Origin of the sequence: Oceanobacillus sp. FSL W7-1309, from assembly GCF_038002145.1 — a bacterium.
GTDB lineage: Bacteria > Bacillota > Bacilli > Bacillales > Amphibacillaceae > Oceanobacillus > Oceanobacillus profundus.
Window position 1 is genome coordinate 1,499,455 of record NZ_JBBOBX010000002.1, and the last position, 230,686, is coordinate 1,730,140.

At 37.3% G+C, this 230,686-nt stretch carries 214 protein-coding genes, 1 tRNA gene, 1 other RNA gene, 4 pseudogenes, 3 riboswitches and 2 other annotated features (2 of these 225 running past the window's edge); of the genes and pseudogenes, 61 read left to right on the top strand and 159 right to left on the bottom strand.

Annotation, left to right across the window (positions count from 1 at the left end):
• Positions 1-315, top strand: the 3' portion of a protein-coding gene (locus NST46_RS20035; RefSeq protein WP_095309468.1) for a CotY/CotZ family spore coat protein. 171 nt of this gene lie to the left of the window's left edge; 315 of the gene's 486 nt are visible here — the last part of the coding sequence; its start codon lies off the left edge, out of view; its stop codon occupies positions 313-315.
• A gap of 50 nt (positions 316-365) precedes the next feature.
• Here the strand turns inward: NST46_RS20035 and NST46_RS20040 are convergent, their stop codons facing one another.
• Together NST46_RS20040 and mgtE are read right to left on the bottom strand one after the other, a co-directional pair.
• Positions 366-872, bottom strand: coding sequence for a CotO family spore coat protein (locus NST46_RS20040; protein WP_095309470.1), 507 nt, complete (start codon positions 870-872; stop codon positions 366-368).
• A 128-nt stretch (positions 873-1,000) separates the two neighbouring features.
• Positions 1,001-2,386 carry a magnesium transporter gene (gene mgtE, locus NST46_RS20045; RefSeq protein ID WP_095309527.1) on the bottom strand — a complete coding sequence of 462 codons (1,386 nt, stop codon included), beginning with the start codon at positions 2,384-2,386 and terminating at the stop codon, positions 1,001-1,003.
• Between the two features lie 293 nt (positions 2,387-2,679).
• Here mgtE and prpE point away from each other — a divergent pair, with 293 nt between their 5' ends.
• Positions 2,680-3,420 carry a bis(5'-nucleosyl)-tetraphosphatase PrpE gene (gene prpE / locus NST46_RS20050; protein WP_340003183.1) on the top strand — a complete coding sequence of 247 codons (741 nt, stop codon included), beginning with the start codon at positions 2,680-2,682 and terminating at the stop codon, positions 3,418-3,420.
• 5 nt (positions 3,421-3,425) lie between these two features.
• On the opposite strand, the gene NST46_RS20055 is transcribed toward prpE, so the two are convergent.
• From NST46_RS20055 to NST46_RS20065, 3 genes are all read right to left on the bottom strand, one after another.
• Entirely contained in the window at positions 3,426-4,298 is an 873-nt protein-coding gene (locus NST46_RS20055) for an RluA family pseudouridine synthase (RefSeq protein WP_118888749.1), read from the bottom strand.
• A 15-nt stretch (positions 4,299-4,313) separates the two neighbouring features.
• Positions 4,314-5,123: an NAD kinase gene (locus NST46_RS20060; protein ID WP_095309476.1), complete on the bottom strand. Its 810-nt coding sequence runs from the start codon at positions 5,121-5,123 to the stop codon at positions 4,314-4,316.
• Positions 5,124-5,223: 100 nt separating this feature from the next.
• Complete coding sequence (locus tag NST46_RS20065) at positions 5,224-5,832, bottom strand: GTP pyrophosphokinase (protein ID WP_118888748.1); 609 nt, start codon at positions 5,830-5,832, stop codon at positions 5,224-5,226.
• Between the two features lie 227 nt (positions 5,833-6,059).
• On the opposite strand from NST46_RS20065, the gene NST46_RS20070 reads away from it, so the two are divergent.
• From NST46_RS20070 to NST46_RS20085, 4 genes are all read left to right on the top strand, one after another.
• The gene (locus NST46_RS20070) at positions 6,060-6,632 is read left to right on the top strand and encodes a CYTH domain-containing protein (protein ID WP_118888747.1); all 573 of its coding nucleotides are present in this window, start codon (positions 6,060-6,062) and stop codon (positions 6,630-6,632) included.
• Positions 6,633-6,716: 84 nt separating this feature from the next.
• Complete coding sequence (locus NST46_RS20075) at positions 6,717-7,103, top strand: globin domain-containing protein (RefSeq protein WP_095309482.1); 387 nt, start codon at positions 6,717-6,719, stop codon at positions 7,101-7,103.
• Between the two features lie 18 nt (positions 7,104-7,121).
• Positions 7,122-8,015: a ClpXP adapter SpxH family protein gene (locus NST46_RS20080; protein WP_095309484.1), complete on the top strand. Its 894-nt coding sequence runs from the start codon at positions 7,122-7,124 to the stop codon at positions 8,013-8,015.
• A gap of 649 nt (positions 8,016-8,664) precedes the next feature.
• Positions 8,665-8,850 carry a hypothetical protein gene (locus tag NST46_RS20085; RefSeq protein ID WP_095309486.1) on the top strand — a complete coding sequence of 62 codons (186 nt, stop codon included), beginning with the start codon at positions 8,665-8,667 and terminating at the stop codon, positions 8,848-8,850.
• Between the two features lie 47 nt (positions 8,851-8,897).
• Here the strand turns inward: NST46_RS20085 and pepF (NST46_RS20090) are convergent, their stop codons facing one another.
• The 6 genes from pepF (NST46_RS20090) to spxA form a co-directional block, all read right to left on the bottom strand.
• Positions 8,898-10,709, bottom strand: coding sequence for an oligoendopeptidase F (pepF, locus tag NST46_RS20090; protein ID WP_341137650.1), 1,812 nt, complete (start codon positions 10,707-10,709; stop codon positions 8,898-8,900).
• Positions 10,710-10,803: 94 nt separating this feature from the next.
• Positions 10,804-11,997 (bottom strand): competence protein CoiA, encoded by a 1,194-nt coding sequence (locus NST46_RS20095; RefSeq protein ID WP_341137651.1) that lies wholly within the window; start codon positions 11,995-11,997, stop codon positions 10,804-10,806.
• 175 nt (positions 11,998-12,172) lie between these two features.
• Positions 12,173-13,465, bottom strand: a complete 1,293-nt coding sequence (locus tag NST46_RS20100; protein WP_341137652.1) for a DUF5068 domain-containing protein — start codon at positions 13,463-13,465, stop codon at positions 12,173-12,175.
• Positions 13,466-13,878: 413 nt separating this feature from the next.
• Complete coding sequence (mecA, locus tag NST46_RS20105; RefSeq protein ID WP_341137653.1) at positions 13,879-14,571, bottom strand: adaptor protein MecA; 693 nt, start codon at positions 14,569-14,571, stop codon at positions 13,879-13,881.
• Between the two features lie 457 nt (positions 14,572-15,028).
• Positions 15,029-15,430: a thiol-disulfide oxidoreductase DCC family protein gene (locus tag NST46_RS20110; protein WP_341137654.1), complete on the bottom strand. Its 402-nt coding sequence runs from the start codon at positions 15,428-15,430 to the stop codon at positions 15,029-15,031.
• A 346-nt stretch (positions 15,431-15,776) separates the two neighbouring features.
• Positions 15,777-16,172 (bottom strand): transcriptional regulator SpxA, encoded by a 396-nt coding sequence (gene spxA, locus NST46_RS20115; protein WP_095309496.1) that lies wholly within the window; start codon positions 16,170-16,172, stop codon positions 15,777-15,779.
• Positions 16,173-16,552: 380 nt separating this feature from the next.
• Here spxA and NST46_RS20120 point away from each other — a divergent pair, with 380 nt between their 5' ends.
• Together NST46_RS20120 and NST46_RS20125 are read left to right on the top strand one after the other, a co-directional pair.
• Entirely contained in the window at positions 16,553-16,894 is a 342-nt protein-coding gene (locus NST46_RS20120) for a P-II family nitrogen regulator (RefSeq protein ID WP_095309498.1), read from the top strand.
• A 330-nt stretch (positions 16,895-17,224) separates the two neighbouring features.
• Entirely contained in the window at positions 17,225-18,601 is a 1,377-nt protein-coding gene (locus tag NST46_RS20125) for an ammonium transporter (RefSeq protein WP_303447995.1), read from the top strand.
• A gap of 108 nt (positions 18,602-18,709) precedes the next feature.
• Here NST46_RS20125 and NST46_RS20130 read toward each other — a convergent pair whose 3' ends face one another.
• From NST46_RS20130 to NST46_RS20145, 4 genes are all read right to left on the bottom strand, one after another.
• On the bottom strand, positions 18,710-19,303 hold the full coding sequence (locus NST46_RS20130; RefSeq protein ID WP_095309502.1) for a GNAT family N-acetyltransferase: 594 nt from the start codon (positions 19,301-19,303) through the stop codon (positions 18,710-18,712).
• 110 nt (positions 19,304-19,413) lie between these two features.
• Positions 19,414-20,622 carry a putative glycoside hydrolase gene (locus tag NST46_RS20135; RefSeq protein WP_341137655.1) on the bottom strand — a complete coding sequence of 403 codons (1,209 nt, stop codon included), beginning with the start codon at positions 20,620-20,622 and terminating at the stop codon, positions 19,414-19,416.
• A 493-nt stretch (positions 20,623-21,115) separates the two neighbouring features.
• The gene (locus tag NST46_RS20140; RefSeq protein WP_341137656.1) at positions 21,116-21,367 is read right to left on the bottom strand and encodes an aminotransferase class I/II-fold pyridoxal phosphate-dependent enzyme; all 252 of its coding nucleotides are present in this window, start codon (positions 21,365-21,367) and stop codon (positions 21,116-21,118) included.
• A gap of 72 nt (positions 21,368-21,439) precedes the next feature.
• Positions 21,440-22,201: a pyridoxal phosphate-dependent aminotransferase gene (locus NST46_RS20145; protein WP_341137657.1), complete on the bottom strand. Its 762-nt coding sequence runs from the start codon at positions 22,199-22,201 to the stop codon at positions 21,440-21,442.
• Positions 22,202-22,660: 459 nt separating this feature from the next.
• On the opposite strand from NST46_RS20145, the gene NST46_RS20150 reads away from it, so the two are divergent.
• The 4 genes from NST46_RS20150 to NST46_RS20160 are packed head-to-tail and all read left to right on the top strand — an operon-like array spanning position 22,661 to position 25,262.
• Positions 22,661-24,007, top strand: a complete 1,347-nt coding sequence (locus NST46_RS20150; protein ID WP_341137658.1) for a cytochrome ubiquinol oxidase subunit I — start codon at positions 22,661-22,663, stop codon at positions 24,005-24,007.
• Positions 23,998-25,044 carry a cytochrome d ubiquinol oxidase subunit II gene (locus tag NST46_RS20155; RefSeq protein ID WP_341137659.1) on the top strand — a complete coding sequence of 349 codons (1,047 nt, stop codon included), beginning with the start codon at positions 23,998-24,000 and terminating at the stop codon, positions 25,042-25,044. The genes NST46_RS20150 and NST46_RS20155 overlap by 10 nt, the downstream gene beginning before the upstream one ends.
• On the top strand, positions 25,034-25,141 hold the full coding sequence (cydS, locus tag NST46_RS21900) for a cytochrome bd oxidase small subunit CydS (protein WP_445321741.1): 108 nt from the start codon (positions 25,034-25,036) through the stop codon (positions 25,139-25,141). Before NST46_RS20155 ends, cydS begins: the two co-directional genes overlap by 11 nt.
• The gene (locus NST46_RS20160; protein WP_341137660.1) at positions 25,116-25,262 is read left to right on the top strand and encodes a hypothetical protein; all 147 of its coding nucleotides are present in this window, start codon (positions 25,116-25,118) and stop codon (positions 25,260-25,262) included. Before cydS ends, NST46_RS20160 begins: the two co-directional genes overlap by 26 nt.
• A gap of 1,133 nt (positions 25,263-26,395) precedes the next feature.
• Here NST46_RS20160 and NST46_RS20165 read toward each other — a convergent pair.
• From NST46_RS20165 to NST46_RS20205, 9 genes and pseudogenes are all read right to left on the bottom strand, one after another.
• Complete coding sequence (locus NST46_RS20165) at positions 26,396-27,505, bottom strand: NAD(P)-dependent alcohol dehydrogenase (RefSeq protein WP_341137661.1); 1,110 nt, start codon at positions 27,503-27,505, stop codon at positions 26,396-26,398.
• A gap of 327 nt (positions 27,506-27,832) precedes the next feature.
• A pseudogene (deoC, locus tag NST46_RS20170) lies at positions 27,833-28,485 on the bottom strand (deoxyribose-phosphate aldolase).
• A 343-nt stretch (positions 28,486-28,828) separates the two neighbouring features.
• A complete protein-coding gene (gene pdxR / locus NST46_RS20175; protein WP_341137662.1) occupies positions 28,829-30,265 on the bottom strand; it encodes a MocR-like pyridoxine biosynthesis transcription factor PdxR in 1,437 nt (478 codons plus the stop codon).
• A gap of 197 nt (positions 30,266-30,462) precedes the next feature.
• The gene (locus tag NST46_RS20180; RefSeq protein WP_341137663.1) at positions 30,463-30,813 is read right to left on the bottom strand and encodes an ECF transporter S component; all 351 of its coding nucleotides are present in this window, start codon (positions 30,811-30,813) and stop codon (positions 30,463-30,465) included.
• A 44-nt stretch (positions 30,814-30,857) separates the two neighbouring features.
• Positions 30,858-31,079, bottom strand: a complete 222-nt coding sequence (locus tag NST46_RS20185; RefSeq protein WP_341137664.1) for a hypothetical protein — start codon at positions 31,077-31,079, stop codon at positions 30,858-30,860.
• Positions 31,069-31,380, bottom strand: coding sequence for a P-loop NTPase fold protein (locus NST46_RS20190; RefSeq protein ID WP_341137665.1), 312 nt, complete (start codon positions 31,378-31,380; stop codon positions 31,069-31,071). The genes NST46_RS20185 and NST46_RS20190 overlap by 11 nt, the downstream gene beginning before the upstream one ends.
• Before the next feature lie 52 nt (positions 31,381-31,432).
• Positions 31,433-32,131: pseudogene (locus NST46_RS20195) on the bottom strand (GntR family transcriptional regulator).
• A gap of 206 nt (positions 32,132-32,337) precedes the next feature.
• A complete protein-coding gene (locus NST46_RS20200; protein WP_341137666.1) occupies positions 32,338-32,571 on the bottom strand; it encodes a hypothetical protein in 234 nt (77 codons plus the stop codon).
• Positions 32,568-32,768, bottom strand: a complete 201-nt coding sequence (locus tag NST46_RS20205) for a hypothetical protein (protein ID WP_341137667.1) — start codon at positions 32,766-32,768, stop codon at positions 32,568-32,570. The genes NST46_RS20200 and NST46_RS20205 overlap by 4 nt, the downstream gene beginning before the upstream one ends.
• On the opposite strand from NST46_RS20205, the pseudogene NST46_RS20210 reads away from it, so the two are divergent.
• Positions 32,764-32,967 (top strand): annotated as a pseudogene (locus NST46_RS20210) (hypothetical protein); the annotation flags it as partial. The gene NST46_RS20205 and the pseudogene NST46_RS20210 sit on opposite strands and share 5 nt — an antisense overlap.
• Here NST46_RS20210 and NST46_RS20215 read toward each other — a convergent pair.
• Positions 32,962-33,060 (bottom strand): annotated as a pseudogene (locus tag NST46_RS20215) (aminotransferase class V-fold PLP-dependent enzyme); the annotation flags it as partial. The pseudogenes NST46_RS20210 and NST46_RS20215 overlap by 6 nt on opposite strands.
• A 276-nt stretch (positions 33,061-33,336) precedes the next feature.
• Positions 33,337-33,511, top strand: a binding site (T-box leader).
• A 57-nt stretch (positions 33,512-33,568) separates the two neighbouring features.
• Between NST46_RS20215 and trpS the strand changes: the two are divergent.
• A complete protein-coding gene (trpS, locus tag NST46_RS20220) occupies positions 33,569-34,558 on the top strand; it encodes a tryptophan--tRNA ligase (protein ID WP_341137668.1) in 990 nt (329 codons plus the stop codon).
• Positions 34,559-34,633: 75 nt separating this feature from the next.
• Here trpS and NST46_RS20225 read toward each other — a convergent pair whose 3' ends face one another.
• From NST46_RS20225 to NST46_RS20250, 6 genes are all read right to left on the bottom strand, one after another.
• Positions 34,634-35,395 (bottom strand): YjbA family protein, encoded by a 762-nt coding sequence (locus NST46_RS20225; RefSeq protein WP_341137669.1) that lies wholly within the window; start codon positions 35,393-35,395, stop codon positions 34,634-34,636.
• A gap of 83 nt (positions 35,396-35,478) precedes the next feature.
• Entirely contained in the window at positions 35,479-35,679 is a 201-nt protein-coding gene (locus tag NST46_RS20230) for a hypothetical protein (RefSeq protein WP_095309537.1), read from the bottom strand.
• 313 nt (positions 35,680-35,992) lie between these two features.
• The gene (gene fabF, locus NST46_RS20235; protein WP_341137670.1) at positions 35,993-37,231 is read right to left on the bottom strand and encodes a beta-ketoacyl-ACP synthase II; all 1,239 of its coding nucleotides are present in this window, start codon (positions 37,229-37,231) and stop codon (positions 35,993-35,995) included.
• Positions 37,232-37,262: 31 nt separating this feature from the next.
• Entirely contained in the window at positions 37,263-38,201 is a 939-nt protein-coding gene (locus tag NST46_RS20240) for a beta-ketoacyl-ACP synthase III (protein WP_341137671.1), read from the bottom strand.
• A 126-nt stretch (positions 38,202-38,327) separates the two neighbouring features.
• The gene (locus tag NST46_RS20245) at positions 38,328-39,284 is read right to left on the bottom strand and encodes a BMP family ABC transporter substrate-binding protein (protein ID WP_251660497.1); all 957 of its coding nucleotides are present in this window, start codon (positions 39,282-39,284) and stop codon (positions 38,328-38,330) included.
• Between the two features lie 93 nt (positions 39,285-39,377).
• Positions 39,378-39,995, bottom strand: a complete 618-nt coding sequence (locus NST46_RS20250; protein ID WP_095309543.1) for a hypothetical protein — start codon at positions 39,993-39,995, stop codon at positions 39,378-39,380.
• Positions 39,996-40,368: 373 nt separating this feature from the next.
• Between NST46_RS20250 and NST46_RS20255 the strand changes: the two genes are divergently transcribed.
• Positions 40,369-40,545 carry a DUF2929 family protein gene (locus NST46_RS20255; RefSeq protein WP_095309545.1) on the top strand — a complete coding sequence of 59 codons (177 nt, stop codon included), beginning with the start codon at positions 40,369-40,371 and terminating at the stop codon, positions 40,543-40,545.
• A 49-nt stretch (positions 40,546-40,594) separates the two neighbouring features.
• Here NST46_RS20255 and NST46_RS20260 read toward each other — a convergent pair whose 3' ends face one another.
• Complete coding sequence (locus tag NST46_RS20260; protein WP_095309547.1) at positions 40,595-40,915, bottom strand: hypothetical protein; 321 nt, start codon at positions 40,913-40,915, stop codon at positions 40,595-40,597.
• A gap of 99 nt (positions 40,916-41,014) precedes the next feature.
• Here NST46_RS20260 and NST46_RS20265 point away from each other — a divergent pair, with 99 nt between their 5' ends.
• Positions 41,015-41,836 (top strand): undecaprenyl-diphosphate phosphatase, encoded by an 822-nt coding sequence (locus tag NST46_RS20265; protein ID WP_118888742.1) that lies wholly within the window; start codon positions 41,015-41,017, stop codon positions 41,834-41,836.
• Between the two features lie 355 nt (positions 41,837-42,191).
• On the opposite strand, the gene NST46_RS20270 is transcribed toward NST46_RS20265, so the two are convergent.
• Positions 42,192-42,503 carry a metal-sulfur cluster assembly factor gene (locus tag NST46_RS20270; protein ID WP_095309551.1) on the bottom strand — a complete coding sequence of 104 codons (312 nt, stop codon included), beginning with the start codon at positions 42,501-42,503 and terminating at the stop codon, positions 42,192-42,194.
• Positions 42,504-42,597: 94 nt separating this feature from the next.
• On the bottom strand, positions 42,598-43,359 hold the full coding sequence (locus NST46_RS20275) for a prolyl oligopeptidase family serine peptidase (RefSeq protein WP_095309553.1): 762 nt from the start codon (positions 43,357-43,359) through the stop codon (positions 42,598-42,600).
• A gap of 138 nt (positions 43,360-43,497) precedes the next feature.
• Here NST46_RS20275 and NST46_RS20280 point away from each other — a divergent pair, with 138 nt between their 5' ends.
• The 4 genes from NST46_RS20280 (at position 43,498) to NST46_RS20295 (ending at position 45,320) form a co-directional block, all read left to right on the top strand.
• Positions 43,498-44,334, top strand: coding sequence for a Cof-type HAD-IIB family hydrolase (locus tag NST46_RS20280; protein WP_341137672.1), 837 nt, complete (start codon positions 43,498-43,500; stop codon positions 44,332-44,334).
• 162 nt (positions 44,335-44,496) lie between these two features.
• Positions 44,497-44,646, top strand: a complete 150-nt coding sequence (locus NST46_RS20285; RefSeq protein WP_251660500.1) for a hypothetical protein — start codon at positions 44,497-44,499, stop codon at positions 44,644-44,646.
• Positions 44,647-44,838 carry a DUF3813 family protein gene (locus tag NST46_RS20290; protein ID WP_095309557.1) on the top strand — a complete coding sequence of 64 codons (192 nt, stop codon included), beginning with the start codon at positions 44,647-44,649 and terminating at the stop codon, positions 44,836-44,838.
• A gap of 218 nt (positions 44,839-45,056) precedes the next feature.
• On the top strand, positions 45,057-45,320 hold the full coding sequence (locus tag NST46_RS20295; protein WP_095309559.1) for a NifU N-terminal domain-containing protein: 264 nt from the start codon (positions 45,057-45,059) through the stop codon (positions 45,318-45,320).
• Positions 45,321-45,396: 76 nt separating this feature from the next.
• Here NST46_RS20295 and NST46_RS20300 read toward each other — a convergent pair whose 3' ends face one another.
• Together NST46_RS20300 and NST46_RS20305 are read right to left on the bottom strand one after the other, a co-directional pair.
• A complete protein-coding gene (locus tag NST46_RS20300) occupies positions 45,397-45,783 on the bottom strand; it encodes a hypothetical protein (RefSeq protein WP_095309561.1) in 387 nt (128 codons plus the stop codon).
• Positions 45,784-45,797: 14 nt separating this feature from the next.
• Positions 45,798-46,640 (bottom strand): YitT family protein, encoded by an 843-nt coding sequence (locus NST46_RS20305; RefSeq protein ID WP_095309563.1) that lies wholly within the window; start codon positions 46,638-46,640, stop codon positions 45,798-45,800.
• Positions 46,641-46,806: 166 nt separating this feature from the next.
• Here NST46_RS20305 and NST46_RS20310 point away from each other — a divergent pair, with 166 nt between their 5' ends.
• The 3 genes from NST46_RS20310 (at position 46,807) to NST46_RS20320 (ending at position 49,192) form a co-directional block, all read left to right on the top strand.
• The gene (locus NST46_RS20310; RefSeq protein WP_118888740.1) at positions 46,807-47,673 is read left to right on the top strand and encodes a DegV family protein; all 867 of its coding nucleotides are present in this window, start codon (positions 46,807-46,809) and stop codon (positions 47,671-47,673) included.
• Positions 47,674-48,005: 332 nt separating this feature from the next.
• Positions 48,006-48,203: a YppF family protein gene (gene yppF / locus NST46_RS20315; protein WP_303448002.1), complete on the top strand. Its 198-nt coding sequence runs from the start codon at positions 48,006-48,008 to the stop codon at positions 48,201-48,203.
• A gap of 116 nt (positions 48,204-48,319) precedes the next feature.
• Entirely contained in the window at positions 48,320-49,192 is an 873-nt protein-coding gene (locus tag NST46_RS20320) for an SDR family oxidoreductase (protein WP_118888738.1), read from the top strand.
• A 59-nt stretch (positions 49,193-49,251) separates the two neighbouring features.
• Here NST46_RS20320 and NST46_RS20325 read toward each other — a convergent pair whose 3' ends face one another.
• Positions 49,252-50,745 (bottom strand): alpha-amylase family glycosyl hydrolase, encoded by a 1,494-nt coding sequence (locus NST46_RS20325; RefSeq protein WP_340003175.1) that lies wholly within the window; start codon positions 50,743-50,745, stop codon positions 49,252-49,254.
• 168 nt (positions 50,746-50,913) lie between these two features.
• Entirely contained in the window at positions 50,914-51,288 is a 375-nt protein-coding gene (locus NST46_RS20330) for a YisL family protein (protein ID WP_095309575.1), read from the bottom strand.
• 221 nt (positions 51,289-51,509) lie between these two features.
• Here NST46_RS20330 and NST46_RS20335 point away from each other — a divergent pair, with 221 nt between their 5' ends.
• Positions 51,510-52,700, top strand: coding sequence for an ornithine--oxo-acid transaminase (locus NST46_RS20335; RefSeq protein WP_341137673.1), 1,191 nt, complete (start codon positions 51,510-51,512; stop codon positions 52,698-52,700).
• 68 nt (positions 52,701-52,768) lie between these two features.
• Here NST46_RS20335 and NST46_RS20340 read toward each other — a convergent pair whose 3' ends face one another.
• The 7 genes from NST46_RS20340 to NST46_RS20370 form a co-directional block, all read right to left on the bottom strand.
• Positions 52,769-53,275, bottom strand: a complete 507-nt coding sequence (locus NST46_RS20340) for a GDYXXLXY domain-containing protein (RefSeq protein WP_303448007.1) — start codon at positions 53,273-53,275, stop codon at positions 52,769-52,771.
• A gap of 2 nt (positions 53,276-53,277) precedes the next feature.
• On the bottom strand, positions 53,278-54,480 hold the full coding sequence (locus tag NST46_RS20345) for a DUF2157 domain-containing protein (RefSeq protein WP_341137674.1): 1,203 nt from the start codon (positions 54,478-54,480) through the stop codon (positions 53,278-53,280).
• A gap of 3 nt (positions 54,481-54,483) precedes the next feature.
• Positions 54,484-55,665, bottom strand: a complete 1,182-nt coding sequence (locus NST46_RS20350; RefSeq protein ID WP_341137675.1) for a DUF418 domain-containing protein — start codon at positions 55,663-55,665, stop codon at positions 54,484-54,486.
• Positions 55,666-55,755: 90 nt separating this feature from the next.
• Entirely contained in the window at positions 55,756-59,478 is a 3,723-nt protein-coding gene (gene addA, locus NST46_RS20355; protein WP_341137676.1) for a helicase-exonuclease AddAB subunit AddA, read from the bottom strand.
• A 102-nt stretch (positions 59,479-59,580) separates the two neighbouring features.
• Positions 59,581-63,048, bottom strand: coding sequence for a helicase-exonuclease AddAB subunit AddB (addB, locus tag NST46_RS20360; RefSeq protein WP_303448011.1), 3,468 nt, complete (start codon positions 63,046-63,048; stop codon positions 59,581-59,583).
• A gap of 298 nt (positions 63,049-63,346) precedes the next feature.
• Positions 63,347-63,904 (bottom strand): signal peptidase I, encoded by a 558-nt coding sequence (gene lepB / locus NST46_RS20365; protein WP_095309586.1) that lies wholly within the window; start codon positions 63,902-63,904, stop codon positions 63,347-63,349.
• A 53-nt stretch (positions 63,905-63,957) separates the two neighbouring features.
• Positions 63,958-64,614: a TVP38/TMEM64 family protein gene (locus NST46_RS20370; RefSeq protein ID WP_095309588.1), complete on the bottom strand. Its 657-nt coding sequence runs from the start codon at positions 64,612-64,614 to the stop codon at positions 63,958-63,960.
• Between the two features lie 305 nt (positions 64,615-64,919).
• Between NST46_RS20370 and NST46_RS20375 the strand changes: the two genes are divergently transcribed.
• Positions 64,920-65,309, top strand: a complete 390-nt coding sequence (locus NST46_RS20375; RefSeq protein ID WP_118888730.1) for a hypothetical protein — start codon at positions 64,920-64,922, stop codon at positions 65,307-65,309.
• Here NST46_RS20375 and NST46_RS20380 read toward each other — a convergent pair.
• The 3 genes from NST46_RS20380 to NST46_RS20390 all read right to left on the bottom strand — a co-directional run bounded on the left by NST46_RS20380 (position 65,257) and on the right by NST46_RS20390 (position 67,857).
• A complete protein-coding gene (locus NST46_RS20380; protein ID WP_095309592.1) occupies positions 65,257-65,775 on the bottom strand; it encodes a competence protein ComK in 519 nt (172 codons plus the stop codon). The genes NST46_RS20375 and NST46_RS20380 overlap by 53 nt on opposite strands.
• A gap of 273 nt (positions 65,776-66,048) precedes the next feature.
• Positions 66,049-67,044, bottom strand: a complete 996-nt coding sequence (locus NST46_RS20385) for a lipoate--protein ligase (protein ID WP_095309594.1) — start codon at positions 67,042-67,044, stop codon at positions 66,049-66,051.
• Positions 67,045-67,125: 81 nt separating this feature from the next.
• Entirely contained in the window at positions 67,126-67,857 is a 732-nt protein-coding gene (locus NST46_RS20390; protein WP_341137677.1) for an MBL fold metallo-hydrolase, read from the bottom strand.
• A 111-nt stretch (positions 67,858-67,968) separates the two neighbouring features.
• On the opposite strand from NST46_RS20390, the gene yhfH reads away from it, so the two are divergent.
• From yhfH to NST46_RS20405, 3 genes are all read left to right on the top strand, one after another.
• Positions 67,969-68,100, top strand: coding sequence for a protein YhfH (gene yhfH, locus NST46_RS20395; protein WP_095309598.1), 132 nt, complete (start codon positions 67,969-67,971; stop codon positions 68,098-68,100).
• Between the two features lie 222 nt (positions 68,101-68,322).
• A complete protein-coding gene (pepF, locus tag NST46_RS20400; RefSeq protein ID WP_341137678.1) occupies positions 68,323-70,134 on the top strand; it encodes an oligoendopeptidase F in 1,812 nt (603 codons plus the stop codon).
• A 357-nt stretch (positions 70,135-70,491) separates the two neighbouring features.
• Positions 70,492-71,130, top strand: coding sequence for a GyrI-like domain-containing protein (locus NST46_RS20405; protein WP_341137679.1), 639 nt, complete (start codon positions 70,492-70,494; stop codon positions 71,128-71,130).
• A 245-nt stretch (positions 71,131-71,375) separates the two neighbouring features.
• Here the strand turns inward: NST46_RS20405 and hemY are convergent, their stop codons facing one another.
• The 4 genes from hemY to NST46_RS20425 form a co-directional block, all read right to left on the bottom strand.
• Positions 71,376-72,782 (bottom strand): protoporphyrinogen oxidase, encoded by a 1,407-nt coding sequence (gene hemY / locus NST46_RS20410; protein WP_341137680.1) that lies wholly within the window; start codon positions 72,780-72,782, stop codon positions 71,376-71,378.
• On the bottom strand, positions 72,782-73,717 hold the full coding sequence (gene hemH, locus NST46_RS20415; RefSeq protein WP_303448019.1) for a ferrochelatase: 936 nt from the start codon (positions 73,715-73,717) through the stop codon (positions 72,782-72,784). The genes hemY and hemH overlap by 1 nt, the downstream gene beginning before the upstream one ends.
• A 303-nt stretch (positions 73,718-74,020) precedes the next feature.
• Positions 74,021-75,055, bottom strand: a complete 1,035-nt coding sequence (hemE, locus tag NST46_RS20420) for a uroporphyrinogen decarboxylase (RefSeq protein WP_118888723.1) — start codon at positions 75,053-75,055, stop codon at positions 74,021-74,023.
• A gap of 122 nt (positions 75,056-75,177) precedes the next feature.
• Complete coding sequence (locus tag NST46_RS20425; RefSeq protein WP_341137681.1) at positions 75,178-77,349, bottom strand: transglycosylase domain-containing protein; 2,172 nt, start codon at positions 77,347-77,349, stop codon at positions 75,178-75,180.
• Between the two features lie 170 nt (positions 77,350-77,519).
• On the opposite strand from NST46_RS20425, the gene NST46_RS20430 reads away from it, so the two are divergent.
• On the top strand, positions 77,520-78,020 hold the full coding sequence (locus NST46_RS20430) for an antibiotic biosynthesis monooxygenase family protein (RefSeq protein ID WP_251661653.1): 501 nt from the start codon (positions 77,520-77,522) through the stop codon (positions 78,018-78,020).
• A gap of 90 nt (positions 78,021-78,110) precedes the next feature.
• On the opposite strand, the gene NST46_RS20435 is transcribed toward NST46_RS20430, so the two are convergent.
• Positions 78,111-78,485, bottom strand: a complete 375-nt coding sequence (locus NST46_RS20435) for a YbaN family protein (protein ID WP_240033726.1) — start codon at positions 78,483-78,485, stop codon at positions 78,111-78,113.
• A gap of 266 nt (positions 78,486-78,751) precedes the next feature.
• Here NST46_RS20435 and NST46_RS20440 point away from each other — a divergent pair, with 266 nt between their 5' ends.
• Entirely contained in the window at positions 78,752-80,527 is a 1,776-nt protein-coding gene (locus NST46_RS20440; RefSeq protein ID WP_341137682.1) for a dihydroorotate dehydrogenase, read from the top strand.
• Positions 80,528-80,641: 114 nt separating this feature from the next.
• On the opposite strand, the gene NST46_RS20445 is transcribed toward NST46_RS20440, so the two are convergent.
• From NST46_RS20445 to NST46_RS20470, 6 genes are all read right to left on the bottom strand, one after another.
• Complete coding sequence (locus tag NST46_RS20445) at positions 80,642-81,121, bottom strand: thioredoxin family protein (RefSeq protein WP_095309618.1); 480 nt, start codon at positions 81,119-81,121, stop codon at positions 80,642-80,644.
• 4 nt (positions 81,122-81,125) lie between these two features.
• Positions 81,126-81,560 carry a disulfide oxidoreductase gene (locus NST46_RS20450; RefSeq protein ID WP_341137683.1) on the bottom strand — a complete coding sequence of 145 codons (435 nt, stop codon included), beginning with the start codon at positions 81,558-81,560 and terminating at the stop codon, positions 81,126-81,128.
• A gap of 304 nt (positions 81,561-81,864) precedes the next feature.
• Positions 81,865-82,491 (bottom strand): response regulator transcription factor, encoded by a 627-nt coding sequence (locus NST46_RS20455; RefSeq protein ID WP_095309636.1) that lies wholly within the window; start codon positions 82,489-82,491, stop codon positions 81,865-81,867.
• A 28-nt stretch (positions 82,492-82,519) separates the two neighbouring features.
• Entirely contained in the window at positions 82,520-83,581 is a 1,062-nt protein-coding gene (locus NST46_RS20460) for a sensor histidine kinase (RefSeq protein WP_251661647.1), read from the bottom strand.
• 13 nt (positions 83,582-83,594) lie between these two features.
• Positions 83,595-84,371 carry a cell wall-active antibiotics response protein LiaF gene (liaF, locus tag NST46_RS20465; RefSeq protein ID WP_095309625.1) on the bottom strand — a complete coding sequence of 259 codons (777 nt, stop codon included), beginning with the start codon at positions 84,369-84,371 and terminating at the stop codon, positions 83,595-83,597.
• A gap of 139 nt (positions 84,372-84,510) precedes the next feature.
• Positions 84,511-85,149, bottom strand: coding sequence for a phosphatase PAP2 family protein (locus tag NST46_RS20470; protein WP_341137684.1), 639 nt, complete (start codon positions 85,147-85,149; stop codon positions 84,511-84,513).
• A 136-nt stretch (positions 85,150-85,285) separates the two neighbouring features.
• Here NST46_RS20470 and NST46_RS20475 point away from each other — a divergent pair, with 136 nt between their 5' ends.
• From NST46_RS20475 to NST46_RS20490, 4 genes are all read left to right on the top strand, one after another.
• The gene (locus NST46_RS20475; RefSeq protein ID WP_118888713.1) at positions 85,286-85,720 is read left to right on the top strand and encodes a ferritin-like domain-containing protein; all 435 of its coding nucleotides are present in this window, start codon (positions 85,286-85,288) and stop codon (positions 85,718-85,720) included.
• A 627-nt stretch (positions 85,721-86,347) separates the two neighbouring features.
• Positions 86,348-87,574 carry a CynX/NimT family MFS transporter gene (locus tag NST46_RS20480; RefSeq protein ID WP_341137685.1) on the top strand — a complete coding sequence of 409 codons (1,227 nt, stop codon included), beginning with the start codon at positions 86,348-86,350 and terminating at the stop codon, positions 87,572-87,574.
• A 108-nt stretch (positions 87,575-87,682) separates the two neighbouring features.
• Complete coding sequence (locus tag NST46_RS20485; protein WP_095309641.1) at positions 87,683-88,525, top strand: aldo/keto reductase; 843 nt, start codon at positions 87,683-87,685, stop codon at positions 88,523-88,525.
• Between the two features lie 267 nt (positions 88,526-88,792).
• The gene (locus tag NST46_RS20490) at positions 88,793-89,974 is read left to right on the top strand and encodes a M20 family metallopeptidase (RefSeq protein ID WP_118888712.1); all 1,182 of its coding nucleotides are present in this window, start codon (positions 88,793-88,795) and stop codon (positions 89,972-89,974) included.
• A 48-nt stretch (positions 89,975-90,022) separates the two neighbouring features.
• Here NST46_RS20490 and NST46_RS20495 read toward each other — a convergent pair whose 3' ends face one another.
• Positions 90,023-91,237 carry an ABC transporter permease gene (locus NST46_RS20495; protein ID WP_341137686.1) on the bottom strand — a complete coding sequence of 405 codons (1,215 nt, stop codon included), beginning with the start codon at positions 91,235-91,237 and terminating at the stop codon, positions 90,023-90,025.
• A complete protein-coding gene (locus NST46_RS20500) occupies positions 91,230-91,976 on the bottom strand; it encodes an ABC transporter ATP-binding protein (RefSeq protein ID WP_095309647.1) in 747 nt (248 codons plus the stop codon). Before NST46_RS20500 ends, NST46_RS20495 begins: the two co-directional genes overlap by 8 nt.
• Positions 91,977-92,653: 677 nt before the next feature.
• Between NST46_RS20500 and NST46_RS20505 the strand changes: the two genes are divergently transcribed.
• From NST46_RS20505 to NST46_RS20515, 3 genes are all read left to right on the top strand, one after another.
• On the top strand, positions 92,654-93,079 hold the full coding sequence (locus NST46_RS20505) for an HIT family protein (protein ID WP_095309649.1): 426 nt from the start codon (positions 92,654-92,656) through the stop codon (positions 93,077-93,079).
• Positions 93,080-93,346: 267 nt separating this feature from the next.
• Positions 93,347-93,868 carry a tryptophan transporter gene (locus tag NST46_RS20510; protein ID WP_095309651.1) on the top strand — a complete coding sequence of 174 codons (522 nt, stop codon included), beginning with the start codon at positions 93,347-93,349 and terminating at the stop codon, positions 93,866-93,868.
• Positions 93,869-94,138: 270 nt separating this feature from the next.
• Positions 94,139-94,498 carry a YtxH domain-containing protein gene (locus NST46_RS20515; RefSeq protein WP_095309653.1) on the top strand — a complete coding sequence of 120 codons (360 nt, stop codon included), beginning with the start codon at positions 94,139-94,141 and terminating at the stop codon, positions 94,496-94,498.
• A 66-nt stretch (positions 94,499-94,564) separates the two neighbouring features.
• Here the strand turns inward: NST46_RS20515 and NST46_RS20520 are convergent, their stop codons facing one another.
• Positions 94,565-94,924, bottom strand: coding sequence for a DUF1878 family protein (locus NST46_RS20520; protein ID WP_240033724.1), 360 nt, complete (start codon positions 94,922-94,924; stop codon positions 94,565-94,567).
• A gap of 378 nt (positions 94,925-95,302) precedes the next feature.
• Here NST46_RS20520 and NST46_RS20525 point away from each other — a divergent pair, with 378 nt between their 5' ends.
• Both NST46_RS20525 and NST46_RS20530 read left to right on the top strand, forming a co-directional pair.
• Entirely contained in the window at positions 95,303-95,488 is a 186-nt protein-coding gene (locus tag NST46_RS20525; RefSeq protein WP_095309655.1) for a hypothetical protein, read from the top strand.
• 198 nt (positions 95,489-95,686) lie between these two features.
• The gene (locus NST46_RS20530) at positions 95,687-96,583 is read left to right on the top strand and encodes a peptidylprolyl isomerase (RefSeq protein WP_095309656.1); all 897 of its coding nucleotides are present in this window, start codon (positions 95,687-95,689) and stop codon (positions 96,581-96,583) included.
• Positions 96,584-96,644: 61 nt separating this feature from the next.
• Here NST46_RS20530 and NST46_RS20535 read toward each other — a convergent pair whose 3' ends face one another.
• The 8 genes from NST46_RS20535 to NST46_RS20570 all read right to left on the bottom strand — a co-directional run bounded on the left by NST46_RS20535 (position 96,645) and on the right by NST46_RS20570 (position 104,397).
• A complete protein-coding gene (locus NST46_RS20535) occupies positions 96,645-96,845 on the bottom strand; it encodes a sporulation YhaL family protein (protein WP_341137687.1) in 201 nt (66 codons plus the stop codon).
• A gap of 73 nt (positions 96,846-96,918) precedes the next feature.
• A complete protein-coding gene (gene yhaM / locus NST46_RS20540; RefSeq protein WP_251660665.1) occupies positions 96,919-97,866 on the bottom strand; it encodes a 3'-5' exoribonuclease YhaM in 948 nt (315 codons plus the stop codon).
• A gap of 31 nt (positions 97,867-97,897) precedes the next feature.
• Positions 97,898-100,846 carry an ATP-binding protein gene (locus tag NST46_RS20545; protein WP_251660663.1) on the bottom strand — a complete coding sequence of 983 codons (2,949 nt, stop codon included), beginning with the start codon at positions 100,844-100,846 and terminating at the stop codon, positions 97,898-97,900.
• A 5-nt stretch (positions 100,847-100,851) separates the two neighbouring features.
• Positions 100,852-102,072, bottom strand: a complete 1,221-nt coding sequence (locus NST46_RS20550) for a metallophosphoesterase family protein (protein WP_251660661.1) — start codon at positions 102,070-102,072, stop codon at positions 100,852-100,854.
• A gap of 151 nt (positions 102,073-102,223) precedes the next feature.
• Positions 102,224-102,508, bottom strand: coding sequence for a hypothetical protein (locus tag NST46_RS20555; protein ID WP_432806671.1), 285 nt, complete (start codon positions 102,506-102,508; stop codon positions 102,224-102,226).
• Positions 102,509-102,629: 121 nt separating this feature from the next.
• The gene (locus NST46_RS20560) at positions 102,630-103,535 is read right to left on the bottom strand and encodes an aminoglycoside phosphotransferase family protein (RefSeq protein WP_251660659.1); all 906 of its coding nucleotides are present in this window, start codon (positions 103,533-103,535) and stop codon (positions 102,630-102,632) included.
• Positions 103,536-103,798: 263 nt separating this feature from the next.
• Complete coding sequence (locus NST46_RS20565; protein WP_118888708.1) at positions 103,799-104,188, bottom strand: hypothetical protein; 390 nt, start codon at positions 104,186-104,188, stop codon at positions 103,799-103,801.
• Positions 104,185-104,397, bottom strand: a complete 213-nt coding sequence (locus NST46_RS20570) for a helix-turn-helix transcriptional regulator (protein ID WP_095309670.1) — start codon at positions 104,395-104,397, stop codon at positions 104,185-104,187. The genes NST46_RS20565 and NST46_RS20570 overlap by 4 nt, the downstream gene beginning before the upstream one ends.
• A gap of 160 nt (positions 104,398-104,557) precedes the next feature.
• Here NST46_RS20570 and NST46_RS20575 point away from each other — a divergent pair, with 160 nt between their 5' ends.
• Positions 104,558-106,603 carry a catalase gene (locus NST46_RS20575; protein ID WP_341137688.1) on the top strand — a complete coding sequence of 682 codons (2,046 nt, stop codon included), beginning with the start codon at positions 104,558-104,560 and terminating at the stop codon, positions 106,601-106,603.
• Positions 106,604-106,648: 45 nt separating this feature from the next.
• Here NST46_RS20575 and NST46_RS20580 read toward each other — a convergent pair whose 3' ends face one another.
• A complete protein-coding gene (locus NST46_RS20580) occupies positions 106,649-108,394 on the bottom strand; it encodes an ABC transporter substrate-binding protein (protein WP_341137689.1) in 1,746 nt (581 codons plus the stop codon).
• 111 nt (positions 108,395-108,505) lie between these two features.
• On the opposite strand from NST46_RS20580, the gene NST46_RS20585 reads away from it, so the two are divergent.
• Positions 108,506-109,729 carry an MFS transporter gene (locus NST46_RS20585; protein WP_341137690.1) on the top strand — a complete coding sequence of 408 codons (1,224 nt, stop codon included), beginning with the start codon at positions 108,506-108,508 and terminating at the stop codon, positions 109,727-109,729.
• A 63-nt stretch (positions 109,730-109,792) separates the two neighbouring features.
• On the opposite strand, the gene NST46_RS20590 is transcribed toward NST46_RS20585, so the two are convergent.
• The 4 genes from NST46_RS20590 to NST46_RS20605 are packed head-to-tail and all read right to left on the bottom strand — an operon-like array spanning position 109,793 to position 112,513.
• Positions 109,793-111,046: an ABC transporter permease gene (locus tag NST46_RS20590; RefSeq protein WP_251660651.1), complete on the bottom strand. Its 1,254-nt coding sequence runs from the start codon at positions 111,044-111,046 to the stop codon at positions 109,793-109,795.
• A complete protein-coding gene (locus NST46_RS20595; protein WP_118888704.1) occupies positions 111,039-111,938 on the bottom strand; it encodes an ABC transporter ATP-binding protein in 900 nt (299 codons plus the stop codon). Before NST46_RS20595 ends, NST46_RS20590 begins: the two co-directional genes overlap by 8 nt.
• Positions 111,939-111,993: 55 nt before the next feature.
• Entirely contained in the window at positions 111,994-112,311 is a 318-nt protein-coding gene (locus NST46_RS20600) for a DUF3796 domain-containing protein (protein WP_251660647.1), read from the bottom strand.
• Positions 112,304-112,513 (bottom strand): helix-turn-helix transcriptional regulator, encoded by a 210-nt coding sequence (locus NST46_RS20605; protein WP_095309685.1) that lies wholly within the window; start codon positions 112,511-112,513, stop codon positions 112,304-112,306. The genes NST46_RS20600 and NST46_RS20605 overlap by 8 nt, the downstream gene beginning before the upstream one ends.
• 369 nt (positions 112,514-112,882) lie before the next feature.
• Here NST46_RS20605 and NST46_RS20610 point away from each other — a divergent pair, with 369 nt between their 5' ends.
• Complete coding sequence (locus NST46_RS20610) at positions 112,883-113,068, top strand: YhzD family protein (protein ID WP_095309691.1); 186 nt, start codon at positions 112,883-112,885, stop codon at positions 113,066-113,068.
• Between the two features lie 106 nt (positions 113,069-113,174).
• Here NST46_RS20610 and NST46_RS20615 read toward each other — a convergent pair whose 3' ends face one another.
• Positions 113,175-113,531: a YlbF family regulator gene (locus NST46_RS20615; RefSeq protein WP_095309693.1), complete on the bottom strand. Its 357-nt coding sequence runs from the start codon at positions 113,529-113,531 to the stop codon at positions 113,175-113,177.
• Positions 113,532-113,689: 158 nt separating this feature from the next.
• Here NST46_RS20615 and NST46_RS20620 point away from each other — a divergent pair, with 158 nt between their 5' ends.
• A complete protein-coding gene (locus NST46_RS20620; RefSeq protein ID WP_303448473.1) occupies positions 113,690-114,589 on the top strand; it encodes a PucR family transcriptional regulator in 900 nt (299 codons plus the stop codon).
• A gap of 83 nt (positions 114,590-114,672) precedes the next feature.
• The gene (locus tag NST46_RS20625; RefSeq protein WP_340003153.1) at positions 114,673-115,770 is read left to right on the top strand and encodes an ABC transporter ATP-binding protein; all 1,098 of its coding nucleotides are present in this window, start codon (positions 114,673-114,675) and stop codon (positions 115,768-115,770) included.
• 77 nt (positions 115,771-115,847) lie between these two features.
• Here NST46_RS20625 and NST46_RS20630 read toward each other — a convergent pair whose 3' ends face one another.
• From NST46_RS20630 to NST46_RS20645, 4 genes are all read right to left on the bottom strand, one after another.
• A complete protein-coding gene (locus NST46_RS20630; RefSeq protein WP_340003152.1) occupies positions 115,848-116,045 on the bottom strand; it encodes an alpha/beta-type small acid-soluble spore protein in 198 nt (65 codons plus the stop codon).
• A gap of 136 nt (positions 116,046-116,181) precedes the next feature.
• The gene (fumC, locus tag NST46_RS20635) at positions 116,182-117,567 is read right to left on the bottom strand and encodes a class II fumarate hydratase (RefSeq protein ID WP_341137691.1); all 1,386 of its coding nucleotides are present in this window, start codon (positions 117,565-117,567) and stop codon (positions 116,182-116,184) included.
• Between the two features lie 158 nt (positions 117,568-117,725).
• Positions 117,726-119,396, bottom strand: a complete 1,671-nt coding sequence (ilvD, locus tag NST46_RS20640) for a dihydroxy-acid dehydratase (protein WP_251660642.1) — start codon at positions 119,394-119,396, stop codon at positions 117,726-117,728.
• A 142-nt stretch (positions 119,397-119,538) separates the two neighbouring features.
• Positions 119,539-120,219 carry a FadR/GntR family transcriptional regulator gene (locus NST46_RS20645; protein WP_118888698.1) on the bottom strand — a complete coding sequence of 227 codons (681 nt, stop codon included), beginning with the start codon at positions 120,217-120,219 and terminating at the stop codon, positions 119,539-119,541.
• 248 nt (positions 120,220-120,467) lie between these two features.
• On the opposite strand from NST46_RS20645, the gene NST46_RS20650 reads away from it, so the two are divergent.
• On the top strand, positions 120,468-121,382 hold the full coding sequence (locus tag NST46_RS20650) for a zinc dependent phospholipase C family protein (RefSeq protein ID WP_118888697.1): 915 nt from the start codon (positions 120,468-120,470) through the stop codon (positions 121,380-121,382).
• A gap of 152 nt (positions 121,383-121,534) precedes the next feature.
• Here NST46_RS20650 and NST46_RS20655 read toward each other — a convergent pair whose 3' ends face one another.
• The gene (locus NST46_RS20655) at positions 121,535-122,839 is read right to left on the bottom strand and encodes an MFS transporter (protein WP_118888696.1); all 1,305 of its coding nucleotides are present in this window, start codon (positions 122,837-122,839) and stop codon (positions 121,535-121,537) included.
• 191 nt (positions 122,840-123,030) lie between these two features.
• Positions 123,031-123,264, bottom strand: coding sequence for an IDEAL domain-containing protein (locus NST46_RS20660; protein WP_118888695.1), 234 nt, complete (start codon positions 123,262-123,264; stop codon positions 123,031-123,033).
• A gap of 429 nt (positions 123,265-123,693) precedes the next feature.
• Here NST46_RS20660 and NST46_RS20665 point away from each other — a divergent pair, with 429 nt between their 5' ends.
• Positions 123,694-124,566, top strand: a complete 873-nt coding sequence (locus tag NST46_RS20665) for a cation diffusion facilitator family transporter (protein WP_095309713.1) — start codon at positions 123,694-123,696, stop codon at positions 124,564-124,566.
• Positions 124,567-124,619: 53 nt separating this feature from the next.
• Here NST46_RS20665 and NST46_RS20670 read toward each other — a convergent pair whose 3' ends face one another.
• Positions 124,620-124,913 (bottom strand): AzlD domain-containing protein, encoded by a 294-nt coding sequence (locus tag NST46_RS20670; RefSeq protein WP_118888694.1) that lies wholly within the window; start codon positions 124,911-124,913, stop codon positions 124,620-124,622.
• Positions 124,910-125,593 (bottom strand): AzlC family ABC transporter permease, encoded by a 684-nt coding sequence (locus NST46_RS20675; RefSeq protein WP_095310045.1) that lies wholly within the window; start codon positions 125,591-125,593, stop codon positions 124,910-124,912. The genes NST46_RS20670 and NST46_RS20675 overlap by 4 nt, the downstream gene beginning before the upstream one ends.
• A 620-nt stretch (positions 125,594-126,213) precedes the next feature.
• Here NST46_RS20675 and nhaC point away from each other — a divergent pair.
• Positions 126,214-127,584: a Na+/H+ antiporter NhaC gene (nhaC, locus tag NST46_RS20680; RefSeq protein ID WP_341137692.1), complete on the top strand. Its 1,371-nt coding sequence runs from the start codon at positions 126,214-126,216 to the stop codon at positions 127,582-127,584.
• Positions 127,585-127,732: 148 nt separating this feature from the next.
• Here the strand turns inward: nhaC and NST46_RS20685 are convergent, their stop codons facing one another.
• The 15 genes from NST46_RS20685 to NST46_RS20755 all read right to left on the bottom strand — a co-directional run bounded on the left by NST46_RS20685 (position 127,733) and on the right by NST46_RS20755 (position 139,576).
• Positions 127,733-128,494 carry a cobalamin-binding protein gene (locus tag NST46_RS20685; protein ID WP_303448484.1) on the bottom strand — a complete coding sequence of 254 codons (762 nt, stop codon included), beginning with the start codon at positions 128,492-128,494 and terminating at the stop codon, positions 127,733-127,735.
• A 27-nt stretch (positions 128,495-128,521) separates the two neighbouring features.
• Positions 128,522-129,277: a type I methionyl aminopeptidase gene (gene map, locus NST46_RS20690; RefSeq protein WP_118888691.1), complete on the bottom strand. Its 756-nt coding sequence runs from the start codon at positions 129,275-129,277 to the stop codon at positions 128,522-128,524.
• Positions 129,278-129,602: 325 nt separating this feature from the next.
• Positions 129,603-129,740: a YjcZ family sporulation protein gene (locus tag NST46_RS20695; protein ID WP_095309724.1), complete on the bottom strand. Its 138-nt coding sequence runs from the start codon at positions 129,738-129,740 to the stop codon at positions 129,603-129,605.
• Between the two features lie 92 nt (positions 129,741-129,832).
• On the bottom strand, positions 129,833-130,576 hold the full coding sequence (locus NST46_RS20700) for a (S)-benzoin forming benzil reductase (protein ID WP_095309726.1): 744 nt from the start codon (positions 130,574-130,576) through the stop codon (positions 129,833-129,835).
• Between the two features lie 92 nt (positions 130,577-130,668).
• Entirely contained in the window at positions 130,669-132,039 is a 1,371-nt protein-coding gene (locus tag NST46_RS20705; protein ID WP_303448493.1) for a dipeptidase, read from the bottom strand.
• A 211-nt stretch (positions 132,040-132,250) separates the two neighbouring features.
• Complete coding sequence (gene queE / locus NST46_RS20710; RefSeq protein ID WP_095309730.1) at positions 132,251-132,976, bottom strand: 7-carboxy-7-deazaguanine synthase QueE; 726 nt, start codon at positions 132,974-132,976, stop codon at positions 132,251-132,253.
• Entirely contained in the window at positions 132,973-133,407 is a 435-nt protein-coding gene (gene queD, locus NST46_RS20715; protein WP_095309732.1) for a 6-carboxytetrahydropterin synthase QueD, read from the bottom strand. The genes queE and queD overlap by 4 nt, the downstream gene beginning before the upstream one ends.
• 88 nt (positions 133,408-133,495) lie before the next feature.
• A riboswitch (PreQ1 riboswitch) is annotated at positions 133,496-133,542 on the bottom strand.
• 187 nt (positions 133,543-133,729) lie between these two features.
• The gene (locus tag NST46_RS20720; protein ID WP_095309734.1) at positions 133,730-133,993 is read right to left on the bottom strand and encodes a hypothetical protein; all 264 of its coding nucleotides are present in this window, start codon (positions 133,991-133,993) and stop codon (positions 133,730-133,732) included.
• Between the two features lie 507 nt (positions 133,994-134,500).
• Positions 134,501-134,905 carry an HIT family protein gene (locus NST46_RS20725; RefSeq protein WP_303448502.1) on the bottom strand — a complete coding sequence of 135 codons (405 nt, stop codon included), beginning with the start codon at positions 134,903-134,905 and terminating at the stop codon, positions 134,501-134,503.
• 140 nt (positions 134,906-135,045) lie between these two features.
• A complete protein-coding gene (locus NST46_RS20730) occupies positions 135,046-135,321 on the bottom strand; it encodes a hypothetical protein (RefSeq protein WP_340003147.1) in 276 nt (91 codons plus the stop codon).
• Between the two features lie 225 nt (positions 135,322-135,546).
• Entirely contained in the window at positions 135,547-136,701 is a 1,155-nt protein-coding gene (locus NST46_RS20735) for a bifunctional cystathionine gamma-lyase/homocysteine desulfhydrase (RefSeq protein WP_341137693.1), read from the bottom strand.
• A gap of 19 nt (positions 136,702-136,720) precedes the next feature.
• Positions 136,721-137,641: a PLP-dependent cysteine synthase family protein gene (locus NST46_RS20740; RefSeq protein ID WP_340003145.1), complete on the bottom strand. Its 921-nt coding sequence runs from the start codon at positions 137,639-137,641 to the stop codon at positions 136,721-136,723.
• A 33-nt stretch (positions 137,642-137,674) separates the two neighbouring features.
• Positions 137,675-138,136: an S-ribosylhomocysteine lyase gene (locus tag NST46_RS20745; RefSeq protein WP_303448511.1), complete on the bottom strand. Its 462-nt coding sequence runs from the start codon at positions 138,134-138,136 to the stop codon at positions 137,675-137,677.
• Between the two features lie 22 nt (positions 138,137-138,158).
• Positions 138,159-138,797 (bottom strand): class I SAM-dependent DNA methyltransferase, encoded by a 639-nt coding sequence (locus NST46_RS20750; RefSeq protein ID WP_341137694.1) that lies wholly within the window; start codon positions 138,795-138,797, stop codon positions 138,159-138,161.
• Positions 138,798-138,970: 173 nt separating this feature from the next.
• Positions 138,971-139,576, bottom strand: coding sequence for a YhcN/YlaJ family sporulation lipoprotein (locus tag NST46_RS20755; protein WP_095309748.1), 606 nt, complete (start codon positions 139,574-139,576; stop codon positions 138,971-138,973).
• 182 nt (positions 139,577-139,758) lie between these two features.
• On the opposite strand from NST46_RS20755, the gene NST46_RS20760 reads away from it, so the two are divergent.
• Complete coding sequence (locus NST46_RS20760) at positions 139,759-139,992, top strand: YhdB family protein (RefSeq protein WP_095309750.1); 234 nt, start codon at positions 139,759-139,761, stop codon at positions 139,990-139,992.
• A gap of 36 nt (positions 139,993-140,028) precedes the next feature.
• Here the strand turns inward: NST46_RS20760 and NST46_RS20765 are convergent, their stop codons facing one another.
• The 6 genes from NST46_RS20765 to NST46_RS20790 all read right to left on the bottom strand — a co-directional run bounded on the left by NST46_RS20765 (position 140,029) and on the right by NST46_RS20790 (position 147,882).
• Positions 140,029-140,838 (bottom strand): anti-sigma factor domain-containing protein, encoded by an 810-nt coding sequence (locus NST46_RS20765; protein WP_118888688.1) that lies wholly within the window; start codon positions 140,836-140,838, stop codon positions 140,029-140,031.
• Entirely contained in the window at positions 140,835-141,563 is a 729-nt protein-coding gene (sigI, locus tag NST46_RS20770) for an RNA polymerase sigma factor SigI (RefSeq protein ID WP_379600403.1), read from the bottom strand. Before sigI ends, NST46_RS20765 begins: the two co-directional genes overlap by 4 nt.
• Before the next feature lie 505 nt (positions 141,564-142,068).
• Positions 142,069-142,803, bottom strand: a complete 735-nt coding sequence (locus NST46_RS20775; protein ID WP_118888687.1) for a PRC-barrel domain-containing protein — start codon at positions 142,801-142,803, stop codon at positions 142,069-142,071.
• A gap of 68 nt (positions 142,804-142,871) precedes the next feature.
• A complete protein-coding gene (locus NST46_RS20780; RefSeq protein ID WP_118888686.1) occupies positions 142,872-143,693 on the bottom strand; it encodes a S1C family serine protease in 822 nt (273 codons plus the stop codon).
• Positions 143,694-144,094: 401 nt separating this feature from the next.
• A complete protein-coding gene (locus NST46_RS20785; RefSeq protein WP_118888685.1) occupies positions 144,095-146,134 on the bottom strand; it encodes an ABC transporter ATP-binding protein in 2,040 nt (679 codons plus the stop codon).
• A complete protein-coding gene (locus tag NST46_RS20790; protein ID WP_251660636.1) occupies positions 146,134-147,882 on the bottom strand; it encodes an ABC transporter ATP-binding protein in 1,749 nt (582 codons plus the stop codon). Before NST46_RS20790 ends, NST46_RS20785 begins: the two co-directional genes overlap by 1 nt.
• Positions 147,883-148,421: 539 nt before the next feature.
• On the opposite strand from NST46_RS20790, the gene NST46_RS20795 reads away from it, so the two are divergent.
• Positions 148,422-149,225: a TIGR00266 family protein gene (locus tag NST46_RS20795; protein ID WP_251660634.1), complete on the top strand. Its 804-nt coding sequence runs from the start codon at positions 148,422-148,424 to the stop codon at positions 149,223-149,225.
• 130 nt (positions 149,226-149,355) lie between these two features.
• On the opposite strand, the gene NST46_RS20800 is transcribed toward NST46_RS20795, so the two are convergent.
• Complete coding sequence (locus NST46_RS20800) at positions 149,356-149,592, bottom strand: FeoC-like transcriptional regulator (RefSeq protein WP_341137695.1); 237 nt, start codon at positions 149,590-149,592, stop codon at positions 149,356-149,358.
• 173 nt (positions 149,593-149,765) lie between these two features.
• Between NST46_RS20800 and NST46_RS20805 the strand changes: the two genes are divergently transcribed.
• Positions 149,766-150,317, top strand: a complete 552-nt coding sequence (locus tag NST46_RS20805) for a beta-class carbonic anhydrase (protein WP_341137696.1) — start codon at positions 149,766-149,768, stop codon at positions 150,315-150,317.
• A gap of 168 nt (positions 150,318-150,485) precedes the next feature.
• Here NST46_RS20805 and NST46_RS20810 read toward each other — a convergent pair whose 3' ends face one another.
• Both NST46_RS20810 and NST46_RS20815 read right to left on the bottom strand, forming a co-directional pair.
• The gene (locus NST46_RS20810) at positions 150,486-151,505 is read right to left on the bottom strand and encodes a DUF3231 family protein (protein WP_341137697.1); all 1,020 of its coding nucleotides are present in this window, start codon (positions 151,503-151,505) and stop codon (positions 150,486-150,488) included.
• A gap of 108 nt (positions 151,506-151,613) precedes the next feature.
• On the bottom strand, positions 151,614-153,038 hold the full coding sequence (locus tag NST46_RS20815; protein ID WP_341137698.1) for an SLC13 family permease: 1,425 nt from the start codon (positions 153,036-153,038) through the stop codon (positions 151,614-151,616).
• Positions 153,039-153,218: 180 nt separating this feature from the next.
• Between NST46_RS20815 and NST46_RS20820 the strand changes: the two genes are divergently transcribed.
• Genes NST46_RS20820 through NST46_RS20830 form a run of 3 tightly spaced genes read left to right on the top strand, consistent with a single transcriptional unit; the run spans position 153,219 to position 156,997 of the window.
• A complete protein-coding gene (locus NST46_RS20820; protein WP_341137699.1) occupies positions 153,219-154,721 on the top strand; it encodes a spore germination protein in 1,503 nt (500 codons plus the stop codon).
• A gap of 9 nt (positions 154,722-154,730) precedes the next feature.
• The gene (locus NST46_RS20825; protein WP_095309778.1) at positions 154,731-155,846 is read left to right on the top strand and encodes a GerAB/ArcD/ProY family transporter; all 1,116 of its coding nucleotides are present in this window, start codon (positions 154,731-154,733) and stop codon (positions 155,844-155,846) included.
• Positions 155,843-156,997, top strand: a complete 1,155-nt coding sequence (locus NST46_RS20830; RefSeq protein WP_341137700.1) for a Ger(x)C family spore germination protein — start codon at positions 155,843-155,845, stop codon at positions 156,995-156,997. Before NST46_RS20825 ends, NST46_RS20830 begins: the two co-directional genes overlap by 4 nt.
• 55 nt (positions 156,998-157,052) lie before the next feature.
• Here NST46_RS20830 and NST46_RS20835 read toward each other — a convergent pair whose 3' ends face one another.
• Positions 157,053-158,123, bottom strand: a complete 1,071-nt coding sequence (locus tag NST46_RS20835; RefSeq protein ID WP_303448541.1) for an undecaprenyldiphospho-muramoylpentapeptide beta-N-acetylglucosaminyltransferase — start codon at positions 158,121-158,123, stop codon at positions 157,053-157,055.
• 119 nt (positions 158,124-158,242) lie between these two features.
• Here NST46_RS20835 and NST46_RS20840 point away from each other — a divergent pair, with 119 nt between their 5' ends.
• On the top strand, positions 158,243-159,613 hold the full coding sequence (locus tag NST46_RS20840) for an MATE family efflux transporter (protein WP_303448542.1): 1,371 nt from the start codon (positions 158,243-158,245) through the stop codon (positions 159,611-159,613).
• Between the two features lie 570 nt (positions 159,614-160,183).
• On the opposite strand, the gene NST46_RS20845 is transcribed toward NST46_RS20840, so the two are convergent.
• The 15 genes from NST46_RS20845 to NST46_RS20915 form a co-directional block, all read right to left on the bottom strand.
• The gene (locus NST46_RS20845; protein WP_118888678.1) at positions 160,184-160,606 is read right to left on the bottom strand and encodes a DUF1801 domain-containing protein; all 423 of its coding nucleotides are present in this window, start codon (positions 160,604-160,606) and stop codon (positions 160,184-160,186) included.
• A gap of 337 nt (positions 160,607-160,943) precedes the next feature.
• Entirely contained in the window at positions 160,944-161,480 is a 537-nt protein-coding gene (locus NST46_RS20850; RefSeq protein WP_341137701.1) for an AAA family ATPase, read from the bottom strand.
• 1,030 nt (positions 161,481-162,510) lie between these two features.
• Positions 162,511-163,488, bottom strand: a complete 978-nt coding sequence (locus tag NST46_RS20855) for an aldo/keto reductase (RefSeq protein ID WP_341137702.1) — start codon at positions 163,486-163,488, stop codon at positions 162,511-162,513.
• A gap of 144 nt (positions 163,489-163,632) precedes the next feature.
• On the bottom strand, positions 163,633-163,986 hold the full coding sequence (locus NST46_RS20860) for a VOC family protein (RefSeq protein WP_118888675.1): 354 nt from the start codon (positions 163,984-163,986) through the stop codon (positions 163,633-163,635).
• Positions 163,987-164,109: 123 nt separating this feature from the next.
• Entirely contained in the window at positions 164,110-164,628 is a 519-nt protein-coding gene (locus NST46_RS20865) for a DNA topology modulation protein (RefSeq protein ID WP_251660616.1), read from the bottom strand.
• A 216-nt stretch (positions 164,629-164,844) separates the two neighbouring features.
• Positions 164,845-165,570, bottom strand: coding sequence for a DUF3888 domain-containing protein (locus tag NST46_RS20870; protein ID WP_341137703.1), 726 nt, complete (start codon positions 165,568-165,570; stop codon positions 164,845-164,847).
• A 426-nt stretch (positions 165,571-165,996) separates the two neighbouring features.
• On the bottom strand, positions 165,997-167,184 hold the full coding sequence (locus NST46_RS20875; protein ID WP_118888672.1) for a NupC/NupG family nucleoside CNT transporter: 1,188 nt from the start codon (positions 167,182-167,184) through the stop codon (positions 165,997-165,999).
• Between the two features lie 227 nt (positions 167,185-167,411).
• Complete coding sequence (locus tag NST46_RS20880) at positions 167,412-168,701, bottom strand: NCS2 family permease (RefSeq protein ID WP_341137704.1); 1,290 nt, start codon at positions 168,699-168,701, stop codon at positions 167,412-167,414.
• A gap of 301 nt (positions 168,702-169,002) precedes the next feature.
• Positions 169,003-170,274 carry a 2-oxoglutarate dehydrogenase complex dihydrolipoyllysine-residue succinyltransferase gene (gene odhB, locus NST46_RS20885; RefSeq protein ID WP_303448551.1) on the bottom strand — a complete coding sequence of 424 codons (1,272 nt, stop codon included), beginning with the start codon at positions 170,272-170,274 and terminating at the stop codon, positions 169,003-169,005.
• Positions 170,261-173,128: a 2-oxoglutarate dehydrogenase E1 component gene (locus tag NST46_RS20890; RefSeq protein ID WP_303448553.1), complete on the bottom strand. Its 2,868-nt coding sequence runs from the start codon at positions 173,126-173,128 to the stop codon at positions 170,261-170,263. The genes odhB and NST46_RS20890 overlap by 14 nt, the downstream gene beginning before the upstream one ends.
• Positions 173,129-173,650: 522 nt before the next feature.
• Positions 173,651-174,124 (bottom strand): tRNA (uridine(34)/cytosine(34)/5-carboxymethylaminomethyluridine(34)-2'-O)-methyltransferase TrmL, encoded by a 474-nt coding sequence (trmL, locus tag NST46_RS20895; protein WP_303448555.1) that lies wholly within the window; start codon positions 174,122-174,124, stop codon positions 173,651-173,653.
• 201 nt (positions 174,125-174,325) lie between these two features.
• Positions 174,326-175,177: an amidase domain-containing protein gene (locus NST46_RS20900; protein ID WP_251660606.1), complete on the bottom strand. Its 852-nt coding sequence runs from the start codon at positions 175,175-175,177 to the stop codon at positions 174,326-174,328.
• 74 nt (positions 175,178-175,251) lie between these two features.
• Positions 175,252-176,388, bottom strand: a complete 1,137-nt coding sequence (gene queG, locus NST46_RS20905) for a tRNA epoxyqueuosine(34) reductase QueG (protein ID WP_341137705.1) — start codon at positions 176,386-176,388, stop codon at positions 175,252-175,254.
• Between the two features lie 16 nt (positions 176,389-176,404).
• The gene (locus NST46_RS20910) at positions 176,405-178,108 is read right to left on the bottom strand and encodes an ABC-ATPase domain-containing protein (protein WP_341137706.1); all 1,704 of its coding nucleotides are present in this window, start codon (positions 178,106-178,108) and stop codon (positions 176,405-176,407) included.
• Between the two features lie 153 nt (positions 178,109-178,261).
• A tRNA-Gly gene (locus NST46_RS20915) sits at positions 178,262-178,335 on the bottom strand.
• A 290-nt stretch (positions 178,336-178,625) separates the two neighbouring features.
• Here NST46_RS20915 and dat point away from each other — a divergent pair.
• Together dat and NST46_RS20925 are read left to right on the top strand one after the other, a co-directional pair.
• A complete protein-coding gene (gene dat / locus NST46_RS20920; RefSeq protein ID WP_303448561.1) occupies positions 178,626-179,501 on the top strand; it encodes a D-amino-acid transaminase in 876 nt (291 codons plus the stop codon).
• Between the two features lie 207 nt (positions 179,502-179,708).
• Complete coding sequence (locus tag NST46_RS20925) at positions 179,709-181,712, top strand: S9 family peptidase (RefSeq protein ID WP_251660605.1); 2,004 nt, start codon at positions 179,709-179,711, stop codon at positions 181,710-181,712.
• 59 nt (positions 181,713-181,771) lie between these two features.
• Here the strand turns inward: NST46_RS20925 and NST46_RS20930 are convergent, their stop codons facing one another.
• Complete coding sequence (locus NST46_RS20930) at positions 181,772-186,979, bottom strand: sensor histidine kinase (protein ID WP_341137707.1); 5,208 nt, start codon at positions 186,977-186,979, stop codon at positions 181,772-181,774.
• A 127-nt stretch (positions 186,980-187,106) separates the two neighbouring features.
• Here NST46_RS20930 and NST46_RS20935 point away from each other — a divergent pair, with 127 nt between their 5' ends.
• Complete coding sequence (locus NST46_RS20935; protein WP_095309822.1) at positions 187,107-187,298, top strand: anti-repressor SinI family protein; 192 nt, start codon at positions 187,107-187,109, stop codon at positions 187,296-187,298.
• On the opposite strand, the gene NST46_RS20940 is transcribed toward NST46_RS20935, so the two are convergent.
• From NST46_RS20940 to NST46_RS21030, 19 genes are all read right to left on the bottom strand, one after another.
• The gene (locus tag NST46_RS20940) at positions 187,257-187,973 is read right to left on the bottom strand and encodes a response regulator transcription factor (RefSeq protein ID WP_251660601.1); all 717 of its coding nucleotides are present in this window, start codon (positions 187,971-187,973) and stop codon (positions 187,257-187,259) included. The genes NST46_RS20935 and NST46_RS20940 overlap by 42 nt on opposite strands.
• A gap of 255 nt (positions 187,974-188,228) precedes the next feature.
• Positions 188,229-191,474: a carbamoyl-phosphate synthase (glutamine-hydrolyzing) large subunit gene (gene carB, locus NST46_RS20945; protein WP_341137708.1), complete on the bottom strand. Its 3,246-nt coding sequence runs from the start codon at positions 191,472-191,474 to the stop codon at positions 188,229-188,231.
• Positions 191,461-192,558 carry a carbamoyl phosphate synthase small subunit gene (locus NST46_RS20950; RefSeq protein WP_095309830.1) on the bottom strand — a complete coding sequence of 366 codons (1,098 nt, stop codon included), beginning with the start codon at positions 192,556-192,558 and terminating at the stop codon, positions 191,461-191,463. Before NST46_RS20950 ends, carB begins: the two co-directional genes overlap by 14 nt.
• Positions 192,555-193,757, bottom strand: coding sequence for an acetylornithine transaminase (locus tag NST46_RS20955; RefSeq protein ID WP_095309832.1), 1,203 nt, complete (start codon positions 193,755-193,757; stop codon positions 192,555-192,557). The genes NST46_RS20950 and NST46_RS20955 overlap by 4 nt, the downstream gene beginning before the upstream one ends.
• Positions 193,750-194,556 (bottom strand): acetylglutamate kinase, encoded by an 807-nt coding sequence (gene argB / locus NST46_RS20960; RefSeq protein ID WP_341137709.1) that lies wholly within the window; start codon positions 194,554-194,556, stop codon positions 193,750-193,752. The genes NST46_RS20955 and argB overlap by 8 nt, the downstream gene beginning before the upstream one ends.
• Before the next feature lie 9 nt (positions 194,557-194,565).
• Entirely contained in the window at positions 194,566-195,786 is a 1,221-nt protein-coding gene (gene argJ / locus NST46_RS20965) for a bifunctional glutamate N-acetyltransferase/amino-acid acetyltransferase ArgJ (RefSeq protein WP_303448574.1), read from the bottom strand.
• Between the two features lie 12 nt (positions 195,787-195,798).
• Positions 195,799-196,839, bottom strand: coding sequence for an N-acetyl-gamma-glutamyl-phosphate reductase (gene argC / locus NST46_RS20970; protein WP_303448576.1), 1,041 nt, complete (start codon positions 196,837-196,839; stop codon positions 195,799-195,801).
• A 188-nt stretch (positions 196,840-197,027) separates the two neighbouring features.
• The gene (locus NST46_RS20975) at positions 197,028-197,987 is read right to left on the bottom strand and encodes an alpha/beta hydrolase (RefSeq protein WP_095309839.1); all 960 of its coding nucleotides are present in this window, start codon (positions 197,985-197,987) and stop codon (positions 197,028-197,030) included.
• 291 nt (positions 197,988-198,278) lie between these two features.
• Positions 198,279-201,011, bottom strand: coding sequence for a GTP-binding protein (locus NST46_RS20980; protein WP_303448580.1), 2,733 nt, complete (start codon positions 201,009-201,011; stop codon positions 198,279-198,281).
• A gap of 213 nt (positions 201,012-201,224) precedes the next feature.
• Positions 201,225-202,325 (bottom strand): ABC transporter permease, encoded by a 1,101-nt coding sequence (locus tag NST46_RS20985; protein ID WP_303448582.1) that lies wholly within the window; start codon positions 202,323-202,325, stop codon positions 201,225-201,227.
• Positions 202,322-203,593 (bottom strand): ABC transporter permease, encoded by a 1,272-nt coding sequence (locus NST46_RS20990; RefSeq protein ID WP_303448584.1) that lies wholly within the window; start codon positions 203,591-203,593, stop codon positions 202,322-202,324. The genes NST46_RS20985 and NST46_RS20990 overlap by 4 nt, the downstream gene beginning before the upstream one ends.
• 12 nt (positions 203,594-203,605) lie before the next feature.
• Complete coding sequence (locus tag NST46_RS20995) at positions 203,606-204,538, bottom strand: ABC transporter ATP-binding protein (protein ID WP_303448586.1); 933 nt, start codon at positions 204,536-204,538, stop codon at positions 203,606-203,608.
• A gap of 522 nt (positions 204,539-205,060) precedes the next feature.
• Positions 205,061-205,867, bottom strand: coding sequence for a cytochrome c oxidase assembly protein (locus NST46_RS21000; protein WP_303448588.1), 807 nt, complete (start codon positions 205,865-205,867; stop codon positions 205,061-205,063).
• A 113-nt stretch (positions 205,868-205,980) separates the two neighbouring features.
• Entirely contained in the window at positions 205,981-206,616 is a 636-nt protein-coding gene (locus NST46_RS21005; protein ID WP_341137710.1) for a response regulator transcription factor, read from the bottom strand.
• 10 nt (positions 206,617-206,626) lie between these two features.
• A complete protein-coding gene (locus tag NST46_RS21010) occupies positions 206,627-207,703 on the bottom strand; it encodes a sensor histidine kinase (protein ID WP_095309853.1) in 1,077 nt (358 codons plus the stop codon).
• 9 nt (positions 207,704-207,712) lie between these two features.
• Positions 207,713-209,017 (bottom strand): M20 family metallo-hydrolase, encoded by a 1,305-nt coding sequence (locus tag NST46_RS21015; protein WP_303448591.1) that lies wholly within the window; start codon positions 209,015-209,017, stop codon positions 207,713-207,715.
• Between the two features lie 74 nt (positions 209,018-209,091).
• Positions 209,092-209,931, bottom strand: coding sequence for an SAM hydrolase/SAM-dependent halogenase family protein (locus tag NST46_RS21020; protein WP_341137711.1), 840 nt, complete (start codon positions 209,929-209,931; stop codon positions 209,092-209,094).
• Positions 209,932-210,137: 206 nt separating this feature from the next.
• Positions 210,138-210,406, bottom strand: a binding site (T-box leader).
• A gap of 578 nt (positions 210,407-210,984) precedes the next feature.
• Positions 210,985-211,488: a DNA-deoxyinosine glycosylase gene (locus NST46_RS21025; RefSeq protein WP_340003122.1), complete on the bottom strand. Its 504-nt coding sequence runs from the start codon at positions 211,486-211,488 to the stop codon at positions 210,985-210,987.
• Between the two features lie 77 nt (positions 211,489-211,565).
• Complete coding sequence (locus NST46_RS21030) at positions 211,566-211,988, bottom strand: hypothetical protein (RefSeq protein ID WP_095309861.1); 423 nt, start codon at positions 211,986-211,988, stop codon at positions 211,566-211,568.
• Between the two features lie 183 nt (positions 211,989-212,171).
• On the opposite strand from NST46_RS21030, the gene NST46_RS21035 reads away from it, so the two are divergent.
• The gene (locus NST46_RS21035; protein WP_340003121.1) at positions 212,172-213,134 is read left to right on the top strand and encodes a DMT family transporter; all 963 of its coding nucleotides are present in this window, start codon (positions 212,172-212,174) and stop codon (positions 213,132-213,134) included.
• 19 nt (positions 213,135-213,153) lie between these two features.
• Here the strand turns inward: NST46_RS21035 and NST46_RS21040 are convergent, their stop codons facing one another.
• From NST46_RS21040 to NST46_RS21085, 10 genes are all read right to left on the bottom strand, one after another.
• On the bottom strand, positions 213,154-214,581 hold the full coding sequence (locus tag NST46_RS21040; protein WP_118888832.1) for a DHA2 family efflux MFS transporter permease subunit: 1,428 nt from the start codon (positions 214,579-214,581) through the stop codon (positions 213,154-213,156).
• Positions 214,582-215,214: 633 nt separating this feature from the next.
• On the bottom strand, positions 215,215-216,504 hold the full coding sequence (locus NST46_RS21045) for a nucleobase:cation symporter-2 family protein (protein ID WP_341137712.1): 1,290 nt from the start codon (positions 216,502-216,504) through the stop codon (positions 215,215-215,217).
• Positions 216,501-217,088 carry a xanthine phosphoribosyltransferase gene (locus tag NST46_RS21050; RefSeq protein ID WP_341137713.1) on the bottom strand — a complete coding sequence of 196 codons (588 nt, stop codon included), beginning with the start codon at positions 217,086-217,088 and terminating at the stop codon, positions 216,501-216,503. Before NST46_RS21050 ends, NST46_RS21045 begins: the two co-directional genes overlap by 4 nt.
• Before the next feature lie 127 nt (positions 217,089-217,215).
• Positions 217,216-217,317: riboswitch (purine riboswitch) on the bottom strand.
• 138 nt (positions 217,318-217,455) lie between these two features.
• Positions 217,456-217,827, bottom strand: coding sequence for a VOC family protein (locus tag NST46_RS21055; protein WP_118888645.1), 372 nt, complete (start codon positions 217,825-217,827; stop codon positions 217,456-217,458).
• A gap of 152 nt (positions 217,828-217,979) precedes the next feature.
• Positions 217,980-218,165: non-coding RNA, 6S RNA (ssrS, locus tag NST46_RS21060), on the bottom strand.
• Positions 218,166-218,238: 73 nt separating this feature from the next.
• Positions 218,239-218,379, bottom strand: a complete 141-nt coding sequence (gene sspL / locus NST46_RS21065; RefSeq protein ID WP_095309871.1) for a small, acid-soluble spore protein L — start codon at positions 218,377-218,379, stop codon at positions 218,239-218,241.
• Positions 218,380-218,446: 67 nt separating this feature from the next.
• Positions 218,447-220,051 carry an acyl-CoA synthetase gene (locus NST46_RS21070; protein ID WP_341137714.1) on the bottom strand — a complete coding sequence of 535 codons (1,605 nt, stop codon included), beginning with the start codon at positions 220,049-220,051 and terminating at the stop codon, positions 218,447-218,449.
• A gap of 169 nt (positions 220,052-220,220) precedes the next feature.
• Positions 220,221-220,835 carry a 3'-5' exonuclease gene (locus NST46_RS21075; RefSeq protein WP_095310052.1) on the bottom strand — a complete coding sequence of 205 codons (615 nt, stop codon included), beginning with the start codon at positions 220,833-220,835 and terminating at the stop codon, positions 220,221-220,223.
• A gap of 25 nt (positions 220,836-220,860) precedes the next feature.
• Entirely contained in the window at positions 220,861-221,598 is a 738-nt protein-coding gene (locus NST46_RS21080) for a CBS domain-containing protein (RefSeq protein WP_251660570.1), read from the bottom strand.
• A 61-nt stretch (positions 221,599-221,659) separates the two neighbouring features.
• Positions 221,660-222,598 carry an MBL fold metallo-hydrolase gene (locus tag NST46_RS21085; RefSeq protein ID WP_341137715.1) on the bottom strand — a complete coding sequence of 313 codons (939 nt, stop codon included), beginning with the start codon at positions 222,596-222,598 and terminating at the stop codon, positions 221,660-221,662.
• A gap of 180 nt (positions 222,599-222,778) precedes the next feature.
• A riboswitch (SAM riboswitch) is annotated at positions 222,779-222,881 on the top strand.
• Positions 222,882-222,980: 99 nt separating this feature from the next.
• On the opposite strand from NST46_RS21085, the gene NST46_RS21090 reads away from it, so the two are divergent.
• From NST46_RS21090 to NST46_RS21100, 3 genes are read left to right on the top strand one after another with little or no spacing between them, the layout of a single operon-like run.
• Complete coding sequence (locus NST46_RS21090) at positions 222,981-223,733, top strand: cyclase family protein (RefSeq protein WP_095309874.1); 753 nt, start codon at positions 222,981-222,983, stop codon at positions 223,731-223,733.
• Positions 223,734-223,754: 21 nt separating this feature from the next.
• Positions 223,755-224,858 (top strand): 5-methyltetrahydropteroyltriglutamate--homocysteine S-methyltransferase, encoded by a 1,104-nt coding sequence (locus NST46_RS21095; protein ID WP_341137716.1) that lies wholly within the window; start codon positions 223,755-223,757, stop codon positions 224,856-224,858.
• A gap of 43 nt (positions 224,859-224,901) precedes the next feature.
• Positions 224,902-226,008, top strand: coding sequence for a 5-methyltetrahydropteroyltriglutamate--homocysteine S-methyltransferase (locus NST46_RS21100; RefSeq protein WP_341137717.1), 1,107 nt, complete (start codon positions 224,902-224,904; stop codon positions 226,006-226,008).
• An 88-nt stretch (positions 226,009-226,096) separates the two neighbouring features.
• On the opposite strand, the gene NST46_RS21105 is transcribed toward NST46_RS21100, so the two are convergent.
• The 5 genes from NST46_RS21105 to NST46_RS21125 all read right to left on the bottom strand — a co-directional run.
• Positions 226,097-227,149 carry a YkvI family membrane protein gene (locus NST46_RS21105; protein ID WP_118888640.1) on the bottom strand — a complete coding sequence of 351 codons (1,053 nt, stop codon included), beginning with the start codon at positions 227,147-227,149 and terminating at the stop codon, positions 226,097-226,099.
• Positions 227,150-227,245: 96 nt separating this feature from the next.
• Positions 227,246-228,361, bottom strand: a complete 1,116-nt coding sequence (gene menC, locus NST46_RS21110) for an o-succinylbenzoate synthase (RefSeq protein WP_341137718.1) — start codon at positions 228,359-228,361, stop codon at positions 227,246-227,248.
• Between the two features lie 78 nt (positions 228,362-228,439).
• Positions 228,440-229,237 carry a GNAT family N-acetyltransferase gene (locus NST46_RS21115; RefSeq protein ID WP_251660560.1) on the bottom strand — a complete coding sequence of 266 codons (798 nt, stop codon included), beginning with the start codon at positions 229,235-229,237 and terminating at the stop codon, positions 228,440-228,442.
• Positions 229,238-229,254: 17 nt separating this feature from the next.
• Entirely contained in the window at positions 229,255-230,379 is a 1,125-nt protein-coding gene (locus NST46_RS21120) for a M20 peptidase aminoacylase family protein (protein WP_095309882.1), read from the bottom strand.
• Positions 230,380-230,443: 64 nt separating this feature from the next.
• Positions 230,444-230,686, bottom strand: partial view of a MurR/RpiR family transcriptional regulator gene (locus NST46_RS21125; RefSeq protein WP_341137719.1) — the end only. 600 nt of this gene lie beyond the right edge of the window; the window shows 243 of its 843 coding nt (coding positions 601-843); the start codon falls outside the window, past its right edge; the stop codon is at positions 230,444-230,446.

Below are 230,686 nucleotides of genomic sequence, written 5' to 3' on the forward strand. Positions count from 1 at the left end.
ATTATTTTATACTGCAAGGATGGCTGTAAACCATTTAAAGGATTTGGTGCTCTAAAAGAGAGAAGAAATAAAATCGGACCAATTCTTGCTAGCTTTATTTTCAGAGTGAAAAAAATAGACAATGATCATTGTGCTGTTCTTGAACTGCTGCTAAGAGAAGGTGAAAACACCGGATGTGAGCATTTAAAATGTCCTACGGATCAAAGTACAGATAAATTGCGTGCCACAGGTATTTGTATCACCGTTGACTTAGATTGCTTCTGCCATGTAACTTGTCTACCAGCAATTGATGCATTCAGCAGGGACTTTGATTAATACTAAAAAAACACCATTTAGAGGGATTTCCCACTAAATGGTGTTTTTCTCTAAAATCCAAGTAGTTGTACTTCAGTAATTTCATCGATAGCAATTTGTATTGGCGCAGAACGATTTCCAGTTTTGAAAACGACTTCTTCTTCATTCTTTCCAAGTACAATACCGCGATATGTTTTTTCCTTTGTTTTAATTTCGCACCTAACCTGTGGGGCAAATTTGGGTCGTGTAAGAAAATAATCAATTCGCTCTTGAGTATTCATTTCCTTAAATTGTTTACGCCGCTCTCTAGGTGATGAAAATTCAATTTCTTGTTGCTCCTCACTATCTTGAACATTTGCTTCTGTTGTCTCTTCTAATTCTTCCGTAGTTTCCTCTTGTAAGAATGCATGATGTCTTCGATTAACTCTTTTTGGAGAATGGATTACTTCCGGACTGCTTTGATTTTGTTTTGTTTTCCTTTCACTCATATAACTGTGCTGCATTGGTGCCTTTGTCGTTCCAATAGTGGGTTGATGGATGTATAGTAATGGCTCATTCGCAAACTTTTTTTTACTCATGTATTTATCTCCCCTTCTTTTTTCCTCACCCCATTATATGAACCCAATAAATGAAATGTGTTGCCCAGCCAAACAGGGTAGTAAATAAAAAAACAACCTCTCCCAACCGGAAGAAGTTATTTTAGTAACTATATTAAGTAGCTCATAAACGTCGTGGCCATTCCAAAGTAAATTAGAATAGAAATAATATCATTAATTGTTGTAATAAATGGACCCGAAGCTACTGCTGGGTCAATATTAAATTTATGCATAATCATTGGTATCAAGGAACCCGCAAGTGTTGCAACAAGTAATGAAGCTAAAATTGAAACACCAACTAACAAACCTAAGTAAAGATTACCTTGCCATAGATAAATAACGATTGTTATAAGAATACCACATACAGTCCCTGTAATTAATCCAGTAACGGCCTCACGTAAAATTAATTTCATCTTACCTTCTTTATCGTAATCACCAGTAGCGATACCACGCACCGCTACGGCTAGTGCTTGTGTTCCTGTGTTACCAGCCATCCCAGCAATTAACGGTATAAAGATCGCTAGCACTGCCACCTCATTTAATGTTTCCTCGAACCTGCCAATTAAGCTAGCTGTAAAAAGTCCTAAAAACAATAGAATGACAAGCCACGGCAAGCGTCGTTTAGCTGAGGTCAATGCTGTGTCATCCCGTTTATCCGTATCGGACATCGCAGCAAGTCGAGAATAGTCCTCACTTGCTTCTTCTTCCATAACGTCCAAAATATCATCGACCGTAATAATACCTAATAAATGATACTGAAAGTCAACAACTGGCAGCGCAAGAAAATCATAGTCTCGAAACATTAGTGCTACCTCTTCCTGATCTTTCGCAACAGAAACTGCCACAACACTCCCACTCATTATTTCCTCTATTCGTGTATCCTCATCTGCGACAATCAAATCTCGAATTGAAAGAACACCTACTAAGCGTTTGGAATCATCAAGGACGAATAAATAGTAAATCGTTTCTGCATCTGGAGCTTCCTTTTTCAAAAGCTGCATCGTTTCTTTTACCGTCTCATTTTGGTAGATGGCGACATATTCTGTCGTCATAATACTACCGGCAGTTTTTTCCTCATAATGCAGCAATTGTTTTATTTCTTCCGCTGCTTCCTTTTCCATAATCGTTAAAAAACTAGCAACTTCTTCTTTGTCTAATTCATTCAACACATCCACTGCATCATCTGCAGGCATTTTCGAAAATACCATTGCAGCATAGCGAGGATCCATCTCAATAAAAAGGGCTGTTACATCTTCAAGCTCTATATTAATCATTACTTCTGCAATTTCTTCAGGAGATAAATAGGAATAAATGTTCATTCGGTTCGTTTTATCTTGCTCCTGGAAAAACATTGCTTGATCATATGGATGCATATCAAGAAATTTCGTACGAAAACCTTCTATCTGTTCATCTAGCAGGAGGCTTTGCACTTCTTGAAATCGTTCTCTCACTTTTTCCTCATATCGTTCCTCGTGTCTATCCGGTTTCGTGCTCATCTTACCACTTCCTTTCCCAAACGAAGCAACAATCATTCTTATATTAATTCCCTAGATGGAGATAAATAAAACAATGCCGCTTCTTTTGTATTCAAAATAAAACCAATATAATGTACACTGGATACCATTACACTTTTAAAGGTTGTTCAAAAAGTCCGGTAAAAATGGCACATTGAATTTCTTCGTTTACTTGCTTTTAGAACACGCACTTTTATAAAAATCTTTGAACGTACTTCGTTAGTATATGAAGCCAGCCTGAAATAATCTTACCTTTTTTGAATGGAGTGTTTTCCTTGAAAATTGATATTATCGGCGATATACATGGCTGTATCGATGAACTGCATAAGCTTTTTAATACATTAGACTATGAATATAAAGGAGATATTTATGTTCATCCGCATAAACGAACCCCAGTATTTCTAGGAGATATTACCGATCGCGGGCCTAACTCTATAGCCGTTATCAAACTTGTTTATCAAATGGTTGTAAAACATAAAAAAGCACTTTATGTTCCAGGTAATCATTGCAATAAATTGTATCGTTATTTCCTAGGCAATAATGTTCAACGAAAACACGGTTTAGAAACGACAGTGGCTGAATATGAATCCATGCCAACAAGAGAACAGAAATTGGTCCAAAGGCAATTTCTTACGTTGTATGAGCAAGCTCCTCTTTATTTACAGCTACCGGAACTAAACGTTATCATCGCCCATGCAGGGATTAAAGAAAGTCTGATTGGTCGTACAGATAAAAAAGTAAAAACCTTCGTACTCTATGGCGATATTAGCGGAGAGTTTGACAGTAGTGGACGACCGATTCGAAGAGATTGGGCAAAAGACTATCACGGAAATAATTGGATTGTTTACGGACATACACCCGTGAAGAATCCACGAATCCAGAATAAAACAATCAATATTGACACTGGATGTGTATTTGGCAACCGATTAACAGCATTTCGCCTACCTGAAGAAAAAATAATCTCTGTTCCATCCCGACAACCATTATTAGAAGATAAATTCACTGATTTCACATAAGGTTGTTAATTCAATAGTTTTTGCAGATCTTCTGGAAGCTTCGATTGAACCTTTATATTCTCTCTTGTTATTGGGTGTTCGAAGGATAGCTCATTACAATGCAATGCTTGTCTATTGAGGATTTGTAATGAGCCACCATACAAATCATCTCCCACTAACGGATGACCACAGTGGGAGAAATGGACACGAATTTGATGTGTTCGTCCCGTCTCCAGCTCAATTTCAACCATGGTTCTGTTCTCAATTTCAGAGCGCTTTTTATAGTGTGTAATGGCTGGTTTCCCACTTTCATGAATAGTACGTTCTATTATAGAATCAGGTTTACGCGCAATCGGAGCATCAATAGTTCCTTTCTCCGCCTCTAAAATCCCTTCCACAAACGCGATATATGTACGTTTTACTTTATTCGATTGCTGCGCTTTTGCCAGCAATGAGTGGCTATATCTATCCTTGGCAACAAGCACAAGACCAGAAGTATCGCGATCCAACCGTGTCACAACATGTAAAGTAAACATACGGTTATTTCTCCTGTAATATCCAATTAGCCCATTTGCCATCGTACCTGACGGATGGTTTTTAGACGGCATCGTTGCCATTCCAGCCGGTTTATCAATAACGATTACAGCTTGGTCTTCGTAGGCTATATTTAAATTGATATTTTCAGGTTGAAGATTATCGCTTACCTTTTCAGCTGGAAAATGAATTTCTAGCACATCCCCTTCCGCCAGAACATAGCGAACTGTTCTCTCCAAGTCATTTACAAGGAGCTTCCCCTCTTGCTTTATCGCAATAATAATTCTCCTTGAAAAACCATGGATACCTTGCAAATACTCACGAATAGTTAATCCTGCGTATTTTTTTTCAATTACCCAATTCATTTTATAAAATCCTCACTATCTATTATCATCATCCGCCACAAAGGAATCCCGTACCCTATTCCAAAACGGAAATTGTTTAAAACGCGCAAAACGGATTCTTTCATTCGCCACACGGCATTGAATTGATTTCACATTCGTGTATGTTTTTATAAAATGATCGATTTGAATTAAAAAACTGCTGTCCCTCATTGGTTTTAAGAAGCACGTATGATGCTTTGGCAACACCAACGGCGAACCGATTGTACGAAACACGCGGTTATTTATTGATGCATTTTCTGTTATTTGTATCGCTTCAAGTGACGGATGTAAAATTGCTCCGCCAAGCGCTTTATTATACGCAGTACTTCCAGAAGGAGTAGAAATACAAATCCCATCCCCGCGGAATGTTTCAAAATGCTCTCCCTTGATCTCCACATCAAAAACGACTGAAGAACCGTCAGCAGTTTTAATCATTGCTTCATTAAGTGCCAAAAAACGATCTTCCTTTTCCCCTGTTTTCCCACGAATAATTACTTCTAGCAATGGATATTCTACTGTTTGAAACGGTGTTTTGGCAATTTCAATAATTAGCTTTTCCACTTCAGACGGAACCCAATCCGTGTAAAATCCTAAATGCCCTGTATGGAGACCAATAAACGCAGTTGTTTCAAGCCGATGATTATATCGATGGAATGCCTCCAGAAAAGTACCGTCTCCCCCAACCGATATAACGAGATCTGGCTCGACTTTATCATATTCTAAATCAAATTCTGACAAATATTGTTTCATCGTTGCTTTAATCTTATTAGAACGCTCATCACCTTTTGAAACAATTTTAAACTTCATCCACTCTCTCCCCTTATTACTTATATTACAGTCCCTTTCATAAACGTTCGAGGCGCAGTAGTTTGCACGTTGCTAACTGGTCGCCCCGAGTCTTTACACTTTACTTACGGTGGAATATTCGTTGCGCTTCCTGAATTTCGCTTTTTATCTTCGACATTTCTTCATCTAATTTAAATGCTGCTTCTGCTGCTCTTTGTAGCCTTGACTCTACCTCTTCTGGTAATTTGCCTTCATATTTATAATTTAAGGAATGCTCATTTGTTGCCCAAAAGTTCATGGCGAGCGTCCTAATTTGAATTTCTGCTAGGTGCAGCTTCGTGCCATGGATTGTCTCAACCGGATATTCAATAATCATATGATACGAGCGGTAGCCACTTGTTTTCTTATTCGCAATATAATCCTTCTCTTCAACTATCGTAAAATCAGTCCTCGTATGAAGCATATCTACAATTGTATAAATATCATCAACAAATTGACAAACAACACGAACACCAGCAATATCTTGGATTTCGGTATCAATTTCATCTAGTGAAACTCCGCGTATTTCTGCTTTTTCCATAATACTATGTACCGGTTTTACCCGACCAGTTACAAATTCTATTGGAGAATGGCTTGATTCGAGTTCAAATTGTGCGCGCATTCCTCTTAATTTTACTTTTAGCTCTTCAACAATTTGCTTATATGGAGCAAGGATTACTTCCCATTTCATTGTTATCACCCTTACCGTTCATCTCAGGTTCATAACAGCCTTCAACATATAAAAAAGCATCTCGAATTGCCAGCTTGACAATAAAGTATTACCTTGTCAATGTTTGAATAACTATTATGAATCAACCCTATTTTAACACATCAGACGAAAATGGCTAATCTTTGCATACATGCTCATCTTTCGCCATAATTAATAATAACCTATTTTCAAGTTGGGGGACATAGATTATGACACAAGAAATAGAAATTGAATTTAAAAACTTATTAGAAAAGGAGGAGTATGATCAATTACTAAATAGCATCCCTTTTCCATCAGAAGGAAAACTGCAAATAAACCATTACTTTGAGACAAAGGAATTCTCGCTTAAAGAATTAGGATGCGCTATACGAATAAGGGAAAAAGATGGGAAATATACATTAACTCTAAAAGAACCGCACCCTGATGGTTTACTTGAGACTCATGACTTACTCACCGAACAAGAAGCATTAAATTGGATGAATGGAACAATTATCCCGAAAGTCAATACATCAAAACAACTACTGAAGAAAAACATACAACCTGAAAAGCTAACCTATTATGGCAGTCTTTCCACATTGAGGCGAGAAGTCCCATATCAAGATGTATTGCTTGTACTTGATTACAGCACGTACAACCATAAAACAGATTATGAATTAGAGCTAGAGGCGCCTACAAAGGCAGATGGATTACGTATATTTCATCAATTGCTCGAAGAAAATAAGATAGAGCAACGCATAACACCAAATAAAATCGAACGGTTTTTCCACTCGTTGGAAAAATAGGTAATACAATCTAGTCAAAATCAGATTTGTTGCTCATTTCGGCATCCGTTGCTACAATATATACAAACATCCAAGGAGATAATTATGGAACAGATTGTACATGGTACTATTTATGAGGCCATTGGCGGATTCGATACAATAGACAAACTAGTTAATGCCTTTTATAAGCGAGTAGGAAAGCATCCAAAACTTATACCAATTTTTCCAGAAGACCTAACAGAAACTGCAAGAAAGCAGAGTCTTTTTTTAACACAATTTTTCGGAGGTCCGAGGAATTACGAAGCAGAACGCGGCCATCCAATGATGCGAAGACGTCACTTACCATTTGAAATAACTCCTTCCAGACGAGATGCTTGGCTAGATTGTATGGCAGAAGCGTTAGATGAAATAGAAATCGAGGAACCATACCGCACGGCTATATTTGAGAAATTGACCCTGACTGCAAACCACATGATGAACACGCCTGAATAAGAGAAAGGAGAATTCGATGTGAGTTGGAACCAAACTGAGCTTACAAGCTCAAATCACACAAACACATCGGCCAACTATAGCTATGTTGATATTGTACAAAAACCGATAGAAATTTTTGTATTTATTGATCCGCTGTGTGCGGAATGCTGGTCCCTAGAACCTTATCTAAAAAAATTGTCCGTTGAATATGGACGTTTTTTCACCATACGTCAAATTGTAAGTGGCCAACTAAGAGCACTGAATACCGATTCATTTGATAAACCAAGAAAGTTAAAAGATATGTGGGAAAGAACAGCAAAACGTACTGGTATGAGCTGTGATGGAGATTTATGGATTGAAAACCCAGTTTCTTATCCTTGGATTGCATCACTTGCAATAAAAGCGGCAGAGCTTCAAGGTAAAAAAGCAGGAATGGTGTTTCTGCGAAAACTGCAAGAGAATCTTTTCTTAAAGAAGCAGAACATATCAGATGGAGACGTACTCCTTCAATGTGCGAAAGAAGCTAAGTTAGACGTTGAAGAATTTGAGAGAGATCTGTTCTCTGGCTCCGCAAAAAAAGCATACCAATGTGATTTGAAGTTAACACGTGAAATGGAAGTAGATTATATTCCAACAATTGTATTCTTTAATCAAGTTGTTGAAGAGGAAGGTATTAAAATTTCCGGTCTTTATCCATATGAAATTTATGAGCTTGTATTAAAAGAAATGCTGCAACGAACACCCATACCTTCCGTAAAGCCACCTCTAGAAACTTTCTTAGAATATTATGAGGTTGTAGGTACGAAGGAAATTTCGGTTGTTTACGATTGGTCACTTGCCAAAACAGAAAAAGAAATGAAAAAACTACAATTTCAGCAAGTTGTCGAAAAAATCCCAGCAAAATATGGGTCCTTTTGGAAATATATTTTTTAGTTTTTCAGCCTTACACAGAGGCTTTTTTTTTGCCATTAAACTATAGGAATAAATGCACTACAATTTATCGTATTTCGCAGTAGGCTTCAGAATAAATTTATGGTCGTTTACTAGAAAAATTAAATAAAGACAAAAGAACAAAAGCGGAAGCGCCCGGTTAGCGACGTACGGACTGGACTGAGCCGTAGGAGATAAAGGAAACACGACGACCGCAGGGAGTCGATGTTGACTTTCACCACAAGGGTATAAGTGCGACTAGGCCTCTGGCACAGCCAGTCGGCAAGTCTTCTTTATCGTACGGAGGTGAGGGAAGTCTCGCTAGGCGCTGGAGCTGGACGTAGCCGTTTAGGTAACTAAGTTATCCACAGCATTCAAATTTTATAGTTTCCTATGCAAAAAAATAAAGGATATACGGGGCAGCGTATATCCTTATTCCTACTTTGTATTTATACAAAGGGGGATGGGAGAAAGTTTCATGATCAAACAAAAGGGGTATTTGTTTGTACTTAACTTACAATCTTATAATAACAAGAAGTAATTTGATTTTCAACCTATATGTGCACATATTCACAAAATGTTCACTTCTATACGAGCACTTCTAATCATATAGTGTAATGAGCCGATTGATGATGTCACTGGAGGGATTGAGATGCGAAGAATTTATCGGTTTTATCCTATTTTATTTATCACTTTAACTGTTTTTGCCTTTTTCTTAAATTTATTGGGCTTAATGAAGCTCATTCCACTTTTTATCACATTGCCATTATTTTTCTTATCCATCTACGTAACGCTTCATTCCTTAACCCAGCGAAATGTATATCGGCGGTTTAGGTAAAGGGGAATCAGCGATTTGCTGATTCCCCTTTCTTATTTGTGCACGCTTTATCCTAATAACATGCGTTCCATTTCATTCAATTTTTCCTCAAACACATCAAGTGCATCTAAAATCGGTTGTTTTGAAGTCATATCAACCCCAGCTTTTTTCAACACTTCGATTGGATAATCACTACTTCCAGCTTTCAGGAAATCAAGATAACGATCAACTGCACCTTCTTTTCTTTCTAATATGTTATTTGCAAGTGCCGTCGCAGCAGAATATCCTGTTGCATACTGGTATACATAATAGTTGTAATAGAAATGTGGAATTCTTGCCCATTCCAGTCCGATTGCTTCATCAGAAACAACTGCTTCTCCATAATATTTTTTGTTTAGATCATAATAGATTTCGGTTAGCTTATCCGCAGTAAGTGCTTCTCCGTCTTTTGCTCTTACATGGATCTCATGCTCGAATTCAGCGAACATCGTTTGACGGAATACCGTTCCGCGGAAGCCTTCTAAGAAATGATTTAAAATATATAGCTTTTGTTTTTCATCTTCTAAATTATTTAATAAATAATCATTTAACAATGCTTCATTTGTCGTAGATGCAACCTCAGCTACAAAAATGGAGTAATCTCCATAGCGGAAAGGCTGGGTTTTTCTTGTATAGTAGCTATGAACAGAATGACCTAGCTCATGTGCTAATGTAAACGTATTGTTCACATCATCTTGCCAGTTCATCAATATATATGGATTTGTCGCATATGATCCAGAAGAATATGCTCCGCTTCGTTTTCCTTTATTCTCTTCTACATCGATCCAGCGATTTTCAAAAGCTTCTTTTAGAATTTCTCCATATTCACTCCCGAGTGGAGATAACCCTTTAAACATAAAATCTTTAGCCTCTTCATAGGAAACCTTCATTTCAACTTCTTTGACCAAAGGTGTGTACAAATCGTACATATGCAATTCATCAAGCTTTAATACTTTTTTACGAAGCTCTGTATAACGGTGCAATAATGGAAGCTTTTCATTAACAGCCTCGACTAAATTATCATAAACTTGTTCAGGTATATTATTGTTATCCAGTGCAGCCTGTCTTGCAGATTCATAATTTCGAACTTTGGCAGAGAAATTATGGGTTTTCACTGCTCCACTAAGTGTTGAAGCAAATGTATTTTTAAAATTACCATACGTGTCATATACCTTAGTGAACGCATCTTCTCGAACACGACGATCCTTTGATTCTAAAAATGTAGAGTATCTTCCATGTGTAAGATCAACCTCCTCCCCATTCTCGTTGATAATTGAAGGAAAGGTTAAATCAGCGTTATTAAGCATACCAAATGTCTGCGAAGAGCTTGATAAAGGCTCGGATGCTTCGGCAAGCAACGCCTCTTCTTTCTCGCTTAATGCGTGTGGACGCCCGCGGTTAATTTCATCCAATACTTTTTTATAAAAATTTAGTTCTTCTTTTTCTTCAAGAAACTGCTTAATTTTAGCCTCATCCATTTGAAGCACTTCTGGAACAATATAACTCATTACACTTGAAGCTTGAGTTAGCACCATATCCGCTTGAGCATTTAAGCCTTGATAAAAGGAATTGGTTGTATCCTGATCATATCGCATATGCGAATATGTATATAATTTTCCAAGGCGCTCAAAAAGTTCATCCTGTAGTTTCAACAAATCATATAAGGCATCTGGAGACTCTGATAATTTCCCTTTATATGCTTCTGCTTTTGGAATATCATTTTGCAATTTTTTTAATTCTTCCTGCCACAATTCATCAGTGGCAAAGATATCCTCTAATCTCCATGTAGATTCAACTGGTATGTCACTGCGTTTTGGTAATTCCTTTGTCGTTTTTGCCATGAATAAATTCCTCCCTTATTCTTTCTTTACTATTTCTAGATTTCCTAGATAAAATCCTTCCATCTATACTTTAGTATAACGAACTATTCCCAATTCATGCTCGTATTATGTTTGATTTTTGCCTAAATAATTCCTTTACAAGCTGCTCGTCTCCTTGCACTGCTTGCTCAATATGATGATAAAAGGAAATTGGCTGGCGTTTTTTATACATACCGCTAGAGACTTTCTCAATCACTTGAAGCTGCTCGAGCAAGCTAAGGTACTCTTGAACTGGATTACTTTGCGAAGGGATTAATGGAAACTGTTTTGATTTGTATAGCTGCCGGAAGAAAAGACCTTGACATTCAGCATTAGAAAAAACACCTTCAACGGGAAGTGGATCAATAATCTCCAGGCAGACTTTACTCTGCCAATTCCATAGCGGGATTTTCATTCGATATTGCGAGGTTATTGGGAGATGGACAATTGATGGGAGGTTTTCAAGATGCAGTCCTTTGGAGTAGAGCCATCTACGCCAATTCAATTCACTTCCATAAGGTTTTATTCCTTGCGTCTGACGAAATTTAAACTTTTCTTTCTGCCATAAATATTGTAGTTCTGCATTTGTAAAAAATTCAAATTGAAACAGGTCTGAAAATTTATGTTTATTTAGTGGTGAAATACGGATTTTACCAATGGCTTGTGTGCTTTTGGTAATGAAAATATCTTGTAAGATTGCAAGTTGAGAGGTGTATGGGCAAAAGTAGTATAGGACAGGTGGCAATCGTGGGTTATATTGGTGCAGTAATTGTTTCGTAAACTGATCAATTCGAAAGCTATTCGCTTGATAACGTGTAAACAGGGTCGCTCCGGCAATCCATATTGGAATAATGCCACTTGATCGATATCCATGAGTACGTTTCCTTATTATTTCTCCTGAAATTCTAGCACATTGATACTCAATAGCAATTCGTCTGTTGTTCCATGTTATGAATATATCGGGACGTTGTTGAATTTCAGGAAGATATACTTCTAATTCCACCTTCATATCGTGGCGTTTCAACCATTGATATAGCAATAGTTTTCCTTGTTCATGATACATCCCCTCTCCACCTTCATAGGACGGACAATCTACAGTAGATTTATGAGCAAAATGAGCAATTATTTTAACACCAACCTTCATAATTACTTGTTTACCACAAACAGGACAATAAAATAGTACGCCAGTGTTTTTCAATGCCAGTATGCTTTCTCGATTCATGGATGCAAGCGTGACGGATCTACCATCGGCTGTTTTAGCTTGCAGCATTACATCACCTCCATCGAACTATATATTCGACAGTGAATGACAAAATCCTGCTTCTATTGGGATATAATTAAAGGTCTCTCCAATTTATATTTACGTTTTTTTAAAATCAGCTTTAAAAAAACGAATAGTATCCAATTAGTTTGGTTGGCTACTATTCGTTACATACGCTCATTATTTATTTCAATTTAAACTTCGCTTCTGCTCCTTTGGAAATATCTTCACCATCTATATTGCGCATCGGTCCGATTTCCATTTCAAATGATTTATCTTTCCAAATTTTTTCATACTGTTCTTGATCCAGAAGAAAAACTTGTAGCAGTTCATCGCTATCGTTAGCAAGAATAACATCACCATATCCATACGGCAATAACATTCCTTCATTTAATGTCCACTGTTTACCATCGTTTAAGTATAAATTAGAAGATATAGAGCTTTTGGAAATATCTTCATCATATCCATTATCGATAGTAAATCTAACTGTTAATAATACTACTTCATCAGACTGAAAACGCGGCGCTTCATCTGCATTTGGAACAAAGTTTGTGAATTGATAGCCTTCTAATGTCACACTTGCTTGGTCTACATCTTCACTCTTTCCAATTCCTTCTTCACTTTCTAACATCTCTTTGTCACCCATATTATCAGCAGTTGCTTTATCTTCGTAGAAGCCCTGGCTTGCGGTTTGTTCTTCCTTTTCAGCATTTTCCGCATCAAGAGGGAAGGAGAATCTACCTTCTGAACCAAAAGTAGTAGAAAAATCATCTTTATCTGTTTGAGGTTTTGGAACTCCAGCATCAACCGTACCAACCTCTAATACGTCAACCAGACGATCTTCTCCAATAGGATATGCATAGTAACCTGTAAGTTCCTGCCCCGCTTCTAATAAGTAATCATTGTTAGGTGAAAGCAGCGTTGGTAATTGTTCTTCTTCAGGCAAAAGGTATCGATGATTATTTAAATCCTTATCCGCACCAACATAGGTCATATATAGACTTGGCATATAATGTACATTTTCATCTGTATCATTTTTCACTGTGTATTGTGCGATAATGACCGCTCCATTATTTTGGTCATCAAATGGGATAGCGAAATCTCTATGAAAATCCGTTAATTCAACCAATGTATAAGCATCTAATGTTAATGATACCCCTTCCATATCATGCGATTGTGAATTATTATTTTCATATAGTACGTTTGCTGTACCCTGTGTTTCCTCTTCCATATATGTAATCAATTCGCTGAAACTGCCTTCCTTATTCGTATCTGCAGGCTCTTCTTCGTTTTCCTCTATTTTTCCCTCTTCTGCTTGATCTGGCTCTTCTTCTGTCTCATCTCCCATCACTTCTTCCTCTGGTTCTTCTGCACTAGCTTCTGATCCTTCATTTTCTTCATCTCCATTACCACATGCAGTTAGTACCATTGCTGATAAAAGTAATGTAATTAAAAATATAAGTCCTTTTCGATTCACGTGGTTATCCTCCTTCTTTACTAGACACAACTATTATATTACTATACCAAATCGAAAAGTCTATGAATATTGCAAAAATGATACATTATTCCTAGGTTATTAGAACGTTTGAAAAGAACAAAAGCGCAAGCGCCCGGTTAGCGACGTACGGACTGGACTGAGCCGCGGGAGATAAAGGAAACACGGCGACCGTAGGGAGTCGATGTTGACTTTCACCACAAGGGTATAAGTGCGACTAGGCCTCTGGCACAGCCAGTCGGCAAGTCTTCTTTATCGTACGGAGGTGAGGGAAGTCTCGCTAGTCGCTGGGCGCTGGAGCTGGACGTAGCCGTTTAGGTAACTAAGTTATCCACAGCATTCAAATTTTATAGTTTCCTATCAATAAAAAAATAGACATTCCTATTACAGAATGTCTATACTTCAACTGGAAAGTATGATCTTACTTGTGAAAATGTATCTGATTCAAAAATAATTTTCCCATACTCTTCCAATAAATGAATGGATAAATCGGAATCGTTTGCAAACTCTAGTACTTGACTGATTATATTCTCCTGATTGTTATCATCAAGTATTTCGTGAGAAAATTCCATGTATAAATAGTATTTATCGTGATAATGGTATAGTGTCTCTTCCCCAAATTGAGATAGGTTGTTGAAATAATGACTTAACTGAATGACATCTTCAAATTCATTAAATTCTACAATAATCCACAAATTATCCTCAATCATATCTTCTTCATCACCTTCTGAAGACGAAACATTCTTACCAAATTTATCTTCAAGCAGGTTTTCGATTTTTTCCTCAACTGGTACATCGTAATCATCTGCACCCTCTGTATCTAATTCAAGGTGCTCCCCATTTTTTGATACTTTTGCCTTAGTAACAACTATTTCAAGCCCTTTTTCCATTGCTTGCACCTGAATCCATAATGGTCCATCGGGATTGAAGTCTTCCTTGTAATTAACTTCATCCATCATTTGCCAAAAAAGTTGTTCACTACGTTCACGGTTATACCAAATTTCCTCACGTTCAAAACCGAGGTCTTCAATGTCAATATACGAGATATAAAACTTAATGGTATTCTCATTTATTCTCTCTATTTCCAATTTAATTCTCTCCCTTCAAATTGAAAAATTAATTGCTGTTTCATCCTTGCAGGAGTATCGCCTAGTCATTTCATATTAAGGAGAACAGTTAGGTGGAAGAGACATCTTCACCAATTATTTATTTCAACTATTATGCTACTCTATAGTTTGTAGTACCCTTTTCAAGGTGACTCTAACCATCGTTATTCTCTGTTTACTTCTATTGTATGATAGTGTACGACATCTTGGAAATTAATATGCCTATTTATCATACGAATTTCTTCATTCCATCCAAATTGAAATGGATAGTTAGTATGCTATTTTACAGCATTCCCCCTATTTTGTCACCCGTTTCGCGCTATGAGATAATCACATTTTTCAGCACAAAAACATGATGCATCTTGGTCTAATATTACAACAAGATTATTAGAGAAAATTGGTATCTGTTAAGCCTTACGTCACGGAAAGTTTCATTTTTTTAATTTTCGTCTGTCAAAAATCGCTTCCTAACTTCTGGACTAGGCAATTCACAACTCCTCTTTTTACCGAACCATTTATAACGATTTCGTGCAATAATTCCATAAAAAAAATCACGTATTGGTCTTGGGATAATTACAAAACCATAGACTATTTTCCATGGTCCCTTTAATTGCTTACATATTCGAAGAGCTGCCGCAGACTTAATGTAATACTTGTTATCCTCAATAAGCACCATACTATCTAAATCTTTAGGAGTATCAAAGCTTCTCAAGATATTTTTGCTAATATCACTTTGTAACGAAGCAAATTTAAAACGACCTTTAGGATCCCTAGTGATGATAAATTGTACACCTCGGTCACAAAAATTGCATTCACCATCAAATAATATTAATCTTTCCACGGCACTCACTCCTTATGTTGATGCTACCTCAACAAGATATTCTTATAGAGGTTGTTCAAAAATTCCTGTGAAAATACACATCGAGAAAAGAGGACCTTCGACTAAAAACTGACACGTCCTATGTCGAAAGCAGAAGTCAGCACATTCTGTGTAAGCCCGGTACGGGGAGCTACTTCGCCTCGAACTTCGACGCACAGGAGCGTACTGGTGTCCGCGCCTGCACAGGACGTTGCGAATTCAGCCGACTTCAGTCCTATTCATCCCCTTTTTGAATACATACTTATAAGTAGAAAAACGCAGCTCCATAACGGAGTCTGCGTTTTTTATTTTATTTATGAAAAAACAGTTAGTTAACCATCCTCTGAGCTTCGCGCAATTGAAACGTACGTACAGTTCTCGGTAAGAATCTGCGAATCTCATCTTCGTTATAACCTACTTGCAGGCGCTTTTCGTCCAGAATAATTGGTCTTCTCAATAATCCAGGATTTTTTTGAATTAGACTAAATAGATCCTTCATTGGAAGTTGTTCGATATTTACATCCAACTTTTGAAAAACCTTCGAACGCGTCGAAATTATCTCATCCGTTCCATCTTCAGTCATACGTAATATTTCTTTAATCTCATCAAGTGTTAACGGCTCAGAGAAAATATTACGTTCTGTAAACGGTATGTTGTGTTCTTCTAGCCATGCTTTTGCCTTTCTGCAAGAAGTACAACTTGGCGAGGTATAAAGTGTTACCATGAAACTTCACTCCTCATTTTTAAGTATGTTAGATCATTATCATAAACATTGGTAAACTTATTAAATTAAAATAAGTTTAAACTACCCATATGTATAAGTATACTACATTTGTCAACCAAAAGGTAGGGGATATTCTAGAATTAACAGGAAGTTTTACAATATTTTTAGATAATATCTTAACTCATTATGTAATGTACCCATTCTCAATTTCAATTAAACCTATTAAGTAAAAAGATTTCCCTTCAAATTGCAAACGTTTACTTCGAAATTTTCTAAAAATATATAAAAAAACACTTGCAATGATTAAAATTTACAATTATGATAATTAACATAACTAATAATGTTAGGAAACCTAACATATAATGAAAGGAAGAGGAACAATGAAAAAGATTGAGTCCATTATTAGACCAGAAACATTTCAAACCCTTCGATATAACCTTTCACAAATCGGAATCAATGGTCTTACAGTGACTGAAGTTGCTGGAACTGGCAAGCAACGAGGGCAAACTGGTGTCTACAGATCAACAGAATTCCAAATACAATTATTATCGAAACTCAAAGTTGAAATGGTCGTGGAAGAAAATCAATTAGAACAAATCATTGATATTATTCTTGAAAGCTGCAACACAGGGAATATCGGAGATGGTAAGATATTCGTTTCTTCAATCGAGGAAACAATTCGAATTCGCACAGGCGAACGAGGTGTAGAAGCAGTTATGTGACAATAACTAACTCGAATACACTGATACATTTCTTTCACCGCTGTTCCGTAAAACTGGATATACCAATTATCTATATTAGTTTTATTTCGGAATACATCTGTCCTAACAGTTAAAGATTCGTATTTTCTCATTTTTTAAATAAGGTTATGATCTTGTAACCTTCTCCATGTAATCTTTAGATTACAAAAATAACTTCACACCATGATAACAACATTCATTCTTTAAAAAGGATGTGACAGCATCTACTCTTCTTCATATCCTTTTAGCTACTTTAAATTTTAGAGATAAATCTTTCTTTGTATATTCATTAAAATTCTGGGAGGAAATGATATGTTTAAGAAAAGTTTACTTTTATTTTTATTGATATCTTTTACTGCATCACCAGTTTATGCCGCATCCCCTACAGTTGAATCACTAGAATTATCCGTTAATCTGGTGTGGCTTATGTTTGGAGCCGTTCTAGTATTTTTTATGCATGCCGGTTTTGCAATGGTTGAATCTGGTTTTACACGCTCTAAAAATACGTTGAACATCTTAATGAAAAATTTTCTGACAATCAGCATTGCTGCAATATTATTCTTCATTGTCGGATACGGAATTATGTTTGGCACTTCTGGTGGTTCATTCATCGGAATCGACGGCTTTATGCTCAGTGGTGTGGAAGACATTGGATTTTTTGTTTTCCAAGCAATGTTTGTGGCAACGTGCGCAACAATTATGTCAGGGGCAGTTGCTGAACGAATCAAGCTTGGCAGCTATGTATTTATTGTTGTAGCTATAACCGCATTTATTTACCCAGTGGTTGGTCACTGGATTTGGCAAGGAGATGGGTGGATATCCGCCTTAGGTTTTAGTGATTTTGCGGGATCAACGGTCGTTCACTTAACTGGTGCAGTTGCTGCATTTATGGTTGTGCTTATCCTCGGACCACGTATCGGAAAATATAAAGGGAATAAAGTTAACGTCATACAGGGTCATAATATACCATTAGGCGCACTTGGTGTATTTATACTTTGGCTGGGCTGGTTCGGCTTCAATGGCGGCAGTACATTAGCTGCTGACCCAGCATTAGTCCCAATGGTTATCGGCACAACCTTATTGTCTACTTCTGCCTCTTTATGCGCTTCGGCTCTTTATACAAAGCTTCGGTTCAAAAAAGTAGATGCTTCGCTTTCTATGAATGGTGTTTTAGGTGGGCTCGTCGGAATTACAGCAGGTGCTGCAGAAATCACACTTGGTGGGGCTCTTATTGTTGGATTCATTTCAGGAATCTTGCTAGTGGAAGGTATCCGTTTCTTGGATACCAAACTTAGGGTAGATGATCCAGTTGGTGCGATTGCAGTACATGGAATCTGCGGTATTTGGGGAACTTTGGCAATCGGGCTGTTTTCCACCTCAACCGGTTTATTCTACGGGAATGGATTTTCACAGCTCGGTATTCAAGCTATAGGAGTTGTCGCCGTAATTAGCTGGGTTGCTTTATCAGTTGGTGGTTTTACCTATATGCTAAATAAATTTTCTCCGATTCGCGTTTCAAGAGATGAGGAAATTGCTGGCCTCGACTTTACAGAACATGGTTCAAATGCTTATCATTTTAAAGATAACCTATTAGATGAAAACACAGAAATTCCAACAAGAAGCTTCGGCTTAGCCGATCGATTGAATCAAAACATACCTTTTGAAACAGCATCTAAGCAAAGTTCGTAACCTATAGAAAAAAGAATGCGACGAAAGCCTAACATAGCTTTCATCGCATTCTTTACTTATCGTAATTGCAGTCAACACTTTCCCCACTTAATGAAATAAACCTAACAATTATGCTTTTTCGGGCTTTTTTATTCCTTCTAAAATATCCTCTGAATCGCGCTTCTCATTATAACTCAATACCTCATCAACAGGTTGATATGCTTTTCCATATATTTCTTTATCCTTATACGTATGGATGTCATTATACATTTTTTTCATTTGTTCAAAGATGATCGCTTCGGCATCGTCATCTGGCGACCAATATAATATTTCCAGCTGTGTTTCTTCATTTGTAGCTAATGACCTACGATTATATCCGATTGATTGCGCATGGGTAAATCCTTCCCTGTTATAAAAACGCAACCTTTTTTCGGAATCCGAATCATCATAATCAATCGGCTCAACTTCTAATATAATTGGTTTGTTCTTTGCCTTTAAATTCTCGATTAATTGGTGACCAATTCCTTGTCCTCTCGTCTGTGTCGAAACCCATAGGTAATCAATAAAAAGGAATGTCTCAAATTCAGCATACATCAGTACATGCTTCGGACTTTCATCCTTATAGTATACATCCCCTTTTTCATCTAACAGGATTTCCATATGCTTTTTTGATTTCATTTCTTCGATCGGAAAATACTCATTAAGCTTTTCATACCAATTCATGGATCTACTCCTTTTTTCGTAGTCCCACTTAGTATAACGAAAAACGTTGCATTTGTTAAATGAGGTCTGAAAAGAATACAAGAGGCCGCCTTACAGACAGCCTCCTGTTACTATTTCCCAATCATATAATCAACATTTTCTGTATATACATTACCTGAATTCCATAGCAGGAACTCATCAATCCCGTTTTCATACAGCGCCTTAATTTGCGCTTCTATTTCTGCTTTACCATACTGCTTCGTAGGTCCACTGTAAAGCCACGGCGCTTCAAAATCTTGAAGCCAAGGTCTGGATACTGGCGGTGTCTCAAGCTCACCTAATACCGCATTTTCAACCTTCGCATATTCTGAAACAAGTTTATATGGCTCTTCATCAGGATTTTCAATCCCAAAATACGATGTCCAATGACTTGGATAAATCATGGAAGAAATGACATCAACGTTCTCCGAAATTTTCGAGAAGTTTTGACCAATACCAGGTGTTTCTTCAATCGTTGCTGCATAACCAAAAATATCAACAGACACATCTACATCATAATTCGATAACTCTTCTCTTGCATATGCAACAAAATCCGATACTGCCTCAACTCGTTTTTTAATATTGTTTAAGTCCATATCCTTATAGTCACCGAGCGTATATTCTAATTCTTCATCCTTCGTTTCAAAACCTTCCGGGAAGCGGACATAATCAAATTGAATTTCCCGGAATCCCATTTCCGCTGCCATTTTGGCGATTTCGACATTATATTCCCATACCTCTTTTTCAAAAGGGCTGACAAAAGCTTCCCCTTTATTGTTTACCCATACTTCTCCGTTTTGTGTAAATGATAAGTCAGGACGCTTCTCGGCAAGCAGTGAATCCTTAAATACAACTACCCTAGCAATCGGATAAATTTGCTTTTCCTCTAAAAGTTCCATTAACCCTTCAGGATCTGAAATATAATTGGTTGCAATGTCTTCATATGGAGATCCTTCTTCCGGCTTAAACGTTAAATGCCCATGATCTTCTTTAATGTCGATAACCATTGCATTCAGATCAGTTGTGTCTACCAGCTCTACAAGGTTTTCAAAATTGCTAGACCCGACGGAATTTCCAGTTACATAGATTCCTCTGACAGCATCAGGATATTCAAAGTGAAACCCTGAGTCATATGTAAAACGCTTCACATTTTGTAATATGTCCATTAATTCTATGTTTGTCTGTCTTTCTTGATGCAAGGACGCCTGCACCGCTTCCTCCCCTGCTACGAACGTTGGAATTGAAATACTAAGTAAAAGAGTTCCAAGGAATGCCATAATCGTACTACACCTTTTCCGCATGTTGAATCAATCTCCTATTAAAGTTAATAAGTTAAGTATAAATGAAAAGTTCGTTCATTTAAATGGATATTCCTTATTTGTTTTAAATACTTTTCACCTCCAATAACTTAAAGTACAATTACCCGTCGGGGCAAAAATAAAACCGGCATTTTATTAAAAGTTTTTATTGGTACTTATTATATAGAGAGATGCATTCTCACGTTTTTGTATTAAGAAGTTATATTTACGATATATATAATCACTGCAATTAAGGATACTACTATAGTGACTACGTAAATTATCGTAAGGTTTGTTACATTCCTTTTTGATTTTTTATCATAATCAGTATCATTTCTTCCAGCTTCTCTTAGTGTTAATACCAGACTAATAACGGTAACAATAATAATTAATATGATAGCTATTTTCAATAAAGACACCTCTTGACTTTTTAATATTATATATTATTCCTTATGTACTTGGATTGACTCGCTTTCAAGGTAAACAATTCTTTCTTTTAAAATATGGATCGCATTGCTTCTATTAAAATTTGATTTTCCTCCCAGGTACCAATAGAAACATGAATATGATCAGGAAGCCTCCATATATCACCGTAACGGACAATTACCCCCTTTGCTAAGAGCTGCTGATAAATACCTTTTGCATCCAGCCCCAATTCAACTAAGATAAAGTTATCCATCGTTTCTATATAATCTAATCCTAACTCTTTAAACCCTCTATACAACTGTTCCCTTCCAGCTAAATTCATTTGTTTTAACCTATTTCATGTACTTCATCATCGAGCGCTGCTATTGCAGCTATTTGAGCTATATGGTTAACATTAAACGGCTCTTTCACATGAATAATGCTTTCGTGCAGCTCCAAAGCCGACTCTTAAACCAGCAAGACCATAAACTTTTGAAAAGGTCTTTACTACAATAATTGGAAAACCAGAACGCACATACACTAAACCATCAGTATAATCAGTACTTGACGCAAAGTGAGAATATGCACTATCCATTACCACTAAAACATGGTTGGGCAAGGAATAAAGTAAGTCCTCTAACATAGACTTTCTTAGGTATGGACCTGTTGGATTATTCGGGGAACAGATATAAATCAGCTTAGTCCGATCAGTTACTGCAGTTAGAATAGCATCAATATTATGTTGGTAATCCTGATCAAGTGGAACCGGGTAAATCATTGCACCCATCAAATGTGCTCCGAAATCATATTCACTGAAAGATGGTGTAGGGACTATAACCTCATCTCCAGGACTAATATAGGTTTCGGAAATTAACGTAATTAACTCATCGGCTCCATTGGTGACAATTAATTGGTCAGTGGACAAGGATAAGTTGGAAGCAATCGCACCCTTTAATTCAATCGCATGTTCATCTGGATAGCGATTTAAATTGAAAAGACTATTCGCGATTACTTCTATTGCTTTAGGAGATGGACCAATTGGGTTTTCATTAGACGACATTTTGGTTACTTTTTTTAATGAGAGTTCCTTCGGCACTTCCCATATTGGTTTACCAGGTATATAAGGCTTAATCTGTTCTAATTCTTTCCGATGTTTAATCGAGTTAGCTTTGTTCATTACGATTCCTCCAACTAAATTTAACTATCAAAAGAGATTGCAAATAAAACTCCAATTTAAAAACACTACAACTCAAAAAGCATTGTGATTATATAAACAATGTTTTGTTTGAAAAACGTATTGTTCATACTTTACTAGATTCCACACCAAAAAAAACCATCCAATAAACTTAAATCTATCCCATCCAGTTGTAATATATAGTATTAAAAGACGATTATTGAACCACTCTTTTTTCTCAAACTTAGAAAATAAATAGGTAGTCATGTATAAAGATAGATTTATTTTCACAGATGAATCCAAGACTTACATATCGGAATAACTGGATGAGGAAATTAGTGCTGAATTGGATGGTCTGCTTCAACACAGAAATTTGTAAAATCAAAATTAGGTGTTTTCAAATAAGTGCTTGCTCAACATTACACTTATTCAACATGAGAGTTAAAGGAGGAAATACGAAACATGCTATTTGAAGATCCGGTGATTGCTAGTAGATTTTTAACGTTACTTACGCTTTCCTTCCATATTATTTACGCAACTATCGGAGTAGGCGTACCACTCATGATTATGATTGCGCAATGGATTGGAATTAGAAAAAACGACGAACATTACATTTTAATGGCCAGACGATGGGCAAAAGGATTTGTTGTAACGGTTGCAGTTGGTGTAGTTACAGGTACTGCAATTGGCCTGCAACTTTCACTGCTGTGGCCAAATTTCATGGAATTAGCAGGTCAAATTATTGCACTTCCTTTGTTTGTAGAAGTATTCGCATTTTTCTTCGAAGCAATATTTTTAGGTATTTATTTATACACGTGGGATCGATTTGAAGACCAGCGAAAACATTTTCTTCTGTTAATTCCAGTAGCGCTTGGTGCGGGTATGTCAGCTTTTGTCATTACGATAGTAAATTCATTTATGAATGCACCACAAGGATTCGATATCGTTAATGAACAACTTGTTAATGTAAATCCAATTGTTGCAATGTTTAATCCAGCAATGCCAACAAAAGTAGCGCATGTCCTTGCTACAGCTTATATGACTGTCGCATTTATGCTGGCAGCAATTGCGGCTTACAATCTAATAAAGGGCTCAAATCATGTTTATCATAAAAAAGCACTTTACTTAACGATGAAAGTTGGATTAATTTTCGCACTTGCAGCAGCATTAATCGGGGATTTATCTGGGAAATACTTAGCAGAATATCAGCCCGAAAAACTAGCTGCAGCAGAATGGCACTTTGAAACCGCAGAAGGCGCCCCCCTATTAATGTACGGTGCACTAAATGAAAACAATGAAGTTAAAAATGCTATCAAAATACCTTATGCTCTAAGTATATTGGCTTTTGGTGATCCAACAGCAGAAGTAATTGGGTTAAATGAATTCCCTGCGGAAGAAACGCCTCCACTTATCGTACATTATTACTTTGATTTAATGGTTACAATTGGAGTCTTTATGATTGTTATATCACTTATTTTTTGGATAGGAATAAAGCGTGGTTGGACTTTTATAAAAGCAAGATGGTACCGTTGGTTAATCGTCCTTGGAGGTCCATTATCCTTCCTAGCTATCGAAGCAGGATGGTGGATGGCAGAGGTTGGACGGCAACCGTGGATACTTAACGGGATCATGACTGTAGAAGAGGCGGCCACTTCGAATAAGCACGTAGGATTAATGTCTATTCTATTTCTTCTTTTATATATCGTATTAGGGATTGGTACAATTGTTGTGCTTCGCCGAATATTTAAGGACAATCCAGTAGAGAAAGAACTTGAACCCTTGCAGGATGGTGATAACACATGGCACTAGAAATTATAGGAATTACGGTACTATGGTCATTTTTGTTCGGCTACATCATTGTCGCATCAATTGATTATGGTGCTGGGTTCTTTAATGCATACAGTATCATAACGGGAAAGAATCACATTTTATCAAAAATCATTCAACGTTATCTGTCCCCTGTTTGGGAGGTTACTAATGTATTTTTTGTGTTTTTTTTCGTAGGAATCGTAGGATTTTTTCCTAAAACCGCTTATTATTTTGGATCGGTTTTTCTCATACCTGGCAGTATCGCGTTGATCTTATTGGCAATACGCGGGTCCTATTATGCATTTGAAACATATGGAAATAGAGGACATAAGGGTTATGCGATTATGTATGGTCTGTCTGGCTTATTAATTCCAGCTTCCCTTTCCGTTGCACTCTCAATATCTGAGGGTGGATTTGTATATATAGAAGATGGAAATCCCATCCTTGATTACTGGGCATTATTCACAAGTCCATTATCATGGTCGATTGTAGTATTAAGTATTGTGGCAGTACTTTATATTTCAGCTGTATTTCTTACCTGGTATGCAAATAAAACAGGTGATCTAAAAGCGACAAATTTAATGCGAAGATATGCATTGATCTGGGCATTTCCTTTAATCATCACTGCAAGTGGAATTATTTATGAATTAAGATTTCATAATCCCGAACATTATGAGCGCTTGTTAGACTTATGGTGGATGTTCGGATTATCCTTTCTATTGTGGCTTGTGACAGTATTTTTCGTTTGGAAACGGAAAAAATACGGAACTGCCGTTTGGCTATTATTTGGTCAATTTATGCTAGCTTTTTATGGATTCGGAATTTCCCAGTATCCATACTTGCTCTATCCAATTTTAACAGTACATGAAGGATTTACAAATCAAGCAATGGCAACTTCACTTGTTGTTGTATTTATTCTCGGTTTTGCATTGCTAATTCCTTCTCTATATCTATTGTTTAAATTGTTCTTGGTTGATAAGAGCTATGTACAAGGTAGAAAGGTAGAAAAAAGAAGGAGTGAGGTAAATGTTAAATAATTTTTTGATTTTTGTCGCCCCATTTCTTATATGCATTGGAGCACTTTTCCTAGCGTTCTGGGCAGCTATGAATGACAATTCATTATCAAAAAAATGATAGAATGAATACCAATTATAATACTTTCTATGATAAAACCCCCGCAGAACGGGAGGCAGATATAAATGCCTTACCCGTTACTGGGGATATACTTCTAGGTATTGCCTTTTTACTGGTGTAATCCATTCCCAACCAATGAAATTTTGATATTGTTCTTTAAGATTTACTAAAGTACCTTCTATATCTCCGGCTCTATATACGAGCATTATGACTATCGCATAGCAACGTTTCATTCAGCAGGCTAATCTAACTGACGAAAGGCTTTTAGAGATAGAAGGCATGGCGCAAGGTGTTCATATGGTATACTATGTGGCTATTGGAGTTGCGATGGTTGCGTTTATTATTGCCTTAACTTTCAAGAAAAAGGACTAAGCTGGAGATAACTATAGTTAAAAATTCTGTTAGTGAACTATACAGTGCATTCAAAAATTAGATAGACTAACAAATAGTCGAGTCTAGTTCATACTTACCTGATTTTTTTGCTATTCTGTGTTGATTATAGTTTCTGATAGGTACTGATGGGCATATGAAAAATAGCGGGCTTTGCTTGTTCAGTTTAAGAAAGCTTTAATGGAATAACTCAAGCAAAAATGTTCAATCTTTTTTAGATAATAAATTTAATATAGATATGTGAAATACATTTTGATGCATCTTTTCAGAAAAAATGTATTTCTTTTTAATTTTAATTAGGTATTGCCGAAGTTATTTAAAGGGTGATCGTTTTAAACAAGGTTCGATAATTTATTAAAAAGTTTGATACAATTAAATAGATGGTTTGTGACAATTCAACAATTAGGTCAGATTGTGGAACAATAATCAATACAGAACAAATGATTTACGTTAGAGTTGATATGAGATTGTGAGGAATCATACTTACGGTAAATGCAGGTAGTTAAAGAAGAATTAATACTACTTTGCCTTTATATCTAGACTTTGATTCTAAAGCTAACAATTTAATATCTTCTTCATTTAATTGGTAAAACTTAAATGTTTTTCAAAACTTCAACCGAGCATTTGTATTAGTTAGCCAAGATTTAAATAAATGGTTAGTAATTTGTTGGTGATTCTATTTGTACTTTAATAGAGGAGTTGCTAATTCTGAATTATTAAATGAAATTTTAAAAGTATAAGATTGGGAACTTTCATCTACTACTCAACGGCCTTTCATGACATTTTTAGTTAATCATTGAAGCTAAATCATATTTTATACTCTATGCCAAAGTAAAAAGGGAGACAGTTTTCATCTCCCTTTTATTAAGCTTTATATTCTTTATCAATAATTAAAATAGGTTTGATAGCAGATCCATTTGCTGAATCGACAAATGCTTGATCCACATCTTCTAAATCATAGAACTTTACTAATTTTTCAATTGGGAATTGACCGCTTTTAAAGAATGATACAAGTTTAGGAATGATTAATTGTGGTACTGCATCACCTTCGATAACACCACTTAATGTTAATGAATTCGCTACTACTTCGTTAAATACGTTAAATGTTAAGTCACTTTTGCCAACGGCTACTGTTGCACATATACCTTTTACACGTAAGCAGCGTAGTCCAGCTAATGTAACTTCTGGAACACCTGTAGTTTCCAGTGAGTAGTGCGCACCTTTTCCTGTAATTTCTTTGATTCTAGCAACTGGATCTTCATCTTTTGAATTAATTGTATGTGTTGCGCCTAGTTCTTTTGCAAGCTCTAAACGGCTATGATGGATATCTACTGCGATTATTGGATAACAACCAGCAATTTTTGCAGCTAACATACCACTTAATCCTACTGCACCTGTACCGAATACAACAAAGCTATTACCTGGTTCAGGTTGTATAGAATTTAATACCGTACCACTACCAGTCATAAAACCGCATCCAAATGGTCCTAGATAGCGTAAATCAACTTCCTTATCTACTTTAATAATATTTTTCTCATCAACTGTGGAGTATGTCGCAAATGAAGATTGACCAAAAAATTGTGATACTTCTTGGTTTTCTACTGTTGTAAGTGGAGTAGAATCGTGCTGGTTTTTCCCACTAAAGTTAAGTAATATCATGTTTTCACAGCCACCTGCGTTACCTTCCAAGCAGTTGTCGCAAGCACCACAGTAAGAGAAGCCTAATACTACGTGATCACCTGGTTTTACAGTTGTTACGTTTTCTCCAACTTTTTCAACAATCCCAGAACCTTCGTGACCTAATACTACTGGGGGTGGTACTGGAATTGTTTTATCAAGAACTGTTGCATCCGTGTGACACACACCAGTAGCAACAAGACGAACTAATACTTCACCATCTTTCGGCTCAGCTAAATTTAAAGTTTGTTTTTGAAAATCTTTTTCGGGAGTTGTTATCATAGCTTGAATTTTCATTTGAATGCCTCGCTTAAAGTTTATTTTTTCTACAATTAAATTTTGTGTAATAATAATTTTAATATGCATTTATTTACCTGACTCTTTGTATTAGTAAAATTGGATACTTTAATGAAATAAACCAACTTAATCTGTCTAATGTGTGGGGGCACTTCAAATATGGGAATTCAACTTTTTTAGGTTGAAATTAACTTAGTGTACAAAATTTCAAGAATTGTTGGTGGTGATATCCCTACATGCAAAATCGATTAAAACAGGTTCAAGATAACGTTTAAAGTGACAGCTAAATTTGTTAATTTTCATTTAAGTTAACTTTTCTTCTTTCCCTTACTTATCTTGATTTAAGAATAATGCTAGTCCCGAACTTGTACCAATTCGTGTAGCACCAGCTTTGACCATCTGTTTTAAATCATCGAGGTCACGAACTCCCCCTGATGCTTTAACTCCTATAGTTGACCCTACCGTCTTTCTCATTAATGCAACATCTTCTGTGGTTGCCCCATGAAGAGAAAAGCCTGTTGATGTTTTGACAAAGTCAGCGCCGGCCTTAACTGCAAGTTGACAAACACGGATTTTTTCCTCGTCTGTTAATAAGCATGCTTCTACAATTACCTTCACAAGTGCCTTCCCTTTTACCGCATCAACCACCGCTCGTATGTCGCGTTCGACGAGATCATCATTTTTTTCCTTCAATGCAGCAATGTTTATAACCGTATCTACCTCTGTAGCACCGTTCTCAACTGCATTTTTTGCTTCATAAGCTTTTATTTCTGGTGTATTTGCTCCTAAAGGAAAACCAATAACAGAGCATACATTCACATCTGTTCCTTTTAACATTTTAGCTGAAAAATTTACCCAAATAGGATTTACAACTACAGATGCGAAGCCAAATTGCTTTGCATCTTCACAAAGCTTTATAATTCTTCTTTTTCTGTTTCAGGTTTTAGAAGTGTATGATCAATCAGTTTTGCGTAATTCAACTACAATCTCTCCTCTTTACAAAATTACAATATACTTCCATGAGCAATTTGAAGAAGCATTAAGTTTCTTACACTTTTAAGATACTTTCAATAATCACTATTTTCAGGGTGCTCTTCTTTTATCTTAACTAAAACAAAAGAAATATCATCATCCAGTTAGATGTAAAATCTATCATCCACTTCTACCCATACAGTAGGGTAGAAAGCTAATTTAAAAGAGCTGGGGTAAAACTCCAGTAGTTTTAAAAAAAGCGTAGTATCCTTCATTGTTTGATGAGGATACCACGCTTATTTTACTATTTAATTTCAGTTTTTTATAAGGGGAATCTGATTAAAACTTCCACTATCTATCAAAACATTGCAATGCTCGAACAAACCTAGAAACCCCTTCTCTTATGAGCAGTTTTTCTCCTCTTCCATAAGTAAATCTTATGCAGCTTCTTTTGGTCCCCATAATACTTCCTGGAACGAATGCAACTCCATTTTTCATTGATTCCTCAAGTAACTTATAATCATCTATTTCTACATTCAATTTACACCATAAATGAATACCGCCTTGTGGAACGAAGTAATTCATTTTATTTTCGGGTAACGTTTCTAATGCTGCTATCAATTCATTTCTACGCTCTTTCAACTGATTTCTTAGCTTAAAAATATGTTTGTCAAACTGAGGTGACTCTAGAAATTGGCTGGCAACCCATTGCGGAAAGACACTATGTCCAAAGTCAACTTGTTGTTTACCATCCGAAAGACGTTCAATCACTTTTGGCGGACCAATAATCCAGCCTATGCGTAATCCTGACGCTACAACTTTCGATAGTGAGCTAATATACAGGACATTCCCACTATCATCCATAGATTTTAAAGTAGGGCCAATTTTACCTTCGAATGATGTTAAGCTATAAGGATCATCTTCTACGATGGGAATACCATATTCCGATGATAATTCCAATATTCGCTTCCGGCAATCGAGAGACATTTTTGTTCCTGTTGGATTTTGATAATCAGGATTCAAAAAAATCATGCGAATACGGTGCTTTTTTTGTAAAGAAATAATATCATCCGGATTTACACCATACTGATCAACGGGTAGTAATAAGACCCTAAGACCGGCAGATTGAAAGACTGGTAAAGAGTATGAATAAGATGGATTTTCAATAGCTATCGTATCACCTGGTTTTAATAAACATTGAACAATAAGATGTATAGCTTGCTGGGCACCTGACGTAATTAGGATGGAATTAGGCTCGACAGTCATATTTTTGTAGGTGTCCACATGTTTACAAATAGTTTCTCGCAATACCTCGTTGCCAAGTGGGTGAGCATATCCTAGATGTTCATGAAAAGTATGCTCTTTCAGTATGGTACTGAATTGATCACTTGGAAGTAAATCAGGCGCTAATTCCCCGCTTGCTAAATCAATGAGTTTATTTTTATGTGTTTCATTACGGAGTTTTTGTACTAAGGGAAGATTAGGTAGAAATGAACCATCCTCCACGTATCTTCCCCAGTTTGGGATTCGTTTATGTGATATCCCCCATATATCTGTACTTATATAGGTACCACTTCCTTTTTTTCTTACAATTAATCCGATTGATTCTAATTCGTCATAAGCAGTCACAACTGTGCTCCGATTTACATTGAATTTGTTAGCTAGCTCCCGTTCAGATGGCAAAGGATGATCTGGAGATAATTCTCCAGATGTAATCCCCATCTCAATATGTTCTGCAATTTGTTTATAAATAGGTTTTTTAATCGAACGATCTAGTGTAAACTCCATTTATTTCATCCTTTATCTAACTAGTTAATTCTAATCAGTTTAGCTTTTTGTAACGAAAGAACAGCTGGTATGAAGATAAGCTGAACAATTATACCAGGCAGTGCTGTGACAAATGCACCAGAAATAAATAGTGCCCAACCGTATACATTATCGGTAAAACTAAAAAGTATAGTGGATATTATACCATAGATAACTCTTCAGCCTAACATTGCCCCAACTAGACTTAAATAGATTTTGCCATTTGTATAGTGATAGATAATTGCTGTTAATCCTCCATATGTTGCTAGTTCAAACATCATGGATAAACCCGTTGGAAATAAGACTTGCATTCCTGTAAAAACAAAACCTAAAAATGATAACATTAGGCCAGATAATGCACCATACCGCCATCCACAAAGGTAACCGCACAGGATTACAGGTATATGCATCAGTAATAAAATAGCACCTGGATATGGAACGGGTATTAATTTTACTAATTGTACTAAAAGTAACCCAATTGCTATACACAATGCTGTAAATATGAGTTTTCTAAGCTGTACATTTTTCAATTCCCCTTAAATTACCACCTTTCTTCAACATTTAATTCACTAAACTAAAACTCCTCCATAGGAATCCATTTTGCGATGAAGTCTTGTAACTTTTCTTCACCATTTCGTTTAAGCTTTCGTTCCAATTGAACTTCTTTATTTACCGTCACGAAGATTTTAAGGTCATAGTGTTCTTGTAATGAAGGATGCAGACTATAGCTCCCTTCTACAATCGTTAATTTCTTCAGCTTTGTATATATCTGTTCATCTAGTGCCTTACCCTGCAATTGAATGGTTGATGAATAACTTCTTCTCCTTGAAGTAATGGAGTGAGTACTTCCTTTTGAAAAGTTCATAATGCACATTTCCACCTGACTCTGAAAGACGTTCTTTTGTTTTCATTTCAAAAGGTAGAAAAAAATCGTCCATATGGAAAACATTCATGTCAAACTCTTGTTTTAGCATTTCAGCTAAACTAGTTTTGCCACTTCCACATCTCCCGTCAATGGCAATACTTGTTGCTTTATCCAGCTTTTTCAAGATTTTAAATAAAGAACTATATTCTCGTATTTCTTTTACTGCTTTCAACAATTTCGCTCCCTCTTTGAAATCCAACGAATAAACAGCATTCTCTCAAATTCTAGTCCACAAAATATGTAGGTAATTTTTCACGCAATCGTGGAATTTCTAAATCTAACTTACCCATATGGAGTTCCAATAACTGTGACACTGCTTCTTCATCGCGCTTCTTTAAGCTGATAAACAATTCTTCATGCTCTTCAATTAACCGCTTTGTTAGCTCCAACTCTTTCATAGCGAGATATCGAAAGCGATCTAGATGCCCTCGCATATGATATACAACTTGAAGCAACGTTTAATTCCCAGCCAATTGAAGGATATGTCTATGGAACGCTTCATCCAATAGAAGAAACTGATTGACGTCTTTCTCCTCTGCTGCATCATTTTGTTTTTCTAGAATTTGATAGATTTGTTTTTCAGCTACCGAATGCTGCTCCGTATCACTCCAGTTTTTTGCTACTAACCTAAATGCACTCGTTTCCAAGCTAAGGCGAATAAAAGCACTGTCTTTTACCTTCATCTCCGATATACGTGCTATTCGCTTCGTCCGTTGTGGAAGAATTTCAATTAACTGTTCTGATATAAGTGAATGAAAGGCATCACGAATTGGTGTTCGACTTATATTCAGCAAGGTTGTTATTTCACTTTCATAAACGGTCTGTCCTGGTTCTAATTTTAATGTAATAATCGAATCTCTCAATACCTCATAGGATTGTTCACCTAAATTTTTTGTATTTTTAATGGAAGGTATCAAATCCATTTAAAAATCACCACCATTGTTCATTATTCTTATATAAAAGAGTATACATGTATACATGTATACACGTATACTCGTCAAAATCCAATACCTTACATAAGATATAACTCGCTAGTTGGGCTAATTACCTATTGATTTATTTTTTCTTGCGTTGTCCATAATCCTGCTGAAGGTGTACTGATGTAGTAAATTTCTTCACCATTTTCTAGTTAATTAAACCCGTTTTTTAGCTTATCTGGTGAATACAGTTTCATGGCCTTCTCATAATCCAAATAATTATAATTAACTAACTCCACTTCTTCCTTCGTTAATTGTTTTGGAGCGTACCTAATTTTAAAACGCCCTTCTGAAGAGCCATAGATTAGATGGGCGGTAGCATGTGATAAATCCTGTAAATCTTCTTTTTCTTTCCATTGCTCAAGAACTCGTTCAGTACCAGTCATAACCGCAACGAAAATCCACTATGAACAAGCTCATCTTGTTCGTTATACTTCATTACAACTTGAATATATGCATCAGGCAAATGAGACAAGTATTCCGATTCCGCCTTGTTAAAGCAATGTCTTAAAGGGGTTACTAAACTCCCCAAATTATCCTCAATTCCGTAACAAGCCGCAGCCATATGCGAAGCACAAATCATATTTTTTCCACCTAAACCAATAAAGTACTTTTTATTACCACTTGTAGTACTGGAGAAGGTCCATCATGAACTAGTGAATTTTAGAGGTACCGGGATGTCTATAATGGAGCTAAGCCATCGAAGTACCGATTATGAAGAAATTCATAATCAGGCAATTACTCGTTTAAAAAAACTGCTTTCCATCCCAGATAATTGGGATAGATGAATTCCCTTTTTCAAGCTTATCTTTACGGATAAGGACCACTGTTACGCCGGCGGGTCCAATATTTTTCTGGGCACCTGCATAAATTACATATATTGCAACTGGTTGTTTTGAGCAATCGACCCCAACAAATTACCTTCAAGATTCAACGTTAAAGCATGCACGAGAATTAAACTATAAAGCACATGATTCTTGCACTACTAAAGCCTTAGAAAATGAAAAAGATTCTTTATTTGTTAGCTTACTAAAGGACGCTGGAATTTCAAATAAGAAATGGGATAACTGGTACTTTTTCAATCATAACCTTTTCGAATGTTACTACTTGCAAATCACAATAATTCCATATATAATATTTTAAAATCAATATGTTTAGCGATGAAAAAGATAGAGTACAATTTGCCCGCTGAATTTTAGAGAGCTTGTGGTTGGTGGAAACAAGCATCAAGGTAAATTGGAATTGGACTTTAGAGCTGATAACAATTAAAGTGATCTTACAAAGTTAAGATAATTAGGGTGGCACCGCGGTTCATTCGTCCCTTTCTACAGGGAGAATGGGCTTTTTTTAATGCTTTAAAATGATAAGATGGAGTGATAAGACATGGAGAAAATTTTTTCTGGTATTCAACCAAGTGGTACGTTAACACTGGGGAATTACCTTGGAGCAATCCAGCAGTTTGTTGAATTACAAAATGATTACCAGTGTTTCTTCTGCATTGTAGACGAACACGCAATTACAGTACCTCAAGAACGATTAAAATTAAGGCAAAATATCCGTTCTTTGGCAGCCCTATACCTCGCTTCAGGTATTGACCCTGAAAAAGCAACCTTGTTCATCCAATCTGAGGTACCAGCACATACACAGCTAGGATGGATGTTACAGTCTATCAGCTATGTTGGTGAACTTGAACGTATGACACAATATAAAGATAAATCGGAAGGGAAAGATGCAGTTTCTTCTGCACTACTAACGTATCCCTCACTAATGGCCGCAGATATTCTTCTTTATAATACGAACGTTGTACCCGTTGGAGATGATCAAAAGCAGCATCTAGAATTAACTCGAAATTTAGCGCAACGTTTTAATAATCGCTTTAATGAAATTTTTACAATTCCTGAAATTCGTATTCCGAAAGTAGGAGCTCGGATTATGTCCTTACAGGATCCAACGAAGAAAATGAGTAAATCCGATACAAATGAAAAAGGCTACATTTCTATGCTTGACGAACCAAAGAAAATCGAGAAGAAGATTAAGAGCGCTGTAACGGATTCGGAAGGTATTGTGAAATTTGATAAAGAGAACAAGTCTGGTGTTTCTAACTTGCTAACGATCTATTCAAGTTGCACAGGTGAATCCATTGAAGCACTTGAAGCAAAATATGAAGGCAAAGGCTATGGGGATTTCAAACAAGGCGTTGCAGATGCCGTAATTAGTGTTTTGAAACCAGTTCAGGATCGATATGCAGCATTAATTGATTCCAAAAAGCTTGATGAGATTTTAGATCAAGGTGCAGAGAAGGCATCATTTACAGCAAATAAAACGGTTGCCAAAGCAAAGAAAGCTATGGGACTTGGAAGAGTTAAAAAATAATCATTTAAAATGCGCTAGGCAGATTTTTCTGCTTAGCGCATTGCTTTTAGCTTGTTCGATGGCATATACTGAAATCTATTTTTGATTGGATGTATCATGTTCTGGCCCAATCTCAGCTTCCCACATTTTCTCTAAAAAAGGCTGTCCGCGAATCAATTTCATGCAAAGTTCTTCATGGGTTGGGCTCCAGCCCTCTTTCACACCATTATACAACGTTTCCCAAACCGTATCCTCATCCATATAGCGAATCGCAGGATATTGCTTGGGATCCCATTCAGTTAGCCAGTACCGCAATTCTTCGCGGTTATTTGTTGTCTTCAACTGATCCAAGCCAATCATGAGCAATTGTTTGAGTTGTCTTTCTTTTCTTGTCAGTCCAAAGATCAGCTCAGGCGACATGGAAAGCATATGGTATTCTTTTTGGTAATCACTTTCAACGAATTTAAAAGATTGTGCTTTCGTATTGGCAATCATATCAAATACTAGCTGTTCTTGTCGCGGTATTAATCTACTTTTACGAATAGGTATCGAATAGCCAATCGTATCAAAAGCAAGTATATCATTACCGTCTGTAACGATACATGCATACTCCACAACCGATCTTTTTTGTCCCTTGCGTGTATATGCTCTTTTGTAGATCGAATCAAGCAAAGCTTTCGGTAGATCATGCATATCATTTTCAATGTAGTTATATAGTGTTTCTGTTATGTATAACAACGGCACTTGGTCCAACAGCTCAATTGTGTCCTCCTTACGCCACTCATGGAAATGGCAGACACTGTAGCCATTCTCTTCTCCTTCAAACCAATTCACCCATACATCGTGCAAATATAACATAGAACAACCCTCACTTTTCATATTCCGATTTAGAATACATTATGACCATCACGGTGAAAAATATTCGAGAAGTTCCATTAAAATTAATTTGGATAACGATAAAGCACAAATGCCATGATAGCAAGTCCAATTAATAGAAAATAGCATTCAATCCTGCTACTAATAAAAATAAAGTAATCCGACCATGATAAACCAGCTGGAAGAAAATTCATATATGCAATAATGGTAACGCCACCAGTAACAGCTAGTCCAAATCCAATGAGAAAGATAAAAATATATCCCATGATATCCCACCTAAGCTTGTCCGTTTTTATTAGTACATTTTATGCTAGCTAACTCAAAACATGTCATTTCATCTAACGTTATTAACGAGCAAAAAAATTAACTCCTGCCAAGTTAGGTATCTATTTGAACCCAGAATTTACTTACTGGCGAAGCATTTGTGAACATCAGCATTTATTCTTGAATCACAGCCAATTCTTTTGAACATCAGGATCCCTCCTTAAATCTGCACTCAGTTAGATGAACTTTTTAAAACATCAAAAAAGCCGGTTAGCAATGTTCCATGCTACCAGCTTCTTAGCTTTTCATAGTTAATTATTTATACTTTTTAAATACAAGCGCAACATTATGTCCACCAAATCCAAGTGAATTACTTACAACAACATCTACATTCTGTTGTCTCGCTTCATTCGGGACATAATCCAAATCACAGTCTGGGTCTGGAGTCTCATAATTAATTGTTGCAGGGACGATACTATCTTTAATTGATTTAATCGAAATAACAGCCTCTACCCCACCTGCTGCACCAAGTAAATGTCCTGTCATAGATTTCGTCGAGGAAATAGCAAGCTTATTTGCATAATCACCAAAAACGGACTTAATTGCAGCTGTTTCGTATTTATCATTTAAATTCGTGCTTGTCCCGTGTGCATTAATGTAATCTACTTCTTCCGGAGCAATGCCAGCATCCTTAAGCGCAAGCTGCATCGCACGAGCTGCACCTTCACCATTTTCTGCTGGAGCTGTAATATGGTAAGCATCACCTGTAGCACCATATCCGACGATTTCTCCATAGATTTTTGCACCACGCTCAATTGCCGAATCCAATGATTCTAAAATTAAAATCCCGGCACCTTCCCCCATAACAAAACCATCTCGGTTTTTATCAAATGGGCGGCTAGCTGTACTTGGATCTTCATTTGTAGATAAAGCTTTCGCTGAAGAGAAACCAGCAAAGGCCATATCAGAGATTGGCGCCTCTGTACCGCCGGCAATAATATAGTCAACATCTCCACGCTGAACCGCTTTGAATGCATCACCAATTGAATTGGCACCTGACGCACAAGCTGTAACAGAACAAGAGTTGATACCTTTTGCACCTAATTGAATGGATACTTGACCAGCAGCCATATCCGGAATCATCATTGGGACAAAAAATGGACTAACCCTTTTCGGACCTTTTTCTAATAGTTTTGTATGCTGATCCTCCCAGGTTTTCATACCACCGATTCCTGAGCCAATCCATACGCCTACTCGATGTGCATTGCTATCATCTATCGTAAGCTTTGCATCTTCTACAGCCATTTTCGCTGCAGCAACTGCATACTGTGTGAATGGATCCATTTTACGTACATCTTTTTTATCCATATATTCCGTAGCCTCAAAGTCCTTTACTTCTGCGGCAACCTTAGCAGGATAATGGTCTTTATTAACCTTCGTTACAAAATCAATCCCTGATTTACCCGCTAAGATGTTTTCCCACATCGTTTCCACATTATTACCTAGAGGTGTTACTGCCCCTAATCCAGTAACTACTACTCTGTTTTCTTTCATTATCTTTTCCACCTTTCACTAAATTAACGGCTTATTTGCCCCAACGCATTGCAACCGCGCCCCAAGTTAGCCCGCCACCAAAGCCAACTAATACAATTAAATCATTATCTTTTATTTTACCTTCTTTTACTGATTCCGATAAAGCCATAGGTATCGATGCTGCGGAATTATTTCCGTACTTTCTAATTGTCGCTGCCATTTTATCAGGTGAAATTCCTAAACGCTCACGAGCAGCATCCATAATTCGAATATTCGCCTGATGCGGCACCAAATAATCAACATCCTCTTTACTATAACCCAATTGTTTAATTACGTTAACTGTAGACTCTGGCATTTGTCTTACTGCAAATTTAAATACTTCACGACCGTTCATAACGAGTTGATCATTTTCGTTCTGATATAAATCTTTACCACCAGATCCATTAGCTCCTAATTCAAAAGATAGGATCCCTTTTCCTTCTGTAACTTCACCAACAACCGCTGCCCCAGCTCCATCTCCAAGCAATACACAGGTAGAGCGGTCTTCCCAATTGATGATTTTAGATAGCTTATCCGCACCAATGACAAGTACATTTTTATAAGCTTTTGTTTCGATAAATTGTTTAGCTGTAATTAATCCATACATAAAACCAGCACATGCGGCACCAATATCCATCGCAGCTGCATTCATCGCACCTAGACGTTCCTGCACCATACATGCCACAGATGGAAATGGCGTATCTGCAGTTACAGTTGCAACTAAAATTAAGTCAATATCAGCTGCATCGATTGCAGCTTCTTCAAGTGCACCAAGTGCTGCATGGTATGCCATATCCGATGTATCGATATCGTCCTCGGCTAACCTTCTTTCCTCAATCCCAGTTCGTGTTCGGATCCATTCATCATTTGTATCAACTATTTTTTCCAAATCTTTATTTGTAACTACTCTAGTTGGAAGATATTGACCTGTGCCCAATATACCTACGTTCATATTGACAGCTCCCTTATATATTCATGTTTAATTGGTTGTACTTTAATATCAATTATTATGACTTGGTACTAATTTTAATGTAAAATACACTATTTAGCAAGAAAAAATGGATATTTCGCTGTTTAATTAGTGTTCATTCGGAAGTAGTCCTGTCTCTTTATATTCTTTAATGAGGTCATGTAATTCTTCCTGAAAAGCTTCTGGAATTGCTTCATTGAATTCACCTAAAGTAATAAACTCGTCGTTAAAATCTAATGTAATCAACTCTCCTGCAAGCTTACCTTCATTAAATTGCTCGGCTGTTTTTTCATAGAGCTCGTCAACATGTTGGATTGTACTTGTTAGAACTGTGTTAGGAGCTATGGAAAGCTGGTCTGTAATATAACCAATCGCATAGTTTTGATCTTCAGCGGCTTTTCGGATAACCTCTTCACTATAAGAATCTCCAATCGGATACACAATATCCACACCATTTTGCTGCATTGTCTTATAAATGCCTGTAGCTATATCGGTATTCGTCCAGCTGTTTGTATAATTTACGCGGATATGAGCATTTGGATTTTGGTATTTTACCCCCTCATAGAACCCCTCTGCTTCTGATTGCCAAGAAAAAGCAGCAATGACACCTATTTCATTTGTAGTCGTCATCTCACCTGCTACCATTCCAGCAAAAAAACCCATCGCATGTGAATTAAAATTTAAACTCGTAACATTTTCACTGCTCTCACCACCGTTAACGTATACAAAATGGACATCCGGATATAGCTCTGCGATATCTATAAAATAGTCACCATACATGTTACTGTGACCAAAAATCAGGTTCACTCCATCTTGTACAAATTCATCAATGGCTTCGTTAATTTCCTCTTCGGTCGTTATATTTTCTTTATAATACACTTGGACATCGAAGCGCTCTTCGATTAGCGAAAGTCCTTTATAGCCCTTCTCACTCCATGCATTCTCATCGATGGCAGTATCAACCAGCAAACCAACATTTTGAATTTGACCTGTATTAAAGTATGAGCAGCCTGAAAGAATTGATGCACTTGCTACGAATAATAGAATGATTTTGATATTCCTCAAGGTCCGGCCTCCATTCTGCCACATTTTCAAAGCTTCTTCCATTGTACCTGCTACATTTTTTTCGGTAAATGAATCCAATGTTACATTTTGATATCAAATCTTGAAATTCCTTTTGGAACGATAATGCTCGATTACAGATTTCACCTTCTCTCGCTTAGGTATATTGTCACGGATGAAGACGTTTTTTTCAAGTTTCGAGTCTCCCTTTTTTCCATCATTTTTATTATTCACATATAGGATCGGTGGTAAATCGGAAACTTGTAGCCACTGAAGGAGCGCCTTGGTAAAATCGCCTATATAAAGTGCACTTTTCTCAAATGTTTCGGATTCAAAAGGTATGAATGTGTCTTCATTATATATCCCTTCTTCCTTCATTGGCATCCACTCTCCAAAAAGAATCGGAGTGTGAATGACAGTACATTTTGTATGTGTGTCGGATTGAAATGAGTTCTTAGCTGGATTAATTACAATTAATTGATCGAATTCATGACGCATATCACTTTCTATATCTCCTAAAAAGATGCCAACAGCATACTTTTTTTGAACGTCTTCTGTAACGATAGAAAACGAACTATTTCGTACAAAAAACATACTTAAATCTTCTTCGGTACTTGTAGTTAAAAAAGCATCCACTTTGTAATCATTTTGTAAGAGCATTTCAACAATATGATAGGTTCTCCAATCATTGCAATCCATTACCAAGATAGACATTCGTAAACACTTCCCTTATCAAGGATATTTTGCGTTACATTTAAGAGGATGTTCAAAAAGTCCGGTGAAAATGACACATCGAGAACAAAGACCTTCGACTAAAAACCGACACGTCCTATGTCGAACGTCAAAGTCACCACATCCTGTGGTAGCTCGTTGGCTTGCTTTTCATCCTCCTATTTGAAGAGGCACTTTAAATATTTTATTTTCATGACAAGCCTTTTCATTTTTGTTTGTATTTGATAAACTATATGAGGATATAAAGATGAATATCGTTCGAATAATAAATTGATCTAAACTTTTTTACAATAGGTTGTTTCAAGTGCTTCTTTTTGTTATAACCTTTTATAGAATAAGAAGTGGGGTGGGAGTTATGCGTTACATAATGACGATTGTTTGGGCTGTTTTGATCAGTGCTGCTGTATCCTATGTGTTAACTAGTATGGGTGGAGAACCTTTCGTCCTATCAGAAGCATTAATTCTTTCAGCTGTTTTTGTAGTAGCTGCTTTCATTTTAGGTGATGGCGTACTAAAAGAGAAAAGTAATTAAATGCAGAAATAACCCTTGCCTTTAGCAATGACGGCAAGGGTTTTCATTTTTAATACCAAGGTAGGATACTTATGGCTGCGAGTGCTGCCAGTGGCAAAATTAACCGTTGAAATCTACGCGGTGGTCGCCCAAATCCATAACCAAACCCTGGATACCCGTATCCAGGAAAACCAAAGCCAAATCCTCTACTATCTTCATGTTCTTGGTAGCCTTGTTGATTTGGGTCTACTGGCATAGCAAAATATACGTATTCATCATCCAAACCAGTTATAATTGCATCAAAACTTGAGCCATCCGTTGTTTGTGCAAGCACATACGAATGCATATGGCTTTTACATAAATCATACATATGTTTAGTATCACTTTTCATTTTCGTAACCTCCTTCTCACCATCAGCCTATTCATAGGCGCAGTATCTGGTGACTTGTTTGCAGGTGAAAATGAATGGCTATAATAAGGAGAGAAAACAATGGAATTTGTATCAGAATTATGGACAATCATCCAGTATTTTATTTTAGGACTCGTACAAGGTGTTACAGAACCAATCCCAATTTCATCGAGTGGACATCTTATTATTTTCCGAGAACTATTTGGTATCGAAGCGAGTGGGTTATCCTTCGAGATATTTGTGAACTTCGCTTCACTTTTAGCGGTTTTCATCATTTATTGGAACGATATTATTCGTTTAATTAAAAACGGCATTATTTACTTAATAAAGCAGGATCCAGAGGCAAAAAGCGACTTTCAATTTATCATTTATCTTATTGTCGCAACAATCCCAGTTGGTATTATTGGCTTGTTGTTTGGCGATGCAATTGGGGAAGCATTAAGCGGAACAAATGTAGTTGGGGTTACACTCTTAATTACAGCAGCTGCTGTATGGATGATTCGTAATCTAAGGGGAAGAAAAAACGACCGCGACCTAACATTGAAGGATGCATTAATTGTCGGACTTACGCAAGCAGTTGCAGTGACACCAGGGATTAGTCGTTCGGGATCAACGATTGTTGCATCGATGCTCGTTGGAATGAGACAAGAAACCGCACTTCGCTTTTCATTCCTGCTGTATATCCCGGTCAGCTTAGGAACAACCATAATTGAAGTTCCTAAATTAGTGAGCAGTCCGGAATTTCAATCCATGCTCATTCCAAATATTATTGCCTTTATCACGGCATTTATTGCAACCTACTTTGCATTAAAATGGTTTATGAACATCATGGCTAAAGGAAATTTAAAATATTTCTCTTATTACTGTGTTGTCGTAGGGTTATTGGTTATATTTTTCTTATAGAAAAGCCCTGGTTTAGTAATGCGAGGAGACTCGCTTCGTAAATAAGGCTCAACGTAATCCACACAACTTTCAATTAGTATAGTTTCACGAAGCAAGAACAAAAGCGCAAGCGCCCGTTTAGCGACGTACGGACTGGACTGAGCCGCAGGAGATAAAGGAAACACGGCGACCGTAGGAAGCCGATGTTGACTTATCGTACGGAGGTGAGGGAAGTCTCGCTAGTCGTTGGGCGCTGGAGCTGGACGTGGCTGTTCCGGCAACTAAGTTATCCACTGCATTCAAATTTTATAGTTTCCGAAGCAATTAAAAAAGCAGCTCCATTACATTTCGGGCTGCTTTTTCTTATTATTTAAGCTCAATCCGGAATTCCCAGGGCAATTTTAGCATAACGTGACATTTTATCTTTACCCCATGGTGGATCCCATACAACATTTACTTTTATTTCTTTCGCTTCTGGAATATCTGCAAGTGCATGCTTAATATCTGTTTCAATATGCGCAGCCAGTGGACATCCCATTGACGTTAAGGTCATTGTAACGTTACAAACCCCATCTTCATCTAAATCAACATCATATATTAATCCTAAATTAACAATGTCAATGCCTAACTCAGGGTCGATTACATTTTCTAATGCGCCAAGTAAATTCTCTTTTAACGCTTCATCCATCTCTTCTACCTCCCATCCTTCATCTATTTCTATTTAAACATAAATTCAGGTTTTATTAAATGATTTTAACCTCTTCCTCCTGCCACTATCATCATTATAAATGTTTATCAAACCATTTTACTGTTTCCAATATAGCTGATCGACTTACTTTATGATTTTGGTTTGGTTCTTTAATGAATTTAATGTTCTCTTTATTTCGATAGACCATTTGAACTTCATCATAAAATGTATAGGAATGATCAAACGGAACAACTGAATCACTTTCTCCATGCCAAAATAATAACGGACGGTCATTTAATTTCTCTGGTTGCTTTGATAAATCATAATTCTCTAATTGCTCATAGAGACTCTCAATCATTTCCTCTGTTACCGGCAGGTCCCCTACTTTTTTAAAGCTCTCAACCAATGTCTTTGCATAAGTCGTAATTTTCGGAGAGCCCATTAAAATTGCTGCCACTTTAATCCATGAATACTGTGACAATGCGGCAGATGTCGTAATTCCTCCCATACTTGTTCCGGCCACTCCAAAACGGTCTTCCAAAATCAACCCTTTCGATTCGAAAAATGATTTAATAGTGGCTAATTCTTTTACATTTTGCATAACGATGTTCCAAAAAGAAACCTGTTTTTTTAATTTTGGTATATCTGGCTCTCTTTCACCATGATACATGCTGTCAGGTAAAACTACTCTAAAGCCCTTTTCAGCTAACAAATATGCTAACGGTAGATTATGTTCTTTTGCACTTGTAAATCCGTGAAAGTAGGTAATAACTGGTAATGCTTCATTTTTCTTTTCTGCGTCTACTACAACTAAGCATGGTATCGTTTGGATAGTTTCTGTATAGATTCCGATCATGTATGTTATTCCGCTCCTTCTCTTTATACTACGTTCTATTTTAAGGGTAAACTTGAGCTTGTTGCAAATAATGTAAAGGAAAAATTACTTTACATATTTCGCTTTCCTCTATACACTATCACATACGAGGTGAATTTTATGGAAAATAAAAAACATTTAATTGCGTTGGATCTTGATGGTACACTTCTAACGAATAAACAAGAGATTAGTGCTCGAACGAAGCAAACGATTCAAACTGCCATGGAGGAAGGGCATCTCGTTGTGATTTCTACTGGTAGACCACACCGTGCAAGCATTCATTATTATAATGAACTTGGCTTAAACTCTCCCATGGTTAATTTTAATGGTGCATTAATCCACCACCCACAAGATCGCACATGGGATTTCGCTATGCATACTCCAATGCCACTCAAAACTGCTCATACCATAATTGATGCCTGCTATGATTTAGAGGTTCATAACATATTGGCTGAAGTGATGGATGATGTTTATCTTGATAATTACAGCCAGGAGATAATTGACATTTTCCACCAAACTCAAAAATATCGACCTTATATTATTGGAAACATCAAAGATAAATTAGAAGAGGATCCAACTTCTGTTCTAATTTACCCGAAAAAAGATCATATTGAGTCATTGCGTAACCATCTGGATGATTATCATGCCGAAATTATTGAGCACCGTAGATGGGGCGCACCTTGGAATATCATTGAAATCATTAAAAAAGGGATAAACAAAGCCGTTGGGTTACAAAAAATTGCTGATTATTACGGTATTCCAAAAGAACGTATCATTGCCTTTGGTGATGAGGATAATGATCTAGAGATGATTGATTACGCTGGTGTCGGCGTTGCAATGGGCAATGCAATTGATGAATTGAAGTCCGTTTCAAAATATCAGACCTTAACAAATGAACAAGATGGAATTGGTGTTTTTCTAGAAGAGTATTTAAAGATTAAAGTAAAAACAGTTTAATTGAACTTTTTGAACACTACTTTATACGCCAGTACTTACCAGCTATATAAAATGGACGATCGTCCATACTACTTAGTGAACGTATGATACGTTCACTTTTGATTTGCTTTACTTTTAGCATCTGTTCCGAGTAATTCGTTATTATCCAAGGAGGTTTTCGTCTTGGGCAAACGAAGTAAATCGAAGCGTTTCATTCATCAGGGTGCCGCTTCTGTCAAAAAACATGCAGAGGTTTTCACCTATCGTTCCACTTTATCGGACGAAGAACGAAAGCATGAAGAAGTAGACAACCACAATCTAGGAGGGTTTTAGGTGCAAAACAACCTATTCCAGCAAGCTAAAGACGCAGTTTCAAACATGATGATGCAAGGCAATGCTAACTCCCAAGATAAGCAAGCTGCGCAAAACGCAGTGCAAGCAGCCTACACCGAGGCTACACCTGAGGAACGCAATCAATTACAACAACTTGAACAGCAGTTGAAACAGCACAATCAATTACAGTAATGAATTCTTAAGCAATCTCTAATTCATTAAGCAAAATAATGAAGCTGGTTTGCTAAACGAAAAATCTCCCTGTCGTTCAGGGAGATTTTTTATTTAAGCGCTCTATTCTGCACTATTCATTAAACTGTTTGAATTCGACCATTACACATGGGTCTTTCTTTTTTTTTATACACATTTCTGCTACTATAGAAGTAAGTATGTTTAGGAGGGATTTTGTTATGGGAGTTCGCATAGAAGCTACACCTAACCCTAATGCGATGAAATTTACTACGGACAAGTTAATTTTTGAAGGCACAAATAGCGTTTCCGTTATGCCAGGCAATACAAGCGAATACGATATTTTAAATGATTTGATGGAACTTGAAGAAGTAGATAATGTATTTGGCTACCAAAACTTCATCACTGTTAATAAACAGTTTGATGTGGAGTGGGACACTTTAAATCCAAAAGTACTAGAGATTTTTGAAAAACACGGATATTAAGTACATAAAGCAAGAGGTTAACCATTTCTTCTGGTTAACCTCTTGCTTTAATAGTACACATTTCACGATACCGATTTTATTCCTTTTTTATATCAACTGGAATATAGTTCGGGTTTACAATTTCATCGTCCATATTTTTTCCATATAACATCATAATTGGTGGATTGTTACTTTCAATCACAGCTTCAGATAGCTTTTCTTTAATTTCAAATTCCACCCAATCACCTGATTTCTGTGCGATAGAAATTCGTTTTTCTTCAGAAATTTGCTCGTCCCCTTGTTCGATAACATAGAAAAATTCCCCTTCTGTCGCAGCAACTTCACCGGTTAACACAAATTCATTTGCATCTGATACAACATCAATATTTTGAAATACGATTGAATTATTATTTTCTGCTGCTTGATTTTCATTTCCACATGCCGCCAGCAAAAAAACTATAATTATAAGCATGAAATATCTCATTTGTCATTCTCCTATCAATCACGTCTGAAAGAACCAAACACACCTGCAGTTTCCACAACATTTGTAAACGCAGTTGGATCTACCTCATTAATTATTTTTTCTAAGTCATATAACTCATAACGTGTAATTACAAGATACATTACACTTTTGTCTGCTTTCGTGTAAGCTCCCTTTGCAGGCAAAATTGTTATACCCCGAATCATTTTTCGATGAATTGCTTCCTGTAATTCATCTGCTTTAAGTGTAACAATCCATGCTGTAACTTTCTCATGTCGTGTATGAATCGCATCAATTACCCGTGTCGATACATATAACGTAACCATTGTGTACAACGCATTCTCAGGTTCGTATAAAATTCCAGCAAACAAAATAATGACGGCATTCATCACTAAAAAGTAATTACCAATCGGCTTATCCTTCAAGCGCGATAAAATCATCGCTACAATATCCATCCCTCCAGTAGAAGCACCGATTTTTAGTGTGATACCTACTCCAACGCCACCAATAACCCCACCAAATGCTGCGTTCAATATAATATCACCAGAAAGCTCGATTACAGGAATAACCTCTAAGAAAAGCGTGGAGAAGAATACAGAGATAATGCTGTAAATCGTAAAACCTTTACCAACTTTATACCAGCCTAAAAGTAAAACCGGAATATTTAGTACAAAAAGCAAGATCCCTGTACTGATACCAATTCCGATAAAATCATTAAACACACTTGATAGCAGCTGGGCTGCCCCGGTAAACCCACTTGCATATACATTTGCTCCAATTAAGAAAAAGTTTAACGAAATTGCATTTAATAACGCACCGAATATCACAACAATTATGCGTTTTGCTTCCATCATAAACATAGTAGCACTTCAACCTCCTCTTTAATATACTTCATACACCTTTAGTAGTAATTTCAACCATCTTCAATATTGTAGATAATTCTAACTATTACTGGATTATACTTTGACTAAAGCACTAGATAGCTATAAACTAGACATAGAAAGAATTTAGAATGTAGGTGAAAAAATGACGATACAAATTCTCGCTGACTCAGCAAGTGATTTATCATTGAAACATTATAACGAATTTAACATCGAAATGGTATCATTAACCGTTCATTTAGAAGAAAAAGAATACGAAGACGGAAAAACTATTGAACCTAAAAGTGTCTATAACGCAATGAGAGATGGGAAATCTCCGAAAACTTCTCAGGTCTCGCCACAAACATTTAAATCTGTTTTCACGACTTATGCCAAAGCAAATAAGCCTCTGGTTTACATTGCTTTCTCTTCTGCTCTATCAGGTACTTATCAAACTGCTAAAATGATGGAACAGGAAGTAAAGGAAGAATACCCGGATGCGCCCATTCACATTATCGATACTAAATGCGCCTCAATTGGATATGGGCTCGTTGTCCTGCACGCTGCAAAACTTGCACAAAATGGTGCCAGCTTAGAAGAAATCATGGAAGCCGCTACCTATCAAGCTGAACATATGGAGCATATTTTTACGGTAGATGATTTAGAATACCTATATCGCGGTGGGCGTGTCAGTAAAACTGCAGCATTTGTCGGTACATTACTTAAAATCAAACCTTTACTCCATGTTGAAGACGGGAAATTAATCCCGCTTGAAAAAATTAGAGGCTCAAAAAAAGTACTTGGCAGAATGCTTGAACTCATGGAAAAACGTGGAACTGATTTTCAAAATCAAACGATCGGTATTAGTCATGGTGATGCCCTTGAAACTGCTGAAAAGCTAGCTTCCATGATCAGTGAAAAATTTGGTGTAGAAAAAGATAACATTCTGATTGAGATGGTCGGTTCTGCAATCGGTTCGCATTCAGGACCCGGAACTATCGCGTTATTCTTCTCAAACAAACCAACCAAATGATAATCTTAAAGTCTGTTCCAGTAAAATGGGAAAGGCTTTTTTTATTACCTTAAATTGATACGTTTAAAATATAGAATGGGAACTAACTCCCAAACACATCAACTTAAAGAACAACAAGATTACCCTGAATAGGTCTAAATAAGGCGGATTATTACCATTGGTAATACAATCTATACTTTTTCCTGCGATCAATATAGTGTTTACAGTGTAGAGAATAACCGTGTAATGGAAGCTTTCCCATGCGACATCAAACAGCAGTAACTTGAAAAAGTAGTATGAATGAGCCTCCTTCAACATATGAATGTATAAATAACTTATGATGGAGGTTTTCCATGCTGAACGAATTATTGGACGCCTTTGAGATGGAACACAAATTTGCCCCGCAAACGATTGATAATTTATTAGACTATTGCCAGAAAAAATATATCCATGGCGAAATTGACCTTAAAACATATCGTGCGTTTTATAATTGTTTGCATGAAAAGGGTGCTGTTTCTGCACATGAAATATCAATTGAGAAAAAAGTTTAACCGTATCCATTGTTTGTAATTCCCAATCTCAAGTTTTCCTAATCTATTTTCCATGATTGAAATTCCACGATCCGGGTACATTGTTAATAAGCAATTTTCAAGGAGGAACTTTTATCATGGAAATGGAACAAAAAAACGGAACACAAACCCCTCCGGCTCAAATACAACACAAACAGCCCGGAATTGAAGCAAAAATGAATCCAGAACCAGCATATATTCGAAACGAATACAAAGGCAGTGATAAATTAAAGGATAAGGTTGCCATTATTACTGGCGGTGACAGTGGAATCGGTAGATCCGTAAGTGTACACTTTGCAAGAGAAGGTGCATCCGTCGCAATTATTTACTTGGATGAACATGAAGATGCGAATGATACAAAAAGACTGATTGAAAATGAAGGTCAGAAATGTATTTTAATTAACGGCGATATTGGGAATCAATCATTTTGTGAGGCTGCTGTTACCGAGGTATTAGACACATTCGGTAAAATTGATATACTCGTTAATAACGCTGCTGAACAGCACATACAGAATAGTATTATGGACATTACAAGTGAACAACTGGAAAAAACGTTCCGAACCAATATTTTCAGTATGTTTTATCTGACAAAAGCTGTATTACCGAACCTAAAATCAGGTAGCAGCATAATTAATACGTCCTCGATTACCGCTTATAAAGGAAATGTAGATTTAATTGATTATTCTGCTACAAAAGGAGCGATTACTTCCTTTACAAGATCGCTTTCCGGCTCCCTCGTTGATAAAGGCATTCGAGTGAACGGGGTTGCACCAGGGCCCATTTGGACACCTTTAATCCCAGCATCCTTTACGGAGGATAAAGTAAGTAATTTTGGTGCAAATGCACCAATGAAGCGACCTGGTCAGCCACAAGAATTAGGACCAGCGTATGTCTATTTAGCAAGTGAAGATGCAAGCTATATTACTGGCCAAATGATTCACATTAATGGCGGTACAATTGTAAACGGCTAACTAAATTCGACAAAGCTCTCCAGGAACGTTCCTTTTGGAGAGCCTTGTCCATATGTCAATTACATGTTCGACTTCTTTTGTTTAGCACTTAAGAATATAATTGCCCCAATAAACAAAACAAACACACCGACGACAAACCCGATAAATAACCAATTAAAGCCTGCGTCTGTTTGAACGGTATACACTTCAGCACTCTCCCGCGCTAAACCAATTCGGTAATCCCCATTTTCATTTTCTCTTACTAGATTATCACCGAGATATCCTCTTAACTCCATATTTGAAGGTATGTCTGAAACATCAACATATGCTGACTCACTACCATTGTTAATTGCGATATACATTGTTTCATCATTATAGGTTCGTTTAAAGACGCTTAGCGCACCAGAAGAATCAACGATTTCAAAATCACCATACCGCAGCACTGGAAACTCATTGCGTAATGCTGAGATTCGATTATGGAATTCCTTTAAATCTGGTTCTCCACTATTAAATGGTACTAAACGCTGGGATTCCTCTGCTTCTGTGCCATACATCGGAAGTTCACTTCCCTGAAGCAACATTGGCACTCCTGGTGTTGTATACATATAAGTTAATGCCAATGACCACGTTGTTAGCGTATTTCTTCCATTCTCAGAAAATTTCTGTGTAAAGCGTTCTGAATTAAAATCATCCATATACAATAAAGGCTGCTGATTTTTTGCTGTTTGCCATACTTCATAAATATTTTCCACCGCATTGTCTGGTTCAGCAAAAACCTCCACCATTGCATCATTTAAGCGCATATTGCCTACCGCATCCAATGCAGTGTCGTTTATTAATTCAGCATTATCCGCATCCGTAACGAGGATATCACCGAGCAGATAAAATTCAGGATTCAATTCTTTTATATACTGTGTAAAGCTCTCCAAAAATGTCAATGGTGCTTGATCAACTGCATGAAGCTTAAAGCCATCAATTGCTGTTTCCTCCATCCAATACGCAGCAACGTCTAGTAAATAAGCTTCCACCTCCGGATGCTCCAAATTTAAACGAACAGTGTTCTCCATCCAAGCTGGCTCTGTCAACTCATTGTCAATAAACCAATCTGCTTTTTCTGAATCATCGACGATTGGATGACTTGCAGCAACATAATTCGTAACAAATTCTATAACTACTTTCATATCACGATTATGTGCTTCTTCAATCAACGTATGTAAGTCTTCCATTGTTCCAATATGATCTTCCACCTGATAAAAATCTTCAATCCAATAGCCATGGAACCCATTGTCACTATTTTCCATCAAAGGGGATAAAGAGATTGTTGTAACCCCAATTTCCTGTAAGTCATCGAGCTTTGCAATTACTCCTTGAAGGTCCCCTCCGTGGTATGCTTGAGGATCATCAAGATTTACTTGAGTATCATTAGTCGGTGTGCCATTATTGTAACGATCAATCAAAATGTTATATATAATTTCATCCTCTAGTCCCCGTTCTCTTTCAGCTGCAACATTGGGAACAAATGTCATAAAAGCTATTAAACCTACTGCTAAAAACACCCCTGCTATTTTTTTCATAAATAATCCTCCATCGCTTTTCAAGCTGTAAACTATCTCTTTACTTAATTATTAAGGAAGGAGAAAAATAGTCAATCCCATTGCTTGGATTGTTGAAAAGCCTTCACATTATTGGGTTAAATACATTTAAAAAGACTGCCCAAAATGGACAGCCTTTTACCTTCGCTATTAAAAATAAAAGCCCATTGGCAAACGGAAAAAGCCAAGTACGAGTACAATGAGAAGTGCAATCCAAAATTGTATCCAAACACCTTTTGTTGGTTTTCCTTTGCCTAACTTTACAAGAATCATTTCCATTGCTGCAATAAGCCAGATTCCTGCAGCTCCCTTTGTAGCAGCTTCAGCCGGATATGGCATTTGATAGCCGCCACTGAAATAATCCAACACGAGTACAATACCTGTATACAGAATAAACAGATAAACTAGACGTAAGATCATGTGAACGATTTTCGCTGGTTTTGCTTTTCCTTGTTTTTGCATTACGATTGCAACGATGAACAAAATTAATCCTAATACCCATCCTGTAATGTGCATATGTGTCATTAGTATACTACCTCCTTATATCAGCATTTAAGGTTGTCCAAAAAGGTGTTAAAAATCTTCCTTTTGCACACATCGTTTAGAGCTGATATACCGATTTCTATTCGTATCATATCATGGAACTAAGAATAATTCATTTATTTGCTCTAAGGAGAAGTAATTCAATTCTAAAGCTGTTATACTAAACATGGTGTTTAAATTTTCCAATAATGGAGGGTCAAAATATGAGAAGTCAAGAGATTATCGACCAGACACAACAATTCGGTGCGAAGAACTATCATCCCCTTCCAGTAGTCATTTCAAAATCAGAGAATGTTTGGCTCGAGGATCCAGAAGGAAATCGTTATTTGGATATGCTGAGCGCTTATTCAGCCGTTAATCAGGGGCACAGGCATCCTAAAATTATTGCAGCATTAAAAAAGCAGGCGGACAATGTCACTCTAACATCTAGGGCGTTTCATAATGATCAATTAGGACCGTGGTATGAAAAAATTTGCAAGCTGACAAATAAAGATATGGCACTTCCAATGAATACTGGAGCCGAAGCAGTGGAAACAGCAATTAAAGCTGCAAGGCGATGGGCGTATGATGTCAAAGGAGTAGAAAATAACAAAGCTGAAATCATCGCTTGCGAAGGCAACTTTCATGGTCGAACAATGACGGCGGTTTCTTTATCTTCTGAACTTGAATACCAACGCGGCTTCGGGCCAATGCTCCCAGGGATTAAACTAATCCCGTACGGAGATATTGATGCTCTAAAGAATGCTATCAATGAGAATACGGCTGGTTTTCTTTTCGAACCAATTCAAGGAGAAGCCGGGATTATTATTCCACCTGATGGATTTCTAAAAGAAGCTTATAACGTGTGCAAGGAAAATAATGTCCTATATATTGCAGATGAAATTCAATCGGGACTTGGTCGAAGCGGAAAGCTATTTGCTTGCGACTGGGAGCATGTTTCTCCAGATATTTTAATTCTCGGAAAAGCCTTAGGTGGCGGCGTTTTCCCAATTTCCTGTATCGTTGCCAATAATGACATTCTTAGCGTGTTTAATCCTGGTTCACACGGTTCTACTTTTGGCGGGAACCCACTTGCTTGCGCTGTTTCCATTGCATCATTAGAGGTTCTGGAAGAAGAAAAGCTCGCTGATTGGTCCCTTGAGATGGGTAATCATATGCTCAATGAGCTTAGAAAAATTAATAACCCAATCATAAAGGAAGTACGTGGTAAAGGGTTATTTGTTGGTGTCGAGCTTACTGAAAGCGCTCGCCCATATTGCGAGGCATTAAAAGAGAAAGGTCTATTATGTAAAGAAACACATGAAAATGTCATCCGCTTTGCCCCTCCGCTTGTCATTTCTAAAAAAGACTTAGAGTGGGCTATAGTTCGAATCAAGGATGTACTGCAGCCTTAAAAAATAACATTAAAAATCACAGAAATGTCGATACATCAACGTTTCTGTGATTTTATTTTCAAGCTATTTCAGTTTTCTATATCGGTCACCTTTTTTTGCCCCCATGGCGCAAGCTGTATGGTGATTATTGATCGGTCCCTGACTGAACGATTAAAGTCAAAATCAGGATGAAACGATTCAATTCCATAGGTGACATGATATTCTTTCTGCATATCATTGTAATACTGATATCTCCCTTGGAGAACGATCTGGTCCTGTTCAGCATCTATTTTCTGATCGTTTGCTTTCACAATATGAAAGACACCATCCGAATCAGATTCGAGCAAGACATATATCTTCGTATTATAATCTACTTCTTCTGCAATTTCCCAAGCATCCTCTGCTATAAAATTAATCTCATAATCAATATATGTCATATGCTGATTATAGCTTCCATACGTATCCGTCATTTCCTCATGCTTACTAAGCAATTGTACCGTACGTCCATAATCATCGATAAAATAATATTGTACGCCTAAGAGAAAAAGTATCGCAATTTGCAGCAAAAGCAGGAGATAGAATAAGAAACGTTTCATGCTTACTCGCCCCCCTTTTGCTTATCAACAATTGTACGACGCTGTTTCTCGATTAAAAAACTAATTAAAAATAATAGAATTCCTCCAATTAAAAAGAAAAGTGACTTATTCAACGCATCCCATGCAAATTGAATATACACCGTGAAAACACTGACTAAAAACGAGATCGTTCCAATTAAAATATACTCACTATTGTCCTGCTTATAGCCAATAAAGAGCCAGACAAGCGAAAATATAAATAGAACAATCAAACTCATACCATATGAAAATGGTATAAACGCGATTGGTAAGAATAAAACGAAGTCAATCAGCTGATAGCTTCGATTATCTATTATTTTTATAGCTATTGCTGCACCAAACAACACGAACCAAACTATTATAAAGCTCCATTGAAGGGTTAGATTATCCATGTAAAATTCGTCTTGGAGAATAAAAGTTTGGTACATCCCGAATATAAAAATGGCAAGTAAGCTGATTATTTTAAAGGGCTTCCGATAAACTTGTTCTCTAATCAAATCACCAGCAACATACAAAATTAAAAAGTACAAAATCAACCAATAATACTGCTGGGACGCTGCAAAAACAAGCGTTAATAATTGCACAACAAAGCTTATACTAAACAGGTAGCTGAATAAATAATTCCGATGGTGGTAGACAAAATGACCAAAACCGAGCAGTAATAGAAACAGCAGAACCCAGCTAAAAGCTGAATTAATACTCGCATTGTATAGTTGGCCTATCGTTGTTACTGCAATTGCAACTGAAAACAATAATTTATGCTCATATATAAAATAGACGCCAAGACCTACAACTGCCCATATGATAAAGGGCCAAGCAAATGTCACTTGAATGTTGTAAATATCAATAGCTAATAGCATTCCCGCCCCGAAAGCAATATAGCCAAGCACAATAAAGCTGATTGCTATTAAATCTGCACTTTTTCGGTAACGTATATCTCCTAATACATAGAGCACAGTTGTTACGCTTGCAAGGATAACAATCCTTGATAAATGCGGTTCCCGCGCCCAGTCAGACATAATAAATGTCAAAAATCCGAGTGCCATTAGTAAAATAGCAAATAGAAGGATAATTGAATTTGGTCCACTTTTAGAATAGCGTTCTATAATCTTATCGTATTGCTCGTCAGAAATAATACCTTCTTCCACCCATGCTTTCGCTTCTCGTTTTAGCTTTTGCCTATTCATCTGTCAACCCTCCAGCTTTCGTAATGGTTGTCGCTTTCCATAGGTTAAACTACGCCATAGCCACTCAAATGGTCCAAACCGAAATCGCCTTAACCACCAGTTGCTAAGAAAGATTTGACCAATAAAAACAACAAGCACCATTCCTACTCCAGCTAGCGGACGAATCGAACCATATAAACCAAAACCAATACCATAAAAAAGAATAAAGCAAATTATTGACTGCATGAGGTAGTTGGTTAATGCCATTCTTCCAACTGCCGCAAAGGGCTGGATGATTTTCTGTCCAATTTTTCGCTGCGCTATAAACGTTATTGATATAATATAAAATATGGCCGAAAATGTCCCGCCAACATTATCCTGAAGGTAGGATATCCAAAGTGGATTCCCAACGAGATACGGCCCAATTTTTAACCCTATAAAACCAATGAGTGACACCAGCCAAAGCTTTCTCAAAATGGTTTTATGCTTCTCTGGCTCATGCAGCCAGCGCTTTCTTGCGATATACATGCCGAATAAAAATAATGGGAGTAATACCATAATAAGAAAGAAGAACCCTATTCCGCCATTGGCGTTCATCCAATCATTGTAATTTTGCTCCCAAATCGTAATAAGGCTCTCGCTTTGATAACTTGTAATAGCTTGCGTAATAGCGAGTTGGTTTGACCCTCCTAAAGCACTTCGCGTTCCATATAAAGCAAATGATAATAAACCAACACTTCCACCTAAAAGAGCTGCTCCCCATGCAAGCAAGGATGTATTGCTAGCTTTTAGAAACAATAGTAATAGCAGACCAATAAGACCATAGGATAGTAAAATATCTCCGTGCCAAATAGCAAATGCATGGATTACTCCGAACCCTACTAATATCGTTAACCGTTTCGCCAAAAAGCGGCTTACACGAATATTTCGTTCAACTAGCCTATCCTTCAGCAATTGGATTCCAAAACCAAATAAAAGTGAAAACAGCGTATAAAAGCTTGCTTGAAAAAACATATCAATCAATGCTTGTGTATAGCGGTCAGCGGTAGAATTCCACACCGCAGTTGCACCACCATAGATAAAGTAAGGAGCCGAGAAAGCTCCAATATTTACAATGAATATACCGAAAATAGCAAAGCCTCGTGCAGCATCGATTGCTGCAAGCCGATTCTTCTCTTTAGTTGGTGCTGCATTTATATCCATCATCGATATCCTTTCAATTCCGGTTTCTATCTAAAAAAACTAGCATGTAGTGAGAATTATCCCCCACTACATGCAATTTCAAACCAATTGTGATTACACTTCGAGCAATAGATCCTTAGCAAAGAAATACAAATACGTTTCCTTCACTGGTTCTTTCCAGATCGTTTCTAATGCTGTTCGGTAAAGCTTCATTTGTGTTTCATATCGACTTACTAATTGTACCTTTACCTCTTCTGTAACATCTGCTGTAATCGCATCTGTTTTATAATCTAAAATAATCCAGCCATCATCACTTTGAATTACGCAATCAATCACACCCTGAATCAATACTTGCTCATCTGTCTCACTTTCCCAATTTGCATAAACCTTGCTTGCAGGCAACGTTAAACTAAACGGAATTTCACGAATGACCTGTGGACTTTCCATTATCCGTTCGGCAATTTCAGAATGGAAAAACTGCTCAATGGCTTCACTGTCAATAACAGAAGCTTCTACACGCGTCAATATTTCTTTATCAGCCAACATTTCCACTGTTTCCTCGATTTCCTTTTTCTTCAGTAGTTTACGTATTGGCAAATGCTGCATGACCGTATGCAAGGCTGTCCCTTTTTCTGCAGCTGTTACCTGTCTTTCCTGCTGCATGAAATTTGGACGCTTAATAATTGGCGCTCGGAAGGCTTGTACAAAGCGATCATCACTATATTCGTCCTTCATTTCCTGCTGACGCTTCAATTCTGTAACAGACTGCTTTGCACGTGACCTTGCCGCTTCGCTAAATGGATAATGATAAGATAAACGTTCATCAACAAATTTTTCTAATGTTTTATCCCCGATGTGTACAGGCTGCCATTCGTTAATCTTCTCTTTTAAATTCAAATCTGTTTCGACTGTTCTTTCTTCCAAATTTGTCAATTCACTAGCATGGATAATCGAAATATCCCACTTTGATGGATCTGCTTTGATTTCATCTAATACACCATTGCCGATTCCCTCTTCACGAAGCACCTCTGATTCTTGGTGACGGATGAGAGCTGGTCCAAACCAGTCCAAGTATGTTCTCGATTCCGCTCGGAAGTATGCTGGCAGTACCCAGTCTGGATGATTTTGTATTTTTTGCCATTTTTGCAGCTTTTTCTCAACAGATGCTACATTCCCAACCATTACTAATTTCTCCTTTGCTCTTGTCAAAGCTACGTAAAGCACTCGCATTTCCTCTGCAAGCAGCTCCCTTCGCATTTCCTCCTTAAAAGCATGATAAAATAGTGTCGGATAGGTGATGCGCTTGATTGGATCAATATACTTACTCGCTAACCCTAAATCTTTATGCAGTAAGTATTTTTGCATTAAATCCCGCTGATTAAACAGCTTGTCCATTGCACCAACAATAACAACCGGAAATTCCAGCCCTTTACTCTTATGAATCGTCATGATACGCACAACATCTTCTTGTTCACTAAGCGCCCGAGCTGACCCTAAATCATCGCCACGCTCTTCCATTCTTTCAATAAATCGGAGAAAACGGAATAGTCCTCGGAAGGAAGTTGTTTCATAGCCTCTTGCCCGATCATAAAGTGCCCTTAGATTCGCCTGACGCTGTCTTCCGCCTGGCATCCCACCAACAAAGTCATAGTAGCCTGTTTCCCGATAAATATCCCAAATCAACTCTGATAATGCACCTTGTCTGGACGCTAAGCGAAATTGTTCAAGCTGTTCTAAGAACCGATTTAATTTCGTGGTCGTTTCATTTGTTTGCTGTTTTGAATAGGTAAGGACAGCTTCGTAAAAAGAATCCTGTTTTGCTGCTAGACGTATTGCAGCAAGCTCATCCTCATTTAAACCAACTATCGGTGATTTTAAAACTGAAGCGAGTGGAATATCCTGCCTTGGATTATCAATCGCCTTCAACAGACTAAGCATTACCTTTACTTCAATCGCTTCAAAATAACCTGTTGAAAGCTCTGCATAGACTGGAATTCCTTGCTTTTTCAGCTCATCTACAATTGTTGGTGCCCATGTCATCGAGCGCATTAAAATCACGATGTCACGGTATTGCAGATCTCGTTGTGATTGGGTCGCTTTATCAACAACCTGCATTGGCTTAGTGCCTTCTTTTGTACCAATCCAAGTTTTAATTTTTTCTGCATACGCTCTTGCCTCTAACTGCGCCTTTTCTAAATCCTGAAAATCTTCTTCTTCATCTGATACCTCGGCATGCTCTTCCCCTGTTTCCCGATCAATTAACAGCAGCTCGGGAAAAGGTTTATCAAACGGCATATCCTCATACATTTTATTTCCATAGATCAGCTCAGCATCCTGATCATAATCAATCTCACCAAGCTCTTCATTTAAAATTTGTCTAAATATATAGTTCGCACCAATTAAAACCTGTTCCCTGCTGCGGAAATTACTTGCCAAATCAATTCGTTTTGCTTGCTCTTCTTCTCGTGCAAATCGCTTATACTTTTCGATAAAAAGGGATGGTTCTGCATGGCGGAACCGATAAATACTTTGTTTCACATCCCCTACCATAAACATGTTTCCATCCTCTGAGCGATCGCTAATCAATGTCAAAATCGTTTCCTGAACAAGGTTTGTATCTTGATACTCATCAACTAGAACCTCGCTGAACTGCTTTTGAAACCCGATCGCTACGTTTGATGGAATGATGTTATCTGCTGTCGATGCCTCGCTGGCAAGCAGCTGCAAGCAATAATGCTCTAAATCCGAGAAGTCCACCAATGCTTTCTCACGCTTCAGTTCAGTAAATCGGTTTTTAAATTGTTTTACGAGCTCTGTCAACTGTTTAATTACTGGTGCAAGCTCACGCATATCCTCGATATGACTGGATAAATTCCGCCTGAACCATTCGCTGTTCATATCGTCCCAGCGTTTCTTGTAGCTTTTTCTTAGCTGTTTCACTTTTTCCTTCTTTTGCTCATTACAGTCAGCTTTTTTCCCCGAAAGCCTGCCGAAGGACTTCGATGACATGAACTGCTGCAATTCATCCCATGAATCAACCAAATTCATTGCTTCATGCAACAACGCAATTTCCGTATCAATCGTATCCGCATAATGGTATGGTCCATCATTTTCCCGGGTTATGCTTAAAGCAAGCTCCATTTCTTGACGGATTGCTTCAAACTGGTTGTTCACTTCCCGTTTTATTATCGTTAACCAAGCTAAATCCTCCTCTTTCCAATCCTCCGGAATATGATAGGATTCAGCTAACTTATCTAGCCATTTTTCTGGCCATGGATTCTGTGTTGCAAATGTGTATAAATCCAGGATTAAATTTTCCACTTCAAGGTCGCTTCGATCATTAGAAAAACGGTCGACAACCGCGAAAAACGCTTGTTGTTCCCCCGGTTCAGCCCCATACCATTCTTCAAATAAATCCTCCAAAACTTCCTGCTTGATAAGATCCCCTTCCATATCATCGGCAATTCGAAAAGATGGATCCATATCAATCAAATACGCATATTTTCGAACGACATCAAGGCAAAAGGAGTGCAAGGTGGAAATGGAAGCACGCTGCAATAAGGAAAGCTGTTTCTTTAAATGCATGGATGTCGGATTTTCTGCTAATGCTTTTTCAAGTGCAATTCCGACCCGATTACGCATCTCCTGTGCCGCAGCATTCGTAAATGTCACGACAAGCAAAGAGTCGATATCAACTGGATTGCTAGTAGATAACAGCTTTTTAATAATCCGTTCAACGAGTACGGCTGTTTTTCCAGAACCCGCTGCTGCGGCTACGAGAATATCGCTTCCGGCAGTATAAATCGCCTCTTCCTGTTCCTTTGTCCAATTAACCATATGTTTACTCCTCTCTTAGTTTTTTAGAAAACTTTGTATGCACCAAGCCTTTCGATGAAATCTAAAGTTGCACTTATGCAAATTGGTAAGTATTATACTTACTTATTTGCCCAGAATATCCTGTTCTTTTATCTCTTTAAGCTTCCGGTAATTATTCTCTCGTAATTCTGGATCAAATTGACAAACCGAATGAAACGGACAAAATGTACATGCAATCTGCTCTTTATGCTGGTATGGATTTAAATCCACGCCACCAGATGTCATATCAAGCCCTGCGTTTCGCATTAATTGATGAATATGATGTTGTAAGCTGGAAAACGTTTCTTGATCCGCAATTTTGGAATAACCATAAAACCCGCCACTCTTTTTAATACCAGCAGGTACAATTTGACTGGATCCTGACTCCAGTGACTTGTCCATCATTTTGACAATCTCTTCATCAGATAAAAGCAAGCCTTGCATTTTATATTTTTTAAAGATTTCTTCACTAATTTGATCATCATTCATTTTTTGTTTACTTGAAATCATTGGATTATGGACATGGAAATAAAGAACACCTGCTGGGCTCGCTTTCGTGCCAAGCCACTGTTCCGAATGCGTTAAGACGACATCTAAATAAGCAAGCATCTGTAATGCAATACCATAATAAACCTCCATTAGATTTAAGCCTTTCGCACTTGATTTATAATCAATAATTCTCAAATATAGATTATCTTCATTCAAAGCCTTATCGACACGGTCAATTCTTCCGCGAAGCAAAAGCTCATATCCATTCGACAATTGCATTTTTAATGGCGGAAGCTTTTCCTTGTCACCAAAGCCAAGCTCTAATCCAACTGGCGAGAAATTACTCTGTCTTGCTTGTTCACTTAGAATATAGGTGGCTCTCGCGATAACCTCCTGCAGCTTTTGCTGAATATATTTATATCGATTCGAGCTGTGAAGAATTTGATGCTGTAAAATAGGAGCAAGATTAAATACAGCCTTCCCGGCATAGCCATCTGCATCTTTTTTCGTTAGCTGTGCAAAGTCTTTTCCTTCACCTTGAATCCAATCGGTAATGATTTTTAACGCTTCATGGAAAAGCTGACCAATATCTGGCGCATCTAATTTATACGTCCTTCGTTCATCTAGCTTCAAGCTATATTTCGCAAAATGCTGATACGAGCATCTGTAATATGTCTCCAGTCTGCTTACACTTGCCTTCACTTGTTTCGGATAAAGCTCTTCCACTGTATCCTTCGCTAGATTGCTAGGTTTATTTTCATAATATAAGCTTTGTAATATCTTATAGGTTGTACTATATTTTGGCTGGTGTTCCACATACCAGTTATACACTTCCCACCAGACAGGCTGTATTGGATAGCCTTTTTGGCTTCTTGCCAATTGTGCTGTCAATGCCGATCTTGTTTTTACTGGTGCCGTGATAAAGCGTTCTGCTTCTGCTAATTCATCCGGATCCTGCAGTAATAAATGATTACAGCAAGACGGGAATAAATCTTCAATACGCTTAATAAGCTGCGATGGCATTTTGGCCTTCCCTTCCTCATCACTCAATGGATAACTAATCATCAGCCTGTCTTGTGCAGCTGTAAACGCAATATACATATAAAACCAATCATCTAATAATTGACGCTTTCCGCTTTCCGCTAGCTTCATACCATTTTCTGCTAAAAGTGCTCTTTCTTCTTCATTAATCATGCTATCAGCTGGCGGCTTCAATGGCCAAATTCCATCGTTTACACCGAGAAGAAATGCACATTGCACCCCACTAAGCCGTGAACGATCAACTGTCCCGACAATAACATGATCCATGCTTGGAGGTACATGGGCAAATTTTAGCGTTTCAAATCCAGCATCAAGCGTTGCCCGGAAAGTTGCCAATTTCATCGGTTCATCTCCAGCCATTTCCACCATCTCATCAAATAACTGAATCACCGCTGCCCAGACCTGTTCCTGCTCTCTTCCTTTTTCGATTTTGCCATGCTCATCATAATAAGTTCGCATTTCTTCCAGGCGCTCCGGAACACCAAGCTTTTCTAGTAGCAAATAGGTTATTTCAGATAATTCTCTTACAGTAGCCGCTTTTCTTATCTGTTCATCAAATGGCTGTAATGCCTTTACAATTTGCGCTCGGTATGCATTAATCCTCTCCTGGGTTTGTTTTTCCATATCGGTTTGCACATTATTGTCAAAACCGCGGAACCTTTGAAACTTCCATTCCTCATCACTAAACCAACGTTCTCGTGAACGAATTCCATATTCTAATACGTAATTCTCTAACTCATCAATTGCATCATTTGTTAAAGGAAATTTTTGGTTTGATACTGGAATAAACCCTGTTTTTAACACACGGAAAACAGCATCATATCGCCAGTTTCCTTCGACGATATCAAGCATGGAACGAATAAATTCTATCAATGCATGGTTCAGCATCGTTCTTTTTTCATCGATAAATACCGGGATATCATGGTCATCGAAAATTGTTTGAATTAAATCGTGATAAACATCTGTTTGCCTAATAAAAATAGCAATATCTTGAAAGCGATACTTCTCCTCTCGAACAAGGCGCAATATTTCCTGTGCAACCCCTTCTACCTCCGCGCGCGGGTGTACCGCTTCAGCTATTTGAATTGGCACTTCACCATGGAATTCAGGTGACGGCCTGACATCAAAATTTTGTTCTAAATGTGCAAAATACGGTCTATCCTTGAATCTGCCATTAGCTGGATGCATAACGATTGTTTCATCAACCATCACGTAATTCTCATATGCGATTTGCTTTAGGATATGATACGTTTCCGATGTTTGATGAAACAGGTCAAGCTCAGAAATCGTATCATTCGGATTATCAACTGCAAGTGTAATCGTAACCGAGTGACATTGCTTCATTAGGGCTTCAACAACAACAAGCTCATTTGGCGTAAAGCTGTGAAATCCATCAATATAAATTTCTGCATCTTTTAAAATCGATGATTCTCCTATTTTCTCGGCTAATAGCTGTAATTGATCTTCTCCGTCCATGTAATGATCCTTTAATGCCGCAATAAGTTTTTCATAAATATATACTAAATCATCAAGCTTATTCACCAAAGCTACTTCACCAGGTTCTTTATGTACAAACTGGTTCATATGCTCCATTTGCATGTGTAAAATCTCTGGTGTTACTTGGTATCTCTTAAATTCCGTTATCATTTGCTCCAATTGATTCAGGAAGCCTTGTTTTTCCATTGCTTTTTGAAAAACCTGCCATTCTCCCTGCTTCTCTTCAATTATTTTGCGAAGCATCATTTGCAGTCCAATTGAGCTTATAAATTGTCTTGTACCTCCCCCCGTCTCTTGCAATATCCGCCATGCAAGTCGGGAAAAGCTTACTACCTGTGCACGTATGCTTCCTTTTATATGTTCATCATTAAACAATGCAAATTCCTGCTGAAATGTCATTTGGTCTGGAACGACATAAAATATTGGAGAACCTTGAGGATTTGCTAACAGTTTCTCTTTGATTTCATCTAATGTTCTTCCGCTTTTCCCCGTACCAGATCTTCCCATGATAAATCGTAATCCCATTGGTGTTAGCCCTCCTTAAACTATAAAAGATTGTTGCTTTTTGACACAATAAATATAAAACTTCGAACTAACGTGTAATGTTTGTGCGTATACTCGCTCCGGAACGCTTTCCGCGGGTGACCCGAAGCGATCCCGGACGGCGATTATTGCACGTACTGGAAGAAAACAGCCGAGAAGTTAGTTCGCAGTTTCTTCCAACTACGAAGCTTATGAAGCAACAAATTTCACAAAAACAGTCAAATAATAAATAGAGCTCCTACCTATTTTACCAAAAGTAGAAGCTCCAATATAGCTATAACTATTTACCAAAACTAAGCTTTGTCTGGGAGAGTGGCCAGTATTTAATATCTACCTTACCAACAAGCTGATCCATTGATATAAATCCAAATGCTCGGCTGTCATAACTGTCACCACGATTGTCTCCCATAACAAATAACTGATCTTCGGGAACAACTTTGTCTCCTGTTATTTCAGTAAGTGTAAAATTCTTTGTATATGGATGATTGTCACTCGCCTGTACATAACCATCTACTTGCAAGAATTTCTCTGGAACGTATTCACCATTAATGTACAGCTTATCGTTCGTATACTCAATCTCATCACCTGGCAAGCCAATGACTCGCTTCACATAATCATCTTCTTCATTCGCATGAAATACAATCACATCAAAACGACCTACATCTCTTATATTATATACAACTTTATTTACAATTAATAAATTTCCATCATATAACGTCGGCTGCATTGATTCACCATCAACAACATAACTTGCAAAGATGCTTGATCTGAGAATTACCGCAAATATAACTACAAGTATGACCAAAGGAACGAGTCTGCGATAATTAATTTTTTTCATCTTCATCTTCCTCCAGGATATTATATTCTTATCATACCCTAGAGGAAGCCCTTTTAATCTTTCTTCCTATCTTGACGAGCCTTATCCATAGCTTTTTTTTGTAATTTTTGCTCTAGATATTTTCCTAACATCCAAAAAAGGAAAATACCAATACCAACAACAATTGTTCGAACTGGATTTTTTGCGAATTCCATAATGCTGGAACCAACATAGGATATCGAGAAAATCATAACTGCTTTCCCTAGAAAAACAGCAAGAATAAATTGATGGGTACTAACTTTAGACAGCCCTGCGACAACATTAATAATAGCGGATGGCGAAAACGGAAAACAAAGCAGAAGAAACAGCGGGCCAAATCCATGTCTTTCCACCCATGCTGTAATCCTCTTTACTTGATTGTTTTTACGAATTTTTACAAACAGTTTTGTGTTTCCAAGCCTTCTGATAACAACAAATACAACGATTGCTCCACTACTGGCACCAATCCAGGAAAACAAAAATCCTTCCAGCAATCCATATGCCGCCGCATTACCCAGTACAAAAACGATTAACGGTAAGAAAGGCAAGAAAGCTTCTATAAATGGTAATATTATCCCTGGTAATGGCCCTAGTCCTTCATACTGTTCCAATAATTGCTCTATAAAATTTTCTAGTCCTTCCGTTTCAAGAACGTTTTTCCAATTAGAAAAAGTGATGTTTGACAAGTACATGTAGTCTAATTCCCCTCGTTAACAAAAGCAATTTTCGATTATAAAGCTGGGTGTTTAAAAAGTCCGATGATAGTGACACATTGAATTTTCCGGTTCTTTTCATTCACCTTTTTACTTTTACCTATAAATACAATTATCTCATTATATATTCTAAAGTAAACAATGAAAAATGCATAATTTAAAATTAGCTATTTGGCCACTTTCTTTTTATTACGCAAGTATTCTTATTTTGGTAGTGTAATTGCTTAAACTTTAGCATATAATAATAACAGAACTTATGTTCTTGTTTTAAAGGAGGTATCGAAATGCGCTATCTTTCAGATGAGGAATTAGAACTAGGCACGCGCTTTCTTTTTTTATCAATGGCAATAGTTGTCATCAGACAGGACATGGATCATATTCAACGTGGCGCCTTCAAAATAAAGGAGCCTTATATGAAACTTTTAACGAAGATGGAAGAAAAGGCAACCAATGAAAGAAGGGAACTACGTGCAGCAATGAAGCAGAAGAGAATGCAGGTAATTACATTAAATAAAAATGACTCGTTTTCTTCGTTCCTTTTTATTTGTCAAAATCGGGAAGAAAAGCGAAATTATTTCAACCCTGCAATTCGTAAAAAAGTGGAAGCTATTCTAGATGAACTCATTGGGAAGGATCTCCTACCGCACCAGTCTGATACTGCTGAAAGAGCCTAATTCGATGATCCAGCAAGTAGCGAAATTGAGCAGTGCGCTGTAATTGATTCATGATGGAACCATACGATGTAGCAATGATAATCTTTCTGCCATTTGTAAACTGAATTTCAGTATGTCTATCAGCAGCTTTTCTTATTTTATCTATATACGAATGCGCAATCCAAGAACATCTTCGATTGCTAGGTGAAGTAGTTGGGAAAAAGTACATTCCACTTGAAGGGTCGATGGAGATTGGTGCTTTATGGGTAATTCCGCTAATGTCTCTTGTTCCGTCCTGCCTGCCTTTTAGACTACTACCGAAAAAACGGCATGCGTTGTCAATGATTTTTGTGGGGGAGTGATCAACCACATATTCTGCATCCTCCTCTATTACACGTGTAACTGCATCACCATTTACGTCACGCAAAGATAAGATTGCCATTGTAACAGGAGTTATTTCATGAGAGGTAAAATAATAATTTTCCATTAATTGATTCTTCCTTTCTAAAAAATAAAAAGAAAGTGGCTCAAGGACTAATTTACCATATTTGTGTAAATAATGGTAGTGAAAAACCAAATATTGAGAAAAATTAACTTGGGATATAACAAAAGCACGGAGCGCCGGGTGCTGAAGTTGGATGTGGCTGTTTAGGCAGCTACGTTATCCACAGCTTTCATTTTTTATAGTGGCCTGACATTAAAAATTAAAAAATCCACCCCATACTTTCAATCAACGGGGAGGATTTTTTATGTTTTTTAATTAATAGAGTAAATTAATAAAATCTTCTTTGGAAATTCTGCCGAGGTAGTGCGATACATTGAAATCTTCTAATGCAGCTTCAATCGCTCTTCGTTCATGACGAATACCTTTTAGCTTATCTTCAAGCTCTGTCACACTTCCGACTCCAAAGAAATCACCATAAATCTTACAATTTTCAATGATTCCTTTTTTAACATCTAACCGGACATCTACAAGACCTGCATCAAACTTATACGTTTCCTGAACATTAAATGCCGGAGACTTCCCATAGTTCCATTCCCATTGCTGATAACGGTTTTTAGAGATTTCGTGAATCTTCTCCCAATCTTCTTCTGTCAATACATACTGTGGGACATCTTTTATATCCTCTACATCAAAAACATTTTTCAAGATGATTTCTTTGAATTGACCCATCGTAATCGGCTCGTCAAGATACTCTGCAACATTCGCGACTCGACTTCGAATAGATTTAATTCCTTTTGATTCAATTTTTATCTTTTTAACTTTCAATGCTTTTGTGAGTTCTTCCAGCTCAGAGTCCAGCATTAAGGTCCCATGACTGAACATACGTCCCTTTGTCGAAAACATCGCATTACCGGAAATTTTACGACCCTCTACTGCTAAATCGTTCCGCCCTTGCATTTCTGCTGGAACACCTAGTTTATTCAGCGCATCAACCATTGGTTTTGTAAATTTAGCAAAATTTTGAAAGCTGTTGCCATCATCTTTTGTTATAAAGCTGAAGTTAAGATTTTGTTCATCGTGGTAAACAGCTCCCCCACCTGAAAGACGACGTACAACTTTAATTTCTTTATCATCGACGTAGTCCGTATTGATTTCTTCAATCGTATTTTGATTTCTTCCAATAATAATAGACGGTTTATTCACATAGAATAATAGGTATGTATCCTTTTCACCAAAATTCTCAAGGACATATTCTTCAATAGCCAAGTTAACCATTGGATCTGTAATTCCTTTATTATCAATAAATTTCATTTATCGTTACCTCCTTCATTACCTCTACCATTAATTTTAAGCCAAAGGACCCAAGTAATCAATGGATATTGCTTATCACAATTAGCCTTTCCAGATTGTTCCTTCTTCTGCTAACCGTACATTTCCCTTATAATGGTTTTTCGCTTCTATCACTAATTGGTGAATATCGCCATATTGCGGTAAGTGACTAAGCATTAAGGTGTCTACTCCTGCAGCCTTCGCAATTTTTGCACCTTCCTCACTATTCATATGCCCTGCTTTTGTCCCGTCTTGTCCAGCATAATAATTACAATCAACAATCAATAGATCCGCGCCTTGTGCAAAATCCTTCCATTCTGATTTATAGCTTGTGTCTGCTGTATAGACAATAACATTTTCACCGTCAGTTATTCGCATACCGTAACATGTAACTGGGTGAACCGTTTCAAAAAACTGAATCGTAAAGGGTCCAAGTTTCAGTTCTTCTTTTGGATTGTATGGCATACCTTTTGTATAGTCATGTGTTAAAGCTTGAAAGCTAGCTTGATCTGCTGTATGCCCATAAATCGGCAAGCGTTTATTTGCACCTTTAACGTAGTATTCAATTAACTTTGCATACTGAAGCACACCAACATCAGCAATATGATCATGATGATAATGCGAAATGATAACCGCGTCGAGATCGGCAACTGCTTTGTATTTTTGTAATTTCGACATTGCCCCACTCCCAACATCGATCAACAGTGAAAAACCCTCTTTTTCAAGTAAATAAGATGAGGTTGCACCATCCCTTGCTGGGTACCCACCCCAGCAACCAATAACCGTTAATTTCATAAAAAAACACTCCTGTTATAAAATTTGTTGTAACACAGCATTGACAAATAACATATTGTTATATTACAATGAATCTAACATCAAATACGTTAACATTAAAGGAGGATACACATGACTAGTATTGTTGAGTTTTTCAGAAACCTGCCTAAAAAGAAGTGCAAGCAATGCGGTGAAGATATGATTCACGAGAAAGCTGACTGCTATGGTAATATCTGTGATGAGTGTGATCACCCAGCAAGATAACTGCAATACGTCAATAATTTTGTTAATGTGTATAACCTAAATAAATCAGTTTAAATCATCTGTACTACAACAATATTCTTTTTCTTACAGCTATTATTATAGCTGTATTTTTTTTGTAAGCACAGAAAATACTCAAAATATTTTAGAAGGTTCTATTAATAGCTATCAATTTATATTATAATTTATTTAGAGATACGAAACATTTAGTAAAGGAGATTAATAATGGCAATTCATACAATAACTAAAAATCGTTCGGACATACCGGAAGAACAGAAATGGGATTTAAAAGACTTATTCCCTTCTCATACCGCTTGGAATGAGGAGCTTGCGAAATTACAAAAAGACGTTACAGAAATTACAGCCTATAAAGGCAAGTTAGGCTCTGATTCCAATACGTTATTACAAGCTTTGCAGGCATTGGAAGCATTCCAGCAAAAACTTACGCGTGTTTCGGTTTATGCAATGCTTCGTTCAAGTGCAGATGGATCAGATCCCGATAACCAGCGAGACTCCGCGAAAGTAGCAGCTGCAACTGCTTCTATTCAAGCAAAACTAGCTTTTTTTCAATCCGAATTATTGACGCTTTCGGATGCTACGATTAATCAATTTCTTAGGGAACAGTCTGAACTGACAACCTATAAAAAAATGCTAGATGATTTAATGGAAGCAAAGCCTTATACCCTTGCTCCAGAGATAGAAGAGACACTAGCTGCACTAAGCGAAGTACATAATGCGCCATATATGATTTATCAGCGCAGCAAAGCTGCTGATATGCAATTCGACCCGATTAAGAATGAGGATAATGTCGAGTTACCTATGTCTGCAGCTCTTTATGAAGATCGTTATGAATTTACAGCTGATACGAATACGCGTCGAGCAGCATACAAGTCTTTTACGAAAACATTAGATCAATATAAGAATACGTTTGCTGCCACCTATGCAACAGAAGTGACAAAACAGGTTACGATGGCTAAACTTCGTGGCTACAAGTCTGTAACGGATATGCTGTTAGCACCACAGCAAGTAACTGAAGAAATGTATCATAACCAATTAGATGTAATTCAACAGGAACTGGCACCACATATGCGCCGGTTTGCTAAATTAAAAAAAGAAAAGCTCAAGCTTGATGAAATGCAGTACTGCGATCTAAAAGCGCCGCTTGACCCAGAATTTAACCCAAAAACAACCTATGAAGATGCAGCGGCAACGATTATTGAAGCATTGCAGGTAATGGGACCTGAATACACAGCGATTATGAAAGAGGGAATTTCTAATCGCTGGATTGATCGATCCGATAATGCCGGTAAAGCAAATGGAGCATTTTGTTCCAGTCCATATGGTGTTCATCCATATATCTTAATTACATGGACAGATACAATGCGAGGCGCTTTCGTATTAGCACATGAGCTTGGTCATGCAGGTCATTTTTATCTCGCTGGAAAGAATCAATCCCTTGTCAATACACGTCCATCTACTTATTTCATTGAAGCACCATCCACTTTAAATGAGCTGCTATTAGCAGAACATTTGATGAAAAACAATGACGACAAGCGGATGAAACGTTGGGTGATTACCCAATTGCTAGGAACATATTATCATAACTTTGTTACACATCTGCTAGAGGGAGAATATCAACGCCGTGTTTATACGTTAGCTGAGCAAGGTGTTCCGCTTACAGCAAATGTACTTTGCAAGGAGAAGAAAGAAACACTCGAAGCCTTCTGGGGTAAAGAGGTTGTATTTGATGAAGGTGCTGGCTTAACTTGGATGCGCCAACCACATTATTATATGGGGCTTTATCCATACACCTATTCAGCTGGTTTAACTGTTTCCACGGCAGTAGCAGAAAAAATTAAAACGGAAGGTAAACCTGCTATTGACAGTTGGTTAGATGTATTAAGAGCCGGTGGAACAAAAAAGCCACTCGAACTAATTAAACAAGCTGGTGTTGATATGTCAAATCCTGATGCTATTCACGTTGCCGTTAACTATGTAGGATCACTCGTTGATGAATTGGAGAAAACCTACGAATGATGTTTGCGACCTGCAGGAAGCAAAATAAGAGTTAAACAATGAAATAACGCTACCTTAACGATTAAGGATGGGACTGGGACATAACAAAAGTGTTTAATGTTAAAAACGAACGATGCATAAGCTTAGCGAGGAAATATACGTAGACTCCAGCGGGAGGTAAGGCATAGGTGAGACACCGTAGTGCAATAGCACAAGGGGCTCACCATCCGCCTTTGGATGCGCGAATTATATTTCCGGATCGAGTTATTTGCACCAATCATGTTCGGTTTTTATTTCATAAAAATACTTTTGTCTCAGTCTCATCCCTTTTATAATTTAGAAGGTAAAAATTCAGCCATTAATAAAGGATGATAATAAATGAAATATGAGTGGAGAAAAAAAGAAAAGAATTTATATATACCGAAACAACAACCCGAATTAGTCACCGTTCCAGAACAGCATTATTTTATGATTCAGGGAAATGGGAATCCGAATGACGAGGAATTTTCCAATAGAATAAATGTCCTTTATTCGTTAGCATATGCTGTGCGGATGATGCCAAAACAAGGACATACTCCTGAAGGATATTTTGAGTATACGGTCTATCCATTAGAAGGAATATGGGATTTGACGGAGAAAGGCAGACAACTAGATACCCTGGATAAGGATGAATTGCTATACACCATTATGATTAAACAACCTACATTTGTAACTGAAGAAGTAGTGGAGAGAGCATTTGAATATGTACGAAAGAAGAAAGCACATCCTTTGCTAGATGACGTGACTTTCGATTCAATGGAAGAGGGTTTGTCTGTACAAATGCTTCACGTCGGACCATATGATGATGAACCAAAAACATTTCAGAAGATGGATGAATTTATAGCTAGCAATCAGCTTGAGAGAATGTCTTTAACACATAAAGAAATTTACCTATCCGATTTTCGAAAAGTTGAAGCATCCAAGCTTAAAACCGTTCTTCGTTACAAGGTAAAACGGAAAATAGAATCGTTTGAGTAGATGATCCAACTAATTGCAGACCATCTACTTTTTTGTGTTTCCCCGGATTAAATTGCTCGATTCTCACCTGTAATGTCGAATAACAGCCAAATTCTCTTATATATCAGCTAATTTAGTGTGAACATCAGCATTTTTCACCCAAATATCAGCCTTTTCACAGTAATTATCAGCTTTTCCCAAGGGGTGCATTTTCCTAAGCAAATAAATAAGCTCCAGATCAACAATCGTCTAGAGCTTACATACCATTATTTATTTAAAAATCCGAGTACCTCTTCAGCACTCTTGCGTCCATGTCCAATGCAATCTGGGATTCCGACGCCATCATAAGAGCTTCCTGTTAAAAATAAACCAGGCAATTCACTTGCTGCATTTGCACGGATATCTGCCACAAGCTCTATATGTCCGACATGATATTGTGGCCTTGCATGTTTAAAGCGTGTAATAATGCTGAATTCGGGCCTTGCTTTTATTTTCATCGTTTTATTCAAATCACGTAAAACGATGTCTGTAATTTCTTCATCTGATAAATTGACAATATCTTGATCATCGGGTTTTCCAACATAGCATCGGAATAAAGCTTTCCCTTCCGGAGTTGTATTTGGCCATTTGCGATGGGTCCACGTACAAGCCGTGATTCGATATTTTTCACTCCGACTAACAAGAAAACCAGTACCATCGATATCTTTTTTTATTTGTGACTGATCGAACGCAAGAACAACATTTGCAGTTGATGTTGCTGGAATATCATATAAGTTTTTAAGGAAATCATATTGTGAAAGCATCTTTGGAACTTTATTATGTGGCGCAGTCATAATAATCGCATCTGCTCGATACACTTCTCCATTGCTTAATAACAAATGGTAGCCATGTTCCTTCTTCTCTATATGATCAACAGCAGTCTGCGTACGTACCGTTCCATCAGTTAATTTTCCTTCAAGTCGATCGATTAATGTCTCGAGTCCATTTTCAAAAGAAAAAAACATTCCTTGCGATTTTTTCTCTTTTGCTTTTTTTGCTGGCTTTGGCATTGTTTTTTGTAAACCTTTGATTAAGCTGCCATGTTCCTGCTCCAATCGATGAAACATCGGATATGTCGCTTGTAAGCTCATTTGATCAATATCACCAGAATGAATTCCTGAAAGCAGCGGATCAATCTGATAATCAACAAGCTCGTCTCCAAAGCGACGACGCATTAATGCACCAACCGATTGATCACCTGTTTCCTTGCTTTTTGGTAGTACCATATCCCAAAGCGCTCTTAGCTTGCCTTTACGTGAAAACACATTGGATGCGAGCAAAGGCTTTATTTCTTTTGGCACTCCCATAAAAGCACCTTTAGACATTTTATGTAATTTATTTTTCACTAAAATATAGGATTGTCCTGTACCATTGTAAACAATCTCGTCTTCCAGACCTAGTTCTTGTACAAGATTCATTGCTTCTGGTTTTCTTGCTAACAAAGAATCTGGACCGCGTTCGATCGTAAAACCATCCCTTTTAATTGTATGGATTCGACCTCCAAGACGTTCAGTGGCTTCAACCAATTTTACATCAACAGCTAATTGGTTTTCACGAATTTGTTTTTGCAAATAGTAAGCGGCGGATAAACCAGTTATACCGCCACCTACAATCACAATCTTCTTACGTTCCATCACACTTCACTCTTTACTTTGCTTAATACTACTTTTACTAGTGAATCAATGAAGTCAGGATGAACATTCGGCATGTCTGGACGATAATAGGATACACCTAATTCATCACACACTACTTTACATTCATAATCATTGTCGTATAATACTTCCAAATGATCTGCGATAAACCCAACTGGCGCATAGACAAAAGCTTGGTAGCCTTCCTGATTATATAGATTTCGTGTAAGATCCTGAACATCAGGTCCTAACCAAGGATCTGGCGTATTTCCTTCACTTTGCCAGCCTACTGCATAATTTTTAATCCCAGCACCTTCAACAATTAAATCCGCTGTTTCTTGCAACTGCTCAGGGTATGGATCACCATTTTGTAAAATCTTCTCTGGCAAGCTATGTGCAGATACGATGAGCACCGCTTTTTCACGTTCTGTCTCAGTCATTTCATTGTAAATCTTTTTAACTCCATCCACCCAGAACTGGATAAATCCAGGCTCTTTATACCAGCTTTCAACAGCTTCAATGGAAATACCATGCTTTTCTGCTTCATTCGCTGCACGATCATTATAAGATTTCACGCTAAACGTTGAATAGTGTGGAGCCAGTACAATAGAAACAGCCTCCTTGATCCCATCCTTTGCCATCTCTTGTACTGCGTCTTCTATAAAAGGGGAAATATGCTTTAATCCAATATACGCTTTAAACTCATATTCATTTTGCGATTCATTTAATCCCTTTTCAATTGCATATGCTTGTTCTTCGGTAATCTTTGCTAATGGAGAAGTTCCGCCAATTGCCTTGTAGCGATCTTTCAGATCCTGAAGCGCTTCAGGATCTGGCTTTCTTCCATGGCGAATATGTGTGTAATACGGTTCAATTTCTTCTTCTTTCGTTGGTGTACCATATGCCATTACTAATAATCCCATTTTTTTCTTTTCCATTTTTATTGCACCTCTTTGTGAAAATTTAAAGTGTGAGTTCAAAAGGAGGATGAAAAGGTCCGTGGACGGCTAAGCTCGCAACGTCCTGTGTGTCGAAGTTCGAGACGGTGTGGCTTTGAGCAGACGCACTTGCACGCAGGAAAAGTGATTTTCTTTTCCAAGGAGTAGCGCAAAAGCAGCCAACGAGCTTCTCGCCTGATGTGGTGACTTCGACTTTCGACACAGGACGTGTCGGTACTTAGTCGAAGGTCTACTGCTCTCGATGCGTCATTTTCACCGGACTTTTTGAACAACCTCTTGTATCTATTTATGTGTATAAGAATGAATAAGCGCTGTTAACTTTTTCAATGTTTCTGGTTTTATATCAGGTGTAACACCGTGTCCAAGATTAAACACGTGCTTTCCATGCTGCATTCCTTCGTCTAGAATTGCCTTCGTTCGTCTCTCAATTGTTTCCCAGTCCGTCAGCAAAATGGTTGGATCCAAGTTTCCTTGCACAACCTTCGTTACACCCATTTTACGTGCTTCGGCAATGGATGTGCGCCAATCAAGACCAATAACGTCAACAGGAAGATCATTCCACTCTAACAATAAGTGACGCGCACCAACACCAAAAGTAATCAATGGTACGTTATGCTTTTTTAGCTCTGAAAATATTCTTGTCATTACTGGCTTAATAAATACACGATAATCCGCAGCATTTAATGAACCTACCCATGAATCAAAAATTTGAACTGCTTTTACTCCAGCTTTTACTTGTGCATCCACATACGTAATAATCATATCTGCGAGCTTTTCCATTAAAGCAAACCAAGCTTCTGGCTCACGGTACATCAAGCTTTTTGTTTTGCTGTAATTTTTTGATGGGCCACCTTCTATCATATAGCTTGCAAGTGTAAACGGTGCACCACTGAACCCAATCAGAGGTACATCAAGCTGTTCCTCTGTTAAGATACGAATGGTATCAAGCACGTAAGGAATATCTGCTTCTGGATTTAATTCACCAAGCTTCTCAATGTCAGCCAGATTCCTGATTGGATTGTCAATAACTGGTCCAATCCCAGCCTTAATTTCAACATCGACACCAATTGCTGGCAGCGGGGTCATAATATCCTTGTATAAGATCGCGGCATCAACCCCATAATTTTCAACAGGAAGCCTTGTTACATAAGCACATAATTCCGGCTGATGTGTAATTTCAAATAACGAATATTTCTCTTTCAGCTCCCGATACTCTGGTTGGGAACGTCCTGCCTGTCTCATAAACCAAGCTGGTGTATAATCCGTATCTTCCCCTTTGTAAGCTTTTAAAATCGTATCATTGATTCGTTTTGACATAAATTTTCACCCTTTTAACATACTGTGCGTTTCCTCTATACTATCTCCATACCTAACTATAGCGATTACATGCCCTACTGTATAGTAACGGTGGCTGATTGTCATCAATTTGTCTAATTTATTTACCAATTCATTTTCACAACTTCCGATCTGCCACCTTCCAATTTAGTTAAGGGGTCGTACGCTACAACATAATACGTATTTCCGCGAAATAGTGCATGATTAATGGTATATGCTGTTTCTCCTTGCACTTCATCAATGCGTTTATCAATGCCAGGCTTCTCTTGATAGATTCTATAATGCACACGCTCATCATCTGACCCTTCCCAGCTTAACTTTCCCTGTACCAATGAAAAGCCACCAAATTGATATTCTGCACGAAGGTTTGTAATTTGCGGGAGCTTGATTGGCTTAGGTAATTCACTCACAGCATCTGGTTTTGTAAATTCCGCTGTGAGTGCACCACCAGTTTGCTGATCAACCTCAGTCAATATCGATTTCGTTAATCTCGTTGGATAAGAACTTCCACCAGTTAAGTAATGATCCTTATCTGACTTATCATACCCAATCCATGTAGCAGTTACATATTCTGGTGTATATCCAACAAACCAAGCATCCTTGACTTGTCCCTCAACATGGGGATGTTGGGTTGTACCTGTTTTTCCAGCTAATGCTTTTGTATAGTCACCAGCAGCTGCTGTCCCATTATTAACGGTCTCCGTTAGCATCTCCGTCATATGCCATGCTACTTGCGGACTAAAAACCGGTGTAGATACAGCTTCCTCTTCGTATAGTATTTCATTATTTCGATCAAAAATGCGATTAATCGTTGTTGCTTCCACGACATTTCCTTCTGCAGAAAATGAACGATAACCGGTGGCAAGTTGTAGCGGTGTAACTCCTTCAGCTAACCCACCAAGCGCAATCGCTAATCCTTCATCCTCAATCGGCATTCCTAATTGTTCTAGATAATCTTTCGCATAGTCAATGCCAATTTGGTCAAGCAGCCATACGGTCGATGTGTTTTTGGAACTCATTAATGCTTCATAAATTGTAACTGCATTTGCGTACGTTCCATCCACATTCGACACCATATATTTATCTGTTTGTTGATCCGGTAAAAGTGTAAAAGGTGTATATTTTTCCTCCTGCATGAGTGCTGGCCCATATACTGCAACCGGTTTGAAGGTTGAGCCCGGCTGGCGCTTTACTACTGCACGATTTAAATCACCAACCTGATAATTTCTACCACCAATAGCAGAAACAACATTTCCAGTCTTACCTTCCATCATCACAAAGGCGCCTTCCACTCCATCCGTGTTTCCCGGAAAAAATGCATCGTTTTGAAACTCATCATAGGCAATTTTTTGAATCGTACTATCCATATTAACGATAATTCGATATCCACCACGCTTTAACGCTTCAACTGAAAGCTGATGCTCACTTGCCGCTTCTTTCATCACAAGGTCAATATAGCTGTCAGTCCAAGACTTGGCCTCTTTTTCCTGTATTTCCAGGCCTAATGTTTTTTCTTGTTCTGCAAGCCTTGTTTCAGCAGTAATGTATCCAGCATTTTCCATCGCCTGTAAAACAACATTTCTTCTATTAAGTGCTTTGTCTGGATGGTTAATCGGTGAATATCCATTCGGGGCTTTAGCAAGCCCAGCAAGCGTCGCACTTTCTGCAATTGTCAAATCACCAACCGACTTCGAGAAGAAATACTGTGAAGCTACTTCTACTCCATATAAACCATGACCAAAATAAATTTCATTCATATATAACTCTAGGATTTGATCCTTCGTTAATTCTTTTTCTAAATAAACAGCTGCCATTGCTTCCTTTATTTTTCGTGACCATGTTTTATCATTATATAAAAATAAATTTTTCGCTAGCTGCTGTGTAATCGTACTTGCTCCCTCAACCTTACTCATTGCAATAATGTCTTTGTAAGTTGCACGAATAATTGATTTGATATCTATTCCAGAATGGTCATAAAAACGTCTATCTTCAATTGCAACATAAGCTTGCTGCAGGTGCTCAGGCGTTTGATCAATAGGGGTATAAATTCGATTTTCATTGTATAACGTTCCAATTACTTCCCCATCCTGTGTTTCAATGATAGTCGTTTCATCTAATACCATACCTGCCTGATCAACGATTAGCTTTCCACCAAATAAAGCAGCACCATATCCAAGAAGTCCCATGACGATCATACAAACGATCATAAATAAAATCACTTTAAATCTACGCCGAATTGTTAAACGTCGCTTCTCTTTTTTTACCTTTTTTCGCATATGTTCACCTCTACACAATTACATTATTTATTATACGACATTTTTCGCCGAATCTAAAGAATATACTCCCTATTATTTAATAATAATTTTAATATAGGATTTGTGTAATCGTTGTCAATAGAGGGTAATATGGTTAATATGATATTATAAAAGATAAAGGGGGTTATTATATGAAGGCGTATATGACCAATGGAACAGTTGAGTTCCTATTGAAGCTACGTAAAAAAAATCCAGAAATCAACCTTCATCTTATGCATAATAGTGAGGGCGGGATTGCTTACTATGAGAATCATGAAAAGAAACTATTCCAATCGGGAAGAGAATATGAAATTTTAATGCAAACCGGAGACATTCTGGAAGAAGGATTTGTGGTAATGAACAACATACCTGTTTCCGATGAAAGTAAACCCGGTTTTGAATATCGATTCAAGAACCGGACTAATTCGGTTGAAGGAATGCCCGGATTCCAAGCCTTTCGCTTACTGAGGCCGACTAAAAGCAATACGTATGTTGTATTCACACAATGGGAATCTGCCAAGGACTTCGAAAACTGGAAGGAATCGGAGCAATTTAAAGAAGCTCATAAAAACCAAAGTTCTAAAAAGCCAGCAAATTTTCTCGAACGGCCGTTTCTAACGATTTGCAATATGTATACAGAGGAAGAGGACTAGAATCAAACACTTGAAATAATGCTCGAAAATTATCCCTCGGGCATTTTTTCAAGGTAATTCATTACCATAAGCAGATTACGCAAAGATAGTTTATTTGCTTACATTAATTTTTGCTTCCTCTGGTGTTATCGTCTTTATTTTCTTTATGAAATAATAGTGCTTATAGAACATGAGTATAACCAAAACTATCCTCACGAACAGAATATCCACATAAAATATCGAAAAAAGAATAAAAGCGTCAGCAATCAAGTTTATTCGAACTTTTTCTTTTTTGGTCATGCCACGGTTTTCTTTGATTCGAACAACGTATTTTTCATAAAACATGGTACTCTTAAACCAGTTTTCAATACGCTTCGAGCTTTTCCCAAAACAAAACGCGGAGAATAGAAAAAACGGTCCACCTGGTAAGACTGGTAATACCGTACCAGCAACACCAATACCAAAGGATATAAGTCCTAGAAGCATGAAAAGGGCACTTCTTATATTTTTAATGGTAATCACCTTACCTTATATAAATTTGGCAACACGGAACAGCATACGATTTAGAGTATAAAATCATATTAATTATTACGTTTTACCTCAAAAATATCAACCTCCTGTTCATTTGAAAATGCAATTCTACTATAGAACACTTTATTTTTCCATAACCTATTGGCAAACACTAGCTTTCTTCCTTTTGCAAACTCATCCATGCTACAATGAGAGAAAAGACAGCTGGAAGGAGTGATACCATGCCAGACTGGTCTTATCATGGTATTTTTCGTCCCCTATTGAACATATTACCGCCTAATGTCTCAAGAGAACTTATACATCGTGGAATGAGTTTCATTGCTACACTTCCATTCCAGATTGGCCCACAAGTGATTCATTTCCTGGGAAGGGAAGAAAATTCTCCACTCATCCAAAAAAATAACCATGGATTAACATTTCATAACTCAGTTGGGTTATCTGGAAAAATCGATCCTTTTCTTTCTGGAACACATGCTTTTACCAACTTAGGCTTTGGTTTTCTAGAAATTGGACCTGTGACAGCGAAGCAAACAACCCATTTCACGACTCCAATAGTTGATAGAAAGGCAGAAGCGATTCAATTTCCCGCTAAGGTAGAATCCGTTGGAATTGAAAAAACAATCGATCATTTACATAACGTAAAAAAGAAGCAACCTCTATTTGTTAGACTAAGTGGGACATATGAAGAACTAAGCTTTATGGTAAAGCGGCTTGAACAATTTGCTGATGGTTATATTATCGAATCTTCGTTTCCGGTATTAATTCAAGAAACGAATAAGCCAATATTCTTCTCAACCGTTCCACCAAGTGAGAGTCTTATAGATAGTCCTTTTGCTGGTATTGTGTTGGAACACACGGAAAAAGATATTCGTTTGCTTGAAAAAGTGAAGAAGCTAAGAAATAACGGCTATAAAGGCACCATTATAACTTCAGGCGGGATCAAGGAACCAGAACAAGCAATACAGCTGCTAGATGCTGGCGCTGATTTCATTATGCTTTCAGATGGCTATGTATTTGCCGGCCCAGGATTAACCAAGCGAATCAACGAAGCACTTATAGATCGCCTTGATTACAGCCCTCCACAACTACACGGATGGTTTGCCTATTGGCTATTTGGTTTATTTATTATGATTGGAGGACTGCTGGCACTTCTATTTAGCATGACAACTGTAGTACTACCATATGATGAGCTGTTTTTAGGAATGAAACGCGAGTCAATAATGACCTTCAATGAGCGAATTATGTTATTCATGGCACATGATCGTATGACACTAGCTGGTACCATGATATCTGGTGGAATTGTATACATGCAGTTAGCCAAACACGGAGTGAAACATGGATTAAAATGGGCAAAGCAGGCAATTGATATTGCTGCAATTATTGGCTTTCTGGGTATTTTTGCTTTTATTGGATTCGGTTATTTCGACTGGCTTCATTTTATTTTTTGGCTTGTTTTGCTTCCAGTTTATATATATGGATACAGGAAAACCATAGGCGTTACTGGCACGCCATCCTCTAAAAACAGAAAAAATGATGTCATCTTTAAAAGAGGATTATTCGGGCAATTAGCCTTTGTATTATTAGGGTTTTCTTTTGTATTAGGAGGGATTATCATTTCCACCATCGGAATGACTACCATCTTTGTCCCAACTGATTTGGCTTATATCTGCATGCCCGCTGAAATGATGAATACGTTTAACAAGAACTTGCTTCCTGTTTTAGCACATGACCGTGCTGGATTTAGCAGTGCTTTAATAAGTGTTGGTCTACTCGTATTGATGCTCTCATTATGGGGATTCCAACAAGGCAATCGGTGGGTATGGTGGACCTATTTAATAGGAGGCTTGCCAGCATTTTGGGCAGGAATCTATATTCACTTTGCAATTGGCTATACGACTTTTATACATCTGTTACCTGCGTATATTGCACTTGGTTTGTATTTTATTGGATTAATTCTTTCTTATACGTTTTTTAACAAAACAGAAGCACAACGCTAAATGATTCTTTCGCGTGTTCACTCCCCTTTTTAGCGGTAGATAGAATTCAAATTTTATAGTCCAATCATATCAAAAAAAGTAGTGGCTTCATTGACGAAGCCACTACTTCTTATATTAGTTCACAACATATTCATTAAAAAATGTTTCGTAACCCTCTTCAGGATATTGTCCAACAAGCCTGGCAACCTCTTGTCCATCTTCAAAATGAATCAGTGTTGGGGTTGATTCAATGCGATATGCATTGCCTTCTTGTCCAAACTCTAATAAATTGAATTTCTTCATATCGACATCCATATTCTCAGCTAATGGTGCAAGATATGGTGTTGTGTTTTGACAATAAATACAAGTTGGGCTATAAAAGTAAACCGTAACAGGATCTCCATTCTGAATCGTTTCACTTAACTCATCTGGAAGAATTTGATTTTGATATAATGGATCGTCTAGCTGATCAATTGTAGCTTGATCCAAATCCTCTGTTCCATATGGATTCTCATTGTTATTAAGTGCTTGATTATTTTTATAATCGAGGACGAAAAATAAAGCAATAAATAATACAACAATTACCGCAATAATAGCTATCATTTTCTTTCCCATTCGTTTATTTCCTCCTTTGTTCCTTTAAAAGCATAAGATGTAAAACAATAATTACCGTAAACGCTACACCAGCTAAAAACGGTATCGTTATAAAGCCAAAGTAATTGACGTAGACAGCATTACACGGAACTGCTCCAGTACATGCTCCCCCCAATTCATGCATTGCAGGCACTTTTTGCAATATGTAGTGATAAATTGAAATTGGCAATCCGATTACACTCAAAATTAATCCTGGCAGCGCAATTGAAATATCCTTCTTAATTGCTGCAGTCCCATAAATAATGACTAATGGATACATTAGAATTCTTTGGTACCAGCACATTTCACATGGAACATATCCCATTATTTCTGAATAAAACAAACTACCTGTCGTTGCTACAAATGCTTGTACCCAAATGAACAACAATAAATTCTCAGCTTTCTTAGTCATCTGCCGCATATTCGAGTATTCCTCTCTTCTTTTTATACATTTGTATTATACAAATGCCTGTAGTGAAAAACAATAAAACAGCTTTGGTTGTTTCATCTAATATGACAAATTATTGAACAATCACGAAAGAAAAACTCCTGTTTTCATTATAATATTGTTAGTAAATTAATGGTCTATGCTAGTATGGACATACTATTTCACGAAGTATGAGAGGGTGAATTAGAACGGCTCTGGAGAATTAATGTGAATTTTTTTATATTTATTTTAATAAAAGCTGCTTAAACATAGTACCTTAAGCAGCTTTTAGCTAATCTTATAGTAATTGATTACGATGGACATAAACAGCTGCTTGCGTCCGGTCATTAACATCCAATTTTGATAAAATGTTGCTAACATGCGTTTTCACCGTCTTAATACCGATGTAGAGCTTATCACTTATCTCTTGGTTCGTCATACCATTTCCGATACAGAGTAAGACTTCCATTTCACGTTCTGTCAATTCATCATGGGGCTTTTTTTGTTCAGCGCGGAAATTTGACATCATTTTTCCAGCCACTTTTGGCTCAATGACATTTTCCCCGTTGGCTGCTTTTTTGATAGCAGCAGCAATTTCAGGTGCAGCGGAAGTTTTTAATATATAACTAAATGCCCCGGCTTCAAGTGCCGGAAATATTTGTTCGTCATCATAATAGCTCGTCAAAATAATAATTTTACATTCTGGATAGTCCCCCATTATTTGCTTTGTCGCTTCAATTCCTGTTCCATCATCCATAATTAAGTCCATTAAAACAACATCTGGCCGTAATTGAAGCACAAGTTCAGCCCCTTTATTCCCGCTCGATGCCTGACCAACAACTTCAATATCATCTTCCGTCTGTAAATAAGCAATAATTCCTTTTCGTACAATTTCATGATCATCAACAACTAAAACACGAACCATTTCCATTCCCCCCACTAAATAAACCGATTTATTTTCCGCTACAAGGAATCCGAATATCAATATATGTTCCTTCATCGGGATTAGAACGAATAACAAATGTCCCGCCTAACTCCTCACTACGCTCTCGCATCGTTTTCAACCCGTAGGATGTTTTTCTTTCTTTATCATTTACTACATCAAAACCTTTACCGTCATCTTGAATGTGTACAAATAATTCGTTTGATTTTTTAAAAATCTCTACCTGTACGTTGTTCGCGTTTGCATGTCTTAAAATATTTGATAACGATTCTTGAACAATCCGAAATACATGCTCTTCTATCGTTTCACTTAGTTCTAGCTCCTCATTTATCTTGAGATGGAAATGAATTGAGCTCTTTTGCTTTAATTCTTCAATTAATTTATGTATTCCTGTTGCCAATGAATCTCCTGATAAATGAACAGGTCGTAAATGCAGTAAAAGCGCTCGCATTTCTGTCTGTGCTTGTAATGCCGCCGTAGCAACTTCCTTCATTTGCTTTTTCGCTAATGCCGGATTTTTATCAAATTGCTTAATCGAAGCTTCTGAAATCATTGTTAAAGCAAAAAGCTGTTGGCTAACAGCATCATGAAGGTCTCTAGCAATCCGCTGCCTTTCCTCTATAACAGCTGCTTTATGTGCTGACTTAGCAAAATCTGCTTTCTCATCCGCCATTCGCTGCAATGACTTTACCTGATTCTTTAATTTATTACCGAGCTCATTTAAATCCTTTGCAATTCTTGTAATCTCATCTTCATCTTTCATTGACTTTGGGAACTGAATAGAAGAATCATAATTTCCGTTTGAAAATTGCGTAATGAGAAGGGATATGCCATCCAGCTTGGTTTTCAACATATTCCCTACCTCTTTAAACCCAGTGTACAGCGAAATAACAAAGGCAATAGAGGCATACAAAATTGCAAATAGAAAAATGCTTTGAACAGTTAACCATTCTGGCTCAAATAAGACATAGATAGATAACAAAATGGTAAGAAGTAAGATGGATGTTAAAAACATACTGTACAAATGGGAACGAATAAAAATATAGCGGATACTTGAAAACCTGTTTTTCATCATACAGCCCTCCTCACACACGATCGATACGAATGTTACCAGCTTTTAGATTGATATAAAAATCCAGCTTTTTGACAGCAGCATCATAGTTATTCGTTTGATAGACGAATGTGCGATTTATACCATCCGAAGCTTGATCCAGCACTTGTATACCGCCAGCTTTCACCCTCGCATGGATACGAAAATCAATATTTTCAGGTACCACAATATTCACATCTGCTGCAAGCGAATCAATCGTAATTGGAATTTTCTTTTCAGGAATAAAAGCTTTCGAAAAGTTAAAATAAAAGTCTCCGGCCATATGTTTTAAATGCATTGGCTCTACTACCCAATTCTGCTCATCGAAGGTTTGGCTCCCAACCGAAAACATCGAATTATCAAAATACTTTTTATGCCATCCTGTGTCATAATCATAATCATGATTCTTGTCGTCATCAAAAGAATAACTGATCGTAACCCGATTACGTCCAATTAGAGAAAATCCAATATATACAATAAGCAATGGCCATAAATTAATAACATCTTTAAAAGCAAATGTCATCCAGTCTAACCGATCCATGATTAACAACGAACCGAATATTGCGAAAAAGGATCCAAAAATCCAGCTTCCCCCTCTTCTTCCTAAATAACGAATCAAGCTCATAAAACCAATCACAACAAAGAAAATTGGATAAATATAATGCCATGCGACACTAAAATTGAAATCAATCACTTCAAGATTAGCCATCACAAGCATAACGCCAATAACGATTAAAAAAATCGCAAAGAAATAACGAAAGAAATTTCTCATCTGTCTGTCATCCTCTCAGAGTCAATCTGTATATAGGAGATTGCTCTACACATCCTCTTTTTTAACACGGACCATAAGCAAGTTACTACTCCTATCATAAACTTAGTTGTTCCCCCTTTAATCCATCTAGAGGATGCTTTTAGCTCCGACTTAAGACTGACTCCATCCTTTCATACACATATATGAGTCCAATTAAACAGATAAATCCAAGCGCAAATCCAGCAACAATATCGGTTATATAATGGACATGAATTACATATCTGCTGATCCCAATCAAAAATATAAGTGTGACAAACATTGTTTGCGTAATAAAGATTAGGACATGCGATTTCATTTTCTTAACTAATAAATAAGCAATCAAGCCATAACAAACCATTGAGATCATAGCATGTCCAGACGGAAAACTGTATCCTTCTGCATTAGCTGCAACCGATATGCTTGGTCTCTCCCTTACAATAAGACTTTTAATAAGTATATTCAATTGATGTGTCAGTAAAATCCCACCAGGAAAAAGGATAGCAACAAACCATTTTTTGAGTAAAATACTTAACACAATCGTCATGACAACTACGAATGGTACGAGAAAGGATTCTGATCCAAGATTTGTAACCAATCGGAATGGCTGATAAATAATGGAATTATGCAAGGTTTCAACGAATTGGTTTGACCACCTGTCAATATAGGGTACATAACCATTTACAATTTGTACAACCCAAACTCCCGTTATTATAAGTACTGCGATTAATAGAAACAACAATAATGTCCGATCTTTTTTCATCATTATTTCACACCTTCATTTTATCTTCTTATTTCAATTTAATGTTATTATACAGGGATTTAGGTTTAAACAAAACTAGAGCGGGTATTGTATCAGTATACTTAACGTTTTACTATTGAAAAGGTGGAGATAAATAATGGAAAAGGATTTACAAAATTTAATTGATGGTTTGAATGAAGATTTAGCTCATGAGTATGGTGCTGCTATTCAGTACACATACAGTGCATCTGTTGTTTCTGGCTTATACCGATCAGCATTAAAACCATTTTTCGAATCAGAAATTACGGATGAGCTTGGACACGCACTCTATCTTTCTGAAAAAATCAAGGCTCTTGGAGGCACTCCAACAACCAAATCAGCTGATGTACCTCAACCAACAGAAGTAAAAGCAATGCTTGAAGCAACACTTCAAGCTGAGTCCGATACAATTAAACGTTATGAAGAACGAAAAAAACAAGCAGAGGACCTTGGGTTAACAGAGCTTGTTGTTAAGCTAGAGGATTTAATATCGGATGAAACACACCATAAGGAAGAAATCGAACGATTACTTGCTGATCCTCGACTTTCTTAATAGATTCCCTTTTTCTTAAGGACGGCTAACTATAGCTGTCCTTTTTTATTGGTTATCACTAATTTACTTATCTATTACTTGTAAAATCATGATATGATGAATAGATTAGAATTGAACAGGTTTCTATAGAACAAAAGCGGAAGAGCCCGGTTAGCGACGTACGGACTGAGCCGTAGGAGATAAAGGAAACATGCCCCTTTAGGGGTATGCCGATGTTAGGCGTAGCCTGATTTTAATCGGCCATCCTTTTACCTAGAGTCGATGTTGACTTTCACCGCCAGGGTATAAGTGCGACTAAGCCTCTGGCACAGCCAATCGCCAAGTCTTCTTTATCGTGTCATGAGGTGAGGGAAGTCTCGCTAGTCGTTGGGCGCTAGAGCTGGACGCGGCCACTCCAGTATCTAAGTTATCCACAGCATTCAAATTTTATAGTTTCTTATGCAATATAAAAGGCGCCCGTATACAATACAGGCGCCTTCACGAAATTTGCGGCAAAGCACGATGTGTTCACATTCACATCTATTGCATTGTGCTTTGACTTACACAAATCAGCTCATCGCAACGTTAAGTATAACATCATTTATATAAAAGCACCATACCGCAATTATAACTAATGGAGGATAAAAATTGAATACGAAAGATTTATCATTAGAAAATCAGCAAAAAAATAAACGTAGAACATGGCTTCTTATCTTCGGAATTATTCTAATCGGATCCAATTTAAGAGCCCCACTAACTTCTGTCGGATCACTCATCCCTTTTATTCGAGATGATTTAGCACTGAACAATGCCATAGCAGGAAGTATCACCACGCTGCCTCTAATCGCATTTGCACTTCTTTCTCCATTTGTACCAAAACTAGCGAACCGGCTTGGAATGGAATGGACGATTTTTCTTTCTATGCTTATTCTAACCACTGGAATTATTGTCCGTTCATTAGCAGATGTTGGCTTTTTATTCATTGGAACAATCTTAATAGGGACTGCAATAGCATTTGGCAATGTGTTACTACCAGGATTTATCAAAATGAATTTCCCTTTAAAAATCGGAATGATGACAGGTGTATATGCTGTATCGATGAATATATTTGGTGCGCTCGGCTCTGGATTAAGTGTCCCTCTTGCTGCAATTCAAGGTTTTGGCTGGCCAGGCGCATTGGCAGTCTTCGCATGTATTTCATTTTTAGCCATACTTGTATGGGTCCCGCAATTACTTCAAAGAAAAGGGACTACTAATACGATCGCTGTAAAGAAAAACGGAAATCATTTATGGAAATCTGGATTAGCTTGGAAGGTTACACTATATATGGGATGTCAATCTTTTCTATTCTATACATTAATAACCTGGCTCCCTGATATATTACGAACAATTGGTTATAGTTCAAGTGCAGCAGGATGGATGGTTTTCTTAATGCAATTCTCTGTTATTCCAATCACCTTTATTATCCCAATTATTGCAGAGCGCTTGAAAAATCAAATCAGTTTAAGCATCGTAACCGCTTATTTTTATGCATCAGGCATACTTGGATTGTTAATCGGACATCCAACTATCGTTCCTGTCAGTGCTATCCTAATTGGTATAGCCTCTGGTAGTGCATTTAGTTTGTCCATGATGTTCTTCACATTAAGAACAACGGATGGAAAACAAGCGGCAGAATTATCTGGAATGGCTCAATCATTTGGTTACCTGTTAGCAGCGACGGGACCAGTTCTTATTGGTGCCCTACACGATATCGCAAACAGCTGGAGTATCCCGTTACTATTATTAATAGGTATCATTGGATTGCTGCTGCTCGCTGGAATTGGATCTGGCAGGCAAAGAACTGTGGGAGAAAAGCTAAAAGGGTCAGCTTAATAATATATTGAACAAGTATTCTTATATTAATTAAATGGATTAATTTATTTGAATTACTTGTTCATATAGTGATACGCTTAAACTATTAGCGAAAGGGAGTGGTTCATAATGAGTAAATCGATTCCAGAGATTACGCTTCATGATGGTATGACCGTACCAGTTATTGGTTTGGGTACATATAAACTTAATGGGAATGCAGGTGTAAATGCGATTACAAGTGCGATCGACATCGGCTACCGGCTAATTGACACAGCTTATAATTATGAAAACGAAGGAACTGTTGGGGAAGCTGTAAGACGCAGTTCTGTTCCAAGAGAAGAATTAAGAATTACATCCAAATTACCAGGACGTTACCATGAGTATGATAAAGCCGTTACAACCATTCAAGAGTCATTATATCGTGCAAATCTAGATTACTATGATTTATACCTTATTCATTGGCCAAACCCAATCCAAGATATTTATATGGAAGCCTGGCAAGCATTAATTGATGCAAAAAAATGGGGCCTTATTCGCTCTATCGGTGTTTGTAATTTCTTACCGGAGCATATGGAGCGATTAGAAAAAGAAACTGGTGTAAAGCCGAGCATGAACCAAATTGAATTACATCCTTTTTTCAACCAAGAACAACTGCGAAAATGGCATCAGGATAACCAAGTTCAGACTCAATCCTGGAGTCCTATTGGTCGCACAAATAATGCTTTACAACATGAAGTGATACAAAAAATTGCCGAATACCATAACAAGACTGTGTCACAGATTATTTTACGTTGGCATTATCAGTTGAATGCCATTCCTATTCCTAAATCAGCGTCACCGCAAAGACAATTAGAAAACATATCGATTTTTGACTTTTCACTGGACGAAACTGAAATGAACCTCATTGGAGAGTTGACTCGCCCTGATGGCAGAAATAAAAATCAGGACCCAGCTGTTTACGAAGAGTTTTAAATCACATGATGATAGCGCATCGTATATGAGCCTTTGATGCACTATCATCACGTTTGTTTTTAATTTCTAATGAACGGATTACTTCTTATTCACCTTTCCTTCTCCATAACTGTGCCTTGATAATTCACTATCTTAACCTTCATATTAAACCTCCAATTATCGTAGTGGTTCCCAACTTAAAATATATAAAATTTATTTTCTGAATAGAAACTCATGTTATGATAGAATAAACGTAAAAGTGAATTAATTTAAGAGGTGGCGTTATCAATGTTAGAAAGTATACATCAATCAATTGATGAGCTCTATCCAGAAATGATAGAGATCAGAAGATATTTGCATCAGCATCCCGAATTATCTTTTCAGGAAACAAAAACAGCAAAATACATAGCAGATTTCTATGAAGAACTCGGGATTCCCTATCAAACAGGAGTCGGTGGAAATGGTGTAATCGCAACATTAAAAGGAGCAAAACCAGGTAAAACAGTTGCATTAAGAGCCGATTTCGATGCACTGCCAATTCAAGATGAAAAAGATGTACCATACAAATCCAAGGTTCCTGGTGTCATGCATGCCTGTGGCCATGACGGACATACCGCAACACTACTTACACTAGCTAAAGCTATGAAAAAATATCAAGCCGAGCTTACAGGAACGATTGTCTTTTTACATCAACATGCGGAAGAATTTGCACCAGGTGGAGCGAAACCTATGATAGAAGCAGGCGCACTCGATGAAGTGGATGCAGTATTTGGAACACATTTGTGGGCAACCGTTCCCCTAGGCGTACTCCAGACTTCAAAAAAGGAATTTATGGCTGGTGCAGATCGGTTTGAGATAAAGATTCAAGGCCAAGGTGGACATGGTGCATACCCACATGAAACAAAGGATGCGATCGTTCTCGGAGCGGAAGTTATTACACAGTTTCAGCAAATCGTTAGCAGAAGAGTAGATCCATTACAAACAGCAGTGCTAACAACAGGAATTTTCCAAGCGGGGAATGCATTTAATATTATTGCTGATCAAGCAGAATTAGTTGGTACGGTACGATACTTTAATACAGATGTTCAAAAACTAATTATGGATGAGATGGAAAAAATCCTTAAAGGTATTTGTATATCAAACGACGCATCCTACACATTAAATTATATAAAAGGCTATCCGCCATTAATCAATCATTCTGAGGGAGCTGAAATTGTTCTCGAGGCGAGCAAACAAATTGATGCGATTCATACTACTGAGGAAATTTTACCGGTAATGGGTGGAGAGGACTTCTCCTATTATATGATGGAAAAGCCAGGAGCATACTTTTTTACAGGTGCGAACAAAGAAGGAAATCCATATCCACACCATCATCCCAAATTTGATATTGAGGAGAAAGCTTTACCAATTGCTGCTAAAACCTTAATTGGAGCTTATTTTGAATATCAAAAAGCGAATTCCGAATTCTAACCAGATGAAGCAGACCAAATCAAAATAGATTTGGTCTGCTTCATTGTATTACTTTAACCTCGGTTTCATATAACCATTCACAAATAGAACGGTAAAGAGCAACCCACCACCAAGAACAATAACAAATCCCAAATATTCCTGTAACAGAACAAACAACAAGGCGAACAAGAGCGTTTGAATTGTACTTAGTTGATAAACAATCTTGAGAACAGCACTTCTCCTATAATTTAATTCAACAGGATAAAGATCCAGCCACATATTCGTTCGGTGATGTTGATAAAGGGGCATCATCTGGAATGTGCTCAAATAGAGAAATAAAATTCCAAATAATATCTTCATCCATACATTCGGAATGAAATAAATGAATAATCCTCCAATTACGATGAGACGCACATACATCCCTAAGTAATCTCCACTGCGAATAAAGGAAATTCGAAATAAGTAGTCATACGTATGTTTCTTTTCAATTGGGACACCTCTGTTAACTAAATGAACCAACCACTGACGCTTTTTTACGCGGTTTTTTAAATGTGGAACATCTGCAAACATATTGGCTATTCTATAAAACGTCTGCATGCGATTTTGATCCTTTTCAACAAGCAAATCCCACGCCAACCCTGATTGTTTATTGGAGTAATAATAATCATAGAGAAAAACGATGACAAATAAAATCGAAGTAATTCCTGCAAATAGCATGTCACCATTTACGATAAAATAAAAAATAACCCCATTCAAAACCGTGCGGATGAGAAGATCAATATTCCGAATTCCTGGCTCCCTAACTTTCAGCATCCACCAATTTGCAAATAAATTTGCAACTTTAAATAGTAAAAGAAGAACTAGTGTAAGTAAATACATACTTCCCGCTCTTTCTGGATATGAAGCAAAATAAAGCGGTCCAAATGCTGCAGCGAAAAGCAGAATCATATAAAGCTGAATGACAAAACTATAAATAAGCGCATTACGGAAATAGGCCCCCATCTTTGTCTCAGCTACGATAAGAAAAACAAGATCCGGCTCTTTTAATAACGTTCTTACAGGGCTATAACTCACAATTAGCCCGAATGTAATTCCAATTATCAAAGCCGTCGGAAAATTCGCTGGTAATTCCGTCAACCATTGTTGGTAATAATATGCAGATGCAGAAATAAAGAATAGGATAGCGAATGCCATATGACCATTAAAAATATATTTCAAATAACGGCCTGTCTCTTTTAAGTGAGATGAAAAACGCTTTTTATAAAATGCATGCGAATCAAACATGGCTATCTTCTTCTTTCGTTAATTGCACATACAAATCATCCAACGTTGAATCAGGCATATTAAAGCTTTCTCTTAATTCTTCTAATGTCCCAATCGCTCGAATAACACCATCATGCAAAATAACAAAACGATCGCAATAGCGCTCTGCAGTAGCAAGAATATGTGTCGACATCAACACACCCGCTCCTTTATTTTTCATGCTGTCCATCAGTTGTAGATAAGATTGAATCCCCAATGGGTCTAAACCTACAAATGGTTCATCAACAATATAAAGCGGTGGTTCGATTAAGAACGCGCACATAATCATAACCTTTTGTCGCATCCCTTTTGAAAAATGAACGGGGAACCAGTTTAGCTTTTTTTCTAAACGAAATTCCTTTAAAAGCGGCTGAAGTCTTGCCTCGAATGTATCCTCAGCAATTCCATATGCCATCGCCGTTAAGCGCAGATGCTCATAAAGCGTTAATTCATCATATAATATCGGCATTTCCGGAATATATGCCATTTGATTTCGATACGTTTCTGAATTTTCCTTGTAGCTCTTTCCATTCACGCGAACGGTTCCTTTTTTGGGCTGCATGAGTCCAATAATATGCTTAATCGTCGTACTTTTACCAGCACCATTCAAACCAATTAAACCTACAATTTCTTTTGGTTTAACATCAAATGAAATACCGTGCAATACATTTTTATGTGTATACCCTCCATGAAGGCTATCAATATGTAATAAGGATTCCATCAAAATCCCTCCTTGTCATTACTTTTGATTTTATCATTATTGCTGGACATTGCCAAAGGCAAACCTTACGACATTTTCTGACCAAAAGCGCAGAACGCCCTTAGATAATACGCGAACATTACTGTTTCAGTACAAGACATACTTCCCATCAAAATTTTTAAAAAATCCATGTATAAGATATTTATATCGGAACAAAATAGAAAGGAAGAAACGAGGATGTCTCACTACAACAAAATCTTGTCATACGCAAATGAGGTGTTGACGATCGAATATCTAATGTAATTTCGTGTAAAAAACACAAAATGAGGTGTTAGTGTTCGATAATTACTCTGATTTTTCGTAAAAAAGCGAGATGGGGTGTCAGTGTTGGCATACTAATGATATAAAGCCCTTTTACCAGCTTCCGCTTCAGACGAAGTGGACAATTGGTATAATGGTTTTTGTAAACCATAGACGAATCATCTTTGCATGATTTACTGGTGTTTACAGTTCCCCAGCATTAGTTTAAAACATCCTCTTCCTTCTTAAAACAGGCAGGTCCGCATTATGCGGGTCTGACCTGTTTATTTATTTTGCGCTTGTCCTTTTTCAGAAAATAAGAGGAATAGCTTTACATTTGTCCCTAATACTTACTACAATAAACATAATATATACAATTATAAAAGGAGAGATAACAAATGAGTCATGACGATTGTATTTTTTGCAACATAATTAATGGTGAACTTCCTTCTGCCAAAGTATATGAAGATGAGCATGTTTATGCATTCCTGGATTTAAGTCAGGTAACAAAAGGACATACACTTATTGTTCCGAAAACACATACGAAAAACATTTATGAAACACCACCAGAGGTTGCAAAAGAATTGTTCGCTCGAGTTCCAATCATTGCCAATGCGATTAAAAAAACATACAGTCCATTAGGAATGAATGTATTAAACAATAATGAAGCGCCAGCAGAGCAGTCTGTATTCCATCTTCACTTGCATCTAATTCCAAGATATGGCGAAGGTGATGGCTACACACCAAACTGGACTGTACATACAGACGAATATACGTCAGAAGAACTGCAAAATATTGCCCAGGAAATTAAAGCCGCAATTTAAAACAAAAGCGGAAACGTCCAGTTAGCGACGTATGAACTGCGCCCTGTACCTATCGGTAAGTCTTCTTTATCGTGTCATGAGGTGATGGAAGTCTTGCTACAACTTTCGTGCTGGAGCTGGACGTCGCTATTCCAGCATTTACAAAAAATTAGTCCTTTTAATTTTCAATAAATTCTGCTATACTATTGCTAACATTTCGCAACTGACAACGAGTGTACAGTTGGAAATAAAAAAGCTTGAGCATAGAATAGATGAGGAGAGTTAAAAATGAATACGAGAATATTGATTATTTTATCCCTATTGGTAGGTATCGGTGCTGTTTTGCATGCAGTTGTACCACCTATGCTTTTTGGTGTGAAGCCTGATATGCTGTTGTCCATGATGTTTCTAGGAATTTTACTATTTCCTAAAGCAAAATATGTACTTATTCTATCCATAGCAACAGGTATCATATCCGCTTTAACAACATCTGCACCTGGAGGACAAATTGCCAACATTATTGATAAACCAATCACAGCCTTTGTATTTTTCGCTTTATTTTTACTCGTGAAAAATAAAGTTAAGATTACATTAAGTGCACCTGTTTTAGCTGCTTTTGGTACAATGATTAGCGGTTCGATCTTCCTTTCTGTTGCATTATTCATTGTCGGATTAATGGAAGGCGGATTCTTAGCATTGTTTGTTGGAATTGTATTACCTGCCACTGCTTTAAACACCATCATCATGATTGTTATTTATCCGATCGTACAAGGAATTATGAAACGGTCTAAACCAATAACAGTAGCTTAATCTATACAAACCTCTGATAAAACAATGTCAGAGGTTTTTTATGTTTTTCTGCTTAGTAGTAGCTTTATTTCCGCTTATTTTTTATAATCAAATTAGTGAAGCCTTTTCATATGTGTGCGTGATTAAGAAAGTGGAGGTAGAGGCCGAAATCGGCTAAGGGCGCAGTATCCTATAGCAACAGGATATTTTTATTCCTCCTTAATAAATATGTTTGATAGCACTATGAAAAGTGGAAATGATATAATAGAAGCAAGAAAGGAGTGCGTAGCTATGTCAAAAGGAAAATCATTTATTCTAGGACTGCTTGTCGGGGGAACAGTTAGTGCAGCAGTCACATTATTAAGCACACCTGAATCAGGAAGAGATGTACGTGTTCGTGTAAAAGATCAGGGATTGGAATTAAAACTTCTTCTCAACCGACTAAAAGTAGAAGGTTTACGACTACAACAACAAATTAAACACACGTCCAAAGAGGGTGCTGTCCTCATTAAAGATTTAACAGACGAAATCAGAAAATCTGTTGAGGAATGGAAAGAAACGGTTGAACCCCATCAAGAAAGTATTTATCAATCATTGGAACAAATTGAAACTAGTCTGAGAGACCTGGAAAATAAGGTTAAAAATCATTAATACTAGAACTAAAAATGAGACAGCTTGGTTAGGGCTGTCTCATTTTTTATTCCAGAATCATTCAACTCACCTTCTACGATGTTGCCTGTCATATTCCTCCAATATCTTGCTGAACTCCGACATAAGCATTGGATAGCATCCATCTAATTTCAGTGCTTCAATTGTCTTATTTGGGTCCAGTTTCTCATTCAACATACCAGCAAATTGAATAAGCAATGATGTGAAATCTAGCAAGCCCTCTTCTTTTTGAAGCTCATACGCATCATTTAAGCTTTGAATCATCTCCATCATTTCGTTGTATTCCTTGCGGGTAAGATTATGTTCGATAATCATTTTGATGACGGGGTATTGATTCATATCTATTATTTTGGAAAGTAATTGTATATGAAATAATGAGCTGTCATTTGTATTTTCAAATTCCCCCAACTCAGCTTCCCCCTTAAAATAGCATCTCTCTAAACACTGTTTTCTCTATATAGTTGTGTTTCCTATCAATAGCAAGCGACCTGTTTTTTTGAATTGCTTTCATTTGCTATCTATATAATTTGTATACATGAAACTACTTTTTGTTATAATCGTTCTGATATATTTTTTTGTCTTTCTACTATTATACAGAAACATGGAAAACAAAAAAAGCTTCTTTCACTTTATTCACAGCGATTTATATATATCAGTAACTATATCATTCTAGCTGGAAAAATGATAATTCATTTCTCTATTTTTCTTCTCCTGCCTCTGTTCATCCAGCACTTCTTTTGGTAGAGTAAGATTACAAGTGTACATTGAATGAGAGGAGTTCAAGTCATGGTCATTTTTTATATGTGCTTTGCTTTTGTTGTATTGCTTATTTTCAACACCCTTACAAAATCTTTCTGCATCAAAATGCAAATGGACAAGCATAAGCAAGCTAAAATATTCCGTGTGATCAATATGATTATGGTCGCATTGCTCGTATGCTCCTACTTACGTGTCATGAATGTGACAGTTTAACGGTATTTTTTAGGTATTTTACATAATACTATTTTTTCTAAAAGGAAGTATGTTATATTTATCATTGGCAGATAATAAGGTATAAACCATTCTTATCTGCATAAGTGCAACGAAGTCATCCGCCCAAAAGACCTGGCGAATACCAAGTTTTCCAATGAAAACTAGAACCAACAAACAGATTAGGAGTGTTTAGAGACGATGAAGAAATTAGCCTTTGCTGCTATTATTACTGCTGGTACACTAACGTTAGCAGCATGTACAAATAATGAAGCAGATTCTGAAGTGGTTGTGGAATCAGAAGCAGGAGATATTACAAAAGAAGACTTTTATGAAAAACTGAAAAGCCGCAATGGAGAAGCTATCCTTGAAGAAATGATTACAATCAAGGTGCTCGAGAATAATTACGAAGTAACTGAGGAAGACGTGAATGCTGAGATTCAATCGATGAAAGATACATATGGTGATCAATATGATTCCATTATCGAGCAAAACTTTGGCAGTGAGGATGAACTTCGCGAGATTATTCGCATAAGCTTATTGCAAGAAGCTGCAATTGCAGAAGATATAGAGATTACAGAAGAAGATCTTGAGCAAGAATATAATCGTCAAAACACTGAGATTGAAGCACAGCATATTCTTGTAGCAGATGAAGATACTGCAAATGAAGTAAAACAAAAGCTGGATGAAGGTGAAGATTTTGCTGAATTAGCAAAAGAATATTCAACAGATGGTTCTGCAGAGGATGGCGGAGACCTTGGATACTTTTCAACTGGTGAAATGGTCCCTGAATTTGAAGAGGCAGCTTACAACATGGAAGTAGACGAAATCAGTGATCCAGTACAATCACAATTCGGCTTCCATATCATTAAAGTAAATGATATTCGTGATAAAGAAGAAAGCATCGGTAAATTTGAAGATGTAAAAGAAGACCTGCGCCGTGAACTATTAACAAAACGAATGGATGTTACAAAAGTTCAAGAAAAAATGGATTCGCTAATTGAGGATGCAAAAGTCGATATTAAAATTGATGAATTCAAGGACCTTCTTGAAAAACCAGAAACAGAAGGTCAAGGATCAGAAGAAGCCAAAGGATAAGAGACAATTACGAAAAAATATCATAGGCTGTCAAGGTGAACGAACCACCTGACAGCCTATTTTAATTGGAGCGCTGTTGCTCATTTTCTGACTCTCGTCGCAATTTATCTTCATGAATACGATCCATATAGATTTGTCCTTCACGTTCAATAAACTGCTGATCTAATTTCCTTTCTGCAAGCATTGCTCGAAATGCCATATAACCGCTGAGGAAAATCAAAATAATTACCGCGAATACCCATAATGGAATTGCATCTGTCATCCATAAATCCCCCAATCTTGTCCAAGCTTTCTATTTTATATATATGAACAAAAATGAGGAAAATAACTATTGCTTAATTTTCTTCAAATAATGGCTTATAAAATGCCCGATTATCCATTGCAAACAACCGATCTGTAAATTCACCAGGCTTCACCTTATCTAAAGAACGATTCAGCATATTCATCTTCGCATCAATTAAATCAATAAGATGAAGAATTTCCGCTTCACGCACTAATGGTGGTGTCGGGCTTCCCCATTCTGCCTTCCCATGATGACTTAAAACCAGATGCTGCAAAATGAGCACTTCTTCCCCTTCAATTTGCAATTCTCTAGCCATCAAGCCAATTTCTTCCACCATCATTGGGATATGCCCAAGTAATTTTCCTTCTAAAGTATATGTAGTTGTCACCACCCCAGAAAGTTCTTTCAGCTTACCAAGATCATGTAAAATAATTCCTGCATAAAGAAGATCTTTATTAATCTGCGGATAAAGCTTGGATAGCTCTCTCGCTATTTGTAACATGCTTACAATGTGATGAGCTAAGCCAGATGCATATTCATGGTGATTCTTAGATGCTGCTGGATAGGTAAGCAACCCTTCTTGGTATTTTTTTATAAATGCTCTAACTATCCGCTGAATGACTGGATTCTTCATTTCAAAAATAGCCTCTGTCAGCTTTTCCGTCAAATATTCCCTTTCCACAGGAGCTTTCTCTACAAAATCAGAGATCTTCACACCGTCCGTTTCCTGCGCTGGTCTTACAGATAAGATTTTTAATTGGTTCTTACCTCGGAATTGGTTGATCTCTCCTGTCACCCGAATAATTTGCTCTGCAATAAAAAGAGTTTCATCATCCTTTGTTGCATCCCAAAGCTTTGCTTCTATTTCCCCAGTTTCATCACGCAATATTAAGGTTAGGAATGGTTTCCCATTGCTCGTCATTCCTTTAGTAGCTTCCTTGATTAATAGAAAGTCATCGAACGTCTCGCCTACTGCGCTATAACCTATTCCTCTTTTCATGTATTCTCCGCCCTTTCCAATTTCCTGAAAACTATATATTTTGGACTTTTTCCGTTATGTCTATTTGCTTCATTTTCGTTACAGCAGAAGCGATTTCCTGTCTGCACGTAAACAGAATCACTTGTTGCTTTTCTGCAACTTGCTGAAGAATAGCAATCATCTTCTTTATTCTAATAGAGTCAAAATGCACAAAAGCATCATCAATCACAAATGGTAATCCGTGCTTTTCACTCATTATTTCACTTATTGCAAGACGTAATGCTACGTACAGCTGATCAATTGTTCCTTGAGATAATTCATTTACAGTGTATCGTATATTGTCGATTGATTCTACTTGAAACACACTACTATCTGTTGGCGCATAGACCTGAACATACTTCCCGTCCGTAATTTCTTTAAAATATAAAGTTGTTACTTCAATGACCTTCGATAAATAATTCGCTCGATAATTACGTTTTGTCTCTGTAAGTATTTCTTTAGCAGTTTTTAAAACCGCCCATTCTTTACCCAACTGGTTAAAATGCTCCGTTTCCATTTCAAACTGATGAAGACTAGTAGAATAAGACTCCGTTGATTCCATGGCAACGAGCTCTGCTTTCGTATCTGCTAAATTTTCTCTTACCTTTTCTAGCTTGCTTTCCAGTGATTGCATTGATTCTTCGGTATGTTGCCGATTCAATTCTAGTTCTGTTTCTGTTACCATCGTTTTTCCAAATTGCTGTAAGCCTTCCGTTGACAATAGGTTTTTAAGTTGTGTCGTCGTTTTTGCTAATTCCTTTTCAAGCGTAGCCTTTTCCTCTGATTGTCTCGCCTTTTCATAGAATAATTCCTCTGTATCAACTGCTGCCAGGTTAAACAAACGCTCTATTTCCGTTTCGTATGTTTGCATACTTTCTTGTAATTCACGTTGTTTTTCCTTTAAATCTGCTAATAGTTGCTTATAATAATTAAGCTCTTTACGTTTCTCTAGTTGGACATTATGAATTTGCTCTATCGTTTGCAGCTTTTCTTCTAGATCCTCTCCTGAATTAGTAACCCCCAGCTTTTCTATAAATCGCTCAAGATTTTGCTGATCTATTGCCAATTGCTTTTCCAGCGTAGCTACCTCATCCATATGCTTTTGCCAATCCTTTATTAATTTCAAAACATGTTTTAAATGATGATACAGTTCAGGCCAGTATGCCATTTCCATTTGCTTTAAGAAAGGATGGCTTTCATAATGACGACAAATTTGCTCCTCTAATCGCTGCTCCCGTTCAGCTAACAGGTTTTGTTTTTCATTCCATTTAATATACTGGATGTGTGCAAGCTTCAACTGCTCTTGTAAGGCCGCCTGCTCACTTTTATACTTTTCCTGCATTTCTAGCAGTTCCGCTGCTTCTCTTCTTTCTGCTTCCGTAACCTGTTGACCAGATTGCTCATGATAATCCTCAAGTACATGATCGAACTCTTTATTTGTTCGCTTCGTCATCAACCATTGCCCGATTCCCAACACAAGTGTCAGCAGCATAATCGTATAGAGCCAGCTATAATCGGTTAATATTGCGCCAATACCTAAAAGGATTGCAACAATAATACTTCCTATAAGGACATTTGAAGCTAGTTGATTTTCTTTATTTTGCGCTTCTTCCCTTTTTTTTGCATCCCTTTTGAGTTTATCCATTAATTGTGTTGATTTAAAAGTATCTAACCGATCACGCAACTCATGTACATGACTATCTGATAAAATCGATTCCTTCAACTGCTTGATTTGGTTGTTCATATAATGCTTCTCTTGCTCTAGCTGCTTCTGTTCATTGTCCAACTGTTCGGATTCAAGTTTGAGCTGCTCGTTTTCATTCTTTAATTGCGTCCATGCCTTTTCTAAATAAAAGGGAAGCTCTAGACTAGCAAGTTCTTTTACTTGTATACCTAGATGTAAACGATCCATCGCTTCATTTAGTTGAAGTTCATCATGGCTTACCGCAGTTTGTAGTTTTTTTAGTTCACCACATTGCGATTGAATCCGTTTCTTCTCGTCAAGAAGCCCTTTTGCTTCTTGACCGATTTCCTTTGCATGTAAGTCCTGCTCAATCGTCGCTATCTTTTGCTTATACTTCTTTTCATGACCTGCGACGATATTCCATTCACTTTTGAGCGGCAATAGCGATTCCTTCCATTTTTCCAGACGACTTACACCGTTTTCAGGAAATTTAATTGTCTCTGGATAATCTTCAAGCTGTTTTTTTAACTTATGGTATTCATGGATTACCGGTAGGGCATGTAGTTGTTTTTCGATCGTAAATGCTACTTTTTTTTCTTCTTTCATCTCTATTTGCAATTGCGTTAGCTCCTGCTCCAATTGTGCAACCGTTTCTTTTTTTTCGCGATATGAAGCTTCCACTTCCCGAAAGCTTTGTAAGGAATCAGAAATCCGATTTAATGATTCAATTTTTTGGTTCATTAGTGGCTTTTTTCCAGTTGGTTTAAACAGCTCACCGATTTTCGCATCCAATTGTTTTTCAACAGCATAGATATTATTGGATCCTGTCATCCCAATCCCAAGTAGCACTTCACCTAAATCTTCATCTTTCATATTGCGAATTTCCGTTAAGTCTAGTGCAGAGAAAGAAAAAATGGATTCGTATGTTTTTGCTGTCATTCCATTTAGCTGTTCCTTTAACCATGCTTCGTCATATGTTTTTCCGTCTTTCGTAAAGCATGCAGCAGCACCATTATTCACTTCATCCAATCGTTCAATGCGAAATTCACCGATCTCTGAATGAAGGACTGTCATTTTACCACCCATTTTTCCGCTCGTCTTCGGTCGATAAAATGTGCGCTGCTTCGGTGTGAGACCAAACAACATAAAAAGAATAAATTTTTGAATCGTTGATTTACCAGATTCATTTTCTCCATAAATACATGTTGCATCTGAAAAATCAATTTTATAGTCGACCCATTTTCCAAAACCATAAATTGTGGCATCGAGGATTTTCAAATCAATCACCCCTTCAGCAGTTCCTGGATCAGGAGCTGCTTTGCTTCTTCTTTAATTTCTTGTTCTTCTTCATTTGACAATGGCTTCAAATACCTCCTTGCCTGTTTGTGCTGATATAATTCTCCAATGTACGGAAGTATAGCCGTCTCCTTTAGGTGATGAGACAATTCTGCTATAAAATGACTACCGTTCTCCATAGCTTCATCAATTAGAACTTGCTTCACATCTGTTGAAACACGAAATATGTATTTCCAATTCATTCCAGAAACAGTTGTTTCATTGATAAGATCAACAATATCTTCCACATGTTTTAGACGCTCCCACTCTTTCAAGCTTGGATCATCACTTGTTAGGGTAAGTTCAATTAATTGAGGTCCTTTTGTACTAGTGATCTCCCTTAAGATTTGCTTTTCTAAATCATGAACCTGCTTACACGAAGAAACATCTATTTTTTTCGACTGAAATTCAATGGACTGTAATGGGATAAAGGACAACTCAGCCTGCTTGTCCTTCAATATAACATGGTAGCATCCCTTTTCACCTGTTTCTTTTCTATTTCGTCCTTGAATATTCCCAGGATAGACAATAGGAGGATTGTCTTTTAATATTTCTCGCTTATGGATATGACCAAGTGCCCAGTAATTAAAATCTTCTTCTACTAAATCAGAAATTTGAAACGGGGCATATACGTCATGCTCTGTGTTGCTAACAATACTTCCATGTAACATTGCAATATGATAGGGAATTGTTTCATCGCTAATTTTGTATGCTTTCGCTTTCCTTTCAAATACAGCACGGTTTTCATAGCTGAATCCATAGATTTGCGCTACATCCGCTCCATCTTTGGTAAACGTGAAATTGGTCACTTTCTCTCCTGGAAAAATAGAAACATTTTCTGGGTATGTTACTGGGTAACGATTGCCCTTTATGTAATCATGATTTCCATAGGATAAATATACATGAATTGACTGCGATTCTAATTTCTCGAAAGCTCGTCGTAATCGAATTTGCGCTTTCAAGCTTTGCTTCTCATTATCAAATAAATCTCCAGCTATCAGAACAAAATCCACCTGTTTGCTAATCGCTACCTCAATTAGTTGATCCAAAGCGGCAAATGTACTTTCAAGTACTTCATTAAAAATTTGTTCCGGTAGATTACTCAATCCTTTAAAAGGACTATCTAAATGCAAATCAGCTGCATGGATAAATGATATTTCTTCTGCCATTTCGGATCTCTCCTTTTAACACATAATGATTTCGTTATTGAATCGTTATATTATTAATCCCATTTTACCAAACCGCTAAACAGAATGCACGTTCTATATAATAGAAGAGAAAATGCCCATATTATTTGAATAAATACGGGCATCTGATACTTCACCAATTATACCCCGAGTAATAAGGGCCATACGGTGGATATGGATACGGTTGATAAACTGGAAATGGTTGATATACGGGGTAATACGCCGGTCCAGGCTGGTATACCGCACCAGCGAGCAAACCACCGGCTAGACCACCTAGAAATGGCAGCAAGAACGGAAAAAATCGTTGATCACCATGATATTCATGTTCATTTCTAAAATAAGGATATGGTACATAAGCTAAATAGGGAGACATGTCATAATTCGCGGATACAAGCGTCTCATTTTGTTCATCACTCATCTATTTTCCCCTCATTTCTTTATTGCTCTCTCCATTATCCTATGCATATGCCTAAAGTAACTATTGGGCGTATGTACAGTTTTTAAAACTTTCCTGAAGAATTGTTTTGCTCCAGTCGCTTTCAACTTCCATCTTTATACCATTTCGGGATGACACGTGTAAAATCCTCATGATCTCTTATTACATCCAGCGAATAGTTTAGCATTATTTCGTATTGCGCTTGACTTCTTTTTAGTCCCCAGACAAGCGATGAAGCAACGTGCATCGCACTATATAATGTATATAATTTCCAAAATGATTCCGCTACAGGCTGCTCATTATGATAGCCGGCAATAACCCCATTTGTAAACGGAATACTTATACGCTTGGAGAAAAAACCGAGCTTCTGTAAGTCATGAACCGGATCTCCCCAATCCATTCGTCCGAAATCAATAATTCCAGAAAATGTCCTGTTATGAATTAGAATATTGGCAGGATGAAAATCATCATGCTGAAATGTATTCGGCCTTCCTTTTAACAGCATTTCATTTTCCCAAATATAGGTTTCTAGCATTTCCTTTATCCGTTTATCAACATCAATCTGCTGTAACTCCATTAAGTACCTATCACTCTTTTGTTTTTTTATTGTATTCCATGCTGGATAATCAGTAGGGGCTGAAAGACGATGAAGTTTCTTTAATTCCTTTCCCGCTAAAATTCCAATTCGATATTGCTCTTCGTTTGTTAATTCCTTTAAAGCAATCTCAGCGTCTTTTCCTGGGAGATACGTGAGTATCATATAAGCCATATCAGTTCCTTCTATCACATCAAATTCAATTCCTTTTGGGATTGCATCTGAATAGGCACCTAATTTGTTTACCGTAACAAATTCTTCTTTTCTGCGTTGAATTTGTTTATTCGAAAAAACACGTAGCAGATACTGATTATCAATAATAAACTTCTTATCATAAGAAAATCCTTTGTCCAACGAAACGACTTCTTTCGAATATCGCAAAAAAGGAATCTTCTTTTTCCATTGTTCTTCCATCTGATCACTCCTTGTCTGTATTCTAGCGTTGGCAATGAAATGTAAGCATCATCCATATACTCCATACATGCAAACAAGACACTATCTCCGGTGCTTAAGACGCCATGCTCACAAATAACACACCATTCCAGTCGTTAAGTATGACTCTTAAAAAGCGTTCCTTCATACGTAGCCCATCAGCCTTGTGTACAAATTTTGGATATGTTATGCCAGCTGCATGACTGGCTGATGCTTTTCATCGAATTCTCTCCCTGGCTCACTACCTACTTACGACTGACAATAAGCGCTCCAACACCACTTAAAAGAAAATATACCGCAAATGGGATCATTAAATAGAAAACTGCCACACTTTCTATATTCATGAAACTAATAATTCCCAACCCAATAAAAAGAAGCGCAATAAAGATATTTGCCGCATAAGCATAAAATTTAAGCATGTTTTTCACTGTTCGTTCATCAAAATCCGGTGTTTTGTCTTTTTTAAAACGCATTCGAGCTACATCAATTCCAACCACAAGTAATAATGCAGTTAAGGATCCAAGTATGCCACCGAAGTTCAGATTTCCTACAAGCAACTGCCCAATCGTCATTCCAATGACTCCTCCAATTCCTGCAAACGTAAAATTCCATTTGTGCATTTTTCTTCTTTTCATTCGCCTTCCTCCTCCACTAATGTAAATACTTCTTCGATCGGAACATTAAAGTACTCTACAATCTTAAGTGCAAGTTCAAGACTGGGATTATATTTATTTTTTTCAATCGCTGTGAACGTTTGTCTGGTTACCTGCAAATCCTCAGCCATTTGAATTTGCTTTATCCCCCTTTCTAACCTAATTTTCCGTATGTTGTTTTTAACCGGCATTATTTCACCTTCTAGTAAGTAAAGATATCTTTACATATTTTATAACATACCAAACCTTTAACGTAAAGACATCTTTACCTTTTCAAAAAAAAAAGAATATGATAGAATGCTCTCTTTTGGGAATATTACATACTAACTACTATAGGAAAGGAGTTTGTCAATGAGTGAGAACCCTAAAATTAATGCAAATAGTAAGCAAGAGCAATTAGAGCAATTCCGTGTAGATGATACGAATAAGAAACTAACAACAAATCAAGGTTTAAAAGTATCGGAGGATGAGCTCTCATTAACTGCCGGAAAACGCGGTCCAACATTAATGGAAGACTTCCATTTCCGCGAAAAGATGACCCATTTCGACCATGAACGTATCCCAGAACGTGTCGTACATGCCAGGGGAACTGCTGCGCATGGCGTCTTTGAACTTTACGAATCCATGAAACCATACACGAAAGCAAAGTTTTTACAAGATCCAAAGGTAAAAACACCCGTATTTGTACGTTTTTCAACAGTTGTTGGTTTTCGTGGTTCGGCAGACACAGTCCGGGATGTTCGCGGTTTCGCTACAAAATTTTACACCGAGGAGGGTAACTATGATCTAGTAGCTAACAATATGCCTGTTTTCTTCATTCAGGACGGTATTAAATTCCCGGACATTGTTCATGCTATTAAGCCTGAACCGCATAATGAAATCCCACAGGCTTCTGCTGCGCATGATACATTTTGGGATTTTGTTGCAAATAACCAGGAATCCGCACATCAGGTAATGTGGCTTATGTCGGATCGAGCGATACCGAGAAGCTTCCGAATGATGCAAGGGTTCGGGATCCACGCATTCCGCTTTGTAAATGAGCAAGGCAAATCGCATTTTGTAAAGTTCCATTGGGTACCGAAGCTTGGTGTCCATTCACTCGTTTGGGATGAAGCACAAAAGATCGCTGGTAAAAATCCAGATTTTAATCGTCAGGATTTATTTGATGCGATCGAAATGGGAAATTTCCCTGAGTATGAATTAGGTGTACAAATAATCGAGGAAAAGGATGAGTTTGCTTTTGACTTCGATATTCTTGATTCTACAAAGCTTTGGCCTGAAGAGGATGTACCGCTAAAAATAATTGGCAAGCTTACTTTAAATCGCAATGTCGATAACTTCTTCGCTGAAACAGAACAAGTCGCATTTCATCCTGGACATGTTGTACCAGGTATTGATTTTACAAATGACCCACTGTTACAGGGACGTTTATTTTCTTATACGGATACACAGCTTATTCGATTAGGTGGACCAAATTTTCATGAGATTCCAATCAATAAGCCTGTGTGTCCATTCCATAATAATCAGCGAGATGGCTACCATAGGCAAACAATCAATAAAGGAAGGGTAGCTTATCATAATAATTCAATGGCTGCAAATACCCCCGCTCCAGCAACAGAAGAAGAGGGAGGATTTGTTCATTATCAAGAAAAAGTCGAAGGCAGTATCATTCGAACTAGAAGTGAAAGCTTTAATGACCACTTCTCTCAGCCTAAACTTTTTTGGAACAGCATGAGTCCTATTGAAAAGCAACATATTATTAATGCCTTTAGCTTTGAAGTTGGGAGCGTAAAAGATAAATCGGTTCAACAGCAGGTAGTTGATATGTTTGGGAATGTTGACCTAGCAATGGCCACAGAGGTTGCGAACAACATCGGGGTAACTCCTCCAACTGCAGAAGAATCATCTGTAACAAAGGCCTCCCCTGCACTTAGTCAAGAAAACACAATAAAAACTCAAGTTGGTCGTAAAATTGCTGTGATTTTGCACAATGGCTTTCAGGATACGGAGGTAAAAGAGATTTTACAAGGATTGAACATAGCTGGAGTAGCATACGAAATTATTAGCGACAAACAAGGTTTCGTATCAGGTAAAAATAATGTTGACCTCCAAGTTGTTCATACTTTCACAACAACTCACCCAGTTTTGTATGATGCCGTTTATATTGTCGGTGGCAGTAATGTTGATGACGCATTCTACAAAAATGCAAGCGACTTTGTAAAAGAAGCTCATAAACATTATAAAGCAATTGGCGCAACAGCAGATGGAATTGAATGGCTTGAAAGTAATAATATAATTGGTGATCCAGGTGTTATTGAAGGAAGCGGAAAACAATTCTTGGAGACGTTTCTTGAAGCTATCGCAGCACACCGTCATTGGGATCGAAAGGTAATTTGATACTTGAATTGATTAAGAAAGTCTGTCAACACTGCCCCAATGTCGTTACTTTGGGAGCAGTGTTACATTTCTTTTTTTCCATACAGCACGATAATCAACTCTGCCATGACTATCGAGTTCGATATTTGCATATTGACTTGATTCGGATTCGTAAATTGTATGAATACGATGATTGAGAAAAATGATTGCATGCTGCGCTTTTAAATAATCTTCTATTTCAAAATAACTATTCCAACGAGCCGTTTCATCTTGGAATGTTTTCATTTTTGAAACCTGTTTATTAATAAATACTTTCATGTCCTCATCCAAACATGGAAAAATGGATAATTGATTGGAATGAATGGAAGTTAGAACAGAAAGTAATCGATCATCCGATAATGCAATTCCAGAAACAAACAAGTCATACTTCTCGATAACCTGAGGATCCTTGAATTGGATTGCGTTTACAATTTCTACTTCCGCTTCTATACCTGCTTGCTCTAATTGCTGTTTGAGTATCATCGCTTCTCTTTCATGGTTAACTCCTTCTCGGATTTGCTGTGCAGCGATTTTCAGTTCAACATTGCCTGCCAACTTTTGCTTCGCATTACTCCTTACTGGTAAGTCAAGCTCTCTTGACTTCTGCGTTAGAAAACTATGCGCAACCATTTCTCCTTCTAAACAAAATTGCTCAGGATCGATTATTTGGCAGATACGCCGGCGAAATTCACTGTCCTGCAATGGCCCGCTTTTTCTGCAATTAAATGTTATATAGTCTGCGCCTTCTTCAATCGAGCGCACTTCTTTCCAAGCAGTATCTGGTGCAGTTAATCGAAACGGATGGGATTGGTCGTCTTGAAATAATGCTGGTGTATTTATAACCTCCACACGATCCAACCAAGGGCGTAACCCATAATACTGCTGAAACACATCTAAACGAATCATTTCATTATCATTGCGAATTAATTGAAATGGACCACTACCTACAGGTAAATTCTGAAATCCTTCTTCATCTTTCTTGAAAACTTCAATCGGAATAATCGATGCTTTTAGGCTTGATAAATATCGCGGAAATAAATAATCAGCATGCTTAAGCTGGAACACAATGCTATATCTTGTTACACACTCCATACGTATTACATTTCCTTTAATATTATCTTCCTTTAAAAATCGTTCCAATGTTGCGCTTACATCTTCACTTGTCAATTCTCTCCCATGGTGAAATAAGACACCTTTATGCAAATAAAACACCCATCGTTTGCCATCTTGACTTTCAAAATGGCGAGCAATTTTAGGTACCAGTTGTCCTGTATGACGATTAAATTCTACTAAACGTTCAAAGACTTGCTGAACCATATGTGCATCATGTCTTGATATGATCAACAATGGATCCATCGATAGCTTTGTTTCGTAAAAAGGATATCGCAGGATGTCCAAATCATTGTCCTCTATATTCTTATGGGTCATTCCTAAATATCCTCTAAACCATTCCTGGAACGTATATTGTGCTTTTTTTTCTAATTGACCCACAATGAAGAATGCAGCTTGATACTTTTCCATCTTTACGCTTTGCTTCGCTTCCTTAAGATGCACCTCTTCATGCGTATAATTCAGCATTAACTTCGGCTTCTTCCCACGACCTCTTTGGATTCTCCACTCTACGTAACCTGCTTGGTGAAGGAAGTTTACAATCGTTTTCACATGTCGTTCAGAACAGCTAAGAATTTCAGCTAATCGAGCGACAGTTGTTTCTACTTCTTCTTTTTTATTAAAATAACGCGTTAGCACCTTCATATGTTCAATATATTTCATTTTTCCTCCAAAAGGTGAACATTTTTTTTACAATCTTCACTTTATATTCATCTTTTTTTATTTTACACTTCTTTTAGGAATAGAATCAATGAAAGGTTGGAGTGTATGCCAATGGAAGCAGCTAAAAGCAATGACAACATTCTCACATTGTGGAGAAACAAAAACTTTCTACTTCTATGGGGAGGAAATATAATTTCAAGCTTCGGGTCACAGATGTACACAATAGCAATTCCCTTATTAATTTATGAAATTAGTCAATCAGCATTAGCAATGAGCAGCATGCGCGCAATTGAATTTTTCCCTAATATTTTCATCGGAATGCTTGCTGGTGTACTTGTCGATCGATTTAACCGAAAAAAGATGATGCAGTTGACAAGTTTTATTCAATTCACTTCCGTATTTGGCATCGTACTTCTATTACTCACAAATAGTCTGCAGCTTTGGCATTTATACATCCTTGGATTCATACTCTCCTGCGCCGGCTATACATTTGGAAATGCCCATCATTCCGTTATACCGCAAATTATTTCGAAGGAACAACTGACCTCAGCCAATGCAAAATTATCATTTGTAAGTACATTGATTCAAACAGCTGGCCCAGGGCTTGCAGGAGCATTTTTAGTCGCCTTCTCCTATACAGCCACATTATCAATCTATTTACTTTGCTTATTCATTTTATTTCTATGTGTTCAATTCTTTAAACTTCCTGTTTCGGAAAGAGAGATCAGAGAAAAAACCAGTATTTGGCATGATATGAAAGAAGGGATTGATGAGCTATTTCGTAATAAAACATTACTGACACCAACAATTACTGTATTATTTATCAACTTTGCTTCGAGCCTTGTCATTGGCGTGCTTATTTTTTATGTTACCGATAAACTTGGTGCTACGGAAGCACAAATCGGGTTGATGTTTACGATTTCAGCGGTAGGTGGCCTTTTAGGTGCAGCTGTAGTCAGTAAGATTCGCGCTAGATTTGGGCGTGGCAATATTTATACATTCTGTTTACTTTTTGATATCGTCGGGGTCAGTTATCTTATCTTTGCACCGACATGGTGGGCCATCGGAATTGCGCTTGCCATTCGGACCTTTTCTACTACAATTTCTAATATTGTCTATTTCACGATTCGGCAAGAATTCACGCCAAACCATTTATTAGGTCGTGTAGCAGGAACATCCTCCATGCTCATGAAGTTAACCCTACCATTTGGATTATTTATTTCTGGATTATGGGCAGAATGGCTACCCATTCCAATTTTATTTGCTATATCTGCAGGAATATTTTCTCTTTTGTTCATCCGCCTTTACTTTCATCCATTTCGCAATTTAGTTTAATTTATCAAAAGACCATTAAATCAAACCTGAACTTGATTTAATGGTCTTTCTTACATTCCGGCCCTACTTTTCTTTCTTCCCTAATACAAGCGCCTTTTTTAAATCCTTCAATGAACCAGATCTTCCATACATCAGCACGCCGCCACTATAGACCTTCGCACCGATATACGCAAGAACGGCAATCGTTCCAACCATAATTCCCAGTGATAATGCAACTTCCCAAATTGGAATATCAAGCATTCCAACTCGCAAAAACATAATCATCGGTGTAAAGAATGGAATATAAGAGGTTACTGTTACAAACGTTGACTCAGGTGCCCCTAGGCCAAAAATAGCGATCATGAAGGCAATTACAATTAACATCATCATCGGCGTCGTTAATTGGCCCACATCTTCAATTCGACTTACAAGTGAACCAAGCATTGCTGCTAATGTTGCATAAAGTAAATAACCTAGAATAAAGAACACAATTGCGTAAACAAAAATCATTGGCGATGTATCCTGAACACCAAATAACTCGAAGACTCCCCCGACTAACTCTTCCTGTTTCGAACGAATTAGCGTATAACCAACTATAATAAATAATCCAATTTGCGTCAGTCCAACTAATGCAATACCAATTATTTTTGCAAACATATGTGTAATTGGAGATGCACTCGATATCAGTATCTCCATAACCCTTGATGATTTCTCTGTAGCGACATCCGTTGCAATCATCTGACCGTACATCATAACAGTCATATAAAGTACAAACAGCATGACATAGACAATACCTCGCGCTTGATTGAGTTCTTCCTCTGTTTTTGCTGATTCATCAAGCGCAACTGCTTCAAATGCAATTGGTGCATAAATTTCCGCAATCCTCGCTTCGTCAATACCAGAGGCTTGTGTTGCAATGGCAATCTTTAATTGTTGTAAATGCTGTTCAATAATCATTTGATTTCCAGACTCTGTAATAGTATTCGCAAAATACGTTGCATCAAAAATTTGTTCTTCGTTTTCCGTCAGTTCCACAACTGCATCATATTGACCATCTTGTACAGCCACTTTCGCTTCGTTAACCGTACCATCAAATGGAACTAATTCAATGTCCTCTTCTGCTGCAGCAAGGCTTTGTTGCAATGCTTCTGTATAGACACCTGATTCATCCACAACCACAATTTCACCCGATTCCTCTCCAGCGAACATGTCAATAATGGTTTGGAAATTAGCAAGACCCGCGATAATTAACAAAGTAATGAGCGTACTGAAAATAAATGACTTTGTCTTAACCTTCGTAATGTATGTATGGGATAAAACAGTCCAGAATTTATTCATATGCTTCACCTACTTTCGCAATGAAAATATCATTAAGCGATGGTTCTTCAAGATCAAATTTACGAACAAAACCTTTTCCCTGGATTGCGGAAAGAATGTCTTGGGATACTTGCTCATTATCTATTTGCAGCTTACAGCCTTGAGCACCTTTTTGATATCCAGATACACCTTGGAAATTTTTTAAAAAACCAAAGTCGATATCTCCATGAATAATCAAGTTCTTTTTTCCATAGGAGCGTTTGATGTCTTTTAATGATCCATGCACAACTGGTGTACCTTTTCGTAAAATGCACAAATTCTCACATAGCTGCTCCACATGATGCATTTGGTGGGATGAAAAAACAATCGAAGTTCCTTGATCTTTCAGGTCAATTACTGCCTCCTTCATCATTTCAACATTAACAGGATCCAGCCCTGAAAATGGTTCATCTAAAATAAGTAATTTGGGCTTGTGAATGACAGCTGAGATAAATTGAATCTTTTGCTGATTCCCTTTAGATAGCTCTTCAACTTTTTTTGTCATGTATTCAGGTACTTTAAATCTTTCCAGCCAGTATTCGAGCTCAGTAAGAATTGCTTGCTTCTTCATTCCTCTTAACTTTCCTAAGTAAATCAACTGTTCTTTCACGGTTAGTTTTGGATAAAGTCCCCTTTCTTCTGGGAGATAACCAATCAAATGACTATTATCGTAATCGATTGGCTTACCATTCCAAGAAATTTCCCCTTCCGAGCTATCCAATAGCCCAAGAATCATCCGGAAAGTAGTTGTCTTACCAGCACCATTACCTCCTAAAAAACCGAACATTTCCTTCTCTGGAATTTCAAGTGAAAGTCGGTCTACTGCCGTGTGTCCTTGAAAACGTTTTGTGACGTCTTTTAATACCAATGTCAAAAAAACTCCCCCTTCTCTCGTATTCATACGATTCTTTATAAGATTTGATTCATTTTTATTCGTGCTTTGTTGAAAAAAAGAAATTTGTAATAATTGCAGTTACATTATGCAGAGCATAGAGTGCGGTTAGTAAAAAAAAGCTGAAGCCAATGCCATCAAATATGATGACAACAAACCAGGCTATTAGGTATACTACGATCATTGCATCCCAGGATCTTGCCTTTGAGCGGTTATTTGTCTGCTGATAGCGCTCATCAAATAAATGCTTCTTTCGACCAATGCGCCGATTAATGAAAAATATAATAATTGATACGATTACGGCAGCAATTAAACCCCAAATACCGGATGGGTTTGCTAAAAAGTCCTCACTCAATGTTCTCATCCCCTTCAAAAATAAATAATTCCTCAATTGTGCAGTCAAACGTTTGAGCTAGCTTATGTGCTAATATTAATGATGGCTTATACTTGCCTTTTTCCAAGGATATAATCGTCTGTCTAGAAACCTTTAATTTCTGTGATAATTCTTCTTGTGTAATATCCAGCTCTTTGCGTTTTTCCTTTATAAGTGTTTTCATGCTATCTCCTATTTTTTAGTAAAGTAAACTTTACGTACAGTTTACTTTACACTACCAGTAATGTCAACCATACTTTACACCCTTTTCCTTTCACTTGTATTAAAATTTAGATTATAATGAATATACAGCTGACTTATTATAGTGGTAAACAGGGAGCCGGGATTAGCGGAGCGAGGATAAGCTCTAACCATAATTGCACATTATGTCTCAGTTCCTTTCAATTGCGACAAATACAAGCAACTGCATGCTCGAAATGTGTCTAGCTATATATCTGGTACAAAGAGACAAAACAATTAACAATATCAACGCAAGCAATAATTTCTAGAAAGTTAAGTATATAGATTACATAAATATTAGGAGGAGTTTTTTATGAGAAACTATGCTTTAACAGTATTTGACCCAAGGGGTGAGAAACTGCTGGATGAATCATTTACTGCTGCAAATGATGCAGAAGCTAAAGAGGTAGGACAGGCACGATTGGATAAAGAAGGATACAGCGAACATACACATCGCTGCGTAAGCCCGGAAGCAAAGCTTGTCTTATTTCACAGGTAATTCACCATTCTCTTAAATAAGGAAAAAACTTCTTTGCGTACTTTCAAATAAGAATATTTAATCAAAAAATCCGCAGATATTAACTGCGGATTTTTTATGTATTTTCTTAGTTTGTTTCATCTGTAGTACCGTATAGTTCTTCCAACGGCTTCGTAATAATACGACTAATATCATTGATTGCAAGATTTAAACGTTGTTCTTCTTCCATCAATTTAGAGATATCCTGATGTTCTTGCACAGCCTCAACGACCGCTCGCGCTTTTTCTAGTTCTTCTTCTGTAATATCCAAACCTTGCATTTGCTTTTCTTGTAAATTCATTTGTGTATCACGGAAATCCTCGAACATTTGCTTTGCACTCGGATTATTCATTACCGTTTCATAAGCTAATTTCAAACTTTTAAATTCTTCGCTTTCACGAATAGCTTTTTCCAATTCATATGCGCTATCATAAATATTAGGCATGATGTTCCTCCTTTAGTATCAATACTAACGTTACTATAACAGAGCTTTTATCCTGTGTATACCCTCAACGAAAAAACCCTATTTTTGAAAAAATATTTTTACACTTGTATTTGACTGCTATAATTAAACAATAGAATAAGGAAAAAGGAGATTTCAAGATGTATAAAATGCTAAAAAATTTTTTCCCTACTTTTTTAATTTATGATGAAAATATATCTGAAATACCCGATGACTATCAATGGTTCGTTACAGATACAAATGCAATTATCGGCATAGCTAAAAGCGATTTGAGCGCAAAGGATGCTGCCATGCTTTCAACATTTTTAACACCATACCAGCTTACGATACCAAAACCGACTGATTTAGAAAAATTATGGAAAAATCGAATTCATCATTCTAGTTCTATGCCAGAGACATCACATGAAAAATTTCGCTTTGTTTATTTTTCTTTTCCTAAAAATCAAATAGAGCCTAACATTTTTAGAACTGCAATGTATGAATTTTTCTCTAATCCAATACCTATTTTATGGGAAAATGAACAGGAAGGAATTCTTATTGAACAACAGGGAGTACAGCTAGAAGATTCGCTCACGTATGACCAAATTGTTGATACACTGATGAGTGATCTTTATGTGAAAACGAAGTTCTTTATTGGTCCTTATTTATTGGACTTCAAAGATCTCTCTAATCAGTATTTATCTTTCATACAATTAGCAAAAATATCAGCTAGCTATTCCGATAATCCTGTTATTACATATGTGGATGCCATTCCCTTCCGACTTGTAAATCAAATACCCTTTGAGCAACGAAACCAAATTAGCAATTTGGTACTCAAGGAGTTTAAGAACGATGAGGAAATGCTTCAAACCATTTGGACGTTTATCCAATGCAATCTTAATATTTCACTCACTGCAAAAAAACTCTACATGCATCGGAATAGTCTACAATATCGCATTGATAAATTTTTCGAAAAAACTGGGATTGATGTTCGGCAGTTTAACCAAGCTTTAACCGTATATATAGCACTGCTAGCAACCATGCACAAAGAGCCTGTCTAAATTTGTGCACATTCCCCATTATGTAAAGCGCTTTCTTTCTATACAATGAATATATAAAACGTTTACATTTTGGAGGGGTAATAATGGCTGAATTACGCTTAGATCATATTCAAAAAACGTATGATAAAAATGTGGTTGCTGTATCAGACTTTAATCTACATATTAAGGACAAAGAATTTATTGTCTTTGTTGGACCATCTGGGTGTGGGAAATCAACGACTCTAAGAATGGTGGCTGGTTTAGAGGAAATCACAGGTGGCGAGCTCTATATTGATGACAAAAAAATGAATGATGTCGCACCAAAAGATCGCGATATTGCGATGGTATTCCAAAACTATGCATTATATCCACATATGAATGTGTATGATAATATGGCTTTTGGTTTAAAGCTTCGTAAATTTAAGAAAGACGAAATCGACCAGCGTGTTCAGAATGCAGCAAAGATTTTAGGGTTAGAGGCATATTTAGACCGCAAGCCGAAAGCACTCTCAGGTGGACAACGTCAGCGTGTAGCACTTGGACGTGCAATTGTAAGGGATGCAAAAGTTTTCTTAATGGATGAACCTTTGTCTAACTTAGATGCCAAACTGCGTGTACAGATGCGTGCAGAAATTCAAAAATTGCATCAACGTTTGCAGACAACAACGATTTACGTAACCCATGATCAGACCGAAGCAATGACAATGGCAACTCGCCTCGTTGTAATGAAAGATGGAGTTATTCAACAGGTTGGTGCGCCTAAAGAGGTTTATGATCATCCTGAAAATGTATTCGTCGGTGGTTTTATTGGATCACCCTCAATGAACTTCTTCCTAGGTAAATTAACAGAGGGCTATTTTGAAGTTGATGGTATAAAACTAAAAGTTCCGGAAGGCAAAATGAAGCTTCTTCGAGAGCAAAATTACATTAACAAAGAAGTTATTTTAGGCGTTCGACCAGAAGACATCCACGATGAGCTACTAATCATTGAAGCTTCACCAGAATCAAAAATTAACGCACATATTGAAGTTGCTGAATTAATGGGAGCAGAGTCCATTTTATATTCTAAATTAGGCTCACAGGATTTTGTAGCACGAGTTGATTCTCGCTCTGACGTCAAAGGCGGTGACAATTTAGAGCTCGCCTTTGATATGAATAAAGTGCATTTCTTTGATAAAGAAACGGAAGAACGGATACGCTAAGAATAGAATAAGCTAACTTCTCATCATGTTAAAGAGGAAAGTCCCAAAAGACTTTCCTCTATCCATATTTATGAAATTTATTTACCGTGTAATTGTTGTTGTGCAGTTTGCACTAGACGTTTTGTAATTTCTCCACCTACAGAACCATTCGCACGTGAAGTTGAGTCTGCTCCTAAGTTAACACCAAATTCTTGAGCGATTTCATATTTCATTTGATCAAGAGCTTGTTGTACTCCAGGAACAAGTAATTGATTTGAACTGTTGTTGTTAGCCATGTTTATCACCTCCTGTAATTCTATTGTTTGCACTATCAAAAAACTTATAAGTTTTATTTACTGGTAAATTGTAGGATTCCTTCCAGGCAAGCAAAAAGCGCGCTGCATCAATTTGCAGCGCGCTTTTTTGAATCTTTTATTTTGGGGATGTCATTTCTTTCGGGTTCACATACTTATCAAATTCTTCTTCTGTCAGTAAGCCTAGTTCAACTGCAGTAGCTTTTAGCGTTGAATTATCATGGAATGCTTTTTTAGCAATTTTAGCAGCATTTTCATATCCTATATGAGGATTTAACGCCGTAACAAGCATTAAGGAATCGTTTAAATATTTTTCAATTTGTTCATGATTTGGTTCGATTCCAACCGCGCAGCGTTCATCAAATGAAATAATACTATCCGCTAATAATTGGCTAGATTGTAAAAAGTTATATGCAATCACTGGTTTAAATACATTGAGTTCGAAATTACCTTGACTTGCTGCAAATCCAATTGCTGCATCATTTCCCATAACTTGTGTGACAACCATTGTAACAGCTTCACTTTGTGTTGGATTTACCTTACCCGGCATGATTGAACTTCCAGGCTCATTAGCAGGTATTGTAATTTCCCCAATTCCACAACGCGGACCACTTGCTAACCAACGAACATCATTTGCAATCTTCATCATATCTGCAGCTAATGCTTTAAGTGCTCCATGTGCATAAACCGTTTCATCATGACTTGTTAACGCATGAAATTTATTCGGTGCAGAAACAAATTTTTTCCCGGTATACGAACTGATTGCCTCACAAACGCGTTCTGAGAACTCTGGATGTGCATTCAGCCCCGTACCAACCGCAGTACCACCAATAGCTAATTCTCTTAGATAATCTGTACTTTCCGTAATCATTTTTTCCGATTTTTCAAGCATGCGATGCCAGCCACTAATCTCCTGCCCAAGTGATAATGGTGTTGCATCTTGTAAATGCGTTCGTCCAATTTTCACGATATCAGAAAATGCTTCCATTTTTTCTTTCAGCGTCGCTTTTAATTGCTGTACAGCAGGAATAACCGTATCTTCCAGCTTCAATACAGATGCTACGTGCATTGCAGTTGGATATGTATCATTAGAGCTTTGAGATTTATTAACATCATCATTTGGATGAAGTCTTAGCTCGCTTCCTTTTCCTTCAAGCCATTTATTCCCGACAAATGCTAGAACTTCATTCACATTCATATTGGATTGAGTACCACTTCCCGTTTGCCATACAACTAATGGAAAATGTTCATTCAATTCATCAGCTAATACAAGGTCAGCAGCATACGAAATTGCTTCTGCCTTCTGACTTTCCAACAAGCCTAAATCACTGTTTGCTTTTGCCGCACTTTTCTTTAGAATTGCAAACGCTTTAATAATTTCAGCAGGCATAGTCTCAGAACCAATTGGAAAGTTTTCCTTGCTTCGCTGTGTTTGCGCTCCCCAATATTTATCTGCTGGTACATGTATTTCCCCTATTGTATCTCTTTCCACACGGTAATCCATTCTAATTCCTCCCTATAATATGTATTACTCAAACCCTCTTCTATTGTAACAAATTTTTGAAATAAATTAATAGTTATCGACTTATTTTTTTAGTGCAAGTAACGACTTATCAATTAAACACCCCTCTCTCAATAACTGAGAAAGGGGTGTATGCTTCATTATATACTCATAATGCCGCCTTTAGATGCATTTGTTACAAGCTTGGAATATCTTGCTAACCATCCAGTTTTAATTTTTGGCTCAAATGGTTTTAAGTCTTTACGTCGTTCTGTTAATTCTTCGGCCGAAACTATTACATTCATTGTCCGGCTTGGTAAATCAATTTCGATTATATCACCATTTTCAACCAAAGCAATTGGACCGCCTTCAGCTGCTTCTGGAGAAATATGACCAATTGAAATACCACGAGATGCACCACTAAAGCGACCATCTGTAATGAGTGCAACTTTAGTTCCTAGTCCACGACCCATAATAGCTGACGTTGGCGCAAGCATTTCTGGCATGCCTGGTCCACCTTTTGGTCCTTCATAGCGGATGACTACAACATGACCTGCTTGTACTGTCCCATTATCAATCGCTTCTTGGGCTTCGTCTTGTGAATTAAAGACAATTGCTTCACCAGTAAATGTTTTGATTGACGGATCAACTGCACCTACTTTAATCACGGAACCTTCTGGAGCAATATTTCCATACAATACAGATAAACCTCCAACTGGACTATAAGGATTGTCTTTCGTACGAATCACTTCTGGATTAGTAATGTGATGGTCCTTTACAAGCTCACCCATTGTTTTACCGCTAACGGTAATTCTTTCCGGATGAATTGCCCCAGGGATTTTTGTTAGTTCATTAATAATTGCTTCTACTCCACCAGCTTTATTGATATCATCCATTGAAAGATCTGATGCCGGCATAATTTTTGCTAAGTACGGGACTCTTTCTGCAACTTTATTTATAACTTCTAAGTCGTACTCAATTCCAGCTTCATGCGCAATCGCCAATGTATGTAGTACGGTATTTGTTGACCCACCCATTGCCATATCAAGTGCAAAAGCGTCATCGATCGCTTCTTTTGTGATGATATCACGCGGCTTAACATCTTCTTTAATCATACGAACTAATTGTTTGGCCGCTTCGCGTACTAATTCTTTACGCCTTTCACTTGTAGCAACGATTGTACCATTACCAGGAAGTGCAACTCCCAGCATTTCCATTAAGCAGTTCATTGAATTTGCTGTAAACATACCTGAACATGAACCACATGTTGGACATGCATTCATTTCAATATCTAACAGCTCTTCTGAAGACATTTGTCCGGATTTGTGGGCACCAACACCTTCAAATACAGATGTTAAAGAAATTTGTTTTCCTGTTGCACTTACACCAGCTTCCATCGGTCCGCCTGATACAAAAACAGAAGGAACGTTCGTACGAGCAGCAGCCATCAGCATACCCGGTGTAATTTTGTCACAGTTTGGAATATAAAATACCCCATCAAACCAGTGTGCATTTATTACCGTTTCGGCAGAGTCTGCAATAAGTTCACGACTTGGTAAAGAATAACGCATTCCAATATGTCCCATTGCAATTCCGTCGTCTACTCCAATTGTATTAAACTCAAACGGAATACCACCTGCTTCAATAATCGCTTCTTTTACAACATCTGCAAACTCTCGTAAATGAACATGACCAGGAATAATATCAATGTACGAGTTACAAACACCAATAAAAGGTTTCTCAAAATCTTTAGGTTTTACTTTTCCTGTTGCATATAAAAGACTGCGGTGTGGAGCACGATCGACTCCAATTTTAATCATATCGCTTCTCATCTGAACAACACATCCATAATTTCAAATTTTAAATCTATTTTAAATCCTAAGTTGTCTGCTGTCAATATAGTTGTACGACAAGTTAAATAAAACTCTTTCTGTGACATTTCACCAGACTTTCTGAACTTCTCCTAATAAACTGTTATTCAATTCTTAAGTCTTTCATCGCGTGTAAAATGTGAATTTTCATTGCACTTCTGGCTCCCTCAGGATTACGGGCTTTCATAAATTCCATAATCAGCTTATGATCATTCAACGTATCTTTTACGACTTGCTCATTTTTTTGGGACAATTGGACTCCTTTATCAATTGCCTGAAAAACAACTGGCATAAGCTTGTCGATAAATTCATTATGAGTAGCCTTGGCTATCGATTTATGAAATTTCTGTTCAACATCTGTCCGATCCTCACCCTGGTCAATTTTTTGTTCAATCTGATTTCCATACTCTAATATGCGACTTAGCTCAGCATCACTCGCTCGTAACGTCGCATAATAGGCTGCTTCCGGCTCAAAAATCAGACGCATTTCATACAGGTCTTTCGCATTTATTCTTGCATGGGAAAGACCATTCAATGATTGCATGGTATCATGTAAATCAACTTCCTTTTTCACAAATGTACCTTTGCCTCGTTTAATTTCCAATACTCCATTTGTTACTAATATTCGAATCGCTTCACGCAATGTCGTTCTGCTAATCTGAAGTTCCTCTGATAACTCAATTTCGTTCGGCAGTTTATCACCTGGTAAAAATCTTTCTTCGATCGTAATCATTGATAAAATATCTTCTGCTATATTATCGGAAAGCCGCTTCATTTGTTTCATCTATCCTATCATCCTTATTTTTTTATAGTATAGCACACCATGTACACTGCATTATTAATCATTTAGAATACTAAACATGAACATAAACACTGGAAAAAATATGTAATGACACAAAATTGTACTACTCTACAGACCACCAACTACTGATATTTCGATATAATACGTTACATAGCTTTAATTTAAGGAAGACTTCATACTTTTCACTGTCCTAAAGGTTTTCCAAATACTTCAAGAAGGAGGATGTCGCTATGCCAAATACATGGACACATATTTTATTTTGCGAAGATGTGATTGATTCCGTCAAACAGCCTTATCCATTTTCACAATATGAACCTTATATGAAACTAGGCGCGCAAGGACCAGATCCATTTTTCTATTATAACTTCTGGCCATGGATAAAGGATGAACCTGTCCATGAAGTCGGTATGACACTTCATACGGAACGCTGTGGCGATTTCCTAATGGATTTGATTCGAAAAGCGAAGGGCCAATGTAGCGAGGTAAAAGCCTATGTTACCGGATTTATCACCCACCATATCCTTGATCGTAATACGCATCCATATATTCATTATCGCGCTGGCTATGAGGGAAGTAATCATCAAAAGCTGGAAATTATTATTGATACGTTAATGATGGAAAAATACCATAAATTAAAAACGTGGAAAACGCCTGTATATAAGGAAATTGATGTTGGCAGAACACTAAATCTCGAAGTACGAGAATTGCTTCACGAAACAATAAAGAAACACTATCCAGAATTAAATCGAGATACATCTGAATATATTCAAAAAGCATACCGAGATATGCTGCTTGCATTGAAGATACTTATGGATCCTTATGGTTGGAAAAACTTCATGCTACGCTCATTGATTTCATCCTATTCACATCAACCAGTAAAAACAAATGTTGATTACTTGAATTTAAATCATACAACCTGGTATCACCCTGCAACAAATGAAGCCTCAAACCATAGCTTTATTGAGCTATACGATAAAGCGCGAGTAGAAGGCATTGAAATTTTGTCACAGCTTCAAAACTATTGGGAAAACAGTGCCAACTCATCCGAACAACGATTAAGCGAACTTATTGATAATATTTCATATGATACTGGTAAGCCGTTAAAACTCGGCCTTAAAAATAAATATAGTGATCCAATTGTTTAGACATTAGTATAGTTTTTACACGATTAAAATAAATTCCTCGAGTAAAAATACTCAGAGGGTCTATATAGATAGCTCGGGATAGACAATAACTTGTATATCCCGAGCCTAATTTTTGTCAGCACTACTAGCAAACAATTTTTGATGACATGATGCTATTTCGGTTTTACCTCTACTACACCTTTAGGGTTTGTCAGTCGTTCCGCATCTTGCATTCCTTTTTCAACATCAACAAACCTCAGGATAATAATACCTGCAATAAAGAATACGATAAGTGAAACAATTCCAAGTCTACTGCTTCCTGTTACTTGACCTACAAAGGCAAACATAAATGGTCCAATCACAGCTGCGAATTTAGAGGATATTCCATAGAATCCAAAGAATTCCGCATGTTTATTTGCTGGAACCATCCGACCGAAAATGGAGCGACTTAGGGATTGTGCTCCCCCTTGGACCATTCCAACTACAATAGCCAAAATATAAAAATGCAATGCAGAGGTCATAAAGTATCCAATTATGACAATACCAAGATAAACGAATAACGTAATATTTAATGCTTTTTTAGCTGTAATGACTGAAGCTAGCCACCCAAAGAAAAATGTAAAAGGAATTCCGACAAATTGTGTAATTAATAGGGCGACAATTAAATCATTCTGCGCTATCCCAATTTCACTGCCATAAACAGTAGCCATCCGAATAATCGTTGATATTCCATCATTATAAAGCCAGAAAGCCAGCAAGAAAATAAGCAGCTGTTTATATTGCTTCATTTCTTTAAATGTATTTCCTACTCGGGAAAAACCAATAGCAACATATGACCTATCACGTTTTACTTCAACTTTCTTTTCTTCTTTTATGTTTTTAATGAGTGGGATGGAGAAGATTAACCACCAAATCCCAACGGTGACAAAAGCAACTCGAGTAGACATCTCCGTATCTGGTAGCCCGAACCAGCCGGGATTTAAAATCATTAAAACATTAATCGCTAACAATATTCCTCCGCCTATGTATCCATAGGCAAAACCACCAGATGAAACACGATCAATTTCGTCTTTCGTGGCGACTTCTGGAAGAAATCCATCATAGAACACGTTCGCACCAGAAAAACCGATGGAACCAACTATAAATAGTACGGAGGCTAATATATAATCCCCTTCACCAACAAAAAACAGTAAAATACTTGCTATGATACCCATAAATGCAAAAAACTGAAGAAATTTTTTCTTGGCTGCAGAGAAATCACTAATGGCACCTAAAATTGGCGCAAGCACAGCCACGATTAAAACAGAAATGGACTGCGAATAGCCCCAATAGCTTGTAGCCAATCCTTCCTCTAAACCAGAGGCCGCTACACTAGAATAATAAACAGGAAGTACCGCCGCCATTATCGTTGTTGCAAATGCTGAATTACCAAAGTCATATAACATCCAGCTGCGTTGTATTTTCTTTTTATTTCCCATCAATTTTCACCCCTTTTGTTAGCATACCAAACTTTTCCTGTTTGGAAATAACAACATTGTAAAATTTACAAAAATAATATATGTAGAAATAAAGTAAAGGCTCCCAAAACTAGGTTAGCCAAAGCTTTAGAAGAATTTTTATAATGAAGCAGCAAGAAAAAGCCTCACCATAACGGTAAGACTTGGTATTGTTACTCCCATATAAAGTGTCTGTATGATTCACTTGCTTTAAGAAATTCCTCTTTATTACCTTTCTCAATGGAGCTATTGATGTCTTCTTCTAATCGATTTTTATTCCAGTTAAAACAAAGCTCATCCAAAATCAATCGGGAAAAGAGTCTTAATTCATAAGGTATTTCTCTTTTTGCTTGTAGCTTTTCACCTTCATAGCGATAAAATCGATATACTATTTTTTCCTTCTTCATGGAACATGCCCCCTTTGTTCCCTTTTTATTATTATCCTAAATTTTTAGAATAATTTCAACTAAAAACAACTTTTTTAGGCGATTTGGTACAAAAACTTAAATGCTGTTGTAACCTAGTTGCGACTAAATCTTAGCTAAAACCTAATGTCGGCATAAGGAATATGTTACCTTAACATTTCCTACATAAGCTAAGCATGTTCACCTGGTCAAATCATCCCACAATACAGACGCATAATCGGACATCGCATTTTGTATTCTGTAAGGACACTTCCACTTTCGTTTCTAATTTTTCCCTCTGTAAACATCCTTCACACCCTTCAATACATATAACCAGGGTCTTGAATGTTTCTCTAGACCCACCATGTCTTGCTCTGATAGACTGTTAAAGCTATATAAAAATGGAAACAATTAAATGTGGAGGCATTTAGGATGAATCATTCAGAAAACCTGAAAATGGGAGAAAAAGGCGCATGGCTAAGCATTTTTGCGTATATTACGCTTGCCATTATTAAATTATATATCGCTACAATTGGAGACTCTGCTGCCCTTTATGCAGATGGATTAAATAATATTACGGATGTAATTGCTTCTGTTGCTGTGTTAATCGGCCTAAAAATATCAAGAAAGCCGCCAGATAAGGATCATCGCTATGGACATTACCGGGCTGAAACCGTTGCAGCATTATTTGCAGCTTTTATCATGATGTTTATTGGCGTACAAGTGATATACGATACATTGAAAAGTATGGCTGCCGCTGAAGCTTCACAGCCAAGCATGTTAACAGCATGGACCGCTTTAGGTTCTGCAGTTGTTATGTTATTTGTATATCGCTATAATGCTAAACTTGCTAAAAGAATTGAGAGCAGCTCATTAAACGCTGCTGCACAGGATAATCGTTCAGATGCGCTTGTAAGTATTGGGGCATTTATCGGTATTTGCGGGGCACAGTTTGGGCTTTTCTGGCTCGATCCATTAGCTGGAATGGTCGTCGGAATTATTATTTGTAAAACAGCATGGGATATCTTTAAAGATGCCACACACACACTAACAGATGGATTCGATGAAGAACAGCTGGAAATGATTAAGAAAAGCATTATCAAAGTACCTGAGGTTATAGAAGTCGTTGATGTCAAAGGGAGAGTCCATGGTAATCAAGCATTAATTGAGATCACCATTTTAGTTGACCCAACTTTGAATGTAGCAGAAAGTCACCGCATTACGGAAAGAATTGAAGACTATTTATTTAAAAAGCATCGCATCACACATGCGCATATCCATATTGAACCATATGGAGGAAAATAGGCTTTAGCAAATCATCGCTAAGCCTATTTTTTGATTATTGATCAGGAGCTTTTTTAAAATGATAATAAAAAAACAGTAAGAATTGCTCCTAAGACAACTAAAATAATATTTAATCCAAAGTATGCCAGTACAACTGCCACAAGTCCACCTATCATTCCATGATGAGGCTCTTCTGGTTTAACAGACATAATACCAGGAAAAATTAAAGCTCCTAGTGCTGCATATGGTATTGCACTCAACCACTTATTAATCCAAGGACGAAACTGCATTTTTTCAATGATAACAGCAGGAATAACCCTTGGCAGCATTGTGGCTAATGACATCCCAATAATCATCAAAATAATCATGTGCGTTCCTCCCCTAGGAAATAAATGCCGCTAAACCCACCAATAATCGTTCCAGCAACGATTGCCCAACCAGTACTCATCCCCAGCTGAACAAATCCTGCGTTGACTAGCATTGCTACAATTGCAATCGCAGCTATTCTTGTTTCCTGTTTAATGGATGGAATGAGCAGTCCAATAAACATGGCATACAATGCGATCCCCATACTTTGACTAAGTTTTTGGGGTATGATATCTCCAAGCATACCACCAAGCAGAGAACCAAAAACCCATGATAAATATGCGCTAGCAAGAATCGTGCCATAGAATAAAGCACCCTTTTTCATGCTTGCTTCTTTCGAATTCATTGCAGAGACTGCAAACGATTCATCGGTCAATCCGAAAGCTAATGGAATTTTCCATTTTAGTTTAATTTTTTTGAGCTGATTCATAAAAGATAAACTCATAACAAAATGCCGGAAATTCAGGACAAAGGTTGCAATAATAATTTCCAATGCTCCTGTTCCAACCGCAAACATATTCACTGCCATAAACTGACTGGCACCTGCATAGACCAAAGCACTCATCAATGTTAATTCTGTTAATGACATCCCTGCTTGCTTGGCTAGAACTCCATATGTAATCGCAACTGGCAAATAACCAAGAATTATTGGAAACCCTGTTGCAAACCCTTTTCGAATCATATGTATAGAAGTATACGAATGTTGTTCTTCTTTTAACACAATGTCTCACAAGCCTCCTCAAGTAAAATAAAACTTCCTCTTTTAGCAGTACTCTATTGCTAGTTGATAAAACATAATAAAGCTAAGGCAGAATATAGTGTCTTCCTCCCCTTTCTCTTGTTTTTGCTCTCGATCTTCGTGGTGATGGGAATTACAGCCTGGTAACGCATATAAAATTCTTTATAGTATAACTGAATATTTCCTAAAATGGAAGGATTCTATCTTATAGGAGGTGTTGACAAATGAAGATTGGAGCATGTATAGTCAATATTACATAATTGAATTACGCAATTTATCCTAGGGATTCGAAGTAGATTATTTTTTAGCAAAGAATAGAGACAAAGCGGGTGGTGCAAGCTTTGGCGGAAAATAGTTGAATTACAAATCCTGTCTAGATATATGCTGAATGTTAGCATGAACTATTCAAAGGATTGCATACAATGAGCGGGTGAATTGTATTTCACCAATCAGGGTGGTAACGCGGAGTATAGCTTCGTCCCTTTTTTAGGGGACGGAGCTTTTTTGTATTTGGTAACAGCCACAGACCAAGTTTTTTAATATCTTCAAAAGGAGTAAACATCATGATTCCAATTAACCCAAAGCATCAACCTTCATTTATCGAAGCAATTTTCTTTTTTTTACTGATTATCGGTTTAATCAGCTACTTTATCATTGGATTAGAAGCTGTGCCACATATACCTATTTTACTCGGGATTTTTATACTTGTTGCATACGGTTTATTTAAACGTATCACTTTTAAAGAACTACAAGATGCCATGATTTCAGGAGCACAATCAGGTATGGGAGCTATTTTCTTATTCTTCCTTATTGGGATTCTAATTAGCAGTTGGATGGTTAGCGGGACCATCCCAGCACTAATCAATGCTGGCTTCACAATCATTGGCGGAACTTGGTTTTATGGGATTGTCTTTGCTGTTACTGCGATTATAGGCGTAACACTAGGTAGTTCCTTAACGACGACTGCAACTGTTGGCGTCGCCTTTATTGGAATGGCAGGTGCAATGGAAGCTTCCTTAGCAATTACAGCAGGTGCAATCGTTTCTGGTGCTTTCTTTGGGGATAAAATGTCGCCGCTATCTGATACAACCAATCTTGCTTCAACTATCGTTGGAGTAGATTTATTTGACCATATAAAGCATATTAGTTTAACAACGATACCAGCTTTTATCATTTCGTTAATTTTATTTGTTTTAATATCGCCAGAACAAAATACGTCTCTACAAAGTATCGTATCCTACCGTGAAGCATTACAAGCTTCTGGATTAATTCATTGGTTATCATGGATTCCATTGATCGTTCTCGTTATTTGCACAATTATTAAAGTCCAGGCTTTTATTGCCTTAACTGTAAGCAGTTTGGTGGCAACATTTATAGCAAGAATAACAAGTGACCATACTTGGTCAGAAATTTGGGCGTATTGGTTTAATGGCTACACAGGGGCTACAAATTTCGAACCGGTTAATGAGTTGCTGTCCAAAGGCGGCATAAACAGTATGCTCTTCACAATCTCACTCGTTATTTTAGCTTTAAGCTTTGGTGGTCTATTATTTGTCACTGGGATTATTCCTACGATGCTAGCCACTTTTCAGGAAAAATTACGTAAAGCACGTTCCATTATCGCTGCAACTGCTGCTACAGCAATTGGTGTCAACGTCCTAATTGGCGAACAATATTTATCCATTCTACTTACTGGAGAAACGTTTAAAACGGTATATGAAAAAGCTGGTCTAACTAAAAAGGCTCTTTCTAGATCTCTGGAGGATGCAGGAACCGTGATTAATCCACTCGTTCCTTGGAGTGTTTGTGGTGTATTTATTGCAGATGTACTAGATGTACCTGTACTAGATTATTTGCCATTCGCATTTTTCTGCCTGCTCAGCCCTGTTATTACGGTTTTATTCGGAGCAAAAACGGCAACATTGAAAAAATAAGTTACTAATGTGTTTCGATTGAACAAAAGCGCGTGGCGCTGAAGCTGGACATGGCTGTTTCGGTAAATATGTAATCCACAGCATTCAAATTTTTATAGTTACCTATCCTCAAAAAAATAATATGAGGCTTTCCCGATAAGGAAAAGCCTCATATTATTTTTGATAACTTTCTTAAGCCTTCAAGCAACCTTGGTGACGGTCTGCAAAAGAGCGATTCTTCTAAAACATGAATATTGTTATTTCGAATTGCTTTCATTTCATTCCAGCCTGGTCGCTTTTTTACTAATTCAGGTCGCATCTTATCTTCTTTTATTCCTACCCAAACCATACAAATATGATCTGGATCTCTTTTTTTTACTTCATCCCAATTTGTTTGATAACTAGCAACATGTTCCGTTGCGAAAATGTTTGCTGCTCCTGCCAATTGACTTATTTCTGTAAGCCAATTTACATATCCCGGAGTAAAAACTGGTTTTGGCCACCATTCCCAATATAAGGTTGGTTTATGTTCTTGTTCGAGTGCCTTTTCTTTATAAGCCTTCACTTCAGCAAGGAATTCGTGAGCTTTCACATCTCCAAGTGATTTAGCATTTAGAGCTTCTCCAACTACTCGAATATCATTTGCTATTTCTTCTAAAGAATTCGGATTCAAAATAATATAAGGGAGCTTTCTAGCATCTAGCTCCTCGATATTCTTTTCCATTCCAGGAACACTTAAAGAAGCTAGTATGAGGTCTGGCTGCAATGCTTCTACTTTGTCCATATCGATGGAAAGATCGGGCCCAACTTTCGGTAAATCCAATACCCTCTTCGGCCAGTCTGAATAATCGTCTACACCAACTAACACATCAAGTTTTCCCAAATATGCTAAAACTTCCGTATTGCTCGGACAGATTGATACAACACGCATAGACAATCGTCTCCCCGTAACGTACTTTTATTCCTTGTCTTGATCCGTCGTTAAAAGTGGTCCATCCTTTGTAATTACAATTGTATGCTCATACTGTGCTGAGCGTCCTTTATCAATAGTTCGTGCTGTCCAGTTATTTTCATCCATTTGACTTTCCCAGCTTCCTTCATTAATCATCGGTTCGATTGTGATCACCATACCCTCTTTAAGACGCAATCCTTTATTAGGCAAGCCGAAATGCGGGATATGCGGATCTTCATGAATCGTCGGTCCAATTCCATGCCCAGTGAAATCACGAACAACAGAAAAGCCTTCTCCTTCTGCATAGGTTTGAATAGCATGGCCAATATCTCCAATACGCTTACCTACCTGGGCTTGTTCAAGCCCTTTATACAGAGCTGTTTTCGTGACATCCATGAGGCGTTTTCCTACCCCATCAACTTCTCCAACTGCATACGTCCATGCTGAATCGGCTAGCCCACCGTTAAGATTCACAACCATATCTATTGTAACAATATCACCATCTTGCAATTTTTCTTCTCTCGGGAAGCCATGACATATCTCATCATTAATTGATGCACAAATTGCATACGGATAGCCGTTATATCCTTTCTGCTCAGGTGTCGCTCCCCGTTCAGATAGAAACTTTTCTACAAAATCATTAATCTCCATGGTTGTAACCCCAGGTTTTATCATATCAGCTATCGCTTTATGACACGCAACAAGCACATCACCAGCAGCTTGCATTTGCTCAATCTCACGTTTACTTTTTCGTGTAATCATTGGTCATCTTCCTCTCTTTTATCGTCAACATTACGAACACTTATTGTTAAGTCATTATGGTTAATAACAGGAAATATACAAAATAAATTTTATCATAAAATAAAATTACTTTCAGTAACAGTCTACTATACTATATTATTCAAACGTAATGGACAAATGCGCAAAATGAAATTCATGACACACACTTTACGTCATTGTAAACCATTATGTAAAGTTTAAAACATGGAACATATTTGATTCCAAATAAAAATGCAGCAGGATAACTGCTGCATTTTTATTATGATGACGAAATGCGAAAGCACCTCATCTTATTGTATTCTATTTCTTAGCAGCAGTAGCCACCATAGCCTCCATTGCCCCCGCCTGTATAAGCAGTGCCAATGATTATTAATAAAATAAATAATACGACTAACAAGGCGAAACCGCCAGAGCCGAACTCTTTACCTCCAACATCTTTACTCATTTTTTCCCCTCCCTATTTTCAAGACTACTTTACTTTATGCTGCGTTCATCAAATTGGGAGGGCTATTTACTCATTTTTTTTTCTAAAAATACTTATACATAATCACGCACATGATAAATTTTTCCGTTTTCCACATCATCATCTGTTAAAATATCAACCACTACTCCACCAACTAAATCTGTATCTTTTAGCAAGTTATTATCCTTAAATTCTTTAAACTTTTCCACATCGGCAAATTCATCTTCAGAGCTTGAACGTATTTTCTCTTGCATGTTTGTATCCATAATTCCTGGACTAAACGCGATTATTTTATGACCATTCTTCAATTCTTCCTGTTCAAGTGCAGCAGTTTTCGTATACATGTTCACACTCGCTTTAGTTGAACAGTAAGCACTCCAGCCATAAGATGGCTTTTCAGCTGCACCAGAAGTGATTACAACGCTAATTAACTGAACCCCTTTTTCCGTTGTCTTTTTTAGGAAATAATTTGTTATTGCCATCGGAGCAATCGTATTGAGATTCACATGTTTTGTAAGATCTGTAGTCTTTATATGCATCGATTGAGCAATTGGCTCAACCGTAGCAGCGTTATTTACTAAATAAACCGTTGTCGCTTCCTCCCAGAAAATAACATCGCTAATTTCATCACATACTGAATCCAATGTATTGATATTTGCCAGATCACAAGAGATATGCGTGAATAAATCTCCGTGATTTTCTAACTGATTATTCGTACTACGAGAAAGTCCAATTACATGAATATTTAAATCAATAAACAACTTGGCAATCGATTCTCCAAGCCCTTTCGAGACCCCGGTAACAATGGCATATTTCATTTCCACTCTCTCCTTTTAACGGTTTTTCATATTTTTATTTATCTTAATACAGAATTACCCCGAATCCGAAAAGGAGAAACGGGGTACTTTAATCATTCCTTATTAATTTCATCCCAGTAGTATACGAGTGTTTCCATCCCTTTATCAAAGCTATCTAACGGGAAGCTTTCATTTGGTGAATGCAAGCGATCCTCTGGTGTTCCAAATCCTAATAAAACAATTGGCATATCGTAAATTTCCTCAATCCATTCTACGACAGGAATCGAACCACCCATGCGAATGAAAATTGTTTCTTTATCAAAAGCTTTCGTATAACTGGCAGCAGCCTTTTTAATGAGTGGATGGTTCGGCTCTACTTTATATGCTTTAGAAGATAGTTTTTCTTTTTTCACTTCTAGTGTTACACCTGCAGGAGCAACTTTATTGACATGTGCTTCTAGTAATTCCTGAATTTTTTCAGGATCTTGTCCAGGAACAAGTCGACAGGTTATTTTTGCAGTTGCAGAAGATGGAATTATAGTTTTCGTTCCTTCTCCTTGATATCCGCCATAGATTCCGTTTATTTCAAATGTCGGACGTCCCATCGTGTGTTCTTTAGCCGTATACCCTTTTTCAGATACCGTCTCAGGTATACCAGTTGCTTCAACAAAATCCTCACTTGGAGCTTGTTCCATTAATTTCCTTTCAGCACCACTCAGTGGTTCTACATCGTCATAAAAACCATCTACTGTGATTACTTCATTTTCATCCTTCATTGATGCGAGTATGTGGCTTAATGCGATAATCGGGTTTCTTACTGCACCACCATACATACCGGAATGCAAATCATGATCGGGCCCATTTACGGTAATTTCAATGCCCGTAAATCCTTTTAACCCATATAGAATGGTTGGTTGATTTTTCGCCGCCATACCGGAATCAGAGATAACTGCAAAATCTGCTTGAAATTGCTCTTTCTTTTCTTGTAAAATGTTGTACAAATTCTCGCTGCCAATCTCTTCTTCCCCTTCAATGCATACCTTTACATTGAGCGGCAGTTTTCCTTCGGTTTTCATATAAGCCTCAAAAACTGCCAAGTGCATAAATACTTGTCCCTTATCATCACTTGAACCACGTGCATAAAGGCGACCATCTCTTACCTCTGCTTGAAAAGGATCACTTTTCCATTGGTCTATCGGGTCTACTGGCTGGACATCATAGTGCCCGTAAAAAAGCACTGTTGGGGCATCTTCTCCCGCCCCATTGTACGCAGCATATACAAGTGGATGACCTTCTGTCTCCTGCTTTTCTACCTTGTCAAAACCAATCTCTTTTAAGTATGTAACAATAAAGTCTGCCGCACGAGTTACATCTCCTTTGTATGCACTATCCGTACTCACACTCGGAATCGCCAGGAAATCACTCAATTTGGTTAGCAGACGTTCTCGGTTGTCCTTCAAATAGTATAATGCTTTTTCACTCATTAGACATTCCTCTCCTATCATATTGATATATAGTTTATTTTAGCATAACGGAAATGAAAAGGAATAGTTCGTCAAACTAATGGGTTTCGTTTTAGATATATATTAATAAATAAGGGTACAATTCTTTATTCAAGATTTGCACCCTTAAGTTCAAGATCACCTATTAAAGTTTCACATTCGCTATTGGAAATGGACTTTAAAGGGACTTATATCAAACACCACGTTTATTCCCCCATAAATAAGTGTGAAGCTGTGGCAATACCCGAACGTCGTTCAATTCTGAATTATTCATTACAAGGTCAACCAATCGTTCGTATTTTTCAAGTAAATATGGTAACAACTTATCCTGTTCTACTGTTTCCAAATCATCATTACCCACTTGCAGAAACAATTCTACATCAGGATACCTTTTGTGTATGTTGATGGCATATTGCAAATCTCCTTTCTCAAAGATGACCACCTTTAAACTGAAATTGCCTTGTTGCTTTTCCTCTAATGAACGGATGATAAAATCCAATGTTTCAAAATTTGTAGTCATTCCAGAGCTCGGTGGCTTAGGCGAAATCGTCAGATCATCTATCTTTGTAAACCATTTCTGCCATCTGCTACCTTGTGTTTCCAATGCAACCTTCACCTTATTTTCATGAAGTAAATCTACCAATGTATTCAATTGTGCCAATAATCCTGGATTCCCTCCAGAGATGGTAACATGCTGAAATCTTCCATCGCCCTTTTCAAATAAGGCATCCACTATTTTCTGCGGTTCCATCATTTGAATCGATTCCTTTTCTGAACCGTCCCAAGTGAATTTCGAATCACACCATGAGCAGGAATAATCACAGCCGGCCGTTCTGACAAACATCGTTTTTTGGCCAATGACCATTCCTTCACCTTGAATGGTTGGACCAAATATTTCAAGTACAGGTATTTTTCTCATAATGTTTTCTCCTTCGGTCGGTAAATACAATAGCTTGTGGGCGTTTCCCTTAAATATACCTGAACACAAGTTGGGTTATTCGACAGGGTGTTTAGGTATTCCTTAATGATTTCATATATAGTACGGGCAACCACTTCTGTTGTTGGAAAATATTCAGCGTCCTGGTCGGAGAATTTGGTATCTTCGTTCATCATACGATGATCAAATCGCTTATGAATTAAATCTTTTATTTTTTTAAAATCTACCAAAAAACCTGTGTGATCAAGCTCGTCTCCAGCAATGGTGACATTTGTAAAATAGGTATGCCCATGCATATTTTGGCATTTCCCAGCATCCTCATGTGGTACATAATGAGCTGCGGCAAATTGAAAATCTTTATTTAGTTCATATGCATAGGGATGTTCTGTAACTGGATAAATCTGTTGCATCATGAATCATCACTCCTTCGTTTATTTTGTATCTTTGGGAGCTTGTATCCATCCAAATAAAAAAAGGACAACACTAAGAAGATGCTGTCCATGCTCCTTAGTTTTTTATAGAGGGATGGAATTTCGAACCTCTCCTGCCAATACGCAGATTCTATTATTCACTTACCATCTTACTTTACCATATCTTTTGTTTAAGATTAAAGAATACATGTCAACATAGAAATGAATTCATTCATGGTATAGCAAAAAACGTTTCAAAGGAAAAGACGATAACCGATGATCGTCTTGTTTAACGTTTGCATCAGTTTACTATAATAATAGACAGCTAAAAATATAAGAAATATGTAAAAATAAGAAATAAAATTGAAGATACAATAATTCTAATCCAACTCAATTTTTTACTTATCCCTGCTCTTTTTTCTAAGTAATTTATATAACTAACTGTTAATATAAAACCAAAAAGTATAATTGCATATCCTAAATTATCATTTTCTTTAATCAAATACCTCATTGCAGCTATAGCAACGAGTATAATGCCGATTGTTCCCAAAGTCATATTGAAATAAAGAGCTTGTTTATTTTCCTTCAAAACTACCCTTCCCTCTAAAAAATTCCTCAGGTATATCCCTTTCAATTACTTAACAACCCCGCCCCGCAAACGATAAAAAGCCACTTCTCTAATTGAAGAGTAGCAACAGATCGTTCAATAAGAATTATTTATTTTTTCTCTAATGCCTTTACACCTCTGATTAGCCAATACAAAGCTATCCAAGGTAAAACAAATTTAGTAATCCATTCAATTAAAACAAATAAGAAGAAACTTTCAATGTTAAAAAACGGGAGAATTATGAAAAGTACTACTAAAATGGCACCACCAATGATGAAAATATTCATCGGATTATCACCTCTTCCATAGGTAAACTAATCTTTAATTTGGAAAAATAGTATCTTTTGAATAGGTAAACAGCCAAAATCTAACCTCTTTTCGAAAATAAATCTTTAACAAACCTATTACTATACTTCAATAAGACAGAGCCGGTGTCCTTTTACACTAAACCTACACCGTTAGTACCATTGCTACCATTTGCATCATAACCTAATAACTTTTCCTTAGATTTTCTTTACTTTTAACCATATGCCTTATTCCTTTACCTGCAAGTGGTTCGTCTTTAAATCTTGGTATAATGTGGAAATGGGCATGAAAAATATGCTGACCACCTACTTCACCACAGTTCCAACCAAGATTATATCCTTGAGGTTCGTGTTCTTTGTCTAAGTATTTTTTTACCTCTTGAAGAAGACTGTAAGTTGCTGCCCATTCATCCTGGGTTAAGTCAAATGCAGTTTCTCTATGATTTTTAGGAACAATGAGCCCTGCTCCTTCAAGTAGACCAGCTTTTATTTTTGATTGGTCTAATTGTAAAAAAAGACAATGTTCATTACTCAAAACAACTTTTTGTTTAGGTTCTGAATAGGGGTTACAAAAAACACACTTTTCCATGGTAATCTCCTCATTTTTTATTTCTCTTCTTAGTTACTTCTACATAACCCGATTCCAGCACATATTTATTCAGTTATAGCACCATCATTTGAAGAAGCATTAAATGGCATTAAATGAAACTTATTAAACAATCGTGCCATTTAATTGAAATATTCCATACTGCGGGTCAGTAAAAAATAAAAAGCAGCAGCTACTAATAATAAATTAACGATTGCTAACTTCTTCATACCTTCTTTTATACATATAACCAAGCCATATAAACTGCTAAACATCCAAAAAGCTATCAAAATTATCCAACCCAAATGGTCATTTCTATAATCGTCATCGAAAAACATTGTTATTGCACCTATAATTAAAAAGATAAGCAAGGTGTTAGTCCCAACTCTTAAAGCTTTAGTTGTTTTATCACTTTTCAATTTATCCCCACTTTTTTTGCGCTAAACTGCCAGTTACATTAAGAACAACATTTCACAAAATTATCTTACCATATATTAATAATCTTTTAAAAAATTCAATAATGTCCTCGTTATTTTAATAATAAAAACCGTCTGAACTAGACGGTTTTGTTTGTTAATTTATTAGTCAATCTAATGTGATTTGAGTTGTATTTTTTGTCAATACAACTCAAAACGGAACCACATTTAAATGAGTTGTTCCTGTTTATTGCTTAGTGCTATTTTTAAATCATCAATCAAGTCATCAGCATCCTCAATTCCAACCGATATACGAATTAACCCATTGGTGATCCCAAGCTCTTGTCTACGCTCAGCTGGAATTGAAGCGTGTGTCATTTTAGCCGGAACAGAAATTAAGCTCTCAACAGCTCCAAGACTTTCGGCTAATGTAAAATAGTTTACCTTACCAAGTACTTCATCTGCTTTTTCAGCACTTCCAACATCAAAGGACACCATGCCGCCAAACCCAGTTGTCTGCTGCTTCGCAATTTCATGTCCTGAATGAGTCTCGCGTCCAGGATAATAAATAGTGGAGACACTCTCGTGTTTTTCCAGGTACGAAACGATTTTCTTCGTATTTGCCTCAATTGCTTCCATACGAATAGCCAACGTCTTAATCCCCCGCATAATAAGCCAGGAATCCTGTGGTCCAAGTACCGCACCAACTGAATTTTGGATGAAATGAAGCTTTTCTGCAAGTTCCTCTGTATTTACAACCACTAATCCAGCTACTACATCACTGTGTCCTCCAATATATTTCGTTGCACTGTGAAGTACAATATCTGCTCCTAAATCTAATGGCTGCTGCCAATATGGTGTTGCAAATGTATTGTCCACAATTAAAAGAATATCATGCTTTCTGGCAATCTCAGCCATCTTTCGAATATCCGTAATTTTTAACAATGGGTTTGTAGGTGTTTCTACAAATATTGCCTTTGTATTCTCTTGTATAGCAGCCTCCACTTCATCTGAAGAGCTTGTATTGGTAAACGAATGCTCTAAATCAAAACGATTAAGCACTTTTGACATCAAACGATAAGAGCCACCATAGACATCATCGGTTAATACAACATGATCTCCAGCGTTAAATAACATCATAACAGATGTCATGGCACCCATTCCTGAACCAAAAGCAAAGCCTGCCTTACCATTCTCAAGGTCGGCAATGACTGTCTCCAGTGCATGACGAGTAGGATTGCCTGTTCTTGAATATTCATATCCACGATGCTTACCTACTTCATCCTGCTTATACGTACTTACTTGATAAACCGGCACAGAAACAGCTCCTGTTTGTTCATCTCCCGTTATACCGCCATGAATCATTTTCGTTTTTGCACGCATGATTATTCCCCCTTAATTTCTAAAATTGTTCATATATTTGCTTACTTAGATAACGGTCACTCGAATCTGGAAAGATTGTAACAATTGTAGTTCCTGGTTTGGCATGTTTTGCCTCATTTAGGGCTGCAGCCATCGCAGAACCCGAAGAACTTCCAACGAGCAATCCTTCTTTTGCCGCAAGCATCTTCACCATCATAAAAGCATCCTTATCTGTAATCGTGTAAATATCATCAAAATGTTCGCGATTCATATAATCTGGAAGGAATTCCATCCCAATCCCTTCCGTCAAATGTGGGCCTGATTTGCCGCCATTGATAATAGAACCCTCTGGCTCAACAATTACCGTTTTAACGGCAGGATTTTTTTCCCTTAGAAATGATGCTATACCTGTAAATGTTCCACCAGACCCAGCACCAGCAACAAATACATCCACTTTCCCATCAAGCTCCCTCCAGAGTTCTGGAGCAAGTGTCTGATAATACGTCATTGGATTAGCTGGATTTGAGAACTGTTTTGGTGAGAAGCTATTTGGAATTTCTTTTAGTAATTGTTCGGTCTTTTCAATAGCACCCTTCATTCCCAGTTCACGCGGTGTATGAATAATTTCCGCTCCTAATGCTTGCATCAGCTGCTGTTTTTCCTTGCTAAAATGTTCTGGAACACAAAATATGACAGACAATTTTTTATTTAGGGCTGCAATTGCAAGTCCAATACCAGTATTACCTGCAGTAGGCTCAATAATTGTACCGCCTTCTCGTAATACCCCACGTTTTATGGCATCCTCAATCAAGGCAACACCTAATCGATCCTTCACACTACCACCCGGGTTAAAAAATTCAAGCTTTGCAAATAAACGTACTGCTTCAGGCAGATTAAAATTTCTAATCTCTAATAACGGGGTATCCCCAATCAGTTCATGTATTGAATTATAAAGAGCCATTTCGTTTCGCCTCACATTACATTTTAGAGGTTATTAAAAAACTTCATGCCACCCGTGACGCTTGCTTAACATTTCCTTAGCGATTTCCTTTGCACCTTCCAAGCTATGGCTTGCTGCCCAGCCGCATTGCACTTCATTACACGCAGGAACTTCAGTTGCGTCGAGCACATCTGTCAGCGTTTTTTCAAGCATTGTTAAGACATCATCATAGTTATCATGATTGATTAACGATAAATAAAAACCAGTTTGGCATCCCATTGGCCCGATATCAAGAACATTATCTGCATGATTTCGGATATTCTCAGCCATCAAATGCTCTAACGAATGAAGTCCTGGCATTTCCATATGTTCTTTATTTGGTTGCTTAAAACGGATATCATATTTTTGTACTTTATCTCCATTTGCACCTTCTGTTACACCAACTAATCTTACATATGGCGCCTTTACTTTTGTGTGATCAAGATTAAAACTTTCTACATTCATTTTTTTAGTCATTATTTCATTACTCCCCACTTTTTTATTTTTTGTTTGCAGTCAATACCCAAACAAAATCATTCATTTGCTTAAATGATACATCAAATCCATGCTTTTCAAAAGCATTCTTCATTGTATCCAATGTGGGATAGTATTCACGATTCAAGTCTTCTGCTAGATCATGATGCCCTTTTTCCACTGCCTCTTTTATTTGCATCCTTTTATCGGCTTCCGTTTTAAACATCGTATCCCCAAAAACAACCTTGCCATTCAGTGGCAATAACTCTGCAAATTGTTTAATCGCAATCGCCTTTTCATCATCTGTTAGATGATGGAACGCATACGTACTTGTAATCGTTTCAATCTTTCCAGTGGGGGCCGGGTAGATTAAGAAATCACCATCCAGAATCGTCAAACCTGGAATTTTCTTTTTTGCAATGTTTCTCATTTCTTTTGAAGGTTCAATTCCTATTACAGAATGCCCTGCTTGCAGCAACTTCTTGGATAAATTACCTGTTCCAACACCAAATTCCAATACCCTGCCAACACTATGATCCACTACTGCATCAAGGATTACATCATAATTAGCAAAAACCTCTGCATATTGTGGGTCTTCTCCCACTACACTGTTATCATAATCCTCCGCCCACTCTTCAAATAGCTCAATAAACTCTCTCCCCATATATGATCAACTCCGAAGTTTATTAAATCAAAGTAACTAACTAAGATTACTAAGGATTATATGTATGTACTATACCACAGGTTCCAACTCATGACAAAGTTTTTTATTTCACAATTCGGATATATCTTTATCCATAAGAAAAAGAGCGCTCCTTTCAGGAACACTCTTTATGACTATCGTCTATTTTGTGGGAAAAGTCGTTCAACCATATTCCCCATCTGATCGAAAAATCCTTCGACCGGTTCACCATTATTAACATCATCAACATAGTTATTCGTTAAATCAATAAAATCAGGATTCGTGGATACATACACATTATCAATTCCGTTATCCACAGACTTCACAATATCTCCAATTTTTTCCTTTACTTCATCTGTAAGTTCGCCACCATTATCACGTGTTCCGCGATTTGCATTACGATTGTCCGTGTCTAGTATTGCAGCTACATATGCATTATTATCTGTAGTTAATACATACGCTCGATCAATATCATTAACTTCGTTCGTAATTCGCTCTGCAGCCTCTTCTGATATATCATATTGGTTGTGCTCATTTGCTCGATTGTTCCCGTTGTCTCGATTTTGGAATTGCTCCGAATTTCGATCTAGTGTATAGTTCCGAACATTCGTCATTCCCTCTCCAGCATTGTTGTAAAATCGGGTTTGTTCAATATTGTCATTAGGTCCAGTCGCATTGTCTCGAGCGTTATTATCTGTAGCTTGGCAAGCTGTCAAAGTTAAAAAAGTCGCAGCAGCGATACTTAAAACTTTCCATTTCATCCTAAATCCCTCCTTATGGATTTGCTTTTAGTATGTAACGGAGGAGCATTCCTATGCTTAAATATCTACATCCTTTAAATGGCATTCACACCAAATAAATCACACGCATTATATATAAAAAGCGGGCAGTCTAATTAGTAACCCTTTAAACAAATGTGTCTTCAATAAAGGAGGGGGAAAAGTTGATTCCAGACTATGACAAAGCTTTATATTATACATTGTGGGGCCAATGGGATGATCTACTCGTACTAATGGTTCGAACAAAGGATGATATGCTTTCCAAAAAAATTGAACAATTTTTAAATGCTTATCACTATTCACTGGATCAGTCTAAAGTAATAAACACGCATGATACACTGCTTTATTATATAGACCATGCGATGAAATATACCCCACCAGTCATGATGGAAGTATAAAAAATGGAAAAGCACTTGTTGTGCTTTTCCATTATCTTAATTCATCAGGCTACTAAATCTTTTTTCATCATCCAGATGCGACGAATTTTTATCATCTATATCTTCCTCGTTAAAAAAAGTATTAATAATTGCCCTATCATCGGAAGAAATCGATGTTAAATCATTCGCTGAAGCATCTTTCTCTAAAAGTTTTAATGCCATTACTTCATTCATCGAAGTAGATTCTTCCTTTGCTTGGTCTCTAATTTTTTGCGGGATTAGCAATGTGGCTATTTCCCATCCAGATATACTTTGAAAAAAATCCTCCAATTCCAGAGGGATAAAGATGTTTTGATCAGGTACCCCATCAGCAAAGCTAAAGCCGACGATCATATTTTTTTCATCGTTTACTAATCCTGTTTGCTCACTGATATCTAAAATACGGCCAATTACCTCTTCCAGCAATTCATCTTGATAATTTGGTAATTGTTCCACAATTAATGAAGCCTCGTCATTTAAAGCTCGGATTGATTGCACATTAAATTTCTCATTTACTTCCATTTCAATACTAGGATTTATATCCAATGTCACGTACGCATAAGATTCGCGCTCACCCGAAAACATATAGAAAGGTAGAAAAAACAACAATATGACACATGTCATGAAAAAAGTTTTAAACGGTGTATTCAACATCTTCCAAGATTGTAAAATGGAAATATGCCGCTTATCGAGATCTAGCGGTTCGTAGGCGACCTCCTCTCCGATTATTACACCTTTTTTACATGGCTTCGCTTTTAAAAAGAAACCCTCTTTGGTCATAATAATCGTATAGTTGCGATGGAGTTCCATCACAATTCCTTTTTTCATTGCCCCACTCCCTTAAGATAATCCTTAAGATAGATGTAGTCTCCACTTAACACAATGAATATTGCTAAAATAAATTTCCGATTTCGCTCCAACGTCTTTTTGCTGACATCCACTTTTTTTACAAGCTCCTTAATCGGAAGTTTCTTTTTTCGATATACGTATTCACTTAAATGCTTATCGTGATAAAGAATTCTTGCAGTTTTGACTGCAGAATCACGTGCATCTCTATGTTTTGGAGAGGCCTCTGACAGTTCAACCAATGTCAACTTATATTCACGCAACTTTTCCTTAAATTCCATAATTTCTTCCTTACGATAAACTGCATCTAATTCCTGATTATACCTATCCTTTACAACGGCAACCTCAAGCGGATTCTCCATCAGTTCCTCATCAAAATTCTCATCAAATGAAATGGATGAGAGTCTTTTTTGATTAAACCGAATGTAGTCAATTACCTTCCGTTTTATAACAAGCTTTGCAAAGGATAAAAATGAACATCCTCTATCTGCAGAATAGGAAAAGATAGCTTCATTAAACGCAGAAAGCCCTATACTAAATTCATCATCTCTTTTTGGATCTATGTATCGTTTGCATACTTCTGAAACACATTTTGCAATAAATGGTTGATACGTACGCAATAAATAATTTTGTGTTGCTGTATCTCCTTGTTGAATCGATGCTACTAATTCTTCAAGGGGTTGCTCTTGGACCGAAGTACTTGCCATCATTTAAAAGCACCTCCGTCCATTATAAAATACGTATGTTAAATACCCTTTTTGGGTGTAGCTGTCTAATTGTCCATTTGAATTAAAAACGTTAGTGCAATGTATATGTATCATATGATGTCCCCACCATTTTCATTTTTATTTTTATTTTATAAGCAATCATTTCAAAAAGTCTGGTAAAAATTCAACTTCAAAACAACGATCATTCTAAACATATATTATCGATATCTGTATTTTTCAATTTGTTTCTTTATATATTTCGACAAATAATGCTAATTATTTTAGTCTAATCCATGTTAACGTAATGCCGATTAGGTTGCTATCTCAATTCCATTACAGTTCCTTTAAAAAACAGTAACTAAATACATTAAACGCAAAAATTTTACTTCTCCAACTATTCTAACATATTATACATTCATAAAAGCAGGACAAAAGAACACCTGCATATTACTAGCTTAGGAGGTGCTCTTTAAAAGGAATCTATTTCTACCGTTACGACACTAAATTACTCAAAACTTACCAAAATCTCCTCTTTTTGCTGAAATGGCTTGTTATTTAAAATACCTTCAAGAGAATCATTGATATATAAATCTTTTTCAAACCAATCCACCGTGTTTATTTGTCTAGTGTGAAAAATATAAAATTCATTTTCAACAATACTTTTACTGCTCCGAACAACGATATACTCGATTATCCATTGAGACGTATCATAGATCATATCTACAATTCGGCCAATCTTACCGTCTTTCGCGTGTACCTTAAAATCGTTCGTTTCTTCCTCACTACGCAAATAATTATCATGCTCATGATATCGTCCATTTCGATTTAAATGCGGCTCTTCCGGTGGCCGTTCATTCTCTAATCCAATAATTGGAAATGTACCAAGCAGTCCACGTTCTGCGTGAGGTAATGCATTATCCGTATAACTGTTCCATCCAAAATAATCAATTAAGTGATTTTCTTTATCCTTCGTTAAATCCTCATTTTCTGGAACAGGAGGACTATTTCGGATCATCAGCTTATCGAATTCTACATTGACACTTTCATTCGTCTCATCTACCTCTATAAAGGAATTCGGTGACAAGAGGACTTTTCTACCTGGAAGCCATTTCCTTGTATCCACAATTGCATAGCGTATTTCCCAATTACGATCATCGAAATAAAAGTCTTTAATTTTTCCAAGTTCACCGTCTGTTGCGTGAATATTAAATTGCTTTAATTGAGATGTTAAGCGCATCATTTTGTCTACCCCCCAAAAGGTTTTATAAGGTACATACCCTTCTTAAAAACAATAAAACCCAGGAATACTTATTCCTGGGCATACTCGTGAAAGTAGTCAATCGATATAAACAGTCCAACTTTACCGTGGTTCTCATGTTCAAGCGTTGCAAATATAACACCAATTACCTCACCGTTCTGATTAATAACAGGGCTCCCACTATTTCCTCGATAGACTGGAGCATCCAGCATAAATACACGTTCATTCCAATCGGATAATTGGGTATCGCCAATAATTGTTCCCTCATTTGCAATTCCATTAAATCGCAAAGGATTACCAATGAATCGAATGGGTTCATTTTCTTGAATATTTGGATCTTGGGCTAATGATAAGGATGGCAGTCCTGTTTCATTCACTTCAAGAACGGCTAAATCAATTTCTGGAAATTGTTCGGTAACTTCTGCAGTAAATAAACCATCCTCAGGGAATGCAACAGTCACTTGCTCTTCTCCTTCAACAACATGATGGTTCGTTAAAATAGTGCCATTTGCAGAAATAGAAAATCCGGTTCCCTTGCTGTTATCTGTCTCTACAACGACAACAGCTTCTTTAAACGTTCGGATATCTTCTTCAGCTGACAGCTTAGCAGATGTAACGAGAAAATCAAATGCAGGTATCGAAAAGGTTTGCGGTATTAGGGCGAAGAGATTAAATACTAAAGCGAAGGCGATCAGCCAAAACGCCCATTTCGGAAAGGAACGCTTTGGAGCTTTTTCTTCCTCAGAACGACGAGCTCGCTCTAAAGCCTTTCTACGCTCTTCCTGTACAAGCTCATATAATTCCTCGTCATCAAACTCTTCAAATAAGTCCCCATCAAGTTGATCATCTTTTTTATCTTGTTTATGATCCATAAGCCACCTCGCGTGAAACATAATTGAAAACAAAAGCGCCCGTTTTAGCGACGTACGGACTGCGCCCCTTACTTTAAGGGTGGTTCGAGGTATCGAACATTTTTACGTAGGAGATCACTCCAAAGTATAAGATGATCTAAGACTTTTGCTCTCACGGGCGCAAAGTCAAGTTCATCTAAAAGGAAACATGCCATGTAAAGGGGAGAGGCCAACGTAGGCTTTAACTAAGGTTTAGTTGGCCATCCTTTACCTAGAGTCGATTCCCGATTTCACCACAAGGGTATAAATACGACTAAGCCTCATGTCTTGCAGTCGCAAGTCTTCTTTATCGTCTCATGAGGTGAGGGAAATCTCGCTATCACTTAAGCGCTGGAGCTGGACTAGAACATCCAAACGCAAATTTACACAGCAGCTTTAACCTTTCCTTGCTGCATTTGGTACATCTGATAATATAAACCTTGCTGTTCAATTAGTTTATCATGATTTCCTTGTTCTTTGATAGTTCCATGGTCGAGAACAAAAATAATATCAGCTTGTTGGATTGTTGATAAACGGTGTGCAATAACAAGTGTTGTTCTTCCTTCCTTCAACACTTTTAATGCTTCCTGAATAATATTCTCTGTCTCCGTATCAATATTTGCGGTTGCCTCATCTAAAATTAAAATAGCCGGATCAAAGGCGAGTGCACGTGCAAAAGATATAAGCTGACGTTCTCCTAGTGAGAATGTGGTGCCTCCTTCTGTAACAACCTCATCATAAGTGTTCGGTAATTTATCAATAAACCGGTTTGCTCCGACAGCATGTAAAGCGCTTATTGCAGCTTCTCTGCTGATTTTCGGATCATTCATCGTTACATTCGAAATAATCGTACCCGAGAATAAAAATGGATCCTGTAAAACGATTCCCATATGACTTCTTACTTGCTGCCTCGCCCAATCTCTCGTATTGTATCCATCAATCCTGATTGAACCTTTTTGCGCATCATAGAATCGAAATAATAAATTCATAATCGAGCTTTTACCTGATCCAGTATGACCGACAAATGCTGCTGTCTGACCTTCGTTAATTTCAAATGAGATATCATTTAGAACATAATCTTTTTCGTTATAGGCAAATGAAACATGATCAAAGACAATCTTCCCGCGATATTTTTCAATTTGCTTATTCTCTACAGCTTCTCCATCATGATCCAATAATTCAAATACACGCGCACCAGCAACACGTGCTTGTTCTAAGAGCGGCAGCTGGTTCACAATATCTGTAACTGGTTCAAATAATCTTGTAATATAATCGACGAATGCATAAAGCATACCGATGGATATAACACTTGTCAGTTCAAGCGAAGAAGAGCCGAAGTACCAAATAAAACCAACAAAAGTCAAATTTCGAATAACCGTTACAAGATTATATGATGTCAACGCACTCAATTTAATCAGCTTTTTCTGATACGTATAATTGCGTTCATTCAATACCTCAAATTCCTCTTTTGTCTTCTTTTCACGATTAAACGCTTGAATTACCGGCATTCCTTGAATAGCTTCACTAATATTTCCATTTATTTGGCTGATCGTTTTCCGGATAACCTTATTGTATTTTGTTCCAAAGTATTTATAAGCTTTCATCCAACCATATAGCAACGGGAGAATGAGCAGACACATCATCGCAAGCTTAGCATCTAGAATAAATAGGGCAATAAAAATCCCTCCCATGTATACCGCACTTGTCACGATAATCGCTAATACCCTTTCATATAAATCACGAATTGCTTCCGTATCGTTTGTAATTCTGGCAACAATTGTTCCTGCAGGCTGATCGACAAAATAATCAATTGGAATTCGCTGTGTATGCGCAAATAAATCCGTTCGCATTTTTTTAACAATTTGATTTGCAGCTTTTTGCAGAAGAAATGTTTTATAAAATTGAAATATCCCAGCAATGACAAGCAATCCTATATATAGTCCAAGCAGTAGTAAAATTGGCCGTTGTTCCGGTTTAAAGAAAGGATAAGCTTCTGTTAAGGCGAGACGCTCCCCTCCATAATGAAACGTCCCTTCTGCTGTTGTAATGCTAATTTGATTATCATTCGCATTCGCATCTCGTTTCCCATCTAATGGCGCCCTATCATGAATAAAATGATATGCTGTGCCTATTTGAAGCAATGTAACAGCCTCGCCTATTGTCTCATCAGAAGCAGTTAAGCGGTCTACCCGCTTGAAAGACCCGCCATCATAATCCACCGTATAGCGATCATCATTTTCCGCAACTTCCTGCCAATAGCCTTCAACACCAAGTATATGGTCATCAATAACTATTTTCGCAATGAACGGTCCAGCCAATTCCATCGCAACAGCTATCATTAAGCAGAACAAACCAATGATAATTCTTTTTTTATAGTGTAAAGCATAGTGAAATAATCGCTTTTCTGTTGATGGCTTTTTCATTACATCGCCACCTCCCCATCCTCCAACTGTTGCTGTTGGTACTGCTTTTTATACCAACCATCCAACTGCATTAATTGTTCATGTGTTCCTTCTTCGGCTATTCTTCCATCCTCTAACACGATAATGTGATCTGCATGTGTCACTGCAGATAGACGATGGGCTGCTATGAAGGTTGTTTTATGCTGCCTTTCTGTTCTTAAATGGACAAGAATTTTCGCTTCTGTCTTACCATCTACCGCAGACATTGAATCATCTAGAATCAAAATCTCTGGGTCCTTAATAAAAGCCCGTGCAAGCGCAACACGTTGCTTCTGACCACCAGATAAAGTAATCCCGCTTTCTCCGACCTGGGTGTCCAGCCCATTCGGCAGCTGCTTTATATCATCGAGAAAATGCGCTAGCTCCATCACACGAAAAATTTCCTCATCGGTTGCATCGGCTTTACCAAACTGAATATTTTCCCGAATTGATTTGGAAAACATCATTTGATCCTGTGGAACATAACCAATCCAGTCTCTAATTTGCTCCAATCGAATAGCATTTAAATTGATATCGGAAACCTTAATCTCTCCTTCTACTCCAGGATATTGCCGGAGTAAAAGCTTAAACAATGTTGTTTTTCCAGCTCCAGTTTTCCCTACAACACCAATTGTTTGACCACTTTTCACCTGTAAAAGTATTTCACTCAATTGCTTTCTTTCAACGGATGGATAGGCGAAAGATACATTGTGGAAATCGATGGAATGAACACCGGAAACAGATTTGGGTTCGGTCGTTTCCTTAACATCTGCTTCGTAGGATAGAGTTGCGTTTACACGGTCCAAGGATGCATTACCGCGTTGTAAAATGTTAATTAATTCTCCAACAGCGAACATTGGCCAAATCAGCATGCCTAAATACACATTAAATGTAACAAGGTCACCAAGCGTTATGATACTTTCAAATACAAGAAATGCACCATAACCAATTCCAATTGTATAAGATAGCCCAACTAAAATTTTCATCGTTGGCTCGAATAATGCATCAATTTTTGCAACTTCAATGTTTTTCTCGTATACATGATTTGTTCTGGTTTCAAATCGATCTGCATCTTGTTTTTCCTGAACAAATGCCCGAATAACACGCACTCCTCGAATTGATTCCAGTACTTCATTGTTCATTTCTCCAAAAGCTGCTTGTGCTTCTGTAAAACGCGCGTGAATGGCTGAACCATATTTATTCATGACAATCGCCATAATTGGAAGCGGCAACAATGCTGCTAATGTTAGCTGCCAGCTGATTGTAAAGCCCATAACTGCAATAATCATTAACATAAAAATACTTGAATCCACAAGTGTCAGCACTCCGAATCCTGCAGTCTGACTAATTGCTTTCAGATCATTTGTAGATCTTGCCATTAAATCACCAGTTCGATGCTTTCCATAAAAAGTTGGCGTCATGCTAAGAAAATGTGAAATTAATCGACTTCGCATCCAGCGTTCTAGAATTACAGCTCCGCCAAATAACGTATAATCCCATAAATAGGATATTGCGTAATGGATAATAGTGAGAACGAGATATCCTAAAATAAGTGCAACTAATAATTGCATTGTTAATGAACCAAATTGGATTTGATCGATCGTTAACCCGACAAGCTTCGGGGGGATAAGTCCAATCGCACTTGCAATAATTAAAAAGATAATTGCTATTACATATCGCTTCCAGTAATACTTAAAAAACCAATCCAATTTCTTGAATACCTGAAACATTTTTTCACCTTCTAATCTACTTGTTTTTTCCCTTCATTAAGACACAAAAATAGCACACGCCTATGACGTGTGCACATAAATAGGTTAGAAAACGAGAGGTCTCACTTGCGTATAGCAAGTGTCTTCGTTAGCCTTATTCAGACAGAAAATGTTTACTTTCCACCTGACAAGAAATACCCCTTTATAATACAAATGGTCACAGACATCTGTAACCATTCAATGATTCATCCGATACTTAAATAGCTAAGAATCATTCGCATCCTTCATGAAGGTCACAGTACATATAAAATTCATTCGGTTTATGATAATTACCTTTTCCATGGTAGTGACCTCCTTTTCCGTTTCATTTTCAATTCCCAAGTAATTATATTATTTAGATAGTTTTTCGTCAATAGTTTTTTGAAAATTTTTTATTTCCTTTGAGATTACGAAATAGGATTTGTATTATTGGACAAAAATATAATACTTAAATCATTTTTTGAATCCTTTTCGTATTCTATGATGTATTACAGTTAATTCATAAAAAGGGAGTGGAAAAATTGAATAACCATGAGATTGATTACAAGTTATATGGCGATGATATGCAGTTTGTAGAAGTAGAGTTAGACCCGTCCGAAACGGTTATTGCAGAAGCTGGAAGCTTAATGATGATGGATGATCAAATACGAATGGAAACCATTTTCGGTGATGGCTCCACCAAGCAAACTGGTGGAATCATGGGCAAGCTGATCGGAGCTGGAAAAAGATTAGTTACTGGAGAAAGCTTATTTATGACAACATTTACGAACGAAGGAACTGGTAAAAAACATGTTTCGTTTGCTTCTCCATACCCCGGAAAAATTATTCCAATGGATCTAAGTGAATTGAATGGAGAGTTAATCTGTCAAAAGGATGCATTTTTAGCAGCTGCGAAAGGCGTATCTGTTGGAATCGCATTACAACGGCGCATTGGAACAGGTTTCTTTGGTGGAGAAGGATTTATCATGCAAAAGCTCGAAGGAGATGGCCTAGCATTTGTCCATGCAGGCGGAACCATTCATCGAAGAGATTTAAAATCAGGTGAGATTCTTCGAGTAGATACCGGTTGTCTCGTCGCGATGACAGGCAATATTGATTATGACATTGAATATGTTGGTGGCATTAAAACGGCATTATTTGGAGGTGAGGGTTTATTTTTCGCTACTTTACGCGGTCCCGGGACTGTCTGGATTCAATCCTTGCCATTTAGCAGACTCGCAAGCAGAGTATTTGCAGCAGCCCCTCAACGAACAGGCTCAGATTCTAAAGGGGAAGGTAGTATTGCAGGCGGACTATTTGATTTATTAGGTGGAGATCGTAAATAACATTATTGACATTCTTCTAATTTCTATCTGTTTTACATTACTTCACACGATATAAATCTATTACATGAAAAAAGAGAATGGCTCAATAATTTGAGTTATTCTCTTTTGGTATATTTTATAAGGGGGATCCTCAATGTAATTCAGATTCTAATTCACCCTTGCGATTATGGCCTAAATAAACCATATCTTCTACTTTTTCCAACGATACTTTGGTGTATCGTGAAATTTCTGCAAGCGATACATGAGGATTTTTCTGGACAAAGTTGCGAACTTGTTCACTGTCCCTTAAGCATGTTGGACACATCATAAACGGACTGCTTTTCATCGGTTCTTTGCACAATCGACAATTTCGAACAAATTCTTTCATTTCCTCACCCCTTTAAAGTATTACTTCCATAATACAACATATTTATTTAACTAACAATCACAATTTGGAATTATTAGAAAAATAATGCTTTAGTCACGCCTTTTAGCTTTTTTATTTCCTATTGTGCAAAAAACTGATATAGTTTTATAAAAGATAAAGTAGGAGTTGATTGGATGCATTTAGATGAAATGTTAGAGTTCAACAAACAATTCGTGGAGAATAAACAATATACAGCATATAAAACAGATACATATCCCAACAAAAGGATGATTGTTTTTACATGTATGGATTCACGCTTAGTCGAATTATTGCACAAAGCATTAAACATTCAAAACGGAGACGTAAAAATGGTCAAAAATGCTGGTGCAATCATTCGTAAGCCGTTTGATAGCATCATGAAAAGCATTCTTGTTGCCGTTTTTAACCTTAAAGCTGAAGAGGTTGTCGTGATTGGTCACCATAATTGTGGAATGTCGAATGTAGATACTGAAGCCCTTAAGAAAACAATGATAAATCGTGGAATTGATGAAGAGAAAATAAACACATTAACCCATAGTGGAATCAGCCTTGACGAGGAATTTCACGGTTTTGAAACTGTAGAAGAATCCGTCATGCAAAGTGTTGGCATCATTCGAAACCATCCATTGCTGCCGAAAGAAGTAAAAGTGCATGGTCTAGTTATTAACCCTGATACGGGTAAAGTAGATATTGTTACAAAAGAATAGAAATAGGTACTAACTACTGCTTTTCTTTTAAAGCAGTAGTCTATTTGTATATTATTGAGGATAGTAAATAAAGTACAATCTGCCTTCAATATCAATTGCCTTTGCGGGTTTGTTCTTTAGACTTTTATTGCAAAGAATCGTAGAAAAAAGCTAATTCATCAAAATTGATCAGCTTTTCTCTTTATTTTTGGCTAATTTTTTCCGATCTTTAATTCCTGGTGGTTGTTCCAGCCAATTATGTTTAATCATAAGATCGGCCCCACTTTTGGCTAAGCGGGTAATTTCTAATGATAATCGTTCGTAATTGACCGCTAAGTCCAATCGTTGACTAGCAGCTGCAGCAGTGGCATAGTTCCCAATCCCCGCTGCACTTATAAGTGACATATGAAACATCATCAATTTATCTGAAAATGTTTGTGTTGTCGAATCACTTACAGAGACATCAGGTACTTGTGGCGCATCAATATCATCCTTCAAAAATGTATCCACAAAAATTTTAGTATGTTTTTGCGAAATTTCCTTTCCTCTTAGCATAAAATCTTGTACTTCTTTGGACGGAGAGGTTTGAGCAAAGGCAAGACATAATTTTACTCCCATCACGTTTGTTAGTATGTTCATATATAGATGGGAAATTTCAACTGCGTTCAATGGTCGTTTGTCACTAAATGGATTGAAGCCACTGTAATATTTCTTACTGTCCACATAATCCGTTTCTTTCGGAACTTCAATATATGGGTGCCTGCCGTTAATTCCCTTATTAACAGCAATTTTAAGTGATTCATTATAAAGATTCGTGATTTTACTCAAACCCATCGAAAAATAATTACATATATCTTCTCTTGTACTCATTGAAAGAAAACCACCGTATGCCAACATTCCCACTTTAGACATATGATTTACATAGGTTAAACAAAACGCATCTGTAAAAAGCCATGGAGCATTAATGTTAACGTCTTGTTCGTTAAAACCATTTGGAATGGCGTATCGTTCTTTTTCAAAAATGGATACCAATAGTTCCAGATGTTTGGAAGAAATGTCATAGGAAAGTTGAATAACAGGTTTTATATCTGGATCTTCAATATGCTTCAGCATATAGCCTAAAACGCACTTCGACATACTATCATTCATATATCCAGTCCAAAGTGAAGCAATTTCACCTGATGTTAAATATATTTTCTTTTCACTCATTCTGGTCCTCCTAAAGCGATGATAGACTTAATATGCGCAAACAATTTTAGTTTATGTAAAGGTTTCCTGTTTAGTTATCCGTCGAGGAAGGGATGAAGCGAACCAACATTACCAATAAAAAAATACTGACAAAATAGCAATGATAACAAACAAAATACTAGTTAACATCCCAAATACGTATTGCTCTCTTCTTGAAAAAATCCCCGTTCCATATGCCAAATAAGTTGTTGTTGTATGAATAGGCAAAATCATCATCCCTCCAATAATCATGACAACTAAAAATGCAAGCTGTATTGGCGGTATTCCAATTAATTCTGAATAAGAAATAACGATTGGGAAAATAACAACTATTGCTGAAGAAGGGACAATAAAGAAAAAGCGCAAAACAAAAACAATGAAAGCAATAATCACTACTTTTATAACAATACTCGTACCTTCTGGAATAAAACCAATTAGTAAATTGGCTAATGCTTCTGCGGTACCATTACTTTCTAATAGCAATCCCAACGAAAAAGATGCACCAAGCAATAAGAAATTTTCCCAATCATAATCTCGAAGCATACGGTTGGTGACTAACCCTATTTTTGGAATAGCATAAAATGCAACTAATAGCATTGGTGGAAGTAAGAGCGGAACTTTCTCTTGATCTGTTACAATCCAAACGATAATCATTAAAAAAAAGCTTACTAATACAAACCAAAACTTAGTGGAAAACACCTCACCTCTCTCCTCGTTAATATCTTTTTCCTTGTTCAAAAAGGTCGTTATTTTTTCATCGGGCATCGTCATTTTTAGATAGTACCATACAAATAAAACCATAAAAATCGAACCTAACCAAAGTGGAGGGGCTATCATTATAAACCATTCCACCCACCCTAAATCAGCTATATTATAATCACGAATCAACTGAGAAGCGAGTATCGGGAAGCCACCACCAGTAAAAATAACAGTGGTAACATTTTGATTTAACATCCCGATGATATAAAGACTATACTTTTGAAAAATACTCTTCTCTGCAAATCCATATAAATAATTCATGTTCTGAATCAATGGAAAAAGTATCTTAAACCGAGCTACTGCTGAGGGCAGAATAATCGGTGAGATCAATACAAATAATGGCAATCCGATAATAATAAATCGAATACCACCCCTACTGCATCTTATTAAAAATCGAGAAACAACCTGATCCAACCCCACTTTCACCAGTACGTGACTAATGATGGATAGCAATAATATAAAATAGATGGCAGGAGATAAAAAACCTGCCAATACCTCTTCAACTGTATCTACTAAGTTCAGCAAAAGCATAAGTGCCAGTATTAAAAAGCTGCTCGCACCTGTTGGAATTGGTGCGGCTATCCATAAATAGACTGCAAATACTAGTAACCCTAAGGTTAACTGTTGATCGACAGAAAAATCCTCTAAAGCGGAAAGTCCTCCACTCAAAAAAATTGTAACCGCTAAAGTAAATAAAAAAAGATATACAATTATTCTTATCTGCTTATGTAAGTCTGTATTAGAAGTAAATTTCATCAATCATAATCCTTTTTACTACATATTTGTATATTTATTTAAATCAGATTCTGATAATTCAATATTAACACAATTAGACTTTTACAAAAAAATATTTTTAAATAAACGTCAATTGCTACTCATATTTCTTTTATTTATCGGCATACTAAGTCAAGCTAAGCTGTGATGGAGGGACGACCTATGAGAAAAAGAATGAAACGTTCATCCAAAAACGTGTTTCCTCTGAAAATTGATGAACTAGAGCAACTAATGAGAAGTGAGTTTGATAAAAGCCCAGATTTAAGTTTTAGCAAATACGAACATCAAAATAAAAAAATTGCAGTATTTTTCATTCCCTATCAAGTGCAGCCGGATAGAGTAGAAAATCTGCTATTAACACCATTATTAGAGAGTAAGGAAGAATGGTCAAATACTGCTATTCTTAATAAAATACCGTTAAATTCAGGTAAAGAATATCAACAAATGGATGAAATTCTCCCAGGACTCATAACCGGTAAAGTTATGATTTATATTGAGGATGAAGCAGCTGTTGTATCCTATGATTTTTTAAACAAAGAAAAACGTTCTTTAGAAGGAGCCGAGACGGAATCCGTTGTTATTGGGCCGAAAATAGCCTTCACAGAATCATTGGTTACGAATTTAAATGTGATTCGCTGGAATATTCGTACACCAGATCTGGCAATAGAAGAGATAACAATAGGTAAAAGAGCTCCACGTGAGGTCCGATTAATTTATTTGAAATCGCTTGCCAACGATACGGATGTAGACACAATGAGACAACGTTTAAATGAATTGGATGTCGATAATGTTGAAGATAGTAATGTACTCATGCAATACATCGAGGACGACTCTGCGTCCATATTTCCACAATTTCATACAACCGAGTTGCCTGACCGTACTTCATATGCCATTTTAAAAGGAAAAATTGCAGTATTAATGGAAAATAGCCCGTCGGCATTAATTGCGCCATCGACCTTTTTTAGTTTTTTTGAATCAACGGAAGACTTATACATGCGCTGGAATTCAGGTTCACCTTTAAGGTTTATAAGATTTATGTCTATGTTCATCTCGGTCGTTCTGACCCCAATGTATGTTGCTGCAGTTACATTTCATTATGAAATTATACCAACGCAACTACTCATTTCAATTGGACAATCAAGAGCAGGAGTTCCCTTTCCTCCTGTATTTGAAGCATTATTTCTTGAGCTAATGATTGAATTATTACGTGAGGCTGGCGCAAGACTTCCAACGAAGGTAGGACAAACAATTGGTATCGTTGGTGGTGTTGTTGTCGGAACAGCTGCTGTTCAAGCTGGAATAACGAGTAATATATTAATTATCTTTATAACGATAAGTGCACTAGCATCCTTTACAGCTCCAAGTTATCAAATGGGTACTTCCATCAGACTGCTGCGTTTTCCAATGATTGTATTAGCAGGTATTCTAGGCTTGATTGGAATTATGTTCGGTTTATGTATGCTGATTATCCATTTATTAAAAATGACATCCTTAGGCAGACCATATCTGTCACCGATCTACCCAATTCGTTTTGAGGATTTAAACAAAGCATTATACCGGTTACCTCAAAATTTTCAGTACAAACGATTTATATCACTTTCTTTAAAAGATTCCATTCGTTTTTCTAAACGTAATGCTAATGAGAAAAAAGATATCGATGAGTAGGTGTCTCCTGTGGAAATTAATGTAAAAATAAAACCGAATATGCGTATTCAAGCATTTTATTTGTTTTTTATTATCGTTTCCATGCAAATTGGGGTTGGTATATTAGGTGTCCCACGATTAGTTTTTAGCGAGGCAAAGCAAGATTCCTGGATATCCATCTTAGTGGCGGCTGCTTACATTATTATCGTGTTATTGGTAATGCTGCTCATTCTTAAACAATATGATAATGCGGATATTCACGGTATTCATCGTGATATTTTTGGAAAGTGGCTTGGGAATATATTCAGCACGGTCTACATCTTATATTTTGGGATTGCTTTTTACTCTGTGCTATTAACATATATCGAGGTCGTTAAAGTATTTGTATTTCCTGATGTAAGCAATTTTGTAATGGGGCTGCTGCTCATTTCTCTCACTATTTATGGTGTCCTAGGTGGCTTGCGAGTTATTATAGGCGTTAGTTTCGTCTTTGGGGTCCTAGCTAATTGGATCCTATTTTTATTAATTCATCCTGCACTGCAAATCGATTTTAATCATTACCTGCCACTTTTTCAAGCACCTTTTGTCGATTTATTAAAAGGTGCAAGGGCTACTTCCTATACATTTATGGGATTTGAAATTCTATTTTTGGTTTATCCTTTTATCCAAAATAAAAATAAAGTTAGGATTACGAGTCTATTAGCTGTCTCCTGGTCTGCTCTCCTTGTACTATCCGCAACAATGCTGGCGATAGGTTTCTTCAGTGCTGAACAGCTTGAACGCAGAGAGTGGGCTGTTCTTGTATTATTTAAAACCCAAAGCTTTCCCTTTGTTGAACGGTTTGATTACATCGTTGTCGCTGAATTGATGATGGTTGTTGTACCATCCCTGCTCTTTCTTATGTGGGGATTAACGTACAGTATGAAAAGAGTATATAAGGTCAAACAAAAACCAACATTGTATGTAGCTGCCATTATATTTTTAATTGGTACGTTCTTCTTTGAAAAGCATTTTGAAACGCAACGAGTTATTAATTTTGCTGAGCAGTTTGGATTCTGGTTTATTTATGTATATCCTTTTTTACTACTTCCATTGGTTTTATTCAAAAAGAGATTGAAGAAGCGAAAAGGAGCTGGATCCTCATGATAAAAAAAACAATTCTTTTGCTGATTTTCTCTGTCATTCTTACCTCCTGCGTACCCTATAAACAACTTGAGGAGCTAGGGATAATTAATACTCGTGGTGTAGACGTAACCGAAAACAATCGTGTTGAAACGACAATCATCGCTTACCAATTCGATGCGCAAAACCCACAAATAACGACATCTATTACTGGAATGGGGAAAACAATTAAAGGAGCACGTGAGAATGCCGGTTATAATACAAATTTTGAGTTAAGCCCCGGACAAATACGACTTGAATTATATGGCAAGGAAACTGCCGAGGAAGGAATTTTAGAATACCTAAGTACACTAGTTCGTGATGCACGTGTATCAGATACAATGCTAGTAGCTATTAGTAATATTACTGCAAATGAGGTCCTTACAGTGGGGCAAGAAGAATTGAATACCGATGTCGGTCAAATAATCCAAAGTTTAATTGAAAAGGAAGTAAGGGAGTATAGTATACCAAAAACCTCCTTACAAAATTTTTTGCATATTGAAGCAGATATTGGACAGGATCCCGTCGCTCCAATAATTGGTTTACGAAATAACAAACCAGCGATTGTCGGAATAGGCGCTTTTTCGAATGATAAGCTGGTTGGTGAGCTGCATATCGATCAAGCATTTCTAATTAATACCTTTTTAACAAATGTTAAAGGTACTCCAATGGAAGTTTCACTTCCGCGAGAACCATTTTTAGATTTTATCTTTAATAACGAAACGAATTCGATGCAACCAGATAAACTTGAAGATAAGGAACACTTGACCATACTAGTAAGAATATCGAAAGGTAAAGGTGATATAACATTAAAAAACATCGATGATCTCCACTTTGAGGCTAATGTTCATTTAGAAGTAGATCTATATGAAACATCAGAGTTACTCAGTGTAAAAAATGAAAAAATAGCAGCCATACTGGAAGAAGAAATTGAAAAAGAGTTTATGCGACAGTATGACGAACTATTGGCCAAACTCCAAGAGATGGATTCCGACCCATTAGGATTTGGAGGAATTTATCGAACAAAGAAAAAGGGGGAGCGTTTAACAGATACAGAGTGGAGGGAAAAATACCCAAACATTACAGTAGATTTCAATGTAAATGTAGATTTAATGCATTATGGAACAATACAGTAACAAACAAATCCAGACTAATAAATATACCCCCTGGCGTCCAAACCAGGGAGTATATTTATTTGCTTGTCGCATTAATAATTTCGATAACACGATCCCGCGATTTTTCACTTTTATATTCCTTCATCGTATCTATCATAATCGGTGCATATTCTTTTAATTGTAAAAGCTCATCTTTTAATGTTTGTTTTGTTAGTTTTTCCTCATCTATAACCCTAGCATAGCGTTTTTCCTGAAACGACTGCGCATTGATAATCTGATCCCCCCGGCTTGCACCTTTGGATAAAGGAACCAACAGCATAGGTATTCTTAATGCCAGAAATTCAAAGATTGCATTCGATCCAGCTCGAGACAGCACATAGTCTGAAGCAGCAAAAATATCCTTTAGCTCTTCATTAATATATTCAAATTGCACATATCCAGCTTTTTGAATCGAATGATCTATTTTGTCTCGTCCACAGATATGAATGATTTGAAAGTTCGTTAAAAGCTCATCCAAGCTTTCCCTCACGGTTTCGTTGATCTTATATGACCCGCCACTACCTCCCATGATGAGGAGTACAGGTAATTTTTTCGATAATCCGGCAAATTTCAAGCCACTATCCTTATCCCCTTTAAAAAGCTCATCGCGAACAACTGCGCCAACATATTCCGCTTTTTTCTCAGGCAGATATTGCATCGTTTCTGGAAATGTCGCAAGTACTTTTTTCGTAAATGGAATGGAGAGCTTATTTGCTAATCCTGGTGTATAATCTGATTCATGGATAACGGATGGCACGCCTCGTAATTTTGCAGCTGCAACAACAGGAACGGATACAAATCCTCCCTTAGAAAAGATAACTGCAGGCTTACGTTTACCAATTATCTTATACGCTTGCATTGTACCTTTTATCACCTTAAAAGGATCTTTTATATTTTCTTTCGACATGTAACGGCGAAGCTTTCCAGTGGATATTGGATGATAGGTTACTCCTTCGAGCTGTCCAATTAAGTCTCTTTCAATACCATTATAAGAGCCAATGTAATCAATTTCCCAGCCTTTTTCCTGATAGAATGGAATCAACGCTAAATTGACAATCACATGTCCAGCTGTTCCTCCACCAGTGAAAAGGATTCTTTTCTTTTTCATTGAAATGTACTTCCCTTCTTTCACAAATCAGCATAACCGAGTATAATAAAGGCTACGTCTTATTAGGATTACACTACTCTCTATCCTATTAGAAAACATACAAAAAAGGAAGAGTTTTAATGTATGAAACAAAAACAGTTAAGGAAAAACTGAAGCTATTTATCATCATTTTAATTCCCATCTTAATTACACAAATCAGTATGAACCTCATGACATTCTTTGATACGATGATGTCTGGCCGTTCTAGTGCTGCAGACCTTGCAGGCGTAGCAATTGGGGCTAGCCTCTGGGTTCCGATCTCTACCGGAATTAATGGTATTGTTCTGGCAATCACGCCAATTATAGCACATCTGATTGGCGGGCGAGCTGACCAGGAAGTACCAAAAGTTATTCAGCAAGGAATTTATTTGGCAATTATTTTATCTATCTTAATTATGGTGGCCGGTGTGATTTTCTTAGAACCGATACTATCTATGATGGATCTGGAATCTGAGGTGCGACATGTCGCAAAATATTATCTGTTCACACTAGGAATTGGTATTATTCCCTTGTTTATTTTTAATACAATTCGTTGTTTTATGGATGGCCTCGGACAGACACGCATTTCCATGATCATCATTCTGATCTCCCTGCCACTTAATGTTATCTTTAATTATATATTTATTTTCGGAAAATTAGGGGTGCCGGCATTAGGTGGTATAGGAGCAGGCATTGCAACTGCGATTACGTATTTTATCGTGTGCATTATTGCTCTTTACTTTCTTCATCGAATTCAGCCTTTCAAGAAATTTGCTGTGTTTGCTAAATGGTTTAAACCTTCCCTCAAACAATGGCGTAACCAATTAAAGATTGGTATACCAATTGGTGCAGCAATATTTTTTGAGACAAGTATTTTCTCAGCTGTAACGTTATTGATGAGCGTTTACAGCACAAATACAATAGCGGCACACCAAGCGGCATTGAACTTCGCTAGTCTCTTGTATATGATTCCACTAAGTGTCGGGATGGCGTTAACAATTACGGTTGGCTTCGAAGCAGGTGCTAAGCGTTATAAAGATGCACGTGCATATGGATACATCGGAATGAGCGGAGGTATATTTATCGCACTCTTTGCAGGAGTTATTTTGTATTTATTGAATGGTCCTGTAGCTGCCCTTTACAATTCCGATCCAGAAGTGATTGAGCTAACGAAGCAATTTATTTATTTTGCTATTTTTTATCAGCTGGCAGATGCATTTGGTGCTCCAATTCAAGGTATACTTCGTGGTTATAAAGATGTAAATATGACATTGATTATTGCATTAATCTCTTATTGGGCTATCGGGCTTCCAATTGGCTGGTTATTAGCAAATTACACTGCTCTGGAGCCATTTGGCTACTGGGTTGGAATTATTGTTGGCCTCAGCGCTGGCGCAGTTGCATTATTATGGCGACTTCTCTATATTCAGAAGAAATATGCGTTTTCTAAAAAAGCACATCCAGTTGAATGAAAGGGTTCCGTTTATAAGTGCATATTAGTTAAACAACAAAACTGACGTATGGCAATTCATACGTCAGTTTTGTTGTTATTCTAACGATTAATGCTTAAATTAGGTTTTTGGCATCCGAATATCTCATTTATTTTTTATTGGACAAGATATTGTACATATAAAAAACGATGGCAATTTGGCTGTCAATTTAGATAATAGACCTTTGTTTATAAAGTACAAAAGAACCTCTTTTAAAAGATCCAGGTCAATTTCTCCTTATTATTAAACTCCCTCGATGGATTCAATTTACTCCTAAATTCTAAAGCACCCGTAATTTAATATAATTTGCTTCACAAATGGAGGGAGAGCAATAAAGTCAGAACTATAAAAAGCTAACGTCTCGTCCAACTTTAAAACATTTTTGAATCTAAATGGAATTAGTCCAACACATTAAGATCACGATCGAATATTTCTTCATTATCCAAGCCTGTTGAAGTCAAAATGCACTATTAAAATTCTCGCGAGGCATGGATACAGATGGTGAAACAAGCATAGTCAGTTGGACACGGATTTAAAACAATGCCAATAGCTTTATTCGTTCGGATAAAGATCTTTATATGTTTCTACTGTATGTTTAATTAAATCCTTTAAAACATTGGTATCGATATCAGCTAATTTATTTACATAAATACAAGCCTTACTCTTCGTGTGTTTACCAAAGTTTTCTAATAATTTTTCCCTTTTCTCACTTTCATAGTCCAAATAAAGACTAATTTTCGCTTTTCTTGGTGAAAAACCCACTAAAGGCGCATCCCCTTCACGTCCTGATGCATACTTATAGTGATAGCTACCAAAACCTATAATACTAGGCCCCCACATTTTTGCTTCGTAACCAGTTACTTCTTCAAATATTTCCAATAACTGATAGGCATCTGCCTTCTTCTTCTCATTTTCCACACTTTCAATAAATCCAATTACACTGTTGTCGGTTTCTTTCATCTTCGGTTCATACATATATGCGCTCTCCAATTCTCTGAGTAAACAATTGCTTACGATATTGTCATCATTATTACATTCTAGAATACAAGTCCAATTTCCTGCAATAAAGATGGGAAACTACTTTTTATACATTCATTTCTTTATAAATAAACCTCTTATCCGTTAAAAAACGAGCATAAGAATTATGGAAACCCTCCTCTATAACCAACGGGCTGTTTTGAAGTTCCTCTGTGAGATTAATTAAATTTACTTTTTCATTGCGATCTATTTTACTTAGATTGCCTCCTTGAGCACAATAGGTGCCGTTTAATATCTTGTTCAACTCTTGCACCATTAATTAAGAAAGGTTTTATTAATTAACGGTAAACCTGTCTTCCTTCAAAACGACATCTACAAGACCCTCTAAATCAGCATCATTATTATCAAGTATAAACTCATCAGGAAAATAATTTGAATTAAAATCTCTAACAATTTGTCTAATTCTTTCTTCTCCTACATACGCAATTCCACTTCGTAGCCTATCCCTATTAATTAGGATATTTATATCACTTTTAATTACTATTATTTTAATGTTAATATCTAAATGTTTCATTCTATCTATAACAGAAAATATCTGCTCTTTAGAAAAAACATAATCAGTAACTACATTCATATTATTTTGTGTAAAGTTTTCAACCAGAGCAACTATATTGTCCCATAAGACATTCAGAAAAAAATTATCGTGGTCATCACAAGGATGTACCCATCCTTTCTTTACCAAATTGTATAGCACATCCCCCTCTATATGTACACATAATCCATCCATACTTTTACATATCTTATCAGCCAATGTACTCTTTCCAGCCCCAGGGGGACCACTTATCAAAAAGACTGTTCTTTTTGAATTCAAAAAATCACGCCCTCTGAAATGAATTATATATTATAAATATGATATGTTACTAAACTTATTACGGAACTTAATATTCTGCGTTGATAGGAGTCTTTATTGTGTGTTTTTAAGACAATTTTAAATGTTTACTTTCAAATATCATAATATTAATGCAACAAGTCCCGATCATCCTTCTTCTCAACTATCCTGACCCTTCGTTTAAGTACATTCCTTCACAAATTATTCTTATCTACATTATTTATTTTAAGATTGCCACTTAGATTAAGGCACAAGTATGAGGCCTCCTATAATATTAATAGAATAGCCCCATATGTTGTAAATAATAAAGATTGATTGACTTATTTTAAAATTAACTACTGTTCAATGCCTTTCCTTCTTCAAAACTTTTTTAAAATGATGGATCCCTTCAGGTACTTCCTCACTACCATTTGGATCAAGAAGCCACTCAATCATTTTGTAAGGCATTTTAGACTCGTTGTCATTTCAGATGAAGTTATAGCACTTATTATTTCATCTTCACTCACATCCCATAATTAAATGGAAACTTATCTTAAATTTTCTATAACCTTTAGATCCACTCACCGTGTCTCCTCTCACACTCTTCATTATATTTGAGAAAAAAGGATTATAAGCCCAACAATAAATGCAAAGAAAAGACGATTGACTTAATACCCAACTGCGTAACTCTCACCAGTTGAATAAAAATGCTGAAATGATTCACCTTCGTTATATAGTTAATAAGATAATCGCTATCCTCGGAATAGATTAATTCTAATTTTTCCCCAAGCTTTTCATGCGAGGTCATAAATAAGATTATCATGATCTTGGAAATTGGTTTTTCCATTCACTATCTTACTTTCTTACATTGTCCAACCTTCACTATGGCTTAATAAAGACAACCTTAAAAGGTGGATATGAAGTGTGCCTTCTTTCGCTAATTTAGCTATGTATATCAATTCCTGTTTAGTCAAACCACAATAAAGTTTACCTAAACTCATATGGGTAAGATAATCATCCTGTTCATAAAATTTTACGGTAACTTATTACCGCGTGAAGCCGTATACAGAGAATACCATTCTTCACGAGTCATAATCTCCGCCTGTTGGATTGCATCCTGGCATTTAGCAATTCTATCTGGATTTGTTGTACCAATGACAGGCTGAACCATAGCTGGATGTCGCATTAACCATCCAAGCACAATTGCTTCTGCGGAGGTTTCTTTTTCTAGTGCTAATTTTTTCACCAGCTCTATCGTGGCTAGCTCCGATTCTGACGGATTATCTATGGAGCGACCAGAATAGATTCCATTTGCTAAAGGTGACCATGCTTGAATTTGTACATTGGCTAAGCGACAATATTCAATTGTCCCATCTGGAAAATTCACACCTGTCCCTTCCTTTTGGTTCACTAAAACACCTTGCTCTAGCCAATCAACTTGCTGTAAGCTCATATTCAGTTGGTTAACAATCATAGGTTCAGAACAGTAAGCATTCAAAAATTGGATTTGAGAAGCACTCATATTAGATACCCCAAAATGACGAACTTTTCCTGACCTCTTCAATGTTTCGAATGTCTCTGCTACTTCTTCTGGTTCCATTATGGGGTCGGGACGATGCAATAAAAGAATATCTAAATACTCGGTGTTCAATCTATTTAGGATACCATCGACTGAATTCAGGATATAATCCTTTGAGAAATCATAGCGACCTGGATTCTTGCCATCCGCAAATCGAATACCACATTTTGATTGAAGTACTATGTTTTCTCTGAGTTCCGGACGCGATTTTAAGATTTCACCAAATACTTTTTCCGCTTTTCCCATATTATAAATGTCGGCATGATCAAACATTGTAATTCCGTGCGATAATGCTGCATCGATTGCTTTTTCTGTTTTTAGTATATCCTCTTTTGTGTAAGCAGTTTGATCCCTGTCTCCCCCAAACCCCATACAGCCTAGTATGAGACGGCTTGTTGTGATTCCCATTTTTTCAATAGGCATTACTTTCATGTATTTTCCTCCTGACTTACTAAATTCATAATATAATTTTGTTTGTTTTCTATCAGAATTATAGCACCTTCTGTTAAATTAAACTGTCCTGTTCGTACGATATCAGAAACTTTAATTAAAGCATCGGTTAGCTTAATATTAATATTAACATTTGCATATCATTAAGATGTTTCCATCCGGATCTTTGAAATTAAAATAATGATTATGTTCGATTGGTGTAATTAAATCAACATCCTTTTTACTCATAAAATGGAATGCTTCTTCAATGCTTTTTGTATTGAAGTGGAATGCTGGAACTTTAAATATTCTATCTTCTGAATAGATCTTGCTGTCTAACACAATCCCTGTACCTTCCATAGGAATAACGTAAAGATGACCGAATTGAATCTCCCCATCTGTTTCTAGTCCTAAAATATCACAGTACCAATCTCTCGCTTTCTCTATGTTGCTTACTGGAATGAATACTGTTCCTATTTGTTTTAAGATAGGATTATCCATAAAAATCCCCCCCTTTAAATAACCTTATTAAATATTCCATATATTAAGTATAAAATCCTGCTTCTTTAGTAAAAAAGACCGCCGCATTGACTAGCTCATTGTTATATTAAAACACCTGTTCGTTTAAGTGCAATTGTCTAAATAAGACTTAATTTCTTGTCTACTCTTTAAAATAATAATCTCTTTTTTAGAATCTAAGGCTTGAAAGTTCTGAAATTGTTCGATCATTTTTCTTTTACGAGGATAATAAGTAGTATATATAAACCTAATGAATTTCCAATCTAACTTTTCCTTACAACCATTTCCCATATCAGGCCGTGTTTTGCCGATGTTCTTTAGCCATCGCTTAACAACACGATATAAACAAACATATAATGGTAATTCCAAATAAATTATTGTGTCAGCGTGTTTTGCGCGAATCTGAATAGTATTACTATAGTTTCCTTCAATTATCCATTGACCTTGTTTTACAATCTCTTGCTGTGCTTCCGAAAACTCTTCTAATGTGGCTTCTACCCAGTTTGGCTTCCAATATAAGGCGTCTAAATGATTAACTTTTATATGAAGCTCTTTCCCTAACTTTTGTGCGAAAGTTGACTTCCCAACACCTGCCGAAACTCCAATTACCATTATTTTTTTCATCCTAGGTCACCACCTCTTAACAGGTTTTATAATCTGTTTAGTATCTCTCTTTCAATAATACCATAATATTCAAAAATATTTACCAAAAGAAAAAGACAACCATTTTTATGATTGCCTTGTTTAACAATGCACCCTTTAATAGAATAACTAAGAGTTATTCGCTGAAACCGTTACAGGTTCGAGCTATAAATCACATATACCAAAGTAAATCATTTTTCATTTTTTTCCTTGTCTTCTTTCCTTCTTTACAACTACCCATTTACCATTTAACCTAGACAGTTGAATAACAATGTTAGTTCCATCTGCCTTTTTAAAAAGAATGTATCCTTGATTATTCTTAATAAAGGTAACTGGCTCTATAATATTTTTATATGGGGGTTTTATTTCGGGATTTAAATCATTCACTATGATGTCCGTTACAATATCCGATAGAGATTTGTATTCCTTTTGTTTTTCCGATTTATATAATAGTTGTTCATATTTAATTTTTTTGAAGGAGTTTAAGTTTATTTTAAATGTCTCTTTGATATCTGCAATAGTCTCATTATAAAAATTTGCTATTTTCCTTTCTTCTTCATCTCCCTCGTGGATGAATTTAATGACTTTGACCTTGTCTACTTCCACTCCAAGGATTATTGTTTCTTTACCGTAAGGGGGATTATGAGCTTCTTCAAAGGTATTTACTTGAACTTTGACTTTAAAACTAAATCCACCGTCTTTTTCTCTTGATATACCGAGTATTTTCGCATCGTACAAACCATACGATTTATGATAGCCGTAATACTGTTCTACTGCTTCTGATATATACGGATCCAATAAAGTAATCAATGTGTCGAGCAGCAATTTATTTTCTATTTTATTTTGTTTGGCATTCGTGTCATTTGGCTGGATAAGAATAATGAACAAGAAAATTAAAAGTACAAAACACAATTTGTTTTTCATATACACCCACCTAAAATTCTTTAGGTTTAGGATTTCCCTTACTGAAAATACAATACAATCCTTTAAGTCGAGCAACCACGCATTTTTTTTGACAATAAATAGTCGGTAGAGTTTTCTGGCTTCCAAGTTAGTTACACCTGCCCACCTATCCATTAATTTCACAATTGATCATTCAGCGATATAGTCCGATTGTTGAACAGAAGCTAAACACGACTCTTCAAGTATTCTGCCTCGTTCGTTCAAGAGCTTTTATTCATAAGAAAACTGCACCTCCAATTGAGGTGCAGTTCATTTTAGTCTACTTTTGTTTCCAATTTTAACGGTCGATTTTAATGTCAGTTGAGGTGTATTTTTGGAAAATGCACCTCAAAACGAAGCCTTTACAGTTGTTTGGATGAAACGAACAACCCTCGTGCCAGGTCTTCATTATAAAAATAACCCTGTAATAGTTGCTGATAAAATCGAAGCTAGAATCGAACCAGCTAATAATTTCATTCCAAATCCGGAAGCTTGTACTGCTTTTTTCGCATCGATACCTTTTACCGTTCCAGCAATAATACCGATAGATGAGAAGTTAGCGAAACTTGTTAAGAATACTGTAACAATACCAATTGTTTTTTCTGACATTGTATCCAGAAACGGTTGAAATTCAAGCATAGCTACAAATTCATTGGTAACGATTTTCATACCCATAACTGCTCCAGCGTCTATAACTTCACTTGGATCAATCCCCATTAGAATACCGAGCGGAGCAAGAATATAACCTAAAATTTGCTGCAATGTTACCCCTGCAAAGATAAATTGAATAATCCAGTTAACCAAGGATAATGAAGCAATAAAAGCTATTAGCATAGCAGCAACAATCAAAGCAATTTTACCGCCCTCTAATGCACCGTTCCCCATTGCTTCAAAAATACTTTTATCCTGCGTTACATTACTTATATCAACATAATCCTCTTCCTTTGGTACTCGAACTGGTGCAATGATTGAAGCTATCATTAAACCACTAAACATATTTAAAGGAAGTGCTACTAAGATATACTGTGGTGGAAGCATTAGAATATAGGAACCTACAATTGCTGCTGAAACGGAACTCATTGCAGAAGCACAAACGATGTACAAACGATTTTCCGATAAATGGTGAAATTGGGATCGAATTGCAATTAATGCCTCTGACTGACCGAAAAAGATACTATTCACCCCGTTAAAGGATTCAATTTTAGGTAAGCCTGTAATTTTAGAAATAGCTGCACCAATATACTTAATTATCAATGGTAAAATTTTTAAATACGTAAGCACAGAAAGAAGTGTTGCGAAAAAGATAATTTGCAGTAATACGTTGAAGAAGAATACGCCACCATCTTCTAACGCAAATCCGCCAAGCACAAAGCTTATCCCTTCTACACCAAATTCAATTAGCTTATTAAATACAGCAGAGATACCATCAATGATTGCTTTTCCAATCTGTGTGGAAAACATAAACCATGTTATTAACAGCTGACAAACCAGCATAATGCCGATTCCCTTGTAATTAATTATTTTCTTATTATTGGACATTAAATAGGCTAGGCCTAAGGTAATAATTATCGCTAAAATACCGAGAAGTATACCCATCACGGTAAAGCCTCCTTTAAGAAACAGTATTAAAATAGTTTTTCCCTATTTTTATCTTTTTTAACATATAAATTTCCTGTTTGTTTGAGCCGTATAAAACTGTCTCCCTTCGGTTGTGGAGACAGTATTCATTTGGCAGATAAGAATAAGAATGTCTTAAACATTCTTATTGCCTAAGGGCAACTATGGGATTTACATAAAAGCTTGGTAAATGCCAAGTTTTCTAATCAATGCGTTGGGAAAAAGGCCATTTGGATAAGAAAAATCACACCAAACACATATAAAATCCAATGCACTTCCTTACCTTTACCACTTACAAGCTTCAATATTGGATACGTTATAAACCCAATAGCAATTCCTGTTGCAATACTTGATGTGAATGGCATTGTTAAGATGACTGCAAATGCAGGGAAAGCTTCATCAAATGCTTTCCAGTTAACCTTAGCCAGTCCTTCCATCATAAAACACCCTACAATAATTAAAACTGGTGAAGTAATGGCTGGCAAACCAGCGATTACTGAAATTATAGGTGTAAAGAAAATCGACAGCGCAAATAGTATTGCCACAACAATCGATGTTAATCCGGTTCTTCCCCCTGCTGCAACTCCTGAGGTAGATTCAATATAAGCTGTTGAAGGGCTTGTCCCAAACATCGAGCCAACAGTCGTTGCGGTTGCATCTGCTAAAAGTGCCTGCTTTGCACGCGGCATTTTTCCGTCTTTCATAAACCCTGCTTGTTCGGCAACTCCTATCATTGTTCCAGTAGTGTCAAACAGTGTTACTAATAAAAAGGCAAATACTACTGTATAAAGACCGTTTGAGAATACGCCACCTATATCCATATCAAAAAATACTGGTGCAGGAGGTGCAGATAGAACACCTGTCACCGTTAACTGTCCTGTAAAATATGCAATGATTGCCGTAGCAAGCATACCGATGAATAGTGCACCTTTTAACTTCATAACAAAAAGAATTAGTGTGATTAATAACCCAACTAAGGTTAATACAATCATCGGATCATGTAAATCACCAAGCCCAACAATCGTCTCTGGATTCGCTACAACAATCCCTGAATTGCGCAGCCCGACGAAAGCAATAAACAAACCAATACCAGAAGTAATTCCATATTTTAATGATGGTGGGATTGCACCAATCAATGTTTCACGCAGCTTTGTCAAACTAAGAATAATAAAAAGAATTCCAGCTAAAAATACAGTGCCAAACACTACTTGATAGGACAAACCTTGCGTTGCGACAATACTCGCAAAGTATGCATTTAACCCCATACCAGGAGCAATTGCTATTGGGTAATTCGCGAAAATCCCCATAATTAAAGTACCTACTATAGCAGCAATAACGGTTGCCATAAATACCTGTTCAAATGGAATTCCTACAGAAGATAAAATTGCAGGATTTACAACAACAATATAAGCCATCGTTAGAAATGTTGTTGTTCCAGCAACAACCTCCGTACGGATATCTGTATTATTTTGTTTTAGTTTAAAGCCCTTATCCATATAATACCCCTTACTTTCCGTATATTTTTACCAACGTTTACTATAATATTCGTTTCACTACTATTTTGCAATGGTTAACTTGAGATTAAAGCAATTGTCATTGATTTTTCATCGTTAATTATTTTTAAATTGGGATATGGTTGGGCAGAAATTGCAGATGGTTCAATTAGAGGATTAGGTGGATATATGGACTAAGCGATTAATTTGAGACGTATGGTAATCGCGATTTTCCAGTGAAACAACACGTAAAAAACCTTTGCTGATACTTTCACAGCAAAGGTTTTTTAATTCTATTCAACTATTAACCTTCTAATAATAAATCATATGGGTCTTCTAGCATTTGTTTTACACGTACAAGGAATTGAACCGCTTCTTTTCCATCGACAATTCGATGGTCGTAAGATAATGCAAGGTACATCATTGGACGAACTTGGATTGAATCATCCGGCATTACCATTGCTCGTTTAACAATGTTATGCATTCCTAGGATTCCTACTTGTGGTGCATTTAAAATTGGTGTAGACATCATAGAACCAAATGTACCACCGTTTGTAATAGTAAATGAGCCACCTTGTAAATCCTTCAATCCTAATTTATTATCACGCGCTTTTTTGCCTAGGTTGACAATTTCACCTTCAATACCTGCAAAGTCAAGACGATCTGCATCACGTACTACTGGGACGACAAGACCTTCATCTGTGGATACTGCAATACCGATATCGTAAAATTTCTTTACAACTAGCTCATTACCTTGAATTTCTGCATTCAGTAATGGGAACTCCTTTAGTGCTCCTACAACAGCTTTTGTAAAAAAGGACATAAAGCCAAGCTTCACACCATTTTTCTCTAAAAATTTATCTTTACGCTGTTTTCGAAGATCCATCACAGCAGTCATATCCACTTCGTTAAACGTTGTTAGCATCGCAGTTTCGTGTTGAACATTTACAAGATTTTTAGCAATTGTTTGACGTCGACGGGTCATTTTCACACGCTCAACTGGCTTATCAAACTCCGTTTTATTTGCAGCTGCTGGCGCTTCTTTTTTAGCAGGAGCTGACTTAGGTGCTTTTGGTTCACTTGGTGCTTGTGCTGCGGCATCTACATCTTCTGGACGAATTCGACCGAGCGGATCACGGGCATTCACTTTACTCAAATCAATATTTAGCTCACGCGCACGTTTTCTAGCCGCTGGAGAAGCAATCACTTCAGAATTGTTATGATCCTTTTCAGAATTTGCTTCTGGAGCTTTTGGAGCCTCTACTGGTTGCTCTTTCGCAGCTTCCTCTTGCTTCTCTTCCTTTGGTGTTTCGGCTGGTGCAGTACTTCCGCCTGCTTCTCCATTCTCATCTAAGCTTGCAATCGTATCTCCTACGGAAACATCGTCACCTTCTTCACTGAGAATTTCGGTAATAACACCAGAGAAATCAGAATTGACTTCAACGTTTACTTTATCCGTTTCCAGCTCAACAATCGGATCTCCCTTTTCTACTTTATCCCCTTTTTTCACGAGCCATTCTGCAATCGTACCTTCTGTAATGGATTCAGCTAGTTCTGGAATCTTAATTTCTTGCACTGGATTTTCCCCCTTCAGATATGTTTAGCGCTTGATTGATAATTTTGTTTTGAGCTGTTTTATGAACACTTGGTATTCCTCCAGCTGGTGCTGAACGACTTGGCCTGCTTATTACGCGTAATTTCTGCCCTTCTTGTAATAATTCTCGTAAGTAATCATCCACAAAATTCCAAGCCCCCATATTTTTCGGCTCTTCTTGCACCCAGACAATTTCTTTTAGATTCGGTAATTGTTTTAACTCTTCTTCCAATGCTTTTTTCGGGAACGGATAAATCTGTTCCAACCGAATAGCACGCAACCATTCAAAGCTTTGTTCTGAAGCTTCCATTGTTTCCTCTATATCAATCATGATTTTTCCACTGCCGATTAAGAGACGAGTCGCACTCTCTTTATTTATCTCTAAACCTGGCTGGTTACGCAACGTTTTAAATTTCCCTGTTGTAAACTCTTCAGCAGGCGCCCCCATTTTAGGATGACGAATGAGACTGCTTTTTGGCGTCATTAGAATTAAAGGTCTTGCTTGTTCACGCCCACGTAACGCTGCTTGTCTGCGTAACAGATGGAAAAGCTGTGCGGATGATGTAACGTTCGCCACAATCCAGTTGTTCTCCGCTGCCATTTGTAAAAACCTTTCCAAACGTGCACTGGAGTGTTCTGGACCCTGCCCTTCATAACCATGCGGCAGAAGGATAACCATATTGGATTTTTCTCCCCATTTAGCACGTGATGATGATATAAATTGGTCAAAGATTACTTGACCAGCATTCGCAAAATCACCAAATTGTGCTTCCCAAATAACTAGCGTGTTTGGCGAATGAACACTATAACCATATTCGTAACCTAAAACAGCAGCTTCTGATAATGGGCTGTTTCGAATATCAAAGGATGCTTTTGCATCGGTTAACCCGTGCATTGGACTATACTTTTCATTTGTTACCGTATCATGGAGCACAATATGACGGTGTGCAAATGTACCTCTCTCCGAATCTTGACCAGTGAGGCGTATTGGAATTCCATCTCGTAAAATAGATGCATATGCCAGTGTTTCACCAGTACCCCAGTCCGCCGTATTTCCTTCTTCGAAAGCTTTTTCACGGCGTTTCAAAATCTTTTCTGTTTTCTTGAACCCATTAAATCCTTCCGGGCGTTTCAGCAAATCTTTATTTAAGGATTTTAATGTTTTCAGATCAATTGCAGTTTCAAACTGATCCAACCCATTTAATAGCACTTCAGGCATTAATTTTGCTTCTGGCTGACCAATATCATGCTCTTTCATATTTTTATAAATGTCGGTTAATTTTGTTTCGACATCCTCTTTCAGTTTATCGAAGTCCCCTGGATCAATAATATTTTTCTCTTCCAAAGCTTTAGCAAATATCTCTGCTACAGGCGGATGATTATCAATTTCTTGATACAATTTCGGCTGTGTCGTTCTTGGTTCGTCCATTTCATTATGACCAAACCTACGATAACCAACTAAATCAATCATGAAATCCTTACGGAACTTTTGTCGGTATGCATAAGCTATTTTTATGGCTGACAAGCATGAAATTGGGTCATCAGCGTTTACTCGGACAACCGGTATTTCAAATCCTTTCGCTAAATCACTTGCATAACGAGTGGATCGGCCATCCTCCCGGTCAGTTGTATAGCCTAAAAGGTTGTTTGCAATGATATGAAGCGCCCCACCTGTATTGTAACCAGGTAGCCCACTTAAGTTTAACGTTTCTGCAACAACACCTTCTCCAATAAATGCTGCATCACCATGAATCAGAACAGCAAGCGCTTTATTGAAATCACGCTTCGGATAACCTTTTTCTGACCGGTCATCTTGTGCTGCACGTGCGAAGCCTTCTACTACTGGATTCACAAATTCTAAATGTGATGGGTTATGTGCTAACGTAATGCGGGTTTTTAACGCATCCCCACTACTGACTTCTCGCTTTGCCCCATAATGATATTTCACATCACCTGTCCAGCCATAATTAATTGCTGCTGACCCTTCTGATGGCATCAATTCTTTATCTTTCGAGTAGTTAAACTCTGAGAAAATTTTATCGTATGGCTTCCCTAAAACATTTGCAAGAACGGCTAGACGACCACGATGAGCCATGCCCATCATTACATTTTCAATTCCATCCTTAGCTGCATAGTGTACGATTCGATCAATCATCGGCACCATTACCTCTAAGCCTTCAATTGAAAAACGCTTTTGTCCGACAAATGTTTTTTGCAAGAAATGTTCAAAACCTTGTACATCTACGAGCCGCTCTAAAACTACCTTTCGCTGCTCATCCGTTAATTCAAGTCTAGCATTTCCATTTTCAATTAAATCAAAAAGCCATTTTCGTTCTTCATGGTTATTCACATGATCATATTCAAATGTGATGGTACCCGTATAATATTTCCTTAGACGGTTTACAACATCTAATCCATTCTCCACATCACTTGGAGCTTTATCCCATACCCAGGAGGCTGGAATACTTTTTAAATCTTCTTCCGTTAAATCATACGTTTTCAATTCCAGTAAGTTCGTTTTGCTTCCTTTATAGCCACCAATCGAGTAAATATCTGCCTCCGTGTGACCATAACGACGAATAGCCTCAACAAGTTGCATCGCTGAGGTTAATTTTTTTACACTACTTGCTAATGTGTTTTGTGATACGGATTGCCCTGCATTTTCTTGTTGGTACATCCATGCAGGAGCCCCATACTTATCGAACATCTCTTTAATAGATGGTTCGACAGCTTCAGGGTCTTCTCTGTACAATTCATACTGTTGTTCTAAATACCCCGAGTTTGGTCCATGAAATTGCCCCCAGAATCTCTCTACAGATTCTCCATTTTCTGCCACGTCTGATACCCCCATTAGAAGTTAACTTCCCCCGCCATGTAAACGGTTCAATTTTATTATAGATATGTAACTACGTTTCATCAACTAATATACCTTATTTTTAGCCCACTTACAATATATGTACATACTTTTCAATATATTTATTTATTCCAAATTTTAATTAAATTACAGGAGGAAATTCATCAAATTTTATCACTGGAATCATTCGGAAAAAATGCCTTTTCCAAGTACTTATATTAGAGGGATCAACCAAATAAATTGGATGATAGTTTCCTTATTGAAATAATTTCGTTATAATAGGGGCATATTCAATTAAAACGCTTTATTTTCATAATAAGGAGGAAATTCTCATGAAATTAGCATTACTTATGGGTGTTATTCTAACATTCGTCGTTTCTTTTTTCACTTCTGGCTATGAAGCAAAACCTGGGGTGCCTAAGAAAAACCAATAATGGTATGAAGTAAAAGTAACATATCCTAAAAAATCCGCTCAGCATTATTTGCCGAACGGGTTTTTTTACCTTATATCAAATTTGGAAAGCCTTGCTGTCTTAATGCTTCATAGATAATAATCGCGGCCGTATTCGACAGATTCAGTGACCTTACTTTATCATTCATATGAATTCGCAAGCATTGGTCTTCTCTACCGACTAAAAGCTCTTTCGGAAATCCAGTTGATTCTCTTCCAAAAACAAAAAATATATCTTCTTCTTTTTTGCTATAATCAAAATCAGAATAGTGCTTTGTTCCGAAGTTTTCAATATAATAATAGACACCATTTGGATACTGCTCATATAATTGATCCATCGAATCATGCTCATGGACATCGACATGTTTCCAATAATCCAACCCAGCTCTACGCAGCATCTTATCATCTGTCGAAAAGCCGAGTGGACGAATCAAGTGAAGTGTAGTATCAGTTGCTAAACACGTTCTTCCAATATTTCCAGTATTAGCAGGTATCTCTGGTTGATATAATACGACATGTAAACTCAACATTCATTCTCCTTAACAATTTATTAACCCTACTATTATAGGTTGTTAAAAAATTCCGGTAAAAATGACACATCGAATTTCTTCGTTGGCTTGCTTTTCCGTTCCTCACGTATTAATTGCATACGTTCCGGTACTCAAAACTTCGCCGCCTCAAACTTCTCGGTCATTTTCATCCTCATTTTTAACCCTACTATTATATCACTAATCATCCCCAATTCGGAAAAATTTATAGTTAATCTCTGGTGTCCATGCAGTTGAATCCTCATAAGACCAATAGCGATTCCTGCTATTATCCGTATGTGCATTAACAAGTGGCATTCCATAGGCATCTTTGGCAACAACAATTGTGTTATGATCCCACCTGCCATCTCCTTGGAAATCATAACAAATTACATCCCCGGGAATGAGCTGATCCGCTCGCTCCATTTCCTTTCCTTTTAAACCCTGATTCGATCCACTTAGATACCATCTTAATGAATGAGCCACAGCCCAGCTGAAACTCCAATTATCCGTTTGGTACCACCAACCTCGCTCCCTCACAGGGACTCCCCACATTGGTGCCCCTCCAGCACGCAGGCATTGTGATACATAGTTTGTACAGTCAACATCAAAAACGCGATATTCTGGATTATAACTATTCCACCAACGCTCCGCATATTGGACAGCAGCTAAACGATCATAAGCGAATCTTTCTCCCTCTTGTATCCTCGTTTTCAATTCTTGTTCGATTCCTTTTCTATTTGTAGCAGTCTTTCTTTCAATTCCTTGGTGATTCTTCACAACGCCACCCTCATATCGAAAGCGGTATGGTATAAGCTGCTCCTCTACGTGAAACTGTCCTTTTTGTTTGATTACATATCGAAGGTGTAATGTATAATCGAAATTTGTGCTGTTATCATAATGGAGCCTTTGGAATATTTTTCCGTTCACTTTCAACCGAACTATTTCTGCTTCTCGGTCTTTCAGAGAAGCCTGCTTACGTGTCCACCAAACCGGAACGTCATCCGATTCATTTTGAAAAAAATCGAGCCACAGCTGCTTTATTTCTTCCATAAAAAATCCCCTCCACAAAAAGTATATGGAGGGGAAGCTTGGCATAATCTTTCAATGACAAAATATTATTTAATTCATGATTTATACTTGAATTCTAAACCTTTTTCCATTTCAATTAGTACTTGGTCGTCTTTTTCATTTTCCATAGCAGCCTCAATTGCCCGGAATGCTTCCACAGTTCCTATTTTCCCAAGAGCCCAGGCTGCAGTACCGCGAATCACCGGACGAGGATCTTCTTTCATTACACTAATCATTTCCGGGATCGCTGTTTTATCTTTATAATGACCAAGTGCGATTAACGCGTTTCGCTGCAATGGTTTCTTCCCTCGCCACGAACCGGACATGTGACCAAATTTTTCTTTAAATGAACGATTGGAAATCCGCAGCATTGGCTCAAGCTTGGGTTTTGCCAAATCATGCTCCGGTTCAAATTCAGGATGGATATGAGAATCAATTCCTTTATTCCTTGGGCAAACTTGCTGACAGGTATCGCATCCGTATAGGCGATTTCCTAGCTTTGTTCGAAATTCGTCGGGCAAGAAATCCTTTGTCTGAGTTAAAAATGCAATGCAGCGCTGTGCGTTTAATCTACCACCTTCAACAAGTGCACCGGTAGGACACGCGTCCATGCATTTCGTGCAATCACCACAGCTATCCTCGATCGGGTCATCTGGAACAAATGGAATATTGGTTATCATTTCACCTAAATAGACAAACGAACCAAATTCGGGTGTAATAATCGATGTGTTTTTTCCACTAAATCCGATTCCAGCTCTTTCTGCAACAGCACGGTCTGAAAGTTCACCGGTATCGACCATTACTTTATTGCTAACCTCTGGAACCTTTTCTTGGATAAAAGCTGCGAGCTTTTCTAAACGGTCACGCAAGACAACGTGGTAATCAATTCCCCAAGAGGCGCGGGCAAACAATCCACGCCTTTCCTCTTTTGTACTTCTTGGCGCGTCTTTCATACGAGAAGGGTAGGCAATCGCAATGGAAATGATTGACTGCGCTTCTGGTAATAGACGTTGTGGTTCTGTGCGTTCTTCTAGACTTCCTTTTTCGAAGCCTGATTGAAAGTTCGATTCCTGCTGTCTTCTTAATCGCTCTCTCAGCTCCCCAAATACATCTGCTGAGGCAAAACCAATTTTGTCTATTCCAATCTCCTTCGCATAATCAATAATCTCCTGTTTCAATTGCTCTGTTCGCATCTGAACAACCTCCCTTCTACTTTTGTTTTACAATTGCTGTTCGCATCCTGTTTAACACAGCCGCAATTTCGTGTCTGCGAGGACGTGCAAGATCCCCTGGATGCTGATTTTTAAATACAGTGAATGAAGCCAAACCAACAGCATCCAACTGACGTTCTATCTCATCGAGCATTTCATGTAATGATTTATGCTTAAAGTCATTTGTACGCGCCAAATAATGTATTATTTCAGCAATCATACGAGTCTGCGATAAATCAATTAATTGTTCTGTATAATCAAAGGTAATTGGTGTCTTCCCCATTACAATTTGATACAGTCCTTTGGCTTGTATTTTCATTCGATTTGCCTTTTCAAGTTTTAACGATTCAGGCTGAAAATAACGATTGGTTGTTTCATTAAAACCTGATTGTGCACGTACCTGACGTTCTATTGGATGCTTCTCTATAATCACACGCGCTCGATCTGTTACATCATAAGGTACATATTCATCCATCATTACAACTGAATCTGCTACTGAGAAATAATCACCTGATCCTCCCATAACAAGAATCGTAGAAATACCAAATTGATTAGAAAGCTGTTTAATTCGATCAATAAATGGTGTAATTGGTTCCTTATCCTGGCTAACAAGCTGTTGCATACGATAATCACGAATCATAAAATTTGTTGCACTTGTATCTTCATCAATCAGCAGTGTTTTTGCCCCAGCCTCCAATGCCTCCATCACATTAGCCGCCTGCGAGGTACTGCCACTTGCATTTTCTGTAGAAAAGCATACTGTATCTTGTGCATTTGGTAAGTTATTAATAAAGGAGGAAATATTGACAGCAGTAACCTGTCTTCCATCCTCAGCACGGATCTTCACTGCATCTGGATCTGTTAATACATATTCCCGCCCGTCACCTTTTTGGTGAAAATACACACCGCGTTCAATAGCCTTTAACAAGGTGCTTTTACCATGATATCCTCCACCAACTATTAATGTAATCCCCTTTTTAATCGCCATTCCTTTTAGCGGATGTGCTTGGTGTGGAATTGTTATAGAAACCTCAGACGCTTTCGGACTTTGAAACGGCACAGCATGTTTAAGCGGTGTATTCCGAATGCCGCTTTCCCGCGGAAGTATGGACCCATTCGCAATAAAAGCAATCCAATTTTGCCGCTTCATTTCATTAAGAATTGCTTCCTGCTGATCAGCCAGCTTTATCGCCGTCTCTATTTCGCTATTTGTTATTTTAAATATAGAATTTTTTATAATAGATGGGATTGTTGCCGTAAAAAGCTTCTCGGCTTCTCTTGCATTAATGCGTCGACCATTAGCGGGTAGACCAACAGAAATACAAATTGTTATCGCCTTTGGACTAATTTGCAATGCCGTCCGTTCTAAAACTTCCTGTCCAGGGCGATCAAAGAAAATCATACCGCTTTTCCCTGAACCTTTCACGGAAAAAGACTGTCTATCCGTTTCCTTCCCTACAACTCGTGCAATTGCATCCTCTACAGCTACTTTTCGAGTTCGGGTTTGCAGCCATTCCGGACGAATCGAACGTCTATTCCCTGATATAACAACCCGAATCTTGGACGGTGTCGCAAATGGATCTCCTTGTACATAATCTATATATAAGTCATAGTCGTCAAATTGATAATGACCTTGAATGCTTTTATAACCTTTATAGCTCTTATTATTCAGTTGTCTTAGTTGCTGAAGCAAGTTTTTCATCGTGATCCCTCATCATTTAAATATTAATTTCCTATAGAATACTACTTAAAAAATGATAAATTCAAGTATGAAGATGTTGGAAATATCGTGAAAATTAAAAACGCAACGCTTCGTAATCCTACTTTTACGAAACACTGCGTTATCACATATGTATGGAGCGGGTGAAGGGAATCGAACCCTCATCATCAGCTTGGAAGGCTGAGGTTTTACCACTAAACTACACCCGCAAATCATTATTCATTTTTCGCTAACAGATAATATTATAACAACCTCTTCTTAACAAATCAATAGTAATTTCAACATTTCTTTACAAAAAATTTAATTGACAAGAGAAACCTTTGCTATAAAGACGAAACTTTATTAAATAATTTCTAATAATTCATTATTTACTTTAGAGGATAGAGGCTATAAACTAGGAATAGGCTTTTAAAAACGGATGTTCAAAAGGTATGTGACAGGAAACATTTTAGTCCTCTGCCCTTCTTGAACCCGTACTTAGAGAAAGGGGCTTTTATGTATGTCTGTTTATCCTATTATTATGACACAATCCCAGTTTACACACCGTGATAATTTACATTATCCATTTGAAGAGCGTGGTCTTCAATTCGGGGATGGAATATATGAAGTAATTCGAATCTATCACGGAACTTACTATTTACTCGATGAGCATGTGGATCGCTTATTTCGATCTGCTGAAGCAATTAAAATAAAATTACCATTCAATAAAGAAGAAATAACACATTTATTATTAGAATTGCTTGAACGAAATAAAATGACTACAGACGGTAAGGTATACTTACAAGTAACACGTGGATCTGCCCCACGTGATCATATTTTTCCTGCTGATGTTCTACCTAATATCTATGCATATGTAGGAGACCAGCCGAGAAATTTGGAGTTATTACAAAATGGTGTTCAAACAATTACACAAAGAGATATTCGATGGGAATACTGTTACATCAAAAGTTTAAATTTATTACCGAATGTATTAGCAAAGCAAGCTGCTAAGGAAAATAACTGCTATGAAGCGATTCTCCATAAGGATGGGCTGGTAACCGAATGCAGCTCTTCAAATGTATATTTGGTAAAGGACGGAACGATCTATACACACCCTGCTAACAAAAATATTCTCCATGGCTGTGTAAGAATGGCAGTTGAGAGATTTGCTGGTGAATTAAATATTCCCTTCATTGAGGAAAGCTTTGAAGTGGAAGAAATTAGTCTCGCTGATGAACTTTTTCTTTCAAGCAGCACTTCTGAGATTACACCAATTGTAAAAGTAGATAATCTGGACATTGCTGATGGAAAGCCAGGAAAGATAACGCGGCAATTACAAGAAGCTTATGAGACGGATGCTAAGATACAAGAAAACAATACAAAACATACAGTTTAATGCATAAGTGACCCGGATTCGGGTCACTTTTCGTATGTATGATAAGTATACATCACATTTATAGTCACCTTCATTCGCCGAATTTCCTAATTGATTCGTAACACGAAATAGTTTAAACTAATAGACAGTTCTTATAAAGTGAAAATTCATTCAAAGAGGAGCATTCTCTCCTCTTTGAATGACAATTTTAAATTAGGGGGAAATTCTATGGTTCATACCAAACGATCGATTAAATCAGAAGACCTAAAAAAGATCGAAGTATACAGCGATCCACAATATACACCTGATGGAAAAGCATTTACATATGTTTCCACAACAATTAATGAAGAAAACAAGTATCAATCACAGCTTTATTTTCAACAATTTGACGAAACTGAAGCAAAGCAATGGACTTTTGAGAATACTAAAAACGATAACCTTCATTTTTCACCAGATGGGAAAATTGCGGTCTTCCAATCAACGCGCAGTGGTATTTCGCAGCTTTATCTAATAAACAAAGCTGGTGGAGAAGCAAAACAATTAACCGCATTTAAGCATGGCGCCTATAGTCCTTTATGGTCAAAAGATGGAAGATCCATCTTCTTTCATGCTTCTCTTGACAAAGGAGATCATATTGAGGACCAAAAAGAATTGACAACGGAAGAGCGACAAAAGGAAAAGGAGCATAATGCGAAGCAGCCCCTTGTCGTCAATCGATTAAAATATAAGTCAGATGCAAACGGGTTTCACGATAATAAAACAACGCAAATTATCCAATACAGCTTAGAAACAAAAGCATTCACACAATTAACGACAAAAGATGCAGATCACAGTTTTCAAGATAGTTCTCCAGATGCGAGCACCATTTTATTTACTGCTAACTTCGATGCGGATGCCGACTATGAACGTTTTAGTGACTTGTTCACACTCCATTTGGAGACAAAAGAAGTAACAAAATTAACGAATGGAAAAAGTAGTTATTACAACGCTAAATTTTCCCCTCACGGTAATAAGATTGCCTGCTTTGGTCACGATTTTGAATACAGCACTGCAACGTTAAGCAAACTGTTTCTAATTGATGTAACAACTAAAAGCCGTACGCCCCTCAGCAACGATTGGGACATACAACTCGGTGATGTGATGGTAGGTGATACACGACTTGGCGCGGCAACAACGGGTCCCATCTGGTCGGCAGACGGGAATCGAATCTTTTTCATTGCAACAGACTTTGGCGCCACAGGTCTTTATCAAGCAACATTGGACGGAAACTTAAACGTGCTATATAAAAATAATAATCATGTATTTAGTTTTACGTATCACCCAGAAGCCGAGTCTTTTATTCTTGGGATTAGTACGCCTACTAATCCGTGCAATTTCTACCAGCTTAACAAGGATTTACAGTTGGAGCGATTAACAAATGCGAATGAGAAGTTCCTTCAGGAAGTAGCGATTTCCGAGCCAGAAGCACTTACCTTTACAGCACAAGATGGATTGGAAATCCAGGGATGGTTATTATGCCCATATGACTTTGATGAAACGAAAAAATATCCATTCATCCTGGAAATCCATGGCGGGCCACATATGATGTATGGACAAACTTTCTTTCATGAAATGCAGCTTTTAGCAGCAAAAGGCTATGTCGTTCTTTATACGAATCCACGGGGAAGCCATGGATATGGTCAGAAATTTGTTGATGCCGTTAGATTCAACTATGGAAAAGGCGATTATTCGGATTTAATGGATGCTGTGGACTATGTATTAGAAAACTATAGCTTTATCGATGAAACAAGACTTGGCGTTACAGGGGGAAGCTATGGTGGATTTATGACAAACTGGATTGTTGGTCATACGAATCGCTTTAAAGCTGCTGTCACCCAACGTTCGATTTCCAATTGGCTCAGCTTTTATGGTGTGAGTGATATTGGATATTTCTTCACGAAAGGAGAACACGGCTTAAACTTGCTCGATGATCCAACCAAACTTTGGGATATTTCTCCTCTAAAATACGCAAATAATATCGAAACACCATTATTAATACTGCATGGTGAACGTGATTTCCGGTGCCCAATCGAACAGGGTGAACAGCTTTTTATTACATTAAAGCACCTACGTAAGGAAGTGGAGTTTGTTCGTTTCCCTGGAGCAACTCATGAATTAAGTAGAAGTGGTCAACCTATCATGCGCATAGCAAGACTTGATCAAATTTGTCATTGGTTTGAGAAATATCTATAAATACGGTGCAAAAATAAATGCAGTGTGTCGCAAAGAGGACCACTGCATTTATTTATCAGCTATTCCAATTGTAGCACCTTCATCTCCTCTTCGGATTCCGAACCTTCCCATACCTTTAAAGAGAGATAAAATGTTGTTCCTCTTCCCTCTTCACTCTCCACCCAAATTCTTCCTTGATGCGCCTGCATAATTTCCTTGCAAATAACTAATCCCAGCCCATGCCCTGCCTCTTTGCTTCCATTTGCTTTTGTATAAAATTGATCAAATATATAAGGGAGATCGGTGGCTGCAATACCACGTCCTTCGTCCGCAATTGAAATAACGGCTTCACCTGTATTCTCTAATGATAGCCTTAATGCTATTTCACCTTCGTCCGAATGCTTCATTGCGTTGGATATGAGATTCCCCATGACTTGCTCGATTCGTTGTACATCCACTTCAACTAGCGGATAGCCCGATCCTATGCGACCAGAGTATTCCGATCTAAAGGTTAGTCCTTTCATGTTAACCTCTAATTCAAACTGACTGCATAAATGAAGAAACAGTTTATCAATAGGAATCACATCCATTGCAAAGGAGACATTACCAGATTCAAATTGTGCTAAATCAAACAAATCTTGAATAAGACCATTTAAAGCAGTTACACGCTTCTTAACAATTTGAAGGTACTCTGTACGTTGTTCCTCTTCAATAATTCCCTCTAAAATGGCATCAACGTAGTTTTGAATTGCAGCGATTGGCGAGCGTAAGTCATGTGAAATAGTAGAAAGGTATCGAGTACGCTCTGCCTCTGCATGCTCTAGGGAAATATTAGCATTCTTTAATTTTTCATTTGCAGCATGTAACAAGGCAGTCCTTTCCTCTACTGTGGTTTCCAAATTCGCATACAAATAAGCATTTTCAATAGAAATTGCAACTTGCGAAGCCAATAAAGTTAACAAAACTACCCTTTCTCTAGTAAATACATTTGTAGATTGATTGTTCTCTAAATAAAGGATACCTGTCAACTTACGATGATACACAATTGGTAAACAAAGAATTGATTTCGCTTCTGTTTGCTTAATAAAATGGTCTTTCGTAAATTCCCCTTGATTCATAGCATCGTCCAACACAACGACTTCCTTTGTATTTGCAACGTAATGAACAATCGCTTCTGAAAAATCGCGGAACATCTCCACCCGTTTTGGTTTTTTATATAATGTAATCTCATCTTGCACATTTTTTTTTGCAACAAGCTGAAGTAATTCATCTTCCTTCAATAAAAGAAAAGCACGTTCGGCACCAGCATTAATTACCATTAGATCCATAAATTTTTCTACTAATTGATCGAACATTACCTCATCAGCAATTAGCCGAGAGGTTTTAAATAATGTGTTCATATCAATCGATTCATGAGGGTGTTCAAGGTTAAAGGTACGTTCTCCTTCCTGGTGATTAAGGATTGGATAAGCTTCAGCTAAATTATGAGCGATTCGTTTTGCACCCCATTTTAAGTAATGAACATACGCATCAACGAGATATGGTTTTGCCGATTTTGATAAATTCTTTGCTAAATAAAATTCTGCTGCACAGTGATTGATAATCGCCACATCTTGTATAAACCCAGATTCCGTCGCAAATCGTATGGCACGATTATAAAGATAAATCGCTCGCTCTTTTTTATTTACGTGCAACCATTCAGCTTCCAATAGTAAATATTTATGCCGATAATTAGCTGGGGAGTTCTTTGCCCACATTTTCATCTTTTTTAGTCTTTTAAATAGCTTTTGCCGTCCTTGATTTCTCGACAACTTTCCTCTTCTCATGAGTCGCGTTAACCATAATGCGTGATAAAAATAATAGTCAGGGGCAATGACAAGAATAAGTGTACGATCGACAATCGATTCTAGCTTTTCCATAATAGCCAATGCAGCATCTTCATTATCCAGTAGGTATGTCATTTGAAGTCTGATTGTGTAATGTACAATTTTTGCAGATACATCATTTGTAAAATCTGGAAAATTCCAGTTTACCGGATCAGTCCTAGTTGCTAATACATCAATCCAATCTATGGTTTCATCCAAAAAATCATCTGAAATGATATATTCATTTTGTTTTGCAAAGTCATGCTGCCGTTTAATTCCTTTTTTTACATCGTTTAAATGATCACCTTTTATCAATAGAATAATTGCAATAAAAGAGCTGTTAGCTCCAGCAAGATGGAGATTACCTGACTCAATACAAAGCTGCTGTGACTGCTCTAAATAGACGAGACTTTCGCGAATCGGTTTCTTCCAATGGTTAACAAAGCTGCCAAATACAAAGTAAACCCGGGCTTTTAAACTATTATCCTGAAACTTTTCCAAATGCTTCATGGCTAATTTGCCAAATCGATAGCTGCTATCATAATCGTTAAATCCTGCACTCAGTGTCAAAGCATAATTGTTGTAGACAAGAGCCGTAATATCCATATCTCCGTATTTCAATGTTAATCGCAGTGCACGCAGCATTAAGATGGTGGCTAGGTTTTGATTCCAATGGTAGGTTGGTGCATTTGAATTAATTAACGTGCGCATCAAGGCATGCACAAGTTTATCTTCCACAACCGGAAGCTGCAGTAAATCCGTTTCCTTTTTCTTTCTTAGCGCAAGCTTCGTGAGTAGATATTCTTTTGCAACATCCATCTTTGTCGCATTACTTTTGAAATTCCACCCACCTAGACTCAATCCTTCCAGACCAGCATTTGTGGCTTTTTCCACCTCGTGTATATGAACATTCAGTAATATTTTCAAGTCATAAATCTGTAACTTTTCTTGAATTGTCTTCGCATTTATTAGAATTTCCTCGAATGTATTCTCGGCCTCTTGAAATAAATGATTTAAGTACTCGGCCTCTCCAAGCCCTGTCATTATTTTAAATGTTAAAGGATAATAAGCGGCGCTCCATCGTTTTTCTGGAAGTAATTCTTTGCCTATCCGAAAGAAATTCAATGCGGATTCAGATGCAGCTCTATTCTTAGCACGCTCCCCCGCCATCCAGTTCCATTCAATTAAATTTAACTTTTGCTTTTCGGTCAAAAGGACTCTGCTTTGGTTTAAATGATTAACAATCTCAAAAATATGCGATTTTAGTTCTGCTTTACCATATAAATAGACAAGCTCTAAACCGATAAGCTGATGATTTTTCATTTGCTTTTCATTTGAAAGCGTTGTGTAAAAGGCTTGTTGAATTTTATCATGTACAAATACATAGCTTGGAGGGTACCCCTGATCGATATTTGAATCAGCATCCTCATAGACCCACTTAAAGCTAGAATCGATTGGCAGGATAAGGCCAGCTTCCAGTCCATTCCTAAAACTTTTACTCACTTCTAAATAGGTTCTGTTTGCTATTTTGGCTAATGCCTTGAGGTTAAATCGATTTCCAAAGCAGGAAGCCAATTGTAAAATGGCAATCGTCTCTTTTGGTAATCTCCCAATACTTTTTAATACGAAATCAATAATCGAGTCTGACATCGGCATCTGCTTTACTGCATCCCTGTTGAGTATCCATTCACTCTTTTCCATTCGGAATTCAATTACCTTTTCATCTAGAAGTGTTTGAATTACTTGGACGATGAAAAACGGATTCCCTCGCGTAATTCGATAAATAAATGACACAAGAAAGTCTATGTCATCCTCCCCTAACGAAAACGCCTCCCTAACCCATTCACGAACATGCTGAGCAAGTAATGTCGCTATTCGTATAAAGGTAATGCCGACATCCCTTTTCTGCAGCTTGTTTAACATGATTTCAAATGGATGCCCGACATGAACTTCATTGTCTCGATATGCAGCAATAATTAACACATACAGATCATCCGGATTGCTTACTAGATAATCAAGTAAATCCAATGTTGCCTCATCAGCCCATTGCAAATCATCTAAAAATAATACAAGTGGATGTTCTTTTGTTGCAAATACACGCACAAAGCTTCTGATCGCATGCCGAAAACGATTATGAACTCCTTGTGGGGGCAAATCTGGAACCTCGCCATTTTCCCCAATTAACCAGCGAAGCTCCGGAATAAAATTCGCAATTACGCTTGCAGAGTGTCCTAACGATTCCGTTAATCTTCTCCCCCACTGCTCCATACTAGATTTACCTTCTGATACAATCTGACGGAGCAGCCCTTGGAATGCATATACAATTGGAGCATAAGGAATTTGTTTTTCTAATTGTTCAAACTTCCCCGAAATGAAATATCCTTTTTCCTTTACCAATGGCTTATGCAGCTCTTGAACAACAGATGTTTTCCCTACACCGGACGGACCAGGGATAAGCACCAGTTCTGTTCTTCCTTTTTGAACACGATAAAAGCTTTTGATTAATTGCTCGATGGTTTGTGCACGACCATATAATCTTCTTGATTTTTCGTAAATACGCTCAGATCGTTGATCACTTAATTCAATATTTTGTATATCACCAGTTTCATCCAGCTGTTTTAGACATTTTTCTAAGTCATCTTTTAGTCGTTTCGCATGCTGATAACGGTACGCAGGAGCTTTTTCTAACAATCGTAGGATAATAGCAGAAATTGGTTCTGGGATTGCTGAATTAACTGAACGCGGACTTTCTGGCAGTTTCGCTAGATGCGCGTGGATGAGTTCAGCAGGGTGTTCTGATGAGAATGGCAGTCTTCCAGTTATCATCTCATAATAAATAATCCCTAAAGAATAAAGATCTGTACGATAATCTAGCGCACGATTCATTCTTCCAGTCTGTTCTGGAGACATATATGTGATTAGCTCTCTAAATTGATATGGACTACCATTTGTATGCTGTATTTCTTTTGAAAATGTTGTCGCGTGATGAAATCCGGTTAATTTTACTTCATGTAATCTCGGTTGAAGAACAATATTTTGAGGTTTTAAAGCTTTATGTATAATATGTGCTTGATGTAAATGTGAAACAACACCAGCTAATTTGGCTGCAATCTTAAGAAAGCTCCTTACATCAAAAGGACCCGCTGTTCTTTCTAGTCTCGTCTCTAACGTTTCACCTTGTATGGGTTCTGTGATGATATACATTTCTTCTCCATATTTCTCTATATGAAGTGGACGTAAAATATACTCACTATTTAAATCCTTTGCAATATAAAAATCATGTGAAATTTCAACTCTCGAACGGTTTTTTTCTGCCTTTATCGCGACAACTTTTTCATCTTTTAGTGAAATAGCTTTATATAGAATCCAAGATTCATTGTCTATCAGTACATTTAAAATCCGATAACCAGGCAGTTCAAACATGGTAATCCACGCTCCTTTATAGTTAAGGGGGTATTTAAGAAAACTTAAAGGAAACTTCAACTAATCTTTAACGCAATTTATACTCTTGCTATTATTCTGTTTATATAAAGTGCAAGGAGGGTCTTCATTGGAAAATAATGTACAGTTACCGTCAAATCATTCTAACGTGTATGACCAGGATTGGATTCATTTAATGAAACAAGCAAAATATATAGGATTAAGTCCTTCAGAAGTGCGTCAACTGCTTAAACATTTAGCGATAGAAGAGGAAAAACCTTTAGTGAGCAAGATCAGCGAATTTGTAACCGATCCCACGTAATGTGTGAATATACTGTGGTTCATCTGGATTTTTTTCGATTTTTTTTCGTAATTTACTTAAATGTACCATGACAGTTCGAAAGTCTCCTAGACTTTCTTCACCCCAAATGAGTTCAAATAATTTATCCACTGTATAAATACGCTCTGGATTTTGTGCCAGAATACATAATAGTTGATATTCTTTTGCTGATAGTTTCACAATAGATCCGTTCACCTTAACTACTGCACTTGTCAAATTAATTTCAAGTCCGGGATAGCTAATGATAGCGGAATTTGCTTTTTCTACTGGCCTTACCTTCGCTTCAACTGCTCGACTGCGCCTTAAATGAGCCTTTATCTTCGCAATCATCACAGGCATACTCGTTGTTTTAGGTAAATAATCATCCGCACCTATTCCAAGACCAAGCACTTTATTCATGTCGTCGTCGATCGAACTAAACAAAAGGACTGGTACATCTGTATGTTTGCGAATGATTGGTAATAGTTCAAATCCATCAAGGTTTGGCATCATAACATCTAAAATAATCAATTCTGGGTTTTTATCCTCAATTACAGCAATCGCTTGAATACCATCTTCTGCTGTAAAAATAACATATCCACTTTTTTCAAGATACAGTTTAAGTACCATTTGCATATCTGTATCATCGTCAACAAGTAAAATCCGTTCACTAGCCATGAACGTACGCCTCCATTCATCGTTAATGCTCTAAAAGAGTTACTACAATTCACAACTATTTGAAAATAACATAACTATTATACTACAAATTTATCCTTTACAACAGATAAATAGGTAAAAATATGGATAAATCACTTCACATTTAATTAGAAAACTTGACATTCGTTAGAGCGATTTTTTATAACTGTTTATACTTTTCCATGTCAAAAAAATACAGTCGGTCCCACATTCAGGAACCAACTGCTTGCCCTAACTTTACTTTGTTATAATTTTTTCCAGTCGGAAACTTTCACTCAAATACTCCTGTAAAGATAATATCTCTTTTTCATGTAAAGCTTGATTTAACCCGCCTGCAAATACATTTAACGTTTCAAGACTCGTAAAATACGGAACTTGAAAGCGTACCGATAATTCACGAATTAAAAAGCCAATTTTCTCTTTTTCCCTTCCTTGATTCGGGATGTTCAGTACAATATGTGGTGGATTATCTTGCCAATGATTTAGAATATCTTTTTTGCTTTTGACAATTCTTTTTGTTACCATTCCATTTTCTTCAATAACCTTAGCCGTGCCTTCTGTTGCCGTAATAATAGCACCACGATCAGAGAATTCACGAATGATGGGAAGACTCTCTTGTTTTAACCGATCTGAGATCGAGACAAATAATTGGAGCGGCTTTGTTAGTTCTTCTAGGTGATGTGTACGTATCATTGTCTTTTTTAATGCTTCTTTTTTATCATATCCTATTCCGATAATTTCTCCTGTTGACTTCATTTCTGGTCCAAGCACATGGTCTACACCCTTTAGCTTACTTGCAGAAAATACAGGAGCTTTGATCGTATAATATTCTGGTTCCTTCATTAAATTAACTTCATCTGTAATTTCCGTTAGAGGTATACCCAGTTGCGATCTTACTGCCCATTCAACCATTGGGACACCAGTTACTTTACTCATGATTGGAACCGTTCTGGACGATCGTGGATTAACTTCCAATACATAAATCGTATCCTGATGAATTACAAATTGAATATTCATCATTCCGATAACCGGTAAATTACTACTAATCTTTTGGACAATTTCCACGATAGCTTCCTTCGTCTTATCGCTTAAGGTGACAGGCGGAAATACACCTATGCTATCACCAGAGTGAATACCTGCCTTCTCAATATGCTCCACAATTCCTGGTATCACAACCTCTTTGCCATCACTTACAACATCAACTTCACATTCTAAGCCAGGTAAGTATTGATCAATTAACAACGGCCAGCAACGATCATTCGTATCCTGTTGAATTCTTGAGGTATATTGATACAATTCTTTCTCGCTATAGCAAATAAACATTGACTGACCGCCAATAACGTAGGAAGGTCGAATCAGCACTGGAAATCCTAGTTCATGAACTAGGGATAGAAGTTCATCCAATTCATGTACAATTCGTCCTGCAATATGGGGTATTCTTAATTCATTCAAAAAGTTATAAAATTGTTCCCTGTCTTCCATCTGGTCAATATGTTCTGGTAATGTTCCAAGTATATGGACACCCTCATCTTTCAAATCATTTGCCAGATTAATAGCTGTTTGACCACCAAACTGAATAAGCACCCCTGCTACTTGCTCTTTTTCAATGACAGCAAGCACATCTTCCAATGCTAACGGGTCAAAATATAAACGGTCTGCCACAGAGTAATCTGTACTCACTGTTTCTGGATTATTGTTCATTACAACTGCTTCATAGCCGATTTTCTTTAATGCTAACGTAGCATGAACGGAACAATAATCAAATTCAACACCTTGCCCAATTCGGATTGGGCCAGAACCTAGAACAAGTATTTTCTTTTTGTTAGCAGTTGTCAGGACCTCATCATGACCATGCCAAGTGGAGTAGTAGTATGGAGTAACTGCATCAAACTCCCCTGCACACGTGTCCACTAATTTATAAACAGGCTGCATACCATTCACTTTATATTTTTCCCTTAATTCCTTCGGGGTTGTGCCGAGTAATTCCGCAATTCGATGATCACTCATATTCAATTGCTTTGCTTTTTTTAGCACATCTACTGGAATCGTTGCTAATTGATATGCTACTAACACTTGCTCATAATCAATGATTCGCTTTATCTTTTGCAGGAACCAATAATCAATTTTCGTTAATTCCATAATTGTTTCGGTTGAAATCTTTCGTTTAAATGCTTCCGCGATAGCAAATAGCCGAAGGTCATTAGGAATCTCAATCAGGTCTAGAAGTTCTTGTATATTTTTCTGATCCATACCAGGAAAATGTAAACTATATAAGTTCAATTCCAGTGACCGAATTGCTTTATGAAGTGCCCCTTCAAACGAACGATCAATTGCCATTACCTCACCTGTAGCCTTCATTTGTGTACCGAGTGTTCGATCCGCCTCCGTAAACTTATCAAATGGAAAGCGGGGAAGCTTTACAACAATGTAATCTAATGCGGGTTCGAAAGAGGCATATGTACTTCCTGTTATCGGGTTTAAAATTTCATCAAGTGTATAGCCAATCGCACATTTAGCAGCAATCCGAGCAATGGGATAACCAGTGGCCTTCGAGGCTAATGCAGAAGATCTGCTAACCCTTGGATTAACCTCAATAATGATATATTCATTAGATGTTGGATGGAGTGCGAATTGTATATTGCACCCTCCGACAACATCAAGTGCCCGGATAACCTTTAATGATGCAGTACGAAGCATTTGATATTGCACATCTGAGAGCGTCTGAGAAGGTGCTACCACAATCGAATCTCCCGTATGAACACCAACTGGATCAAAATTTTCCATATTACATACGATAACACAGGTGTCATTTTCATCGCGCATTACTTCGTACTCTATTTCTTTCCATCCTTTAATGCTTTTTTCAACAAGCACTTGATGGATCGGGCTTAATGCAAGGCCTTGTTTCAGCAAACTCACAAACTCTCCCTTATGATAGGCGAATCCTCCGCCTTCACCACCAAGTGTATAGGCAGGACGTAAAATAACCGGAAATCCAATTTCCTCGATAAAACTTAGACCTTCCTCAACCGATTGAATGATTTTTGAGTCTGCAATCGGCTCCTGTATATCAATCATTAACCTGCGAAATAATTCCCGATCTTCTCCGTTCTTAATGGAAGAAACCGAAGTGCCTAATAGCTCCACATGATAGTTATCAAGAATTCCCTTATCAGACAATTCAACCGTTAAATTCAAACCCGTTTGCCCACCAAGACTACCAATTAAACCATCTGGCTGTTCTTTTGCAATAATTTTCTCCAATGTACCTACATCGAGTGGTTCTAAATAGACACGATCTGCAACCCCGTCGTCTGTCATAATCGTTGCAGGATTATTATTTACTAAAATAACTTCAATTCCTTCTTCTTTTAAAGCTAAACATGCTTGTGTGCCTGCGTAATCAAACTCGGCCGCCTGACCGATCACAATGGGACCAGATCCTATCACCATTACTTTGTTTATTGCTTTACGCTTCGGCATAAATAATTGCCCCCTTCTGTCTATTAGCTGCTGCTTGTTGAATAAATTCCAGAAAAATATAAGCTGTGTCACTTGGTCCAGGGTGAGCCTCCGGATGAAACTGTACAGATTGAACCGGAAGTTGCCGATGTTTTATCCCTTCCAGCGAATGATCATTCACATTCTGAAACCAGATATCAAAGTTTTGCTTGGAAAGACTATCCTTCTCTACGACATAGCCATGATTTTGCGACGTCATCCACACTTTCCCTGTTTGCATATCTTTAACTGGATGATTCCCTCCACGATGACCGTATTGCATCTTCTTTGTTTTTCCACCATAGGCTAATGCTAGAAGCTGATGTCCTAGACAGATTCCAAGGGTTGGGAAGTTTTTAGTTATACGCTTTATGTCCGGAAAATATCGCGCCAATGCTAGCGGATCTCCAGGTCCATTACTAAGTAAAACCCCATCTGGCTCGAATTCCTTTATTTTTTCAAATGGTGTATCGAAGGGAACGATTGTCACTTTACAGCCTAGAGCAAGCAATTGATCGAGAATTGATTTCTTATAGCCATAATCCACCAACACAATGTGATGCTGTCCACTTCCATAAGAAATCGGTTTCTTAACAGAAACTTGTTCTATAACCGCTAGCCAATCTGGCGCTTCCCAGTTCATTTCATGTGCATTCTTTTGTTTTTCCGAAATGATTTTTCCGTTGACCGTTTTATTTTTTCGTATGACGCCAACCAATGCGCGGGTATCCACATTCATTAACCCAGGAATACTGGCAGCCTTTAATCTCTCGGAAAAAGAAGTCATTGCTTGATAATGACTTGGTTCTTCACACATGTCACTAACAATAACAGCAGAAACGGCCAATCCTTGACTCTCATCATCATAAGCATTCATGCCATAATTCCCTATCATTGGATAACAAAAGGTGAGCAGTTGTCCTGCATAGGAAGGGTCTGTCATCATTTCCTGATATCCGGTCATACTCGTATTAAAAACAACCTCTCCACTAACCTCCTGTTCAGTGCCTATCCAGTCTCCAACAAATTCTTCACCAGTTTCCAGAATGAGATAGCCCTTTGTCATACTGTAGTTCCCTTCATCTCTACTAGTACCTCTTTAAATACTTCGATAAATTGGGTCAATTCTGCTTTTGTCGTTGTTAATGGAGGTAAAATACGCAATACGTGCGAACCAGCAGATAAAACGAGAATTCCCTTTTCACGGAATGCTTTAATAAAAAAGTTAGCCTCTTCCTTTAATTCAACACCAATTAAAAATCCAATTCCTTTCACACTAACCATTACTTCTTCTTTCGCTTGCAATGCTTCCAACTGTTCTTGCAGCCAGCTGCTATTCACTTTAACCTGTTCTAAAATATTTTGTTTAAGTATCGTTTCTATTGTTGCAATACCAGCAGTTGCTGCTAATGGATTCCCCCCAAATGTGCTACCATGTGTCCCTGGACTAAATGTACTAGCACATTCTTTTTTCGCTAACATCGCTCCAATTGGGAAACCAGATCCAAGTCCTTTAGCTGATGTCATGACGTCTGGTTCAATCCCAAACTGCTCATAAGCAAATAACGTTCCTGTACGACCTGCGCCAGTTTGCACCTCATCCACCATTAATAAAATGTCGGCTTCCTTACAACGTGCAGATAGTTTTTCAATCCAGACTTGTTCTACTGCATTTATACCGCCTTCTCCTTGAATAAGCTCAAGTAAAACAGCTGCAGTTGTTCCATTATTCACGGATTCAAGTGCTTTATCCTCGTTTAGCGTTAAATACCTGAATCCTGGTGTTAAGGGAGTAAATCCTTGATGGATTTTTTCCTGTGCAGTTGCCGCCATCGTCGACCCAGTACGACCGTGAAACGATTGATGGAATGTGACAATTTCCGTACGCTCGGTGTAACCTTTATCCTTTGCGTATTTTTTAGCAAATTTAATAGCTGCCTCGTTTGCTTCTGCTCCACTATTGCAAAAAAACACACGATCAAAGCAGCTGTTTTCTGTTAACAACGCTGCAAGCTCATTTTGCGTTGGAATTTCATATAAGTTCGAGCAGTGCCATAGATTATCAAGCTGATTACTTAACTTTTGATGAACGGAATCCGGAACATGCCCTAAATTACACGTCGCAATGCCAGAAGTGTAATCTAAATATTTATTTCCATCTTGATCCCAGACATAACTTCCCTTCCCCTTTGCAATTGATAGTGGAAAGCGTTGATATGTATGCATTACAGAATGGTTTGTTTGTTGAATCATAGCTTCAGACATGTTGCTCTTCCTCCTTTTTCATGACTACTTTCGTTCCTGCTTGTTTTCCTTCGATATACTTTTTGATATCTTCTGGTGCTAAGCCATTTAAAATAACTGACTCCTTGATTCCTCCAGATAAACCCTTTAAGGCAGAGAGAACTTTAGGAATCATCCCACCATAAATAACTCCCGAAGCAATTTTTTCTTCAATCTCGACTTTCGTTAATTGCCCATGTACGATCTCTTTTCCAGATATGTTCTCCATTACTCCCGGAATATCACTGATTAACGCTAGCTTTGCTTTTAATGCTTCGGCAACGGCTGCTGCTGCCATATCCCCATTAATATTTAAACGCTCACCAGCTGCATCGATACTAATCGGTGAAATAACTGGAATCGCTCCATGCTCCATGATTGTTTCAAGCCACGACACATTTACTTCTTTTACCTGACCGACTAAGCCGAACTTCCCTGCCGCATCAATAGGCTCCGCCTGCAGAAGCTTACAATCGACACCGCTCATGCCAATTGCTGTACCACCTTGTTTTTGCAAATTAGCTACGATTTTCTTATTAATCGAACCGCTCATTACCATCTCTGCAACATCCAATACTTCCTTCGTCGTTACACGTAAACCATCCACAAATTTACTCTCAACATGAAATTCTTTTAATGCTTGATTAATTTCTGGACCACCACCATGAACAATAACCGGCTCACATATGTTCTGTTTCTTTAAAGCTACAACCGTTTCATAAAAGGAGTCCGGAAGCTTTGCTAATACACTGCCACCCATTTTCAAAACAAGAATATTCATTACTACACCTCACGTTCGATAAGAAGCATTTATTTTGACGTAGTCATACGTTAAATCACAGCCCCATGCTGTTGCTTCATGTGGTCCATTTTGCAAGTCAATTTTTAAAACGACCGTTTCATTGCCAAGATAGAGTTCTCCTTCTGCTTCATCAAAATCTATTGGGAGCCCGTTCCTTACTACCTCGATATCACCTAAGGAGACACATACCTTTTGCGGGTCGAGTGGCTGTTCACTGTAGCCAATCGCACAAACAATTCGCCCCCAATTCGGGTCTGCCCCATAAACGGCTGCTTTTACAAGATTAGAAGAAATAATTGCTTTTGCTACCTGACCGGCTGCTGTTGCCGTTGAAGCTCCACTGACTTGAACTTCAATGAGCTTCGTTGCACCCTCTCCGTCTCGAGCAATCATCTTTGCGAGCTCTTTACTGACAAATTGCAGCGCCTGTTTAAATAATTGCCACTCTGGGTGCAGGTCATTCAGTAGATTGTTATTTTGCTTGCCATTCGCGAGCACTAATACCATATCATTGGTACTGCAATCTCCGTCGACTGTAATCATGTTAAATGACTGATCCGTCACTTCACGCAGTGCCTCTTGTAAACTAGCAGCTTCCACAGCAGCATCTGTCGTAATAAATGAAAGCATCGTCGCCATGTTCGGATGGATCATTCCTGATCCCTTTGCCGCTCCACCAATCGTTATTTTTTGACCATCTATTTCCAATTGAACGGCAATATGTTTTGTTACGGTATCCGTGGTTAAAATTGCTTGTTCGAACTTCTCCGGGCTATGCTGATTATCCATCAATTCAATGCCAGCTTTCATTTTTTCCATTGGCAGTGGTACGCCTATAACTCCAGTTGATGCTACAGCAACATGACGGGTCGCAACTCCCATTTTTTCTGCTGTTTTACGCTGTGTTTCCAGTGCATCCTTATACCCCTGCTCTCCCGTGCAAGCATTAGCATTTGCCGAATTAACAACTATCGTTTGAATAAGCTGCTCTTTTTCAATGCTTTCTTTCGTCACCTTTAATGGAGCTGCCTGGAAGGAGTTTAAGGTATACACACCAGCAGCTGCAGCTGGATTATCTGAATGAATCCATCCGAAATCCAGCTTTGTTTTGCGAAGGCCACAATGTACACCACCTGCTGTAAACCCTTTTGGACTTGTAACATGCCCGTTTTTTAATACGTGCAGCTTGCTTTCTATTGTAATTGTCATATTTTCCGCCTCCTATGGATAAACAGGTATTGTGTGTAATCCCATTGTCTCTTCCCAGCCATTCATCAAATTCGCATTTTGGATTGCTTGCCCTGCAGCTCCCTTAACCAAATTATCAATTGCTGCAGCGATAATAATTTGATTACTGCGCTCATCCACATGAATTCCAATATCGCAAAAATTACTTGCATACACATCCTTTGTCGCAGGAAAAACTCCCGCTTCTCGTATTCTTACAAATGGATTGTTTTCGTAATAAGATTGATAGATTTCAAGCAATTCTTCTGTTGTTGTCTCCTTCACCAATTGCCCATACATGGTACAAATTAAGCCTCTTGTCATAGGAATAAGATGTGTTGCAAAAGCTACGGCAATTGGCGTCTTTGCTTTATCCGATAGGTACTGTTCAATTTCCGGAATATGCTGATGCTGTCCGATTTTATACGGTGTAACATTTTCATTTGTCTCTGAAAAATGTGTTTTAGCTGTCGATGTTCTTCCTGCACCGGATATGCCGGTCTTTCCATCAATACTAATTCCTTGTGGTGATATAATCTGATGCTCCAGTGCTGGCGCTAAGCCGAGCAAAGCCGATGTTGGAAAACATCCAGGGTTAGAGATAACGCTTGCCTGTTTAATTTCTTCCGCATAAAGCTCAGATAAGCCATAAACCGCTTGGTCCAGTAATTCCTGTGGAGCAGCTTCTTTTCCGTACCAAGTTTCATATTCCGTTGGAGAACTTAAACGCAAATCACCCGAAAGATCAATACATTGTAATTTTGAATTAGATAACTGTGGCAGAATATCTTTAGCCACCCCAGCTGGTGTTGCAAAAAACACAATATCAACTTCTTCTTCGAGTTTATCAATTTGCAGCTCATCCATTGGTTCTTCAATAAAATCCGTCAAATGTGGATAAATGGAAGCAAGCGAATCTCCATGCTGAGAATGGGAAATAACTTTCTTTACATGCATTTTTTCATGCAACTGCAACAGCCTGATTAACTCAATTGCTCCATAACCTGTTCCACCAATAATTGCTACTTTCTTCAATTAATTCCGCTCCTTCATATAGTTTGAATTATTCATTATTATAGTTATACCGCGATCTTTATGCAAGTATATTTATAAAAAAATATTAATAAATATACATTTATTTTTATAAATACCTTAAATCTTTTTATATTAAACGTATATAGAATGCATAAAAAAAGAGGTCCTCGTTATGAAGAACCTCTTTTTTATGGAATATATTGATCTAAAAATGAATTTAATACTGCAATATATGAATCTCGATGTTTAACAAAAGACTCCCCATGATTTGCATCATCATAAAGATGAATCTCAGCATCACTATTTGTATTTTCATATAGATCTTTCGTCATTCTTGTTGGTACAAAGGTATCACTTTTTCCATGAATATAAAGGATAGGAATCTCTGCTTTTCGCACCTGCTCCAGCGCGGAAGCTTCTTTTAATGTGTAACCAGCTCTTATATTCGTAACAAGGCTGGTCGCTGGCAATATCGGAAATGCAGGTAAGTGAAACATCCGGTCAAGCTGATAGGCAAATAAATCATTCACTGACGTATATGGACTATCGGCAACAATTGCCTTGACATTACTCGGGAGCTCTTCCCCACTAGCCATCAATACCGCAGCTGCCCCCATGGAAATGCCATGAAGGACGATTTCAGTATCCGTTCCAAGTTCTGCAATGATTCTATCAATCCAGTCAACTAAATCCATTCGATCATGCCAGCCAAATCCAATATAGTCGCCTTCGCTTTCTCCGTGACCTCGTAAATCTGGCGTAAACATATTATAGCCAAGTTCTTCATAATAGTATTCTCCAAATAAGGACATGTCCGTTGCGAGACCAAGGTAGCCATGAGCAAATACTACTGTTTTATTGGTTGGTTTCTTTGCCTCTAAATAATAGCCTTTCAAGGACAGGTCATCATGGGATTCCATTTCCCATATTTCAAAATCCTGCTCACGCGACCAATCACGCCAATCCCCAGCAAGCAAAACATCCATCGTATCCGCAGAAACTTCCAAGTCCGCATTGCCATTTAAAAAATCTTTTACATTTCGTTCAATGGCCAGATTATAAAAGAATAAACCTGCCAGAGCATCTATAATCAACAGAATCACAATGATTCCTGTTACAATTTTCTTCCAATGTTTCTTCCACTTCACACGAACGCTCCTTTCGATTCTATCTATATACAAGTTCAAAACAAGGATGGAAATTCACTTTGTAATATATATCCTCCTTTTTGAATAGGCACTATAAGACTATTATACTAGAAAATTCTCGTAATGGAATAACCATATATTGGTACACCTTCGGTTTTGCGTCTTATAGTTTGTAAATATCCAGATTGATAATAGCCTGTTTCATGAGCTGCAACACTATGAATAGGCAAAATAACGCATAAGATATCCAACATTGGAAATCCCATGCGTTATGTTTAATGCATAAAAAGCTTAACGATATTCAACTACTTTTTCATCCGAATGATTCATCCATTCATATTGACGAATATTTAATTCAAATAGTGTAAGCGGATCGGTATATACCTCGGGATTTTTTCGCATATCATGAAGCGACTCCTCATTAGCTTTAATCTCCTGTTGGTTTTCTTCTATCGCTCTATTCAGCTCGTCAAAAGGGTTTGTGAAAAATATCGTAATATCTCGTTCCAGTGTTTTTCCAAAAAACTCGAATTGCTGCATGAACGTATTTGTAATTGATTGTGCATCTTTTGTGTAATCCTTATTTTTAATGCTTTGTTTAAACTTATTTTGCAGCGTTCCTTTATTTTGTGAAATGGCGCCGAGTAATTTTCCTGCACTTTTCATAAATAACTGCGATGAGGCAGAACCTTTAATGATATCGAACTTTTCCAATTGTACATTACGCATCGTCATGCGATCCAAATCACGGCGCCAATCATCTAACACTTTAAAATCACAGGCCAAACTTAGCTTTTCTTCCTCATATAACTGATTAAAACTCACGCTCGTTTCATTTAATAATGCCCAACAGTCACTGAATTCTCCTTCACTACTCGCAATCCATATTTGAATTTCTTCATGTAACTTAGGCAAGACTGTTTCATCAATATGTTTATTAATCCGGTTATTCATTTCATCATTTAGCTTCACATGTATATTTTCAAGATTTGTGTCTTCCTTAATTAATTCTGCGCAATCTTTCAGCAAATCAGGGATGCTTGTCATCAAATCCTGTCTTGCTTTATTCACTATCTTAGTATAATCTCTTTTAATAATCTGCGTTTTTTCCTCTTCCGTATCACGTAATTGATTAACTGCACCATCTAGCTTCGTGATCATCTCTTCATTCCATTTTATTGTATTTATAATGCTATTTTCCAATTCTAGTCGTTTTTTAGGCAGCAATTTAATCAATTGCTTACTATAATAAAGAATTTTACGTTCGCTTCCCTCATCCAAGCTGTAGCCATTCATAATGGATTGAATAAATGCTTCTAATTGGCTACTATGCTCTTCAAATTGCGAGAAGGAGAGGATCTTAGCATTTGGAAAATACGTATGAAGCCAGGATGTTGTTTTCTCCATCCATTCCACTGACTCCAGTTTGTTCGTGCTTTGCTCCATGTTATGCAAGAGAAAATGAATCGGCAGCTCTGGTACACGCTCCCTAATTTTGACGACCGTCTCTATTTCATTATAAGTCAAAATGGAATCGCTATTTAAAACAAACAATAGACTATCCGCTAAATAAAGATAGGGAATTACATCCTTTTTTGATTTTCTTTGATCGGCAAGTACCGGTGTATCAATTAAAGCAAGTTTATTTTTATCCAATAACGGTATTGGCATTTTACAGCGAATATGTGTCTGTTCATTCTCTGCAATCTGCATGAAATCATCTAGCTCAAGTTTTCTTTTTCCTTCTTGGTCTGTAATGACATGAATTTCTTCTTGATCGTCATGTTTAAATAAGACAGTGGAGGTGATGGAAGCTACAGTCATCTCCTTGCCAAGCAATCCATTTACAATGGATGCTTTTCCGGATGCATCGTTACCTGTAACCAGTAGGTGAAAGTTATTTGAATCAAGCAGCTCATCTATTATCGATTCTGCACGTTCTCCTATGGATAAGTCCTTACCATTCGCCCACTTCCGAATGGATTCGAAAATAAGGAATATATCACCCATACGCTTGCTATTATAAGACTGGCTTACCAAGCCTTCAGCCTCACTTACTACCGAATCCTCCATCAATAAAGGAAACAGCTCATTCCATGCTAACACAGCCGATGAAGCTGCCAGTATATCAGAACCAGTAGCTATTTTCATCCAATTGGTTAAGTGGAAAGGTATATAATCAGACAATTCCTTTATTAAATAAGTACCATTCATTAATTCCAGATACGCTTCTTTATATTGCTTCGAAAGCTCTTGCCAATTCAAGGATCGTCTTGGATTTATATCTAACAGAAGATAGTTAATTTCCTTCAGCCATTGGAAATACAAATCATTCTGTTTGTAACTGTCCCAAAGCGCTGCAACGAGACTTTCGAAACGCACTTGATTGACCAAATACAAGGTCATTAATAATTCCCGAAAATACGCTGGTGCTATTGCTGTTGTATGCCCATCTTTCACATACTCCTCCAAAACCTCAAACCAAAATAGAGACTCTGTTCGGATCGCTTCAGCTACAGCTAACTCAACTCCGCTCGCAAAGTCTTTTTGTTCCTCAAAGAATGTACGCGCCATATCGGTTACATTCGGGTAATCCGGGTTTAATTCAACTGCGTTCTTTATTGAATCAGCTGCCATTTCAAGTTTGTCACGTTGTATGTATAATGAAAATAGTTGCAAGAGCACTTCCACTTTTAAATCATCCGAATCGGTTTCAACAAGTTTATAATATTCCTCCGCAATTTCAAGAAAATCCAGTTCGAAATTTGCATCCGCAATATTTTTCTGCGCCCATGGCATTAGCTCATTATGAATATTTCCCCATTTAAAAATCGCTGTTTCGTAATCTTTATTTTGAAAATATACCTCTCCCTGAGCAAAGCGGATATAGGATAAATCGTTCACTTCCTTCTGTTGCTCAAGAATAGACAATTCTCCCAAAACCTTTATTGGATGCTCATTTTCACTGCCCTCCGTAAGTGTTTTATAATAGCACTTATTAATTAGTTGCTTCTCTAATGTCATCTTTATCCCCCGTACTATTTTTATTGAACAACCTCTTATAGAAGTACATGAATTAGATTCCGAGCACATAATACTCGGAATCTAACTATTTATTCTTATTACAGTTCATACTATATTATTCGTAATTGTTCTCAAAATTTGAGGGGTATTAGAGACTATAGACTGAAAACAATTTCAACCTTGCATGCGACAAACTTCCTGCTTCCTATCCAACTAAACATGACGCCTTTCCATCAAGTGAATCCCCACTCCCATCAGGACAACTCCCATTAAAAGTAAAATACTGATTGGAAACAATACTTGCTCTAAAGGATAACCATAAACAGCAATTCCATTTAAAATTTCCATACCGTAAGTGAGCGGATTAATTTTCGATAATGCAAGCAGAAACTCAGATTCGACAATTTCAATTGGCCAATAAGCACCACCAATCATCGCCATACTCACGGAGATAATTGGAATGATTGCGTTAAATTGCTGTGCGTTTTTCACCAATGCCGTTATGAAAATCGATAATGCAACAATTGAAAACACATACGGAATAAGAACGAGCAACGTTTCTAAAAACCTGCCATGGAAGTCAACTCCTACCCAATAGCGGAAAATGAGAAAGATAATGAGGACTTGTAAATAGCCTTCAAAAAAACTATAAATTAAATTGGCAACGTACATTTCCCATTTCTTTACTGGCGATAAGATCATTCTATCCCATAAGCCGTCTTTCTTCTCAACTAATATAGGCAGTACATTGTAGGAAATTGTATAAATGACGAAAAACAAAGTAAATCCAAATAACCTATGAAACGTATTATCATAGACAAATGCATCGGAGTTTCTGAAGCTGCTTTGATGAATTTCGAATACAGGCGAAGCCATTGTTTTTTGTAAGTTTTCTAAAACGACTTCTTTATCTGCATCAGCAGCTGCTAAAATATTTTCCTGTTGCAGCATCTCTACATACGCAGCTCTAACCGTTTGTTCTAGCATTGAACGATTAGGAGAATCCACCCCAACGATAAAGCGGTAGTCATCCTCTAAAAGAATAACACCCATCTCCGCTCTGCCATTTGAGATTTCGTCTTTTAATTCCTCCTCTGTCATCCAAGAAAATATGAATGCATCTGACTCCTCCAGCTTTTCACTAATGAATGACTGCTGCATCGCTTCATCCTCCGCATAGATTGGAACACGTATGGTTGACAGACCACTGCCGCCCAATATAAGTGCGAAGCCAATTGACATTCCGGTAAAAAGCACAAACGTCCAAGGATTTCTTAAAAACATCTTAAATTTTGCTTGCAGGATTCCAATCATACGGATGCCCCCCTTTTAGGAAAACTAATTGCAGCGATGATAATCGATGTGATTGCAAACAAAACGAGAAATAGGATATGATGACTTATTTCAGAAAGCCCATCACCTCGTAAAATCATTAAGTAGGAAGACATTCCAGCACCGTTTGGTGTTAAGTTCCCTAGTGATCGAAAAAAGGCAGACGAATCCCCAATTGGAAAGAAGCTTCCGCCTAATACCGCCATCATAGTTACAACGATACCAGCGAAGAAATTCGTGATCGCTTCTGAATTAAATCGATAGCTAATTGCCGTAAGCAATACCGCGATACCACCTACTGCAATTGCAAGAGACGCGGTTACCGTAAAAAAGGAAAGCAGGTCTGGCCACCTGACACCATAGACAACCCAAGAAAATCCGTAGACAATCAGCAAATGGATAAAACTGAATAATGTACCAGAAATTAATACACCTATAAAATATTCCCACCGCGAGATATTCCCTAAAATGATCCGATCAAATACATGGATCTTTTTTTCCATAAAGGCAATCGTTCCAATTGTTGACGCTATAAAGAGCACGTTCATCACCGTCATACCAACTGCATAATATTCCTGCGATCCGATTGGTTTTTTCTGATTCAATGTTAGAACCTCACCAGTTAACATTCCTTCCTCCAATTGAATAGCTTGTTGGTCAATTCCATTTTTTTGTAAAAACGTGCCCAATGTGAGCTGCTCTTGAAATTGTTCTACGATGTCATTTACAATCATTGGACCAATTTGATGATCATCATTTTGTGAAATTTCAAGTACCGCCTGAGATTTATTATCGAGGACCATGTATTCTAACGATTCATAGGTGAAGTTCTCTGGGACTTCTATAACAGACGTATAAGAATTATCATTCCATATATCAGTTAGTGCTGAAGGCTTCACTTCATGAATTTCAATAAACTCACTCACCTCTCCACTTCCCAAAACCGAGTCCTTTAAAATTTGTACAGGTGAGAGCTGCTCGATTCCAGCTTCGATTTCTTCAACAACTTTTGGAGGCACTCCTCTATTTTCCAAATCCCCTAGAAACCGCTGAATTTCTTCATCCTCATCTCCATGCTCCACAAATGCTATTTTCATATTAATATTCGATGCTCCCCCACTCATCATCATGCTGCCAAGCGCTGTACTTAGAATAGCAATTAAGATGATTGGCAGCCCAACCAACAGGAGGATTTGAACAGGGTTTCTCCATAATAATAACGCTTGTTTTTTAACAATTTGACTTATCATTTATCCCAGCTCCTAATCTCGCAAAGCTCTTCCAGTAAGATGTAGAAACACGTCTTCAAGTGTTGGTGTCTGTACATCGACAGAATTCAACTCAAGCTCCGCATTCTCTGCCATTCGAATAATCTTAGAAAATAGGTTGACTTCTCTTGGGACAATAATGGTTATTTCCTTTTCTCCCATAGTTACACGATTTATCGTTGGATTCTGCTTTAGTTCTTCAATAAACGCATCATTCCAACGGTCCGCTTTAATAGATATCGTCTTTTCTGCAGAGAGAATTCGCTTAATCTCATCTTTTGTCCCTGAAGCGATAAGATTTCCTTGATCCATAATGTAAATTCGATCACAGAGAAACTCTACTTCTTCCATATAATGGCTTGTATATAAAACGGTCATCTGCTTTTCTTCATTCAATCTTTTTACCGTTTCTAGAATATAGTTTCGAGACTGCGGATCAATCCCAACGGTCGGCTCATCCATAATAATTATTTCCGGATCATGCAACATCGCTACACCAATGTTCAACCTTCGTTTCATTCCGCCTGAAAATGTTTTTACAATATCTTTTCGGCGATCGGTTAGCCCGATTTGCTCAAGCACCTCATCTGTTTTATTTTTTAACTGCACACCTCTAAGGCGGTAGATCCTTCCGAAAAATTGCATATTTTCTTCTGCCGTTAAATCTTCATACAACGCGATTTCCTGCGGTACTACTCCAATTACTTTTCGGAGTGGTGCAGGATGCTTTATTATACTTTTATTATGAAAACGAACATCACCATTTGTCGGTTCAACTAAGGAAGACAACATGGAAATGGCTGTTGATTTCCCTGCACCATTCGGCCCAAGCAACCCAACAATCTCTCCCTTTTCAATAAACATATTTAAATTTTTCACAGCATCCATTTGTTTAAATTTCTTCGACAAATCCACTAATTCCAGCATGCAAATCCCTCCCATAAATTTAGTTTACGAAATTTATGGGAGGGAATATACTGTCTGAGGTCATGAAATAGGAAAATAATAAAATGACTTAAGTCACTCTTTAAATATCGGGTTCATTCGTGGTTGTGAGAAACGCGCTGTAATATGCAATTATGGATGGTACTTGCTAACTGGTAACGAGAAACTTCTAGTTTGGCCTCCTTCTCGGTCGGTTTCTTCTCGAGTTCTTTTTATATAGACCGTGATAAACATTCTCTCGGTTGATTCTGCTTGTTTTTCCGTTTTATTCGACCGAGACAGCCTTTCTCTCGGTTTGCCTTTTAATTTCGGACTTATTGTTTAGGGTAATACGAGATTTATCATTATTGCGATAAATATGATTAGTGCAATACCCATTACTGAAACACAAGGCACACGCTTGAACTATCATTTTTCAGAGTATCCGTATTACGCAGGGGGCATCGTATGTTGTTACGCATAAAAAAAGAGATCCACTTAAGCGTTCTTAAGCGGATCCCTTCATTAAATCCTTTTAGTTGACAGAAAAGTAACAATCGTAAAGCTGATCAAAATGCCACCAAAGAAATATAATGCTCCAAGCCATTGCTCATGAACTGGATCAAAAGGCAGAAGTGAGGTAAAGAATTCAGGAGGAACATCTGTTAAATCAGGTAAGCAAAGAGCAAGTGCAGACATGAACAAGTTAATATCCGAATAAATCGCATACAGTCCAGTCTTTGCAAAGAATAAAATCATACTAAATGGGGCTAGCAATACGATATTCACGAATGAATACTTCCACTTTTGTCCACGGGACAACTGATTTGATGAAAGAAGCGGAATCCAGAGCAATACAGCTGAAAGAAAAAGTGCAAGTAAAAAGAAATAATTTAAATAAAGATCAAGTCTTGCGAAATTAAAAATGAATGGAATGTGATAACTGTAAAAAACGACTTGAAATAAAACTGTAGCTACAATAGGCTGCGTAAGCATTACAATTACTTTCTTAATGCCTCCAATTGATTTCATCCGCTTTAATATTTCCGTTTTAAATCCTGCAATGAGAAGCGGTGGAGCAATAAGCAGTAATAAAACCAACTGCAAGCTATGCGTGCTAAACTTAATTCTACCCGTAACATTTAATGGACTAGCACTAGCAATAAAAATAACAATTAGTCCTACTACAAAAGCAAGCGACTTCCACCATCTATGTTTCTTTGAAGTAGGCAAAAGAAAAAAATAAATAATTGCTGCAAACATTGTAAATAAAAAGATTCCACCATTCCACAACGTAGAAAAATGAAATTCATCCAGAATAATATCAAGCATCCATAACCCCACCTTTCTCGTTCGCCCTACCCTAAATTATAAAGTAGATGATAGCTAACAAGTCAGGAGAGTTATAACAATCTCATGACACTATTTTAGGCTCTCTATTTCTATTAATCCGTAATCCCATGTGTTACCGCATAAATCGCAAGTTGGGTTCGGTCCCGTAAACCTGCTTTCTGTAAAATCAAGGTCAAATGGTTTTTAACTGTACCAATCGAAAGATATAAAACATCCGCAATTTCCTTATTTGTTCTTCCTTCACCGACGAGTTTTGTAATCGCAAGTTCTCTCTCTGAAAAATTAATATCAAGCTTCGGTTTTTCACTTGTCTGCAATAGCCGCGGCATTACCTTTGCTGCCACTTCATCATGAATCGTTAATCCACCACTCATACAGCTGTGTACAGCATCGATTAATTTTGCGGGGTCAGAGGTTTTTAATAAAAAACCATTTGCTCCTTCTCTTAGGGCCTGCACCGCATATTCATCATCATTAAACGTTGTTAAAATTAAAATCTTCACATCTGGCCAACGTTTTTTTATAATTCGCGTTGCTTCAATTCCATTCATTACAGGCATCCGCACATCCATCAAAATAAAATCGATTAAATGCTTTTCCATTATTCTTACTGCCTGCTGTCCATTTTCTGCTTGATGTGATACGTTGAACCTTTCTTCTTGTTCTAAAATAACCTTTAACCCTTGACGAACAATCGTCTGGTCCTCAACTAATAAAATATTCCACATCATACCCCTCCTAACCTGGGATCACACCCGATACGATAAAATGCTTTTCCGTTTGATACACTGTTAGCTTTCCTTCAACTTCTTCCACTCGATTTTTCATACTTGAAAGTCCAAATCCAAACTGAAATGGTTTTGGCTCAAAGACAGCATTCCTAATTTCAAATGATATATCTTCTGTTGCTGTTTTTCCGAGCGTAATTTTTACTTCTCTTGACTGGACATGTCTCATTGCATTCGTTAAAGCTTCTTGGATAACACGGTATAGAACGACACTTTTTTCATTCGAAAGCGGGATCGATAATACCCCTTGCTTCATCGTAAATTGAACTAAAATATGGCTTTCTGCCTCTAATTTTCGAATTAGATGAACAACAGTTGCAATCCCTTCGTTTTCTTCTGATTTTAATGCTTTAACAGCATGCCTTGTTTCGTCTAGACTTTCCTTCGCCATCTGTTTAAGCTCGTTAAAGCTATTATCTTTTTTTTCAATGCTGAGCATTTCTAATTTCATAATTAATGCCGTTAATCGATGTCCAACAGAGTCATGAATATCTCGGGCAATTTTAGTCCGTTCCTCTAGTCGCGCATGGCCTTCTGCCTTCAGGTTCATACGTTTCAATTTACGATATTCTCCCAATAATTGATCATAAATTTCCCATTGCTCATTCCGCTCCAAAATAAGGCGATTTAATAAAAACAGCAGCATGGAGAATAGGAGATATACGAGCGCAAAGCGCACATCAAACATATCAAGCTTAAAAATGGGGATGGCCGATACGACAATCGTAAATAATAGATACAAGATCAATTCCCTTCGCTTTAAACGAACCGCTGCATCTGCTAAACAATAACCGTACAATACAATCGTGAGCATCACCGTATCGACATAAAGAAAGCTATGTATTCCAATTATAAAAGAGAGACAGATAAATAAGAAAAACAATCCTTTATGAAGAGACATCAAAAAGTATAATGCAAGTGCTAAGGCAAAGAGTCCTATACTATATGCAGTATTAATACTATCGAACAAAATCATCATAATCCATATCAGGCCAAACAGTACAAAACGCAGCCAAAAAATGTCCATTAAGCAAGTCTACCTTCTGTCATGCTGCAAGCTTTCCACAAATGTTTTGAGCACTTGAACTGTTTGTACACAGTCACTTAAAGACGACCATTCAGCAGGATTATGACTAATTCCATTTTTACTTTGTGTAAAAATCATGGCTACAGGTATTTTTTCGCCTAGGATCATTGCATCATGACCTGCCCCACTTGGTAATTTATAGGGTGAAATTCCATGCTCCAATAACGCTTGTTCTAAAACTTGTTGAATATCTTCTGCAATCGGAACCGGATGAACACGGACTTTTTCTTCATGGTTCACTTGAATATGATACGTATCTGCAATTTCCTTACTTAGTGATAGAACACAATTTACTAGCTCATCACGTGTTTCTTTGTATATATCCCGAATGTCAACATAGAGGGTTACTTTTCCAGGAATAACGTTTACCCCGTTTGGTTCAACCAGTAGTTTACCTATGGTAGCCACTGCAGAATCATTTATTTGTCTTGGCAATTTATTGACTTTCATCACAAATTCACTTGCAGCAACTAACGCATCCCTCCGGTCATCCATTGGTGTATTGCCTGCATGCCCTGCATCTCCATCAAAGGTAAATTCAAGCCAGCATGGGCCCGCAATCCCTGTAACAATTCCACATGGAAGCTCTTCCTTTTCTAATCGTTTTCCTTGTTCTATATGTACTTCCACAAACAACTCGATTTCATCTAATTGCCGACCCGCTTCTGCATAACCTTGAACAGATAATCCTACATCCTGTAAAACCTCTGCAAAGCTTCTTCCTTCTTCATCCTGCAGTTCTATTTTCTCCTCTACATTCGCTTTCCCAATCAATGCTTCACTACCATTTAATCCATTGTTAAATCGGGAGCCTTCTTCATCTGTAAAAATAGCAACCTCAAATGGCTTTCTTGGGCGATAGTCAATTTCCTTCCAAGCTTCTACCACTTCAAGCGCAGCTAAAACACCAAGCGGTCCATCAAAATGACCACCATTTGGAACACTATCAACATGAGATCCACTCATGATAGCTGGCAGATGATCTTCCTCACCAGTTAATCTGCCAAACACATTTCCAGCTCCATCCTCCGAAACTGAAAGTCCAGCCTTTAGCATCCATGTTTTGATTAATTCCTTCGCTTGCTTTTCTGCTAAAGAAAAACCTGGGCGGTTGGAACCATTATCGGCGGTTAGGCCAATTTTTGACAGTTCACTTAAACGATGAGCGATTCGTTCACCCGATATTCCATGTCCTTCATAGCTTTTATCATATTGCTCAAGCAATTGTTCCTGTAATGATAGATTTTTAGTCAACGTTTAACATCTCCTTTTTCTTTTACAACATATCAGAAAAACATTCATTTGAAAATTCACAAACAACTTGTAGTTTAAACTTTACGAAAGCTAATCATCCAATTTGCGCCGGTCTCAATATGGTACGCTTTAGCGAAGGAACCTTGATTAATAGCTACCCCTAATTTATCTAATGAATTCACAAACACAATCGGCTCGCCTAATCGACTATCTGCAAACGAACGCCCAAATCGCATCATATTTTTATATATATGTCGTGTATTGTTTTGAATGGATACTTCTAATGTATCACCATATTGAATTCCTGCTTCGATAAAAAGTTCACGATTAATATTCGTCCATAGGTTACCAAAACGAACATCAAGAATATCAATATTTCCTTTAATTGTATCATCCTTAACTCTAGCTTTTGTCCTTGGTAATTCAATTATTTCGTGGGCAGCAACACTCGGACCAACCTCTTCAAAGGAAATAACACCTGCAGCGAGCCTTGCTCCAGTATATGCATATACATCTCGCCCATGGAACGTATAGGATTCTCCAGAGTTCGGGAGCCGGTTTATTTTTTCATCAATTACTCGTGCTTCTGAGATTCCAATGCTATGTTTTATATGGGTTAGGGTTCCATTATTCGGGGTTACAATATATTGACCTTCCTTCGTTTTTACAACAACACTCATCCGATCTGTTCCGACTCCTGGATCGACAACGGAAATAAACACAGTCCCCTTTGGCCAATAACTAATCGTTTGGTACAAACGATAGGATGCTTCCCATATATTGTATTGCGGAATATCATGTGTCAGATCAAAAATACGAATAGCTGGATCAACGGATATAGCTACTCCATTCATTGCACTTACTGCCCCGTCACTTACTCCAAAATCTGTTTGCAACACTAAATTTTTGCTCATTCTCTGACCCTCCATTTTATCGTTTATACGCTTAATTATTCACTTTTTTAATAGAAAACTTGTCATTCGTTAAAGGGATTCTTGGAAAAAGTTCGTTGCTTTCTTAGAATTCCTTATATTTTGGATTGCAAGCTTTTAAGCGAGTTCCTAAATGCATTATACTTTCCTATTTGCGCATTAAAAAACCACGTCATTACCGAATAAACGGTAAGGACGTGGTTGAATGAACGTGGTACCACCTTACTTCACCGTATGCTCACACATACAGCCTCATCAAGTACGAAAAGCTAAACCACTCTTTATACTGTGGTATGGATAACGAGTACCAAATCTCGCCGGAACCTACTTCTATAACAATAGTTTCAGCTACGAAACTCCGAGGCCATTGTTCAGATTTCTTTTTTTGCTCCTTCTCAGCTGCTGGAGCTCTCTTTGAAAAAATGGAAATCTTACTTTTCCCCATCAACGTTTTTTAATTTATTACGAAATTAAATTCATTATACGGATAATTTTTTAATAAATCAAGCGATTATAAAAAAACAACCATTGAAAGCTTATTCCAATTGCCTTATATTGTCCTTAACAAGACCTAGATGATAAACATTCACTTCTACTATGTACTCATAAATAGCTGTTAATTTCTAGGAAATTGTTATCATTTTTAAATAATTTAAACTTTTTATAATATTTGTATAGTATAATCTAATAGATAGGTCTTGCAGAGTATGCTTAGGCAGAAGCAGTAAAAAAGTTCAACTTTTTTACATGGTGGCTTAAACCCTAACGAAAGGGGTTGAAGCCTGTGATACCAATTGACAAAGTGCTTGAGTTAATGTTCGCATTTGCTACGCTCGTCTTGTTAATTGTGAACAGCCATGAAAAAAAGTAATCATCCTGACGATTCAATCGCTCAGGATAATTGCTTTTTTTCGTACCCTAGTCAGGGCCACCTCTACCTTGTAAGAAACCGTCCGAGTCGTAAGTCCCCCCTTACGACTCGATTCACCTAAACTTCTCTTTAAGACCCATTATCAATCTTATTACGAAGTGTACTTAGATATGATTTAAAATTTCACTCCAAGACACTACTTTTCCTTCAAACGATTTCGTATACCTTCCCGGGATAGGGCTCGTGGACGGTAATTTTATAATACGAATCGCTCCAAGATCTTCTGAATTAAAATTTTTCTTAAATGTATTATATGACTTGGTTCCATTACATGCAATTAAACGTATCGTTGGATACTTGTCTAACAGCCCAGTAATATCATTTGGATTCTCATCCATTATATTCGAATCCAAGCTTCCTTCTCGATAACAGGAACCAATCGAATCCCATAATGCAATTCCCCGTTCTTTTACGAATGCTACTTTTTTTTCATATTCCTCTATAGGTTCAACCTTAAACAATTTAAATAGAATTGGCCAAAAGTGGTTTCGGGCATTTCCGTAGTATTCGCCTTTTTCTAATGAAATTTTCCCCGGCATGGAACCAAGAATAAGAACTTTAGGCTCCTTTGGTATTATCGGCGGAAAAGAATTCAGTCTTTTTGTCATTACACCCACTCCAGTATCATTATACCAAGTATAACCTACTTCTATAATCTACTGCACATTTTAGAAATCTCAGTAGATCATTTCTTTTCTATTTCTTCATGATTCGTTGTTGTTTTCATTTGTTTACTTCTTTTTTTCATTTTTTCCATTATGACAGCTTTACCTTCCAATATTTTATTAAATGGAACCTTCTTTATCCATTTCCAAGTATCCAAAAATAAAAACCACCAAACGACGAAATAAACATGTACTAAAATAATGAACACAGACAACGTATCTCTTGTTTTAAACTGTTCCAGTACATATTGAATTTCGTTCAGTCCCTCTGACCTTCCGATACTGTATACAAATCCAACAAGGGGAGCAAGGAGCGAGAATATGATTGTTATGGCAGCTAACGGACTATATACTTGCCTTACCCAGTTTATAACGCCACTAATTAATGTTAGGATTAAAAAGATATAATAGCACACCCAAAACCAAGTTGGTAAAGTTTCCATCAGACACACTCCCGTTTCTTTCTATATGTATACAATTCGACATAAGCTTCAAAAAAACCTGCAATTTCAATACTTTTTACCTAGTCACACATTAAATTTAAAAAAATTTAAAAAAGTTATTCAAATTAAATTGATGTCTGATATGATTATTGTAATTATTGTTTATTAATTGGAGTGATTTGGTTGAAAGCAATTTTAATTGGGATTTTGGCTGCATTGTTTTTTTCCGTTACCTTTATACTTAATCGTTCCATGGAGTTAGATGGCGGCAGCTGGGTTTGGAGTGCTACGCTTCGATTTTTCTTTATGCTGCCTATTCTAATTTTAATTGTAGGGTATCAACGAAATATCAAGCCTGTAATCAAACATATGATAGCTAGGCCCGTTCCTTGGTTTATGTGGAGTACTGTCGGCTTCGGATTATTTTATGCTCCCCTTACTTTTGCAACTATTTATGGTCCCGGCTGGCTTGTAGCAGCGACATTTCAGCTGACGATAATTGCTGGTTCTTTACTTGTGCCATTTTTAAACAACAAAATAAAGCAAAAAATCCCGATTCAGAGTATTTTTATATCCCTTATTATTTTGGCTGGGGTATTCATTATGCAATTCGAACATGCTTCTTCTGTACCTTTGATAAGTGTTTTGCTTTGCGTTATTCCCTTAATCATTTCGGCATTTGCATACCCACTAGGCAACCGTAAAATGATGCAAGTTGTAAACGGAGAATTAAACACCTTTCAGCGAATACTCGGTATGACACTCGCTTCCTTGCCTTTTTGGATTGTTCTTTCGATTTATGGATTTACAGCACATGGATTACCAAATTCAAGTCAGATAATCCAAACATTTGTTGTAGCGATATCTTCTGGAATTATTGCGACTGCTTTATTTTTCTACGCTACGGAAATAGTTCAGCAGGATAATCAAAAAATGGCTGGAGTTGAAGCTACTCAATCAGGTGAGGTTGTCTTTGCACTAATTGGTGAAATCATTATTCTAAGTGCCCCATTACCAAGTATTGTTTCTTTTATAGGAATGGGGTTTGTAATCATTGGAATGATCCTGCACAGTATCGTCTCTGCGCTTGGAAATCGCAAAAGTCTTGTAGTTATTAAAAAATCTGGCATTCGTCAAAACCCTTAGACGAATGCCAGATTTGTTACTATGCAGATATTCTTTTACTATCTTTAGAAGGGCTTGTCCCTTTGATGAAAAAGGATAGTATTAGAGCGACTAATGATAATACAGTCGCAACATAAAAGGAAACATTCACACCGTGAATCATTTCCATTGGGAGTGCCTTTTCTCCTGTACGAAGGGCAGAAGCAGTCATGATTGTCACTAAAATTGCAGTCCCTACTGACGCTGCTACCTGTCTCATCGTATTCGTCATTGCTGAGCCATGCGGAATCAGACGAGTCGGTAATTGGTTGAGCCCAGCCGTTGTCGCAGGCATCATTATCATCGATATTCCCAGCATTCGTATTGCAAACACAACCGTGAGATAAGATAACGTCGTTTCTTCAGTTAACCTTGTATATAAAAAAGATGTAACGGTTAACAAGGTTAAACCAATAATCAGCAGATACCTCGCACCAACTTTATCAAAAATCCTCCCATTAATCGGCGACATAAATCCCATTAATAAAGCTCCAGGCAATATCATAAGCCCTGATTCCAAGGCTGAAAATCCAGCCATGTTTTGCATGTAGATTGGCAAAATCGTCTCCGATGCAATCAGTCCAATAAAAGCAATCATTCCGATAATGGTTGTCAATGTAAAAATTTTATTTTTAAAAATCCGGAACTCAAGAATAGGTTGCTTCAGCTTGAATTGTCGCAGAATAAAGCCAGTAAGTGTAATAGTTCCAATGACAAGACTACTAACAACTGCTATACTCGTCCAACCATAGCTCCCAGCACTACTAAAACCATAAAGTAATCCTCCAAAACCTAAGGTTGATAGAATAATAGAAAGGATATCTACTTTTGGGAAGGTTCGTTTCGTTACATTTTTCATAACAAAATATGCGATTACGATATTTATAACCGAAAGGGGCAGCACCAAATAGAATAAAGCACGCCATGGATAATGCTCGACCAACCAACCTGAAATTACTGGTCCAAGTGCAGGTGCAAATCCAATTACCAGTCCTACTGTCCCCATCGCTGTACCACGTTTTTCAATTGGAAAGATTAGCAGAAATATTGTCATCATCAAAGGCATCATAATACCAGCACCGGCAGCCTGTATGATACGCCCTATCATTAAGAGCATGAAGGTTGGAGCAATGGCGCATATCAATGTCCCCACGGCAAATGTGATCATTGCGGTTAAAAATAGCCTGCGAGTTGTAAATGTTTCAATTAAAAAAGCTGTGATTGGAATCATAATTCCATTCACTAGCATAAATATCGTTGTCAGCCACTGTGCGGTGTTCTCTGTTAAATTCAAATCATGCATAATATGGGGAATCGCCGTCGCCAATAATGTTTGATTTAAAATTGCCAAAAACGCTCCGGTTATTAGTATAGCAACAATAGGAAATTTATTCAGCTTGTCTATATTTTCGATGTTATTATTCTTCAGACGCCACACTCCCCTTACTTCGTATCTCGAATCATTTTCTATCGTTTATAATGAATTATATGGGAGTATGAGGACAATGTCTATTATTGAAACTGAGGGAGACGAACATGGGCGGGTTTTCCAAATGTTCATTTACCAATTTGAAAGCATTTATTACTTTGTCGTTTTTTTATGCCAAAACAGCTATCTCTTTGTATTTGCAAGAGATAGCGACGTAATGTGCAATTGTGGTTGGAGTATTGTCAATTGAATTTCCGTAGCTTAAGTTGTCAACTTGATTTTCTCCTCTGACTAAAATATTTCTAGGTAGATTTTCATCGTTTTGGTTTCTAATCAACCGTGTAAGCTTTTCTCACAGCTGGTTCTGCTTGTTTTTCCGTTTCATTCGACCAAGACAGCCTTTCTATCGGTTGATTCTTCTTATCCTTTTCCTATTTGTCAGAGTATAATCCGAAGAACGAGTTCAAGGTGACTCACAGGGCCCCGAGAGCGACTGCCTAAAACTATCCCGGACCCGGCGAAACAATTAAAACTTAGCAAATAGATATTAGTTAGAAGTCTATATAAAAACGCATAGACTTTAGTATCTATGCGTTTTGTATAATAAGGCAACATGAATGAAGCACATGCATGTTACGAAGCTTTTTGTTCTTTTAAAATGGTACGTGTTTTTCTTGTTGGCAGCATATGGAATACAATATTTAGTGCGATTGCTGTTACACTACCAGCAACAATTCCGTTACTCGTTAAAATTTGAATACTAGATGGTAATTGAGCGAACAATTCCGGAACAACTGTAACACCAAGCCCCATTCCAACTGAACAAGCAATAATCATTGAATTTTCCGGAGAATCCGATATAACACTGCTTAGCATTTTTATGCCCTGGGAAATAACCATTCCGAACATCGCTACCATTGCCCCACCTAAGACTGCAGTTGGAATTATCGTTGTCAATGCTGCAATTTTAGGCACAAACCCTAAAGCAATTAACATACCTCCGGCAACAAAGATGACTTTTCTCGTTTTTACACCAGTCATTTGAATCAGCCCAACGTTTTGAGAAAAGGCGGTATATTGAAATGCGTTAAAAACTCCACCGAGGAAGATAGCAATTCCTTCTGCGCGATATCCTTTTGAAAGATCTTTTTCCGTTAGCTTTCTTTCAGTAATATCTCCTAATGCAAAATAAACACCAGTCGATTCAACTAGAGATACAATAGCAACTAGAATCATCGTTAAAATTGCAGACCATTCAAATGTCGGTGTGCCAAAGTAAAACGGTTCTACCATGTGGAAATAGGAAGCTTCCGCTACTGCTGAAAAATTTACTTTTCCCATAAACATAGCAACAGCTGTACCGACAATTAGACCAATAAGAATAGAAATTGATCTTAAAAAACCAGTCGCAAAACGATACAATAAAATAATAAATAATAACGTTCCAAAACCTAAAGAAATATTGGCAATCGATCCAAAGTCACTTGCACCTTGGCCACCACCCAAATTATTAATAGCGACAGGAATTAATGTGATACCAATTATCGTAACCACTGTACCCGTCACAACTGGTGGGAAAAAACGTACCAGACTTCCAAAGAATCCGCTGATTAACACAACGACAATACCTGTCACAATAATTGCTCCATAGATAGCTGAGATGCCATATTGTCCACCGATTGCAATCATTGGTCCAACCGCTGTGAATGTACAGCCAAGAACTACGGGAAGTCCAATTCCAAAGAAACGGTTATTAACTACCTGTAAAATCGTAGCAACCCCACACATTAAAATATCAATTGCAACAAGATATGTTAGCTGTTCTGACGTTAGCCCTAGAGCATCTCCGACAATAAGCGGAACTAATATTGCACCAGCATACATTGCTAGAACGTGTTGAAATCCTAATGCTGCAGTTTTCATTTCGGAACTGCCTCCTTCTCAAAGGTTACCTTCCCATTTTCCAGAGATGAGATAATTGCTAACGACTCTACACGAATACCACGCTCGCGAATTTGCTTCCCGCCTTCTTGAAATCCTTTTTCAATGACAATTCCAACTCCTGCAAGCTTTGCACCTGACTGCTCCACAATCTCAAGCAGACCTGAAACCGCCTGTCCATTTGCAAGGAAATCATCGATAATTAAGACAACATCGTTCTCTGAAATATAGTCTTTAGACACTGAAATTTTGTTTGTTTCTTTTTTCGTGAATGAATATACTTGTGCTGAATATAATTCATTTATCAAGGTCAATGACTTGCGCTTTCTAGCGAAGATAACCGGTACCCCGAGTGCTAGACCTGCCATTGTTGCCGGTGCAATCCCAGAAGATTCGAGTGTTAGAATTTTTGTAATCCCACTATCACGAAATCGAGCTGCATATTCTTCCCCAATTGCCTGCATTAGCTTGGGATCGATTTGATGGTTTAAGAATGAATCCACCTTCAAAACTGTATCGGATAATACATTTCCTTCATCTCTTATTTTTTGCTCCAATAAATCCATTTTTTGTCCTCCTAACAATTTAAAAAAGCCCGGAAGCCTGCTTTCTACCATAACTATGATAAAAGCAAACCTCGAGCTTTCGAATTCGAAATAGAACAAAATGGACTCACACAAATAAGAGTTCCCAATTTGTTACGTTACTTTTCATAGTCGGTTTATTTACGGTAAACCGGTAGAAACTTACAGGCCATATTCCTGTTATTATATGAAAAAACATATTCAATTTGTAAATGCTACTAATAGCACCACTACTAGATTGTTATAAGTATAGCATGTGAGTCGCTTATTACAAGTCAAATTTAAAAATAAAACCATTCGCACAATTTAGAGATATTTTTAAATCATGTTGCCCCCATGTAAAACAATTCTATTTTTCCCACTCTAAAAATTCAATACGATTTCCAAACGGATCGGATAGATAAAAACGATTTGCACTCGGCAGTTTATAATCAACTATGAAATCCACTTGATTTTCATTTAAATATTCTTTTAGTTTTTCAATATTTTTGACTAAGATTGCTGGATGTGCCTTCTGCGCAGGAACAAATGGCTTTTCAATACCAATATGGATATTTATCGTCCCAGCCTGAAACCAAACCCCACCATTCGCTTTCAACAATTCCGGTTTTTCTACCTCTCTAAAACCTAATATTTTCACATAAAAGATACGTGCTTCTTCTTCGCTGCCAGGAGGTGCAGCTAATTGAACATGATCAATCGTTTCATAATGAAAAGTCATCGGTTTTCACCTCGGTTTATTAGTAATTCTATCTTATCCTTTTTTATCAGCTTAGAATAATACCGATTTTTAATCAATTTGTTAAAGCTAACCTTATCACACAACCAAAAGACCGACTACCATTGCGGAAGTCGGTCTATAATATTCTATGTATACAGGCCACAATTGCCGTATTTTGTAATAAAAAGTTTTAAACCACCACTTCGCAAAGTGGGTGTTCGCAGAAACCTTCCTGTCTTCCGCTTCTTTGGCGGCGCGACATTCCAATTTCGATGTAAAACTCCCTATACATTCATTAGAGGTTAAAACTTAATTAAATACGAACATTGTAGCTTGTATTTATATATTACATCTTCTCACGAAAAAATTCAATGGTAAGAACTTACCATTTTATGCAAGTTGTAAATTAACTTATATCTTTGTATTTTTCTTCTTTGCACGCTGCTCCAGCTGTGATTTCGGCTCCTGATCAGCTATGTCTTCTGAATATCCTTGTGGATTCAAACTTGAATTAACGCGTTTCTTACTCCAATTTTCATTTTTATTTGCCATTTGAAACACCTCCAAGATTTAGTGTTTCAAATTCGTTTCATTGTATACGAACAATTTGGCTAATCCTTTATTGTGCTGCCAATCCTTCATATTTATCTCTCAAGGAACGCTTCAGCACTTTCCCACTAGGATTTTTCGGTAGTTCGTCCGTAATCTCAACATACTTCGGAACTTTGTATTTCGCCAATTTGTCTGTACAAAATTGAATTACCCTTTCTTTTGTTACTTCTGCTCCTTCTTTTGGAACAACAATCGCTGTCACCGCTTCAATCCAATAAGCGTCCGGTATACTAATTACAGCGACCTCTGAAACCCCTTCTAACTGATAAATGATTTCCTCAATTTCTCTGGAAGAAACATTCACTCCACCAGTATTTATCATGTCTTTTTTGCGATCTACAATTGTAATATAGCCTTCCTCATCCATTACACCTAGATCACCACTATGAAACCAGCCGTTTCGAAATGCCTCTGCCGTTTTTTCTGGTTCGTGTAGATAACCTTTCATGGCATGCGGTGTACGGTGGACAATTTCTCCCACCTCGCCGCGCGGTACCTCCTTATCTGCTTCATCTACAATTTTCGTCTGGACATTTAATGTCGCTTTGCCTGCTGAACCCAACTTCCGTAACTGATCTTCTGGTTGAAGTGCGGTGGCAAGGGGCGCAACTTCTGTCTGACCATAAAAGTTCCAAAACTTTGCGCTTGGTAAACGTACCGAGAGCTCCTTTAAAATTTCCATTGGCATTATGGCTGCACCGTAATAGCACTTTTCAAGGGAGCTTAAATCACGCTTATCAAAATCTGGATGGCGTAATAATCCAATCCATACAGTTGGGGGACAAAATAGCTGTGTTGCTTTTTCTTCCTCAATTGTCCTTAAAATTAATTCCGGGCTTGCTGATCCTAGAATAATCCCACTAGATCCTAGGTAAACGCTCGGCCCCAAAAAAACATGCAGTTGTGCACTATGATATAACGGCAATGCATGGATTGCGATATCTTCCGTCCCCATTTTACCATCTACAATACTGCTGAGGTATTCACTAATAAGGCTTTTATGTGTAAGCATGACTCCTTTAGGCCTTGATTCCGTTCCACTTGTATATAAAACTTGCACGAGATCATCATCAAGAATATCTGCATCCATTAATTGAGTGGACATCCCTTCTTGTGCTTGGGATAATGGCTTCCATCCTTTATTTTCATCATTATAAGGAAGGGTTATATCCATCAGATAACGGTATTTAATATTCTGTTTGCCAACAGAGTGATCGAGTAAGCCTGCGTATTCCTCTGAAGCAATAAAACCATTAACATCAGCATGCTCTACAATATACTGCACATCTTCTCGATTAAGCATATAGTTGATTGGAATCATAACCGCTCCAATTCGTGCAAGCGCATAATTTACTACAATAAAATCAAGGCTGTTTTTAGACATGACCGTAATCATATCTCCCTTTTTCATGCCATCTGCTAAAAATGCATGTGCTGTCTGATTAACAATGTTATCAAGCTCTTCATAGGTTAACCGTTTGTTTTGATAAGCGAATGCAAATTTAGTCGGGGTTCTTTCTCTCGTACGAGCTAATAAATCTCCTAATGTGTTTCTTCTTGCTCTTTGCAGCAATTTATCCAAATCAGATTGTACATTTGTATTGGTATTCATCCTACCACTCCCTCAATGGTATCATGATGGCAAGCCTGTTGAATATTCTATCTATTATTTTAATTCAGTTAATTAAAGATAGCAAGTTGCAGTACTCATTCAAGTATATTTATTCGTAAGCATAAAAAAATGCTAGAACAATCATTGCAGATATTCTAGCATTTTTAATTTACTTTAAATATAGTCTTGTACTTCCTTTTACACGTTTCATTTTTGGCGGATAATAGCCACGGTCATAAATTTTTCCATTTGTCATGCTGCACTTTTCTAAAAAACGGTCAAGAGAGTTTGTTTTGGTATCCCGTAATGCTTGAATCATCACTTGCGCAGCGACTCTAGCGTCTTCTAGTGCGTGGTGATGTTCAAACTGAAGGTTATGATAGGTAGCAAGTGTGTTTAATTTATGGTTCTCCAATTCCGGCCAAAGCTTTTTAGCGATATTTACGGTACAAAGGTAGTCCATGTCAGGATATGAGAGCTTGTAATAATCAAGTGTATTGCGAATCACACTCATATCAAAGCTTGCATTATGTGCGATTGTTAGGTGGTCGTTTAAGTAATTCCGCAATGTCGGCCAAACCTCTGCAAATGTAGGAGCATCAGCAACATCATGCTCAGTAATCCCATGAATATACGTATTGAATGATTTAAATTCCATTAATGGATTGATAAGGCTGTAGAATTCATCTATTATGCCATGCTCATTGGCTACTACTAAACCAACCGCACAAGGACTAAAACGTTTTTCATTAGCAGTTTCAAAGTCTATTGCTACAAACTCCATAGCTGTCCCCTTTCGTATTGCATACTCAAATCTCCATAATATCCCAATTGGTAACAATCCCAACTAGTCCACCACTGGAGCTTCCTTCCTTTGTAATCAATAATGCTTCCAATCGATTGCCTTTTCCAATTTGCTCCTTAAAAATTTCCTTTGCTTCATATACAGATGTCTCCTTTGATATGAATCTAAAGTTATCCCTTTTTTCACATTCCAAGACCTCTACTAATCTTGCATCTAATAGAGAGGTTAATCGATTTTCGATACCTTTCGAAAACCATTTTGTAATTCCTTTATGCGTAATTAACCCCTGAAACACATTACCACTGTATACTGGAAACTTCGTAATCCCTTGCTTATTAACGACTTCTAGTACATTCGATAATGGCTCGGTTTCTTGAAAGCATACGACCTTACGAATAAAAAGCGGGTCTACTTTTCTAGGCTTTAAAAGTTCAATTTCAATTGCTTCTATCCGTTCTACAACGGAATCATGTGGCTCTGCAATAGTATACATGAGATCCGTCTTGTTATGTACAATAGCATTTCGTAACTCAGCAAATTCAAGCAGGTCATCTTGAAACTGTTTTATCAACGCATTTGATTTACCCAGGACTTTAACAGCTCTTGAAAACCCCATTTCTTTCTTAATAAGCAAAGCTTTTAAGCCCTTTTCGATTCGATTGAACGCCGTCAAAAAACGATCTGAGTTTCGATGCACGACAGTTTCATTTTGTTTTAGTATCGGATTGTTAACACGATTCACTTTCCGCCCTCCTTATTCGTTTTCTCTCTTCTACATACCAGTGATTTCGTACACTCAAATATTACGACTGGTTAATGCTGAAATAAACTTTCTCATTATCATAAAATCGGTGTATCTTATCCATCGACTCTAAGTATATTAGTCTTGTTAAAGTCGCCATAAATGGGCTAACAAAGTGACTAAATTTTAGGCTGCCATAAATTTTTTCACACACTTCGGCTGCTGTCAAAGTCTCTGCTTTCACAATGCTTTCAACCTCATTTAACCGACGCTCATGTCCTTGAATCAATGTTTGTACACGTTCACTCAAGCGATGGATATTCTCACCATGCCCTGGTAAGGCTAATGCTGTCGGATAATGCTGCATCCGCTCAACGGATGCAAAATAATCGTTTAATGGATTGAATTCCTCCCCTGTCCACAAACCGATTACAGGAGAAATCTTATTTAAAATATGGTCGCCAATCAGCATTAGCTTCCTGTCTTTTTGATAAAAGCAATAGTGATCCGGAGCATGACCCGGTGTCCAAACAACCTCAAAACACTGATTCCCTAACAGGATGGTATCAGTTTCATCAAAGAATCCATCTGGTTCAAATTCATAGATAAAGGAATCATTACCTATTCTGCCAGGCAAATTCGGCCCCCCATGCATATGAAGCAAATCAGCAAGATTTTCTTTAATTTTCTTCTTATCACGATGTTTCAGCATTTCCTTATACCCGAGTTTCGATGTGTAAACGGGAACTCCCTTTTTCTCCTGAAACCATCTCGCTAGACCAATATGGTCCTGATGTGTATGTGTTAAAACAACCTTTTTCACTTCAACACCAGTATCAAATAGCGCTTCCCAAGTCGCAATTGCTTCCTCTGAATAAATCCCTGTATCAATAACGGTATAGCCATTCTCTCCTTTGACAAGATAGCTATTTACCTCTTGCATTCCTCCTGGAAAACGAACGACTAGCTTTTCTATACCCTCACTTACATTAACTAACAAAATATCATCCCCATTGTACAAAGCTCTTTCTATACTATTAATTTTAGCGTTGATCAGTTAGATTGCAAGAATCTCTAACTTTTGCAATTTTTTTCACGCTACATGTAATATTCTTAATTTTAATGGTTGACATTCAGAATCGTATGGAGTACTCTAATTATTAATTTCATACAAAAAACTTTCTTATCCAGAGAGGTGGAGGGACTGGCCCTATGATACCTCGGCAACAGACTTTTTAAGTACTGTGCCAATTCCAGAAGCAATGATTGCTTGAAGATAAGAAGAGATATTAGACGATACGGTGCCTAACCTCTTCTTATTTTTAAGAAGAGGTTTTTTCTTTTCTTTAAAGAAGTTTTAAAAAACTACTGGAGGGGATTAAATGGCAACGGTTCAAGCAGGAACAGAATTGCAACAGGCAATTGCATTACTGAAAAAGAAAAATTGGGTAGACCTCACGCACACATTCGGGCCAAACTCACCACACTTCGCAGCATTTGACGATGCCGAATTCAAAACACTTTTCACACATGATGATGGCTTTTTCGCACAACGATTTACCTTTCCTGGACAATACGGCACACACATTGATGCACCAATTCATTTTGTACAGGATCAACGTTATCTTGAAGAGCTTGAATTAAAGGAACTTGTTTTACCGCTTGTGGTGATCGATAAGTCAAAGGAAGCTTTAGAAAATAATGACTTCACCTTATCGAAAGAAGATATTCTAGCATTTGAAGCAATAAATGGTGAGATTGAAGCAGGTACATTTGTAGCGTTACGAACCGACTGGAGTAAACGTTGGCCAGATAAAACTGCTTTTGAAAATAAGGACGAAGCTGGTAATAGTCACTTGCCTGGATGGGGAATTGACGCATTGCGATTTTTATTTGAAGAAAGAAACGTAAATGCTGTCGGTCATGAAACATTTGATACAGATTCCTCCATCGATGTCCGAAAGAATGGCTCACTCATTGGCGAGTATTATGTGCTGGAGCAAGATACATACCAAATCGAGCTTCTAACCAATTTAGATAAAGTACCAACAAAAGGTGCTTATATCTTTAATATCGTTGCCAAACCAGAAAAAGCAACTGGATTCCCAGTAAGATCTTTTGCAATATTACCTTAATAAAAATATGGAGGGATTTTCATGACGAAAACATTAATTAAAGCACCATTTAAAGCAGATCACGTAGGAAGTTTATTACGACCGGACAGGGTTCATAAAGCGAGAAAGGATTTTAAAGAAGGAGCTATTCCGGCAAGTGAGCTTCGTACGATTGAGACAGAGGAAATTAAGCGAGTGGTTGATAAACAAATTGAAGTTGGCCTTCAGGCTGTAACCGATGGGGAGTTTCGCAGAAGATTTTGGCATACAGATTTCTTAGAGCATTTTATTGGTATTGAAGGCTATGTACCAGATCATGGATTTAAATTTGTGGACGTGGAAACGGAAAAATACGACGTGCGCAATGTTGGAAAAATAACATTTAACCCAGACCATCCATTCATCAAAGATTTTATTGAGTTTAAAGAAATTGTTGGTGACAGGGCTGTCGCAAAACAAACGATTCCAAGTCCAAATCAGTTATTCAATGCTGGGATTCGGAATGCAGATGTCTATCCAGACATTGAGGAATATGCACATGATATTATCGTCGCTTACCGTGATGCGATAAAAGCATTTTACGATGCTGGCTGTCGTTACCTGCAATTAGATGATGTCTATATTGCAGGATTGAGCTCTGATACGATTCCATTTAATGATAGTAAATTAACAAGAGAATATTTAATCGATTTAGCGCTTCGTGTTGCTAATGGTGTGCTAGAAGATAAACCAGAGGATTTAGTTGTAACAACACATCTATGTCGCGGAAACTATCAATCTACCTGGGCGTTTGAAGGAAGCTACGCAAAAATTGCACCAACATTATTCGCAAAAGAAAAAGTAGATGGCTTTTTCTTAGAATATGATGATGACCGTTCTGGAACCTTTGAGCCATTGAAGTATATCCCAGAGGGCGGTGCACAAGTAGTCATTGGCGCTGTAACATCTAAATTTGGTGAGCTTGAAGATAAAGAGGCATTGAAAGCACGCATTCAGGAAGCTGCTAACTATGTACCGTTGGAGCAAATAGCTTTAAGTCCGCAGTGTGGATTCGCGTCAACCCATCATGGTAACAAGCTAACAGAGGAAGAACAATGGAATAAACTGAAATTTATCGTAGACATTTCAAAAGAGATTTGGGGATAATTTTCCTACCTACTATTAAAATAAAAGAAAGAAGGAATAGATCATGACACAAACGCTAGTAAAAGCGCCATTCAAAGCAGATCACGTAGGAAGTTTATTACGTCCAGAGAACCTACGTCAGGCAAGAGAAGATTTTAAAACAAGCAAAATCACTGCAGCAGAATTACGTGAAGTCGAAACAAAGGAAATCAAACGTATTGTTGATAAACAGATTGAAGTCGGATTAGAAGCAGTAACCGACGGTGAATTCCGTCGCAGCTGGTGGCATCTTGATTTTCTTGAGCATTTAAATGGGATTGAAGGCTACAACACCGAAAAAGGCTATCAATTCGATGGCGTAGAAACAGACCGATATCATGTGCGTAACACCGGGAAAATTTCCTTTAATGCCGATCATCCGTTTATTAAGGACTTTATTGAATTTAAGGAAATTGTTGGTTACCGTGCGGTTCCGAAACAAACGATTCCAAGTCCAAACCAGCTATTTGAAGTCGGGATACGAAACCCAGAAATTTATCCAGATATTGAAGAATATGCCAACGATATTACACAAGCATACCGAGATGCTGTAAAAGCATTCTATGATGCTGGTGTGCGTTACTTACAACTAGACGATGTGTACATTGCTGGACTTTCATCTTCTGACTTTAAATTAATCGATACTGGCGGCTATTCAAGAGAGCAATTAATCGATTTAGCAGTTCGTATTGTAAATGGTGTACTCGAAGACAAACCAGAGGATTTAATTGTAACAACACATCTATGTCGCGGAAACTATCGTTCTAGCTGGGCATTCCAAGGCAGCTATGCTGAAGTTGCTCCAACCTTATTTGCGAAAGAGAAAGTGGACGGCTTTTTCCTTGAATATGACGATGAGCGTTCTGGAACCTTCGAACCGTTGAAACATGTTCCAAAAGGTGGAGCACAAGTTGTTATTGGCGCGATTACATCAAAATTTGGTGAGCTAGAAGATAAAGAAGTGATCAAAAAGCGAATTGAAGCTGCATCACGATTTGTGCCATTAGAGCAAATTGCTTTAAGCCCACAGTGTGGATTTGCTTCCACGCATCACGGGAATAAGCTAACAGAGGATGAGCAATGGACAAAATTGAAATATATTGTTGAGTTATCGAAAGAGATTTGGAAATAATCATGTAGACTTGGCATCGCCCAAACTTGGTGAATACCAAGTTTTCTAAAAAAACGAACAGCATGCAATTGCTGTTCGTTTTTCTCATTTATGATTGTGCTTTTCTTAATCTAACCCAAGATATAATAACCGCAATAATTAAAACAAAGCCTAAATATCCGGTAATTGGATAAACGGTCCCTACAAGTGTCGTAAAGCCAATAAAGCTTGCACCAAAAGCTAGTAAACCTATGATAACAACGGCTCCTTTAAACGTTCTCGTATTCTGCGGCACAAGTCGTGCAGTAAAAGCATAAAGCATACCTACTGCTGTGTTGAAAATCATCCCTAATAAAGCAATTGCCATTAAGATACCAACAATTGGCGATACCTCTGTCGCCAGTACTAATGTAGGCATATCTGCTTCTTGAATAGACCCGATATTCATAAATAAACTCAAATTAATTAGAAATAGTAATAACCCAAGTCCGATTCCACCAAGAATTCCACCCCAGCCAGCAGTTTTTCTATCCTTAATCGTGCCGCCAATGACGGCCAGCATAGCAAATCCTGCTGCAAGATTATACGAAACATAGAGCAATGCTCCTATAATAAAGTTAGGGGCTGAAGCAGGCTGCGCTTCTGCCAATGCATTTAACTGACTAAAGCTTGCATCACTCGTAAATAAAGAATATCCTGTAATAATAAATATTAATACCAATAAATAAGGCGTTATGCTACTAATTACCGCAATAACTTTATTTACATTCAAACAAAGTGTAACAATGACAGCTACAGTCATGATTAAGTTCCCAACAAGTGGAGGAATACCGAATTGTTGTTCAAATATCGACCCGCTACCTGCAATCATGACAACTGCAACACCAAACAGAAAGAATGTAATTAATAGATCGATTGCAAAGCCAAAATATCTTCCACATATTTTATAAATTACTTCACGATGTGATGCTGTTTGATAATAAGTTCCTAACTGAAGCACATGCATTCCTAGAAATGCAAAGAGTAACCCTGCGATGATGGTTCCAATTACACTATAGATTCCAAAGCTTGTAAAAAACTGCATGACTTCCTGACCAGAAGCAAACCCTGCTCCCACAATTAATCCAACATAAGCTCCAGCAACCTGAAGACTCTTTTTCATATGTAAATCCCCTTCGATATATCATAATATTATGAATTTTTATCTTGTAAAAGAGGAGAGCTTACAATGCGCTCCTCTATATAACACCGTATTTTATTAAAAATGATAGACTCTTGTCCATTCCGTAAATTCATCCATCGCTTCCTCGTCGATATCATAGCCAATTCCAGGCTGATCTGGAACATTTATCAGTCCATTCTCTACAACTACTTCCGGTTTAATAATGTCTCTTTCCCAATATCTTGATGAACCAGCTGTATCTCCTGGTAACACGAATTGTGCTAATGTTGTTAATGCAACATTATGCGCCCTGCCTACACCAGCTTCAAGCATTCCACCGCACCAAACGTCGATACCTTTATCCATACAAAAATCATGTATTCGTTTCGCTTCGGTTAATCCACCGACTCGTCCAATTTTTATGTTAATAATTTTACAGCTGCCAAGCTCGTAGGCTTTTCTCGTATCTTCAAGTGAATGAATACTCTCATCTAAACATATTGGTGTTTTCATAACCGCTTGAAGCTTCGCATGGTCTACAATATCATCATGCTCCAATGGCTGTTCAATCATCATTAAATTGAGATCATCTAACTTTTGTAAATGTTCAATATCATCAATCGTATACGCTGAATTTGCATCTGCCATAATTGGTATATCCGGAAAATGCTTGCGAACCTCACGAAGTACCTCTACATCCCAACCCGGCTTAATTTTTATTTTTATTCGTTTGTAGCCGGCATCAACAAAGTGTTGAATCGTTTGAATTAAATCATCTACTGTAGGTTGGATTCCAATACTGATTCCAACATCAATTTGTTTTCTTTCTCCACCTAGAGCTGCAGCTAAGGTGAGTTTTTCTCGTTTTGCATATAGATCCCAAACCGCTCCCTCTAATGCAGACTTTGCCATATTATTACGCTTAATTGGATGGAATAAATCAGATACTTGTTCCGGATGGTTAATTTGATTATCTTTTAAAATCGGAATAAGAAAGTCTTCCATGACATGCAAGTTGGTTTTTACCGTTTCTTCACTGTACCAAGGACTTGAAAATGCAACAGACTCCCCATACCCGCGATTTCCGTCTTCATCAATGAGCTCTGTAATAAAAAATTTCTTATCCTGAAAGGTACCAAAGCTTGTTGTAAAAGGATCTTTTAAACGCATATTCAATTTATGTATTTTTAACTGTTTTATAGGTATTGTCATTGTATATCCTCCTGTTTAAATTCATAACTTTTCATCGTACAGGCAGAAAAGCTTTACCTCTTCTACCTGCTTTAATACTTACTGTTTGCGAAAAACATAATAATTATAGTCTTCAGCATAATGAATAAAGTCGGAAGCTTGATAGCCATGTTGGAAGAGTCTTCTAAAGAGCTCTTGCGTTGTCAATCTCCACTCTTTTGCAAGATTAAAGTTTTCCTCTTTCAGACTTTGAAAATTTGCTGGAATTGCAACCAGCCACATATCCCATTCCATACTATCATTAGCATGATAATTGTCTGTTAGAACAGGCTTACGCTCAGAGTCCATTTGTAATAATATATTTGCTGCATCAACTGATATGGTTTCCTTCTCTTCGCAGGTTTGACTGATATCCCATATAATTTGAAAACGATCAGATGGCAGGCCTTGGCTAAACTCATCGCCTAGTTCACCGTAGTGATTTTCTTTAAAATAAACTCCTTTGGCACCAAGCTTATGCAAGTTTAAATAGGCGTTTACACTTTCCAATGGATCGAATGTCCATGTTATTACTTCATAGCCCATTTCCCTTGCCAATACTGCTTGCTTCAGTTTTAGCTTTCTTCCGATTCCATCTTTCCTATACGCTGGAAGTATTCCCATCATATGAGAGCATAGGTAAGCATTTTTCCCATCAAATCCTGCAAAGCTATATAGAAAACCAATTAGCTTTTCAGAATCATAGGCGCCTAAAATAATGCCGCCATTCGTTAATGCTGTAAATGTTTGATGCAACGGGATCGCCGACATATGCCAAACAGTTTCTTCTAACTTCTGAACTTCTCTTAATTCATCCAGCGTCGTTAATTTCCTAATTTCGAGTTTACCTTTTACCACAAGAAAGACTCCTTCTACTATAATGATTCCATTGTTTTATATAAGGCGCATGTTATAATTTCAACTGCTTTTGGAATAGCGTTATGATTAAAGGTCATCTCAGGATGATGCAAACCTGGCACCAAATCGCAGCCAACTGCCAGCATTGTTGCTTTTAAAGCTGGGCGTTTAATCGTATAGAAATGAAAATCATCGCCACCTGTTGTTGTAATAACCGGGGATAAATTCTCATCTCCCGCACATTCAACTATTGCCTGTCTCATAAAAGATATTGCATCCTGATCAAGCACCGCAGCGGCCACATTTGCACCAACTGACAAGTCAATTTCCACGTCATGAAGCTGTGCTAGCGATGAAGCAATGCGATAAATTTTTTCTGTTATTTCTTCCATCACCTCATTATTCTGAGCCCTAACATCAATTGAAAAACTAGCATTTCCGGGAATTATGTTTGAGCTTTTTCCACCTGCATGAAATGCAGTCATTTTAGCAGAGTGAGGAATCATTGGATTCACATGAATGCTATTTATTGCTTGAAAAAAATCCGTACCAACCTGAATGGCATTTGCATTTAAATGTGGTCTTGCTCCGTGTGCATCATGCCCTTTTATATGGCCTTGGATAAACTTAGCTGCACCGTGCTCAATAGCCGGAGCAAATTGTCCATATCCCAACTCCTCTATCGGTCTCAAATGCATTCCATACAAATAATCCACATCGTCAACAATACCCTTGTCCACAAAAGCTAACGCACCATTGCCTTTCTCCTCTGCCGGTTGAAAAATAAACCGAAACGTTCCTTTAAACTGTTTCTTTTCTTCTAAGATTGTAAGGAGAGCACCAATGACAATCGTCATATGGGCATCATGTCCGCAAGAGTGGTTTGCTTGGAATGTCCCGTTCACTTCCTGCCATAAGGCATCAATATCTGCTCTGAGGGCAATAACAGGACTGCCACTACCTATATCAATTACTAATCCCGTCGAATCTTCAAAACGTTTAATCGTGCAGTTTTTCCCTTGAAACAACCGTTCAATATAATCCGTAGTCTTCCTTTCTTCCCAGCTAATCTCTGGATGTTCGTGTAAATGATTAAATATATCCTCTAATAATGGATTTATTTTTTTCAATGTTGCGTTCATTTTAATTAACTCCCATCTAAGCTTAAAAAACTTGGCGTCGTACAAAATAAGAAAGCTGTTCTTATCAGTCAAAAAAATCTTTTCCATTTATAGAATCAAACAATTCCACTCTTTGCTTAACTTTTTCGTTATTTTCAAGTGATATTGAAGCAATGATACTGTTTGACAATGACATCACTGCTGGTGCTGCATCTAATGTTGATTTACCAGACAGTTGCACATTTAATACTAAATCGCAATATGCTGTAATTGGAGAAAAGCTTGAATCTGTAATTCCAATTACAAACGCTCCCTTATCCTTAGCATG

Excerpts from the sequence above, each read along its gene's own strand:
- NST46_RS20040 (WP_095309470.1), bottom strand. The coding sequence starts at position 872 with ATGAGTAAAAAAAAGTTTGCGAATGAGCCATTACTATACATCCATCAA.
- mgtE (WP_095309527.1), bottom strand. The coding sequence starts at position 2,386 with ATGAGCACGAAACCGGATAGACACGAGGAACGATATGAGGAAAAAGTG.
- NST46_RS20055 (WP_118888749.1), bottom strand. The coding sequence starts at position 4,298 with ATGAATTGGGTAATTGAAAAAAAATACGCAGGATTAACTATTCGTGAG.
- NST46_RS20060 (WP_095309476.1), bottom strand. The coding sequence starts at position 5,123 with ATGAAGTTTAAAATTGTTTCAAAAGGTGATGAGCGTTCTAATAAGATT.
- NST46_RS20065 (WP_118888748.1), bottom strand. The coding sequence starts at position 5,832 with ATGAAATGGGAAGTAATCCTTGCTCCATATAAGCAAATTGTTGAAGAG.
- NST46_RS20070 (WP_118888747.1), top strand. The coding sequence starts at position 6,060 with ATGACACAAGAAATAGAAATTGAATTTAAAAACTTATTAGAAAAGGAG.
- NST46_RS20075 (WP_095309482.1), top strand. The coding sequence starts at position 6,717 with ATGGAACAGATTGTACATGGTACTATTTATGAGGCCATTGGCGGATTC.
- NST46_RS20085 (WP_095309486.1), top strand. The coding sequence starts at position 8,665 with ATGCGAAGAATTTATCGGTTTTATCCTATTTTATTTATCACTTTAACT.
- pepF (WP_341137650.1), bottom strand. The coding sequence starts at position 10,709 with ATGGCAAAAACGACAAAGGAATTACCAAAACGCAGTGACATACCAGTT.
- NST46_RS20095 (WP_341137651.1), bottom strand. The coding sequence starts at position 11,997 with ATGCTGCAAGCTAAAACAGCCGATGGTAGATCCGTCACGCTTGCATCC.
- spxA (WP_095309496.1), bottom strand. The coding sequence starts at position 16,172 with ATGGTAACACTTTATACCTCGCCAAGTTGTACTTCTTGCAGAAAGGCA.
- NST46_RS20120 (WP_095309498.1), top strand. The coding sequence starts at position 16,553 with ATGAAAAAGATTGAGTCCATTATTAGACCAGAAACATTTCAAACCCTT.
- NST46_RS20125 (WP_303447995.1), top strand. The coding sequence starts at position 17,225 with ATGTTTAAGAAAAGTTTACTTTTATTTTTATTGATATCTTTTACTGCA.
- NST46_RS20130 (WP_095309502.1), bottom strand. The coding sequence starts at position 19,303 with ATGAATTGGTATGAAAAGCTTAATGAGTATTTTCCGATCGAAGAAATG.
- NST46_RS20135 (WP_341137655.1), bottom strand. The coding sequence starts at position 20,622 with ATGCGGAAAAGGTGTAGTACGATTATGGCATTCCTTGGAACTCTTTTA.
- NST46_RS20140 (WP_341137656.1), bottom strand. The coding sequence starts at position 21,367 with ATGAATTTAGCTGGAAGGGAACAGTTGTATAGAGGGTTTAAAGAGTTA.
- NST46_RS20145 (WP_341137657.1), bottom strand. The coding sequence starts at position 22,201 with ATGAACAAAGCTAACTCGATTAAACATCGGAAAGAATTAGAACAGATT.
- NST46_RS20150 (WP_341137658.1), top strand. The coding sequence starts at position 22,661 with ATGCTATTTGAAGATCCGGTGATTGCTAGTAGATTTTTAACGTTACTT.
- NST46_RS20155 (WP_341137659.1), top strand. The coding sequence starts at position 23,998 with ATGGCACTAGAAATTATAGGAATTACGGTACTATGGTCATTTTTGTTC.
- cydS (WP_445321741.1), top strand. The coding sequence starts at position 25,034 with ATGTTAAATAATTTTTTGATTTTTGTCGCCCCATTTCTTATATGCATT.
- NST46_RS20160 (WP_341137660.1), top strand. The coding sequence starts at position 25,116 with ATGACAATTCATTATCAAAAAAATGATAGAATGAATACCAATTATAAT.
- NST46_RS20165 (WP_341137661.1), bottom strand. The coding sequence starts at position 27,505 with ATGAAAATTCAAGCTATGATAACAACTCCCGAAAAAGATTTTCAAAAA.
- pdxR (WP_341137662.1), bottom strand. The coding sequence starts at position 30,265 with ATGGAGTTTACACTAGATCGTTCGATTAAAAAACCTATTTATAAACAA.
- NST46_RS20200 (WP_341137666.1), bottom strand. The coding sequence starts at position 32,571 with ATGACTGGTACTGAACGAGTTCTTGAGCAATGGAAAGAAAAAGAAGAT.
- NST46_RS20205 (WP_341137667.1), bottom strand. The coding sequence starts at position 32,768 with ATGATTTGTGCTTCGCATATGGCTGCGGCTTGTTACGGAATTGAGGAT.
- trpS (WP_341137668.1), top strand. The coding sequence starts at position 33,569 with ATGGAGAAAATTTTTTCTGGTATTCAACCAAGTGGTACGTTAACACTG.
- NST46_RS20225 (WP_341137669.1), bottom strand. The coding sequence starts at position 35,395 with ATGTTATATTTGCACGATGTATGGGTGAATTGGTTTGAAGGAGAAGAG.
- NST46_RS20230 (WP_095309537.1), bottom strand. The coding sequence starts at position 35,679 with ATGGGATATATTTTTATCTTTCTCATTGGATTTGGACTAGCTGTTACT.
- fabF (WP_341137670.1), bottom strand. The coding sequence starts at position 37,231 with ATGAAAGAAAACAGAGTAGTAGTTACTGGATTAGGGGCAGTAACACCT.
- NST46_RS20240 (WP_341137671.1), bottom strand. The coding sequence starts at position 38,201 with ATGAACGTAGGTATATTGGGCACAGGTCAATATCTTCCAACTAGAGTA.
- NST46_RS20250 (WP_095309543.1), bottom strand. The coding sequence starts at position 39,995 with ATGTCTATCTTGGTAATGGATTGCAATGATTGGAGAACCTATCATATT.
- NST46_RS20255 (WP_095309545.1), top strand. The coding sequence starts at position 40,369 with ATGCGTTACATAATGACGATTGTTTGGGCTGTTTTGATCAGTGCTGCT.
- NST46_RS20260 (WP_095309547.1), bottom strand. The coding sequence starts at position 40,915 with ATGAAAAGTGATACTAAACATATGTATGATTTATGTAAAAGCCATATG.
- NST46_RS20265 (WP_118888742.1), top strand. The coding sequence starts at position 41,015 with ATGGAATTTGTATCAGAATTATGGACAATCATCCAGTATTTTATTTTA.
- NST46_RS20270 (WP_095309551.1), bottom strand. The coding sequence starts at position 42,503 with ATGGATGAAGCGTTAAAAGAGAATTTACTTGGCGCATTAGAAAATGTA.
- NST46_RS20275 (WP_095309553.1), bottom strand. The coding sequence starts at position 43,359 with ATGATCGGAATCTATACAGAAACTATCCAAACGATACCATGCTTAGTT.
- NST46_RS20280 (WP_341137672.1), top strand. The coding sequence starts at position 43,498 with ATGGAAAATAAAAAACATTTAATTGCGTTGGATCTTGATGGTACACTT.
- NST46_RS20295 (WP_095309559.1), top strand. The coding sequence starts at position 45,057 with ATGGGAGTTCGCATAGAAGCTACACCTAACCCTAATGCGATGAAATTT.
- NST46_RS20300 (WP_095309561.1), bottom strand. The coding sequence starts at position 45,783 with ATGAGATATTTCATGCTTATAATTATAGTTTTTTTGCTGGCGGCATGT.
- NST46_RS20305 (WP_095309563.1), bottom strand. The coding sequence starts at position 46,640 with ATGTTTATGATGGAAGCAAAACGCATAATTGTTGTGATATTCGGTGCG.
- NST46_RS20310 (WP_118888740.1), top strand. The coding sequence starts at position 46,807 with ATGACGATACAAATTCTCGCTGACTCAGCAAGTGATTTATCATTGAAA.
- yppF (WP_303448002.1), top strand. The coding sequence starts at position 48,006 with ATGCTGAACGAATTATTGGACGCCTTTGAGATGGAACACAAATTTGCC.
- NST46_RS20320 (WP_118888738.1), top strand. The coding sequence starts at position 48,320 with ATGGAAATGGAACAAAAAAACGGAACACAAACCCCTCCGGCTCAAATA.
- NST46_RS20325 (WP_340003175.1), bottom strand. The coding sequence starts at position 50,745 with ATGAAAAAAATAGCAGGGGTGTTTTTAGCAGTAGGTTTAATAGCTTTT.
- NST46_RS20330 (WP_095309575.1), bottom strand. The coding sequence starts at position 51,288 with ATGACACATATGCACATTACAGGATGGGTATTAGGATTAATTTTGTTC.
- NST46_RS20335 (WP_341137673.1), top strand. The coding sequence starts at position 51,510 with ATGAGAAGTCAAGAGATTATCGACCAGACACAACAATTCGGTGCGAAG.
- NST46_RS20340 (WP_303448007.1), bottom strand. The coding sequence starts at position 53,275 with ATGAAACGTTTCTTATTCTATCTCCTGCTTTTGCTGCAAATTGCGATA.
- NST46_RS20345 (WP_341137674.1), bottom strand. The coding sequence starts at position 54,480 with ATGAATAGGCAAAAGCTAAAACGAGAAGCGAAAGCATGGGTGGAAGAA.
- NST46_RS20350 (WP_341137675.1), bottom strand. The coding sequence starts at position 55,665 with ATGATGGATATAAATGCAGCACCAACTAAAGAGAAGAATCGGCTTGCA.
- addA (WP_341137676.1), bottom strand. The coding sequence starts at position 59,478 with ATGGTTAATTGGACAAAGGAACAGGAAGAGGCGATTTATACTGCCGGA.
- addB (WP_303448011.1), bottom strand. The coding sequence starts at position 63,048 with ATGGGATTACGATTTATCATGGGAAGATCTGGTACGGGGAAAAGCGGA.
- lepB (WP_095309586.1), bottom strand. The coding sequence starts at position 63,904 with ATGAAAAAAATTAATTATCGCAGACTCGTTCCTTTGGTCATACTTGTA.
- NST46_RS20370 (WP_095309588.1), bottom strand. The coding sequence starts at position 64,614 with ATGTACTTGTCAAACATCACTTTTTCTAATTGGAAAAACGTTCTTGAA.
- NST46_RS20375 (WP_118888730.1), top strand. The coding sequence starts at position 64,920 with ATGCGCTATCTTTCAGATGAGGAATTAGAACTAGGCACGCGCTTTCTT.
- NST46_RS20380 (WP_095309592.1), bottom strand. The coding sequence starts at position 65,775 with ATGGAAAATTATTATTTTACCTCTCATGAAATAACTCCTGTTACAATG.
- NST46_RS20385 (WP_095309594.1), bottom strand. The coding sequence starts at position 67,044 with ATGAAATTTATTGATAATAAAGGAATTACAGATCCAATGGTTAACTTG.
- NST46_RS20390 (WP_341137677.1), bottom strand. The coding sequence starts at position 67,857 with ATGAAATTAACGGTTATTGGTTGCTGGGGTGGGTACCCAGCAAGGGAT.
- yhfH (WP_095309598.1), top strand. The coding sequence starts at position 67,969 with ATGACTAGTATTGTTGAGTTTTTCAGAAACCTGCCTAAAAAGAAGTGC.
- pepF (WP_341137678.1), top strand. The coding sequence starts at position 68,323 with ATGGCAATTCATACAATAACTAAAAATCGTTCGGACATACCGGAAGAA.
- NST46_RS20405 (WP_341137679.1), top strand. The coding sequence starts at position 70,492 with ATGAAATATGAGTGGAGAAAAAAAGAAAAGAATTTATATATACCGAAA.
- hemY (WP_341137680.1), bottom strand. The coding sequence starts at position 72,782 with ATGGAACGTAAGAAGATTGTGATTGTAGGTGGCGGTATAACTGGTTTA.
- hemH (WP_303448019.1), bottom strand. The coding sequence starts at position 73,717 with ATGGAAAAGAAAAAAATGGGATTATTAGTAATGGCATATGGTACACCA.
- hemE (WP_118888723.1), bottom strand. The coding sequence starts at position 75,055 with ATGTCAAAACGAATCAATGATACGATTTTAAAAGCTTACAAAGGGGAA.
- NST46_RS20425 (WP_341137681.1), bottom strand. The coding sequence starts at position 77,349 with ATGCGAAAAAAGGTAAAAAAAGAGAAGCGACGTTTAACAATTCGGCGT.
- NST46_RS20430 (WP_251661653.1), top strand. The coding sequence starts at position 77,520 with ATGAAGGCGTATATGACCAATGGAACAGTTGAGTTCCTATTGAAGCTA.
- NST46_RS20435 (WP_240033726.1), bottom strand. The coding sequence starts at position 78,485 with ATGCTTCTAGGACTTATATCCTTTGGTATTGGTGTTGCTGGTACGGTA.
- NST46_RS20440 (WP_341137682.1), top strand. The coding sequence starts at position 78,752 with ATGCCAGACTGGTCTTATCATGGTATTTTTCGTCCCCTATTGAACATA.
- NST46_RS20445 (WP_095309618.1), bottom strand. The coding sequence starts at position 81,121 with ATGGGAAAGAAAATGATAGCTATTATTGCGGTAATTGTTGTATTATTT.
- NST46_RS20450 (WP_341137683.1), bottom strand. The coding sequence starts at position 81,560 with ATGCGGCAGATGACTAAGAAAGCTGAGAATTTATTGTTGTTCATTTGG.
- NST46_RS20455 (WP_095309636.1), bottom strand. The coding sequence starts at position 82,491 with ATGGTTCGTGTTTTAGTTGTTGATGATCATGAAATTGTACGAAAAGGA.
- NST46_RS20460 (WP_251661647.1), bottom strand. The coding sequence starts at position 83,581 with ATGAAAAACAGGTTTTCAAGTATCCGCTATATTTTTATTCGTTCCCAT.
- liaF (WP_095309625.1), bottom strand. The coding sequence starts at position 84,371 with ATGAGAAATTTCTTTCGTTATTTCTTTGCGATTTTTTTAATCGTTATT.
- NST46_RS20470 (WP_341137684.1), bottom strand. The coding sequence starts at position 85,149 with ATGAAAAAAGATCGGACATTATTGTTGTTTCTATTAATCGCAGTACTT.
- NST46_RS20475 (WP_118888713.1), top strand. The coding sequence starts at position 85,286 with ATGGAAAAGGATTTACAAAATTTAATTGATGGTTTGAATGAAGATTTA.
- NST46_RS20485 (WP_095309641.1), top strand. The coding sequence starts at position 87,683 with ATGAGTAAATCGATTCCAGAGATTACGCTTCATGATGGTATGACCGTA.
- NST46_RS20490 (WP_118888712.1), top strand. The coding sequence starts at position 88,793 with ATGTTAGAAAGTATACATCAATCAATTGATGAGCTCTATCCAGAAATG.
- NST46_RS20495 (WP_341137686.1), bottom strand. The coding sequence starts at position 91,237 with ATGTTTGATTCGCATGCATTTTATAAAAAGCGTTTTTCATCTCACTTA.
- NST46_RS20500 (WP_095309647.1), bottom strand. The coding sequence starts at position 91,976 with ATGGAATCCTTATTACATATTGATAGCCTTCATGGAGGGTATACACAT.
- NST46_RS20505 (WP_095309649.1), top strand. The coding sequence starts at position 92,654 with ATGAGTCATGACGATTGTATTTTTTGCAACATAATTAATGGTGAACTT.
- NST46_RS20510 (WP_095309651.1), top strand. The coding sequence starts at position 93,347 with ATGAATACGAGAATATTGATTATTTTATCCCTATTGGTAGGTATCGGT.
- NST46_RS20515 (WP_095309653.1), top strand. The coding sequence starts at position 94,139 with ATGTCAAAAGGAAAATCATTTATTCTAGGACTGCTTGTCGGGGGAACA.
- NST46_RS20525 (WP_095309655.1), top strand. The coding sequence starts at position 95,303 with ATGGTCATTTTTTATATGTGCTTTGCTTTTGTTGTATTGCTTATTTTC.
- NST46_RS20530 (WP_095309656.1), top strand. The coding sequence starts at position 95,687 with ATGAAGAAATTAGCCTTTGCTGCTATTATTACTGCTGGTACACTAACG.
- NST46_RS20535 (WP_341137687.1), bottom strand. The coding sequence starts at position 96,845 with ATGACAGATGCAATTCCATTATGGGTATTCGCGGTAATTATTTTGATT.
- yhaM (WP_251660665.1), bottom strand. The coding sequence starts at position 97,866 with ATGAAAAGAGGAATAGGTTATAGCGCAGTAGGCGAGACGTTCGATGAC.
- NST46_RS20550 (WP_251660661.1), bottom strand. The coding sequence starts at position 102,072 with ATGGCAGAAGAAATATCATTTATCCATGCAGCTGATTTGCATTTAGAT.
- NST46_RS20555 (WP_432806671.1), bottom strand. The coding sequence starts at position 102,508 with ATGAGTGATGAACAAAATGAGACGCTTGTATCCGCGAATTATGACATG.
- NST46_RS20560 (WP_251660659.1), bottom strand. The coding sequence starts at position 103,535 with ATGGAAGAACAATGGAAAAAGAAGATTCCTTTTTTGCGATATTCGAAA.
- NST46_RS20565 (WP_118888708.1), bottom strand. The coding sequence starts at position 104,188 with ATGAAAAGAAGAAAAATGCACAAATGGAATTTTACGTTTGCAGGAATT.
- NST46_RS20570 (WP_095309670.1), bottom strand. The coding sequence starts at position 104,397 with ATGCCGGTTAAAAACAACATACGGAAAATTAGGTTAGAAAGGGGGATA.
- NST46_RS20575 (WP_341137688.1), top strand. The coding sequence starts at position 104,558 with ATGAGTGAGAACCCTAAAATTAATGCAAATAGTAAGCAAGAGCAATTA.
- NST46_RS20580 (WP_341137689.1), bottom strand. The coding sequence starts at position 108,394 with ATGAAATATATTGAACATATGAAGGTGCTAACGCGTTATTTTAATAAA.
- NST46_RS20585 (WP_341137690.1), top strand. The coding sequence starts at position 108,506 with ATGGAAGCAGCTAAAAGCAATGACAACATTCTCACATTGTGGAGAAAC.
- NST46_RS20590 (WP_251660651.1), bottom strand. The coding sequence starts at position 111,046 with ATGAATAAATTCTGGACTGTTTTATCCCATACATACATTACGAAGGTT.
- NST46_RS20605 (WP_095309685.1), bottom strand. The coding sequence starts at position 112,513 with ATGAAAACACTTATAAAGGAAAAACGCAAAGAGCTGGATATTACACAA.
- NST46_RS20610 (WP_095309691.1), top strand. The coding sequence starts at position 112,883 with ATGAGAAACTATGCTTTAACAGTATTTGACCCAAGGGGTGAGAAACTG.
- NST46_RS20615 (WP_095309693.1), bottom strand. The coding sequence starts at position 113,531 with ATGCCTAATATTTATGATAGCGCATATGAATTGGAAAAAGCTATTCGT.
- NST46_RS20620 (WP_303448473.1), top strand. The coding sequence starts at position 113,690 with ATGTATAAAATGCTAAAAAATTTTTTCCCTACTTTTTTAATTTATGAT.
- NST46_RS20625 (WP_340003153.1), top strand. The coding sequence starts at position 114,673 with ATGGCTGAATTACGCTTAGATCATATTCAAAAAACGTATGATAAAAAT.
- NST46_RS20630 (WP_340003152.1), bottom strand. The coding sequence starts at position 116,045 with ATGGCTAACAACAACAGTTCAAATCAATTACTTGTTCCTGGAGTACAA.
- fumC (WP_341137691.1), bottom strand. The coding sequence starts at position 117,567 with ATGGATTACCGTGTGGAAAGAGATACAATAGGGGAAATACATGTACCA.
- ilvD (WP_251660642.1), bottom strand. The coding sequence starts at position 119,396 with ATGAGAAGCGATATGATTAAAATTGGAGTCGATCGTGCTCCACACCGC.
- NST46_RS20645 (WP_118888698.1), bottom strand. The coding sequence starts at position 120,219 with ATGAAACAAATGAAGCGGCTTTCCGATAATATAGCAGAAGATATTTTA.
- NST46_RS20650 (WP_118888697.1), top strand. The coding sequence starts at position 120,468 with ATGCCAAATACATGGACACATATTTTATTTTGCGAAGATGTGATTGAT.
- NST46_RS20655 (WP_118888696.1), bottom strand. The coding sequence starts at position 122,839 with ATGGGAAATAAAAAGAAAATACAACGCAGCTGGATGTTATATGACTTT.
- NST46_RS20660 (WP_118888695.1), bottom strand. The coding sequence starts at position 123,264 with ATGAAGAAGGAAAAAATAGTATATCGATTTTATCGCTATGAAGGTGAA.
- NST46_RS20665 (WP_095309713.1), top strand. The coding sequence starts at position 123,694 with ATGAATCATTCAGAAAACCTGAAAATGGGAGAAAAAGGCGCATGGCTA.
- NST46_RS20670 (WP_118888694.1), bottom strand. The coding sequence starts at position 124,913 with ATGATTATTTTGATGATTATTGGGATGTCATTAGCCACAATGCTGCCA.
- NST46_RS20675 (WP_095310045.1), bottom strand. The coding sequence starts at position 125,593 with ATGATTCGAAAAGGGTTTGCAACAGGGTTTCCAATAATTCTTGGTTAT.
- nhaC (WP_341137692.1), top strand. The coding sequence starts at position 126,214 with ATGATTCCAATTAACCCAAAGCATCAACCTTCATTTATCGAAGCAATT.
- NST46_RS20685 (WP_303448484.1), bottom strand. The coding sequence starts at position 128,494 with ATGCGTGTTGTATCAATCTGTCCGAGCAATACGGAAGTTTTAGCATAT.
- map (WP_118888691.1), bottom strand. The coding sequence starts at position 129,277 with ATGATTACACGAAAAAGTAAACGTGAGATTGAGCAAATGCAAGCTGCT.
- NST46_RS20695 (WP_095309724.1), bottom strand. The coding sequence starts at position 129,740 with ATGAGTAAAGATGTTGGAGGTAAAGAGTTCGGCTCTGGCGGTTTCGCC.
- NST46_RS20700 (WP_095309726.1), bottom strand. The coding sequence starts at position 130,576 with ATGAAATATGCCATTGTTACCGGGGTCTCGAAAGGGCTTGGAGAATCG.
- NST46_RS20705 (WP_303448493.1), bottom strand. The coding sequence starts at position 132,039 with ATGAGTGAAAAAGCATTATACTATTTGAAGGACAACCGAGAACGTCTG.
- queE (WP_095309730.1), bottom strand. The coding sequence starts at position 132,976 with ATGAGAAAAATACCTGTACTTGAAATATTTGGTCCAACCATTCAAGGT.
- queD (WP_095309732.1), bottom strand. The coding sequence starts at position 133,407 with ATGATGCAACAGATTTATCCAGTTACAGAACATCCCTATGCATATGAA.
- NST46_RS20725 (WP_303448502.1), bottom strand. The coding sequence starts at position 134,905 with ATGGAAAAGTGTGTTTTTTGTAACCCCTATTCAGAACCTAAACAAAAA.
- NST46_RS20735 (WP_341137693.1), bottom strand. The coding sequence starts at position 136,701 with ATGCGTGCAAAAACGAAAATGATTCATGGCGGTATAACGGGAGATGAA.
- NST46_RS20740 (WP_340003145.1), bottom strand. The coding sequence starts at position 137,641 with ATGGCTCTTTATAATTCAATACATGAACTGATTGGGGATACCCCGTTA.
- NST46_RS20745 (WP_303448511.1), bottom strand. The coding sequence starts at position 138,136 with ATGACTAAAAAAATGAATGTAGAAAGTTTTAATCTTGATCACACAAAA.
- NST46_RS20750 (WP_341137694.1), bottom strand. The coding sequence starts at position 138,797 with ATGGGGAGAGAGTTTATTGAGCTATTTGAAGAGTGGGCGGAGGATTAT.
- NST46_RS20755 (WP_095309748.1), bottom strand. The coding sequence starts at position 139,576 with ATGAAATGGAAAGTTTTAAGTATCGCTGCTGCGACTTTTTTAACTTTG.
- NST46_RS20765 (WP_118888688.1), bottom strand. The coding sequence starts at position 140,838 with ATGAAAAAAGGAATTGTGATGGAACTCCATCGCAACTATACGATTATT.
- sigI (WP_379600403.1), bottom strand. The coding sequence starts at position 141,563 with ATGGCAAGTACTTCGGTCCAAGAGCAACCCCTTGAAGAATTAGTAGCA.
- NST46_RS20775 (WP_118888687.1), bottom strand. The coding sequence starts at position 142,803 with ATGATGCGCTTAACATCTCAATTAAAGCAATTTAATATTCACGCAACA.
- NST46_RS20780 (WP_118888686.1), bottom strand. The coding sequence starts at position 143,693 with ATGGATCATAAACAAGATAAAAAAGATGATCAACTTGATGGGGACTTA.
- NST46_RS20785 (WP_118888685.1), bottom strand. The coding sequence starts at position 146,134 with ATGAAAAAGCCATCAACAGAAAAGCGATTATTTCACTATGCTTTACAC.
- NST46_RS20790 (WP_251660636.1), bottom strand. The coding sequence starts at position 147,882 with ATGTTTCAGGTATTCAAGAAATTGGATTGGTTTTTTAAGTATTACTGG.
- NST46_RS20800 (WP_341137695.1), bottom strand. The coding sequence starts at position 149,592 with ATGAAAGAATTTGTTCGAAATTGTCGATTGTGCAAAGAACCGATGAAA.
- NST46_RS20805 (WP_341137696.1), top strand. The coding sequence starts at position 149,766 with ATGCATTTAGATGAAATGTTAGAGTTCAACAAACAATTCGTGGAGAAT.
- NST46_RS20810 (WP_341137697.1), bottom strand. The coding sequence starts at position 151,505 with ATGAGTGAAAAGAAAATATATTTAACATCAGGTGAAATTGCTTCACTT.
- NST46_RS20815 (WP_341137698.1), bottom strand. The coding sequence starts at position 153,038 with ATGAAATTTACTTCTAATACAGACTTACATAAGCAGATAAGAATAATT.
- NST46_RS20820 (WP_341137699.1), top strand. The coding sequence starts at position 153,219 with ATGAGAAAAAGAATGAAACGTTCATCCAAAAACGTGTTTCCTCTGAAA.
- NST46_RS20830 (WP_341137700.1), top strand. The coding sequence starts at position 155,843 with ATGATAAAAAAAACAATTCTTTTGCTGATTTTCTCTGTCATTCTTACC.
- NST46_RS20835 (WP_303448541.1), bottom strand. The coding sequence starts at position 158,123 with ATGAAAAAGAAAAGAATCCTTTTCACTGGTGGAGGAACAGCTGGACAT.
- NST46_RS20840 (WP_303448542.1), top strand. The coding sequence starts at position 158,243 with ATGTATGAAACAAAAACAGTTAAGGAAAAACTGAAGCTATTTATCATC.
- NST46_RS20845 (WP_118888678.1), bottom strand. The coding sequence starts at position 160,606 with ATGTATGAACCGAAGATGAAAGAAACCGACAACAGTGTAATTGGATTT.
- NST46_RS20855 (WP_341137702.1), bottom strand. The coding sequence starts at position 163,488 with ATGAAAGTAATGCCTATTGAAAAAATGGGAATCACAACAAGCCGTCTC.
- NST46_RS20860 (WP_118888675.1), bottom strand. The coding sequence starts at position 163,986 with ATGGATAATCCTATCTTAAAACAAATAGGAACAGTATTCATTCCAGTA.
- NST46_RS20865 (WP_251660616.1), bottom strand. The coding sequence starts at position 164,628 with ATGAAAAAAATAATGGTAATTGGAGTTTCGGCAGGTGTTGGGAAGTCA.
- NST46_RS20870 (WP_341137703.1), bottom strand. The coding sequence starts at position 165,570 with ATGAAAAACAAATTGTGTTTTGTACTTTTAATTTTCTTGTTCATTATT.
- NST46_RS20875 (WP_118888672.1), bottom strand. The coding sequence starts at position 167,184 with ATGGGTATACTTCTCGGTATTTTAGCGATAATTATTACCTTAGGCCTA.
- NST46_RS20880 (WP_341137704.1), bottom strand. The coding sequence starts at position 168,701 with ATGGATAAGGGCTTTAAACTAAAACAAAATAATACAGATATCCGTACG.
- NST46_RS20900 (WP_251660606.1), bottom strand. The coding sequence starts at position 175,177 with ATGGAAGAAATAAAGCAGCTGTGGCTCGATTTTTTTCAAAATGAATCG.
- queG (WP_341137705.1), bottom strand. The coding sequence starts at position 176,388 with ATGCGAACAGAGCAATTGAAACAGGAGATTATTGATTATGCGAAGGAG.
- NST46_RS20910 (WP_341137706.1), bottom strand. The coding sequence starts at position 178,108 with ATGAAAAACTTGCTTCAGCAACTAAGACAACTGAATAATAAGAGCTAT.
- dat (WP_303448561.1), top strand. The coding sequence starts at position 178,626 with ATGTCTGTTTATCCTATTATTATGACACAATCCCAGTTTACACACCGT.
- NST46_RS20925 (WP_251660605.1), top strand. The coding sequence starts at position 179,709 with ATGGTTCATACCAAACGATCGATTAAATCAGAAGACCTAAAAAAGATC.
- NST46_RS20930 (WP_341137707.1), bottom strand. The coding sequence starts at position 186,979 with ATGTTTGAACTGCCTGGTTATCGGATTTTAAATGTACTGATAGACAAT.
- NST46_RS20940 (WP_251660601.1), bottom strand. The coding sequence starts at position 187,973 with ATGGCTAGTGAACGGATTTTACTTGTTGACGATGATACAGATATGCAA.
- carB (WP_341137708.1), bottom strand. The coding sequence starts at position 191,474 with ATGCCGAAGCGTAAAGCAATAAACAAAGTAATGGTGATAGGATCTGGT.
- NST46_RS20950 (WP_095309830.1), bottom strand. The coding sequence starts at position 192,558 with ATGACAAAGGGCTATCTCATTCTGGAAACTGGTGAAGAATTTGTTGGA.
- NST46_RS20955 (WP_095309832.1), bottom strand. The coding sequence starts at position 193,757 with ATGTCTGAAGCTATGATTCAACAAACAAACCATTCTGTAATGCATACA.
- argB (WP_341137709.1), bottom strand. The coding sequence starts at position 194,556 with ATGAATATTCTTGTTTTGAAAATGGGTGGCAGTGTATTAGCAAAGCTT.
- argJ (WP_303448574.1), bottom strand. The coding sequence starts at position 195,786 with ATGACAATTACAATAGAAAGCAAGCTGCACGTATTAAAAAACGGGCAT.
- NST46_RS20980 (WP_303448580.1), bottom strand. The coding sequence starts at position 201,011 with ATGACATTAGAGAAGCAACTAATTAATAAGTGCTATTATAAAACACTT.
- NST46_RS20985 (WP_303448582.1), bottom strand. The coding sequence starts at position 202,325 with ATGATTGGAATCCTGCAAGCAAAATTTAAGATGTTTTTAAGAAATCCT.
- NST46_RS20990 (WP_303448584.1), bottom strand. The coding sequence starts at position 203,593 with ATGATAAGTCAAATTGTTAAAAAACAAGCGTTATTATTATGGAGAAAC.
- NST46_RS20995 (WP_303448586.1), bottom strand. The coding sequence starts at position 204,538 with ATGCTGGAATTAGTGGATTTGTCGAAGAAATTTAAACAAATGGATGCT.
- NST46_RS21000 (WP_303448588.1), bottom strand. The coding sequence starts at position 205,867 with ATGCTTGATATTATTCTGGATGAATTTCATTTTTCTACGTTGTGGAAT.
- NST46_RS21005 (WP_341137710.1), bottom strand. The coding sequence starts at position 206,616 with ATGTGGAATATTTTATTAGTTGAGGACCAGACGATTGTTCGTCAAGGG.
- NST46_RS21010 (WP_095309853.1), bottom strand. The coding sequence starts at position 207,703 with ATGGACATTTTTTGGCTGCGTTTTGTACTGTTTGGCCTGATATGGATT.
- NST46_RS21020 (WP_341137711.1), bottom strand. The coding sequence starts at position 209,931 with ATGAGCAAAAATTTAGTGTTGCAAACAGATTTTGGAGTAAGTGACGGG.
- NST46_RS21025 (WP_340003122.1), bottom strand. The coding sequence starts at position 211,488 with ATGACAAAAAGACTGAATTCTTTTCCGCCGATAATACCAAAGGAGCCT.
- NST46_RS21030 (WP_095309861.1), bottom strand. The coding sequence starts at position 211,988 with ATGGAAACTTTACCAACTTGGTTTTGGGTGTGCTATTATATCTTTTTA.
- NST46_RS21045 (WP_341137712.1), bottom strand. The coding sequence starts at position 216,504 with ATGAAAACTGCAGCATTAGGATTTCAACACGTTCTAGCAATGTATGCT.
- NST46_RS21050 (WP_341137713.1), bottom strand. The coding sequence starts at position 217,088 with ATGGATTTATTGGAGCAAAAAATAAGAGATGAAGGAAATGTATTATCC.
- NST46_RS21055 (WP_118888645.1), bottom strand. The coding sequence starts at position 217,827 with ATGACTTTTCATTATGAAACGATTGATCATGTTCAATTAGCTGCACCT.
- sspL (WP_095309871.1), bottom strand. The coding sequence starts at position 218,379 with ATGGCAAATAAAAATGAAAATTGGAGTAAGAAACGCGTTAATTCAAGT.
- NST46_RS21070 (WP_341137714.1), bottom strand. The coding sequence starts at position 220,051 with ATGAATACCAATACAAATGTACAATCTGATTTGGATAAATTGCTGCAA.
- NST46_RS21075 (WP_095310052.1), bottom strand. The coding sequence starts at position 220,835 with ATGGAGTTTGTAGCAATAGACTTTGAAACTGCTAATGAAAAACGTTTT.
- NST46_RS21090 (WP_095309874.1), top strand. The coding sequence starts at position 222,981 with ATGGCAACGGTTCAAGCAGGAACAGAATTGCAACAGGCAATTGCATTA.
- NST46_RS21095 (WP_341137716.1), top strand. The coding sequence starts at position 223,755 with ATGACGAAAACATTAATTAAAGCACCATTTAAAGCAGATCACGTAGGA.
- NST46_RS21100 (WP_341137717.1), top strand. The coding sequence starts at position 224,902 with ATGACACAAACGCTAGTAAAAGCGCCATTCAAAGCAGATCACGTAGGA.
- NST46_RS21105 (WP_118888640.1), bottom strand. The coding sequence starts at position 227,149 with ATGAAAAAGAGTCTTCAGGTTGCTGGAGCTTATGTTGGATTAATTGTG.
- menC (WP_341137718.1), bottom strand. The coding sequence starts at position 228,361 with ATGACAATACCTATAAAACAGTTAAAAATACATAAATTGAATATGCGT.
- NST46_RS21120 (WP_095309882.1), bottom strand. The coding sequence starts at position 230,379 with ATGAACGCAACATTGAAAAAAATAAATCCATTATTAGAGGATATATTT.